General features: G+C 67.5%; 220 protein-coding genes, 15 tRNA genes and 1 other RNA gene (2 of these 236 cut by a window edge). 112 read left to right on the top strand and 124 right to left on the bottom strand.

From position 1 onward, the window contains the following. From C1932_RS05500 to C1932_RS05485, 4 genes are all read right to left on the bottom strand, one after another. Window positions 1-121 carry the beginning of a TerC family protein gene (locus C1932_RS05500; RefSeq protein ID WP_108755645.1) on the bottom strand. It extends 1,415 nt beyond the left edge of the window, so 121 of the gene's 1,536 nt are visible here — the first part of the coding sequence; its start codon is at window positions 119-121; the stop codon falls past the left edge of the window. A gap of 43 nt (window positions 122-164) precedes the next feature. Next, window positions 165-389, bottom strand: a complete 225-nt coding sequence (locus C1932_RS05495; protein ID WP_108761466.1) for a helix-turn-helix transcriptional regulator — start codon at window positions 387-389, stop codon at window positions 165-167. Between the two features lie 13 nt (window positions 390-402). Next, window positions 403-870 (bottom strand): DUF2975 domain-containing protein, encoded by a 468-nt coding sequence (locus C1932_RS05490; RefSeq protein ID WP_108748882.1) that lies wholly within the window; start codon window positions 868-870, stop codon window positions 403-405. A 166-nt stretch (window positions 871-1,036) separates the two neighbouring features. Next, the gene (locus tag C1932_RS05485) at window positions 1,037-1,630 is read right to left on the bottom strand and encodes a hypothetical protein (RefSeq protein ID WP_108755644.1); all 594 of its coding nucleotides are present in this window, start codon (window positions 1,628-1,630) and stop codon (window positions 1,037-1,039) included. 131 nt (window positions 1,631-1,761) lie between these two features. Here C1932_RS05485 and C1932_RS05480 point away from each other — a divergent pair, with 131 nt between their 5' ends. Together C1932_RS05480 and C1932_RS05475 are read left to right on the top strand one after the other, a co-directional pair. Then, entirely contained in the window at window positions 1,762-2,073 is a 312-nt protein-coding gene (locus tag C1932_RS05480) for a metalloregulator ArsR/SmtB family transcription factor (RefSeq protein ID WP_108748880.1), read from the top strand. 13 nt (window positions 2,074-2,086) lie between these two features. Next, the gene (locus C1932_RS05475; protein WP_108761465.1) at window positions 2,087-3,478 is read left to right on the top strand and encodes a DUF2867 domain-containing protein; all 1,392 of its coding nucleotides are present in this window, start codon (window positions 2,087-2,089) and stop codon (window positions 3,476-3,478) included. 35 nt (window positions 3,479-3,513) lie between these two features. Here C1932_RS05475 and C1932_RS05470 read toward each other — a convergent pair whose 3' ends face one another. Continuing rightward, the gene (locus C1932_RS05470) at window positions 3,514-3,945 is read right to left on the bottom strand and encodes a pyridoxamine 5'-phosphate oxidase family protein (protein WP_108761464.1); all 432 of its coding nucleotides are present in this window, start codon (window positions 3,943-3,945) and stop codon (window positions 3,514-3,516) included. Between the two features lie 99 nt (window positions 3,946-4,044). Continuing rightward, the gene (locus C1932_RS05465; RefSeq protein ID WP_108752436.1) at window positions 4,045-5,070 is read right to left on the bottom strand and encodes an AI-2E family transporter; all 1,026 of its coding nucleotides are present in this window, start codon (window positions 5,068-5,070) and stop codon (window positions 4,045-4,047) included. A gap of 92 nt (window positions 5,071-5,162) precedes the next feature. Here C1932_RS05465 and C1932_RS05460 point away from each other — a divergent pair, with 92 nt between their 5' ends. Continuing rightward, window positions 5,163-5,564: a hypothetical protein gene (locus tag C1932_RS05460; protein WP_108752435.1), complete on the top strand. Its 402-nt coding sequence runs from the start codon at window positions 5,163-5,165 to the stop codon at window positions 5,562-5,564. Window positions 5,565-5,591: 27 nt separating this feature from the next. On the opposite strand, the gene C1932_RS05455 is transcribed toward C1932_RS05460, so the two are convergent. Beyond that, on the bottom strand, window positions 5,592-6,599 hold the full coding sequence (locus tag C1932_RS05455; RefSeq protein ID WP_108761463.1) for a LacI family DNA-binding transcriptional regulator: 1,008 nt from the start codon (window positions 6,597-6,599) through the stop codon (window positions 5,592-5,594). 95 nt (window positions 6,600-6,694) lie between these two features. Here C1932_RS05455 and C1932_RS05450 point away from each other — a divergent pair, with 95 nt between their 5' ends. Genes C1932_RS05450 through C1932_RS05430 form a run of 5 tightly spaced genes read left to right on the top strand, consistent with a single transcriptional unit; the run spans window position 6,695 to window position 11,330 of the window. After that, on the top strand, window positions 6,695-7,747 hold the full coding sequence (locus C1932_RS05450; RefSeq protein ID WP_108761462.1) for a sugar phosphate isomerase/epimerase family protein: 1,053 nt from the start codon (window positions 6,695-6,697) through the stop codon (window positions 7,745-7,747). 27 nt (window positions 7,748-7,774) lie between these two features. Beyond that, the gene (locus tag C1932_RS05445) at window positions 7,775-8,992 is read left to right on the top strand and encodes a nucleoside permease (RefSeq protein ID WP_108761461.1); all 1,218 of its coding nucleotides are present in this window, start codon (window positions 7,775-7,777) and stop codon (window positions 8,990-8,992) included. A 12-nt stretch (window positions 8,993-9,004) separates the two neighbouring features. Continuing rightward, window positions 9,005-10,129, top strand: coding sequence for a Gfo/Idh/MocA family oxidoreductase (locus C1932_RS05440; RefSeq protein WP_108761460.1), 1,125 nt, complete (start codon window positions 9,005-9,007; stop codon window positions 10,127-10,129). Window positions 10,130-10,148: 19 nt separating this feature from the next. Continuing rightward, complete coding sequence (locus tag C1932_RS05435) at window positions 10,149-11,015, top strand: sugar phosphate isomerase/epimerase (protein ID WP_108761459.1); 867 nt, start codon at window positions 10,149-10,151, stop codon at window positions 11,013-11,015. A gap of 36 nt (window positions 11,016-11,051) precedes the next feature. Further along, window positions 11,052-11,330, top strand: a complete 279-nt coding sequence (locus C1932_RS05430; protein ID WP_108754747.1) for a cytochrome c — start codon at window positions 11,052-11,054, stop codon at window positions 11,328-11,330. A 9-nt stretch (window positions 11,331-11,339) separates the two neighbouring features. Here the strand turns inward: C1932_RS05430 and C1932_RS05425 are convergent, their stop codons facing one another. From C1932_RS05425 to ssb, 5 genes are all read right to left on the bottom strand, one after another. Beyond that, on the bottom strand, window positions 11,340-12,089 hold the full coding sequence (locus tag C1932_RS05425; RefSeq protein WP_199912009.1) for a DUF1080 domain-containing protein: 750 nt from the start codon (window positions 12,087-12,089) through the stop codon (window positions 11,340-11,342). Continuing rightward, a complete protein-coding gene (locus tag C1932_RS05420; protein WP_108761457.1) occupies window positions 12,089-12,664 on the bottom strand; it encodes a gluconate 2-dehydrogenase subunit 3 family protein in 576 nt (191 codons plus the stop codon). The genes C1932_RS05425 and C1932_RS05420 overlap by 1 nt, the downstream gene beginning before the upstream one ends. Further along, a complete protein-coding gene (locus tag C1932_RS05415) occupies window positions 12,664-14,349 on the bottom strand; it encodes a GMC family oxidoreductase (RefSeq protein ID WP_108761456.1) in 1,686 nt (561 codons plus the stop codon). The genes C1932_RS05420 and C1932_RS05415 overlap by 1 nt, the downstream gene beginning before the upstream one ends. Window positions 14,350-14,376: 27 nt before the next feature. Next, window positions 14,377-15,279 carry a TIM barrel protein gene (locus C1932_RS05410; RefSeq protein WP_108761455.1) on the bottom strand — a complete coding sequence of 301 codons (903 nt, stop codon included), beginning with the start codon at window positions 15,277-15,279 and terminating at the stop codon, window positions 14,377-14,379. 202 nt (window positions 15,280-15,481) lie between these two features. Further along, window positions 15,482-16,087 carry a single-stranded DNA-binding protein gene (gene ssb, locus C1932_RS05405; protein ID WP_108761454.1) on the bottom strand — a complete coding sequence of 202 codons (606 nt, stop codon included), beginning with the start codon at window positions 16,085-16,087 and terminating at the stop codon, window positions 15,482-15,484. Window positions 16,088-16,495: 408 nt separating this feature from the next. Here ssb and C1932_RS05400 point away from each other — a divergent pair, with 408 nt between their 5' ends. Further along, entirely contained in the window at window positions 16,496-17,527 is a 1,032-nt protein-coding gene (locus tag C1932_RS05400; RefSeq protein WP_108761453.1) for a LacI family DNA-binding transcriptional regulator, read from the top strand. 131 nt (window positions 17,528-17,658) lie between these two features. Here the strand turns inward: C1932_RS05400 and C1932_RS05395 are convergent, their stop codons facing one another. The 4 genes from C1932_RS05395 to C1932_RS05380 all read right to left on the bottom strand — a co-directional run bounded on the left by C1932_RS05395 (window position 17,659) and on the right by C1932_RS05380 (window position 23,536). Continuing rightward, window positions 17,659-18,039, bottom strand: coding sequence for an SseB family protein (locus C1932_RS05395; RefSeq protein ID WP_108752423.1), 381 nt, complete (start codon window positions 18,037-18,039; stop codon window positions 17,659-17,661). Between the two features lie 105 nt (window positions 18,040-18,144). Then, the gene (locus C1932_RS05390; RefSeq protein ID WP_108761452.1) at window positions 18,145-19,860 is read right to left on the bottom strand and encodes an alpha-amylase family glycosyl hydrolase; all 1,716 of its coding nucleotides are present in this window, start codon (window positions 19,858-19,860) and stop codon (window positions 18,145-18,147) included. Beyond that, window positions 19,860-21,347 carry an MFS transporter gene (locus tag C1932_RS05385; protein ID WP_108761451.1) on the bottom strand — a complete coding sequence of 496 codons (1,488 nt, stop codon included), beginning with the start codon at window positions 21,345-21,347 and terminating at the stop codon, window positions 19,860-19,862. The genes C1932_RS05390 and C1932_RS05385 overlap by 1 nt, the downstream gene beginning before the upstream one ends. Beyond that, entirely contained in the window at window positions 21,344-23,536 is a 2,193-nt protein-coding gene (locus C1932_RS05380) for a Six-hairpin glycosidase-like protein (protein ID WP_108761450.1), read from the bottom strand. Before C1932_RS05380 ends, C1932_RS05385 begins: the two co-directional genes overlap by 4 nt. A 235-nt stretch (window positions 23,537-23,771) precedes the next feature. Between C1932_RS05380 and C1932_RS05375 the strand changes: the two genes are divergently transcribed. Both C1932_RS05375 and C1932_RS05370 read left to right on the top strand, forming a co-directional pair. Next, complete coding sequence (locus tag C1932_RS05375; RefSeq protein ID WP_108761449.1) at window positions 23,772-25,826, top strand: glycoside hydrolase family 97 protein; 2,055 nt, start codon at window positions 23,772-23,774, stop codon at window positions 25,824-25,826. A 222-nt stretch (window positions 25,827-26,048) separates the two neighbouring features. Beyond that, window positions 26,049-28,799, top strand: coding sequence for a TonB-dependent receptor (locus C1932_RS05370; protein WP_199912008.1), 2,751 nt, complete (start codon window positions 26,049-26,051; stop codon window positions 28,797-28,799). A gap of 223 nt (window positions 28,800-29,022) precedes the next feature. On the opposite strand, the gene C1932_RS05365 is transcribed toward C1932_RS05370, so the two are convergent. Beyond that, window positions 29,023-30,636: an alpha-glucosidase gene (locus tag C1932_RS05365; RefSeq protein ID WP_108761448.1), complete on the bottom strand. Its 1,614-nt coding sequence runs from the start codon at window positions 30,634-30,636 to the stop codon at window positions 29,023-29,025. A 214-nt stretch (window positions 30,637-30,850) separates the two neighbouring features. Between C1932_RS05365 and C1932_RS05360 the strand changes: the two genes are divergently transcribed. Next, a complete protein-coding gene (locus C1932_RS05360) occupies window positions 30,851-31,849 on the top strand; it encodes a polyprenyl synthetase family protein (protein ID WP_108761447.1) in 999 nt (332 codons plus the stop codon). 74 nt (window positions 31,850-31,923) lie between these two features. Here the strand turns inward: C1932_RS05360 and C1932_RS05355 are convergent, their stop codons facing one another. Beyond that, the gene (locus tag C1932_RS05355; RefSeq protein WP_108761446.1) at window positions 31,924-32,709 is read right to left on the bottom strand and encodes a dienelactone hydrolase family protein; all 786 of its coding nucleotides are present in this window, start codon (window positions 32,707-32,709) and stop codon (window positions 31,924-31,926) included. Between the two features lie 125 nt (window positions 32,710-32,834). Between C1932_RS05355 and C1932_RS05350 the strand changes: the two genes are divergently transcribed. Next, window positions 32,835-33,413, top strand: a complete 579-nt coding sequence (locus C1932_RS05350) for an SMI1/KNR4 family protein (RefSeq protein WP_108761445.1) — start codon at window positions 32,835-32,837, stop codon at window positions 33,411-33,413. Between the two features lie 34 nt (window positions 33,414-33,447). Here C1932_RS05350 and C1932_RS05345 read toward each other — a convergent pair whose 3' ends face one another. The 4 genes from C1932_RS05345 to C1932_RS05330 all read right to left on the bottom strand — a co-directional run bounded on the left by C1932_RS05345 (window position 33,448) and on the right by C1932_RS05330 (window position 39,579). Further along, window positions 33,448-33,981 (bottom strand): hypothetical protein, encoded by a 534-nt coding sequence (locus tag C1932_RS05345; RefSeq protein WP_108761444.1) that lies wholly within the window; start codon window positions 33,979-33,981, stop codon window positions 33,448-33,450. 170 nt (window positions 33,982-34,151) lie between these two features. Next, window positions 34,152-35,561, bottom strand: a complete 1,410-nt coding sequence (gene murD / locus C1932_RS05340) for a UDP-N-acetylmuramoyl-L-alanine--D-glutamate ligase (protein ID WP_108761443.1) — start codon at window positions 35,559-35,561, stop codon at window positions 34,152-34,154. Beyond that, entirely contained in the window at window positions 35,542-36,894 is a 1,353-nt protein-coding gene (gene murL / locus C1932_RS05335; RefSeq protein ID WP_108761442.1) for a UDP-N-acetyl-alpha-D-muramoyl-L-alanyl-L-glutamate epimerase, read from the bottom strand. Before murL ends, murD begins: the two co-directional genes overlap by 20 nt. Before the next feature lie 90 nt (window positions 36,895-36,984). Further along, entirely contained in the window at window positions 36,985-39,579 is a 2,595-nt protein-coding gene (locus C1932_RS05330) for a bifunctional aspartate kinase/diaminopimelate decarboxylase (protein ID WP_108752411.1), read from the bottom strand. 75 nt (window positions 39,580-39,654) lie between these two features. On the opposite strand from C1932_RS05330, the gene C1932_RS05325 reads away from it, so the two are divergent. Beyond that, window positions 39,655-40,527, top strand: coding sequence for a PhzF family phenazine biosynthesis protein (locus C1932_RS05325; protein WP_108763359.1), 873 nt, complete (start codon window positions 39,655-39,657; stop codon window positions 40,525-40,527). Between the two features lie 96 nt (window positions 40,528-40,623). Then, a complete protein-coding gene (locus tag C1932_RS05320) occupies window positions 40,624-41,502 on the top strand; it encodes a PhzF family phenazine biosynthesis protein (RefSeq protein ID WP_108763358.1) in 879 nt (292 codons plus the stop codon). A 40-nt stretch (window positions 41,503-41,542) separates the two neighbouring features. Here C1932_RS05320 and C1932_RS05315 read toward each other — a convergent pair whose 3' ends face one another. After that, window positions 41,543-41,974, bottom strand: coding sequence for an OsmC family protein (locus C1932_RS05315; protein WP_019659396.1), 432 nt, complete (start codon window positions 41,972-41,974; stop codon window positions 41,543-41,545). A 359-nt stretch (window positions 41,975-42,333) separates the two neighbouring features. On the opposite strand from C1932_RS05315, the gene C1932_RS05310 reads away from it, so the two are divergent. The 4 genes from C1932_RS05310 (at window position 42,334) to C1932_RS05295 (ending at window position 44,633) form a co-directional block, all read left to right on the top strand. Next, complete coding sequence (locus C1932_RS05310) at window positions 42,334-42,732, top strand: HU family DNA-binding protein (RefSeq protein ID WP_108748848.1); 399 nt, start codon at window positions 42,334-42,336, stop codon at window positions 42,730-42,732. Window positions 42,733-43,050: 318 nt separating this feature from the next. Next, entirely contained in the window at window positions 43,051-43,359 is a 309-nt protein-coding gene (locus C1932_RS05305) for a DUF3861 family protein (RefSeq protein ID WP_108761441.1), read from the top strand. Window positions 43,360-43,414: 55 nt separating this feature from the next. Then, window positions 43,415-43,957: a hypothetical protein gene (locus C1932_RS05300; RefSeq protein ID WP_108761440.1), complete on the top strand. Its 543-nt coding sequence runs from the start codon at window positions 43,415-43,417 to the stop codon at window positions 43,955-43,957. Between the two features lie 79 nt (window positions 43,958-44,036). Then, window positions 44,037-44,633, top strand: a complete 597-nt coding sequence (locus C1932_RS05295; RefSeq protein WP_108754744.1) for a DUF1439 domain-containing protein — start codon at window positions 44,037-44,039, stop codon at window positions 44,631-44,633. A 77-nt stretch (window positions 44,634-44,710) separates the two neighbouring features. On the opposite strand, the gene C1932_RS05290 is transcribed toward C1932_RS05295, so the two are convergent. Both C1932_RS05290 and C1932_RS05285 read right to left on the bottom strand, forming a co-directional pair. Continuing rightward, entirely contained in the window at window positions 44,711-45,253 is a 543-nt protein-coding gene (locus C1932_RS05290; RefSeq protein WP_108761439.1) for a type 1 glutamine amidotransferase domain-containing protein, read from the bottom strand. 191 nt (window positions 45,254-45,444) lie between these two features. Further along, window positions 45,445-45,912: an SET domain-containing protein-lysine N-methyltransferase gene (locus C1932_RS05285; protein WP_108755609.1), complete on the bottom strand. Its 468-nt coding sequence runs from the start codon at window positions 45,910-45,912 to the stop codon at window positions 45,445-45,447. Window positions 45,913-46,114: 202 nt separating this feature from the next. On the opposite strand from C1932_RS05285, the gene C1932_RS05280 reads away from it, so the two are divergent. The 18 genes from C1932_RS05280 (at window position 46,115) to C1932_RS05195 (ending at window position 64,986) form a co-directional block, all read left to right on the top strand. Next, the gene (locus C1932_RS05280; protein ID WP_108748843.1) at window positions 46,115-46,570 is read left to right on the top strand and encodes an SUF system Fe-S cluster assembly regulator; all 456 of its coding nucleotides are present in this window, start codon (window positions 46,115-46,117) and stop codon (window positions 46,568-46,570) included. 18 nt (window positions 46,571-46,588) lie between these two features. Continuing rightward, window positions 46,589-48,064, top strand: a complete 1,476-nt coding sequence (sufB, locus tag C1932_RS05275; RefSeq protein ID WP_108748842.1) for a Fe-S cluster assembly protein SufB — start codon at window positions 46,589-46,591, stop codon at window positions 48,062-48,064. Window positions 48,065-48,128: 64 nt separating this feature from the next. Next, entirely contained in the window at window positions 48,129-48,893 is a 765-nt protein-coding gene (sufC, locus tag C1932_RS05270; RefSeq protein WP_108761438.1) for a Fe-S cluster assembly ATPase SufC, read from the top strand. Further along, complete coding sequence (sufD, locus tag C1932_RS05265) at window positions 48,893-50,155, top strand: Fe-S cluster assembly protein SufD (protein ID WP_108761437.1); 1,263 nt, start codon at window positions 48,893-48,895, stop codon at window positions 50,153-50,155. The genes sufC and sufD overlap by 1 nt, the downstream gene beginning before the upstream one ends. Beyond that, window positions 50,152-51,408, top strand: coding sequence for a cysteine desulfurase (locus C1932_RS05260; protein ID WP_108761436.1), 1,257 nt, complete (start codon window positions 50,152-50,154; stop codon window positions 51,406-51,408). The genes sufD and C1932_RS05260 overlap by 4 nt, the downstream gene beginning before the upstream one ends. Before the next feature lie 183 nt (window positions 51,409-51,591). Further along, window positions 51,592-52,242, top strand: a complete 651-nt coding sequence (locus C1932_RS05255) for a transposase (RefSeq protein WP_108761435.1) — start codon at window positions 51,592-51,594, stop codon at window positions 52,240-52,242. Between the two features lie 55 nt (window positions 52,243-52,297). Further along, entirely contained in the window at window positions 52,298-52,837 is a 540-nt protein-coding gene (locus C1932_RS05250) for a GNAT family N-acetyltransferase (RefSeq protein WP_108761434.1), read from the top strand. After that, a complete protein-coding gene (locus tag C1932_RS05245) occupies window positions 52,834-53,166 on the top strand; it encodes a non-heme iron oxygenase ferredoxin subunit (RefSeq protein ID WP_108761433.1) in 333 nt (110 codons plus the stop codon). The genes C1932_RS05250 and C1932_RS05245 overlap by 4 nt, the downstream gene beginning before the upstream one ends. 194 nt (window positions 53,167-53,360) lie before the next feature. Then, complete coding sequence (locus C1932_RS05240) at window positions 53,361-53,762, top strand: hypothetical protein (RefSeq protein ID WP_108761432.1); 402 nt, start codon at window positions 53,361-53,363, stop codon at window positions 53,760-53,762. A 134-nt stretch (window positions 53,763-53,896) separates the two neighbouring features. Then, window positions 53,897-56,221 carry a catecholate siderophore receptor Fiu gene (locus tag C1932_RS05235; RefSeq protein ID WP_108761431.1) on the top strand — a complete coding sequence of 775 codons (2,325 nt, stop codon included), beginning with the start codon at window positions 53,897-53,899 and terminating at the stop codon, window positions 56,219-56,221. Window positions 56,222-56,270: 49 nt separating this feature from the next. Next, window positions 56,271-56,948 carry a Fe2+-dependent dioxygenase gene (locus C1932_RS05230; RefSeq protein ID WP_108761430.1) on the top strand — a complete coding sequence of 226 codons (678 nt, stop codon included), beginning with the start codon at window positions 56,271-56,273 and terminating at the stop codon, window positions 56,946-56,948. 175 nt (window positions 56,949-57,123) lie between these two features. After that, window positions 57,124-57,516 (top strand): hypothetical protein, encoded by a 393-nt coding sequence (locus C1932_RS05225; protein ID WP_108761429.1) that lies wholly within the window; start codon window positions 57,124-57,126, stop codon window positions 57,514-57,516. 144 nt (window positions 57,517-57,660) lie between these two features. Beyond that, window positions 57,661-60,087 (top strand): TonB-dependent receptor, encoded by a 2,427-nt coding sequence (locus C1932_RS05220; RefSeq protein ID WP_108761428.1) that lies wholly within the window; start codon window positions 57,661-57,663, stop codon window positions 60,085-60,087. Window positions 60,088-60,252: 165 nt separating this feature from the next. After that, window positions 60,253-60,891: a PepSY-associated TM helix domain-containing protein gene (locus C1932_RS05215; RefSeq protein ID WP_108748831.1), complete on the top strand. Its 639-nt coding sequence runs from the start codon at window positions 60,253-60,255 to the stop codon at window positions 60,889-60,891. A gap of 29 nt (window positions 60,892-60,920) precedes the next feature. Beyond that, on the top strand, window positions 60,921-61,439 hold the full coding sequence (locus tag C1932_RS05210; RefSeq protein WP_108752396.1) for a DUF2271 domain-containing protein: 519 nt from the start codon (window positions 60,921-60,923) through the stop codon (window positions 61,437-61,439). Between the two features lie 116 nt (window positions 61,440-61,555). Further along, window positions 61,556-62,359, top strand: a complete 804-nt coding sequence (locus C1932_RS05205; RefSeq protein WP_108761427.1) for a DUF4198 domain-containing protein — start codon at window positions 61,556-61,558, stop codon at window positions 62,357-62,359. Window positions 62,360-62,413: 54 nt separating this feature from the next. After that, window positions 62,414-63,385: an FAD:protein FMN transferase gene (locus tag C1932_RS05200; protein WP_108761426.1), complete on the top strand. Its 972-nt coding sequence runs from the start codon at window positions 62,414-62,416 to the stop codon at window positions 63,383-63,385. Further along, window positions 63,382-64,986 carry a sulfite reductase subunit alpha gene (locus C1932_RS05195; RefSeq protein ID WP_108761425.1) on the top strand — a complete coding sequence of 535 codons (1,605 nt, stop codon included), beginning with the start codon at window positions 63,382-63,384 and terminating at the stop codon, window positions 64,984-64,986. Before C1932_RS05200 ends, C1932_RS05195 begins: the two co-directional genes overlap by 4 nt. A gap of 201 nt (window positions 64,987-65,187) precedes the next feature. Here the strand turns inward: C1932_RS05195 and C1932_RS05190 are convergent, their stop codons facing one another. From C1932_RS05190 to C1932_RS05175, 4 genes are all read right to left on the bottom strand, one after another. Continuing rightward, complete coding sequence (locus C1932_RS05190; protein WP_108763357.1) at window positions 65,188-65,793, bottom strand: HutD family protein; 606 nt, start codon at window positions 65,791-65,793, stop codon at window positions 65,188-65,190. 22 nt (window positions 65,794-65,815) lie between these two features. Next, the gene (locus C1932_RS05185; protein ID WP_108761424.1) at window positions 65,816-66,529 is read right to left on the bottom strand and encodes a murein L,D-transpeptidase catalytic domain family protein; all 714 of its coding nucleotides are present in this window, start codon (window positions 66,527-66,529) and stop codon (window positions 65,816-65,818) included. A 17-nt stretch (window positions 66,530-66,546) separates the two neighbouring features. Continuing rightward, on the bottom strand, window positions 66,547-67,623 hold the full coding sequence (locus C1932_RS05180) for a L,D-transpeptidase (protein WP_108761423.1): 1,077 nt from the start codon (window positions 67,621-67,623) through the stop codon (window positions 66,547-66,549). Window positions 67,624-67,958: 335 nt separating this feature from the next. Continuing rightward, window positions 67,959-68,354: a helix-hairpin-helix domain-containing protein gene (locus C1932_RS05175; RefSeq protein ID WP_234412307.1), complete on the bottom strand. Its 396-nt coding sequence runs from the start codon at window positions 68,352-68,354 to the stop codon at window positions 67,959-67,961. Between the two features lie 129 nt (window positions 68,355-68,483). Between C1932_RS05175 and C1932_RS05170 the strand changes: the two genes are divergently transcribed. The 4 genes from C1932_RS05170 (at window position 68,484) to murU (ending at window position 72,105) form a co-directional block, all read left to right on the top strand. Beyond that, window positions 68,484-69,977, top strand: coding sequence for a M20 family metallopeptidase (locus tag C1932_RS05170; protein ID WP_108761422.1), 1,494 nt, complete (start codon window positions 68,484-68,486; stop codon window positions 69,975-69,977). A gap of 70 nt (window positions 69,978-70,047) precedes the next feature. Then, window positions 70,048-70,317, top strand: coding sequence for a GlsB/YeaQ/YmgE family stress response membrane protein (locus C1932_RS05165; protein ID WP_108761421.1), 270 nt, complete (start codon window positions 70,048-70,050; stop codon window positions 70,315-70,317). Between the two features lie 55 nt (window positions 70,318-70,372). Further along, window positions 70,373-71,398, top strand: a complete 1,026-nt coding sequence (locus C1932_RS05160) for a phosphotransferase (RefSeq protein WP_108761420.1) — start codon at window positions 70,373-70,375, stop codon at window positions 71,396-71,398. Beyond that, window positions 71,395-72,105, top strand: a complete 711-nt coding sequence (murU, locus tag C1932_RS05155) for an N-acetylmuramate alpha-1-phosphate uridylyltransferase MurU (RefSeq protein ID WP_108761419.1) — start codon at window positions 71,395-71,397, stop codon at window positions 72,103-72,105. Before C1932_RS05160 ends, murU begins: the two co-directional genes overlap by 4 nt. Window positions 72,106-72,581: 476 nt before the next feature. Here the strand turns inward: murU and hda are convergent, their stop codons facing one another. The 3 genes from hda to C1932_RS05140 are packed head-to-tail and all read right to left on the bottom strand — an operon-like array spanning window position 72,582 to window position 75,585. Further along, a complete protein-coding gene (gene hda / locus C1932_RS05150) occupies window positions 72,582-73,289 on the bottom strand; it encodes a DnaA regulatory inactivator Hda (protein ID WP_108751488.1) in 708 nt (235 codons plus the stop codon). Next, window positions 73,289-74,461: an AI-2E family transporter gene (locus C1932_RS05145; protein WP_108761418.1), complete on the bottom strand. Its 1,173-nt coding sequence runs from the start codon at window positions 74,459-74,461 to the stop codon at window positions 73,289-73,291. Before C1932_RS05145 ends, hda begins: the two co-directional genes overlap by 1 nt. Continuing rightward, a complete protein-coding gene (locus tag C1932_RS05140; RefSeq protein WP_234412305.1) occupies window positions 74,458-75,585 on the bottom strand; it encodes a DUF2066 domain-containing protein in 1,128 nt (375 codons plus the stop codon). The genes C1932_RS05145 and C1932_RS05140 overlap by 4 nt, the downstream gene beginning before the upstream one ends. 112 nt (window positions 75,586-75,697) lie before the next feature. Between C1932_RS05140 and purM the strand changes: the two genes are divergently transcribed. From purM to C1932_RS05110, 6 genes are all read left to right on the top strand, one after another. Beyond that, complete coding sequence (purM, locus tag C1932_RS05135; protein ID WP_108761417.1) at window positions 75,698-76,756, top strand: phosphoribosylformylglycinamidine cyclo-ligase; 1,059 nt, start codon at window positions 75,698-75,700, stop codon at window positions 76,754-76,756. 20 nt (window positions 76,757-76,776) lie between these two features. Beyond that, on the top strand, window positions 76,777-77,271 hold the full coding sequence (locus tag C1932_RS05130; protein WP_108761416.1) for a hypothetical protein: 495 nt from the start codon (window positions 76,777-76,779) through the stop codon (window positions 77,269-77,271). A 7-nt stretch (window positions 77,272-77,278) separates the two neighbouring features. Continuing rightward, window positions 77,279-77,716, top strand: coding sequence for a hypothetical protein (locus C1932_RS05125; RefSeq protein ID WP_108761415.1), 438 nt, complete (start codon window positions 77,279-77,281; stop codon window positions 77,714-77,716). Next, window positions 77,713-78,366, top strand: a complete 654-nt coding sequence (purN, locus tag C1932_RS05120; protein ID WP_108761414.1) for a phosphoribosylglycinamide formyltransferase — start codon at window positions 77,713-77,715, stop codon at window positions 78,364-78,366. Before C1932_RS05125 ends, purN begins: the two co-directional genes overlap by 4 nt. Window positions 78,367-78,433: 67 nt before the next feature. Further along, window positions 78,434-79,237 (top strand): DUF3108 domain-containing protein, encoded by an 804-nt coding sequence (locus C1932_RS05115; RefSeq protein ID WP_108752383.1) that lies wholly within the window; start codon window positions 78,434-78,436, stop codon window positions 79,235-79,237. A 2-nt stretch (window positions 79,238-79,239) separates the two neighbouring features. Further along, window positions 79,240-79,923: a DUF3108 domain-containing protein gene (locus C1932_RS05110; RefSeq protein WP_108748812.1), complete on the top strand. Its 684-nt coding sequence runs from the start codon at window positions 79,240-79,242 to the stop codon at window positions 79,921-79,923. Between the two features lie 106 nt (window positions 79,924-80,029). Here the strand turns inward: C1932_RS05110 and C1932_RS05105 are convergent, their stop codons facing one another. The 3 genes from C1932_RS05105 to C1932_RS05095 are packed head-to-tail and all read right to left on the bottom strand — an operon-like array spanning window position 80,030 to window position 81,870. After that, the gene (locus C1932_RS05105; protein WP_108748811.1) at window positions 80,030-80,347 is read right to left on the bottom strand and encodes a hypothetical protein; all 318 of its coding nucleotides are present in this window, start codon (window positions 80,345-80,347) and stop codon (window positions 80,030-80,032) included. After that, window positions 80,344-81,618: a UDP-N-acetylglucosamine 1-carboxyvinyltransferase gene (murA, locus tag C1932_RS05100; RefSeq protein WP_108755588.1), complete on the bottom strand. Its 1,275-nt coding sequence runs from the start codon at window positions 81,616-81,618 to the stop codon at window positions 80,344-80,346. Before murA ends, C1932_RS05105 begins: the two co-directional genes overlap by 4 nt. Window positions 81,619-81,639: 21 nt before the next feature. Further along, entirely contained in the window at window positions 81,640-81,870 is a 231-nt protein-coding gene (locus tag C1932_RS05095; RefSeq protein WP_108748809.1) for a BolA family protein, read from the bottom strand. Window positions 81,871-81,924: 54 nt separating this feature from the next. Between C1932_RS05095 and C1932_RS05090 the strand changes: the two genes are divergently transcribed. The 17 genes from C1932_RS05090 (at window position 81,925) to C1932_RS05010 (ending at window position 95,634) form a co-directional block, all read left to right on the top strand. Beyond that, the gene (locus C1932_RS05090; RefSeq protein WP_108761413.1) at window positions 81,925-82,926 is read left to right on the top strand and encodes a KpsF/GutQ family sugar-phosphate isomerase; all 1,002 of its coding nucleotides are present in this window, start codon (window positions 81,925-81,927) and stop codon (window positions 82,924-82,926) included. Window positions 82,927-82,977: 51 nt separating this feature from the next. Continuing rightward, window positions 82,978-83,526: an HAD hydrolase family protein gene (locus C1932_RS05085; RefSeq protein WP_108752380.1), complete on the top strand. Its 549-nt coding sequence runs from the start codon at window positions 82,978-82,980 to the stop codon at window positions 83,524-83,526. Further along, entirely contained in the window at window positions 83,523-84,098 is a 576-nt protein-coding gene (gene lptC / locus C1932_RS05080) for an LPS export ABC transporter periplasmic protein LptC (protein WP_108761412.1), read from the top strand. Before C1932_RS05085 ends, lptC begins: the two co-directional genes overlap by 4 nt. A 105-nt stretch (window positions 84,099-84,203) precedes the next feature. Then, window positions 84,204-84,719, top strand: coding sequence for a lipopolysaccharide transport periplasmic protein LptA (lptA, locus tag C1932_RS05075; protein WP_108748805.1), 516 nt, complete (start codon window positions 84,204-84,206; stop codon window positions 84,717-84,719). Beyond that, entirely contained in the window at window positions 84,719-85,438 is a 720-nt protein-coding gene (gene lptB, locus C1932_RS05070) for an LPS export ABC transporter ATP-binding protein (RefSeq protein ID WP_108748804.1), read from the top strand. The genes lptA and lptB overlap by 1 nt, the downstream gene beginning before the upstream one ends. Window positions 85,439-85,477: 39 nt before the next feature. Then, window positions 85,478-86,908 carry an RNA polymerase factor sigma-54 gene (locus C1932_RS05065; protein WP_108761411.1) on the top strand — a complete coding sequence of 477 codons (1,431 nt, stop codon included), beginning with the start codon at window positions 85,478-85,480 and terminating at the stop codon, window positions 86,906-86,908. 58 nt (window positions 86,909-86,966) lie between these two features. After that, window positions 86,967-87,284, top strand: coding sequence for a ribosome-associated translation inhibitor RaiA (raiA, locus tag C1932_RS05060; RefSeq protein WP_108748802.1), 318 nt, complete (start codon window positions 86,967-86,969; stop codon window positions 87,282-87,284). Window positions 87,285-87,305: 21 nt separating this feature from the next. Further along, entirely contained in the window at window positions 87,306-87,758 is a 453-nt protein-coding gene (locus C1932_RS05055; RefSeq protein WP_108761410.1) for a PTS sugar transporter subunit IIA, read from the top strand. After that, window positions 87,755-88,705, top strand: a complete 951-nt coding sequence (gene hprK / locus C1932_RS05050) for an HPr(Ser) kinase/phosphatase (protein WP_108748800.1) — start codon at window positions 87,755-87,757, stop codon at window positions 88,703-88,705. Before C1932_RS05055 ends, hprK begins: the two co-directional genes overlap by 4 nt. A gap of 22 nt (window positions 88,706-88,727) precedes the next feature. Continuing rightward, window positions 88,728-89,612, top strand: coding sequence for an RNase adapter RapZ (gene rapZ / locus C1932_RS05045; protein WP_164274231.1), 885 nt, complete (start codon window positions 88,728-88,730; stop codon window positions 89,610-89,612). Window positions 89,613-89,843: 231 nt separating this feature from the next. Beyond that, entirely contained in the window at window positions 89,844-90,236 is a 393-nt protein-coding gene (locus tag C1932_RS05040) for a PTS fructose IIA subunit family protein (RefSeq protein ID WP_108748799.1), read from the top strand. Continuing rightward, entirely contained in the window at window positions 90,229-90,498 is a 270-nt protein-coding gene (locus C1932_RS05035) for an HPr family phosphocarrier protein (RefSeq protein ID WP_108748798.1), read from the top strand. The genes C1932_RS05040 and C1932_RS05035 overlap by 8 nt, the downstream gene beginning before the upstream one ends. A gap of 2 nt (window positions 90,499-90,500) precedes the next feature. Next, window positions 90,501-92,270, top strand: a complete 1,770-nt coding sequence (gene ptsP, locus C1932_RS05030; RefSeq protein WP_108761409.1) for a phosphoenolpyruvate--protein phosphotransferase — start codon at window positions 90,501-90,503, stop codon at window positions 92,268-92,270. 162 nt (window positions 92,271-92,432) lie between these two features. Continuing rightward, window positions 92,433-93,794, top strand: a complete 1,362-nt coding sequence (gene mgtE / locus C1932_RS05025) for a magnesium transporter (RefSeq protein WP_108748796.1) — start codon at window positions 92,433-92,435, stop codon at window positions 93,792-93,794. A gap of 79 nt (window positions 93,795-93,873) precedes the next feature. Beyond that, window positions 93,874-94,140, top strand: coding sequence for a hypothetical protein (locus tag C1932_RS05020; RefSeq protein ID WP_108761408.1), 267 nt, complete (start codon window positions 93,874-93,876; stop codon window positions 94,138-94,140). A 70-nt stretch (window positions 94,141-94,210) separates the two neighbouring features. Further along, the gene (locus C1932_RS05015; protein ID WP_108761407.1) at window positions 94,211-95,008 is read left to right on the top strand and encodes a prolyl oligopeptidase family serine peptidase; all 798 of its coding nucleotides are present in this window, start codon (window positions 94,211-94,213) and stop codon (window positions 95,006-95,008) included. Window positions 95,009-95,142: 134 nt separating this feature from the next. Next, window positions 95,143-95,634, top strand: a complete 492-nt coding sequence (locus C1932_RS05010; protein WP_108763356.1) for a transposase — start codon at window positions 95,143-95,145, stop codon at window positions 95,632-95,634. 146 nt (window positions 95,635-95,780) lie between these two features. Here C1932_RS05010 and C1932_RS05005 read toward each other — a convergent pair whose 3' ends face one another. Genes C1932_RS05005 through C1932_RS04995 form a run of 3 tightly spaced genes read right to left on the bottom strand, consistent with a single transcriptional unit; the run spans window position 95,781 to window position 97,774 of the window. Then, on the bottom strand, window positions 95,781-96,731 hold the full coding sequence (locus C1932_RS05005; protein WP_108752372.1) for an aspartate carbamoyltransferase catalytic subunit: 951 nt from the start codon (window positions 96,729-96,731) through the stop codon (window positions 95,781-95,783). A gap of 16 nt (window positions 96,732-96,747) precedes the next feature. Beyond that, window positions 96,748-97,215, bottom strand: a complete 468-nt coding sequence (gene ruvX, locus C1932_RS05000) for a Holliday junction resolvase RuvX (protein ID WP_108748791.1) — start codon at window positions 97,213-97,215, stop codon at window positions 96,748-96,750. Further along, on the bottom strand, window positions 97,208-97,774 hold the full coding sequence (locus C1932_RS04995; RefSeq protein ID WP_108748790.1) for a YqgE/AlgH family protein: 567 nt from the start codon (window positions 97,772-97,774) through the stop codon (window positions 97,208-97,210). Before C1932_RS04995 ends, ruvX begins: the two co-directional genes overlap by 8 nt. A 79-nt stretch (window positions 97,775-97,853) precedes the next feature. Here C1932_RS04995 and C1932_RS04990 point away from each other — a divergent pair, with 79 nt between their 5' ends. Continuing rightward, a complete protein-coding gene (locus C1932_RS04990; protein WP_108761406.1) occupies window positions 97,854-99,629 on the top strand; it encodes a DUF4153 domain-containing protein in 1,776 nt (591 codons plus the stop codon). Continuing rightward, window positions 99,626-100,171 carry a DNA-3-methyladenine glycosylase I gene (locus C1932_RS04985; RefSeq protein WP_108761405.1) on the top strand — a complete coding sequence of 182 codons (546 nt, stop codon included), beginning with the start codon at window positions 99,626-99,628 and terminating at the stop codon, window positions 100,169-100,171. The genes C1932_RS04990 and C1932_RS04985 overlap by 4 nt, the downstream gene beginning before the upstream one ends. A gap of 85 nt (window positions 100,172-100,256) precedes the next feature. Here C1932_RS04985 and C1932_RS04980 read toward each other — a convergent pair whose 3' ends face one another. Both C1932_RS04980 and C1932_RS04975 read right to left on the bottom strand, forming a co-directional pair. Beyond that, window positions 100,257-100,964 carry a YitT family protein gene (locus tag C1932_RS04980; protein WP_108761404.1) on the bottom strand — a complete coding sequence of 236 codons (708 nt, stop codon included), beginning with the start codon at window positions 100,962-100,964 and terminating at the stop codon, window positions 100,257-100,259. A 320-nt stretch (window positions 100,965-101,284) separates the two neighbouring features. Next, window positions 101,285-101,497, bottom strand: coding sequence for a DUF4287 domain-containing protein (locus tag C1932_RS04975; protein ID WP_108761403.1), 213 nt, complete (start codon window positions 101,495-101,497; stop codon window positions 101,285-101,287). 352 nt (window positions 101,498-101,849) lie between these two features. Between C1932_RS04975 and C1932_RS04970 the strand changes: the two genes are divergently transcribed. Next, window positions 101,850-102,749, top strand: coding sequence for a LysR family transcriptional regulator (locus tag C1932_RS04970; RefSeq protein ID WP_108761402.1), 900 nt, complete (start codon window positions 101,850-101,852; stop codon window positions 102,747-102,749). Window positions 102,750-102,793: 44 nt separating this feature from the next. On the opposite strand, the gene C1932_RS04965 is transcribed toward C1932_RS04970, so the two are convergent. The 5 genes from C1932_RS04965 to C1932_RS04945 form a co-directional block, all read right to left on the bottom strand. After that, window positions 102,794-103,777 (bottom strand): aldo/keto reductase, encoded by a 984-nt coding sequence (locus tag C1932_RS04965; protein ID WP_108761401.1) that lies wholly within the window; start codon window positions 103,775-103,777, stop codon window positions 102,794-102,796. 103 nt (window positions 103,778-103,880) lie between these two features. Further along, a complete protein-coding gene (locus tag C1932_RS04960) occupies window positions 103,881-104,486 on the bottom strand; it encodes a hypothetical protein (protein ID WP_108761400.1) in 606 nt (201 codons plus the stop codon). A 198-nt stretch (window positions 104,487-104,684) separates the two neighbouring features. Beyond that, window positions 104,685-105,332 (bottom strand): PIN domain-containing protein, encoded by a 648-nt coding sequence (locus tag C1932_RS04955; protein ID WP_159094500.1) that lies wholly within the window; start codon window positions 105,330-105,332, stop codon window positions 104,685-104,687. A gap of 68 nt (window positions 105,333-105,400) precedes the next feature. After that, window positions 105,401-106,543 carry a PilT/PilU family type 4a pilus ATPase gene (locus C1932_RS04950; RefSeq protein WP_108748781.1) on the bottom strand — a complete coding sequence of 381 codons (1,143 nt, stop codon included), beginning with the start codon at window positions 106,541-106,543 and terminating at the stop codon, window positions 105,401-105,403. Between the two features lie 95 nt (window positions 106,544-106,638). Further along, window positions 106,639-107,676, bottom strand: coding sequence for a type IV pilus twitching motility protein PilT (locus C1932_RS04945; protein WP_108748780.1), 1,038 nt, complete (start codon window positions 107,674-107,676; stop codon window positions 106,639-106,641). Between the two features lie 87 nt (window positions 107,677-107,763). Between C1932_RS04945 and C1932_RS04940 the strand changes: the two genes are divergently transcribed. Both C1932_RS04940 and proC read left to right on the top strand, forming a co-directional pair. Next, window positions 107,764-108,441, top strand: a complete 678-nt coding sequence (locus tag C1932_RS04940; protein WP_108761398.1) for a YggS family pyridoxal phosphate-dependent enzyme — start codon at window positions 107,764-107,766, stop codon at window positions 108,439-108,441. A 20-nt stretch (window positions 108,442-108,461) separates the two neighbouring features. Then, a complete protein-coding gene (proC, locus tag C1932_RS04935) occupies window positions 108,462-109,283 on the top strand; it encodes a pyrroline-5-carboxylate reductase (RefSeq protein WP_108761397.1) in 822 nt (273 codons plus the stop codon). Window positions 109,284-109,378: 95 nt separating this feature from the next. Here the strand turns inward: proC and C1932_RS04930 are convergent, their stop codons facing one another. Then, window positions 109,379-110,251, bottom strand: a complete 873-nt coding sequence (locus C1932_RS04930) for a LysR family transcriptional regulator (protein ID WP_108761396.1) — start codon at window positions 110,249-110,251, stop codon at window positions 109,379-109,381. A gap of 100 nt (window positions 110,252-110,351) precedes the next feature. Between C1932_RS04930 and C1932_RS04925 the strand changes: the two genes are divergently transcribed. Continuing rightward, window positions 110,352-110,954 (top strand): short chain dehydrogenase, encoded by a 603-nt coding sequence (locus C1932_RS04925; RefSeq protein WP_108761395.1) that lies wholly within the window; start codon window positions 110,352-110,354, stop codon window positions 110,952-110,954. 17 nt (window positions 110,955-110,971) lie between these two features. Here C1932_RS04925 and soxR read toward each other — a convergent pair whose 3' ends face one another. Further along, a complete protein-coding gene (soxR, locus tag C1932_RS04920) occupies window positions 110,972-111,406 on the bottom strand; it encodes a redox-sensitive transcriptional activator SoxR (RefSeq protein ID WP_108748775.1) in 435 nt (144 codons plus the stop codon). A gap of 82 nt (window positions 111,407-111,488) precedes the next feature. On the opposite strand from soxR, the gene C1932_RS04915 reads away from it, so the two are divergent. Then, window positions 111,489-112,859, top strand: coding sequence for an MFS transporter (locus C1932_RS04915; RefSeq protein ID WP_108761394.1), 1,371 nt, complete (start codon window positions 111,489-111,491; stop codon window positions 112,857-112,859). A gap of 93 nt (window positions 112,860-112,952) precedes the next feature. Here the strand turns inward: C1932_RS04915 and C1932_RS04910 are convergent, their stop codons facing one another. Both C1932_RS04910 and C1932_RS04905 read right to left on the bottom strand, forming a co-directional pair. Next, the gene (locus C1932_RS04910) at window positions 112,953-114,968 is read right to left on the bottom strand and encodes a hypothetical protein (RefSeq protein WP_108761393.1); all 2,016 of its coding nucleotides are present in this window, start codon (window positions 114,966-114,968) and stop codon (window positions 112,953-112,955) included. Beyond that, the gene (locus C1932_RS04905) at window positions 114,965-115,942 is read right to left on the bottom strand and encodes a DUF4105 domain-containing protein (RefSeq protein WP_108761392.1); all 978 of its coding nucleotides are present in this window, start codon (window positions 115,940-115,942) and stop codon (window positions 114,965-114,967) included. The genes C1932_RS04910 and C1932_RS04905 overlap by 4 nt, the downstream gene beginning before the upstream one ends. A gap of 152 nt (window positions 115,943-116,094) precedes the next feature. Here C1932_RS04905 and C1932_RS04900 point away from each other — a divergent pair, with 152 nt between their 5' ends. Next, complete coding sequence (locus C1932_RS04900) at window positions 116,095-116,514, top strand: GFA family protein (protein ID WP_108761391.1); 420 nt, start codon at window positions 116,095-116,097, stop codon at window positions 116,512-116,514. A 265-nt stretch (window positions 116,515-116,779) separates the two neighbouring features. On the opposite strand, the gene C1932_RS04895 is transcribed toward C1932_RS04900, so the two are convergent. Next, the gene (locus tag C1932_RS04895; RefSeq protein WP_108761390.1) at window positions 116,780-118,300 is read right to left on the bottom strand and encodes an MFS transporter; all 1,521 of its coding nucleotides are present in this window, start codon (window positions 118,298-118,300) and stop codon (window positions 116,780-116,782) included. Between the two features lie 106 nt (window positions 118,301-118,406). Here C1932_RS04895 and C1932_RS04890 point away from each other — a divergent pair, with 106 nt between their 5' ends. After that, the gene (locus C1932_RS04890) at window positions 118,407-119,300 is read left to right on the top strand and encodes a LysR substrate-binding domain-containing protein (RefSeq protein ID WP_108761389.1); all 894 of its coding nucleotides are present in this window, start codon (window positions 118,407-118,409) and stop codon (window positions 119,298-119,300) included. Between the two features lie 32 nt (window positions 119,301-119,332). Beyond that, window positions 119,333-120,127, top strand: coding sequence for a hypothetical protein (locus C1932_RS04885; RefSeq protein ID WP_108761388.1), 795 nt, complete (start codon window positions 119,333-119,335; stop codon window positions 120,125-120,127). Between the two features lie 481 nt (window positions 120,128-120,608). Here the strand turns inward: C1932_RS04885 and C1932_RS04880 are convergent, their stop codons facing one another. Together C1932_RS04880 and C1932_RS04875 are read right to left on the bottom strand one after the other, a co-directional pair. Beyond that, complete coding sequence (locus tag C1932_RS04880; RefSeq protein WP_108761387.1) at window positions 120,609-121,496, bottom strand: LysR family transcriptional regulator; 888 nt, start codon at window positions 121,494-121,496, stop codon at window positions 120,609-120,611. A gap of 38 nt (window positions 121,497-121,534) precedes the next feature. Then, on the bottom strand, window positions 121,535-122,416 hold the full coding sequence (locus tag C1932_RS04875; RefSeq protein ID WP_108761386.1) for an SDR family NAD(P)-dependent oxidoreductase: 882 nt from the start codon (window positions 122,414-122,416) through the stop codon (window positions 121,535-121,537). Between the two features lie 157 nt (window positions 122,417-122,573). On the opposite strand from C1932_RS04875, the gene C1932_RS04870 reads away from it, so the two are divergent. Then, window positions 122,574-123,347: a DeoR/GlpR family DNA-binding transcription regulator gene (locus tag C1932_RS04870; protein WP_108761385.1), complete on the top strand. Its 774-nt coding sequence runs from the start codon at window positions 122,574-122,576 to the stop codon at window positions 123,345-123,347. A gap of 19 nt (window positions 123,348-123,366) precedes the next feature. Further along, window positions 123,367-124,497 carry an MFS transporter gene (locus C1932_RS04865; RefSeq protein WP_108761384.1) on the top strand — a complete coding sequence of 377 codons (1,131 nt, stop codon included), beginning with the start codon at window positions 123,367-123,369 and terminating at the stop codon, window positions 124,495-124,497. Window positions 124,498-124,588: 91 nt separating this feature from the next. Here the strand turns inward: C1932_RS04865 and C1932_RS04860 are convergent, their stop codons facing one another. Beyond that, window positions 124,589-125,029 carry a hypothetical protein gene (locus C1932_RS04860; protein WP_108761383.1) on the bottom strand — a complete coding sequence of 147 codons (441 nt, stop codon included), beginning with the start codon at window positions 125,027-125,029 and terminating at the stop codon, window positions 124,589-124,591. Window positions 125,030-125,149: 120 nt separating this feature from the next. Further along, window positions 125,150-125,881, bottom strand: coding sequence for a class I SAM-dependent methyltransferase (locus C1932_RS04855; RefSeq protein ID WP_108755555.1), 732 nt, complete (start codon window positions 125,879-125,881; stop codon window positions 125,150-125,152). A 548-nt stretch (window positions 125,882-126,429) separates the two neighbouring features. Between C1932_RS04855 and C1932_RS04850 the strand changes: the two genes are divergently transcribed. Beyond that, window positions 126,430-126,855: a hypothetical protein gene (locus C1932_RS04850; protein ID WP_108761382.1), complete on the top strand. Its 426-nt coding sequence runs from the start codon at window positions 126,430-126,432 to the stop codon at window positions 126,853-126,855. Window positions 126,856-126,890: 35 nt separating this feature from the next. On the opposite strand, the gene C1932_RS04845 is transcribed toward C1932_RS04850, so the two are convergent. From C1932_RS04845 to C1932_RS04765, 17 genes are all read right to left on the bottom strand, one after another. Next, complete coding sequence (locus tag C1932_RS04845; RefSeq protein ID WP_325051533.1) at window positions 126,891-127,112, bottom strand: hypothetical protein; 222 nt, start codon at window positions 127,110-127,112, stop codon at window positions 126,891-126,893. Continuing rightward, a complete protein-coding gene (locus tag C1932_RS19790; protein WP_159094498.1) occupies window positions 127,085-127,789 on the bottom strand; it encodes a hypothetical protein in 705 nt (234 codons plus the stop codon). Before C1932_RS19790 ends, C1932_RS04845 begins: the two co-directional genes overlap by 28 nt. Window positions 127,790-127,802: 13 nt before the next feature. Further along, window positions 127,803-128,096, bottom strand: coding sequence for a DUF6393 family protein (locus tag C1932_RS04835; RefSeq protein ID WP_108761379.1), 294 nt, complete (start codon window positions 128,094-128,096; stop codon window positions 127,803-127,805). 325 nt (window positions 128,097-128,421) lie between these two features. Next, window positions 128,422-128,496: transfer RNA gene (locus C1932_RS04830), tRNA-Val, on the bottom strand. A gap of 195 nt (window positions 128,497-128,691) precedes the next feature. Next, window positions 128,692-129,045: a PilZ domain-containing protein gene (locus tag C1932_RS04825; RefSeq protein ID WP_108761378.1), complete on the bottom strand. Its 354-nt coding sequence runs from the start codon at window positions 129,043-129,045 to the stop codon at window positions 128,692-128,694. Further along, window positions 129,042-129,998, bottom strand: a complete 957-nt coding sequence (locus C1932_RS04820) for a DNA polymerase III subunit delta' (RefSeq protein ID WP_108761377.1) — start codon at window positions 129,996-129,998, stop codon at window positions 129,042-129,044. Before C1932_RS04820 ends, C1932_RS04825 begins: the two co-directional genes overlap by 4 nt. Beyond that, window positions 129,995-130,660 carry a dTMP kinase gene (gene tmk, locus C1932_RS04815; protein WP_108755552.1) on the bottom strand — a complete coding sequence of 222 codons (666 nt, stop codon included), beginning with the start codon at window positions 130,658-130,660 and terminating at the stop codon, window positions 129,995-129,997. The genes C1932_RS04820 and tmk overlap by 4 nt, the downstream gene beginning before the upstream one ends. Further along, on the bottom strand, window positions 130,657-131,718 hold the full coding sequence (gene mltG / locus C1932_RS04810) for an endolytic transglycosylase MltG (protein ID WP_108761376.1): 1,062 nt from the start codon (window positions 131,716-131,718) through the stop codon (window positions 130,657-130,659). The genes tmk and mltG overlap by 4 nt, the downstream gene beginning before the upstream one ends. A gap of 165 nt (window positions 131,719-131,883) precedes the next feature. After that, entirely contained in the window at window positions 131,884-133,248 is a 1,365-nt protein-coding gene (locus tag C1932_RS04805) for an aminodeoxychorismate synthase component I (protein ID WP_108761375.1), read from the bottom strand. 292 nt (window positions 133,249-133,540) lie between these two features. Next, on the bottom strand, window positions 133,541-134,803 hold the full coding sequence (gene fabF, locus C1932_RS04800) for a beta-ketoacyl-ACP synthase II (protein WP_108761374.1): 1,263 nt from the start codon (window positions 134,801-134,803) through the stop codon (window positions 133,541-133,543). A 143-nt stretch (window positions 134,804-134,946) separates the two neighbouring features. After that, a complete protein-coding gene (gene acpP / locus C1932_RS04795) occupies window positions 134,947-135,186 on the bottom strand; it encodes an acyl carrier protein (protein ID WP_108748749.1) in 240 nt (79 codons plus the stop codon). Window positions 135,187-135,338: 152 nt separating this feature from the next. After that, on the bottom strand, window positions 135,339-136,082 hold the full coding sequence (gene fabG, locus C1932_RS04790; RefSeq protein ID WP_107230029.1) for a 3-oxoacyl-ACP reductase FabG: 744 nt from the start codon (window positions 136,080-136,082) through the stop codon (window positions 135,339-135,341). Between the two features lie 81 nt (window positions 136,083-136,163). Continuing rightward, window positions 136,164-137,108, bottom strand: a complete 945-nt coding sequence (gene fabD, locus C1932_RS04785) for an ACP S-malonyltransferase (RefSeq protein WP_108763355.1) — start codon at window positions 137,106-137,108, stop codon at window positions 136,164-136,166. A 148-nt stretch (window positions 137,109-137,256) separates the two neighbouring features. After that, a complete protein-coding gene (locus C1932_RS04780) occupies window positions 137,257-138,039 on the bottom strand; it encodes a serine/threonine protein phosphatase (RefSeq protein ID WP_108761373.1) in 783 nt (260 codons plus the stop codon). 73 nt (window positions 138,040-138,112) lie between these two features. Continuing rightward, complete coding sequence (locus tag C1932_RS04775) at window positions 138,113-139,090, bottom strand: beta-ketoacyl-ACP synthase III (protein WP_108761372.1); 978 nt, start codon at window positions 139,088-139,090, stop codon at window positions 138,113-138,115. Between the two features lie 91 nt (window positions 139,091-139,181). Continuing rightward, window positions 139,182-139,376, bottom strand: a complete 195-nt coding sequence (gene rpmF / locus C1932_RS04770; protein ID WP_004154640.1) for a 50S ribosomal protein L32 — start codon at window positions 139,374-139,376, stop codon at window positions 139,182-139,184. Between the two features lie 117 nt (window positions 139,377-139,493). After that, window positions 139,494-140,003 (bottom strand): YceD family protein, encoded by a 510-nt coding sequence (locus C1932_RS04765; protein WP_108755547.1) that lies wholly within the window; start codon window positions 140,001-140,003, stop codon window positions 139,494-139,496. A gap of 114 nt (window positions 140,004-140,117) precedes the next feature. Between C1932_RS04765 and C1932_RS04760 the strand changes: the two genes are divergently transcribed. Next, complete coding sequence (locus C1932_RS04760; RefSeq protein ID WP_108761371.1) at window positions 140,118-140,690, top strand: Maf family nucleotide pyrophosphatase; 573 nt, start codon at window positions 140,118-140,120, stop codon at window positions 140,688-140,690. 101 nt (window positions 140,691-140,791) lie between these two features. On the opposite strand, the gene C1932_RS04755 is transcribed toward C1932_RS04760, so the two are convergent. Beyond that, on the bottom strand, window positions 140,792-142,630 hold the full coding sequence (locus C1932_RS04755) for a glycosyltransferase family 39 protein (RefSeq protein WP_108761370.1): 1,839 nt from the start codon (window positions 142,628-142,630) through the stop codon (window positions 140,792-140,794). A 44-nt stretch (window positions 142,631-142,674) separates the two neighbouring features. Here C1932_RS04755 and C1932_RS04750 point away from each other — a divergent pair, with 44 nt between their 5' ends. The 4 genes from C1932_RS04750 to C1932_RS04735 are packed head-to-tail and all read left to right on the top strand — an operon-like array spanning window position 142,675 to window position 147,038. Continuing rightward, on the top strand, window positions 142,675-143,628 hold the full coding sequence (locus tag C1932_RS04750; RefSeq protein WP_108761369.1) for a MoxR family ATPase: 954 nt from the start codon (window positions 142,675-142,677) through the stop codon (window positions 143,626-143,628). Further along, on the top strand, window positions 143,625-144,575 hold the full coding sequence (locus tag C1932_RS04745) for a DUF58 domain-containing protein (RefSeq protein ID WP_199912007.1): 951 nt from the start codon (window positions 143,625-143,627) through the stop codon (window positions 144,573-144,575). The genes C1932_RS04750 and C1932_RS04745 overlap by 4 nt, the downstream gene beginning before the upstream one ends. After that, entirely contained in the window at window positions 144,568-146,517 is a 1,950-nt protein-coding gene (locus C1932_RS04740) for a DUF3488 and transglutaminase-like domain-containing protein (protein WP_108761368.1), read from the top strand. The genes C1932_RS04745 and C1932_RS04740 overlap by 8 nt, the downstream gene beginning before the upstream one ends. Next, entirely contained in the window at window positions 146,514-147,038 is a 525-nt protein-coding gene (locus C1932_RS04735) for a Slp family lipoprotein (protein ID WP_108748740.1), read from the top strand. Before C1932_RS04740 ends, C1932_RS04735 begins: the two co-directional genes overlap by 4 nt. A gap of 73 nt (window positions 147,039-147,111) precedes the next feature. Here the strand turns inward: C1932_RS04735 and C1932_RS04730 are convergent, their stop codons facing one another. From C1932_RS04730 to dnaX, 4 genes are all read right to left on the bottom strand, one after another. Further along, entirely contained in the window at window positions 147,112-147,471 is a 360-nt protein-coding gene (locus C1932_RS04730; RefSeq protein ID WP_108761367.1) for a histidine triad nucleotide-binding protein, read from the bottom strand. A gap of 65 nt (window positions 147,472-147,536) precedes the next feature. Further along, on the bottom strand, window positions 147,537-148,136 hold the full coding sequence (gene recR / locus C1932_RS04725; RefSeq protein ID WP_108752335.1) for a recombination mediator RecR: 600 nt from the start codon (window positions 148,134-148,136) through the stop codon (window positions 147,537-147,539). Window positions 148,137-148,308: 172 nt separating this feature from the next. After that, on the bottom strand, window positions 148,309-148,629 hold the full coding sequence (locus C1932_RS04720) for a YbaB/EbfC family nucleoid-associated protein (protein WP_019659509.1): 321 nt from the start codon (window positions 148,627-148,629) through the stop codon (window positions 148,309-148,311). A 6-nt stretch (window positions 148,630-148,635) separates the two neighbouring features. After that, window positions 148,636-150,666, bottom strand: coding sequence for a DNA polymerase III subunit gamma/tau (gene dnaX / locus C1932_RS04715; RefSeq protein ID WP_199912024.1), 2,031 nt, complete (start codon window positions 150,664-150,666; stop codon window positions 148,636-148,638). A 141-nt stretch (window positions 150,667-150,807) separates the two neighbouring features. Between dnaX and C1932_RS04710 the strand changes: the two genes are divergently transcribed. Together C1932_RS04710 and C1932_RS04705 are read left to right on the top strand one after the other, a co-directional pair. Beyond that, window positions 150,808-150,900, top strand: a tRNA-Ser gene (locus C1932_RS04710). Window positions 150,901-151,336: 436 nt separating this feature from the next. After that, the gene (locus C1932_RS04705) at window positions 151,337-151,669 is read left to right on the top strand and encodes a hypothetical protein (protein ID WP_234412302.1); all 333 of its coding nucleotides are present in this window, start codon (window positions 151,337-151,339) and stop codon (window positions 151,667-151,669) included. A 49-nt stretch (window positions 151,670-151,718) separates the two neighbouring features. Here C1932_RS04705 and C1932_RS04700 read toward each other — a convergent pair whose 3' ends face one another. Then, the gene (locus C1932_RS04700; RefSeq protein ID WP_108761365.1) at window positions 151,719-152,531 is read right to left on the bottom strand and encodes an isocitrate lyase/phosphoenolpyruvate mutase family protein; all 813 of its coding nucleotides are present in this window, start codon (window positions 152,529-152,531) and stop codon (window positions 151,719-151,721) included. Between the two features lie 144 nt (window positions 152,532-152,675). Here C1932_RS04700 and C1932_RS04695 point away from each other — a divergent pair, with 144 nt between their 5' ends. Continuing rightward, complete coding sequence (locus C1932_RS04695; RefSeq protein ID WP_108761364.1) at window positions 152,676-153,122, top strand: hypothetical protein; 447 nt, start codon at window positions 152,676-152,678, stop codon at window positions 153,120-153,122. Beyond that, on the top strand, window positions 153,112-153,591 hold the full coding sequence (locus C1932_RS04690; RefSeq protein WP_108761363.1) for a GNAT family N-acetyltransferase: 480 nt from the start codon (window positions 153,112-153,114) through the stop codon (window positions 153,589-153,591). Before C1932_RS04695 ends, C1932_RS04690 begins: the two co-directional genes overlap by 11 nt. On the opposite strand, the gene C1932_RS04685 is transcribed toward C1932_RS04690, so the two are convergent. Beyond that, on the bottom strand, window positions 153,588-154,001 hold the full coding sequence (locus C1932_RS04685; RefSeq protein WP_108761362.1) for a DUF3592 domain-containing protein: 414 nt from the start codon (window positions 153,999-154,001) through the stop codon (window positions 153,588-153,590). The two genes, C1932_RS04690 and C1932_RS04685, sit on opposite strands and share 4 nt — an antisense overlap. 67 nt (window positions 154,002-154,068) lie before the next feature. After that, the gene (locus C1932_RS04680; protein ID WP_108761361.1) at window positions 154,069-154,386 is read right to left on the bottom strand and encodes a multidrug efflux SMR transporter; all 318 of its coding nucleotides are present in this window, start codon (window positions 154,384-154,386) and stop codon (window positions 154,069-154,071) included. 300 nt (window positions 154,387-154,686) lie between these two features. On the opposite strand from C1932_RS04680, the gene ffs reads away from it, so the two are divergent. Then, an RNA gene (ffs, locus tag C1932_RS04675) (signal recognition particle sRNA small type) lies at window positions 154,687-154,783 on the top strand. A gap of 115 nt (window positions 154,784-154,898) precedes the next feature. On the opposite strand, the gene C1932_RS04670 is transcribed toward ffs, so the two are convergent. Next, complete coding sequence (locus C1932_RS04670; RefSeq protein ID WP_108755535.1) at window positions 154,899-155,666, bottom strand: MBL fold metallo-hydrolase; 768 nt, start codon at window positions 155,664-155,666, stop codon at window positions 154,899-154,901. Further along, window positions 155,666-156,415: a 3-deoxy-D-manno-octulosonic acid kinase gene (locus C1932_RS04665; protein WP_108748728.1), complete on the bottom strand. Its 750-nt coding sequence runs from the start codon at window positions 156,413-156,415 to the stop codon at window positions 155,666-155,668. The genes C1932_RS04670 and C1932_RS04665 overlap by 1 nt, the downstream gene beginning before the upstream one ends. A 20-nt stretch (window positions 156,416-156,435) precedes the next feature. Here C1932_RS04665 and C1932_RS04660 point away from each other — a divergent pair, with 20 nt between their 5' ends. Beyond that, window positions 156,436-157,482, top strand: coding sequence for a glycosyltransferase family 9 protein (locus C1932_RS04660; protein ID WP_108761360.1), 1,047 nt, complete (start codon window positions 156,436-156,438; stop codon window positions 157,480-157,482). Window positions 157,483-157,528: 46 nt separating this feature from the next. Here C1932_RS04660 and C1932_RS04655 read toward each other — a convergent pair whose 3' ends face one another. Together C1932_RS04655 and C1932_RS04650 are read right to left on the bottom strand one after the other, a co-directional pair. Then, window positions 157,529-157,933: a DUF6165 family protein gene (locus tag C1932_RS04655; protein WP_108752325.1), complete on the bottom strand. Its 405-nt coding sequence runs from the start codon at window positions 157,931-157,933 to the stop codon at window positions 157,529-157,531. A gap of 262 nt (window positions 157,934-158,195) precedes the next feature. Then, window positions 158,196-158,286: transfer RNA gene (locus C1932_RS04650), tRNA-Ser, on the bottom strand. 167 nt (window positions 158,287-158,453) lie between these two features. Between C1932_RS04650 and C1932_RS04645 the strand changes: the two genes are divergently transcribed. Next, complete coding sequence (locus tag C1932_RS04645; RefSeq protein ID WP_108752324.1) at window positions 158,454-159,158, top strand: protein phosphatase 2C domain-containing protein; 705 nt, start codon at window positions 158,454-158,456, stop codon at window positions 159,156-159,158. A 309-nt stretch (window positions 159,159-159,467) separates the two neighbouring features. On the opposite strand, the gene dnaQ is transcribed toward C1932_RS04645, so the two are convergent. The 3 genes from dnaQ to C1932_RS04630 are packed head-to-tail and all read right to left on the bottom strand — an operon-like array spanning window position 159,468 to window position 161,310. Beyond that, the gene (gene dnaQ, locus C1932_RS04640) at window positions 159,468-160,196 is read right to left on the bottom strand and encodes a DNA polymerase III subunit epsilon (RefSeq protein WP_108748724.1); all 729 of its coding nucleotides are present in this window, start codon (window positions 160,194-160,196) and stop codon (window positions 159,468-159,470) included. 4 nt (window positions 160,197-160,200) lie between these two features. After that, window positions 160,201-160,653: a ribonuclease HI gene (rnhA, locus tag C1932_RS04635; RefSeq protein WP_108761359.1), complete on the bottom strand. Its 453-nt coding sequence runs from the start codon at window positions 160,651-160,653 to the stop codon at window positions 160,201-160,203. Between the two features lie 12 nt (window positions 160,654-160,665). Then, entirely contained in the window at window positions 160,666-161,310 is a 645-nt protein-coding gene (locus C1932_RS04630; RefSeq protein WP_108752322.1) for a methyltransferase domain-containing protein, read from the bottom strand. 11 nt (window positions 161,311-161,321) lie between these two features. On the opposite strand from C1932_RS04630, the gene gloB reads away from it, so the two are divergent. Further along, entirely contained in the window at window positions 161,322-162,086 is a 765-nt protein-coding gene (gene gloB, locus C1932_RS04625; protein ID WP_108752321.1) for a hydroxyacylglutathione hydrolase, read from the top strand. Further along, the gene (locus C1932_RS04620) at window positions 162,083-163,285 is read left to right on the top strand and encodes a lytic transglycosylase domain-containing protein (RefSeq protein WP_108761358.1); all 1,203 of its coding nucleotides are present in this window, start codon (window positions 162,083-162,085) and stop codon (window positions 163,283-163,285) included. The genes gloB and C1932_RS04620 overlap by 4 nt, the downstream gene beginning before the upstream one ends. 202 nt (window positions 163,286-163,487) lie before the next feature. On the opposite strand, the gene C1932_RS04615 is transcribed toward C1932_RS04620, so the two are convergent. After that, the gene (locus C1932_RS04615; protein WP_108755531.1) at window positions 163,488-165,440 is read right to left on the bottom strand and encodes a peptidyl-prolyl cis-trans isomerase; all 1,953 of its coding nucleotides are present in this window, start codon (window positions 165,438-165,440) and stop codon (window positions 163,488-163,490) included. Window positions 165,441-165,654: 214 nt separating this feature from the next. On the opposite strand from C1932_RS04615, the gene C1932_RS04610 reads away from it, so the two are divergent. From C1932_RS04610 to C1932_RS04595, 4 genes are read left to right on the top strand one after another with little or no spacing between them, the layout of a single operon-like run. Then, window positions 165,655-166,602 (top strand): NAD(P)-dependent oxidoreductase, encoded by a 948-nt coding sequence (locus tag C1932_RS04610; protein WP_108761357.1) that lies wholly within the window; start codon window positions 165,655-165,657, stop codon window positions 166,600-166,602. Next, entirely contained in the window at window positions 166,599-167,756 is a 1,158-nt protein-coding gene (locus C1932_RS04605) for a glycosyltransferase (protein WP_108761356.1), read from the top strand. The genes C1932_RS04610 and C1932_RS04605 overlap by 4 nt, the downstream gene beginning before the upstream one ends. Beyond that, window positions 167,749-168,336 (top strand): hypothetical protein, encoded by a 588-nt coding sequence (locus tag C1932_RS04600; protein ID WP_108761355.1) that lies wholly within the window; start codon window positions 167,749-167,751, stop codon window positions 168,334-168,336. Before C1932_RS04605 ends, C1932_RS04600 begins: the two co-directional genes overlap by 8 nt. Then, entirely contained in the window at window positions 168,333-169,571 is a 1,239-nt protein-coding gene (locus C1932_RS04595; protein ID WP_108761354.1) for a nucleotide disphospho-sugar-binding domain-containing protein, read from the top strand. The genes C1932_RS04600 and C1932_RS04595 overlap by 4 nt, the downstream gene beginning before the upstream one ends. Window positions 169,572-169,676: 105 nt before the next feature. Here the strand turns inward: C1932_RS04595 and C1932_RS04590 are convergent. From C1932_RS04590 to C1932_RS04500, 19 genes are all read right to left on the bottom strand, one after another. Beyond that, window positions 169,677-169,753: transfer RNA gene (locus tag C1932_RS04590), tRNA-Asp, on the bottom strand. Window positions 169,754-169,783: 30 nt separating this feature from the next. Continuing rightward, window positions 169,784-169,860: transfer RNA gene (locus C1932_RS04585), tRNA-Asp, on the bottom strand. A gap of 159 nt (window positions 169,861-170,019) precedes the next feature. After that, window positions 170,020-170,096, bottom strand: a tRNA-Asp gene (locus tag C1932_RS04580). Window positions 170,097-170,178: 82 nt separating this feature from the next. Then, window positions 170,179-170,255 (bottom strand) — tRNA-Asp (locus C1932_RS04575). Window positions 170,256-170,333: 78 nt separating this feature from the next. Beyond that, window positions 170,334-170,410: transfer RNA gene (locus C1932_RS04570), tRNA-Asp, on the bottom strand. Window positions 170,411-170,436: 26 nt separating this feature from the next. Continuing rightward, window positions 170,437-170,511: transfer RNA gene (locus tag C1932_RS04565), tRNA-Val, on the bottom strand. 11 nt (window positions 170,512-170,522) lie between these two features. Then, window positions 170,523-170,795 (bottom strand): HU family DNA-binding protein, encoded by a 273-nt coding sequence (locus C1932_RS04560; protein WP_004146343.1) that lies wholly within the window; start codon window positions 170,793-170,795, stop codon window positions 170,523-170,525. A gap of 218 nt (window positions 170,796-171,013) precedes the next feature. Continuing rightward, a complete protein-coding gene (lon, locus tag C1932_RS04555; protein ID WP_108748714.1) occupies window positions 171,014-173,464 on the bottom strand; it encodes an endopeptidase La in 2,451 nt (816 codons plus the stop codon). Window positions 173,465-173,606: 142 nt separating this feature from the next. Further along, on the bottom strand, window positions 173,607-174,896 hold the full coding sequence (gene clpX / locus C1932_RS04550) for an ATP-dependent Clp protease ATP-binding subunit ClpX (protein WP_108748713.1): 1,290 nt from the start codon (window positions 174,894-174,896) through the stop codon (window positions 173,607-173,609). A 127-nt stretch (window positions 174,897-175,023) separates the two neighbouring features. Beyond that, window positions 175,024-175,650, bottom strand: coding sequence for an ATP-dependent Clp endopeptidase proteolytic subunit ClpP (gene clpP / locus C1932_RS04545; RefSeq protein ID WP_079220811.1), 627 nt, complete (start codon window positions 175,648-175,650; stop codon window positions 175,024-175,026). 76 nt (window positions 175,651-175,726) lie between these two features. Continuing rightward, window positions 175,727-177,022, bottom strand: coding sequence for a trigger factor (tig, locus tag C1932_RS04540; RefSeq protein WP_108761353.1), 1,296 nt, complete (start codon window positions 177,020-177,022; stop codon window positions 175,727-175,729). A 190-nt stretch (window positions 177,023-177,212) separates the two neighbouring features. After that, a tRNA-Leu gene (locus tag C1932_RS04535) sits at window positions 177,213-177,297 on the bottom strand. A gap of 75 nt (window positions 177,298-177,372) precedes the next feature. Continuing rightward, window positions 177,373-178,707, bottom strand: coding sequence for a chloride channel protein (locus C1932_RS04530; RefSeq protein ID WP_108761352.1), 1,335 nt, complete (start codon window positions 178,705-178,707; stop codon window positions 177,373-177,375). 65 nt (window positions 178,708-178,772) lie between these two features. Beyond that, on the bottom strand, window positions 178,773-179,102 hold the full coding sequence (locus C1932_RS04525) for a hypothetical protein (protein ID WP_159094497.1): 330 nt from the start codon (window positions 179,100-179,102) through the stop codon (window positions 178,773-178,775). 201 nt (window positions 179,103-179,303) lie between these two features. Further along, a tRNA-Lys gene (locus C1932_RS04520) sits at window positions 179,304-179,379 on the bottom strand. Between the two features lie 150 nt (window positions 179,380-179,529). Further along, window positions 179,530-179,605 (bottom strand) — tRNA-Lys (locus C1932_RS04515). Window positions 179,606-179,684: 79 nt separating this feature from the next. Beyond that, window positions 179,685-179,761: transfer RNA gene (locus C1932_RS04510), tRNA-His, on the bottom strand. Window positions 179,762-179,936: 175 nt separating this feature from the next. Beyond that, window positions 179,937-180,013 (bottom strand) — tRNA-Arg (locus C1932_RS04505). 39 nt (window positions 180,014-180,052) lie between these two features. Next, a tRNA-Pro gene (locus C1932_RS04500) sits at window positions 180,053-180,129 on the bottom strand. Window positions 180,130-180,322: 193 nt separating this feature from the next. Here C1932_RS04500 and C1932_RS04495 point away from each other — a divergent pair. Both C1932_RS04495 and C1932_RS04490 read left to right on the top strand, forming a co-directional pair. Next, entirely contained in the window at window positions 180,323-181,081 is a 759-nt protein-coding gene (locus C1932_RS04495) for a Bax inhibitor-1/YccA family protein (protein WP_108761350.1), read from the top strand. A 73-nt stretch (window positions 181,082-181,154) separates the two neighbouring features. After that, window positions 181,155-181,787 (top strand): flavin reductase family protein, encoded by a 633-nt coding sequence (locus tag C1932_RS04490; protein WP_108761349.1) that lies wholly within the window; start codon window positions 181,155-181,157, stop codon window positions 181,785-181,787. A gap of 3 nt (window positions 181,788-181,790) precedes the next feature. Here the strand turns inward: C1932_RS04490 and C1932_RS04485 are convergent, their stop codons facing one another. From C1932_RS04485 to grxC, 5 genes are all read right to left on the bottom strand, one after another. Continuing rightward, complete coding sequence (locus C1932_RS04485) at window positions 181,791-182,693, bottom strand: LysR family transcriptional regulator (protein WP_108761348.1); 903 nt, start codon at window positions 182,691-182,693, stop codon at window positions 181,791-181,793. 52 nt (window positions 182,694-182,745) lie between these two features. Next, window positions 182,746-183,489, bottom strand: a complete 744-nt coding sequence (locus tag C1932_RS04480) for a cysteine hydrolase (protein WP_108761347.1) — start codon at window positions 183,487-183,489, stop codon at window positions 182,746-182,748. Window positions 183,490-183,689: 200 nt separating this feature from the next. Beyond that, a complete protein-coding gene (locus tag C1932_RS04475; RefSeq protein WP_108748704.1) occupies window positions 183,690-184,694 on the bottom strand; it encodes an isocitrate dehydrogenase in 1,005 nt (334 codons plus the stop codon). A 318-nt stretch (window positions 184,695-185,012) separates the two neighbouring features. Beyond that, entirely contained in the window at window positions 185,013-185,405 is a 393-nt protein-coding gene (locus C1932_RS04470) for a carboxymuconolactone decarboxylase family protein (protein ID WP_108752308.1), read from the bottom strand. After that, window positions 185,402-185,692, bottom strand: a complete 291-nt coding sequence (gene grxC / locus C1932_RS04465; RefSeq protein ID WP_108748702.1) for a glutaredoxin 3 — start codon at window positions 185,690-185,692, stop codon at window positions 185,402-185,404. Before grxC ends, C1932_RS04470 begins: the two co-directional genes overlap by 4 nt. A gap of 133 nt (window positions 185,693-185,825) precedes the next feature. Here grxC and C1932_RS04460 point away from each other — a divergent pair, with 133 nt between their 5' ends. The 9 genes from C1932_RS04460 to lpxH all read left to right on the top strand — a co-directional run bounded on the left by C1932_RS04460 (window position 185,826) and on the right by lpxH (window position 200,059). Continuing rightward, window positions 185,826-187,481 (top strand): M48 family metalloprotease, encoded by a 1,656-nt coding sequence (locus tag C1932_RS04460; RefSeq protein WP_199912006.1) that lies wholly within the window; start codon window positions 185,826-185,828, stop codon window positions 187,479-187,481. Window positions 187,482-187,597: 116 nt separating this feature from the next. Further along, the gene (phoB, locus tag C1932_RS04455) at window positions 187,598-188,287 is read left to right on the top strand and encodes a phosphate regulon transcriptional regulator PhoB (protein ID WP_108748700.1); all 690 of its coding nucleotides are present in this window, start codon (window positions 187,598-187,600) and stop codon (window positions 188,285-188,287) included. Window positions 188,288-188,391: 104 nt separating this feature from the next. Then, complete coding sequence (phoR, locus tag C1932_RS04450; RefSeq protein WP_108761346.1) at window positions 188,392-189,723, top strand: phosphate regulon sensor histidine kinase PhoR; 1,332 nt, start codon at window positions 188,392-188,394, stop codon at window positions 189,721-189,723. Between the two features lie 4 nt (window positions 189,724-189,727). Further along, window positions 189,728-191,815 (top strand): polyphosphate kinase 1, encoded by a 2,088-nt coding sequence (gene ppk1 / locus C1932_RS04445; protein WP_108761345.1) that lies wholly within the window; start codon window positions 189,728-189,730, stop codon window positions 191,813-191,815. A gap of 797 nt (window positions 191,816-192,612) precedes the next feature. Next, a complete protein-coding gene (ppx, locus tag C1932_RS04440) occupies window positions 192,613-194,139 on the top strand; it encodes an exopolyphosphatase (protein WP_108761344.1) in 1,527 nt (508 codons plus the stop codon). 345 nt (window positions 194,140-194,484) lie between these two features. Continuing rightward, window positions 194,485-197,403 (top strand): TonB-dependent receptor, encoded by a 2,919-nt coding sequence (locus tag C1932_RS04435; protein WP_108761343.1) that lies wholly within the window; start codon window positions 194,485-194,487, stop codon window positions 197,401-197,403. 160 nt (window positions 197,404-197,563) lie between these two features. Further along, window positions 197,564-198,709 (top strand): glycosyltransferase family 1 protein, encoded by a 1,146-nt coding sequence (locus C1932_RS04430; protein WP_108761342.1) that lies wholly within the window; start codon window positions 197,564-197,566, stop codon window positions 198,707-198,709. Beyond that, window positions 198,690-199,229, top strand: coding sequence for a phosphatase PAP2 family protein (locus C1932_RS04425; RefSeq protein WP_108752303.1), 540 nt, complete (start codon window positions 198,690-198,692; stop codon window positions 199,227-199,229). Before C1932_RS04430 ends, C1932_RS04425 begins: the two co-directional genes overlap by 20 nt. 83 nt (window positions 199,230-199,312) lie before the next feature. Continuing rightward, a complete protein-coding gene (lpxH, locus tag C1932_RS04420) occupies window positions 199,313-200,059 on the top strand; it encodes a UDP-2,3-diacylglucosamine diphosphatase (protein ID WP_108761341.1) in 747 nt (248 codons plus the stop codon). Between the two features lie 102 nt (window positions 200,060-200,161). Here lpxH and C1932_RS04415 read toward each other — a convergent pair whose 3' ends face one another. After that, the gene (locus C1932_RS04415; RefSeq protein WP_108761340.1) at window positions 200,162-201,415 is read right to left on the bottom strand and encodes a zinc-dependent metalloprotease; all 1,254 of its coding nucleotides are present in this window, start codon (window positions 201,413-201,415) and stop codon (window positions 200,162-200,164) included. Between the two features lie 225 nt (window positions 201,416-201,640). Between C1932_RS04415 and C1932_RS04410 the strand changes: the two genes are divergently transcribed. After that, window positions 201,641-203,107 (top strand): DUF2235 domain-containing protein, encoded by a 1,467-nt coding sequence (locus C1932_RS04410; RefSeq protein ID WP_108763352.1) that lies wholly within the window; start codon window positions 201,641-201,643, stop codon window positions 203,105-203,107. A 147-nt stretch (window positions 203,108-203,254) separates the two neighbouring features. Here C1932_RS04410 and C1932_RS04405 read toward each other — a convergent pair whose 3' ends face one another. From C1932_RS04405 to C1932_RS04375, 7 genes are all read right to left on the bottom strand, one after another. Beyond that, entirely contained in the window at window positions 203,255-204,079 is an 825-nt protein-coding gene (locus tag C1932_RS04405; protein ID WP_108761339.1) for a ferritin-like domain-containing protein, read from the bottom strand. Between the two features lie 10 nt (window positions 204,080-204,089). After that, window positions 204,090-205,556, bottom strand: a complete 1,467-nt coding sequence (gene purF / locus C1932_RS04400) for an amidophosphoribosyltransferase (RefSeq protein ID WP_108752299.1) — start codon at window positions 205,554-205,556, stop codon at window positions 204,090-204,092. A 58-nt stretch (window positions 205,557-205,614) separates the two neighbouring features. Next, entirely contained in the window at window positions 205,615-206,367 is a 753-nt protein-coding gene (locus tag C1932_RS04395) for a CvpA family protein (RefSeq protein ID WP_233614963.1), read from the bottom strand. 46 nt (window positions 206,368-206,413) lie between these two features. Continuing rightward, window positions 206,414-207,454: an SPOR domain-containing protein gene (locus tag C1932_RS04390; protein ID WP_108761338.1), complete on the bottom strand. Its 1,041-nt coding sequence runs from the start codon at window positions 207,452-207,454 to the stop codon at window positions 206,414-206,416. Between the two features lie 79 nt (window positions 207,455-207,533). Beyond that, window positions 207,534-208,805: a bifunctional tetrahydrofolate synthase/dihydrofolate synthase gene (folC, locus tag C1932_RS04385; protein WP_108761337.1), complete on the bottom strand. Its 1,272-nt coding sequence runs from the start codon at window positions 208,803-208,805 to the stop codon at window positions 207,534-207,536. Between the two features lie 41 nt (window positions 208,806-208,846). Beyond that, the gene (locus tag C1932_RS04380; protein WP_108761336.1) at window positions 208,847-209,491 is read right to left on the bottom strand and encodes a histidine phosphatase family protein; all 645 of its coding nucleotides are present in this window, start codon (window positions 209,489-209,491) and stop codon (window positions 208,847-208,849) included. A gap of 193 nt (window positions 209,492-209,684) precedes the next feature. Next, complete coding sequence (locus C1932_RS04375; protein WP_108761335.1) at window positions 209,685-211,847, bottom strand: S46 family peptidase; 2,163 nt, start codon at window positions 211,845-211,847, stop codon at window positions 209,685-209,687. A gap of 215 nt (window positions 211,848-212,062) precedes the next feature. Here C1932_RS04375 and tdh point away from each other — a divergent pair, with 215 nt between their 5' ends. Beyond that, entirely contained in the window at window positions 212,063-213,085 is a 1,023-nt protein-coding gene (tdh, locus tag C1932_RS04370) for an L-threonine 3-dehydrogenase (protein ID WP_049404249.1), read from the top strand. 93 nt (window positions 213,086-213,178) lie between these two features. On the opposite strand, the gene C1932_RS04365 is transcribed toward tdh, so the two are convergent. Next, on the bottom strand, window positions 213,179-213,871 hold the full coding sequence (locus C1932_RS04365; RefSeq protein ID WP_108761334.1) for a TorF family putative porin: 693 nt from the start codon (window positions 213,869-213,871) through the stop codon (window positions 213,179-213,181). A 197-nt stretch (window positions 213,872-214,068) separates the two neighbouring features. Between C1932_RS04365 and kbl the strand changes: the two genes are divergently transcribed. Beyond that, complete coding sequence (gene kbl / locus C1932_RS04360; RefSeq protein WP_108763351.1) at window positions 214,069-215,277, top strand: glycine C-acetyltransferase; 1,209 nt, start codon at window positions 214,069-214,071, stop codon at window positions 215,275-215,277. Between the two features lie 214 nt (window positions 215,278-215,491). On the opposite strand, the gene C1932_RS04355 is transcribed toward kbl, so the two are convergent. From C1932_RS04355 to C1932_RS04340, 4 genes are all read right to left on the bottom strand, one after another. Continuing rightward, on the bottom strand, window positions 215,492-215,827 hold the full coding sequence (locus tag C1932_RS04355; protein ID WP_108761333.1) for a hypothetical protein: 336 nt from the start codon (window positions 215,825-215,827) through the stop codon (window positions 215,492-215,494). 86 nt (window positions 215,828-215,913) lie between these two features. Continuing rightward, on the bottom strand, window positions 215,914-216,723 hold the full coding sequence (locus C1932_RS04350) for a pseudouridine synthase (RefSeq protein ID WP_108761332.1): 810 nt from the start codon (window positions 216,721-216,723) through the stop codon (window positions 215,914-215,916). 20 nt (window positions 216,724-216,743) lie between these two features. Then, window positions 216,744-217,253, bottom strand: a complete 510-nt coding sequence (locus C1932_RS04345; RefSeq protein ID WP_108748682.1) for a hypothetical protein — start codon at window positions 217,251-217,253, stop codon at window positions 216,744-216,746. A 218-nt stretch (window positions 217,254-217,471) separates the two neighbouring features. Then, window positions 217,472-218,563 (bottom strand): OmpA family protein, encoded by a 1,092-nt coding sequence (locus C1932_RS04340; protein WP_108748681.1) that lies wholly within the window; start codon window positions 218,561-218,563, stop codon window positions 217,472-217,474. A gap of 358 nt (window positions 218,564-218,921) precedes the next feature. Between C1932_RS04340 and C1932_RS04335 the strand changes: the two genes are divergently transcribed. The 3 genes from C1932_RS04335 to C1932_RS04325 form a co-directional block, all read left to right on the top strand. Continuing rightward, window positions 218,922-219,938, top strand: coding sequence for a zinc-binding alcohol dehydrogenase family protein (locus C1932_RS04335; protein ID WP_108763350.1), 1,017 nt, complete (start codon window positions 218,922-218,924; stop codon window positions 219,936-219,938). Between the two features lie 204 nt (window positions 219,939-220,142). After that, a complete protein-coding gene (locus C1932_RS04330; RefSeq protein WP_108761331.1) occupies window positions 220,143-220,784 on the top strand; it encodes a hypothetical protein in 642 nt (213 codons plus the stop codon). 79 nt (window positions 220,785-220,863) lie between these two features. Then, window positions 220,864-221,888, top strand: the 5' portion of a protein-coding gene (locus C1932_RS04325; protein ID WP_108761330.1) for an NADPH-dependent 2,4-dienoyl-CoA reductase. 1,006 nt of this gene lie beyond the right edge of the window; the window shows 1,025 of its 2,031 coding nt (coding positions 1-1,025); the start codon lies at window positions 220,864-220,866; the stop codon falls past the right edge of the window.

The following is a 221,888-nucleotide window of genomic DNA, read 5'->3' as shown; positions in this document are numbered from 1 at the left end:
GCGGGGGCAGCTTGTCGGCCAGGATCGCGATGAACACCAGGTTGTCGATGCCCAGCACGATTTCCAGCACGATCAGGGTTGCAAGGCCCATCCAGATCGAGGGGTCAGCCAACCATTCCATTTCAGTTCCGTTTGTTCAGTAGTGGGGGAAGAAACATCAGCGCTCAGTCGTCCTGCTGGGCCTGTCTGGGGTCGTGCCCCAGCAGGTCACCCGGCGTGCACTGCAGTTCGCGGCAGATCGCATCCAGGGTGGAAAAGCGGATGGCGCGGGCCTTGCCGGTCTTCAGGATGGACAGGTTGGCCAGGGTGATGTCGATGCGCCCGGCCAGCTCGGACAGGGTCATGCCGCGCGCCTGCAGCATGCGATCCAGGGTGATGATGATCGCCATCAGTGCGCGCCCATCAGATCACGCTGTCCAGGTCATCGCGCATGGCCGCACCCACGGCGAACACGCGCGCCAGCACGAACAGCATCAGCACCGCCAGCAGGCCGGTGATGGACATGCCACCGCCCACTTCCATCCAGGCGAAATCCGGCCCCATCCAGCTGGCGTAGATGCCGATGATGATCGACAGGGTTTCCATGGCCAGCATCAGCCAGGCCATGCGGTGCAGGCGCAGCGCGTTGGCGTGGTTGAACGGGCGCTCACGCGCGGCCGAGCGCAGCAGCCGCGCCAGGTGCCGCAGGAACACCAGGCACAGCACCAGCAGCGCCACGATGGTGCCCAGGCCCAGGCAGAAATGCAGGAACAGGTCGTTGCCATGCAGGGCGGCCGCCGTGGCGTCGTGCACGGTATCCATCAGCCAGCGGCGGTCGTAGGCGACCAGCGGCACCGCCAGCAGCGCGGCCAGGATGCCCAGCCAGCACATTGCCCGCACCGCCTGCACGGCGGTCTGGGCCAGGGTGAATACACCGCGCGCAGGTCGGGCGCGGGCAGAACGAGCGGTCAAGCAGCCTCCGGAATGGGGCAGATCACCTGCCCGGTGGATTTATCGATAAACGATATACCACATCCGTGTCGGGGTGGCTGAACCGCTACTTGGCGACCGCTGGCGGCGTTGTGTCCTGGCGCATGGCTTCGCCCGGCGTGGCCGAGGCCATGGCCTGAACGCCGGCTTCGGCCGCCTGCCGGGTGACCAGGCGGAAGCGCACCCGCAATGCGCTTTCCCCGGGCGTGGCCCAGCCGTACTGGATCGCCACCTGGTCGGCCGACAGCGGCCCGCGGCCGGGCAGCGAACGCACCTGCAGCGGCTTCGGCGCGGCCTGCATCAGCCGTGCGAAGCCCTTCTGCACCACCGCCGGTTCGGCCTTCTCCGCATACACCGTGCAGGTGCCATCGTCGGCCCAGCTGACCGCGTAGCGACCACTGGCCAGCGGCACCATCCAGGCCACCCCGCCCTGCCCCTGCAGCAGCGTGGCGGCCTCGGCCGGCGGCAGCGGGCTCAGGCCGTTGGCATCCATCAGCGCCTGCAGCCGGGCCGGCGCGCCGATGTGCTGCATGCAGGCCGTGTCGAACAGTTCGCTGAAGGGGTCCTGGGTGGCCGCCGCCTCCTTCGGCGCGCGCGCCGGCTGCGCCGCGGCCAGCGCGGGCAGCAACAGACCCGCCATCAACCAGGGCACCGGGCGCATCGCAACTCCATCATGGGAAAACTGCGGGGAGGATGGCAAAAGCCGGGGGCGCAGTGCAATGCCAGCCCCGGCTTGACACCGCCGCGGCCGCGCAGGATCATCAATTAACGAATTGGTTAATTAACGCCCCCATGGACCGCATCTTCGAAGCCCTCGCCTCCGGCGCCCGCCGGCAGATCCTGGCCTACCTCAGTGCCGGCGAACTGAGCGCGGGCGAGCTGGCCGAGCGCTTCGATTTCAGCAAGCCGGCCCTGTCCAGCCACCTGCGCATCCTGGAAGACGCCGGCCTGATCGAACGCGAGAAGCGCGGGCAGTTCGTGTACTTCCGCCAGGTGCCCGAGCGCCTGGCCAACACCCTGTTTTCCTGGGCAGCCGAAGTGTGTCCGGTCGGTGGCCCGCTGAAGCGCGAAGCCCGCGCACGCCGCAAGTCCCCTGCCCGCTGATAGGAGCACGACGATGCCTGGTTCGACCCGCAACAGCCGCTCGTTTCCAGGTGTCCAACTGCCCGCCCAGGAGGGCGCCGGCCCCATCGAGGTGATGCTGATCGCCCAGCTCGGCATCGGTGCCGGCGATGCGCTGGTGAACGACGCCGGGCAACGCCAGCGCCACCATCCGGCCTTCATCGATGCGCTGGATGAACCGTCGGCGCGGCTGGGCGGCATGCATCTGCAGCATGGCGATGCGTCATCGCTGTACAGCTTCGTGGTGGGTGCCGGCGGCCACCCGTTCCACCGCCATGCCGGCCCGCGCATGTTCACCGCCATTGCCGGCAGCGCCGGCGCGGAGCTGCGCTTTGCCACCGCCAGCGATGCGCAGATCGCCGCCGATCCGGCCAGCTTCCAACGCAGCCTGCGGCGCATCCGCATTCCACCCGATTGCCTGTTCACCGTGCGCTTCGGTGGCGGCACCTGGCATCAGTTCGCGTCCAGCCACCGGGCACACCCGGCACTGTTCGCGCTGTCGTGCCACAGCAATGAACTGGCCGGCGCGATGAGCGATGCGACCCGCGCCCAGGTGCAGGCCAACCAGGCCGACATCCCCAGCCTGACCGACGTATTGCCGCAGGCCTGCTGGCCCAGCGCCGCGACACTGGCCAGCGCGCCCCTGCTGCAGTTGTCACTGCAGGCCGCGCCGCCCAGCGTGTGTGCGCGGCTGTGCGCGCAGACCCGTGCGCTGCTGGGACCACTGCGTCGGATCAACCTGCGCCCGCTGCGGGGGTTCGTCGAACGCAGCACGCCGCGCTATCCGGTGCAGCATGCCGCGCCGGCAACGCAGGGCATGCTGTACCGCGCCCTGCCCCACAGCGATTACCACGATCTGGCCGTGCTGCAGCTGCGCCCCGAACAATGTGCGGGACGCTCGGCATCGACCCTGCTGGCCGATGTACTGGACGGTTTCCTGCGCAATCCTCCAGGCGGCGTGGTCCAGTTGATGGCCCTGCGCAACCGCCTGGTGGCGCCGCTGCGCCTGCGTACCTCGCCGCTGGGCTGCCCGGTGTCGTCGCTGTTGTCCACCGATCGCAGCCGACTGTTCGCCGGCCGCTTCCCGGTGCTGGATGCAACGGTGGATGCGCAGGACCGCAGCGCCGAAGTACTGCTGGGTGCAGATGATCGCCACCTGCGCTTCCGCAGCAGCGTGCGCGTGCAGCTGGCCGACGATGGCAGCGTGCAGGTCAGCCTGGGCTCGCGCGTGCAGACCCACAACCGGTTCGGGCGCCTGTACATGGCGCTGATCGACAGCGTGCACCGCCACTACATCGCGCCGGCCCTGCTGCGCCGTGCAGTGGAACATGCGCTGGCGCCGGAGCTGGCGGACTGGGTGGATGGGGTCGCGCCGGTGGCGGGCTGAGCCGCCGGGCATGGCCCGGCGCTACCCGCGGGCGTTCAGACCACCAGCTCGCCCTGGTCTTCGCCGTCCCAGTAATGGATGCGCTGCGCATGCACGTGGATCAGCACCAGTCCCGGCGTGTCCACGCCCTGCTCGAACCAGCGCTCCAGGTCTTTCACCCAGTGTTCGGCCAGCACCGCGCGTTCGCGGATGATGGAGGCACGGCCTTTCACGTGCACGAACAGCGGCGGCTTTCCCAGCAGTGACTTGCTGCCGGTGAAACCCAGCGCGACCTTCGGGTCGGTTTCGATCTGGCGCACCAAGTCCGTGCTTTCCAGCGCGAAGAACCAGCTGTCGCCGTCGTAGTCCACGTCGCCGTTGTTGCTCATCGGGCGGCCATCGATCTCGCCGGCGGCATGGGTCTGCAGCATCGCAAAATCGATGCCAGCCATTTTCTTCGCCAGTTCGGGCAGGGTCAGCGTGGTCATGGTTCGGTCTCCTGGGGTCTGCGGCCAGCGTCCGCCCGCGCAGGTAAGGCGGGCGTGCAGGTCCGTCGCGGCGGATTTCACGCGTCCGCCAAGCCGGAATCAGATCCAGCGCTGGTCCAGCAGTTCGCGCTTCACGTAGGCGTAGAACACCGGTGCGGCCACCAGCCCAGCCAGGCCGAAGGCCGCTTCCATCACCAGCATCGCCAGCAGCAGTTCCCACGCACGGGCCTGGATCTCACCGCCGACGATGCGCGCGTTGAGGAAGTACTCCAGCTTGTGGATGACGATCAGGTACAGCAGCGCCGCCACCGCCACGTAGAACGACACCGACAGCGCCACGATGGTGATGACGGTGTTGGAAATGATGTTGCCCACCACCGGCAGCAGGCCAGCCAGGAAGGTGATCAGCACCAGCGTCTTGGACAGCGGCAGGTGCACGCCGAACAGCGGCAGCACGCCCAGCAGGAACACCGCGGTGAACACGGTGTTGAGCAGCGAGATCTTCACCTGGGCGAACACCACCTGGCGGAAGGCCACCGCCAGGCGCGTCGTGCGGCCGACCAGTTCCTGCGCCAGCGGGCCCATCTTCGGCAGCGGCAATTCGTCGTACAGGGCGATCATCGCGCCCAGCACCATGCCGATCAACACGCGCACGCCCACCTGCACTACCGACGTACCGGCCACGCCCAGCTGTCGCTGGTGTTCGGCGGCCCATTCGTTCAGCGCCTCGCGCAGCCGGGTCAGGTCTTCGGGAATATAGGGCTGCAGCAGCGCCGGCACCTGGTGGCGCGAGGTGTTGAGGATGTCCATCAACCGCGCCAGCAGCACGTCCGGGCCACCGGTCTCGTTGCGGAAGAACGAGGCCACGCCGATGCCGGCCAGCACCAGCGCACCGATGATGACCGCCGACAGCAGGATGACCGCGAAGGCGCGTGCGCGGCCCGGCGGCAGCTTGCCTTCCACGGTATTGGCCAGCACGTGGGTCAGCTGGAACACCAGCAGGCCCGACAGCAGGGTGACCACCAGGCCCAGCTTCAGTGCCAGCCACATGCCCAGCAACATCAACAGCCAGGCGGCGATGCGCGCGGCGGGGGGCTTGGGCAGGGCAAGGACGGCGTCGTTCATGGCGGTGCATTCCGGCGGGGTGGCCCATGGTAGTGGATTGTGCGGGCACGGCCGGCGCACACTGGCGCCCCACCCTGCCGCAAGGACGCTCCATGTACCGCCTGCTGTGCATCCCCCTGCTTGCGCTCGCCGCCGGCAGCAGCTTCGCCGCCGATACCACGCCCGTGCCGCCGCAGGTGCAGGCCGACGTGGAAGCCATCGCCCGCGAACTGCTGAAGGTGCAGCGCAGCGACGTCGAGCTCTCCTGCCCGAAGGCGGTGGAGAACGCGCGCTACGGGCTGGAAACCATGCTGGAGGTGGGGGCAAAGAACGCCGCCGGCGGCTACATCGATGCTGCGAAGTACGAGGCCATGGCCGCGCCGATGCGCGAACTGCTGCCGCAGATCACCGAAGCCGACTGCGAAGCTGCAAGCGGTGGCCAGCGCGATTTCTACCAGTGCATGTCCAGCGACTACAACCACGTACTGGCCTGTGCACAGGCGCACCTGAAGTAGTCGCGCGCCCTGCCCTGCGGCTGCCGCTCAGCCGCTGGCCGGGGCGGCCGTCGACCCGCGCAGCATCAGGCTGAAATCCAGCGTCTGCTGCAGAGGAACATCGACGCGCTCGATGATGGCCAGCAGCAGGCTGACCGCACGCGCACCGATGTCCCGCATCGGCTGGCGGACGGTAGTCAGCGGCGGCGTCAGGAAGCGCGACGAGGCCAGGTCGTCGAAGCCGACGATGGACACCTGGTCCGGCACGCGGATGCCCAGATCGCGGCAGGCCGAGAGCGCACCCAGTGCCATCTGATCGCTGAAGCAGAACACCGCGGTCGGCGCGCTCGGCCGTGCAAGCAGTGCCTTGGCCGCCGCATGGCCGGACTCCAGCGAGAAATCACCGGGGACAACGCTCAGGCCGCGCAGCCGGCCGCGCGCCTTGCCGGCCGCGCGCACGCCTTCCAGCCGCTGCTGGTGCAACGGGTTGTCGGGCGGGCCGCCGACCACGGCGATGCGCTCATGGCCGAGCGCATACAGGTGTTCCATCACCGCGCGCGCAGCGGCGGCATTGTCGATATGCACGCTGGGAATGCCCAGCGCGGGATCGAATTCGCAGCCATTGACCACCGGCGCAGCCGCGCCCAATGCCTGCACGATCGCGCGCGCGGTGGGCGGCAGCCGATGGCCGAGCACGATCAGGCCGTCGGCCTCGTTGCGCCGGAGCATCTGCGCGTAGCGCTCTTCGCGATCGGGCTGGTGCTGGGTATCACCCAGCAGCACGGCGTAGCCGGCGGCCTGTGCCGCATCTTCGGCACCCTGCAGTATCTGCGCGAAGAACGGATTGGCGATGTCCGGCACGGTGACCAGGATCTTGCCACTGCGCTGGGTCTTCAGCGTTCGGGCCACCGTGTTGGGCACGTAGCCCAGCTTGGCGGCGGCCTGTTCGATGCGCGCCCGGGTGGCGGGCAGCACTTTGTCCGGCCGCGACAAGGCCCGCGACACCGTGCCGGCCGACACGCCTACGTGTTTTGCGATGTCGTAGATGGTGGCCATGGCGTCAGCTCTGGTTGCGGCTGTGCACTGCACAACGGGTCTGCGGAAAGCCCATGCTAGGGTAATGCAATCGATTGCATGCGGGGTGAATCACCTTGAAGACGCTCAAGGGTCCGGCGCTTTTCCTGGCGCAGTTCATCGGCGACAACGCTCCTTTTGATCGGCTGGACACGCTGGCCGGATGGGCTGCGGGCCTGGGCTATTCTGGCGTACAAGTGCCCACTACCGCGCCCCACCTGTTCGATCTGGCCGAGGCGGCGCGCAGCCAGGCCTACTGCGACGACGTCGCCGCCATGCTGGCCGGGCACGGTCTGCAGATCACCGAATTGTCCACCCACCTGCAGGGGCAGCTGGTCGCCGTCCACCCCGCCTATGACAGTCTGTTTGACGGGTTCGCACCGCCCGCGCAGCGCGGCGATCCTGCCGCCCGCCAGGCCTGGGCCGTCGATCAGCTGTTGCTGGCGGCCCAGGCCAGCCAGCGCCTGCGGCTGACCGCACACGCCACCTTCTCCGGCGCCTTGGCCTGGCCCTACCTGTATCCCTGGCCGCAGCGCCCGGCCGGTCTGGTGGACGCAGCCTTCGCAGAGCTGGGCCGCCGCTGGCGCCCGATCCTGGATGCCTTCGATGCCTGCGGCGTGGACCTGTGTTTCGAGATCCATCCGGGCGAAGACCTGCACGACGGGGCAACCTTCGAGCGCTTCCTCGACGTGGTCGACCACCACCCCCGCGCCAAGATCCTGTACGACCCCAGCCACCTGCTGCTGCAGCAGATGGACTACCTGGGCTTCATCGACCGCTACCACGCGCGCATCGGCATCTTCCACGTGAAAGACGCCGAATACCACGCCAGTGCCCGCAGCGGCGTGTATGGCGGCTACCAGGACTGGATCGATCGCCCGGGCCGGTTCCGTTCGCTCGGCGATGGCCAGGTCGACTTCAAGGGCATCTTCTCCAAATTCGCGCAGTACGACTTCCCCGGCTGGGCGGTGCTGGAATGGGAGTGCTGCCTGAAGCACCCCGAGGACGGCGCACGGGAGGGCGCCGCCTTCATCCGCGACCACATCATCCGGGTGACCGAGCGCGCCTTCGATGACTTCGCCGACAGTGGCACCGACGCCGCATCACTGCACCGCATGCTGGGAATCTGAGCCGACACCGCCCCGGGAGGGCAAGCCATGACGCACGCCATGTCGCGCTTGGGCGCGATGATGTTTCTGCAGTTCTTCATCTGGGGAGCGTGGTTCGTGACCCTCGGCACCTACCTGGTGCAGGGGCCGCTGCAGGCCAGCGCCAGCCAGGTGGCCACCGCATTTCTCAGCCAGTCCATCGGTGCGATCGTCGCCCCCTTCCTGGTCGGCCTGATCGCCGATCGCTACTTCGCCGCGCAGCGCATCCTGGCGGTGCTGCACCTGGCCGGCGCGGTGCTGATGTGGCTGGCCTCCACGGCCACCAGCTTCAGTTTGTTCTCCGCCTGCGTGATGGGCTACATGCTGCTGTTCATGCCGACGCTGGCGCTGGCCAACAGCGTGGCGATGCGGCACATGCAGTCGCCGGAAAAGCAGTTCCCGCTGGTGCGGGTGGCCGGCAGCATCGGCTGGATCATCGCCGGGGTGCTGATCGGCTGGCTGGGCTGGGAACAGGCGCACCGGCTTGAACTGACGTTCCGGATGGCGGCGCTGGCATCGCTGCTGCTGGGCCTGTACGCCTTCACCCTGCCGCACACGCCGCCGCTGGCGCAGCAACGCGATGCCGGGCTTGGGCAGATCCTCGGCCTGGATTCGCTGCGCCTGCTGAAATCGCGCGCCTACCTGGTGTTCTTCCTGGCCTCCATCGCCATCTGCATTCCGCTGTCGTTCTACTACAACTTCACCAACCCCTATCTCAACGATCTGGGCGTGCACGGCGCCGCCGGCCTGCAATCGCTGGGCCAGGTGTCCGAAGTGCTGCTGATGCTGGCCATGCCGTTCCTGTTCGTGCGGCTGGGGGTGAAGACCATGCTGGCGGTGGGCATGGGCGCCTGGGTGCTGCGCTACGCGCTGTTTGCCTTCGGCGATGCCGGCAGCGGCTTCTCCCTGCTGGTCATCGGCATCGTGCTGCACGGCATCTGCTACGACTTCTTCTTCGTCACCGGGCAGATATACACCGATGCACATGCCGGCCCGGCCGCGCGCAGCAGCGCCCAGGGCTTCATCACCCTGGCCACCTACGGCGTGGGCATGTTGATCGGCACCTTCCTGTCCGGCGCGGTGGTGGAGCACTACACCACCGCCGCAGGACCGGACTGGCAGCAGATCTGGCTGTTCCCCGCCGGCATTGCACTGGTCGTGCTGATTGCCTTCCTGCTGCTGTTCCGCGACCGCCCCGCCGTTGCGGCGGCGCCCACCACGCACTGAGGAGCGCCGTCGATGCCCAAGCTTGGAATCGCCATCGTCGGCACCGGCATGATCGCAGCGGTGCATCGCCGCGCCGCCCTGCTGGCCGGTGCCGAAGTGCGCGGCGTGACGGCGTCCACGCCGCAGCGCGCGCGCGATGTCGCGCAGGCGTGGAATGTTGCGCGCGCCTACCGCGATATCGACGACGTGGTTGCCGATCCGCAGGTGCAGGTCGTGCACGTGTGCACGCCCAATCACCTGCACCGGCCCATGGCGCAGGCCGCACTGGCCGCCGGCAAGCACGTGGTCTGCGAAAAGCCGCTGGCCACCACGCTGGCCGATGCGCAGGCGCTGGCCGCGCAGGCCGCATCCAGCGGTCTGGTGGCCACGGTACCGTTCGTCTATCGCTACCACCCGGTGGTGCGGGAAGCACGCGCGCGCATCGCCGCCGGCGACATCGGCCCCCTGCATCTGATCCACGGCAGCTACCTGCAGGACTGGTTGCTGGACCCTGCCAGCAACAACTGGCGCGTCGACCCGGTGCTGGGCGGCACCTCGCGCGTGTTCGCCGACATCGGCTCGCACTGGTGCGATCTGGTGGAATGGGTCAGCGGCGAGCGCTTCGCCGAAGTCAGCGCGGCCTTCGCGACGGTGATCGCCGAGCGCAGCGCCGGCGGCGCACAGAGCTTCAGCACACCGGCCGCAGGCGGCGCCACGCAGGCGGTGTCCAGCGAGGACGTGGCCACGGCGATGTTCCGTACCGGTGCAGGCACGCTGGCGTCGCTGACCGTCAGCCAGGTTTCGGCGGGGCGCCACAACCGCCTCTGGTTCGAGATCGACGGCGCCAACGCCAGCGTGGCCTTCAACCAGGAAGATCCCGAGCGCCTGTGGATCGGCCGGCCCGACCAGCGCGAGGAGACCTTCGTGCGCGGCCCAGGCGCCGGCAGCGCCGAGCAGCGCCGGCTGTCGGCCTTGCCGCCCGGCCATGCGCAGGGCTACGCCCAGTGCTTCGAGGCGTTCGTCGCCGACACCTATCGCGCCATCGATGGCGAGCGGCCGCAGGGCCTGCCCACCTTCGAAGACGGCCTGCGCTCGGCGCTGATCGTCGAACGCGTCATCGCATCGGCCAGGTCGCGCGCCTGGGCCACCATTGAATGAATCCCGGGAGCATGCACCGATGAAGGCATCAACAGGAAGGATCGCAACCTTGGCGCTGCTGCTGCTCACTGCCCTGCCCGCGTTCGCCGCGGAAACCCGCAGCTCTGAAAAGCCCATCGCGCTGCAGATGTACACGCTGCGCAACGCCGGCACGCTCGACCAGCAACTGAAGATCGTCCACGACGCGGGCGTGCAGGCGGTGGAAACGGTGGGCACGCAGAACGTCAGCGCGGCCGAACTCAAGCAGCTGCTCGACAAGTACGGGATCAAGGCGATCTCCTCGCACACGGCACTGGCCGACCTGCGCAACGACCTCGATGGCGCGGTGGCCTTCAACCGCGCGATCGGCAACACCACGCTGGTGGTGCCCTACCTGGACAGCAAGGACCGCCCGCGCGATGCCGCAGGCTGGACCGCACTGGGCCAGGAACTGGGACGCATCGCCAGACAGGTGCAGGCCCAGGGCATGCGCCTGGCCTACCACAACCATGATTTCGAGCTGGTCGACTTCGACGGCCGTACCGGTCTGGAACTGTTGTTCGACGCTGCCGGCCCCGACCTGCAGACCGAGCTGGACCTGGCCTGGGTGGCGCGTTCGGGCCATGACCCGGCGGTGATGCTGGGCAAGTTCCGCGGCCGCCTGTTCGCGGTGCACGCCAAGGACAACGCCGCCAAGGGCCAGGCCGAAGACGAAGGCGGATTCGCCGCCGTCGGCCAGGGCGTGCTGGACTGGAACGCGATCCTGCCGGCCGCGGCCGACGCGGGCGTGAAGTGGTACATCGTCGAGCACGACCAGCCACGTGACCCGGCCAAGGTGATCCAGACCGGCGCCGACTACCTGCGTAAACACCTCACTGTCAGCCTGCCCGCCCGCGCGTCGCGCTAGCCCGCCAAGGAGCTTCGTTTGAAAACCGTCCTGACCCTGGCCCTGACCCTGTGCACGGCGACCGCTGTGCTCCCCGCCTGGTGCAAGGAAGATCCCGCTGCCGGTGCCAAGCTGTACGCGACCAACTGCGTGGCCTGCCACGGCGCGGATCGTGCGGGCATGCCCGGCGCGTTCCCTGCGCTGACCGACATCGGCAAGCGGCTGCCGCCTGCACAGATCAAGGAAAAGATCAGCAAGGGCGGCGGGCTGATGCCGCCCTTCTCGCACTTGTCCGCGCAGGAGATCGATGACATCGCCAGCTTCCTGGCGAAGTAGGCGCGGGCGTTACAGCTCGCGCACCCAGATGTTGCGGTAGCTGACCTTGGATGCGTGTTCCTGCAGATACAGCGGCGCGCATCCATGTGGCGAATACGACGGCGCACCGATGTATTCGGTCAGGCCTGCAAGCACCGTGTCGTTCTGCACCAGCACGCCGTTATGCAGCACGGTGATGCGCGCCGGCGACGTCAGCCCACCACCGGCCGAGAAGCGCGGCGCCTTCCAGATGATGTCGTACGCCTGCCACTGGCCGGGCGCGCGCGAGGCATTCACCAGCGGCATGGCCTGCTTGTAGATCGAACCGGCCTGGCCGTTGGCGTAGGTCGGATTGTCGTGGCTGTCGAGCACCTGCAGCTCGTAGCGCTCCTGCAGGAAGATGCCGCTGTTGCCACGGTCCTGGCCCTGGAAGCCCTTCGTTTCGGTGGGGCTGCGCCACTCGACGTGCAATTGCATGTCGCAGAAATGCTGCCGGGTGCGGATGCCCTTGCTGCCCGGCACCACGGTCATCGCACCGTTGGCCACTGTCCACGGCACGCGGCCACCCTGCTCGGCCTCCCAGGCGGACACATCCTTGCCATCGAACAACACGATCGCGTCCGACGGCGCCGCGCCGATTGGTGTTGCGACGGCAGGCACCGCTGCCCATACCTCGGTCTTTGTCGGGTCGCGCTCGGCGCCGGCCTGCGCGAACGCCGGCACCGCCGCCAGCACGCCTGCGGCCATCAAGAAAGATCTGATCATCCCGTCATGCTCCATCAGCTGGTGGCCCAGGCCGGCGTGCCTGGCGCGTAGGCCATGTCGCCATCGTAGCGTCCCGGCACGGCAACGTAGTGCAGTACTTCGGTTGCACCCGGCTTGGAGGTGAAGAAGCCGAAGATGGCCAACTGCTTGATCATGGTGAACGGATGCGGCATCGCCTTCGCCGTCTCGGCGGTACCGGTCTCGCTCACGTCCACTGTGCGCCTGCGGGCTTCGGCATCCAGCGTGCGCAGCAGATCGGTGCGTGCCTCGGCTGCAAGGGCGACGAAGCTGCCGCCGGCGCGCTTTTCGATGTCGGCCAGGCCGGCACGGAACGTCGCCTGCTGCCGTGCGGTGTAGCAGTCGGTCACGAACCGCGCCATGAAGGCGCCCGTGGCTGCGTCCTTCGCACCCGGCGTCTGCGTGCGTGGCAGGATGGTTTCGGCGATCTCATCCAGCGTGGCAATCTCGGCGGCGGTAAAGGGGACGCCCGCTGCGGCCGCTGGCAGCTTGCCGCTGGCCAGCGCAGGCAGGCCGACCATGGCCGCACCGGTGGCGGCAACGATCATCTTCAATAGTTCACGGCGGTCCATCACAGATTCCCCGCTTTCAGTTCGCGCACCGCGTGATCGGCCGCCCGCGCGGTCAGCGCCATGTAGGTCAGCGACGGGTTCACGCAGGCACTGGAGGTCATGCACGCACCGTCGGTGACATAGACGTTGGGCGCATCCCAGACCTGGTTGTGCGCGTTCAGTACCGATGTCCTGCGGTCGCGCCCCATGCGCGCGGTGCCCATTTCGTGGATGCCCTTGCCCGGGGCGTAGTCGTTGTCGTGCATCTCCACGTCCTTGACCCCGGCCGCCTCCAGCATCTCGGCGGCATCGGCCGCCATGTCCCGGCGCATTGCCTTTTCGTTCTCGCGCATCGCCACGTCCATCGCCAGCACCGGCAGCCCCCACTTGTCCTTGCGCTCGTGGTCCAGGCGGATCGTGTTGTCGTGGTGCGGCAGCATTTCGCCGAAGCCGGTCATGCCGATGCGCCAGTCACCCGGCAGGCTCAACGCCTCCTTCAGGTCGGCGCCAATGTTCAGCTCGGCAATCTCGCGCGACCAGCCGTTGCGGCTGGCGCCACCCTGGTAACCGAACCCGCGCAGATAACCGCGCTTGTCCGCCGCCACGTTGCGGAAGCGCGGGATGTAGAAGCCACAGGGGCGGCGGCCGAAGTAGTACTTGTCATCGTAGCCCTCAACGCGCCCCGACGCGCCCGCACCGAAGTGATGGTCCATCACGTTGTGCCCCAGCTCGCCGGACGAGGACCCCAAGCCCCCTTCCCAGACATCGGTTGCCGAGTTCATCAGCAGCCAGGTCGAATTGAACGAGGACGCGTTGAGGAAGATGACCTTGGCCGTGTACTCGTAGGTCTGGCCGGTCTCGGCATCGAGGACCTGTACGCCACGCGCACGCTTGCGGTCCTTGTCGTAGAGCACTTCCTTGACGATCGAGAACGGACGCAATGTCAGGTTGCCGGTCTTCATCGCCGCCGGCAGCGTCGCTGCCTGGGTCGAAAAGTAGGCGCCAAACGGGCAGCCGAGGATGCACTTGTTGCGGTACTGGCAGTTGACCCGGCCCTGCTCGGGCATGGGCTTTGTGATGTTGGCGGTGCGCGAATGGATCATGTGGCGCGTGCCGCCGAAGGCTTTCTGGATGCGCGCGGCCACGTCCTTTTCGACGATGTTCAGCGGGATCGGTGGCAGGAATTCACCGTCGGGCAGCACGTCCAGCCCCTCGCGCGTGCCGGCAATGCCGGCAAACTTCTCCACGTGGTCGTACCACGGCGCGATGTCGGCATAGCGGATCGGCCAGTCCGTGGCGATGCCTTCCTTGAGGTTCGCCTCGAAATCCAGATCGGAAAAGCGATAGCTCTGCCGCCCCCACATCAGCGAGCGCCCGCCCACGTGGTAGCCGCGGAACCAGTCGAAGCGCTTCGTTTCGATGTAGGGCGAGTCCTGTTCGTCGGCCCACATGCCTTCCAGGTTCTCGGCCAGGGCGTAGTCGCGCATCAGCACCGGGAAGGCCGCCTTCATCGCCTGGGTCGGCCGGTTGCGATGCGGGAAATCCCACGGCTCCTTCATCGCATTGACGTAGTCCTTCACGTGCTCGATGTTGCGCCCGCGTTCCAGCATCAGCACCTTCAGACCTTTCTCGGTCAGTTCCTTCGCTGCCCAACCGCCACTGATTCCCGAGCCAACAACGATGGCGTCGTAATGATTATCTGCCATGGGTCTATCACCTGGGTGGATATCGTTTCAGACGTCGCAGAGACGGATCGCCTCGCGCAAAGAGCCAATGGGATCGGGCGACGCAGGCATGAATTCCTGTGCCAGATACCCATCAAAACCGGTGTCGCCGATCGCGCGACAGATGGCCGGATAGTTCAGTTCCTGCTGGTCGCCGATCTCGTGCCGGCCAGGCACGCCTGCGGTGTGGTAGTGCTTGAAGTGGGCGTGGTGCCGACCGATGGTGGCGATGATGTCGCCTTCCATGATCTGCATGTGGTAGATGTCGTAGAGCAGGCCGAAGTTGTCCGAACCCAGCCGCTTGCACAGCGCCACGCCCCAGTCGGAGTGGTCGCACAGGTAGTCGGGATGATCGACCCGGGAGTTCAGCAGCTCCATCACCAGCACCACGCCGCGCTTCTCGGCATGGCCGAGGATGCGCTTGAGCCCGGCTTCGGCATTGGCCAGGCCCTGCTGCGGGTCCATGCCATTGCGGTTGCCGGAAAAACAGATGAGGTTGCGATAGCCGGCATCGGCCACCAAGTCGATGTGCCGCGTGTAGCGCGCCACCAGTTCATCGTGGAATTCGCGGCCGGCGAAGCCCTTGGTCAGGCCCAGCTCCGCGCCGTTGCACATCGAGCTGTAGACGCCATGTGCCTTCAGGGTGGGCCAGTCCTCCGGGCCAACCAGGTCGATGGCGGCAAAGCCGAGGCCCTTCACGGTCTCGCAGAGCTGGGCGACTGACAACTGCGGGAAGGTCCAGCGGGCGACAGCGTGCTTCAGGCGGCCTTTGAGGGGTGCAGCATCGGCGAGGACGGGCAACGCGCCTGCAGCGGCAACACCCAGTCCCACACCCCCGGCAAATGCGACACGCAATGCGTCCCGGCGTGTGAAGCCCGGCGCCGGTGCCGGTCCGCTTGAATGAATGGCCATCCACTTACCGGCCTCCCAACCGGTAGCAAACGCAAACGATTCGCTGCAATGCAATCGATTGCACCATACGGGAGGAACTATTTTTTTTGCAAGATGCGGTGCACGAAAACGCATGCTGCGGGGCACCACTGCGATGACATCGTGGAAAAAGAAAAGCCCCGCATGAGCGGGGCTTGCTTATCTGCTGCAGACGCGCGTTCGATCAGAACGGAATATCGTCGTCAGCGAAGTCGTCCATCGGCGGTGCCTGCTGCGGCTGCGGGCGCTGGTTGCCGCCCTGGTTGCCATAGCCGCCGCCCTGGTTGCCGCCCTGGTTGCCGTAGCCGCCCCCCTGGTTGCCACCGCCCTGGTTGCCGTAACCACCGCCCTGGCCGCCACGCTGGCCGCCGCCGCCGTACTCCTGGCGCGGGGCCTGCTGGCGCTGTGGACGGTCGCCGCCGTAGTTGCCGCCACCACCGCCACCGCCGCCGTCACCGCGGCCGCCCAGCATCTGCATTTCATCGGCAATGATGTCGGTGGAGTACTTCTCCACGCCATCCTGGCCGGTGTACTTGTCATAGCGCAGGCTGCCTTCGACGTAGACCGAGCTGCCCTTGCGCAGGTACTCGCCAGCGATCTCGCCCAGCTTGCCGAAGAACACCACGCGGTGCCATTCGGTGCGTTCCTGCTGGTTGCCGTCCTTGTCCTTGCGGACGCTGGTGGTGGCAAGGCTGATGCGGGTGATCGCCATGCCGCCCTGGGTGTACTTCACGTCCGGGTCGTTGCCGAGATTGCCGACCAGGATGACTTTGTTGATGCCGCGCGCCATAGGTACCTTCGTCCGTTGTCCAAGGGCAGGCCGCCAGTGATAGCACGCCGTGACCGGGCATGCCGTGGCCGGGGCCACCCTTGGTGAAATTTGGGGGATGCAAGAACGGTACATCTTAACATCGCCACCGGCCAGCGCCTGCCCTGCGGCGACCAGCGGGGCCGGGCGGAACCCGGGAAAATCGTTGCAGGGCAATGATTTGCGGCTGAAGAACCCGGGCTCTACGGGCCGCCGTGACCCGCCCGGCGCGCATTCGGGCCGGTTCGATGCAGACAGTGGCGCAGCACGCGACCTGAGCCACGGCCATGGCAGATGCGGCACGGTCATGAGCGGGCCAACGCCTGTCTCGGCCGGGCCCACCGCATGGCATCATGCGTCCTGCACCGCCCGTTCTTCCCCACCCGGACAATGACGATCAAAGGCAAAGCCACTTCCCTGGACATCGCCCACCTGGCCGGGGTGTCCCAGCCCACGGTGTCGCGCGCCCTGCGTGGCAGCCCGATGGTGAATGCGGAAACCCGCGAGCGCATCCTGCGCATCGCCCGCGAGCTGAATTACAAGGTCGACAAGAACGCCTCCAGCCTGCGCCTGCGCAATGCCGGCACGCTGGCGTTGCTGTTCTTCGAAGATCCCACCAACGATGACTCGCTGATCAACCCGTTCTTCCATTCCATGCTGGGCTCGATCACCCGCGCCTGCGCCCTGCACGGGCAGGACCTGCTGGTGTCCTTCCAGCAGCTGTCCACCGACTGGCAGGCCGACTACGAAGACAGCAACAAGGCCGACGGCATCATCCTGCTGGGCTACGGCGATTACCACCAGTCGCGCGACCGCCTGCAGCGGCTGGTCGAACAGGGCACCCATTTCGTGCGCTGGGGCGCGGCCCTGCCCGGCCAGCCCGGGGTATCGATCGGCAGCGACAACTTCCAGGGCGGACATGACATCACCGCCCATCTGCTGGACCAGGGCTGCCGCCGCATCGCCTTCCTCGGCCACGCGTCCAGCCACTACCCCGAATTCGAAGAGCGCTATCGCGGCCACGTGGCGGCGCTGCAGGCACGCGGCCTGACGGCCGAGCCCGGCCTGCAGCACGATGCGATCACCACCGAAGCCTCCGGCTACGAGGCCTGCCTGCAGCTGCTGGGCAGCGGCGGCCCGATCGATGCCATCTGCGCGGCCAGCGACCTGATCGCCATTGGCGCGCTGCGTGCCCTGCGCGAACGCGGCCTGCGCGTGCCGCAGGACGTGGCGGTGACCGGCTTCGACGATATTCCGCTGGCCGCCTCGGTATCGCCGCCGTTGACCACCGTGCAGCAGGACACCAAGCAGGCCGGGCAGTTGCTGGTGGAAAAGCTGCTGGCGCTGATCAACGGCCAGCCGGTGCACGGCCTGAGCATTCCAGTGAAGCTGGTCGCGCGCGAATCCTCGCTGCACCGGTGACCGGTAGCGTCGAGCTTGCTCGACTGACGCACCCCGCCCGTAGCATCGAGCTTGCTCGACTGCTGTGCGCAGAGCAGTCGAGCAAGCTCGACTCTACGAACCAAAGCCAGAGCAGTCGAGCAAGCTCGACGCTACGCGAAGTCCTTCAGGATCTCGCCCACGCCGCTCGGGGAAACCTCGAAACCCAGCGGGGTGCCGGGGTTGATCACCACGCCGTAGCCGCCGGGTACGCGGCGCAGCACGTCCAGCATCCGCCAGCGGATCTGGTGCGGCGCCTGCTGGCTGTAGATGCCCACACGCGCAGGGTCGGTGAATACCGCCACGTGCAGGGTGCCCTGCTTGTCGAACAGCAGCGGGTCGAAGCCGCTGCCGTCGGGGGTGACCAGGCTGCCGGTCAGCAGCACCACCTCGGAGGCGACGAAGGCTTCCATGAAGGCGCGGATCGGCACGGCACCGTCCATGGCCGCCTTCAGCAGGGTTTCAATCGGGGTCTGCGGGGCAAGGTCGGTCATGGCAGGACGGCAGGCAATCAGGGGGGCCCATTGTAGAGTCGAGCTTGCTCGACTGCGCGAAAAGCGTGCCAACCAAGGTTGGCACCTACCAGGGCGGTAGCGCTCTCAACGCCCCAGCCGCTGGTCCCGCGCCTGCTGGTCGGCCATGGCCTTGTCCAGTTCCGCCTGCAGCGCCGGCTGCTTCACCTGCGCATCCAGCACATACACCTTCACCCCGTGCGCGGGCACCTCGGTCTGCAGGCGGCCCTTCACCTTCACTTCGCCACCGCCCAGCGCATCGCGCCAGGTGCCGGCCTGCAGGTAGCGCTCCACGCTGAAGGTCTTCGCCGCATCGCCCTTGTTCAGCAGCACCAGCGCCGTCTGCGCCACGTCGCCATGCTGCAGCACACGCAGGAACACCGCTTCATCGCCCTGCAGGCGCTCGTTCACCTGCAAGCCGCGCTGCAGTGCCGGGGTGGCTTCGCGCAGCTTGGCGATGCGCTGCAGCGGCGCGAAGATCGGGCTCTGCGGCGCGGCGTCCACGCGCGGCTGGCCGAAGTAGGCGCGGTTGCCGGCATGTTCGGCGCGGCCGCGCATGAAGCCGGTTTCCGAACCGTAATAGACCACCGGAATGCCGCGTGCGGTGAACAGCCAGTTGTGCGCGTCGATGAAGCCATTGTCGCTGGCCTGCAGGCGCGGCATGTCGTGGTTGTCGTAGAAGCTCATCAGCTCGTACGGGTTGGCGTACGGCCCACCACTGAGGTGCAGCGGTTCGGCCAGCGTTTCAAAGCCCTTGCCAGCGGTGCCGAAGGTCTGTTCCAGCGCGCCGCGCAGGGGGAAATCCAGCACACTGACGTTGGCATTGGCCGGCCAGGTGTGCTCGGCAATGCTGGCCGCGTTGTAATCGAAGGCTTCGCCGAACATGAACATGCCCGGGTGCTGCGCCCGGATGCGGCTGACGAATTCATGCCACCACGGGTGTGGCAGCCAGCCGATGGTGTCAATGCGCAGCGCATCCACGCCCTGCGCGGTCCACTGCAGGTACGCCCCCACCAGATAGTCCATCACCGCCGGATTGTTCTGGTTGAAGTCGGACAGCTCGGCGAGGTTGCCGTCGAAGATCGAACCATCCTTGCTGTCCACCGGGCCGATGTTGTTGTAGAAGGCGTGCAGCGGGTTGTGCTGCGGGTCCAGCTTCTGCGGCGGCAGGTTCTGGTGGTCGGCAACCAGCTTCCCATCCTTGTCGAAGATCTGGCCGAACTGCGGCTGCCGCTTCGGCATGGTCCATGCCGGCGAACCATGGTTGCCGACGATGTCCAGCACCACCTTCAGGCCGGCATCGTGCAGGCCCTTGTTCAGGCCGGCGAAATCCAGATCTTTGCTGGGCAGGTGCTCGTCGAGCTTGTAGAAGTTGATGCCCCAGTAGCCGTGGTAGCCGGTCTTGCCGCGGTCGGTCAGCGTGCTGGTGCAGCTGATCGCCTTGCTGCCGGTGAAGGCTTCGTCGGGGTTGTCGACGATGGGAGTGATCCACACCGCACCGAAGCCCAGGTTGCGGATGTACTGCGCGTTGTCCAGCACGCCGCGGAAGTCACCGCCCAGGTAGCCGATGTTGCCATCCACCTTGTCCGGGCACGGCACCGGGATATCAAAGGTGCGGTGCTTGCCACCCTGGTCGCGGTGGTCGTTGGACGGATCGCCATTGACGAAGCGATCGGTCACCACGAAGTACACCGCATCGCTGGCGAACGGTTCGGTGGTGCCGACATACGCCGGGCGCGGCGCGGCCACCGCCTGGCCGGCAAACAGGGCAACACAGACAGCAACAGGCAACACAGCACGCATCACACCACCTCCGAACGCGACGGAACCCGCAGCACGCACACACCGGCCAGCAGCAGGCTGCAGCCACCCAGCACCAGCACGTGCATCGGCTGGCCACCCAGCCATGCGCGCAGGGCAAAGCCCAGCGCACTGGCCGCGACCAACTGCGGGATCACAATGAAGAAATTGAAGATGCCCATGTACACACCCATCTTCCTGGCCGGCACGCTGTCAGACAGCAGGGCATACGGCAGCGACAGGATCGACGCCCAGGCAAAACCCACGCCCACCATCGACAGCAGCAGCCAGTGCGGATCGCGGATGAACATCAGCGAGATCAGGCCGGCGCCGCCCAGCCACAGATTCACCAGGTGGCTCCAGCGCAGGCCCACGGCACGCACCATCAACGGAATGACCAGCGCGGCCAGCGCGGCAAAGCCGTTGTACGCGCCGAACAGCACGCCCACCCAGTTGGCACCTTCGTTGTAGGCGGCCGACTGCGGATCGGTGGAACCGAAGTGGGTGCCGGCCACCGCGGCCGTGGTGTAGATCCACATGGCAAACAAGGCGAACCACGAGAAGAACTGCACCCAGGCCAGGCGCCGCATGGTGATGGGCATCGCACGCAGATCGTCGACGATCGCCGCCAGCATGTGGGTGCCCGGCAGCGAGCGGGCCACCGCCAGCAACAGGCCGTAGCCCGCGCACAGGCCCGCCAGCACGTACAGCATCTTGTCGCCCTGGCGCCAGGCGATCAGCACCGCCAGCAGCAGGCCCACGCCCAGCCACAGCGCCACCTGCGCCCACGGCGCGGGGCCGTTCACTGCGGCGGCAGCGTGGTGTGCCGGTGGTTCGGCGTCATCGAAGGCGGCCAGCTCGGCGGGCGAATACTCACGCGTGCTGACCACGGTCCAGGTGATCGCCGCCAGCAGCACCACTGCGCCGAAGTAGAACGCATAGCGCACCGTGTCCGGCACTTCGCCAGCGGCCGCCGTATTGGCCACGCCGAAGTGAGCCAGGATGAACGGCAGGAAGCTGGCCACGATCGCGCCCACGCCGATGAAGAAGCTCTGCATGGCATAGCCGGTGGGCCGCTGGCGCGGGGCCAACTGGTCGCCCACGAACGCGCGGAACGGTTCCATCGATACGTTGATGGAGGCATCGAGCACCCACAGCGTGCCGGCAGCGATCCACAGCGTGGGCGAATTGGGCATCACCAGCAGCGCCAGCGTGGTCAGCACCGCGCCGATCATGAAGAACGGCCGGCGTCGCCCCCAGCGCGTCCACGTGCGGTCAGACAGGTAGCCGATCACCGGCTGCACCAGCAGACCGGTCAGCGGCGCGGCGATCCACAGCCCCGGCACCGATTCCATGTCCGCGCCCAGCGTTTCGAAGATGCGGCTGGCATTGGCATTCTGCAGGGCAAAACCAAACTGGATGCCGAGGAAGCCGAAGCACATGTTCCAGATCTGCCAGAACGACAACTGCGGTTTGGCAGGACGGCTCATCGGCTGCCCTCGACTGCGGCCACCGGCGCCACCTTCAGCGCCTGCACCTGGGCCTGGTTGAGCACGCCATCGCGCCCGCCCTTGCCGCCGGTGTAGTGCGCGAAGTGCTGCAGCGCGCTCATGTTGAAGCCCTCTTCCAGCTTCACCGTGCAACGTCCCTTGGGCACGCTGAAGGTGGCGGCGGTGGATTCCTGCGCGGCCACGCTGTGCGGCAGCGTCACCGTCAGGCGCTGCGCGGGCTGGCCGGCGCACTGCACCGCCAGCTGCTTCACCGCGGCGGTCACCCCGGTGTTGATCGGGCCATTGGGGTTGTTGTACTGCAGCCGCAGCCGCACCGGCCCGGCCTTGGCGGCCGTGAACTGCCACTGGCGCGCGCCGCGCAGCACCTGCTGCGGGCCCACGCACAGCATCGGGCTGTGCAGCGATTCCAGCGCACCCTCGCGGCGGGTCAGGCTCAGGCAGTGCTGCAGGCCGTCATCGCCCAGGCGTGCCACGCCCTTGCTGATCGCCGTCACCGCGCGGCCGTCCTGCCACAGCACCTGGCCTTCGGCCACCGGCACGGTCCAGCCCTTGCCGCTGCGCCGCGCCTGCGGTGCGGCCGGGGTGGCCGGCGCGCGCCCATTGGCATCGGCGGTGCTGGCCGGCAACGCGCGCGACGGCGCGGCCACCAGCTGCACCGTGGTGGTGGTGCCGCGCGTCTTCACCTTGCCGGCCACCAGCAGGCCATCACCCACCTGCTTCGGCCGCTCCAGCACGTAGCGCTTGCCGTTGGCGTCCAGGCTGATGCGGCGCTGCTTGCCGAACAGTTCGGGCACCAGCGCGGCCGGCAGCTTGGGCTGCACGCTGCCATCGTCCTGCACGCCGAACACCCCTTCGGTGACCATGGCCAGGTAGCCGGCCACCGACCACAGCTGGCGCTCGGAATTGACCAGCGGCCCGCTCAGCGCGCCTTCGTCCACATGCACGGCCTGGCTGACCAGTTCGTAGTTTTCCATGTTGGAACCGGCCAGCGCCGCGCCCTGCATCAGCGAGCGGATCTCGGCGGCGATGCGCGGTGCATCGTCCAGCTTGCGCGCGGCGCGCAGCGAATAGGCGCTGACGAACGGCCAGATGGCGCGGTTGTGGTAGATCGGCTGCTGCGCTTCCTGCGGCCACACCACCGGGCTGCCGGCCGGCCCCATCGGGTAGGCGGCCAGCGCACGCTGCGCGCGCTCGGCGGGCAGCACGTCGGCCAGGATACCCAGCGACAGGCCCAGCAGGTCCACCTTGGCGTACGGCACCGGGTGCGCCGCTTCGCCGATGTAGCTCATGTACTGGCCCATGTCCTGCCGCCAGAAGCGCGCATCGATCTGCAGCGCCAGCGCATCGGCCCAGGCCTTGTACTGCTCGGCGCGCTCATCGCCCAGCTGCGCGGCCATCTGCTGCCCCAGGCGCAGGGCCTGGTAATGCAGCACATTGGTGGACAGCGCGTAGGAATCGCCGATGAAGCGCACGTTCTCGCGCGTCCAGTCCGGGTAGGTCTGCTCGCGCCAGTCCAGGAACGAAGTCTCGCCGCGGTACAGACCCATCTGCGGGTCGAACACCATCGCCCGGTCCTGCGCCAACGTGCCCTGCAGCGCCTGCCAGACCTGGTCGGCGAAGGCCGCATCATCCAGCAGATGGCGCGCGGCCAGGAACCACACCACGCGGTCGCTGCTGATCGGCCAACTGCCGCCCGAGCCGGTGTCCTGGGCCACGAACAGGCCAGGGGTATGGCCATCGCGCGCCGCCGACAACTTGAACTGCAGCGACTGCCGGGTGCGCTGCGGGTCCAGTTTCGCCAGGGCCAGGTCGGCCGCGAAGCTGACATCGCGGGTCCACACGTACGGCCAGCGCGCGCCGGTCTGGAAGCAGTCGCAGGGCACCGGGCGGCCTTCATCGAAGGCCGGATCGCGGATCGCATCCACGCGGTCCTGGTCCATTTCCTGCTGTGCTAGGGCGAACAGCGCATCGAACATCACGCTGCCGGTCTGGCTGCGCATGGGCGCGGCGGCAATGCGCACCTCGCCCTTGGGCGCGTGCAGCACGAAGCTGCCCTTGGCAGCGGTTTCGGCACGCGCGTGGCGGCCGTTGAATTCCAGGTCGGCCGCGTGCGCGGTCGTTCCCAGCGCTGCCCCCAGGGCAGCCGTCAGGCAAATGATCTTCAGCATCGAAGCGGCAGACCGGCTTGCGCCCGTCGACCTCCCTCCCTCTCTGCACCGTTGTGGGTCCGCGCCACCGGAACCGGTGCGCGGGCGCGGCCCCTCCCTCAAGGTGCCTTGCCCCATGGTAGACGCGGCGCCGTGGCCTGCGTCCAGTTGCATACGTATTCATGGCCATCGCGTGAAGACCGGGCGCCGTGCTGGCTTATGGTCCGGGTCTGCCAATGGCGCCTTGGGAGGGGAAATGCCGGCTTTTTCTGTTGCAGTCCGCGCGATGTTCGCGCCGGTGTTCGGCATGGCCCTGCTGGGTCTGGCGGCGGTGGCCCAGGCCGCGCCGCAGGTCACCCGGGTGGAATCGCCGGGCAAGGTGCTGGCGGTCAGCCTGGTGCTCGATGGCGGCACCGCGCGCTACCGGGTGGAACGCCTGGGCGAACCCGTGGTGGACGATTCCAAGCTGGGCTTCGTGCTGCGCGACGGCCGCCTGGACCGTGATTTCGTCCAGCTGGGCGAGCGGCGGCGCAGCGTGGACGAGACCTGGGAACAGCCCTGGGGCGAGCGCCGCGTCACCCGCAACCACTTCAATGAACTGACCGTGCAGCTGGCCGAGAGCACCGGCAGCAAGCGCCGCGTGGACGTGGTGTTCCGCGTCTACGACGACGGCCTGGGCTTCCGTTATGCGTTCCCCGAACAGCCCAATCTGCGCGAGGCAATCATCGATGACGAGCTGACCGAGTTCGCCATCGCGCCCGATTCCACTGCGTGGTGGATTCCGGCCGGCGAGCCGATCCACTACGAGTACCTGTACCAGCGCACGCCGCTGCGCGAGGTGCCGCTGGTGCACACGCCGATGACCCTGCGCAGCGTGGATGGCCTGCACGTGGCCATCCACGAGGCCGCGCTGGTGGACTACGCCGGCATGTGGCTGCGCCGTACCGAAGGCCAGCGCCTGCGCGCCGAACTTTCGCCTTCGGCCGAACGCTGGAAGGTGCGCCGCGCCCTGCCCTTCAGCACCCCATGGCGCACGCTGCAGATCGCCGACCGTGCCGGCGGCCTGGTCGAGTCGGACCTGATCCTCAACCTCAACGAACCCAATGCGCTGGGTGATGTGAGCTGGGTGAAGCCGGCCAAGTACCTGGGCGTGTGGTGGTCGATGCACCTGGACAACGAAAGCTGGGCCACCGGCCCGAAGCATGCGGCCACCACCGCCAAGACGAAGAAGGTGATCGACTTCGCCGCCGCGCACGGCTTCCGCGGTGTACTGGTGGAAGGCTGGAACCCCGGCTGGGACGGAATGTGGGTGGGCAATGGCTATGACTTCGATTTCACCCGCGCCACCGCCGATTTCGATATCGAAGCGCTGTCGGCCTACGGTCTGAAGAAAGGCGTGCACCTGATCGGCCACCACGAGACCGGCTGCGCCATCGAACACTACGAAGACCAGCTGGACGCCGCGCTGGACCTGTATGCGCGCCTGGGCGTGGATCAGTTCAAGACCGGCTACGTCTGCGATGACGGCCAAGTGGACCGCCGCAATCCGGCCGGCGGCCCGCTGTGGCGCGAGTGGCACGACGGCCAGTTCATGGCCCGCCACCATCTGAAGGTGGTGCAGGAGGCCGCACAGCGGCACCTGTCGGTGAACCCGCACGAGCCGATCAAGGACACCGGCCTGCGCCGCACCTACCCCAACTGGATCTCGCGCGAGGGCGCGCGCGGCATGGAATACAACGCCTGGGGGCAGCCGCCCAACCCGCCCGAGCATGAAGTGAACCTGGTGTTCACCCGCATGCTGTCCGGGCCGATGGATTACACCCCCGGCATCCTCAGCCTGAAGGGTCGTCATGGCCAGGCCATTCCCAGCACCCTGGCCCGCCAGCTGGCGCTGTACGTGGTGCTGTACAGCCCGATCCAGATGGCCGCCGACCTGCCCGAGCATTACCTGCAGCACCGCGAGGCGTTCCGCTTCATCGAAGACGTGGCGGTGGACTGGGAACAGAGCCGCGTGCTCGATGGCGAAGTGGGCGACTACGTGACCCTGGTGCGCCGCGACCGCAACAGCCGCGACTGGTTCCTGGGCAGCATCACCGACGAACACGGCCGGGTGCTGCCGGTGTCGCTGGGCTTCCTGGAACCGGGCGTGCGCTACCGCGCCGAGATCTACCGCGACGGCGACGGTGCGGACTTCCGCAGCAACCCGTTTGCGTTCAAGCGCGAGACGCGTGAAGTCACCAGCGCCGATGCCCTGACCCTGGTGCTGGCACCGGGCGGTGGCCAGGCGATCCGCTTCACGCCGGTGCACTGAACACCCGTACTTCTGCATCGCCGGGCATGGCCCGGCGCTACCGGGAGCGGAGACTGGAATCGTTTACAACGCTGCAAACGCCATTGAATACGTATGCAGGGTGATTCCGCCGAACAACGCGCTGCCTACCATAGCGGCGACGACAGCGGCCACCGCGTCGCACGTTTCCGGCCCCGCCGGGACGACCACAAAATGCTCTACAACATTGCCTGGGAGGGGAAAATGTTGAACCACAAGCGCAGCGCGCTGAGTCTGGCGCTGGCCGTCGTACTGGTGCCGTCGCTGGCATCGGCGCAGTCCACCGAAGCCACCGCCACCGATCCGTCCGCCACCAACCTGGACACCGTGCAGGTAACCGGCATCCGCCGCGGCATCGAAAACGCCATTGCGGTGAAGCAGAGCGCCACCTCGGTGGTCGAAGCGATTTCCGCCGAAGACATCGGCAAGCTGCCCGATGTCAGCATCGCCGAATCGCTGGGCCGCCTGCCCGGCCTGGCCGCCCAGCGCGTGGCCGGCCGTGCCCAGGTTATCAGCGTGCGCGGCCTGTCGCCCGACTTCGCCACCACCCTGCTCAACGGCCGCGAAGTGGTCAGCACCGGCGACAACCGCAGCGTTGAATTCGACCAGTACCCGTCGGAACTGGTGAACGGCGTGACCGTGTACAAGACCCCGGACGCGGCCCTGGTCGGCCAGGGTCTGTCGGGCACCATCGACATGCAGACCGTGCGCCCGCTCAGCTTCCCCGAGCGCGTGATCGCCGTCAGCGGCCGCCTGCAGAAGAGCTCGCTGGGTGAAGCGGCCAACGTCGATGAATTCGGCAACCGCTTCAGCGCCAGCTACATCGACCAGTTCTTCGACAAGACCCTGGGCATCTCGATCGGTTACGCGCACAGCGACAACCCGATCCAGGAAAACCAGGTGGGCCTGTACGAACCGTGGACCACCGAGCAGACCACCAACGGCAACCGCCCGGGTCTGGCCGCTGGCACCTACTTCTCCGATGGCATCAAGGCCCTGCGCCGCACCGGCAACAACAAGCGCGACGGCGTGATGGCCACCATCCAGTTCCGGCCGAACAACGCCTGGACCAGCACCTTCGATGCGTTCCACACCGAAGCCGAACAGATCGACACCGCCAACCAGTTCGAGGTCAACCTCAGCAACTACAACGGCGGTTACACCCCGGGCCTGCTGATCAGCAACCCGCAGGTCAATGCCGATGGCACCTTCACCGGGGGCACCGCCAGCGGCGTGTACCCGCTGGTGCGCGGCATGTACAACAAGCGCAAGGACAAGATCGATGCGTTTGGCTGGAACAACGAGTTCACCTTCGGCAGCGTGAAGCTGGTGGCCGACCTGAACTACTCCAAGGCCACCCGTGACGAACTGAACCTGGAAAACAACCTGCAGCTGACCCCGATGCCGCAGCTGGACACCATCGGCCTGGTGGTGAACCCGAACGGCTTCTCGCAGATCTCGCCGGGCCTGGATTATTCCAACCCCGATGCGCTGTTCCTGACCAACACCATCTACGGTTCCGGCTACGGCAAGGTGCCGCAGGTGGAAGACCGCCTGAAGGGCGGCAAGCTGGCGGCCACCATCAGCCTGCCCGAAGCGATGGCGTCGTGGGCACCGGACCTGGATATCGGCGTGAACTACGCCGACCGCCGCAAGACCAAGACCCAGTCCGAAGGCAACATCCTGCTGGGCGCCCAGGGCGATGCCAACATTGCTTCGGACCTGCAGTATTCGCCGGTGAACCTGGGCTTTGCCGGCATCGGCAACATTCCGGCCTGGAACGTGCCGGCCGCCGTCGCCCGCTACATGACGTTCGATCCGGTCGACAACCTGGATTACCTGATTCCCAAGTCGTGGGTGGTGGAAGAGAAGATCACCACCGCCTGGGCGCGCCTGAACATCAACACCGACATCGGCGTGGTAGGCGTGCGCGGCAACATCGGCGTGCAGATGCAGCACACCGACCAGAGTTCGGATTCGCGCTACTGGGACAGCTCGCAGCCGGCCGGCAGCAACATCCAGCCGTATTCCAACGGCAAGACCTACAACGACTGGCTGCCCAGCTTGAACCTGGCCTTCATGTTCCCGCATGAGCAGACGCTGCGCTTCGCCGTGGCCAAGCAGGTCGCCCGCCCGCGCGTGGACCAGATGCGCGCCGGCCTGGAATTCGGCGTGGATACCGCCACCGGCAAGCCCGGCGGCAGCGGCGGCAACCCGCTGCTGGACCCGTGGCGCGCCACCGCCATCGATCTGTCCTACGAGAAGTACTTCGGTGAAAAGGCCTACGTGGCCGCCGCCGTCTTCTACAAGGACCTGAAGAGCTACGTGTACACCCAGTCGGTGGACAACTACGACTTCACCGACCTGCTGGGCAGCTACGTGCCGCCGCCGGGCATGACCGTGCCGGTGCTGACCACCGGTACGTTCTCCTCGCCGCAGAACGGCAAGGGCGGCACGCTGAAGGGCCTGGAACTGACCGCATCGTTCCCGCTGGACATGCTGACCGACAGCCTGCGCGGCTTCGGCGTGCAGGCCAGTGCCACCTTCAACAAGAGCGACATCGAGATCCTGGACCCGGAAAGCGCCTCCAGCGTGGGTACCGATCCGATCAGCCTGCCGGGTCTGTCCGACCGCGTGTACAACTTCACCGCCTACTTCGAGCGCAACGGTTTCGAAGCACGCGTGAGCCAGCGCCGCCGTTCGGATTTCATCGGTGAAATCGGCAACTTCAACGGCAACCGCACGCTGCGTTACGTGGTGGGCGAAAACGTGACCGATGCCCAGGTCAGCTACACCTTCAGCGACAGCAGCGCCCTGCGTGGCCTGACCCTGCTGCTGCAGGGAAGCAACCTGACCAACGAGCCGTACCGCACCTACGCCGGCACCAAGGATCGCCCGCTGGAATACATCGAGTGGGGCCGCACCTACGTGCTGGGCGTGAACTACAAGTTCTGACCCACGCCGGGGAAGCCACCGAAAACCCGCTGCGCAGGCAGCGGGTTTTCTTTTGCGCCGGCGTTGGTAGAGGGTCGGTCGTGCCCGTCCACGCGTGGCGTGGATCTACTGGAAATGCCCATCCACGCATGGCGTGGATACCCAAACCCCAGGCCACCACGCACAAAAAAGGGACGGGGCGCTTCGGCCCCGTCCCCGCAAGTACCGCCACCGGAGAAATCGGTCAGCTGCGTCGGGCGCAATACACCGCGCGCGGCGGCAGCCGCAGTTCATTGCCTTCCACCGTGCCCGCATCCGGGCCCGGCACCGCCACCTGTTCCCAGCGGCCGGCCGGCAGCGGATGGCTGACCGGCGCTGCCGACAGGTTGAAGGCCAGCAGGAGAGTTTCATCTGCAAGCATACGCTGGAAAAGCAGCACCGGCTCGGCGCTGTCCAGGAATTGGATGTCGCCATGCAGCAGGGCCGGCTGGGTACGCCGCCAGGCCAGGAAATCGCCGAAGGCACTCAGCACCGAGTACGGATCGGCCTGCTGCACCGCCACCGCGGCGGCACGGTGCTCGGCCGGAATCGGCAGCCACGGCTTGCCGGTGGTGAAACCGGCCAGCGGGGCGTCGGTCCACGGCAGCGGCGTGCGGCAGCCGTCACGGCCCTTGAAGTTGGGCCAGAAGGTGATGCCATACGGGTCCTGCAGGTCCTCGAACGGCACATCGGCCTCGGCCAGGCCCAGTTCCTCGCCCTGGTACAGGCAGACCGAGCCGCGCAGCGAGCACAGCATGGCCACCAGCATGCGGGCCAAGCGCGGGTCGGCCGGGTGGCCGCCCCAGCGGCTGACCGCCCGCTCCACGTCGTGGTTGGACACCGCCCAGCACGGCCAGCCTTCGGTCATCACCGCTTCCAGGCGCGAGACCGTATCGCGGATATAGGCCACGCTGTAGTCGTCCACCAGCAGCTCGAAGCTGTAGCCCATATGCAGGCGGCCGTCCTGCGTGTACTCGGCGGTGGTGGCCAGCGAATCTTCCGACGAAATCTCGCCCAGGCTCACCGCGCCCGGGTACTGGTCCAGCAGCGCGCGCAGCTGTTCCAGGAACGGCAGGTTTTCCGGCTGGGTATTGTTGTAGTAGTGGTACTGGTAGGCGTACGGGTTGTCCGGGCTGAAGCCGCGGCCCACCCGCTTGTCCGCCGGCTTGGGCGGGTTGTCGCGCAGCTGCGCGTCGTGGAAGCAGAAGTTGATGGCATCCAGGCGGAACCCATCCACGCCGCGGTCCAGCCAGAAGCGCACGTTGTCCAGCGTGGCCTGCTGCACCGCCGGGTTGTGGAAGTTCAGGTCCGGCTGGTCGACCAGGAAGTTGTGCAGGTAGTACTGCTCGCGGCGCGGTTCCCACTGCCAGGCGCCGCCACCGAACAGCGACAGCCAGTTGTTGGGCGGGGTGCCGTCTTCGCGCGGGTCGGCCCAGACATACCAGTCCGCCTTCGGGTTGCTGCGGTCCTGGCGGCTTTCACGGAACCAGGCGTGCTCGATCGACGTATGGCTGAGCACCTGGTCGATCATCACCTTCAGGCCCAGACCGTGCGCCTTGGCCAGCAGGCGGTCGAAGTCGTCCAGGTTGCCGAACAGCGGGTCCACATCGCGGTAATCGGCGATGTCATAGCCGAAATCGGCCATGGGCGATCTGAAGAACGGCGAGATCCAGATCGCATCCGCGCCCAGCGCGGCAATGTAGTCCAGACGCTCGATGATGCCCGGCAGGTCGCCTACCCCGTCGCCGTTGGCGTCGAGGAAACTGCGCGGGTAGATCTGGTAGATGACGGCTCCGCGCCACCATGGATTGTGCGACATCGACAGCCCCCCTCCGGGCATGCGGGACCCGCCGGAAGCGGGCCGAAAAGCAACTCCGGCAAGCTTAGCGGCGGCCTCCCGGCGATGGCGCTGGCTGCATACGTATTCACGCTGCAGGGCCGGCCAGCGGCCCGCGAAAAGACCGGTCGGGTCGGTTTCCGCCCGAATTCACGGCCAGCGCCTATAATCGGGGGGAGCCTGAAAGCCTGATCGCATGACCATCACTGAAGACACCCGTCCCGCCCTGGGCCTGCCCCAGATCCAGTCGCTTGCTGCGGCCGACATGGCCGCCGTCGATGCCCTGATCCGGCGCCGGCTGTCCTCGGACGTGGTGCTGATCAACCAGATCGCCGACCACATCATTTCCGCCGGCGGCAAGCGCCTGCGCCCGATGCTGGTCATGCTGGCCGGCCACGCGGTCGGTCAGGCCGGTCCGGAGCACCACCAGCTGGCGGCCATCATCGAGTTCATCCACACCTCCACCCTGCTGCATGATGATGTGGTGGATGAATCCAGCCTGCGCCGTGGCCGCAGCACCGCCAACGCCCTGTGGGGCAATGCGCCCAGCGTGCTGGTGGGCGATTTCCTGTACTCGCGCAGCTTCCAGCTGATGGTGGAACTGGACCGCATGCCGGTCATGCAGATCCTGGCCGACACCACCAACCGCATCGCCGAAGGCGAAGTGCTGCAGCTGCTGCACGTACACAACCCGGACACCGACGAAGCGGCCTACCTGCGCGTGATCGAGCGCAAGACCGCGGTGCTGTTCGCCGCCGGCACCCGCCTGGGCGCGCTGGCCAGCGGCCAGGACGAAGCCACCCAGCAGGCCCTGTACGACTACGGCATGCACCTGGGCTACGCCTTCCAGATCGCCGATGACGTGCTCGATTACTCGGCCAATGCCGAGGAACTGGGCAAGAACCTGGGCGACGACCTGGCCGAGGGCAAGGCCACCCTGCCGCTGATCCACGCCATGGCCCACTCCGACCCGGTCACCCGCGAGCGCCTGCGCAGCATCGTGCAGGACGGCGACGCCTCGGCCATGCCGGAAGTGCTGGCCGCGATCCGCGCCACCGGTGGCCTGGACTACAGCCGCCGCCGCGCCGAGGAATACGCCGAAGCCGCCGAGCGCGCGCTTGACGGCCTGGGCGACAACGATGCAGTGGCCGCCCTGCGCGGCCTGGCCCGCTACGCGGTGCAGCGCTCGCATTGATCGGTGAAGGCGTGCCGACCAACGGTCGGCACAGAATCATCGGTAGGTGCCGGCCTTGGTCGGCACACCTTTGATTACCGGAACCGTTCCTCGAAGAACTCATCCAGCGCCTTCCACGCGCGCTTGGCCGCGCGTTCGTTGTACTGGCAACCCGGCGGGCTGTTGGCATCACGCTCGGCAAAGCAGTGCACCGCGCCGCTGTAGTTGGTGAATTCCCAGTCGACCTTGGCCGCGTCCATTTCCTTCTGGAAACTGCCGATATCCTCGGCCGTCACGCTGGTATCGTCGGCGCCATTGAGCACCAGCACCGAAGGATGCGTGCCACCGGCCTGTGCCGGCAGCGGTGAGCCCAGGCCGCCGTGCAGGCTGACCACAGCGGCCAGCGGCGCACCGGCACGGGCCAGCTCCAGCACCGTGGTGCCACCGAAGCAGAAGCCGACCGCACCGATCCGGCTGGCATCCAGCGGTGCCTTGCCGGCCTGGGCCTTGAGGACGTTCACCGCTTCCAGCGCGCGTGCGCGCAGCAGCGGCCGGTCGTTGCGCAGCTTTGTGGCGACCGGACCGGCCTCGGCATCGGTCTTCGGCCGCACGCCCTTGCCGTACACATCGGCCACCAGCACCACGTAGTCATCGCCGGCCAGCTGCTTGGCCTTTTCAATCGCCGATGCGTTCACGCCCTTCCAGTTGGGCACCATCACCAGGCCGGGGCGCTTGTCATTGTCGCCGTCGTCGTAGACCAGCACACCACTGAAGGTCGTGCCCTGGTGCGTCCATTCCACCGGCTGGGTCTTCATCGCCGCCCACGCCGGCATCGCCGCCAGCCCCAGCACCATCGCCACACCATACCGCCAGCTCTTCATGCGCCTGCTCCAGAAAGAAGGGAAGCAGGCTGCACAGCGTCCACGCCTGCCAGTGCGCATTCTGCATTGGCGGCGTGACGCAGGTGTGGTTGGATACCCCCCTGTTCCTGCTTCCCTGCTATTGAATGAACCTGGTAGATCGTTTCCTGTCCGGCCTTGTTGCCCGCTTGCCCGAAGATGACGCCCCGCAATGGGCCCACGTGCAGGGCGCAAGCGCCGACGACCTGCAGCGCCTGCGCACGCAGTGGCCGCAGGTACCCGACAGCCTGCTGCAGCTGCTGTCGCGCGTGGATGGCACGCACTACCGTGAGTACCCCGGCGGCGAGGTCTGCGTGCTGGTGCTGGGCTCGGACGTGGGGGACTACCCGTACTTCCTGCGCTCGGTCGAACAGATCTTCGACGACCAGCGGCAGTGGCACGACAGCATCCGTTCCGTCTACGAGGAATGGCTGGACGACGAGCCGGACATCCTCGGCGCCGGCATCGACGGCGATCTGCCGATGAACCGTCGCCTGTGCTTCTCGCACTGCATGAACAACGGCGGCACCTCGATGCTGTACCTGGATTTCGATCCCGCTCCGGGCGGCGCCGTCGGCCAGGTGATGCGCTACCTGCACGATCCGGACAGCTACGCGGTGATCGCCCCCAGCTTCGATGCCTACCTGCAGGACCTGATCGACCGCGATTACAGCTTCATCGAGTAGATCCACGCCATGCGTGGATGGGGCTCACGCGCTCTCACCTGCGTTCGATCCACTCCAACGTTCCAGGTTCGAAGGCCAGCAGATCGGCCGCCGCCAAGCGCGCACGCGGCCAGCGACGTTCCGGCGGCGCCGGCTGCCGGGCAACCACCGAACCGTCGTACTCGCGCACCAACAGGCCAATACGCGCTGCACCTGCCTGAAGCAGCGCATCAATGCGCTGCAACCACTGCCCGGCATCGCCCAGCGCTTCTTCGCGACGCACCTGCTGATCCTGCTCGTGCCGCGCCAACTGCTCGGCCAGCGCGCGGGCGATCTTCGCCTCGCTCCAGCCCTTCTTCCGCCAGCGCTCGGCATCGCCTGCCCACGCCGGCTCGGCCCGCAGCGAAGCTAGCGCCGTCCCGCAATCGCAGTGCGCGGCACTCAGCCACGGCTGCCAGCCGGGGCCGACCGCCGCCTGCAGGCTGGGCGAGGCCTGCGCGAACAGGCACCGGCCGCTGCGGGTGAAGACCGCGGCGGCCGTGTCGTGGGACAGCGTGGTGGGCAGGAACACGGTAATGAAGGTGCACATGCGGGCGTCCGGGTCCGTCCGGGAATGCGCCGATGGTAACGCGCCCCTGGAGTAGATCCACGCCATGCGTGGATAGGGGTCAGAGCCCTTTCCCGACTGTAGATCCACGCCATGCGTGGATGGGGTCAGAGCCCTTTCCTGCGAAAAGGGATCTGCCCCCTGGGCCTGCCTCAGCCGATGCCCAGTCCCGGAATCGCGCTGATGCTGTCCGGGTTGAATCCGGCCAGTTCGGCGAAGTGGCGACCGCGCGCTACGTAATCGCGGTAGGCCCCAAAACTCGGCGCACCCGGCGACAGCAGCACCACCCCGCCCTGCGCACCCAGCGCGGTACGCGCCAGCGCCATGGCCTGCGGCAGATCTCCCGCCGCGTGCAGGCCGAAGCGGCCGGCATCGGCCAGCGGCTGCAGCATGGCGTGGATGCGCGGGCCGTTGCTGCCCATGGTCACGATCTCCACCGGCGGCACGTCGTGCGCCATGTGCTGCATGAAATCGGTCCAGTCCAGGCCACGGTCGTGCCCGCCCACCAGCAGCGCGATGCGCTGCCCGGCGAAGCACTCCAGCGCCGCCAGGCTGGCGTGCGGCGTGGTGCTGATCGAATCGTTGATGTAGGTCAGGCCATCGGCCACGCCAATGCGCTGCAGGCGGTTCGGCAACGGACGGAAATCCTGCACCGCCGGTGCCAGCGCCACCGCATCCAGCCCCAGCGCTTCCAGCGCGGCCAGCACTGCGCACAGGTTGCCGCGGTTGTGGCGGCCGGGGAGCGGCGTGTTGCGGGTATCGAACACCGCCTGCTCGCCGCGGTGCACGATCTCGCCACGCATGTGCCAGCCCTGCGGCTGGTTGAACCAGACCACTTCGCTGTCCGGCAGCGACAGCGCGGCCAGATGCGGATCAGCCGCGTTGAGCACGGCGATGCGCGGCGCCGCTCCGGTCACCAGGCGCAGTTTGTCTTCAATGTAGCGCTGCTCGCTGCCGTGCCAGTCCAGGTGTTCGGGGAACAGGTTCAGCACCACCGCCACCTGCGGGCGGGCGCCACTGCGCGCCACTTCGCCGGTCTGGTAGCTGGACAGTTCCACCGCCCAGTACGCGGGCGCAGGCTGCGGGTCCAGCACTTCCAGCAGCGGCAGGCCGATGTTGCCGACCAGGCCGGTGCGATGGCCGGCGGCGCGCAGCAGGTGCGCGACCAGCGCGGTGGTGGTGCTCTTGCCCTTGGTGCCGGTCACGCACACGGTGTCGTGCACGATGCCATCGGCACCGGAGTGTTCGGCGAACCACAGCGCGGTGCCGCCGATGAAGACCGTGCCCTGCGCGGCCGCCGCCAGCGCGATCGGCTGGTAGGGGCTGATGCCGGGCGACTTGATCACCACATCGAACCCGGCCAGCGCCTCGGCGGTGGGTTCACCGCGCACGTCCAGCCGCCCCTGCGTTTCCGCACGCGCCGCCTCGGCTTCAGCAGCCGGGCAGAACAGGCTCAGGGCCAGTGTGGGCAGGCGCGCACGCAGCACCGCGAATGCCGCACGGCCCTCACGTCCCCAGCCCCACAGCGCGACGCGCCTTCCTTCAAGCTGCGAAATCTTCACGCACCTGTTCCCACAACGCGGCCGGAATGCGGTGCTCGCCCTGCAACAGCAGCAGCGGCGCCAGTTCCAGTTCGGCGGCGTCCAGCTGCGGCTGGATCTCGTTGCAGAAGCGCTTCACCAGTACGTCTTCCTTCCACTCCGGGCGCTGCGCCAGGGTCGCCATCGCCGCACGCGATTCGCGGCCTTCGCCCACGCACTCGAACGGCTTGTGGTCCTGGAATTCCAGCAGCGCATCGAAGCCACCGGCCTGCTCAGCATCGTCCAACAGGTTGCGGCCAAAGATGCGCACCAGACGGGTCTTGGGCATGAACGGGGCCAGCGCCAGGAACACGAAATGGCACTTCGGGCAGACGCCGCACCAGCGGTTCACCGGGCGCTCGCCCAGTATGTGGAAATTGCGGTTGCAGCTGGAGAAATGCGCGTCGTAGAAATCGGTCTTGGCGAACTGGCGGGCCACCGCCAGCTCGGACATCGGGCGCAGCAGCGAGTAGTAGTGCAGATCGGCGGCCACCTGCTGCTGCACGTGGTTGCCGAAGGCCTGCTCGAAGGCCCAGCCCTTGGACCACTGGTGGTTCACTTCACCGGTGCCGGGAATCTGGCTGCCGTAGCTGGCCGAGCGTTCGTTGGAGAACACCACCTGGTCCACGCCCTGCAGCAGCGCGGCCAGCACCATGATCGCCGAGTTCACCGCGGTAACCGGAATATGGCCGTTCCAGGCGCCCTGGCGGTTCAGCTCGAACAGTTCCGGGGCCAGCGCGCGGCCCAGGTTCAGGGTCGGCAGGCCGGTGCGTTCGGCACAGGCGCGGATCAGCTGCGAACCGCCGATCCAGGTCACCGTCTCGTCCACGCCGGCACGGCGCAGCGCTTCAATGCTGACCAGCGAATCCTTGCCGCCGCCGATGGCCACCAGCGCGTGCGGCTGCAGGCCCAGTGCCGGCGCCTGCACCGCCTCGCCCTGCACCGGCAGGCGGAAGCGCCCGCGCAGGTTCAGGCCGTTGCGGTAGGCGAATTCGCCCAGACCATTCAGGTAGATCGTTTCCACCAGCGCAGCGGTATCGGCATCGATCGCATAGCTGTCGATGCTGACCGTCTCCGGCACGCCCGCCTTGTAGTAGCTGACGCCGGCGATCAGATGCAGCAGCTGCAGCGCGCGCTGCACGGCGGCGGCGCGCGCGTCGTCCAGTACGAACGGCCCACCGGGCACGCTGATGGTTTCCACCATCTCAGGGCCGTCATCGAAGGCGTAGACCAGCTTGGCCACGCCGGTGTCCGCGGCGAATTCGCAGCGGACGAAGCGGAAGCGGGAAACCTGGTGTTTATCGAAAGCAGTCATGGTGGATCCAGTTCAAGCGCGGTCAGGCACGGGCCCGCGCGCGTGCGCGGGTCGTGTCGGTGGGCGGGTGCAGGGTGCGAAGGCTGGCGATCACTCGATCACGTCTTCGCGCGGCATCGCCCGCTGGTTGTAGGTGTTGGACATCACATAGCCGTAAGCACCGGCATCGGCGATCAGCATCACATCGTCCGGCGCGGTGGACACCGGCAGCTTGCGGCGCTTGCCGAACACATCGCTGGATTCGCAGATCGGGCCGACCACATCGAATGCCGCCTCGGCATAGCCGCCCTGGCGGCTCAGGTTCTCGATGTCGTGCCAGGCGTCGTACAGGGCCGGGCGCATCAGCGTGTTCATGCCGGCATCCAGGCCGACGCGGCGCACGCCGTCCTTTTCCACAACTTGGGTAGCGTGGGTCAGCAGTACGCCCGATTCGGCCACCAGGTAGCGGCCCGGCTCGATCGCCAGGCGGAACGCCGGGTGCAGCGCCTTCACTTCGGCCAGGCCTTCGGCCCAGGCGTCCAGGTCGAACGGCTCGTCTTCTTCGCTGTACGGAATCGGCAGGCCGCCACCGATATCGATGGTCTGCACGCTGCCGATGCGGCGGGCGAAACCGGCCAGTTCATCGCACATCAGGCGCCAGTGCTGCGCCGTTTCCACGCCGCTGCCCAGGTGGGCGTGCAGGCCGACCACGCGGGTGCCCAGCTCGGTGGCCGCGCGCACGAATTCGTCCACGCGGGCAATCGGCAGGCCGAACTTCGACTCCTTGCCACCGGTGCGCACCTTGGCGTGGTGGCCTTCGCCACGGCCCAGGTCTACGCGCAGCCACAGTTCGCGGTTGCGGAACAGGTCCGGCCAGCGCTGCAGCGCCTCCACGTTGTCCACGGTCACGGTCACGCCCAGGGCGAACGCGGCTTCGTATTCGCTGCGCGGGCAGAAGCTGGGGGTGAACAGCACGCGCTTGGGCGACAGTTCCGGCAGGTGCTGGAACACGTGCTTCAGCTCACCGTGCGAAACGCATTCCAGACCGAAGCCTTCGGCTTCCAGCAGCTGCAGGATGGCCGGGTGGCTGTTGGCCTTGATCGCGTAATAGCGCTGGTCGATCGGCTTGATCGCGGCCAGCGCGCGGGCGCGGGCGCGCACGGTGGGCAGGTGGTAGACGTAGCGCGGCGTGCCGGCGTCGGCCAGCTGCAGCAGGTGCGCACGCTGGCCACGCCACCACGGCGTGCCGCGCGGGCGCACGGTGCCGGCAATCTCGCGCCAGCGCGGGCCGAACACTTCGGTTTCTTCCACCGGCATGGCGCCGCTGTCGATCAGCTCGGCATGCAGGATCGGCAGCAGGCCATCGGCATCGGCCTCGTCGATCACGAAGGTCAGGTTCAGATCGTTGGACGACTGCGAGATCATGTGCACGCGCTCGCGGCCGAACGTGGCCCACACGTCCGACAGCTTGTGCAGCAGCGAACGCATGCCACGGCCGACCAGGGTGATGGCCGCGCACGGTACGATCACCTTCACCTTGCAGATCTGCGACAGGTCCGCCGACAGCGCGGCCAGCACATCGGTGTTGACCAGGTTCTCGGACGGGTCCAGCGATACGGTGACGTTGGTTTCGGCCGAACCGATCAGGTCCACCGACAGCCCGTGCTTCTTGAACAGGCCGAACACATCGGCCAGGAAGCCGACCTGCTGCCACATGCCGATGCCTTCCATCGACACCAGCACGATGCCGTTGCGGCGGCTGATCGCCTTCACCCCCGGCACCGGCGCGGCATTGCCGTCGATGCTGGTGCCCGGCAGTTCCGGGCGCTCGGTATCGAGGATGGCCATCGGCACGCCGGCGTCGCGGCAGGGCTTGATCGAGCGCGGGTGCAGCACCTTGGCGCCGGTGGTGGCGATTTCCTGCGCCTCGTAATAGTCCAGGCGGGTCAGCAGGCGCGCGTCGGGCACGTCCTTGGGGTTGGCGCTGAACATGCCCGGCACGTCGGTCCAGATTTCCACGCGGCTGGCGCCCAGCAGCGCACCGAAGTACGCCGCCGAGGTGTCCGAGCCACCGCGGCCAAGGATGGCGGTACCGCCGTCGGCATGGCGGGAAATGAAACCCTGGGTAATCAGCAGGCGGGTCGGCTGCGCACGGAAGCGCTGCGCCCATTCGCCGTCGGCACGCCACTGGCAGTTCACCGACAGGCGCTGCGACCAGTCGCTCTGGTTCGGCTGCGGCGGCATCGCGTCCAGCCACTGGCGGGCATCCATCCAGCCCATGTCCAGGCCCGAGGCGTGCAGGTAGGCCGCGCCCAGGGTGGAGGACAGCAGCTCGCCCTGACCCAGTACTTCGGCCTGCCAGTCCAGCGTACGGGTGGCGGCGCGTGCATCGTCCAGCAGGCCCTGCAGCACGGCCAGGCGCTCGGCCAGCACGTCGTGGCCCAGGCCCAGTTCATCCAGGAAGCCGAGGTGGCGTTCGACCAGCGCGGCCACGCGGTCGCGGCTGTCGGCCGCGCCATCGGCAATGGCGGTCAGTTCATTGGTCACCCCGGACAGCGCCGAGACCACCACCAGCACGCGCGAGCCGGTTTCTTCCGCGCGTTTTTTCGCCAGCTTCCCGATCGTGTCCCAACGGTGGCGACGCGACACCGAGGTGCCGCCGAACTTCAGTACGATCCAACGATCGACAAGGGGGGAAGCTGACATGGATAGGCTATGTGTAATGTGGGGAAGCCGCCCACGGGGGCGGAACCTTCGATTCTAAGCCCAATGGACCCGCCGATGCCCGCCTTCCGCTACCTGCAGCTCGATGTCTTTGCCGACCAGCCCGGCCGCGGCAACCCGCTGGGGGTGGTGCTGGGCGCCGAGGGCCTGTCCGCGGCCCGCATGCAGGCCTTGGCTGCCTGGCTGAACCTGTCGGAGACGGTGTTCTTCCTGCCCCCCAGCGCGCCCGGCGCCGACTACCACATCCGCATTTTCACCCCGGCCAGCGAACTGCCGTTTGCCGGCCATCCCAGCGTGGGCGCGGCCTGGGCGGCGGTCACCCGGGGCCTGGCGCACCCGCGCGACGGCGCGCTGGTCCAGCAGTGCGCGGCCGGGCTGCTGCCGGTGCGGGTGAGCGGCGCGGCCGATGCCCCGCACATCGAACTGGCCAGCCCGCCGGCCCGCCGCCTGCAGACCGCCCCCGGCGCAGTGCCGGACGCGCTGCAGGCACGGGCCGCCGACGGTCAGCTGCCCGAGCTTTGGGACAACGGCCCGCGCTGGTGGCTGCTGCCGCTGCGCGATGCCGCCGCGGTACGCACGCTGGCGCCGGACATGGCAGCCCTGCGCGACTGGAGCAATGCCACCGACGCCACGGGCGTGGCGGTGTTCGCCGCCGAAGACGCCGCGCAGCACCAGTGGGTGGTGCGCGCGTTCTGCCCCGGTGATGCGGTGAACGTACCCGAAGACCCGGTAACCGGCAGCGCCAACGCGCTGATCGGCGCCTGGCTGGGCGAGCGCGGCGTGCTGCCCGGCGGCAGCGGCAGCTACGTGGCCAGCCAGGGCCGCGAGGTCGGCCGCGACGGTCGCGTCCATGTGCGGGTGGATGCCCAGGGCACGGTGTGGATCGGCGGCCAGGTGCAGTGCGTGATCGACGGCCTCATCAGCTGGTAGCGCCGGGCCATGCCCGGCGGCGCACCGCACCGCGCTGCGCGCTCGCGGGGCATGGCCCCCGCGCTACCATCCCCCATTTCGTTGGAGCTGCCCCTGATGTCCGCACGCCGTTTCCTGCAACTGGATGTGTTTTCCCCGCGCGCCGGCGCCGGCAATCCATTGGCCGTGGTACTCGATGCCGAAGGCCTGGACGACACCACCATGCAGGCCATCGCGCGCTGGACCCGGCTGCCGGAAACCACCTTCGTGTTCCCGCCCGAAACGGCCGGCAGCAGCTATCGCCTGCGCATGTTCAGCCCGCAGAAGGAAGTCCCGTTCGCCGGCCACCCCAGCGTCGGAACGGCCCATGCGGTGCTGCTGGCCGGGCTGGCCACGCCGGTGGACGGCGTACTGGTGCAGGACGGCATTGCTGGCGCGCTGCCGCTGCAGGTGATGGGCGAAGGCGCGCAGCAGCGCATTGCAATCCGCACCCCGCGCGCGCAGCTGGCCGAGACTGCGACGGCCGATGACCCGCGCCTGGCCGCTGCGCTGCAGGGCTGGCCGCTGGGCACCCTGCCCCCGGCACGCATGCAGGGCGGCCGCAGCTGGTGGGTGGTGCAGGTGGCCGATGAAGCGCAGCTGCGCGCACTGCAGCCGGACTGGGACGCGATCGCAACCCTGGCCGAATCCACCGACAGCATGGGCGTGTTCGCCTACGCCTTCAGCGATGGCAACGAGGGTTACGACCTGGCGGTGCGCGCCTTCGTCGGCAACGGGCGGCGCTTCGAAGATGCGGCGTCGGGCGCGGCGAATGCCGTGCTGGCAGCCTGGCTGGACCTGCGCGGGGTGCTGCCGCGCGGCCGCGAACCGTATGAAGTCAGCCAGGGCCGCGAGGTCGGCCACGATGCGCGCCTGACCCTGCGGGTCGATGCGGACGGCGAAGTGTGGTCCGGCGGTCAAGTGCAGACCGTGATCACCGGGACCCTCGATTGGTGAACGCTGTGGAGCGCCGGGCATGGCCCGGCGCTACCCGGGCTCAGCCCAGTTCTGCTTCCAGGCTGATCGGCACCGCACTCAACGCCTTGGACACCGGGCAGTTCTGCTTGGCGTCATCGGCAATGGCGCGGAACTGGGTGGCATCGATGCCCGGCACCACGGCCTTCACCTTCAGGCGGATCTGCGAAAGCTGCGGACCGCCTTCCATCGACAGATCCACCTTGGCTTCGGTGTCCAGCGAGGTCGGTGTAAACCCGGCCTCGCCCAGTTTGGCCGACAGCGCCATGGTGAAGCAGCCCGCGTGCGCGGCGGCGATCAGCTCTTCCGGATTGGTGCCCTTTTCATCGCCGAAGCGGCTGTTGAAGCCGTAGCGGGTCTTGTCCAGCAGCCCACTCTGCGGGGTGCTCAACTGGCCCTTGCCCGACTTCAGATCCCCTTCCCAGTGCGCGGTGGCGTGTCGCGAGATTCCCATGTGCTGCTCCTGCGTGGCGTTGGTGAACGCTTACCCTGCCACGGCCGGCGTTAGCCCTGCGTCGCTCCGCCGCAGTGGCAAACGCTGTCCCGGGCCAGCGCCGTGGACACTTCTTCGCCAGGCGAGCGCGCATTTTTCCCTTGTTTTCAGTACTTTCGCGCAGATCGCCCGCATCCCGCAGCGCACCAGAGCCGTGCAATCCCCTGCCGCGCGCCATGTACTGAATCGGTCTGGATATGAAAAAACCTGCACTTTCAGCACTGCGGGCTATTGGCGGCGCCCACGAGTTGCCCTACATTGCGCTTGCCGACGGGGTTCGGCGCCGACCAAACAACCAACCGTTCACGGAACAGGAAACCATGGCAAAGACCGCTAAGAAGGCTGCCCCGAAAAAGGCAGTGAAGAAAGTCGCGACGAAGGCAGCCGCCAAGCCGGCCGCTCCGAAGCCGATCAAGGAAGTGCTGACCAAGTCGGGCCTGGTTGCACACATCGCTGAAGCGTCCGGCGTTGTCGCCAAGGACGTGCGCGCGGTGCTGGCCTCGCTGGAAAGCGCTGTCGCTTCCTCGGTGCACAAGAAGGGCGCTGGCTCCTTCACCCTGCCGGGCCTGCTGAAGATCTCCACCGTCAATGTGCCGGCCAAGCCGAAGCGCAAGGGCATCAACCCGTTCACCAAGGAAGAACAGTGGTTCGCCGCCAAGCCGGCCACCACCAAGCTCAAGGTTCGCCCGCTGAAGAAGCTCAAGGACGCTGCGCTGTAAGCGCGCGCCCCACGGCGATCTTCTGACGGGACGGCCCAGGCCGTCCCGTTTTTTTTGCGCGCAATGTATCCACGCCAAGACAGCCCGCCAGTAGATCCACGCCATGCGTGGATACGCCACCCCGCGGCAACCCGCAACACAGCGTTTCCCTGCGCATACCCTGCCCGCCCACAACCGCGCCAGCATTGGCCGCAGCCAGCATTTTCCGCCGCGGGAACGCACCGGGTGGAACACTGCGTGCAGCGCGGGCCGTCGCCGCCGGTCACCGCCTTGCCTATGGTGGGCACATCCCCCCACCTACAGGCGAGCACACCTCTCATGGCCAGCCCCTCCACCCGCTACCGGATCTCGGTGACCCCCATCGAAAAGGACGGGCACCAGTGCACCGGGCGCTGCACCATCGAGCTGGAACACCGCGCCAGCCGCGACCTGATGCGCCTGCTGGAAGCCGCCCCGCGCACGCCTGGCCTGAGCGGTGACGAGCGCGCCACCCTGGTGGTCGCCGCGCAGTTGCTGCGCGATATCGTCCAGCGCCATGCCGACAGCGAAGGCCACGCCCTGGCGACGGTGGCGCCCGAGCTGCTGGCCGCGCTGCAGGCGTTGGACCAGCGCATCGCATCGCGCTGATTCCCGCCCAGCCGATACACTGCCGCCTCCCATTGGCCTCGGGGAGGAGGCAGACATGCGCAGTATGTTGTGGGGGTGCCTTGCCCTTGCCCTGATCGGGTGTTCGCGCGCCCCGGTGGATGCACCCGCGTCGGCCGCCACCACCGCCGCGGCGGCCGACGCAGCTGTCGCGACAGCCCCTGCTGCCGACGCTCCGTCAGGCGCCCTCGCAGCGCAGACGGTTGACCCGCTGTTCGGCGCAGTCGCCGCCGGCAGCGAGGCACCCGCGCACATGCTCAACCGCTACATGCTGGCCCTGCTCAACGGCAACCGCAGCAGCAGTGATGCGGCCTGGACCTTCGCCCCGGCCGACCCGCGGCATGCCGACGACGCGCTGCTGCGGGCATTGCCGGACCTGCGCAGCCTGCGCCTGGACAGCGAACCGCCCGTTCCCCGCGACCACGAACGCCCCAGCCGACTGCTGGAAGTGCCGGTGCGGGTGCGTGCCGCGACCGGCCAGGGCACCTTCCGCTTCCATGGCTGGTACCGCGTGCAGCCACGGGCCGACGGCCAAGGCTGGCAGATCCAGTCGGCGAAGCTGGAACCCACGCTGGACTGAATCCCTTTCGCAGCGTGCACCCGCGATTCAGCGGCCACCGCTACTCTGTGAGCCACCCATTACCTGCCCGGTCACCGCCATGCGCCTGCGTTCCCTGCTGACCCGTGTTGCTGCATCCACTGTCCTGATCGCCGCGGCGATCGGTGCGCAGGCAGCCCCCTCGATTTCCGGCCGCGAACTGTCGGTCGGTGCCAGTGACGTCCAGCAGTACCTGGATGGCAGCTTCCCGCGCACCCAGGACGCGCTGGGCGGACTGATCGCCCTGACCATGAGCCACCCGCAGCTGAGCCTGCCGGCCGGCGAACGCTTGAACCTGGGCATGGACCTGGCGCTGGCCACCGCTGGCGGCAACCCGACCAACCTGGGCAAGGTGAAGCTGAGCAGCGGCCTGCGCTATGACGCGCAGACCCAAGGCTTCCACCTGCAGGAACCGACCGTGGACGATTTCACCCCGGCCAGCCAGGGCGGGCGCCTGGATTCGCGCACCCGCGCCCTGCTCAACGCCGCCCTGAGCGACTACGCGCGCCGCGAACCGATCTACAAGCTGGACCCCGCCGTGGCCGGCGTACTGGGCGCCCTGCAGGTGCAGTCGGCGCAGGTGAAGAACGGCAAGCTGGTGGTCACCTTCAACCAGAACCTGGGCAGCCTGGTGCCCGCCGGCCTGCTCGGCAAATAAGGTAGCGCCGGGCCTGGCCCGGCGGCTTCTGCATTTCCCACGCGTCCCGTTCGCCGGGCATGGCCCGGCGCTACCGCTCACGCCGCCAACGCGTTCACCACCGCTTCGCTGAACGCCGGGATATCGTCCGGCTTGCGACTGGTGATCAGATTGCCGTCCACCACCACTTCGGCATCGCGCCAGCGTGCGCCGGCGTTGGCAAGATCCTGTCGCAGCGACGGCCAGGATGTCACCTCGCGGCCTTCGGCCAGCCCACTGTTGATCAGCAACCAAGGGCCGTGGCAGATCGCGGCCACCGGTTTCCCCGCCGCCGCCACGCTGCGGATGAAGCCCAGTGCGGCCTCGTCGGTGCGCAGCGAATCGGGATTGATCACCCCGCCTGGCAGCACCAGTGCGTCGAACTGCCCAGCGTCAGCATCGGCCAACGGCAGGTCCACGGCCACCACGCCGCCCCAGTCCTTGTCCTTCCACCCTTTGATACTGGCCTCCTTCGCGGGGGAAACCACGGTCACCGTGGCGCCCTGCGCTTCCAGCAGGCGCTTGGGTTCGGTCAGTTCGGACTGTTCAAAGCCGTGGGTCGCAAGAATGGCAATTTGCTTGCCACCAAGTCGCTGTGCCATGTCGGATGCTCCGCCAAAAGGAGCAGACAGCGTGGCTGAAGACCCATTGCACGCCGGTGACCCCGCCGTGCACGCCAGGTGCAGGCGGCCCTTGTATAGTCGAGCTTGCTCGACTGCCCTTACCCGTAGAGTCGAGCTTGCTCGACTGCCTTTTGCAAAGCAGTCGAGCAAGCTCGACTCTACGATTCCGATTAGCGCTTGGGCTGCAGCATCGTGCCGGTGCACTTGGGCGAGCCGCAGCGGCACTCCCAGATCTTCTTCAGCTTGGCCGTATGGCGCTCGGCCAGCACGATGCCGTAGTTGTAGGTGAGCTCTTCGCCGGCCTTGATATCGCGCACCGCCTCGATGAACACCTTGTCGCCGCGGCTGTCACCGTCTTCGTCTTCCTCGATCACTGCTTCGCAGTTCGGGTCGCAGCTGTGGTTGATCCAGCGCGCGTCGTTGCCCTTGTAGTTGGCATCGATCACCCAGTCATCGTTGAGGGTGAACAGGAAGGTGTGGCCGCTTTCCACATCGCCGCTGTCATCGGCATCGACATCGCCATGGCTGCGCAGCAGGCCCTTGTACTGGATCACGCGCTCGCCCTGCTTGATCGGGGCCACGGCGAACACGCCGTTGCCATGGATGGCGGACTTGCGGGCTTGGATCTTCTTGGGCATCGGCAAGGGGATTGGCAGCAATAGGAACCCCGATTCTCACCCATTCACAGTGATTGCGAAAATCACCTCCATCCCGCAGCATGTCGCCCCACCGCCGCCGGGGTGCCCCGCCGCCGGCCCAGCGCTGGCTGAATGGCCGGGTTGGATGCCGGCGAAGAAAAGCGTACAATTTCAGTCCGCTTTAAGAACCACTCGCATCCCCATGTTGCGCGTCACCAAGCTCACAGATTACGCCACCGTCGTGCTGACCGTGCTCGCCGCCCGCCCGGGCGAGGTGCTCAGTGCCACCGAACTGGCTGAATTCACTGGTCTGGAACCGCCCACCGTCAGCAAGGTGCTCAAGCCGCTGGCCCAGGCCGGTCTGGTGGAAGGCCTGCGCGGCGTGCGCGGCGGCTACCGGCTGACCCGCGCGCCCGGGCAGATCACCCTGTTCGAGGTGGTCGAAGCGATGGAAGGGCCGCTGGCCCTGACCGAATGCAGCCACGACCACCACCAGTGCGGCATGGCGCCCAAGTGCGGCGCGCGCAGCAGCTGGCGGCTGATCAACGATGTGGTGTCCGAGGCCCTGCGCGCTGTCAGCCTGGCCCAGATCCTGCCCCCTCTTCCCCTTGTCGATGACGAACAGCGCCGCACCATCGCTGTCGACGTCGTCTCCTGATCCGTAGGCAGCCCCCCCATGGCCACCGAAACCATCGAAACCGTCGCCCACGACGACACCCCCAACCGCGAGATCCACGAGCAGCTCGGCCGCAAGTATTCGGCCGGCTTCATCACCGAGATCGAGTCGGACTCGCTTCCTGCCGGCCTGGACGAGGACACCATCCGTGCCCTGTCGGCCAAGAAGGAGGAGCCGGAATGGATGACGCAGTGGCGCCTGGACGCCTACCGTCACTTCCTGACCATGCCGATGCCGAACTGGGCCAAGCTGCAGATCGCCCCGATCGACCTGCAGGCGCTCAGCTACTACTCCGCGCCGAAGGGCCCGAAGTACGCCTCGCTGGATGACGTGCCCAAGGAACTGCTCGATACCTACGACAAGCTGGGCGTGCCGCTGCACGAGCGCGCCAAGCTGGCCGGCGTGGCGGTGGACGCCGTGTTCGACTCGGTGTCCGTCGGCACCACCTTCCGCAAGGAACTGGCCGAGAAGGGCATCATCTTCTGCTCCATGTCCGAGGCCATCAAGGAACACCCGGAACTGGTGCGCCAGTACCTGGGCACCGTGGTGCCGGTGGGCGACAACTACTTCGCCGCGCTGAACTCGGCCGTGTTCTCCGATGGCAGCTTCGTGTTCATTCCCAAGGGCGTGCGCTGCCCGATGGAACTGAGCACCTACTTCCGCATCAACGCCGGCCACACCGGCCAGTTCGAGCGCACCCTGATCGTGTGCGAGGACAAGGCCTACGTGTCCTACCTGGAAGGCTGCACCGCGCCGATGCGCGATGAGAACCAGCTGCACGCTGCGGTGGTGGAACTGGTGGCGCTGGAAGACGCGGAGATCAAGTATTCCACGGTGCAGAACTGGTACCCGGGCGACGAGAACGGCGTGGGCGGCATCTACAACTTCGTCACCAAGCGTGCCGAATGCCGTGGCGCGCGCAGCAAGGTCACCTGGACCCAGGTCGAGACCGGCTCGGCCATCACCTGGAAGTACCCCTCCTGCGTGCTGCTGGGCGACGATTCGGTGGGCGAGTTCCACTCGGTGGCGCTTACCCACCACCGCCAGCAGGCCGACACCGGCACCAAGATGATCCACGTCGGCAAGCGCACCAAGAGCAAGATCGTCAGCAAGGGCATCAGCGCCGGCCGCGGCCAGAACACCTACCGCGGCCTGGTCAAGGTCGACCGCAACGCCGATGGCGCGCGCAACTACACCCAGTGCGATTCGCTGCTGATCGGCAAGCAGTGCGGTGCCCACACCTTCCCCTACATCGAGGTGAAGAACCCGGGCGCCACCGTCGAGCACGAGGCCACCACCTCGAAGATTTCCGACGACCAGCTGTTCTACTGCCGCGCCCGTGGCATCAGCCAGGAAGACGCGGTGTCGATGATCGTCGACGGCTTCTGCAAGCAGGTGTTCCGCGAACTGCCGATGGAATTCGCAGTGGAAGCCAAGAAGCTGCTGGAAGTCTCGCTGGAAGGGTCGGTGGGTTGACCCGCCTGCTGCCTTCGTTCTGATTATTCAGCCACGCACGGCGTGGCGCTACTGGATTCGTATCATGCTGAAGATCGACAACCTCCACGCCCGCATCGGCGACAAGGAAATCCTCAAAGGCCTGTCGCTGGACGTGAAACCCGGCCAGGTGCACGCCATCATGGGCCCCAACGGCGCCGGCAAGTCCACCCTGGGCAATGTGCTGGCCGGCCGTGACGGCTACGAAGTCACCGAAGGCAGCGTGCAGTTCGACGGTGTGGACCTGCTCGACCAGGAGCCGGAAGCGCGCGCCGCCGCCGGCCTGTTCCTGGCCTTCCAGTACCCGGTGGAAATCCCCGGCGTGAACAACACCTACTTCCTGCGCGCCGCATTGAATGCGCAGCGCAAGGCACGCGGCCAGGACGAACTGGATTCCATGCAGTTCCTGAAGCTGGTGCGGCAGAAGCTGGCCGTGCTGCACCTGAAGGACGAGCTGCTGCACCGTGGCGTGAACGAAGGCTTCTCCGGTGGCGAGAAGAAGCGCAACGAGATCTTCCAGCTGGCCGTGCTGGAGCCGAAGCTGGCGATCCTGGACGAAACCGATTCGGGCCTGGACATCGACGCGCTGAAGAGCGTGGCCGACGGCGTGAATGCGCTGCGCGCGGCCGATCGTTCGTTCCTGGTCATCACCCACTACCAGCGCCTGCTGGACTACATCAAGCCGGACGTGGTGCACGTGCTGGCCGACGGCCGCATCGTCAAGACCGGCGGCCCGGAACTGGCGCTGGAACTGGAAGCCCACGGCTACGATTTCCTGAAGGACCGCGTGGTGCGCGAGGCGGCCGTCTGATGAGCGCCCTGCTCGACTCGATGGCCCAGGCGTTCTGCGGCAGCGATGCGCGCCGCGACGTGCTCGATGCCGCCCTGCGTGAAGGCCTGCCTGCTGCTCGCAGCGAGGCCTGGAAGTACACCTCGCTGCGCCAGCTGGAGCGCCGCGCCTTCGCCCCCGCACCGCAGGCCCCGGCCGCGCTGGATGCCGAGGCACTGGCCGACATTCCCGCGCCGCGCCTGGTGTTCGTCAACGGCCGTCTGCACGATGGCCTGAGCGACACCCACGGCCTGCCCGCTGGCGTGCAGCTGGAAGCGCTGTCCAGCGCACTGGCCGCCGGCGAGGATGCCGCGCGCTTCCTTGGCCGCCGCTATGAGCGCAGCGACGAAGTGTTCGCCCGCCTCAATGCTGCCCTGGCTGATGAAGGCGTGGTGCTGCGCGTGGATGAAGGCGTGCAGGTTGAAGTGCCGCTGCAGCTGGTGTTCGCCAGCGTGGCCGGCGATACCGACCTGGCCTGGCACCACCGCCACCTGATCGAATTGCGTGCCGGCGCCAGCCTGGGCGTGGTCGAGCACTGCTTCAGCGTGGGCGATTCGGCGCACTTGGACAACACCGTGCTGCACGCCCACGTCGCCCGCGACGCCGTGCTCACGCACGCCCGCGTGCAGGCCGGCAGCGCGCGCCAGACCAGCTTCCTGCGTACCGATGCGGTGCTGGCGCGCGATGCGCAGTACCACCGCGTGGACCTGGAACTGGGCGCCGCGCTCAGCCGCCACGAACTGAACGTGCGCCTGGAAGGTGACAACGCACAACTGACCGCCAACGGCGTGCTGCTGGGCAATGGGCGCCGCCACGTCGACACCCGTCTGGGCATCGACCACATCGCCCGCGACACCAGCAGCGAGCTGTTGTGGCGCGGCGTGGCCGCCAACCGCAGCCGCGTGGTGTTCCATGGCGGCATCCAGATCCGCGAAGGCGCCGACGGCACCGACGCGAACCTGTCCAACAAGAACCTGCTGCTGTCGGCCGATGCCGAGATCGACACCCAGCCGGTGCTGGTGATCGACGCCGATGAAGTGAAGGCCGCACACGGTGCTACCGTCGGCCAGCTCGATGCCAACGCGCTGTTCTACCTGCGCTCGCGCGGCCTGCCGCAGGCCCAGGCGCAGGCCCTGCTGAGCGCCGCGTTCTGCCACGAACCGCTGAAGGTGCTGCCCGACGCGCTGCGCGAGCAGCTGGCACGGCGCCTGGACAAGGCCCTGGCCGAGGCAGGCGTGGCATGAACCTGTCCACTCCGCGCCCGATCGAAGAACGCGCCGCTGCCCCCGACTGGGACCGCGTGCGCCTGGACTTCCCGCTGCTGATGCGCGAAGTGCACGGCAAGCCGCTGGTCTATTTCGACAACGCCAACACCGGCCAGAAGCCGGTGCAGGTGATCGGCGCGGTGGACGAGTTCTACCGCCGCTACAACGCCAATGTCAGCCGTGCGGTGCACGCGCTGGGCACCGAAGCCACCGACGCCTACGAAGGGGCGCGCAACAAGCTGGCGCGCTTCCTGAACGTCCGTGCCAGCGAGCTGGTGCTGTGCAGCGGCACCACCTTCGCGCTGAACCTGGTCGCCTATTCGTGGGCACTGCCGCGGCTGAAGGCCGGTGACGTGATCCTGGTCTCGCGCATGGAACACCATGCCAACATCGTGCCGTGGCAGCTGGTCGCCCAGCGCACCGGCGCCACCATCCGCGTGGCCGAGATCACCCCCGACGGCGCACTGGACCTGGACGCGCTGCGCAAGGCGATGACCGCCGAAGTCAAGCTGCTGGCCGTGGCCCACGTTTCCAACGTGCTGGGCACGGTGAACCCGGTGCGCGAGATCTGCCGCGAGGCACGCAAGCGCGGCATCATCACCGTGGTCGATGGCTCGCAGGCCGTGCCCCACCGCAAGGTGGACGTGGCCGCGATCGGCTGTGACTTCTATGCCATCACCGGCCACAAGATGTGCGGCCCGACCGGCACCGGTGCCCTGTGGGCGCGCCGCGAACATCTGGATGCCATGCCACCGTTCCTCGGGGGTGGCGAGATGATCAAGGAAGTCAGCTTCGACGGCACCGTGTTCAACGACGCCCCGCACAAGTTCGAAGCCGGCACCCCGAACATCTCCGGCTTCATTGGCCTGGGCGTGGCCGCTGATTACCTGGAAGCGCTCGGCCAGGACCACGTGGAAACGCGCGAAGCCGAACTGCTGGCGCACTTCACCGAAGAGCTGCAGAAGATCGATGGCCTGCGCATTTTCGGCACCACGCCGGACAAGGCCGCGGTCGTCTCGTTCCTGATCGACGGCGCCCACTCCCACGACCTGGCCACCCTGCTGGATCTGGAAGGCGTGGCCGTGCGCTCGGGCCAGCACTGCGCCCACCCGCTGCTGCAGTATTACGGCGTCGCCGCCACCTGCCGCGCCTCGCTGGCGTTCTACAACACCCACGCCGAAATCGAACGCTTCATCGTGGCGCTGAACAAGGTGCGCAAGCTGCTGGGCTGAGCCCGCAGAGCGGGGCCAGCAAGGGGTCAGATCCCTTTCGCAGCGCGAAAGGGCTCTGACCCCAACGCCCTACCCACCGTTGCGTAGTCGACCGACTGTCACGCATGCCGCGTTGGCGGATGCTCGGGGTCAGATCCCTTCGCACAGCGAAGGGCTCTGACCCCTTGGCTTCCGGAGACCCCCATGCCACGGCCACGTCGTATTGATGCCCCCGGCTACCCGCAACACGTCGTCCAGCGTGGCAACAATCGCCAAGCCGTTTTCTTCAGCAACCGTGACCCCGCGCTATATCTGGGCCTGCTTCGCGATTGCGCGAACGAACACCGCTGCAGCATTCACGCCTATGTGCTGATGGGCAACCACGTCCACCTGCTGGTGACGCCCGACGCCCCCGGCGGGATGTCACGGATGATGCAGGCAGTGAACCGCACCTACGTGCGCCATGTAAATGAGCGTGAACGCCGCACTGGCAGCCTCTGGGAAGGGCGTTTCCATTCCACTGTGATTGATGCGGATCGGTATCTGCTCGCCTGCCAGCGCTACATCGAGCTCAACCCGGTGCGGGCGGGGATGGTTGCGCATCCAGGGGACTATCGCTGGTCGAGCTATCGTGCCAATGCGCAAGGCCGGGCGAATGCGTTGCTCGTGCCGCATTCTGCGTTTGAGCTCATTGCCGCTGATGTGGAATCGCGGCGCTGCCGCTATGCCGAGTTCATCGATCAGGGCGTCCCGGCGGGTGACCTGGCGGTGATGCGGCGGGCGCTGCAGTCGCAGCGGCGGTTGACGGAGCCACTGGTGGGGTCAGAGCCCTTTCGCGCTGCGAAAGGGATCTGACCCCGGGGGACCCCGGACCATTTGCGGGCGCCCCCACCCCACCTAGAATGGCGGCATGAGCACCCTGACTTTCCGCGCCGCGACGCCGGCCGACATCCCCGCCCTGATCACCCTGGTCACCTCCGCCTACCGTGGCGATGCCAGCCGCGTGGGCTGGACCACCGAGGCCGACCTGCTGGACGGTGCCCGCATCGACGCCAAGGGCATCCAGGCCGACCTGGACCGCCCGCGCTCGACCATCCTGCTGGCCGAACGCGAGGGCCGCCTGGTGGCCTGCGCCCACGTCGCCGATGTCGACGGCAAGGGCTACTTCGGCATGTTCTCGGTCGACCCGGCCCAGCAGGGGGGTGGCGTCGGCAAGCAGCTGATGGAAGCGGCCGAAGCCCATGCCGCGCGCGAGTGGCAGCTGCCGGTCATGCAGATGACGGTGATCGACGTGCGCGACGAACTGATCGCCTTCTACGAGCGCCGCGGCTACCAGCGCACCGGCATCAAGAAGCCCTTCCCCTATGGCGACGAACGCTTCGGCATTCCCAAGCGCGACGACCTGCGCTTTGAAATCCTGGAAAAGCCGCTGGCCGGGGCATCGGCATGAGCCAGGCCTGGACCTTCGTCTGCGCCGGCGCGGAACTGCTGCCGGGTGAAATGAAGAGCGTGTTCGACGAGGTGACCGGCACGCCCATCGTCGTGTTCAACCTGGACGGCGAACTGTACGCGCTGGAAGACCAGTGCACCCACGAGGAATTCGAACTGTCCTCGGGTGAGTTCAACACCAGCGAAGGCAGCATCGAATGCGTGCTGCATGGCGCGCGGTTCGACGTGCGCGATGGTCGCGCCCTGTGTGCCCCGGCCTACACCGCCGTGCCGAAGTTTCCGGTGAAACGCGAGCACGACGCGATCTGGACCCGCGACGACCGCGATTGACCCAGCAAGGCGTTGCGCGCCCCGGCGCGCGAACGCCCACCCGGGTAGCGGACTGAGCCCGCACCGGCCGCCAGAGGCCCGCCAGGCCGCGCCAGGCCCGTTCAGAAACGCCCGCCAACTCCGCAGATGCGAATCATTATCGTTGGTGTTATTCTGCGCGCCTCGTTCGTAACGGTTTGTAACGCCATCGCGCCATGGCTTTGCCTGCGGCCACCGCCACGCTGTGCCAGCTTGCCCGCCAGGGGGGGCCGCTGCTTGCCGCAGCGCTGCTGACCCTGCTGCTGGGCTGGTCGGCCCTGCATGAGGGCCGGGGCGCGGCGGCACCGTCGATGATGGCGGCCTCGCCAGCCACTCTGCTGGACAGCGCACCGCACGCGCCCGATGGCGGCCTGCCCCCGGACGAGCCCCTGCCGCGCAGCGAAGCGCCGACCGAAGGTGGGCCCGAAGACGAACCCCTGCCGCCTGCGCAGCTCTGCCAGCGCACGCCGCCGGTCGCGCCGCCGCACACCACGGTCGTCCCGGCAGTCACCACGGCGGTCGCCACCCGCAACCGGCGCCAGCCGCCCTCGCACGCGCCTCCGGCCACCCTGGCCTGATCGCGGCACGCTCGCGCGCGCTTCGCCGCCTCCTCGTTTCCCGCCCGCCTCCGCGGTGCGCGCGTTCCTGTTCCCGCCCTCGTTCCCGCCCCTGTCGCGCACGCGCCGACGGCCCATTCCTGTCTTTCATTCCCATGCCCACGAGCCCCATCAAGAGCCGCAAGCACGCCACCCCGCTTCGTTCCCTGCCGCTGGCCACCCTGGCCGCCGGCCTCGGCCTGGCCACCCTGCCCGCGCTGGCCCACGCCGAAGCGGCCGACAACGTACGCACCTTGGACAAGATCGACGTGCACGCCACGCGCGGCTACAAGGTCGACAAGGTGGCCTCGCCGAAGTTCACCCAGCGCCTGCAGGACACCCCGCAGACCATCCAAGTCATCACCAGCGACCTGTTCAACCAGCAGGGCGCCACCACGCTGACCGAGGCGCTGCGCAACAGCCCCGGCGTGGGCACCTTCTACGCTGGTGAGAACGGCAACACCACCACCGGCGATGCGCTGTTCATGCGCGGCTTCGACACCTCCAACAGCCTGTACGTGGACGGCGTGCGCGACCTGGGCTCGATCTCCCGCGATGTGTTCAACATCGAACAGGTGGAAGTGACCAAGGGCCCGGCCGGCACCGACAATGGTCGTTCGGCACCGACCGGTGCGATCAACCTGGTCAGCAAGCAGGCCAACCTGCAGGACGCCACCTCGGCCAGCATTTCGCTGGGCAGCGACCAGCAGCGCCGCACCACCGCCGACTGGAACCAGTCGCTGGGCGCCACCAGCGCGCTGCGCATCAACGGCATGTGGCAGGACAGCGACCAGCCCGGCCGCGACCACGTGCAGAACAAGCGCTGGGGCATCGCACCCTCGCTGGCCTTCGGCCTGGGCACCGCGACCCGTTACTACCTCAACCTGCTGTACGTGAAGCAGGACAACGTGCCCGATGGTGGCGTGCCCACCCTGGGCCTGCCGGGCTGGACCACGCAGCCGACCCTGGAAGCACTGGCCGGGCACCCGGTCGATCCGGAAAACTTCTACGGCACCCGCGCCGACCACGATGACGTGACCGCGCAGATGGCCACCTTCCGTTTCGAGCACCACTTCAACGACAGCGTGCGCCTGACCAATGCCGCGCGCTGGGGCCGCACCGAACAGGACTACCTGCTCACCGCCTTCATGGGCACCGGCGTGCGCGGCGCGGGCGGCCGCCCGACCGGCAACATCACCTACACCAACCCGGCCGACCTCTCCAGCTACGCCATCGCGCGCAGCCTGCCGACCTTCAAGGATCAGCGCAATACGATCCTCACCGATCAGCTGAACCTGCGCGCGGACTTCGCCACCGGCGCGGTCGGCCACGCACTCAGCGCCGGCCTGGAATTCACCCGCGAAGAACTGGACAGCTACGGCCAGGCCGCCACCGCCGGCACCAGCTGGCCGGCCGCCAACCTGTACGACCCGGACTGGAACGTCAGCGGTCTGAACTGGGCGCACAACGGTGCCGACGCGCACGGCAAGACCACCACCTCCTCGGTCTACCTGTTCGACACCCTCTCCTTCGGTGAAAGCTTCCTGCTGACCGCCGGCGTGCGCGCCGACCACTACAGGACCGAGTACGCCAGCGCGTCGGTGTGTGGCGGTCGTGGCGGCCCGGTGTGCGGCAGCAACCCCACCGGCACCGTGCTGCGCAACCCCACCCTGGAAGCCAGCGACACCCTGCTGAACTGGAAGCTGGGCGCGCTATACAAGGTGGGCGACACGGTCAGCCTGTACGCAAACTACGCCATTTCCCAGCAGCCGCCGGGCGGCGCCAACTTCCAGCTGAGCAGCTCGGCCAGCAGCGCCGACAACCCCAAGCTGGACCCGCAGAAGGCCAAGACCTTCGAAGTGGGCAGCAAGTGGGGCTTCATGGATGACGCACTGGCGGTGAACCTGGCGCTGTTCCAGACCGACGTGGACAACGAGATCAACACCACCGTGCTGGACGATGCCGGCAACCCCACCCAGACCGGCAGCAAGCGGGTGAAGGGCGTGGAACTGTCGGCGGTCGGCCGGGTGACCCAGAACTGGTCGGTCAGCGCCGGCTTCAGCCATCTGGATACCGAAGTGAAGGAAGGCGCGAAGGTGGCCGCCGACGGCACCACCAACCTGACCTACACCCCGGACGATACGTTCACCGGCTGGACCAGCTACGTGCTGCCGTACGGCATCACCGTGGGCGGTGGCGTGCGCTACGCTGCCGGCATGCACCGCGGCACCGATGGCGCGGTGGGCACCCCGTCGTTCACCAAGTCCTATGCGGTGTACGACGCCATGGTCTCGTGGGACGTGAACGAGCACGTGTCGCTGCGCTTGAACGGCTACAACCTGTTCGACAAGCAGTACGTGGCCAGCATCAACAAGAGCGGCTACCGTTACACCCCGGGGGCACCGCGCACCTTCCTGCTCAGCGCGGACATCCGCTTCTGATGCAGCGCGCGGGGGAGCCCGTCTCCCCCGCGCCTTTCGAGGAACCGCCATGCTGCTGCATATTCCGCAGGTCCTGTCTTCCGACGATGTCGCCCAGCTGCGGCAGCGCCTGGATGCGGCCGACTGGGCCGATGGCCGCGAAACGGTGGGCGTGCAGGGCGCGCGGGTAAAGCACAACCAGCAGTTGCCCGATGCATCGCCGTTGAAAGCCGAACTGGGCAGCATCGTGCTGGCCGCGCTGCAGCGCCACCCGCTGTTCTTCGCCGCGGCCCTGCCGCTGAAGATCCTGCCGCCACGCTTCAACCGTTACACCGGCGGCGGCACCTACGGCTTCCACGTGGACGGCGCGGTGATGAACCTGGCCCACGGCGAGCAGCTGCGCTCGGACATTTCCTGCACCCTGTTCCTGTCCGCCCCCGAGGAGTACGACGGTGGCGAACTGGTGATCAGCGATACCTACGGCGAACACGAAGTGAAGCTGCCCGCCGGTGACCTGATCGTCTACCCGTCCAGCAGCCTGCACCAGGTCACTCCGGTCACCCGCGGCGCGCGCGTGGCCTCGTTCTTCTGGGTGCAGAGCATGATCCGCGACGACGCCCAGCGCCGCCTGCTGTGGGAAATGGATACTTCCATCGAGCGCCTGCGGCAGACCAGCGCCGACCCCGGTACCGTGCTGCAGCTGACCGGCGTCTACCACAACCTGCTGCGGCGCTGGAGCGAGGTCTGAGCGATCAGCCCGGCGCGCACGCACATCTGACAATCATTCTCATTTGCAACTGCTAACCGCTCTCATTACAATCACGCCCCGTTGACGCCGGCGGTTCCGGCCGTTCCCAGGGTTGCCCATCTTGCTTGGCCCGCTTCGCCCCCGCCCGCTTCGCCATGTGCAGCTTGGTACCGCCATGCGCGGCCGCCGGCCTGCACTGGCCAGCCTGTTGGCGTGGATCGCGATGCTGGCGTTGCTGCTGGGCACCCTGCCGCTGTTGCCGGTTGCCCACGCGGGCCTGGCCCAGGCGCAGCAGCAGCCGCTGGAAGAGCGTGGCGGTGAGCGCGCGGCGCACGAAGAGGCCCCGGCCAAGCTGCGCCGTTGCGCTGCAACCCCGCAGAAGACAACCGACACGTCGCCGCCCCTGCTGCTGGCCCGCCAGTGGCTGCACAGCGAACTGCAGTTGATCCCCACCCCGCCGGCGCATGCCGTCGCGCAGACGGACTGGCCACTGGCCGCTCCGGACACGCCCTGGGCCGACGCGCCCGGGCGTCGCCAGCAACGCGGGCAGGCGCCGCCGCTGGCCTGATCCCCGGCCCTGGCTGACCGCATCGGCGGTACAGCCGGCGCGCCGCTGCGTGTTCGTTCCCTGCCGCCCCTGACCGGGCATTCCTGCCGTCACCGCGCCTGCCGCGCGGCTCAGCGCGCGCTCGCATCCTTCGAGGTTCCTGCCATGGCCCAGCGCCATCGTGTTCGTTCGTCCCTGTCCCGCCACCTGCTGACCAGCGCCGTGCTGGCGGCCTTCACCGCCCCTGCCTACGCCAACGGTGCCGCCGCCGGCGCACCGCAGACCCTGGATACCGTGGTGGTCACCGCCTCGGGCTTCGAACAGAAGATCACCGACGCCCCGGCCAGCATTTCCGTCATCACCCAGGAAGAGCTGACCACCCGCCCCTACATGACCCTGCTGGACGCGGTGCGCGACCTGGAAGGCGTGGACGTGGGCGAAACCCGCGACAAGACCGGCCAGGGCACCATTTCCATGCGTGGCATGGGCTCGGATTACACGCTGATCCTGGTCAACGGCCGCCGCCAGAACAACCACGGCGACATCTACCCGAACAACTTCGGCGGCAACCAGTTCAACCACATCCCGCCGCTGGATGCGATCGAGCGCATCGAAGTGATCCGCGGCCCGGCCTCCACCCTGTACGGCGCCGATGCCATGGGCGGCGTCATCAACATCATCACCAAGCGCTCGCTGGACCGCTGGAGCGGCTCGGCCACGCTGGGCGGTACCTTCGAAACCGACGACCAGTTCGGTGATGACCGCACCGCCGATGTCTACGTGACCGGCCCGCTGGTGCCCAACGTGCTGAACCTGTCGGCGCGCGCCAGCTGGTACGACCGCGATGCCTCCAACCCGGTGTACAGCCCGGTGCTCGACCCCAGCGGCGTGGCCCATGACCGCTCGCTGGGCTTCGGTGGCGGCGGCAAGACCGTGGACAACACCAACAAGGCCGGCGGCATCAGCCTGGACTGGAACATCAGCGATGCCCAGCGCCTGACCCTGGACTACGACACCTCACGCCAGGAGTACGACAACGCGATCAAGATCAACGACGCCGGCGAAGAGGAATACCCGGTCGGCACCGTGGACAGCATCAGCAGCATCTGGCGCAGCAGCAACTTCTGCCGCGGTGCCAGCGGCGCCAATGCCAACGCCTGCCGCAACAACGGCGGCACCTGGTCGCGCCGCGCCGATCCGCGCGTGGGCTACAGCCCCAGCCAGGAATTCACCCGCGATGCCTGGGCGATCACCCATGAAGGCCGCTGGGGCTTTGGCAACAGCCTGGTTTCGCTTTCGCACGTGGCCACCAACAACGATGGGCGCACCATGCCCTTCACCGTGGCCGAGCGCGTGCAGCTGCTGCAGATGATCGACGCCACCGGTCCGTATGCCGGGCTGCCGCTGGCCGAGCGCCGCGCGCTGGCCGAATCGACTTTCCTGCCGCGCCCGGCGCGCACCCTGGAAAGCGAGCAGTACACCCTGGATGCGAAGCTGGACATTCCGTTTCAGGCCGCCGGCCAGCACGTGGCCGTGGTCGGCGCGCAGGTGATCCGCGGTGAACTGACCGACGGCGTGTTCGGTACCGAACGCGGCACGCCGGGCCTGAGCCAGGACCACAACATGTACTCGCTGTTCGCCGAGGACACCTGGACCGTGCTGGCACCGCTGGCGATCACCTACGGCCTGCGATACGACGACCATGAAGTGTTCGGCGACCAGCTCAGCCCGCGCCTGTACGGCGTGTACACCGTCAACGAAGCCTGGACGGTGAAGGGTGGCATCAGCACCGGCTTCAAGACACCCAAGACCACCCAGCTGTACGACGGTGTGATCGGTTTCGGTGGCCAGGGCACCTCGCCCATGTTCGGCAACCCCGACCTGAAGCCGGAAACCAGCACCAGCACCGAACTGGCCGTCTACTGGCAGCACCCAGCCGGGCACAGCTTCAACGCCACCGCCTTCCACAACCGCTTCGACGACAAGATCGCCTCGCAGCCCTGTGGTGCGGCGCTGACCCTGTCGTGCAGCTCCACTGGTGAATATGCCGACCTGGGCTATGCCAGCAGCACCCGCACGGTGAACATCGACGAGGTGGTGATCCAGGGTGCCGAAGTGGCCGGACGCTGGAACATCAGCGATCAGTTCAGCCTGCGCGCCAACTACACCTTCACCGACAGCGAGCAGAAGAGCGGCGCCGAAAAGGGGCGGCCGCTGGGCAACAGCGCGCGGCACATGGCCAACGCCACCTTCGACTGGCGCGCCAGCGACCGCTTCAACGTGTTCCTGACTGCCGAAGCACGCTCCAAGCGCTATGGCGGCATCAGCACGGTGACCGGCCAGGAACGCTACTACAAGGATTACACCGTGCTGCACCTGGGCGCCTCGTTCGAGGCCACCGAGTGGCTGACGGTGAACGCGCGCATCAACAACCTGCTGGACCGCGACTTCACCACCTACCAGACCTTCTTCACCGATCTGGACGGTGACGGCATCTACACCGATGACACCAACGAAGTGCTGTTCGAGGACGACTACAACAACAAGGACAAGGCCCGCAGCGTCTGGGTCAGCCTGAACTTCCGCTTCTGAGTGGCGGCACCCACCGCCCTGCTCTGGTGGGTGCCAACCTTGGTCGGCACCGCTCCATCCACGCATGGCGTGGATCTACCCGCGCGGGATACACAACGACACCTAATTGCGAGCCATTCTCATTAATGCTGTAATGGGTGGTCTTCACCTGCCCCGAAAAACACCGTGAGCCGTCCTGCCTCGTCCACCGTGCAGCAGCAACAGAGCCGTGGCTTCTGGCTGCGTACCCTGCACCAGTGGCACTGGATCAGCTCGGCGGTGTGCCTGATCGGCATGCTGCTGTTCGCGGCCACCGGCCTGACCCTGAACCATGCGGCGAAGATCGAAGCCAAGCCGCAGGTGCAGAACCAGCAGCTGGAACTGCCGCAGGCACTGCTGGCCCAGCTGGGCACGCGCGAAGACGGCAACGCGCCGATCCCGCGCCCGGCGCGGCAGTGGCTGGACCAGCAGCTGGGCATCGCCATCGGCGGCCGACCGGCCGAATGGTCGCCCGAAGAAATCTATCTGTCGCTGCCGCGCCCCGGCGGCGATGCCTGGTTGAGCATCGACCGCGAAACCGGCGCCGTGGAATACGAATCCACCTCGCGCGGCGTGGTGTCCTACCTCAACGACCTGCACAAGGGCCGCAATGCCGGCCCGGCCTGGGGCTGGTTCCTGGACCTGTTCGCGGTGGCCTGCCTGGTGTTCTGCATCACCGGCCTGTTCCTGCTGCACCTGCATGCGCGGCAGCGGCGCATGACTTGGCCGCTGGTCGGCCTGGGCCTGATGATTCCGCTGCTGATCGCCCTGCTGCTGATCCACTGACTTCCATCCGTTCCCTTCGGAGCCGCCCCATGCGCGTCACCCTCACCATCGCCCTCAGCGGCCTGCTGGCCACCAGCCCCGCCTACGCCACCACGCTGGACATCAACGTTGAAGTGCCCAAGCTCAACGTGGCCGAATACCACCGCCCGTACGTGGCGGTGTGGCTGGAAGGAGCCGACCAGAAGGTCGCCGCCAACCTGTCGGTCTGGTACCAGCAGACCAGCAACAGCGAAGGCCACGGCACCAAGTGGCTGCCCGACCTGCGCCAGTGGTGGCGCAAGAGCGGCCGCACCCTGCAGGTGCCGGTGGACGGCGTGACCGGCCCCACCCGCCCAGCCGGCAAGCACGCGCTGTCGTTCACCGACAAGCAGCCGGCGCTGAAGCAGCTGGCCCCCGGCAACTACACCCTGGTGGTGGAAGCGGTGCGCGAAGTGGGCGGCCGCGAACTGCTGAAGATCCCCTTCACGTGGCCGGCCACCGCCGCACAGAACGGCAAGGCGCAGGGCGCCACCGAACTGGGCCTGGTCACCCTGGCCGTGAAGCCCTGATTCCCCTTTCCGGGGTCAGAGCCCTTCCTGCGGAAGGGATCCGACCCCGGGGTCGGATCCCTTTCCAGCGGAAAGGGCTCTGCCCCCCCCCACCCAACGTCCCTGGAGTCTTCCGCATGAAGCGCACGCTCGTCCTAGCCGCCGCCCTGGCCGCTGCTCTTCCGTTCTCCGCCCTGGCCCACAAGGCCTGGCTGCTGCCCTCGCAGACCGTGATTGCCGGCAACGCGCCGTGGATCACCGTCGATGGCGCCGTGTCCAACGACCTGTTCTATTTCAACCACGTGCCGCTGCGCCTGGAATCGCTGGTGATCACCGCGCCGGACGGCAGCACCGTGCAGCCGCAGAACGCGGCCACCGGCAAGTACCGCAGCGTGTTCGACATCGAACTGAAGCAGCAGGGCACCTACCGCATCGCCTCGGTGAACGATGGCCTGTTCGCCACCTACGAACTGAACGGCGAGCGCAAGCGCTGGCGCGGCACCGCCGCCACCTTCGGCGAACTGCCCAAGGATGCGAAGAAGCTGGAAGTAAGCCAGTCGGTGGGCCGGGTGGAAACCTTCGTCACCAACGGCGCGCCGAACGACACCGCACTGAAGCCGACCAACCGCGGCATCGAACTGGTGGCCGTCGGCCACCCCAACGATCTGTTCGCCGGTGAGCAATCGACCTTCCGCGTGCTGGTCGATGGCAAGCCGGCCGCCGGCCTGGACTTCGAGATCGTGCGCGGCGCCACCCGCTACCGCAATGCGCAGGACGAACTGAAGGTGACCAGCGACGCCAAGGGCGAGATCAAGGTGACCTGGCCGGAAGCCGGCATGTACTGGCTGGAAACCGGCACCGAGGACAACAAGACCTCGGTGAAGCAGGCCGCCAAGCGCCGCCTGAGCTACGTCGCTACGCTGGAAGTCCTGCCGCAGTAACCACATCGCGGCGGTGCCGGGAAGCTTCGGGTGCCGCCGCCTGCACCGCCTGACATGACCGATATCCTGCTCGACATCGCCCGCCTGGGTGGCACCACCATGGGCACCACCTGGAGCGTTTCGCTGGTTGCGCCGCGCCAGCGTGACCTGCACCCGCTGCATGCAGGCATCCAGGCCCGCCTGGACGACGTGGTCGCGCAGATGAGCACGTGGGAACCCGGTTCCGACCTGAGCCGCTACAACCGCGCGCCGGCGGGCCAGTACTGCGTGCTGCCGGCTGAAACCCGCCACGTGCTGGCCTGTGCGCAGGCCATCGCCACCGCCAGCGACGGCGCCTTCGATCCCACGGTGGGCCCGCTGGTGGCGCTGTGGGGCTTCGGCGCGCATGCCGGTCCACGCGCCTTGCCCAGCACCGATGTGCTGCAGGCCACGCGCGCGCGCTGTGGCTGGCAGCGCCTGCAGTGGCAGGGCGACGCGCTGCTGCAACCGGGCAGGCTGGAACTGGACCTGTCGGCGATTGCCAAAGGCTTCGGCGTGGATCATGTCGCAGCGTGGCTGCGCAGCCAGCAGATCGATGCGGCGCTGATCGAAGTGGGCGGCGAGCTGGCCGGCTATGGCCACAAGCCCGACGGCCAACCGTGGCGCGTGCTGGTGGAATCGGCGCCGGAAGAAGATGCCGCCAGCGAGCTTCCGCCGCGCGTGCTGGCGCTGCACGGCAAGGCGGTAGCCACCTCGGGCGACCGCTGGCACCAGTACAGCACTGATGGCCAAGCCTACAGCCACAGCCTGGACCCGCGCACCGGCATGCCGGTACGCCAGGTCGCCGCGGCCGTGACCGTGGTGGCCGACGATGCTATGCACGCCGACGCCTGGGCCACCGCGCTCACCGTGCTGGGCCAGACCGCCGGCATGGCACTGGCCGAGCGCGAGGGGCTGGCCGTGCGTTATCTGCTGCGCAGTACCGGCGGCCCACAGGAACATCTGAGCAGCGCCTTCCAGCGCCTGCTGGACGAGCAGGCCGCATGAGCCGCCGTCCCTCGCGCGCACTGCTGGGAAATCTACTGGTGCTGGCGCTGCTGGCCGTGGCCGCCATCGCCCTGCTGCGCCTGCACCTGGGGGAAACCTGGTGGCAGGGCGCACCGACGCCGCGCCATTGGCATGCCGCGCTGATCGCCCTGGTGCTGTACGCGCTGGCCTGCACCGCGGTGTGGTGGCGCGGCCGCCGCCGCGACCACCGCAGCGCCGATGGTGCCGCACCCTTGCTGCTGGTCTGGTCCAGCCAGACCGGCTTTGCCCGCGAGCTGGCCGAACGCAGCGCCGAGGCCCTGCGCGCGGCCGGGCTGCCAGTGCGCCTGCGCGGCCTGCATGAAGTGGATGGCACCCTGCTGGCCGACAGCACCCGTGTGCTGTTCATTGCCAGCACCACCGGAGAAGGTGATGCGCCCGACCATGCCCTGCCCTTCCTGCGCGGCGCGATGAGCGCCTCGCCTGCATTGGGCCACCTGCACTACGGCGTGCTGGCACTGGGCGACCGCAGCTATGGGCACTTCTGTGCCTTCGGCCACCAGCTCGATACGTGGTTGCGCCAGCACGGTGCGCATCCGATGTTCGATGTCGTCGAGGTCGACAATGCCGACCCGGCCGCACTGCGCCACTGGCAGCAGTTGCTGGGGCAGATCGGCGGCGGTGCCAGCGAACTGCCCGACTGGAGCCCGGCCGAATATCAGCCGTGGACGCTGCTGCAGCGCGCGCACCTCAATCCGGGCAGCCTGGGCGGGCCGGTGTACTGGCTGCGCCTGCAGCCGCCGGCGGGCAGCGATGCCCTGTGGCAGGCCGGCGACATCGCCGAAGTCGGCCCGCAGCACGCCGCGCACAGCACGCGCGACTGGCTGCAGTCGAACGGCTTCGATCCGGCTTTGGTGCTGGACGACGGACAGACCCTGCTCGACCGCGTTGCGCGTTCGCATCTGCCGAACCTGGTGACACCCGGCGACCTGCCCGGCCTGCTGGCGGCACTGCAGCCACTGCCGCATCGTGAGTATTCCATCGCATCGGTGATGGCCGACGGTGCGCTGGAACTGCTGCTGCGCCGCCAGCTGCGTGCCGACGGTACAGCGGGCATCGGCAGTGGCTGGCTGTGCGACCACGCCGCCATCGGCGAACCGGTGCAACTGCGCCTGCGCCGCAACGACAACTTCCATGGCGTGGCCGCCGACGTGCCCCTGCTGCTGATCGGCAATGGCACCGGCATCGCCGGCCTGCGCGCGCACCTGCACGAACGCGCCCGCGCAGGTGCGCAACGCACCTGGCTGCTGTTCGGCGAACGCTCGGCCGCGCACGATTTCCACTTCGGCGACGAACTGCAGGCGATGCAGGGCAACGGTACGCTGCAGCGGCTGGATGCGGTGTTCAGCCGTGATGGCGGCGCGCACCGCTACGTACAGGACCGGCTGCTGGCCGAAGTGGCAACGCTGCGGCAGTGGGTCGATGAAGGCGCCACCATCCTGGTCTGCGGCAGCCTGCAGGGCATGGCCCCGGCGGTGGATGCGGTGATCGAGCAGGTACTGGGTGCCGAGGGCAAGGAAGCACTGCTGCTGGCCGGCCGCTACCGCCGCGACGTGTATTGAGGGGTCGGATCCCTTTCCGCAGGAAAGGGCTCTGACCCCCATCCACGCATCGCGTGGATCTACCACTGCGACGGGGTCGGATCCCTTTCCGCAGGAAAGGGCTCTGACCCCATCCACGCATGGCGTGGATCTACCACTGCGGCGGGGTCGGATCCCTTTCCGCACGAAAGGGCTCTGACCCCATCCACGCATTGCCCGGCCTTACCCGGCGCTCGTCACCCGTATCGCCAACAACTCACCACCGCCCTGCAACGCGTGGCGCTGGCGCTCACCGGCGGCCAACCACGCGGTATCCCCGGCCTGCAACGGCGGCAGCCCGCTCTCCGCGCCGAACTCGGCATGCCCGGCCAGCAGGTACAGTGCCCAGGCCACGCCCGGTTCGCAGAAGAAGAACATCGATCCCACCAGCGGCCGGTGCAGCAGCTCGGCCTGCAGCACATCGCGCTGCCACATCAGGTTGAAATCGTGAGTGGGGCCATCCACCAGTTCCCCCTGCAGCGTCTGCTCGCCTGCAAAGCGCACGCGCCCGTGCGGCGGCAGCACCTCGGCCACATGGCCATCTTCGAAGCGCAATCGCACGCCGTTGCCGTGCAGCAGCACCAGTTCGCGCTCCACCCCGGGAAACGCCGAAAACGCGGCATCCTGCTCGATCTCGGCCACCGACAGGCGCAGCGCCCAATCATCGCCGTGTGCCGGCAGGCGCAGGATCTCGCGGGTCCAGCCCAGACCATTGCGCCAGCGTTCGCGGCGGTAGTCCAGGCTGGAAATCACCTGGCTCGGGGTGTGCAGCAGGGAATCGGTGTCCATGCCCGCATTGTAGGTGCGTGCGTCAGCTCGCGCCGCCACAGCCACCGTCCAGCAGCTTGGAATGTTTCAGCCAGTCCGGATCGGGGTAGTAGGCAAACACCAGGGCGCCACCGCGCAGCGAATCGATCAGCGGCCGCGATACCGACAGCCGCACCGCCGGGCAGCCCAGGCTGCGGCCCAGTCGCCCCTGCAGCCGCGCCACGGTCGGGTTCACGTAGGGCGCACCGTGGATCACGATCGCGCGATCACGGGCCAGGTCGTTGTAGCCCGGCTCCAGCCCATCCAGGCGCAGCGAATAGCCGTTGCCGCCCATGTAGGTCTCCTTCGCAGTGAAGGCCCCGATGCTGGACATGAAGCTGCCATCGCGGTTGGAGAAATGTTCGGTGCGATTGCCACCGCTGTTGCGCCCGTGGGCCACCCACTCCTCGAACAGCAGGCGCTGGCGTGCCAGGTCGAACACCCACAGCCGCTGCTCGGTGGACGGCCGCGAGTAATCAATCACCGCCAGTCGTTGGCCGCTGACGCCCAGTTCGGGTCGCTGCAGGGAACAACGCAGTGCCGTTGCCGCCAGCTTCAGGACCTGGCGGTCGGCATTGGGCGCGGTGCGTGCCAGCAGCGCGGTCAGGTCTTCGGTGCTGGCGGTGGCCGCCGCCGGCGGTGTGGCGGCAGAGGCCGCACCGGCCAGGATCGCCAGCAGGCCGCCAGCGGCCCGCCAGCACGTGCGTGAAACGTTCATGGGTGACGGCAATCTGCTCAGGACTTCTTCGACGTGGGCGCGGCCGGCTCCGATTCCAACACCGGCTGCATGCCCGATTCAGCCGCGCTTGGGCGTACCGCCGGCAGCGAGGTCACCAGCAGGGTCGTACCGGGCACCAGCACCTGGTACAGCTGGTGGGCGAAATCGGCCGGCAGCGCCATCGGCAGCGAAGGCGTGGCCAGCAGGTCCGGCGTGGCCTGCGCGCTGTCCTGGCCCAGCAGCGGATACGCCGTCCACTGGTGCAACCGCTGCTGTGCATCCAGCGGGCTGGGCGTATCGCTGTAGCCCTGCCCCATCACGAACAGCGTGGTGCCCTGGAACGCCGGCAAGGCGTCAGCACGCAGCGGCGATTCGCCGATCATCACCCCATCGCGCAGCACATACAGGCGCTGGTCCTGCAGGCTGACCAGGATGCCGACCTGGCCGGCAGGCGCGGCGGCATCGTTCCACCACGCCGCGGCAGCGCTGCCTGCTTCGCCGTCCGGCAGCGCCTGGCCCTTGGCATTCACCGGCGCCAGCACGGCCGGGTAGGCCAACGTCATCGGCGCGCTCTTGGCATCGGCCACCACCACCGTGTCGCCGCGCTGGGTGGCACTGAACAGTTTCTGCGCGAAGGCCTGCGGCAGGCGCACGCAGCCGTGCGAGGCCGGGTGACCGGGCAGGCTGCCGCCGTGCAGGGCAATGCCGTCCCAGGTCAGCCGCTGCATGTAGGGCATGGGCGCGCTGTTGTAGAGGTTGGAGCGGTGGTCCTTGTCCTTCTGCAGGATGGTGAACACACCGGTGGGCGTTTCGTGCCCGGTCTTGCCCGAGCTGATCGTGCTCAGCCCGATCGCGATGCCGTTGCGGTACACATAGGCGCGCTGCTCATCCAGGCTGACCACCAGCACGATCGGGCCGGACGGCGAGATTTCCGGGTGCCACAGATATTCGCCGGGCTTCAGATCGGTCGGCCCGCGCACCTCGGCGCTGGCAGGAGCAGTGGCCGTTGCAGCTGCGGGCGTGGCCGCGCTGACCGCACTGGTGGCGCAGGCCAGGGCAAGCGCCAACGGCAACGCAAGACGATGAAGGGACATCCGGTGGCTCCATTCCATGGGGAGCCCCCACGCTACACCATCGCCACGTCGTGGCCGTGCGCAGAAAAAGAAATTGCCCGGCGACACCACCATGTGTCGTACCGGGCAATCGTCACGTCCCTGTCGGCCTGCTGCCATTCCCCGCGTCCTGCGGTATGGGAATGGTGCGTCCTGCACGCGGCCGCGTCTGTCCTGTTTGTATCTCAGCCCCTTCCACAGGTCTGTGATGCCACCATCCTGGTGATTGGTGTCGCCTCCGTGCGACGGTCGGTGGTCACGGCCTTCCTGTCCGCGACCAGTGAACCAGCCTCCTGCCGGTTCCGACGATCCTGATGTCATCGCCTGGGTACGGTTCGCACCGGTACCGATCCGGGTACCGGATCCGCGGGCAACAGCCTGTTGCCGACGGTGATCCGCTGTCGATTCCGTTCAACGATTCCTGTCCCTATCCCCTTCACCTGCGCCAGATCCTCTACGCGGTGAAACGGGCCGTGTGTGCGCCGGTGCTCGACGATTGCCGCAGCCTTCCTGGCCCCGACCATCGACAGTCCCTGCTGCAGCGCCTGGGCATCGGCCCGGTTGATGTCGATGGGCTCGGCGGCTTGCGCCCCCAGCATCCACATTCCCAGCACCAGCGCCCTTAACACGACACTCCAAGGCACGACGTGTATCTCCTTGTGGTTCTGGCCGTCCCGACCGGCAATCCCGTCGGCCGAAACAGTGTCCGTCACCACATGTGCACAGCCTATCGGTTTCACAGATTTCTAAAAGCCAGCCAACTACCCGACGTCGTGTAGGAAAAACCCTACCCCCATCACAGGCGTAGAATGCGCGGATCAGCCATGCAACCGGAGTTTCAGATGGACAGCGCCAAGCTCGGCCAATTCGTCAATGAAAAGTGGGACAGCGAAATCGTCCCGCAGTTGGTCGACTACATCCGCATTCCCAACAAGTCGCCGATGTTCGACGCCAATTGGGTGCAGAACGGCTACATGGAGCAGGCGGTCACCCTGATGGAAAACTGGGCAAAGGCCCAGCAGCTGCCCGGCCTGAAGGTCGAAGTGGTCCGCCTGGAAGGCCGTACCCCGCTGATTTTCCTGGAAATTCCGTCCACCGGCGCGGAAACCGGCGACGACACCATCCTGCTCTACGGTCACCTGGACAAGCAGCCGGAAATGACCGGCTGGGACGACGACCTGGGCCCGTGGACCCCGGTGCTGCGCGGCGACAAGCTGTACGGCCGCGGTGGCGCCGATGACGGCTACGCCATCTTCGGCTCGCTGGCTGCCGTGCTGGCCCTGCAGGCCCAGGGCCTGCCGCACGCGCGCTGCGTGGTGCTGATCGAAGCCTGCGAAGAATCGGGCAGCTACGATCTGCCGGCCTACGTCGACCATCTGGCCGACCGCATCGGCAAGCCGTCGCTGGTGGTCTGCCTGGATTCGGGCTGCGCCAACTACGACCAGCTGTGGTGCACCACCTCGCTGCGCGGCCTGACCGGCGGCAACTTCACTGTGAAGGTGCTCAACGAAGGCGTGCATTCCGGCGATGCCTCCGGCGTGATCCCGTCCAGCTTCCGCCTGCTGCGCCAGATCCTGTCGCGCATCGAGGACCAGGACACCGGTCGCATCCTGATCGACGGCATGAACGTGGAGATCCCGGCCGAGCGCCAGGAACAGGCCAAGCGCGCCGCCGAAGTGGTCGATACCGAGATCTTCGAGAAATTCCCGATGGTCGACGGCCTGCGTCCGATGAACGACGACCTGGCCGAGCTGGTGCTCAACCGCACCTGGCGCCCGGCCCTGTCGGTCACCGGCATCGGCGGCATGCCGCCGCTGGAATCGGCCGGCAACGTGCTGCGCCCGCAGACCTCGGTGAAGCTGTCGCTGCGCCTGCCGCCCACCGCCGACGGCAAGACCTGCGGCGAACTGCTGAAGGAAGCGCTGCTGCGCGACCCGCCGAACGGCGCACAGGTCACCCTGGACCTGGAAAAGGCCTCCACCGGCTGGAACGCCCCGGCCATGGCGCCGTGGCTGACCCAGGCCATCGACGATGCCAGCCAGGCCTTCTTCGGCAAGCCGGCCATGTACATGGGCGAAGGCGGCTCGATCCCGTTCATGGGCATGCTGGGCGAGAAGTTCCCGGGCGCCCAGTTCATGATCACCGGCGTGCTCGGCCCGCACTCCAACGCCCACGGCCCGAACGAGTTCCTGCACATTCCGATGGGCAAGAAGGTCACCGCCTGCGTGTCCAAGGTCATCAGCGAACACTACGCTGCCAGCCTGCGCGGCGAGACCAGCGGTTCGCCGGTGGCCGCCGACAGTGGCACCCGCCACGGCGACCACGGCTGCTGCTGATCGCGGCACACCGTGACGGACGCAGCCTGGCCTTGCTAGGCTGCGTCCACCCCCAGCGGAAACCACGCGCATGAATGGTCTTTTCGGCAGCAGCAGCTGGTTGTACATCCTGCTGGTCGGCCTCTTCGTCGGCCTGCTCGGGCGCTTCTTCATGCCCGGCAACAACCGCATGGGCTGCCTGCTGACCATCGTGCTGGGCATCGTCGGTGCGCTGGTGGCCGGATGGTTCGGCCAGTACATGGGCTGGTACCGCCCCGGCGAGCCGGCCGGCTTCCTCGGTGCCGTGGTCGGCGCGGTGGCCGTGCTGGCCCTGATGCGCCTGTTCAGCCCACGCCGCTGATCCCCCTTTTCTCTTTCCTGAGCGTGGCGCGCCTGGCGCGCCCGGAACCGCCTGCATGACAGAACCTGCTTCCGATCCCCAGCGCAGCGCGCAGCGCCTGCAGTGGGCCCGCACCCAGCTGGACGACGCCCACGCGGTGGTCGAACGCGCTTCGGTCGATGCCGGCCTGCGCAGCTACTGGCGCACCACCAGCACGCGCGGCAGCCACATCGTGATGGATGCCCCGCCCGGCCTGGAAGATCCGCAGCCCTGGCTGCGCATGCGCGGGCTGCTGCACGACCACGGCCTGCGCGTGCCCGGGCTGCTGGCCCAGGACCTGGACGCCGGCTTCCTGCTGCTGGAAGACCTGGGCGGGCCGACCCTGGCCAAGGTGCTGGACGAACGCAATGCCGATGCCTGGTTCGAGCGCTCGATCGACCAGCTGCTGCGCCTGCAGGCCATTGCCGTACCCGAGGATTTCGGCCACTTCGGTGAGGCCCTGCTGCAACGCGATGCCGGCCTGTTCGAAGAATGGTTCCTGCAGCGCCACCTGGGCATCACCCTGGACTGTGGCGAAGCCGAAGCACTGCAGCTGGTGCAGCGCCGGCTGATGGACAACGCGCTGGGCCAGGCGCAGCTGATGACCCATCGCGACTACATGCCGCGCAACCTGATGCCGGTGGACGACGGCCCGGCCATCCTCGACTTCCAGGATCTGGTGCGGGGCCCGATCGCCTACGACGCGGTCAGTCTGTTCAAGGACGCCTTCCTGAGCTGGCCGCTGCCGCGCGTGGACGGCTGGCTGGCGCTGTACCACCAGCGCGCGCAGGCGGCCGGCCTGCCGGTGCCCGACCGCACCACCTTCCTGCGCGACGCCGACTGGATGGGCGTGCAGCGCCACCTGAAGTGCCTGGGCATCTTCAGCCGCCTGCGCTACCGCGACAACAAGGGCCACTACCTGGACGATGCACCGCGCTTCATTACCTACCTGGATGAAGTGCTGCCGCGCTACCCGCAGCTGGACGGCCTGCGCCGGCTGATGGACGAACAGGTCAAGCCGGCGCTGCTGGACCAGGCCGCGCCACTGCGGTTCGCCCGATGAAGGCACTGATCTTCGCCGCCGGCCTGGGCGAGCGCATGCGTCCGCTCACCCTGCATACGCCCAAGCCGCTGCTTGCAGTGGCCGGCAAACCGCTGATCGTCTGGCACCTGGAACGCCTGGCGGCGCTGGGCGTACGCGAGGTGGTGGTCAACACCGCCTGGCTGGCCGAGCAGTTCCCGGCCACGCTGGGCGATGGCAGCCAATGGGGCCTGCGCCTGCATTTCGTGCACGAAGGCGCTACGCCGCTGGAAACCGGTGGCGGCATCCTTAACGCCCTGCCGCAGCTGGGTGATGCACCGTTCCTGGTGGTGAACGGCGATATCTGGACTGATTTCGATTTCGCCACGCTGCCGCGCGAGCCGCAGGGCCAGGCGCACCTGGTGCTGGTGGACAACCCCACGCAGCACCCGCAGGGCGATTACCGGCTGGATGCGCAGGGCCTGCTGCACCACGACCGTACCGGGCCGTGCCTGACCTATGCCGGCATCGGCGTGTACCGGCCATCGATCGTGGCCGACTGGCGCGCGGTGATCGGCGATGCCGCGGGCAGCGAGCGGGTGCCGCCGAAGTTCTCGGTGGTCCCGCTGCAGAAGCATTTCATGGCCCAGGGATTGATGACAGGACAGCACCATCGCGGGCGCTGGACCGACGTCGGCACGGTCGATCGCCTGCACGCGCTGGACGCGGAGTTGACCGCCAACGGCTGAGCCCCTCGTGGCTGGTCGCCTGATCGGTAGAGTCGAGCTTGCTCGACTGCAAAGCCGCGCCTGGCCGGGCGGGGTGGGTTCGCGGGGGACGCCGTAAACCCTTCCATGGGGGCTTGGCCGCGGCATCCATGCCGCGGACACCCCCGCGAACCCACCCCGTCCGGCCTCTGACAGTTTCCGTGGGCGTCCAGCCACGGAAAAGAAAAAGAAAAGCAGAAGCGGGTCGCTTCGCTGCGCTCGCTCATCTGTGTCGACCAAGGTCGACACCTACCAACAGCCGCAGGGAGCTGTCAGAGGTGGGGCGGTGTGGGCTTGCAGGACCGCAGGCGCCATGGATGGCGCCTACGAGCCCCCATGGACGGGTTTACGGCGTGTCCTGCAAGCCCACACCGCCCCGCCCCCCCCAGGAAGCCAGCTGTTGCACTTGATCTTCAGCGGGTGCAGGGCAGCAGCCCTGCAACAAAAAACCCCCACCCTCAGTAACGCGGGCGGCCTTCTTCCAGCACCTGGCGCAGGAACGGCACCGTGATCCTGCGCTTGGCCGCCAGCGATTCGCGGTCCAGCCAATCCAGCAGGGTAATCAACCCACCCAGCTCGCGCCCGGTGTGCGACAGCAGCCACTCGATGGCCGCCTCATCAATGGCCAGCCCGCGCCGCAGCGCACGCTCGCGCAACACCGCCGCGCGGCCTTCTTCGTCCAGCGGCTGCAGCAGCACGCGCACGCACTGGCCCAGCCGCGAACGCAGGTCCGGCAGCAACAACCCCAGCTCGCCCGGCGCCGCCTGCGCGGTGTACAGCACCGTCGCCCCGGCCGCGCGCGCACGGTTGTGGAAATCGAACAGCGCCACCTCGTCCTCGCGGTCGCCGGCCACTGCATCCAGGCCATCCAGGGCGATCAACTCGCGCTGTTCCAGCCCTTCCAGCGCTACCCGCACCCGCCCTGCCACGCTGGCCAGCGGCACGTAGGTTGGCAGCCGGCCCGCCTGTTCGGCGGTCGAACACATCGCCAGCGCCTGGTGGGTCTTGCCGGTGCCGGCCGCGCCTTCCAGGTACACCCAATCGTGGCTGGCGCCCAGCGCGATCGCACGCAGCTGCGCCAGCGCGCCATCCGGCGCGCCGATGAAGGTTTCCAGACGCTGGTCCCGCGGGTAATGCAGGGCCAGCGGAAGTTGCGGCACACCAATCACCTGGGGTCCGGGCCGTTCTCGTAAGGGGTGACGATGATATGGGGCGCATCGACCACGCCATCAAGCACGATGGACGGCTTCTCGCCCGCGTACAGCTCGCTCTGGCGGTAACGCTGGTGTGCATAGCGCAGCAGCACGTTGCTCACCGCCGCCACCGGCAGCGCCAGCAGCATGCCCAGGAAGCCGAACAGCTGCCCACCGGCCATCACCGCGAAGATCACCGCCACCGGGTGCAGGCCGATCTTGTCGCCCACGATGCGCGGGGTCAGCACGTAGCTTTCCAGCAGCTGGCCCACGGTGAACACCACGCCCACCAGCAGCAGCAGCTTCAGGTCGATGCCCTGCGCCTGCACCAGCGCGGCCACCACCGCCATCACGATGCCGGTGGTCGCGCCCAGGTAGGGAATGAAGCTGATCAGACCGGCCACCAGGCCGATCAGCAGGCCCAGCTTCAGCCCGACCAGCGACAGGCCGGCGGCGTAGATCACCCCCAGCGCCACCATCACCAGGAACTGGCCGCGGATGAACGCACCCAGCACGTCGTTGGATTCGCGCGCCAGATTGCTGATGGTGCCGATATGGTTGCGCGGAATGACTGAGGCAACGCGCTCGACCAGCTTGTCCCAGTCACGCAGGAAGTAGAACGCCAGGATCGGCAGCAGTGCCAGGTTCACCACCCAGGTCACCACGGTGAAGCCCGAGCGCGAGACGTAGCCCATGAACGTGGTGGCGAAGCCGCCGGCCTGCTGCCAGTGGCTGCGCACCCATTCGATCAGACGGTCCGGGTCCATCCACTGCATCACTTCCAGGCCGGTCTTCTGCTCGAACCAGGGAATGCCCTTCTGCATCAGCCACGCCTGCGCCTGCGGCACGGCCGCCACCAGGGTGGAGATCTGGCGCTCGATCATCGGCACCAGCACCAGCATCAGCCCGGTGATCAGCAGGACCATCGCCACGAACACCAGCACCACGCCGGTGTTGCGCGACAGGCCACGGGCCTCCAGCCGATCCACCAGCGGGTCGCCCAGCCAGGCCAGCGCCAGGGCCAGCACGAACGGGGTCAGGATGGGGGCCAGCAGCCACACCACCCAGCCCACCATCAGGGCCACGGCCACGTACTTCAGCCGCCGCAGGAACTGCGCGATTTCCGCCTCCGGGCTCAGGATCATCGCAGGCGGTACTCGTTGCTGACCGGCGGTGCCACCGGCGCACCGGTGCTGTCATCCAGCGGGGTGGGCAGTGCCGGCAGCGTGGCAGAGGGCACCAGCACGCCGTTGTCGCCCAGCATGCGGTTGAAGCCGGCCAGGCCGGTGGTCATTTCCAGGTTCAGTTCCAGATGGTCGGCGGTGGCGCGCAGCGGGGTGACATTGCGCACCACCGGCACCTCGCGCAGGCCCGCGGCCAGGCGCAGGTAATCATCGCTGCCGTTGATGCCGGTCACCACCACGCGGTAGCTGCCAGCCTGTCCGGTGGCCGCGCCCGCCTTGGCGTAGCGCTTCACCAGCGCATCGGCGGCGCCGTCGGCACCGGCGGCCATCGCGCGCATGGCGTTGGCGTCCTTGCTGGTCCACTTGTTCAGTTCACGGCCGTTGTCCACGAACACCCAGTCGGCCTGCCAGCCGCCGTTGGCGCGGTACAACTTGCCGATCAGCTGCATGGGCGGGGCGTAGCGCGACGACGCGCGGGCCACCGCGGCACTGTCCTGGCGCCAGATGGCCCCCACCAGCGCCTGTTCGGCCGCGCCACCGCTGGGCAGGCCCAGCTTGTAGCCGCGCTCGATGGCGCGGTTCAGCAGCGGGCGGGCGGCGTTGGCCTGCTGCACGCTGACCAGGCGCGGGCCACTGCCATCGTCCACGGCCATCCAGACCACCGGCTTGGGCCGCGGCTGCGGCCACAGCGGCAGGCCCAGGGCCGAGACCAGCGCATCCACATCGTCTTCGCGGAAGCGCGCGACCAGCAGGGTGCGGTAGCTGGGGGCACCGCTGGCACCCACGCTCTGGTCCTGCTTGTAGTCGTAGCTGGCCACGTAGTCCTTGGCGTTGCGCAGCGCCTGCGCCACGCCCGGGCGGCTCATTGCGCTGCGGTCGCCGGACAGCTTGCCCAGCACCACGCCCAGGGCACGGGCCAGGCCGCCATTGCGGTCGCCCTCGGCCTGGCTGTTGACCGGGACTTCGGCTTCATAGGCACCGCTGGCGGTAGCAACATCGCCTTCGGTTCGCAGGCCGCTCTGGGCCATCGTGGCCACCGGCAGGCTCAGGGCCAGAAGCAGGGGGAGAAACAGGCTGCGGCGCATCAGGACATCCATTGGCTCGACGTATCCGGGGGGAATTGTTGCCCGAATACGGCCTGTGCGCCAATCCGGCCTGTTAAAATCGCCCGTTCAACCCCTGCCAGCGCCGACGCCCGTGACCAACACCCCGTCTTCCGCCCCTTCCCCCCTCACCTACCGTGATGCGGGTGTCGACATCGACGCCGGCAACGAGCTGGTCGAGCGGATCAAGCCCCTGGTCAAGCGCAGCTTCCGCCCGGAAGTGATGGGCGGCCTGGGCGGCTTCGGCGCCCTGTTCGACCTGTCCAACAAGTACCGCGAACCGGTACTGGTGTCGGGCACCGACGGCGTGGGCACCAAGCTGAAGCTGGCCCACCAGCTGAACCGCCACGATACGATCGGCATCGATCTGGTGGCCATGTGCGTGAACGACGTGCTGGTGCAGGGCGCCGAACCGCTGTTCTTCCTGGACTATTTCGCCACCGGCAAGCTGGACATCGACACCGCTGCGGCGGTGGTGGGCGGCATTGCCAACGGCTGCACCGAGGCCGGCTGCGCCCTGATCGGCGGCGAAACCGCTGAAATGCCCGACATGTATGCCCCGGGCGAATACGATCTGGCCGGCTTCACCGTGGCTGCCGTGGAAAAGAGCGAACTGAAGGATGGCGCCAGCGTGGCCGCCGGCGACGTGCTGATCGGCATCGCCTCCTCCGGCCCGCACTCCAACGGTTACTCGCTGGTGCGCCGCATCTATGACCGCGCCGGCCAGCCGGCCGACCTGGTGCTGGAAGACGGGGTGAAGCTGGTCGATGCGCTGATGGCGCCGACCCGCCTGTACGTGAAGCCGATCCTGTCGCTGCTGAAGTCGCACGGCCAGGCGATCCACGGCATGGCCCACATCACCGGTGGCGGCCTGACCGAGAACATCATCCGCGTGGTGCCCGAAGGCCTGGGCCTGGATATCCAGGCCTCGTCCTGGACCCTGCCGCCGGTGTTCCAGTGGCTGCAGACGGAAGGCGCCGTGGTGGACAGCGAAATGTGGCGCACTTTCAACTGCGGCATCGGCTTCGTGCTGATCGTTGCCCCCGACCAGGTCGCCGCCGTGTCCGCCGCCGTGCAGGCACAGGGCCTGCAGCATTGGACCATCGGCCAGGTCACCCCCGCTGCCGGCGCAGAACGCGTCCGCATCGGCTGATCCGGCACAAAGGAGCCCGCATGGACGCATTGCCCCCTACCGCCAACGACCTGCCGCCGCCGGCGCCCGCCCCCGCGGCGCCGGTGCTCACCGCCGAGGACAGCAACCACCTGCGGCTGCTGTCGATCTTCCACTACGTGGTGGCGGGGCTGGCGGCAGTGTTCGCGCTGATCTTCGTGTTCCACATCGTGATGGGGGTGCTGATGCTCAACGGCACCCTGCCGATGAACTCCAACGGCCAGCCCACCTCGTTGCAGGAACAGCGCTTCATGGGCTGGATGTTCATCGTCATGGGCGGCGGCATCGTGTCCTGCGGCCTGGCGCTGGCGGCGTGCATCGCCTGGGCCGGGCGCTGCCTGCAGCAGCGCCGCCGCTATGTGCTGTGCCTGGTGGTGGCCGGCGTGTCCTGCCTGTTCACCCCGTTCGGCACGGTGCTGGGCGTGTTCACCCTGATCGTGCTGCTGCGGCCGCAGGTCAAGGCCGCCTTCGAAGCCAACGCTCCCACCCGCCGCTGAGACCGCCATGGCCGCCGTACCGCCCCCGCTGAACGCTCCCCGTGGCTGGACCGACATCCAGATCAACGGCCACCTGCATACGCTGAAGATCCTGTTCTACGTCTATGGCGGCGTGCAGGTGCTGCTGTGCCTGCTGCTCCTGCTGGGCGCGGTGGGCGGCTACGTAAGCGAAAGCCGCAGCACCGACCCGAATGCCTCGCCGCTGCTGCTGGCGGTGGTGTTTGCCGGTTTCGCGGTGGTCATCGGCGCGTTCGCCGTGCTCAGCCTGGTGGCCGCGCGCGCACTGGGTGACCGGCAGCGGCGCACCCTCTGCCTGGTCGCCTCCGGCGCCGCCTGCCTGGGCGGTGCGCTCGGCATCGGCCTGGGCGTGTACGCCCTGGTGGTGCTGCTGCGCCCGGACGTGTCTGCACGGTTCGTCGCCCCCGGTAGCGCCGTCGTCGCATGACCGCACGCATTGCCGTACTCGCCTCGGGCCGGGGCAGCAACCTGCAGGCCATCCTGGACGCCATCACCGCGGGCCGGCTGGACGCGCAGGTGGTGGCGGTGCTGTCGGACAAGCCCGACGCCGCTGCGCTGCTGAACGTGGCGCCGGCGCAGCGCTGGGCGCGTTCGCCCAAGGACTTCACCGACCGCGCCGCGTTCGATGCCGCGCTGGGCGATGCCCTGGCCGGGTTCGCACCGGACTGGATCGTCTGCGCCGGCTACATGCGCATCCTTGGCGCCGATTTCGTACAGCGCTTCAGTGGCCGCCTGGTCAACATCCATCCCTCGCTGCTGCCGCTGTACAAGGGCCTGCACACCCATGCCCGCGCGCTGGAAGCGGGCGATGCCGAAGCCGGGGCCAGCGTGCACTTCGTGGTGCCCGAACTGGACGCCGGCGCAGTGCTGGCCCAGGCACGGGTGCCGGTGCTGGCCGGCGATGACGCGCAGACCCTGGCCACGCGGGTGCTGGCAGTGGAGCACCCGCTGCTGATCGCCACCCTGTCGCTGCTGTGCCAAGGGCGCCTGGCTGAACGGCAGGGGCAGCCGCAGTTCGACGGTCACCCCCTGTTTAGCCCACTGGCCCTAGATTCCGCCGGGAACCTGAACCGGTAACGCCCGTGCACACGCCCTGCTGACTGCGGGGCTGGCATCCTGCCCCCTCCTGCGGTTCCTGCCCGACATGAAGACCACGCCGTTGTTGCGCAAATTCCTGCTGCTGCCGATTGCTGTGCTCGCCTGCGCGGCCTGGGGACAGGCCACGCCCCCGGATGCGCCTGCCGCCGTACCCGCCGCGCCGGCGGTGCCCATGCCGCCTGCACTGGCCTGGGAACCGCCGCCGCTGCAGCCGTTCAGCGCCACCTACCAGGCCTTCTACAAGGGCAAGGAGGCCGGCGATGCCACCATGCAGGTCACCCACACCGGCGGCAACCAGTGGCGGGTGGACATGCAGGTGGTCGGCCGCCGCGGCTTTGCCAGCGTGCTGGGGCTGAACATCGAACAGAGCACCGTGTTCGAGGAACGCGCCGGCGCCTATGCACCGCTCAGCCAGAGCACGGTGCGCAAGGGCCTGTTCCTGGGCAAGAAGGCGGTGGGCACCTACAACTGGCAGGCCGGCACCGCACAGTGGAGCGGCGATGTGAAGAAAGACCGCGCCCAGCCCATTCCGCTGCAGGCCGGTGACCAGAGTGCCCTGCTGATCAACCTGGCGATCATGCGTGACGCCCGCCCGGGCGCGACCATGCATTACCGCTATGTCGACATGGGCCGGGTACGCCAGCACGACTACCAGGCCGCCGCCGAAACCGAGAACGTGGCCGTCGGCGATCTGTCCTACAACGCGCTGCGGGTGTTCCGCACCAACGGCGGCAGCAACGAAACCATTCTCTGGATCGCCAACGGTGTCCCCACGCCGGTGCGCATCCTGCAACGCGAAGATGGCGAGGACCGCGTGGACCTGCGCCTGATCGAATACCAAGGAGTGTGAGCATGAAGACCCTGACCCGCCCCCTGACCTGGATCGCCGCGGCCGCGCTGTCCGTCGCCAGCCTGCCGGCCATGGCGCTGCAGCCGTTCAAGGCCGACTACCTGGCCAGCTACATGGGCATGCAGGCCAACGGCACCATGACCCTGGCCAGCGAAGGCGCCAACAAGTGGCGTTACAGCCTGAACGTGAAGAACCAGCTGGCCGACCTGAGCCAGAGCACGGTGTTCGAGGAAGTGCGCGGGCAGCTGCGTCCGCTCAGCAGCCAGGACCGTTCGGCGCTGCTGGTGAAGAAGCGCAACGTGCAGGCCAACTACAACTGGAGCAGCAACCAGGCCACCTGGACCGGCGATATCAAGCCCGACCGCGCCGGCCCGATCGCGCTGAAGGCCGGCGACATGGATGCACTGCTGATCAACCTGGCCATCGCCCGCGACCTGGCTGCCGGCAAGCCGCTGACCTACCGCATGGTGGACGAAGGCCGCATCAAAAACATGACCTACAAGATCGTGGGCAAGGAAGCGGTGACCGTGGGCGGCAAGAGTTACCAGGCCACCAAGGTCTCGCGCGTGGACGGCAACAAGGAACTGATCGCCTGGATCGTGCCGGAATTCCCGGTGCCGGCGCGCATGCTGCAGAAGGAAAGCGGCCGCGACGCGCTGGACCTGACCATCAAGGCGATGAATTGATCGGTAGCGCCGGGCCATGCCCGGCGGATTTTCGTTCCGCGCTACGCGCTCGCCGGGCACGGCCCGGCGCCACCGCAAAAAACGCCCGCTTGCGCGGGCGTTTTCTTTATTTCTTTTCCTCGGCCGCGGCCGGCTTGAACTCGGTGCGGCAGTCCACGCGGATCTGCTCACCGGTGCCGCGCCAGACGAACGTGCGGCAGTGCCGGTTGCCGTCCTGGCTGTCATTCACCGCCACCGCGTAGAACGACTGGATGATCTCGTCACGGGTCACCGTGCCGTCACCGTTCCAGTCCATGTCCTTCTGCTCGATGCCCTTGGTGATGGCCAGGTTGGCGTACCAGGCATAGCCCAGCCACGCCAGCGCCAGCAGCACCAGGGCCAGCAGCGCCTTGCGGCGGCGGGTGAACCTGCCGCGCAGGATCATGCGGTCACGCGCCGGATGGTGGCGCCCAGCGAAGACAGCTTCTCTTCGATGTTTTCGTAGCCGCGGTCCAGGTGGTAGATGCGGTCGATGGTGGTATCGCCATCGGCCATCAGGCCGGCCAGGATCAGCGACGCCGATGCACGCAGGTCGGTGGCCATCACCGGCGCACCGCTCAGGCGCTCGGCACCGCGCACGATGGCGGTGTGGCCTTCGATCTGGATGTCCGCGCCCAGGCGCAGCAGTTCGTTGACGTGCATGAAACGGTTTTCGAAGATCGTTTCATTGATCACGCCCACGCCGTCGGCCACGCAGTTCAAGGCCATGAACTGGGCCTGCATGTCGGTCGGGAACGCCGGGTACGGCGCGGTGGTCAGGTTCACTGCCTTCGGCCGCTTGCCCTGCATGTCCAGGGTGATCGAATCCTCAGTGGTCTCGATCTTCGCACCGGCTTCCACCAGCTTGGACAGCACCGCATCCATGGTGTTGGGGCGCGCACGGTTCACCGTCACCTTGCCACCGGTCATCGCCGCGGCCACCAGGAAGGTGCCGGTCTCGATGCGGTCGGGCAGCACTTCATGGCGGCCACCGGTCAGGCGCTCGACGCCTTCGATCACCAGGCGGGCGGTGCCCACGCCTTCGATCTTCGCGCCCAGCGCGATCAGGCAGTGCGCCAGATCGGTCACTTCCGGTTCCATCGCGGCGTTGTCCAGGATGGTGGTGCCTTCAGCCAGCACGGCCGCCATCAGCACGTTCTCGGTGCCGGTCACGCTGACCATGTCGAAGGTGAAATGGCCGCCCTTCAGGCGCTTGGCGGTGGCCTTGATGAAGCCGTTCTCCACCACGATGTCCGCACCCAGCGCCTGCAGGCCCTTGATGTGCTGGTCCACCGGGCGCGAACCGATCGCGCAGCCACCCGGCAGCGACACTTCGGCAGCGCCGAAGCGGGCCAGCAGCGGGCCCAGCACCAGGATCGAGGCGCGCATGGTCTTGACCAGCTCATACGGTGCCACGTGCTGGTTCACCGAACGCGGGTCGACCACAATCGCGCTGCCGCGCGACAGCGTGCCCTGGTCGATGGTGACCTTGGCGCCCAGCTCGCCCAGCAGCTTCACCGTGGTGACCACATCGTGCAGGTGCGGCACGTTGGTGATCTCCACCGGCTCGTCGGCCAGCAGGGTTGCACAGAGGATGGGGAGGACGGCGTTCTTGGCGCCGGAGATGCTCACTTCACCGTGCAGCGCAGCGCCGCCGGTCACAACGATCTTGGCCATGTATAGGGAATCTTCTGCGGTTCAGCCGGCTTCGGCCGGGGTCACGGTTTTCAGCGCCAGCGCGTGGATCGCGCCGCCCATCAGGTCGCCCAGGGTGGCATAGACCATCCGGTGGCGGGCCAGCGGCATCTTGCCGGCGAAGGCCTCGCTGACCACGGTCGCTTCGAAGTGCACGCCGTCGTCGCCACGCACGTCGGCGCGGGCGCCGGGCAGGCCGGTTTCGATCAGGTTGCGGATGGTGTCGGCGTCCAACGGGCTTTCCTAATAAAATGAGCCCTCATTCTACTTCCGCTGCGTGGCGTCCGCATGGCCGAGTCCCCCCTGCCTTCCCGTTCCGTCGATCCTGCTGCGCTGGTGGCCAGTGGCCAGCGCGTGTTCGAGATCGAACAGCAGGCCCTGCAGGCCGTGGCCGGGCGCCTGGGCGAGGCCTTCCAGCAGGCCTGCCAGACCATCCTGGGCAGCCGCGGGCGCGTGGTCGCCACCGGCATGGGCAAATCCGGGCATATCGCCCGCAAGATCGCCGCCACCCTGGCCTCCACCGGCACCCCGGCGTTCTACGTGCACCCGGGTGAAGCCGGCCACGGCGACCTGGGCATGATCACCGAGGACGATGTGGTGCTGGCCCTGTCCTATTCAGGCGAATCGGACGAGATCCTGATGCTGCTGCCGGTACTCAAGCGCCAGGGCAACACCCTGATCGCCATGACCGGCCGCGCCCAGTCCAGCCTGGCCAGCGCCGCCGACATCCACCTGGACGTAAGCGTGCCGGCCGAAGCCTGCCCGCTGGCCCTGGCCCCCACCTCCAGCACCACCGCCTCGCTGGTGATGGGCGATGCGCTGGCCGTGGCGCTGCTTGACGCGCGCGGCTTCACCGCCGATGACTTCGCCCGCTCGCACCCGGCCGGCAGCCTGGGCCGCCGCCTGCTGCTGCACATCACCGATGTGATGCACAGCGGCGAGGACCTGCCCAAGGTGGACGCCGGCGCCAGCCTGAGCGAAGCCCTGATGGAGATGAGTCGCAAGCGGCTGGGGATGACCGCCGTGGTCGATGCCCAGGGCGTGCTGATCGGCCTGTTCACCGACGGCGACCTGCGCCGCGCACTGGACAGCGCGCTGGACGTACGCACCGCCCGCATCGCCGACATCATGACCCGCAGCCCGCGCACCATCGGCGCCGACCAGCTGGCCGTGGAAGCGGCGCGCCTGATGGAAACCCACAAGATCAACGGGCTGATCGTGGTCGATGAGCAGGGCCGGGCCGTCGGCGCGCTGAACATTCATGACCTGTTGCGGGCCCGGGTGGTTTAACCAATAGTCCGCAGACCCCATTCAGATACCAACACCGAGTCCGACACCCTGATGCCCTGGTCCCCCCTGCCCGCCTTCCCCGCCCATCTGCTTGCCACCGCGGCCCGCATCCGCCTGGCCTGCTTCGACGTGGACGGCACCCTCACCGACGGTCGGCTGTACTACGACAAGGACGGCAACGAGAGCAAGGCGTACTTCGTGCAGGATGGTCTGGGCCTGAAACTGCTGCAGCAGCACGGTATCCACCCCGTGCTCATCACCGCGCGCAACAGCCAGTCCGCGCTCAAGCGCGGCGCCGACCTGGGCATCGATACCCAGATCGCCGTGGGCGACAAGCTGGCCAGCGTGCAGGCCTTGTGCGCCCAGCATGGCATCGGCCTGGACCAGGTGGCCTTCATGGGCGACGACCTGCCCGACCTGGCTCCGATCGGCGCGGTCGGCTTGGCCGTGGCCCCGGCCAACGCGCACCCGTGGATCGCCGAACGCGCCCACTGGCAGACCCGCAGCGAGGGCGGCCGTGGCGCCGCGCGCGAGCTGTGCGACGTGCTGCTGGCCGCGCAGGGCCATGTGGACGCCGTGCTGGCAAGGTTCGGCGCATGAATACCGCACGCGTGAACTGGCGTACCGTGCTCGGCGTCGGCCTGCTGCTGGCGGCGCTGCTGAGCAGCTGGGCCGCCCTGCGCAACCGCGACAAGGGCCCGGTGAGCGAAGGCCAGGACGCGGGCGTGGATTACATCCTGCACGATTTCCAGATCGTGGCCCTGGATGACCAGGGCAAGGAATCGACCACCCTGCGCGCGCCCCTGCTGGAACGCCAGCGCGGCGACCAGACCATCAACATCGCCACGCCGCTGTTTGAAATGCCCGATGCCGAAGGCCGGCACTGGACGCTGCGCGCCGAAACCGGCTGGCTCAGCGCCAAGGGCGATGAGATGAAGCTGCGCGGCAACGTGGCCGGCGACAGCCCGGTCGCGCCCGGCGTGGTGCCCACCACCTTCCGCACCGACCACCTGGACGTGTTCCCGAAAGAGAACCGTGCGCGCACCGACGCGCGGGTCACCATGACCCGCCCGGGCATGGAACAGTCCGGCGTGGGCTTTGAAGTGGATTCGAAGAACAACACGTATCATTTCCTCAGCCAGTCCAAGGGCCGCTACACGCCCAAGCGCTGATTCCGCCGCCGGCCCGCGACGTCTTCCCGACAGGCGCAGGGCCAGCAGCACCCACCCGGCCGCCCGGTTACCCCCGGGCGCCTCCCACCGGTAGAACGGACCCCGATGAAGATTCCCTTTGCAGCCGTGCTCGCGCTTGGTCTTCTTGTCCCCAGCGCCGCCTTCGCCAAATCCAGCGACCGCAACGAAGACATGCACATCGACGCCGGTGCGCAGTCCGGTTCGCTGACCGGCGACGGCAAGACCACCCTGTCGCAGGGCGTGGTGATCACCCAGGGCACCCTGGACCTGCGCTCGGCCCAGGCCGAGATCTACATGAAGGACGGCGAAGCGGTACGCGCCGTGTTCACCGGCAAGCAGGCCAAGATGAAGCAGCAGCTGGATGACGGCACCTGGGTCGATGCGGTGGCTGACAACATCGACTACGACGTCAAGAGCGATACCGTCACCCTGACCGGCAACTACAAGGTCACCAGCGCGCGCGGCACCAACGCCGGCCAGCGCATGGTCTACAACATGAAGAGCGGCGAGATGAATTCCGGCGGCGACGGCAGCCGCGTGCGCACGGTCATTCCGCCCAAGAACAAGACGCCGGCCGCGCCGGCCGGGAGCAAGAAGTAATGCTCGTCGCCAAGGGCCTGCGCAAGCGCTACAAGCAGCGCGAAGTGGTCAAGGATTTCGGCCTGACCCTGGACGCCGGTGAAGTGGTGGGCCTGCTCGGCCCCAACGGCGCCGGCAAGACCACCTGTTTCTACATGATCGTGGGCCTGGTCGCGGCCGATGCCGGCAGCATCGTGCTGGACGGCCAGGACATCACCGACGACCCCATGTATACCCGTGCCAAGCAGGGCGTGGGCTACCTGCCGCAGGAGCCGTCGGTGTTCCGCAAGCTGACCGTGGCCGACAACCTGCGCCTGGTGCTGGAACTGCGCGACGATCTGGATTCGGCCGGCCGCGAGCGCGAACTGAACAGCCTGCTGGACGAACTGCAGCTGGGCCATGTGTCCGAGCAGCTGGGCGCCAGCCTGTCCGGCGGCGAGCGCCGCCGCTGCGAGATCGCCCGCGCGCTGGCTGCCAAGCCGCGCCTGATCCTGCTGGATGAACCGTTCGCCGGCGTCGACCCGATCTCGGTGGGTGAAATCCAGCGCATCGTCACCCACCTGAAGCAGCGTGGCATCGGCGTACTCATCACCGACCACAATGTGCGCGAAACCTTGGGAATCTGCGACCGCGCGTATATCCTCGCAGAGGGCACCGTGCTGGCCCAGGGCTCGCCCGAGGCGATCCTGGACAACGCAGACGTGCGTCGCGTCTACCTTGGAGATTCCTTCAAGCTGTAAGGCGGCCGCCGGGCCCACTCCCCTCCGTTCGGCACAGGCATGAAGACTCGGCTGCAGACATCGTTGGGACAGCACCTGGTGCTGACACCGCAGCTGCAGCAGGCGATCAAGCTGCTGCAGATGTCCAGCACCGAGCTGGAGCTGGAAATCGCCCAGGCGGTGGAAAGCAACCCGTTGCTGGACTGGGCCGAAGGCGATGACGCGGCCGCGGGCAGCGAACAGGACGGCGGCGCCGACAACGAAGCGCCGCCCACCGCCGATGCCAGCGAGAACGGCGGCGACGACTGGGCGCCGGCGGAACTGGACTGGAGCAGCGCCGGCAGCAGCGGCAGCTTCGACGACGATGACGACACCGGCAGCGCCGCCGAGCGCGTGGCCGAAACCGAAACGCTGGCCGACCACCTGTTGTGGCAACTGCATCTTTCGCACCTGTCGCTGCGCGATCGCAGCATCGGCGCGGCCCTGATCGATGCGCTGGAAGACGATGGCTACCTGCGCGAACCGCTGGCCACCATCGCCGAAACCCTGTTGCCGGCCATCCATGCCGGCGAAGATGAAATCCTCACCGTGCTGCATCAGATCCAGCGCTTCGATCCGGTGGGCGTGGCCGCACGTTCGCTGGGCGAATGCCTGCAGCTGCAGCTTGCGGTGCTGCCGGCCGACACGCCCGGCCAGGCGCTGGCCCTGCAGATTGCCGCCGGCCCGCTGGAACGGCTGCCGCGCAGCGGCGTGGCCGGCATCGCGCAGGAACTGAAACAACCGCTGGCCGAAGTCGAGATCGCCGTGGCCCTGCTGCGCTCGCTCGACCCCCGCCCCGGCACGCAGATCGCCCCGCTTTCGCAGGACACCTACGTGGTGCCCGACGTGGTGGTGTGGCGGCAGGGCGGTGTGTGGCGCGCGGCGCTGGCCGCCCATGCCGGGCCCAAGGTGATGATCCACCGTGGCTACGAACAGATGATCCGCCGCTGCGGCGATGCCGATGCCGGCTACCTGCGCAGCCAACTGCAGGAAGCGCGCTGGTTGTTGAAGGGCCTGCAGGCCCGTGGCGAAACCCTGCTGCGCGTGGTGCGTTGCCTGATCCAGCAGCAGGCCGGCTTCCTTGAATTCGGCGAACAGGCCCTGCGGCCGCTGACCCTGCGCGAGATCGCCGGCGAACTCGGCCTGCACGAATCCACCGTCTCGCGTGCCATCGCCCGCAAGCACGTGCGCACGCCGCGCGGCACCCTGCCGCTGCGTGCCTTCTTTGCCTCCGGCATCGACACCGACGGCGGTGGCGAAGCGTCCAGCACCGCCATCCAGGCCATGATCCGGCGCCTGATCGATGACGAGAACCCACGCAAGCCGCTTTCTGACGCCAAGCTGGCTGACCTGTTGAAAACGTCCGGAATCCCGGTAGCGCGACGCACCGTAGCGAAGTATCGTGAGGCCATGAACATCTCCGCCTCGCACGAAAGAGTCAGAATCGCTTGACGCGCCGCCGCGCCCGGCGGAGAGGTTCATTGGCACATCCGAACACAGGAGAAACCCGATGCGCATCGAAACGTTTGGCAAAGATGTCGAAGTCACCCCGGCCCTGCAGTCCTATGTGGAGGACAAGCTGGCCCGGATCGGCAAGCACTTCGACCAGCACTGCGAAGCGCGGGTAACCCTCAAGCTGCAGAAGACCGAACACCACGTCGACGCGAGCCTCAACATTCCCGGCCAGACCCTGCATGCCGAGGCCAACGGCCAGACCATGTACGCCGCGATCGATCTGCTGGCGGACAAGCTTGACCGCCTGGTGATCAAGCACAAGGAGAAAAAACAGCAGCACGCACCGCTGCCGGTGGGCGACAATGGCGGCTGATCGCCACCGTTCCTCGCAGACATGCCCCTGACTGACCTTCTGGCGGCCGTGCAGACCCAGCTCTGCACGGCCACCGACCGCGACAGCGTCCTGCAGACCGCCGCCGGCCTGCTGGCCTGCCGCCAGGCCAATGCCGAGCAGATCTACCAGAACATGTGCCAGCGCGAAGCGCTGGGCAGCACCTGCATCGGCGAGGGCATCGCCATTCCGCACGGGCGCGCGCCCGCGCTGGACCGGCCCCGCGGCGCCCTGCTGCGGCTGGCCACCCCCATCGATTTCGGCGGCGACGCCCCGGTGGACCTGGTGTTCGCCATGGCCGTGCCCGCCCACTACACCCACCAGCACCTGATGCTGCTGTCCGAGCTGGCCGAACTGTTCTCTTCGCCGGCCATCCGCCAGGCCCTGCGCGAGGCGGGCGACGCGCGCAGCCTGCGCCAGGCCCTGGACCTTCCCCCTTCGGCGAGCGCCGCATGAATACCAGCATCACCGCACGTGAACTGTTCGAACAGCAGCGCGAGCGGCTGGCACTGCGCTGGGTTGCCGGCCAGTCCGGCGAGAAGCGCGAACTGGAAGCCGGCAACACGGTATCCCGCCGCCCCTCGCTGGCCGGTTACCTCAATGCGATCTACCCGAACAAGGTGCAGATCCTGGGCACCGAGGAACTGTCCTGGCTGGACGCGCTGGAACCGCGGCAGCGCTGGGAAACGATCGAAAAGATCATGCATTCGCACCCGCTGGCGCTGGTCATCACCCGCAACCAGCCCTGCCCGGAAGACCTGCGCGCGGCCGCCGATGAATCCGGCACCCCGCTGTGGGTGTCGCCCAAGCGCGGCCATGAACTGCTGAACCACCTGTCCTACCACCTGGCACGCACGCTGGCACCGCGGGTGATCCTGCATGGCGTGTTCATGGAAATCTATTCGATCGGCGTGCTGATCACCGGCGAGGCCGGTTCGGGCAAGAGTGAACTGGCGCTGGAGCTGCTCAGTCGTGGCCACCGCCTGGTGGCCGACGATGCCCCCGAGTTCACCCAGATCGCCCCGGACGTGCTCGATGGCACCTGCCCCGAGCTGCTGCAGGACCTGCTGGAAGTGCGCGGCCTGGGCGTGCTGAACGTGCGCGAGATGTTCGGTGATACGGCGGTAAAGAAGAACAAGTACCTTCGCCTGATCGTGCACCTGACCAAGCCGATGACCGAGCCCACCCCCCATGGCTACGAACGCCTGACCGGCGATTCCGGTACCCGCCATGTGCTGGACCTGGACGTGCCACTGATCACCCTGCCGGTGATGCCCGGCCGCAATCTGTCGGTGCTGACCGAGGCGGCCACCCGGCTGCACATTCTACGTACCAAGGGTATCGACCCGGCGGCGATGTTCATCGCCCGCCACAGCAACCTGCTGGAACGGCGAACACCCTGAGCCCACTGCAAAGAGCCTGTCCATGAGCACCGCCTCCCCCACCGCCCCGACCCTGATCATCGTCAGCGGCCTGTCCGGCTCGGGTAAATCCGTCGCCCTGAAGACCTTCGAAGACCAGGACTACTACTGTTCGGACAACCTGCCGATCCGGCTGCTGCCGGATTTTGTGCGCAGCGTGCTGGACAACCACGACGGCGCAGCGCCGCGGCGGCTGGCGGTCGGCATCGACGTGCGCGGGCAGAGCGACCTGAGCCAGCTGTCCGATTGGCGCCAGCAGGCCACCGACGCGGGCGTGCAGGTGAAGGTGCTGTTCTTCGAGGCCAGCGACGAAACCATGCTCAAGCGCTACGCCGACACGCGCCGGCGCCATCCGCTGAGCCAGCTGGGCCTGTCGCTGCCGGAAGCAATCGCCCGCGAACGCGAACTGGTGGCGCCGCTGCGCCGCGAGGCCGATGCCGTGGTCGATACCAGCGCCCTGAACGTGCACCAGCTGCGCCGCCGCATCATCACTGAATTCGCGCTGGGCCATGCCACGCGCCTGTCGCTGCTGTTCGAATCGTTCGCCTACAAGCGCGGCGTGCCGGCCGAGGCCGACTTCGTGTTCGATGCGCGTGTGCTGCCCAACCCACACTGGGACCCGGACCTGCGCGCCCTGAGCGGCCGCGAACCGGGCGTACGTGATTACCTGGAAGCGCAGCCGGACGTGCAGCGCTACCTGACCCAGCTGATGGACTTCCTGGACACCTGGCTGCCGAAGTTGGGCGATGGCACGCGCAGCTACGTGACCGTGGCCTTCGGCTGCACCGGCGGCAAGCACCGCTCGGTGTTCTTGGCCGAGCGCATGGCCCGGCACGCCCGCGAAATGGGCTGGGACGACGTGGCGACTTATCACCGCGAACAGGATTGAGGGAACGGCCGGCCCCTGTAGCGTCGAGCCATGCTCGACGAATGCTGTGGGTAGGCGTCGACCTTGGTCGACACGGTAGATCCGCGCCATGCGTGGACGGGGGCAGAGGGGATGGGGTCAGAGCCCTTTTCCCATTGAAAAGGGATCCGACCCCGGCAACACTGAATACGGGACACAGTGCCCCTCTCCTGCTGCTATCGCCCGTTCACCCTGACCTGTTAACGTGCAGTAATGACCTGTGGCATTCTCCTCGTAACACACCCCGGGGTCGGGACCGCCCTGCTTGACGTGGCGACCCGGCTCCTGCGGCAATTGCCGCTGAAAACCGAAGCTTTCGAAGTACCGTTCGACGCAGACCTGGATGCCCTTCTTCCGCTCGCCTCGGCTGCCTTGCGCCGGGTCGATGGTGGTGAAGGCGTGCTGATCCTGACCGACCTGTACGGCGCCAGCCCTGCCAACCTTGCCGGGCAGCTGGCCCGGCTGGGAACCCCGGTTCGCCGGGTGTCGGCGCTGAGCCTGCCGATGTTGCTGCGGGTGATGAATTATCCGGAACAGGCACTGGATCAACTGCCCGCCACTGCGGCGGCGGGCACCCGCAATGGAGCGATAGTCGACGATGCTTGAACGAGAACTCACAGTCAGCAACCGCCTGGGCCTGCATGCCCGGGCCACCGCCAAGCTGGTGCAGACCCTGGCGCCCTTCCGCTGCAACGTGACCATGGCCGCCAAGGGCCGTGAGATCAACGCCAAGAGCATCATGGGCGTCATGCTGCTGGCCGCCGGCCAGGGCACGCCGGTCACCATCCGCATCACCGGCGAAGACGAGGCGGCTGCCATGGACGCGGTGGTTGACCTGTTCGAGCGCCGCTTCGACGAGGACAGCTGAGCGTGCCGCGCGCACGTGCCGGGCAACTGCCTTCCGGCCAACGGCCGGTGCAGCTGTTGTCCGGCCACGGCGCCGCACGGGGTACCGCGCTGGGCCGCGCGCGCGTGCGCCTGCCGCATGCGTTGGAAATCGCCGAACAGCGCGTGGCCCCGCAGCAGGTACCGACCGAGCTGGCCCGCCTGCACCGCGCCGTGGAAGCGGCGCGCACCGAGATGCACGACCTGCGCCAGCGCCTGCACGGCGCGCTGAACCAGGAAGTGGGTGAATTCCTGGACCTGCATGCCTTGCTGCTGGATGACCCGGAGCTGCTGTTCGGGCTGGACGAACTGATCCGCAGCGGTCCCTACAGCGCCGGCTACGCACTGCGCCTGCAGCGCGACCGCCTGGCCAAGGTCTTCGATGGCATGGACGATGCCTACCTGAAGAGCCGCATGGATGACCTGGACCATGTGATCGGCCGCATCCACGCCTTCCTGCAACCCGACCGCGCGCCGGTGGTGAAGGGCCTGGCCGGGGAAATCCTGGTCTGCGACAACATCGCACCGTCCGAACTGGCCCAGCTGCAGGCCCAGGGCGTGGTCGGCATTGTCACCGCCGCCGGCAGCGCACTGTCGCACAGCGCGATCCTGGCCCGCAGCCTGCACCTGCCGCTGATCGTGAACGTGCCACAGGTGCTGGGCCGGGTGGCCGACGGCGATGTGCTGATCATCGACGGCGCCGACGGCAGCATCACCGTGAACCCGCAGGCCGACAACCTGCGCGATTACCGCGTACGGCTGAAGGAACACGCGCGCGAACAGCGCGAACTCGGCCGCCTGCGCAGCAAGCCCAGCCGCACCCGCGACCAGGTCGATATCGCCCTGCTGGCCAATGCCGAATCGCTGGAAGACGTGACCCAGGCACACGCGCTCGGCGCGCAGGGCCTGGGCCTGTACCGCACCGAATTCCTGTTCCTGCAGCGCAACGAACTGCCCGACGAAGAAGAACAGTTCCAGACCTACCGCGATGCCGCCCTGGGCATGAGCGGGCGTCCGGTCACCATCCGCACCCTGGACCTGGGCGCGGACAAGGCCGACCGTACCGGCCTGACCCTCAGCAACGAAGAGAACCCAGCGCTGGGCCTGCGTGGCGTGCGCCTGTCGCTGGCCCGGCCGAAGGTATCCGACACCCAGCTGCGCGCGATCCTGCGCGCCTCGGCCTACGGCAAGCTGCGCGTGCTGGTGCCCATGGTCAGCACCCGCGAGGAACTGCTGGCGGTGCGCCGGCGCCTGCTGAAGCTGGCCGAACAACTGCGCGCCGAAGGCCATGCGGTGGCCGACCATGTGCCGTTGGGGGCGATGATCGAAGTGCCGGCCGCCGCGCTGGCGCTGGAAAGCTTCATCGACCTGGTGGATTTCCTGTCGATCGGCACCAACGATCTGGTCCAGTACCTGCTGGCCGCCGACCGCAACAATGAAGCGCTGGGCGAGTTGTACTCGCCGCTGCATCCGGCGGTGGTACGCCTGCTGCAGCTGGTGATCGACACCGGCGCACGCCATCGCATTCCGGTGGCGGTGTGCGGCGAGATCGCCGGCGACGCACGCATGACGCCGCTGCTGCTGGCACTGGGCCTGACCGAGTTCAGCCTGCACCCTGGCACCCTGCTGGAAGTCCGCCGCGCGATCCGCGAAAGCGACCTGGCCACCCTGCGCGCGCGCGCACCGAAGCTGCTGGCCGCGCGCGATCGCCGCGGCATCGAACGCTGGCTGGCCCTGGTGGCCGACGCGGTCTGAGCACCGTGGGGTCAGATCCCTTTCCCACGGGAAAGGGCTCTGACCCCGTCTCCGTGATCGGGGTAGGCGTTGCAACATCGGCTTGCGATAATGACGCGCTGAACACCCCTGTTGCCGCATCCTTGCCGGGATCGCGGCTTTTCTCTTCCCGCGGGAGCTGCGATGGCCGAAGCTGTACGCCACGACAAGACTGCGCGCCAACTGCGCCTGTTGTCCGATGCGCTGGACAGCGGCCGGCTGGGGCCGGTGCGCCGCCTGGTCAACACCCTGGCGCCGGCCGAGATCGGCAACCTGCTGGAATCGCTGCCGCCGGGCAAGCGCGAAGTGGTGTGGGGCCTGGTCGACCCGGAAGACGACGGCGAGGTGCTGGTCCACGTCGGTGAGGAAGTGCGCGAGAGCCTGCTCGCGGACATGGACCCGGACGAAATCATCGCCGCGGTCGAAGACCTGGACATCGACGATCTGGCCGACCTGGTCGAGGATCTGCCCGATACGGTCATCGACGAAGTGCTCAAGTCGATGGACCGCGAGAACCGCGAGCGCCTGGAACAGGTGCTGTCCTATCCCGAGGACAGCGCCGGCCGCCTGATGAACCCGGACGTGGTGACCGTGCGCGCCGACGTCAACGTGGACGTGGTGCTGCGCTACCTGCGTCTGCGCGGCGAACTGCCCGACCACACCGACCATCTGTTCGTGGTCAGCCGCCGCCACCAGTACCTGGGCCGCGTCTCGCTGGCCGCGCTGGTCACCCACGAAGACACCACCCCCATCAACCGGCTGATCGATGACGAACAGCCGGCCATCGATGTTGGCGAAAGCGACCAAGAAGTGGCGCGGCAGTTCTCCGACCATGACTGGGTCTCCGCGCCGGTGGTGGACGACAACAACATCCTGCTCGGCCGCATCACCATCGATGACGTGGTGGACATCATCCGTTCGCAGGCCGAGCACCAGGCGCTGGGCGCCGCCGGTCTGGACGAGGAAGAGGATCTGTTCTCGCCCATCAAGCGTGCCGTGCGCGGCCGCGTGGTCTGGCTGGGCATCAACCTGTGCACGGCCTTCCTGGCTGCCAGCGTGATCGGCCAGTTCGAACTGACCCTGCAGAAGGTCGTGGCGCTGGCCGTGCTGATGCCGATCGTGGCCGGCGTGGGCGGCAATGCCGCCGTGCAGGTGCTGACCTTGATGGTGCGCGGCATCGCCCTGGGCCAGGTGGGCCAGAGCAACGCCCGCATCCTGCTGTGGAAGGAAGCGCGCGTTGCGTTGATCAACGGCACCCTGATCGGCCTGCTGGTCGGCGTCATCGCCTTCCTGTGGTTCCACAGCCTGCTGCTGTCGCTGGTGATCACCCTGGCGTTGATCATCAACTTCCTGGCCGCCGCACTGGCCGGGGTGCTGCTGCCCCTGCTGCTCAAGCGCATGAACGTCGACCCGGCCGTGGCCGGCACCGTGGTGGTGACCGCGGTGACCGACGTGATGGGTTTCTTCAGCTTCCTCGGCCTGGCCACCCTCATCCTGCTGCACTGACCCGCACGGGGTCAGATCCCTGCACAGCAGGGCTCTGACCCCTTGCCGCGTTCTCCTACCTCTTTTTTCCCCGAAGCCCATGGCCACCACGATCGACAACTACTTCCAGCCCGGCTGGCGCGAACAGATGCACACCTGCGCAGCATGCGAGTGGAAAGGCAGCTCGCGCGCGATGGTGATGGAGCTGGACGAAGACGCGACCGAGTACGACTGCCCGGTGTGCGAAAACCCGCTGCTGGTGGTGATGCACCCCGACCTGGCGCAGGTGCAGGCCGCGGCCGCGGACGGCAATGCCGAAGCACAGGAACAACTGGCCATCATCGCCAGCGCGCCGCGCCCGCAGTGATGCGCTGCACGATGCCCGGCGCCGGGCGGCCGATTACCATGAAAACGATTCCAAACCTTGGGAAAACGTCATGGCTCGTCCGTTCCTGCGCTGGCTGCCGCTGCTGGCCGTACTGATGCTGGGCGCCTGCGCCAGCACTCCGGACAGCGCGCGCGGGCATTTTGAATCACGCGCGGTGAAGGTCGACGGGCAGACCGCCTACTACCAGGTATTCATTCCTGCCGACAGCGCACGCGCCGCCGGTCCGCTGCCGGTGGTGCTGTTCCTGCACGGCTCGGGCGAACGCGGCGGCGACGGGGTGAAGCCGACCCACGCCGGGCTGGGCCCGCATCTGCGCCGCCATGCGGCGGATTTCCCGGCGCTGGCCGTGTTTCCGCAGGTGCCCGGCGACCAGGAATGGAGCGGCCACAACAACCGCGTAGCGATCGCCGCACTGGATGCGACCGTGGCCGAGTTCGGCGCCGATCCCGCGCGCCAGTACCTCACCGGCATGTCGATGGGCGGCTACGGCAGCTGGAACATCGCCCTGGACGACCCGCAGCGCTTCGCCGCCATCGTGCCGGTGTGCGGCGCCGTGCTGGCTCCACGCGCGGTGCGCCCGACCCTGTTCGTCGAACAGGTCGCGCACGAAGCCGATCCCTACGCGGCCATCGCCCAGCGCCTGCAGCGCACGCCGATCTGGATCTTCCACGGCGCGCTGGACGATGTAGTGCCCCCGGCCGACGACCGCAGACTGCACGCCGCCTTCCAGGCCGCCGGCGCGCGCGACGTGCGCTACACCGAATACCCCGACGGCAACCACAACGCCTGGGACGCCACCTACGCCGACCCCGCCATGTGGGCCTGGCTCTTCGCGCAGAAGCGCTGACGCCCCGGTAGGTGCCAACCTTGGTTGGCACCCACACCGCTCCGGTAGGTGCCAACCTTGGTTGGCACCCGCTTACCCAAAGCCAAGTCATTCCCCGATATTCACCGCAGGCAGGCCCGCCCATGCTTGCCTCCATGAACAGCGCTCGACTTCTGCTCGGCCGTCACTCCAGCATCGGCCTCAGCTACATCCTCACCACCGTTGTGCATGGCCGCGCCCCGTTGCTTGCCAGCGATGCTGCTGCAGAACTGGCGATCCGCGAATTCCAGCGCCTCGACCAGGAAGGCTTCACCCGTTCCGTTGCCTACGTGGTCATGCCCGACCACATTCATTGGCTGGTCGAACTTCGCGCAGGAACACTTGAAACGGTGATGAAGCGATTCAAGTCGCGCACGGCACAACAGGTGAATCGATCTTCAGGGCGAATCGGGCGCTTTTGGCAGAGCGGCTATCACGATCACGCGATTCGATCTGATGAATCGCTGTACCGGCATGCGATGTATCTGATGGGTAACCCGATCAGGGCTGGGTTGGCGGCACAGGTCGGGCAATATCGACACGCGTGGTGCGAATGGGAGCTGGAATCGCCATGTGGTTGTCTGGGATCCACTGGCACTGACGAATAGTGCCAACCAAGGTTGGCACCTACCAGAGCGCTGGGTGTGCCAACCAAGGTTGGCACCTACCAAAGCGCTGCGTGCGCCAACCTCGGTTGGCACCTACCTGGGCGGGGTGTGTGCCGACCAACGGTCGGCACCCACCAATACCGCTATCAACCCAGCAGGGTTTCCAGCACGGCCATGCGTACGGCCACGCCGTTGGCGACCTGGCGCAGCACCCACGACTGCGGGCCGTCGGCCACTTCGTCGGTCACTTCCACGCCGCGGTTGATCGGGCCCGGGTGCAGCACGGCGGCGTCCTTGCCGGCGCGGGCCAGGCGTGCGGCGGTCAGGCCGTACTGGGCGTGGTACTGCTCCAGCGACGGCACCAGGCCTTCTTCCATGCGCTCGCGCTGCAGGCGCAGCATCATCAGCGCATCGGCGCCTTCCAGCATGGCGTCGAAGTCGTCGCCGACCACGCAGCCTTTCAGGGTTTCATCGTCCGGCAGCAGCGACTGCGGGCCGCACACGCGGATCTCGCCCACGCCCAGCGTGCGCAGCGCATGCAGGTCGGTACGGGCCACGCGCGAATGCTTCACATCGCCGACGATCACGACCTTCAGCTTCGAAAAGTCCGGGCCCTTGGCCTGGCGCAGGGTCAGCATGTCCAGCAGGCCCTGGGTCGGGTGCGAGCTGCGGCCATCGCCGGCGTTCACCAGTGCGGTGCCCTCGCCGGCCGCGGCGGCCAGTGCCGCCACCGCGCCATCGTCGGGGTGGCGCACCACGAAGCCGCGCACGCCCATCGCTTCCAGGTTCTTCAACGTGTCGCAGGCGGTCTCGCCCTTGCGCGTGGAAGACGTGGAGGCATCGAAATTCAGCACGTCGGCGCCCAGGCGCTGAGCCGCCAGCTGGAACGAACTGCGGGTGCGGGTGGACGGTTCGAAGAACAGCGTGCACACCGCCGAACCGGCCAGCACCTGGCGCTTGTTGCCAACCCGGCCAACGGCCGCATCGCGGATCTGGCCCGCGCGGTCGAGCAGCTGCACCAGGGTTTCGCGGGGAAGGCCTTCAAGGGTCAACAGGTGGCGCAGGCGGCCGGAGGCATCGAGTTGCTGGGCGGTCATGGCAGGCGTCGTGCAGTCAGGGAATGGGGATGGCGTCGTCGGGGGACGACAGCCAGCGGTCGATGATCACCGCCGCAGCCACGGCATCCAGCGCGGCCGCATCTCGGCGGCGCTTGCGCCCTTCGGCGCGCTCGACGGCGAAACGGCGGGCGGCTTCGACCGAGCTGGAACGCTCGTCGATCATCACCACCGGCAGCTTGAAACGTTCCCGCAGCTGGCGGGCGAAGCCCTGCGCGCGCTTGCGGTTGGGTTGGTCCTGACCATCCAGGGTAAGCGGATCGCCCACCACCAGGCCGTCGGGCTTCCATTCCTTGATCAGGCGCTCCACGGCGGCCCAGTCGGGGCCGTTGCCGTGCACATCCACCACGGCCACCGCGCGGGCATGCGCGGCGAACGCGCTGCCGATGGCCACGCCAATCCGCCGCGAGCCGACATCGAAGCCGAGCACGGTGCCATCGCGGCGGATCACGGCCGGCTCAGACATGGCCGCTGTAGTCGGTCAGGCGGAACAGGTCCACGCCGATACGCGCCGCCGCGCCCTGCCAGCGCTGTTCCAGCGGCAGCTGGAACACCACTTCGGCATCGGCCGGCACGGTCAGCCAGCTGTTCTCGGCCAGTTCGCTTTCCAGCTGCCCTGCCCCCCAGCCGGCGCAGCCCAGGGTGACCAGCGCATTGGCCGGGCCTTCACCGCGGGCCATGGCTTCCAGGATGTCGCGCGAGGTGGTCAGGAACAGACCGTTGCCCACTGCCAGGCTGGAATCCCAGGCGCGGGCATCGTCGTGAATGACGAAACCGCGTTCAGGGTGTACCGGCCCACCGTTGAGCACCATGCGCGCCTGCAGCTCGCCATCGCCGGTGGCGATGTCCATCTGCGCCAGCACCTCGCCCAGCGTGTACTCCGACGGCTGGTTGACCAGCACGCCCATGGCGCCGTTCTCGTCGTGCTGGCAGATCAGGGCGACGGTACGGGCGAAGGTGGCGTCGGTCAGCGACGGCAGCGCGACGAGCAGGTGGTCGGCAAGGGAAGTAGGCGTTACAGGCATGGTGGCCATTCTACCTGCTGGGGCCGCACGCGGGCGCGAAGGCATGGTCTAGGATGGCCGCATCCAAGGAGGAAACCCCATGCAACAGGACGCACCACTGGCGTGGCCGACGCGCAGCATGATCGTACTGATCGCTCTGCTGCAGGGTCTGGCGCTGTACGCCGCGCAGGAACTGAACGACACCACGCCCTTCCAGGATATTGCCTGCCGCTACGGCTGGAATGCCTGGGTGCTGACCGTGCCCACGGCGCTCGGCCTGACCCTGGTCGACCTGAAGGACCGCCGGCTGTGGCTGCATGCGGCGCTGGCATCACTGCTGGTGGTGGCGCTGGCCGGCTGGGTGGGCTGGAGCCTGCGCGGCATGGAAGGCATCTGGATTTCCGCGCTGCGTGATCCGTTGGCATTGGGTCTGGCGGTGGCGACCTTCGTGGCCCTGCCCTGGTGGCAGTTCCGGCTGCAGCACGGGTCCTGGCGTGCCGACCACGCCGCCCTGTTCGAGCGTGCCTGGCAGAACGGGCTGGTGCTGTTGCAGGCGGCGGTGTTCACCGGCCTGGGCTGGATGCTGCTGTGGTTGTGGGCCGCCCTGTTCACGCTGGTAGGGGTGACCTTCTTCGAGCAACTGTTCGCCGAGCGCGCTTTCGTGGCACTGGCCACCGGCACCCTGGCCGGGTTCGGTGTGCTGATCGGGCGCACCCAGCACCGCGCCATCCAGATCACCCGCCAGGTGCTGTTTGCGATCTGCCGCGCGTTGCTGCCTTTGCTGGCCTTCATCGCCGTGCTGTTCGTGGTGTCGCTGCCCTTCACCGGGCTGATGAGCAGCGCAGGTCACCGTTCGCCAGCCAAGGAGCTGCTGACCCTGGCGCTGCTGCTGATCTGCCTGGTCAATGCCGTGTACCAGCGCAGCGACAGTGAACTGCCCTACCCGCGCCTGCTGCGGCGTGCGGTGGAAGCCAGCCTGCTGACATTGCCGATCTACGCCGGACTGGCGTTGTACGCACTGGCGCTGCGCATCGGCCAGTACGGCTGGACCATTGATCGTTTCTGGGCCACGGCCGCCGCGCTGATCACCGCCGGCTACGCGCTGGGCTACGCGCTGGCCGTGGTCCGGCCCGGGCAGCGCTGGCTGCAGGGCGTGGAACCGGTGAACCGGGTGATGAGCTGGGCGATGATCGCTGTGGCAGTGCTGGGCAATTCCCCTGTACTGGACCCGGCGCGCATCGCCGCGACCAGTGTGGCCGAGCGGCTGCGCAGCAACCCCGCGCAACTGGTGGTGCGCGACGTCAATTACCTGCGCGAACACAGCGGACGTCGGGGCGTGGAAGCGCTGCGCGGGCTGCAGCAGGACCCCGCCATCCAGGCCGACCGCCGCGCCTCGAGCATCATTGCCCAGCAGCTGAGCGGCAAGAAGGTGCACGGCTATCGCCTGGAGAGCCTGGCGGACGCAGGCGTCCACGACCTGGCCACGCTGAAGGCGCGCATCCACCTGGCCAAGGGCAGCACATCGCCGCCAGACAGCTGGTGGCAGGCGGTGCTGGATGACCTGGACAGCACCGAGTGCCTGTCCAGCAACGAGGGCTGCATTGCCCTGCAGCGCGATCTGGACGGCGACGGCCAGCCGGACGTGCTGCTGTGCCAGATCCGAAGGGCATGGGGTCCGCAGTGCGACCTGCACACCCTGGACGAGGGACAATGGACGGACGTGGGGCAGATCCGCTTCGGCGCAGAGGCCGCCAACCAGGCGCTGCGTGAAGGCCGTCTGCAGCTGCGGGACAGCCGCTGGCCGGAGTTCCTGCTGGATGACCAGACGACCACCCTGCAGTACAACAACGACTTCGGTAAAAGGCGCAGCAAATGAGCGGATACTGCCTCATCGCCCCGGGCCATCCGGTGCACGATTACTACCACGCCCATGAATACGGCTTCCCGCAGCGCGATGAACGCGAACTGTTCGAACGCCTGGTGCTGGAGATCAACCAGGCCGGGCTGAGCTGGGAAACCATCCTGAAGAAGCGCGAGGGCTTCCGTGCGGCCTACGATGGCTTCGACGTGGACGGCGTGGCGGCCTATGCCGAGCAGGACATCGAACGCCTGCTGTCGGACACCGGCATCATCCGCAACCGGCTGAAAGTGCTGGCCGCGATCCACAACGCGCAGGTGATCCAGCAGCTGCGCGCGCAGCACGGCAGCTTCGCCGCATGGCTGGATGCCCACCACCCGCGCAGCAAGGCCGACTGGGTGAAGCTGTTCAAGAAGACCTTCCGCTTCACCGGCGGCGAGATCACCGGCGAATTCCTGATGAGCCTGGGCTACCTGCCCGGTGCGCACGCCGAGGACTGCCCGGTGCATGCGCGGCTGGTGAAGCTGGCCCCGCCGTGGCTGCAGGCGGCCGGCCGCTGATGCAGAGCCGCCGGGCGTGGCCCGGCGCTACCGCGCGGTGGATCTGGTAGCGCCGGGCCATACCCGGCGAACGCGGTATGTGCGGTCACACACCCATGTACCGGCCGGGGCGGTGGTTGAACATCAGCACCAGGCTGAGCACCACCGCGCCGATGGCCGAATACATCACCTTCGACGGCGACAGCACGAAGAACGCGGCCACCATCAGGCAGGCGTCGAAGGACATCTGCACCTTGCCGGCACTCCAGCCGCGGGTGCGCTGCAGGTATACCGCCAGGATGCCGATGCCGCCCAAGCTGGCCCGGTGGCGGATGAAGAACAGGATGCCCAGCCCGGACAGCGCGCCGCCCACCAGCGCCGAGTACAGCGGCGCCATGTGCGAGAAGTCCGCCCAGCGCGGCAGCATGTCGGTCAGCACGCCACAGGCCGTTACCGCGGCGAAGGTCTTCAGGGTGAATTCCCAGCCCATGCGGCGCACGGCCACCCAGTAGAACGGCAGGTTCACCAGTACGAACACCAGGCCAAAGTTCCAGCCCATGGCGTAGTGCAGCAAGAAGGCTGCCCCCGCCATGCCGCCGATCATCAGCCCGCCCTTGGCGAAGATGGCCAGGCCCAGCGAGGCCACCAGCATGGCCAGCACCATGCCCTGCACGTCTTCGGCGACGGAATGGCGAAGTGCTTTGTCGTCGGCCGGGGTGCCGGCGCTGTCGGGCGGCGGGGTCAGCGGACCGGCGGTGACCAGGTGGCCGTCAGCGTCGTCGCACGGCGCGGGGCCATGGGAATGCAGGGACATGGGTGTGGGGGTGCAGCAGTGGGGACGCGTATTAGACACGATCCCGATGACAGTTGCAGATGAAATCGATTCAGTTGGGTGGCCGGCGAACGGCGCAGCCCCTCGTGGCTGGTCGCATTGGCAGCAACAGCCGCGCTTGGCCGGGCGGGATGGGGCCGCGGGGGACGCCGTAAACCCTTCCATGGGGGCTTGGCCGCGGCATCCATGCCGCGGACACCCCCACGCCCCCACCCCGCCCGGCCTCTGACTATTTCCGTGTGCGTCCAGCCACGTGAAAAGAAAAAAAGACCAACGCGGGTCGCTTCGCTCGGGAACGGGGGTCAGCGCGCGGCTTTGAGATGGTGGGCGACCAGGGCGTTGGCATGGCCGTGGCCCAGGCCGTGCTCGGCCTTCAGGTAGCTGACCAGTTCCATGTGCTTCAGGCCCGGCTGCTTGGCCAACACGTCCAGCCAGTGCGCCACCGGCTGACCGTAGGTTTTCTCGATGGAAGGGAAATACGAAGCCGGGCCTTTCGGCGGGGTGTCAGTACTCATGTGCAGCTCCTGTTGAACGTCATTCATTAGACGAACCACACCCCCACAATTCGACAACATCGCGACAACGGGGTCGGATCCCGTTGCGCAGCAACGGGATCCGACCCCGATGCCGTTCCGACAGATCGCGGGAAACTGTCGAAGGCGGGGTGGGTCCGGTTGAGGGGGCGTGAGCCGCATGGATGCGGCGACCGAGCTTACAGGGACGTACTTGCAGCGTCCCCCTCAACCGGACCCACCCCGCCATCCCACGGATAGCCAGCTTTTGACGTTGCCTTTGCCGTTGCGGCTGCTGTTGACGTTGACGTTGATTCGGCAGGTGCCGGGCGCAGCCCGGCCGTATCATCCCCTCATGCCCCGTGAAAACCTCAATGACCTGCAGGCCTTCGTCCACGTCGCCCGCGAGGGCAGCTTCACCCGCGCTGCCGCGCAGCTGGGCGTGTCCCAGTCCGCACTGAGCCATGCCATGCGCGGCCTGGAAGAACGCCTGGGCGTGCGCCTGCTGACCCGCACCACCCGCAGCGTGTCCACCACCGAAGCCGGCGCGCGTCTGCTGCAGTCGCTGGCCCCACGGCTGGCGGAAATCGAAGATGAACTGGCCGCCCTGGCCCAGTACCGCGAGCGCCCGGCGGGCACCATCCGCATCAACGCCACGGGACACGCCGCCGAATACCTGGCCTGGCCACGGCTGGCGCCGCTGCTGCAGCAGCACCGGGACCTGAACGTCGAACTGACCACCGATTACGGCCTGGCCGACATCGTGGCCGAGCGCTACGACATCGGCATCCGCCTCGGCGAACGCCTGGCCCGCGACATGGTGGCCGTGCCGATCAGCCCACCGCTGCGCATGCGCGTCGTCGGCGCACCGGCATACTTCCGCCAGCACGTGGCGCCGGTGCACCCCCACGATCTGGCCGCGCACAACTGCATCACCCTGCGCCTGCCCACCCACGGCGGTCTGATGCCCTGGGATTTCGGTCGCGACGGCGGCGAGCTCAGCGTGCGGGTGTCCGGACAATGGACCTTCAACACCATGGGCATGACCCGCACCGCCGCGCTGGCCGGCAGCGGCCTGGCCTGGCTGCCCGAAGACCAGGTGCAGGCCATGCTGGACGACGGGCGCCTGCAGTCAGCGCTGGATGACTGGTGCCCCACCTTCGACGGCTACTACGCCTACTACCCGTCACGCCGCCACGTCAGCGTGGCCATGCGCACCGTGCTGGACGCGCTGCGCGGGCCGATGGGGAACTAAGCCGAGGAGTGCGGACCAACGGTCCGCACCCAGCACCGATCAGGTCAGCCCTTGGCCTGGGCCGCGCGCTGCGCGTTGTAGCGCTCGCCGACGATTGCCACTTCGTCCAGCACTTGGGCGATGTGCTGCAGTTCCTGCGGCGACAACTGCAGGTCCGCAGCGGCCAGGTTCTCTTCCAGGCGGTGCACCTTGGTGGTGCCGGGAATCGGCACGATCCACGGTGCCTGCGCCAGCAACCAGGCCAGCGCCACCTGCGCCGGGGTTGCCCCACGGGCCGCGGCCAGGGTGCTGATGCGGTCCACCAGGGCCTGATTGGCGCGACGTGCTTCCACTTCGAAACGCGGCACCGTGTTGCGGAAATCGTTCTCGGCAAAGGTGGTGTCAGCGGTGATCGCACCGGTCAGGAAGCCACGGCCAAGCGGGCTGAACGGCACGAAGCCGATGCCCAGTTCCTGCAGCGTGGGCAGTAGTTCGCGCTCGGGCTCACGCCACCACAGCGAATACTCGCTCTGCACCGCCGCCACCGGCTGCACCGCATGCGCACGGCGCACGGTGGCCGCGCTGGCTTCGGACAGGCCGAAGTGCAGCACCTTGCCTTCGGCAATCAGCTCGCCCACGGTACCGGCCACGTCTTCGATCGGCACGTTCGGGTCCACGCGATGCTGGTAGAACAGGTCGATGCGATCGGTGCGCAGGCGCTTCAGACTGGCTTCGGCCACCGCGCGGATGTTCTCCGGTCGGCTGTCCAGGCCGGTATCGGTGCGCGCCTGCTTGAAGCCGAACTTGGTGGCGATCACCAGCTGGTCGCGGTACGGCGCCAGCGCCTGCCCGACCAGTTCTTCGTTGGTGTACGGACCATACACTTCGGCGGTATCGAAGAAGGTCACGCCGCGTTCGACCGCCGCGTGCAGCAGGGCAATGCCCTGCTCCTGGGCCACCGGCGTGCCGTAGCTGTGGCTCAGGCCCATGCAGCCCAGGCCCAGCGTGGAAACCTTCAAACCGCTGCGACCGAGTTCACGTGTCTGCATCGTCGTGTTCCTGAAAGGGGGAACGACGACGATACGCCTGCCAGGCCGCCGCAGTGAACGGCCTGGATGGCAGTCAGTCATGACTGGAATTCATCAATCGGTATCAGAACCGACGACCGGCCAGCATCACCCCGAACACCAGTGCCAGCAGCAGCACGCTGCCGCCAACGATCAACAGCAGGATATGCCAACCACCGAAGCGGTCCATCTGCTGCATGTCCACCCGCTCATCCTGGTGGTAGCGGCGCAGCAGGCTGTTGATCGGCAGCACCGGCATGAACGCCAGCACCGAGAGCAACCCTACCCCGCCGCGTACCTGGCCAACCAGGCACAGCAGGATGTAGAACACCGTCAGCATGCCCGGGGTGAACGCCAGGATGCGCCGCCGGTTCTCGGCCACGGCCTGCAGTTCACGGAAGCAGAAGTACGCCCAGATGGGTGAGAACAGCGCGCGTGCCCAGGGCCATTGTTCGCCCCCGCTCTCGCGCTTGATCGCCCGCCAGTTCCGCCAGAACCAGTACATCGGGTACACGCCCAGGGTGGACAGGGACAGTGCGACGATCTTCATGGTGGGCGGCGAATAGTAGACCGCTGCGGTGGACGCGGCCTGGCTGGCCAGCGGCGTCGGCGCGGGCGCCGCAGTGGCCGGCAGCACCGGCGGGCGCGCAGGCGCAGCCGCCGGCGCACGGTACGGGTCGTGCAATTCCATGTGCAAACCTGTTGTTGTCGCGCCGGCGCGGTGCCGGCTCCCCCTGTCCCGCGAACGCGGTGACGGCGCGACTATCGCAGAACCTCCCGGTAGAGTCGAGCTTGCTCGACTGCCCTGCACTGCGCGGGCCATCAGTCGAGCAAGCTCGACGCTACGAAAGCGCGGTCAACCGGGCGAAACCCCGCCTTTGCAGCCGCCTCAGGCGCTGAACTTGCCCAGCTGGTAACGAAGCTTGCCTCCCTCCACCACCATCCACTTCCTGTGCTGAAGCTCGGCAATCACGCCGGGAATCCGCTCCTGCGGCACATGCCCAGCCAATGCATTGCCCAACGACTTGATCGACGCAGGGCGCTTGCTGCCCACCTTGACCAGCCACCCATGAACATACTTCAGGCACTCCTGCCCACTCATCGGCTTGGCCGTTGATTTTGCCTGGGGCTTGGCCGCAGCCGGCGTGCCCGCGGCCGCACTGCGAAACATCGGCAGCGCCTCTATCGACACGCTGCGGGACACCGCGAACTGTCGCCCGCGCAGATAGGCGATCAGCGGATCGTAGCCGGTGTCCTTGGAAATGATGTGGATGCGCGCCTTCGGGTCGCTGCTGAGCAGTTCACCGACGTGGAAGGCAATATGAAAGTCGAGCGCATTGGGTCCCTGCCCCTTGCAGCGCACGTAGCACCCGTGACTGCCCAGCGCATGGATCGCCTCGGCCACGTCGATGTGGATCTTCGTCTGCGCACTGCCCACGAACACAATGACCGTGAAGCCTGGCGCGACCAGCCCCTTCAGAGAACAGGGCTGCACGTTCTCGTAATCGATCAGCACAATGTTGCGCTGCGCCGGCATGTCCATATGCATCCCTGTCAGGTTGCAGCCGCCGCCGGGGTGCGTTCACCCCGGCACTGTCCGGGCGCTCAACGCACCTCGGAAATCTCCACCCCATCAAGACCCTGCGACAGCGTGCGTGCGTCGCCGCCCTGGCTCAGCTTGATGCGCAGGCGCACTTCGTTCTGCGAATCGGCGTAGCGCAGTGCGTCCTCGTAGCTGATCTCGCCGGCCTGATACAGCTCGAACAGGCTCTGGTCGAAGGTCTTCATGCCCAGCTGGACCGATTCCTTCATCAGCTCCTTCAGCTTGTGGATCTCGCCATCGCGGATGTAGTCCTGCACCAGCGGCGTGCCCAGCAGGATTTCCATGGCGACCTTGCGCGAGCGACCGTCCGGCGATGGCACCAGCTGCTGCGCAACCACGCCCTTCAGGTTCAGCGACAGGTCCATCAGCAGCTGGTTGCGGCGGTCTTCCGGGAAGAAGTTGATGATGCGGTCCATCGCCTGGTTGGCGTTGTTGGCGTGCAGGGTGCACAGCACCAGGTGGCCGGTTTCGGCGAAGGCAATGGCGTGGTCCATGCCTTCGCGGGTGCGCACTTCGCCGATCATGATCACATCCGGCGCCTGGCGCAGGGTGTTCTTCAGGGCCGCTTCCCAGCTGTCGGTGTCGATGCCCACTTCGCGCTGGGTGATGATGCAGCCTTCGTGCTTGTGCACGAATTCGATCGGGTCTTCGATGGTGATGATGTGGCCGGTCGAGTTCTGGTTGCGGTAGCCGATCATCGCCGCCAGCGAGGTGGATTTACCGGTACCGGTGGCGCCCACGAACAGGATGATGCCGCGCTTGGTCATCGCCAGCGTCTTGATGATCGGCGGCAGGCTCAGTTCTTCCACGGTGGGAATGCGCGTCTCGATACGACGCAGCACCATGCCCACCTGGTTGCGCTGGTAGAAGCAGCTCACACGGAAGCGCCCCACCCCGGCCAGACCGATGGCGAAGTTGCACTCGTGGGTCTTTTCGAACTCCTCGCGCTGCGCCGGGGTCATCACGTTCAGCACCAGGTCGCGGCTCTGCTGCGGGGTCAGCGGTGTCTGGGTGATGGGCGAAATCTTGCCGTTCACCTTGATTGCCGGCGGCATGCCGGCGGTGATGAACAGGTCGGAGGCGCGCTGATGCGCCATCAGCTTGAGGAACGAAGTGAAATCGATGGTGCTGGCGGTACTGTTCATGGCGGGCTCCCAATGGGCATGTGCCAGAGATCGGTCGATGGCGGAACGTCAATGCGGCGACCCCGCCTGTGCGGGCCGCCGCGCCGAAGCCGTCCTTACTCGAACAGACGCTTGTCCTTGGCGTACTCGCGCGCCTGGTTGCGGGTGATCAGGCTGCGCTTGACCAGGTCCTGCAGATGCTGGTCCAGGGTCATCATGCCGTACTGCTGGCCGGTCTGGATGGCCGAGTACATCTGCGCCACCTTGTCCTCGCGGATCAGGTTGCGGATGGCCGGGGTGCCGACCATGATTTCCCACGCTGCGGTACGTCCACCGCCCACTTTCTTCAGCAGCGCCTGCGAAATGACCGCGCGCAGCGACTCGGACAGCATCGAACGCACCATCGGCTTTTCGCCGGCCGGGAACACGTCGATGATACGGTCGATGGTCTTGGCCGCCGAACTGGTATGCAGCGTACCGAACACCAGGTGGCCGGTTTCCGCAGCGGTCAGCGCCAGGCGGATGGTTTCCAGGTCGCGAAGTTCGCCCACCAGGATGATGTCCGGATCTTCACGCAGCGCCGAGCGCAGTGCTTCGTTGAAGCCGTGCGTATCGCGGTGCACTTCGCGCTGGTTGATCAGGCACTTCTGCGAGGTGTGCACGAATTCGATCGGATCCTCGACGGTGAGGATATGGCCGTATTCGTTCTTGTTGATGTGGTCGATCATCGCCGCCAGCGTGGTCGACTTGCCCGAACCGGTCGGGCCGGTCACCAGGATCAGGCCCTGCGGCTGCTGGATCACTTCGCGGAACAGCGGCGGGCAGGCCAGGTCTTCCAGGGTCAGCACTTCCGAGGGAATGGTACGGAACACCGCACCGGCACCACGGTTCTGGTTGAAGGCATTGACACGGAAGCGCGCCAGCGAGGGAATCTCGAAGGAGAAGTCCACTTCGAGGAATTCCTCGTAATCGCGGCGCTGCTTGTCGGACATGATGTCGTACACCAGCGCGTGGACCTGCTTGTGGTCCAGGGCTGGAATGTTGATCCGGCGAACATCGCCGTCCACGCGGATCATCGGCGGCAAGCCTGCGGACAGGTGCAGGTCGGACGCTTTGTTCTTTACGGAAAACGCCAACAGTTCGGCGATATCCATGAGCGGCTACTCCCCAATAACGGCTGCGACTGGAAGGATCTTTCCCCGGGCGGCAGTATAGCCTCCTGTCACACCGGAACGCGTTACGTGCCCACTCCCCTGCCCGAAATCCTGAGCAACCTGCACAACGCCGCCGAGGCCGCCGGGCGGCCACCGCCGCGCCTGCTGGCCGTTTCCAAGACCCAGCCGGCACAGGCCGTGGCCGCGCTGGCCGCGCAGGGCCAGCAGGCCTTCGGCGAGAACTACGTGCAGGAAGCCTTGGCCAAGATGCAGGCGCTGCAGGACCTGCGGCTGGAATGGCACCTGATCGGCCACCTGCAGTCGAACAAGGCCGAGGCCGTGGCGGCGCATTTCGACTGGGTGCAGAGCGTGGACCGGGCCAAGCTGGTGACCGCGCTGGCCCGCCATCGCCCTGCCGGGCGCGAGCCGCTGAACGTGCTCATCCAGGTCAACATCGACGACGAAGGCAGCAAGCACGGCTGCAGCCCGCAGCAGGTGGATGCGCTGGCCCAGGCCATCGCCGCCGAACCGTCGCTGCGCCTGCGCGGGCTGATGGCCATTCCTGCGCCGTGGCCCGACGCCGCGCGCCGCCGTGAAGCTTTCGTGCGCATGCGCACACTTTTCGAGACACTGGCCGCCGGCCACCCGCACGTGGACACCTTGTCGATGGGCATGAGCGGCGACTACGCCGAAGCCATCGCCGAAGGCGCCACCCTGGTGCGCATCGGCACCGCCCTGTTCGGCGCGCGCCCGCGCCCGGCCTGATTCGCAAGGAGAACTGTTCCATGGCAGCGGCATCCATCACCTTCATCGGCGGCGGCAACATGGCGCGCAGCCTGATCGCCGGGCTGATCCGCCAGGGCACGGCACCTGCGCTCATTCACGTGGCCGAACCGGTGGCTGAACTGCGGCAGGCGCTGGCCGATGATTTCGGCGTGCAGACCCACGACAACGCCGCCGATGCGGCCGCACAGGGCAGCGTGTGGCTGGTGGCGGTGAAGCCGCAGGTACTGCGCGGGGTCTGCCAGAGCCTGCAGGCGCTGGCACAGCAGCAACAACCGCTGGTCGTATCGATCGCCGCCGGCATCACCAGCGCGCAGCTGCAGCGCTGGCTGGGCGGCGCCCTGCCGGTGGTGCGCGCAATGCCCAACACCCCGGCCCTGCTCGGCGCCGGCGTGACGGGGCTGTATGCCACCGGCGCGGTCAGCGTGGAGCAGCAGGCCCAGGCCGACCAGGTTCTGGCCAGCGCCGGGCGCACGGTGTGGATCGACGATGAAGCGCTGATGGATTCGGTCACCGCCGTCTCTGGCAGCGGCCCGGCCTATGTGTTCCTGCTTGCAGAAGCGATGGAAGCGGCCGGTATTGCCCAGGGCCTGCCAGCCGACGCCGCGCGCACGCTGGTGGTGCAGACCCTGCTGGGCGCCTCGCGCATGCTGGACGAAGCCGGCGAGAGCCCGGCCGAACTGCGGCGCCGGGTCACCTCGCCCAACGGCACCACCCAGGCGGCGATCGAAAGCTTCCAGGCCGATGGGTTTGAACGGCTGGTCGACAAGGCACTGCGCGCCGCACAGCGACGTGGACAGGAATTGTCTGCCGCCAACGATTGAGCCTGGTGTGCCGACCAACGGTCGGCACCCACCGATCATCCATCTGGGGTCAGATCCCTTTGCGCCAGCAAAGGGCTCTGACCCCTGACCCTGAACTACCCCAGCTGCTCCATCACGTACTCCACGAAACACTGCAATCGTGGCCTGGGCCTGCGATCGGGCAGATAGATCAGGTGCATGGGCCGTGGCTCGGGAAGATAGTCGCGCAGCACCGGCTTCAGCCGCCCCGCGGCGATCTCCGCAGCCAGCAGGGCCGTCGGCTGCAGCACCAGGCCCGCGCCGGCCACTGCGGCCTCGCGCAAGGCCAGGCCATCATTACTGCTCAAGCGCGCTTCCCAGTCCACCTGTTCGCCATTGGCCAGCTGCCAGCCATGGCCACCGCGCCAGGCCAGGTGGCTCAGGCAGTCATGCCCGGCCAGATCGGCGGGCGTGCGCGGTGTGCCGCGACGTCGCAGATAGGCCGGTGCCGCGCACAGGCTCATCGCATACGGCGGCAGCGGGCGCGCCACCAGCTCCTGTGACGGCAGCGGGCCGACCCGGATCGCCGCATCGAAGCCGTCTTCGATCAGGTCCACGCGGCGGTTGCTCAGGTCCAGCTCGATGTTCAGTTCCGGCTGTGCACGCAGCAGCCCGGCCAGCAGGGGCGCCAGCACGCAGCTGCCCCAGGTGGTGGGCGCGCTGATGCGCAGCAGGCCACGCGGCTGCCGCTGCAGGCCCGCCACGTCGGCCTCGGCCTGCAGCACCTGCTCCTGCACCTGGCGGCAAGCGGCCAGATAGGTAATGCCGGCGTCGGTCAGCCGCTGGCGGCGGGTGTTCCGCTGCAGCAGCGCGCTGCCCAGGTGCGCCTCCAGCTGCTGGATGTACTTGCCCACCATCACCGCCGAGACCTGCAGGTGTTCGGCGGCGGCGGAAAAGCTGCCATGGTCGGCCACGGCCACGAACGCCTGCATGCAGCGCAACAGATCCATTGCAAACTCCTGATTAGCAATCAGCGAACCTTTTCCACCTTACCAAACCCATGGATCCCGGCGCAGACTGGCCGCCTCACCTCTTCGCCTTGGAGTCGCCATGAATATCCTGCTCGTCGGCGCCAGCGGTACGCTGGGCCAGGCCGTCGCCCGCCACCTGGGCCAGCAGCATCAGATCATCACCGCCGGCCGCAACAGCGGCAGCCTGCGCGTGGACCTGACCGATGACCGCAGTGTGGCCGAGCTGTTCGCGCAGAGCGGCCCGCTGGATGCGGTGATTTCCACCGCCGGCAAGCTGCACTTCGGCCCACTGCAGAGCATGACCGCCGCCCAGTTCAACAGCGGCCTGCAGGACAAGCTGCTGGGCCAGGTGCGTCTGGCACTGGCCGCCCAGCATCACCTGCCTGCAGGCGGTTCCATCACGCTGACCAGTGGCATTGTCAGCGCGCAGCCGATCCGCGACGGCGCCAACGCGACCGCGGTGAACCAGGCGCTGGAAGGCTTCGTGCGTGCGGCCGCACTGGAACTGCTGCCACGCGGGCTGCGCATCAACGTGGTCAGCCCGAACGTGCTGGTGGAATCGATGGAGGCCTACGGGCCGTATTTCCCGGGCTTTGAAGCGGTGACCGCGCAGCGCGCCGCGCTGGCCTTCCAGCGCGCAGTGGAAGGCATCCAGAGCGGTGAGACGCTCACCGTCTGGTAGGCGCTGGCAGCAACGGATCAGCCCCAGCGCATGGGGCCATCGCCGCGCTGGCCCAGCACGTCGTCCGGGTTGGCCAGCCGGCAGCGCTTCAACGACAGGCAACCGCAGCCGATGCAGCCGGTCAGTTCATCGCGCAGCAGTTGCAGCATGTGGATGCGTTCTTCCAGCTCCTGCTGCCAGCGCGCCGACAGTCGTGCCCAATCGGCCTTGGTCGGCGCACGCCCCTGCGGCAGGGTCTCGAACGCGCGCGCCACCGCTTCCAACGGCATACCCACCCGCTGCGCCACGCGAATGACCGCCAGCCGGCGCAGCACATCACGCGCGTAGCGGCGCTGGTTGCCCGCAGTGCGCAGGCTGCTGATCAGCCCCTTGCGCTCGTAGAAGTGCAGCGCCGACACCGCCACGCCGCTGCGTCGCGCCACCTCGCCCACCGCCAGTTCCGATTCCGCCATCGCTTGACCTCAACCTTGGTTCAGGTGCGATGCTGGCGCTTCCGCAGCGTGAACACAAGCGCCGCACTGCTATCGTTTGCCGATGAACACCAACTCCCCCGTTGCCATGGCGCAAGCGCCCGTGGCCGATTCCATTCTGTCCCCTGCCCACCGCGCCACCACCGTGGGCATGGTGGTACTGGTTGCATTGCTGGCCTTCGAGGCGCTGGCGGTGGCAGCGGCCATGCCCACCGTGGCCGAGGCACTGGACGGCCTGCGCCTGTATGCACTGGCCTTTGGCGGAACGCTGGCCACCAGCGTGGTCGGCATGACCGTGGCCGGGCGCTGGGCCGACCGCGACGGCCCCGCCCGCCCGCTGTGGTGGGGCCTGGCCAGCTTCCTGCTGGGCCTGCTGCTGGCCGGGCTGGCCACGCGCATGGGCATGCTGGTGGCTGGCCGCCTGCTGCAGGGGCTGGGCAGCGGTGCCATCTCGGTGGCGCTGTACGTGATGGTCGGCCGCCACTATCCCGAAGCGCTGCGGCCGAAAGTGTTCGCCGCGTTTTCCGCCGGCTGGGTCGTGCCGTCGCTGGTGGGCCCGGCAATCAGCGGGCTGATCGTGCAGCACCTTGGCTGGCGCTGGGTATTCCTGCTGGTGCCATTGCTGGCGGTGCCGGCGGCGCTGATGCTGCGGCCGGCGCTGGCCGGTCCGGCGCGCGTTTCAGCCCCTGCGGGCGCGGAGCAGCCGGACGACCGCGTGCGCTGGGCGGGCGGCGCGGCGTTGGCCGCCCTGTTGTTGTACGTGGGCGGCCAGCAGCACGGCGGCGTGGCCGCGGCCTGCATGATCGTGGCGTTGATCGCATTGCTGTGGTGTGCGCGCAGGCTGTTGCCCAACGGCACCCTGGCACTGCGCCGCGGCCTGCCCAGCGTGATCGCGCTGCGCGGCGTCGCCGCATCGGCCTTCTTCGCCTGCGAGGCGTACCTGCCGCTGCTGCTGCAACGCGAGCGCGGGCTCTCGCCCAGTTGGGCCGGTGCGGTGCTCAGCCTGGGTGCGCTGGGCTGGTTCGCCGGTTCGTGGCTGCAGGGCCACCAGCAGCGCGGCTGGTCGCGCCAGCGCCTGCTGCGGGTGGGCACGGTACTGATGAGCGCGGGCATCGCCGCCACCCTGGCGGTGCTGTTCAACGCGGTGCCGCTGCTGCTGGCGCTGGCAGGCTGGGCCCTGACCGGTTTCGGCATGGGCCTGATCTACGCCAGCCTGTCGGTGCTCACCCTGTCGCTGTCAGCGCCGCAGGAACAGGGCCGCAACAGTTCGGCGCTGCAGTTGAGCGAAGCACTGTGCGTGGCCACGGCGCTGGCCGTGTCCGGTGCCTTGTTCGCCCTGTTCGTGGAAACCGCGCCGCACACCGGCTATGTACTGTGCCTGGCGATCACCGTCGGCCTGGCCATGTTCGCTACCGTGGTTGCGCGGCGGGTGTAGGCGCGCTTGGGGTCAGAGCCCTTTCCCATGGAAAGGGATCTGACCCCTGGGGTCGGATCCGTTTTCGCAGAAGACGGCTCTGCCCCCCGACAATCAAGGTCGAACAACAGGCCCCACGTCATCGATGTCCCGGTGCAGGATGCGCACTTCCAGCACCGCCTGCGGTGTTTCCTGCACGCTGTGGCCGGAAATGATCACCTTCTCTGACAGCGCGCCCGGCAGGTGCGCGCTCCAGTACGGCACCAGGCCATCATCGGACTGCTGCAACGGCAGTTCCGGTTTGCGCTGGGCAATGATCGAGTGGTACTTCAGCCCCGCCTCGATCGGCAGGTGCGCGGCGGCCTTCACGAACGGGTCGCTGGCCTTCAGGTTGTCGATGCTGTTGGGAATCTTCGGTTTGGCGGTGCCATCGACCTGCTGCTCGGCCTGCGCCAGGGCCAGGAATACGTCTTCGAACTTGCCCAGGATGGTCAGCGGCAACCGCACCAGCCGGCCGATCAGCCGGCCCAGCTTGTTGCCGGCAATATCGGTGCCCTGGTGGGGAGCGGCAATGAAGATCGCGCGCTCGACATGGGGCTGCGCCTTGAAGTGCAGCAGCGGGCCCAGCTTGGCCTGCACGCGCTTGAGGCGTTCGCCCTTCAGCTCATAGCTGGCCAGCAGATCGTCCCACAGCACTTCACCGGAATCGCTGACCAGCAGCCGCGCCAGCACGCCGCCCATGCTGTGGCCGATGTAGACCATGTCCTTCGATGCCGGCGCGCTGCCCTGCGGGTCGAAATGCTTCAACGTCTGGTTGAATGCGGTGGCGATCTCGTAGCGGTTCAGTGCAATCGGCGCATTGGTCGGGTAGTAGACCTGCCACACCTGGAACTGGCTGCGCAGCTCGGGGTCGCCCATGATCTCGTTGGCCAGGTTCACCCAGGCTTCCGGGCTGCTGGCCAGGCCGTGCAGCATGAAGATGATGCGGCGGTTCGGGTCCCACGGCTGCATCAGGTAGATGTGCGGTTCGCCGATGCCTTCGCTCAGGCCGAACAGGGTACGCAGCGACTGCGTGGCAAAGCCGCTCTGCGCCAGCCACAGGCCATAGGCAGCGGTGAAGTTGCCGGCCAGCGGCACGCTTTCGCCGTGCAGGGTGATGCGTTCGGTGGCTTCCGGCGAATAGGCATCCAGCTCCACCCGCCGCGTGCGCATCACATCGTCCAGCGTTTCGCCCTGGAAGCGCAGCAGCGCGGTCACGTTGATCGCCGACATCTCGCTGAACACCGGCACGTCGGCATCGCGCCCACGGCGGGGCAAAGATGCTCCAGCGCTGCTGTCGCTGCCCTGCACCTGCGGGCCGTCGCCGGCGATCACCGGCGCCACCAGCTTCGGCGGGTCCATCACCATCACCAGTTCGGCACCGAAGCCATCACGGCGGTAGGTGCTGCGCAGGCCGACGAAGCTGACCGAGCCGGCCGGTACCAGCTGCGCGGGAATGCTCTTCAACTGCAACTGGCCGTAGTTCGAGGCCAGCGTCCAACTGCCGGCCGACAGCGGCTGGGTATAGTCCTCGCCGGCCAGCGCCGCCGCGCGCGCACGGGTGAACAGCACCACTGCCGCTTTCTCGGCGGCGTAGTTGTAGTAATCGCGCACCTGGGTCTGGCGATCCTCGAACGCGCGATCCGACGGCGAGCGACCGCTGTGGAACAGATAGGCATAGCCGTAGCGCGCCGCTTCCAGCCAGGCATCCAGGGCCGCATCGCTCATCGGCGGTTCGCCCTGCACGTGCTTCTTTGGGGTCAGCGCCAGCGCCGCCTTCACCCACAGCTCGGACAAGGTGGACAGCCGCTGCTCGACGTTCAGATCGTCGGTCATCAGCAAGGTGCTGCGGCAGACCAGGAAGTCCTTTTCGCACTGCGCTTCATCCAGACCGGCCGCACTCAGCGTTTCGCGGGAAGCCGGGCTCAGCTTGCCGGTGTTCAGCACATCCGAGCGCTTGTTCACCAGCGAGTCGCTGGATGCGACCTGCTTCACCGTCACCATCGCGCAGCCACTGCTGCCCAGCAGCAGGAAGGTGGCCAGCACGGCCGGCAGCAAGCGGCCCACGCCCATCAACGCGCGCAGGCTCATGGCTGTTCGTCCTGGCCGGTTCCCGGCACGCCCTGACGGATCACGCGGGAAAAGTCCTGCCCCGGCGCCATCTGCAGCGCACGCTGGGTGATGCGTCCCTTCGCGTGCAGTTCGTTGAAGGGCACGCCTGGGGTCAACGCGCCTACCTGCTGCGCGTACTCGGCCAGGTAGCCCGACAACAGCAGGCGGTAGTCCAGCGGCAGACCCGGCGCGATATGTCGGGCCAGGTCGAACACGATGGTGGTGCAGTTGCTGGTCAGCGTGTTGTAGAAGGCCGGCTTCTCATCCAGTTTGCGCGCCTCGTCCAGATAGGCGGCAAACAGGGTTTTCAGCTGTGCGCGGTCCATGCCGTGCAGCCGGTACAGGTACACATCCTCGCCGCGCGCATTGGTGCGGGTGCGCAGGATGTCGGTTTCCTCGGATGCCACCAGGGTCATTTCGAAGCGGCGGAAGAAACCGCCGATGGCCGAAAATGCCTCGCCGCGCTCCTTGCGGATTTCCAGCGAGAACACCAGGTAGCGCCCATCGTCGAAGCCGAACGAGACCAGCGTGTGGGCGATGGCCGGGCCCATCCAGTACGACAGCACCAGATCGGCCGAGCGCAGCTGGTCCAGATCGTAGCGGCGCTGCACCCAGCGCGCGTCGTAGTCGGTTTCGCTGCGCCAGGTGAAGTCGCGCACGTTGTCCAGCACCACGTGGCGGCCGTCGAACGAGGCCACGTGCAGGCGCTGGGCCACATCATCGGCCCAGTCGCGGTCCTGGCGCGGGGTCAGCAGCAGCCAGCCCAGCCCGGCCAGCCCCAGGCAGGCGGTCACCGGGGCCGTCCAGCGGCGCGGGCTGCGCCCACGCGCCACCCGCCAGGCAGTGAAGCCGGCCAGCGCCAGCCACAGCGCGGCCACGGCCGCCGACAGCCAGCCCGGCCCGGGCAACTGGTAGGCCAGCAGGCCGGCTACCCACAGCGCCAGCAGCGCCATGGCACATCCTGTCATCCAACGTCCTGCGGCTCTCACGGGCATCCTGTCGCTAGCGGGGGCGGCCTAGTTAGCCACAAGCGACCTGACCCTGGCATCTACGACGCGTTCAGCAAGCGCATACTGGCGGCCTGACCACAGTGCAGGGAGCATCCATGGGCATCACATCGGTCGCCGGGATTCCGGTGCAGGCGCAGCACCGCGCCACCTGCCATTGCGGCACGGTCGAGCTGCAGCTGGAGCTGCCCGAGGGCATCGTCGATCCACGCCGCTGCGACTGCTCCATGTGCCGGCGCCGCGGCGCCATCGTGGCCAGCGTGACCCGGCAGGGCCTGCAGGTGCTGCGCGGGCACGCCCACCTGCGGCTGTACCAGTTCAACACCCACGTGGCCGAGCACTACTTCTGTGGCGTGTGTGGCATCTACACCCACCACCGGCGCCGTTCCAACCCGGACCAGTTCGGCTACAACGTGGCCTGCCTGGAAGGCATCGATCCCTTCGCGTTGGGGTTGATTCCGACAAACGATGGCGTGAACCATCCGGCCGACCGGACCTCCGGCACCGACGCTCAGTGACGGCTTCGGCGCGCTGGCGGGCCGATCTTCTGCCATGGCGCCATGCCACTGCGCCCTGCCCGTGCGGGACGCTTGAGCCAGGGCCGACGGGGCGGCAACGGCGGATCAACCGCCATCGGCGTCGGCAGGGGTCGGCGGCTGGTCCAGAGATGATCAAGCAGCCACATGGCAGATCTCCGTGGGGGACGGGGACGATCAACCCTAGACCCATTGCGGCATAGGCCGCGTGAGTTCCTGGCGACGCGACGATGACAGCGGTGGGGGCTCACGCGTGGCCGGACATGCGGCCGCGCACGCCGTCACTGCGCCCCAGCAGTACCTGCAACAGCAGTGCGCACGCCAGCGTCAGCCCCGACAGCGTCCGCAGCAGCATCGCCAGTGCCTGGCCACTGGCCTGCTGCAGCTCGGTCACGGTGGCGTGTGGAAAACACGCCTGCGCGGCTTCCAGGTCACCACTGGCCAGATACATCGACGCCGACGCCGTGGCTTCCGGCCAGGCGCTGGGCAGGTGCCGGCCGATCAGCCCGGCCAGCAGCGCGGTGACCGCAGCCAACGCAATGCCCTCGCCGGCCACCCGCACGGTGCCGAACATGCCGGCCGCCATGCCGGCGCGCTGCACCGGCACCACGCTGACCGACAGACCGTCCATCAATCCCCAGGGCAGCGCCGCACCCGCACCGATCAACAGCAAGGGTGCAATCCACTGCATCGGCACCGGTGTTGCAGCGTGCCGCGACAACCACCACAGGCCCTGCGCGCACAGCAGCAGCCCCAGCGTGCACAGCAGCGTGCTGCCGACATGCTGTGCCCAGCGGGCGGCCAGCATCGGCAGCACCAGCAAGGGTGCCGACAATGCCAGCATCTGCAGGCCGACGATGCCCGTGCCCTGCCCGTGCACGCCCAGCAGCTGCAGCGGCAACACCACCAGCAACACCACGTAGCCGAAACAGGTAGCGACCGGCAGCAGCTGCACGCCCACGAAGGCGCGCTGCGAAAACAGCGACAGGTCCAGCAGCGGCGAACGCTGGCGCCGCTGCTGGCGCACGAGCAGCACCGCCAGCAGCGCGCAGGCCGCCAACGCCACCCACACGCACGACGCGCCGCTGCCGTATTCGCCGAGCCACAGCAGCGCCAGGGTCAGGCTGGCCAACATCAGGCTGAAGAGCAGTATGCCGACCCCATCCAGGCGCACGCGGTCGCCGTGGCTTTCGCGCAGCACGCGCGTACCCAACAGGCAGGCCAGCAGGGCCAGCACACCGCTGGTGGCGAACACGCTGCGCCAGCCCAGCAGGTGCAGCAGCGCACCGGCCAGCAGCGGCCCCAGCGCCAGGCCGGCACCGAAGGTGGTGCCCAACAGGGCGAAGGCGCGTGCACGGCCGGGGCCGCGCCACGCATCGGCCAGCGCGGCCGTGCCCGCCGCCAGCGCAGCCGCCGCCGCCACGCCCTGCAGACCACGCGCGATGTCCAGCCACAGCAGATCGGGCGCCATGCACACCGCGGCGGTGGTCACGGCAAAGCCCGCGGTTCCGGTCAGGAACAGGCGACGCCGCCCGAAGCGATCCGCCAGCGCACCGGCGGCCAGCAGCAGCCCGCCAAAGGTCAGCATGAAGGCATTGGTCACCCACGCCAGTGCCAGCGGCGAATCGTCAGGACCGGACTGCAGCGATGGCACCACCACCGCACCGGCGGAAAACGCCAGCGGCAACGCGAGCGCGGCCAGGCACACGGCCAGCAGCGCGCCACGACCTTCAGCAGCGGGAACATCCTGGGTGGAACATGAAGCCATGCGGTCCTCCTTCTTCGAAGGGCCGTGATGATGGGCATCCGCCGCGACGGGAAAAACACGCTGCAAGGACGTTGATTGCGGCCAATCATTCCGCAATCATCCTGAAATGGACTCGATTTCCGCCGTACTCGCCTTTGTCCGCACCGCCGAAGCCGGCAGCATCGTTGGCGCCGCGCGCGCCCTGGGCCTGACCGCTTCGGCGGTGGGCAAGCGCATTGCCCGGCTGGAACAGGAACTGGGCACCCGCCTGTTCCATCGCACCACCCGGCGCCTGCACCTGACCGACGAAGGCGAGCTGCTGCTGCAGCGCTGCCGACGCGCGCTGGATGAACTGGCCGACGCGCAGGCCGATCTCGCCCAGCGCCAGCACGCACCGCGCGGCCTGCTGCGCATCGGCCTGCCGACCATCGGCTATCGCTTCCTGCTGCCGGTGCTGCCCGGCTTCCAGCAGCGCTACCCGCAGGTGCAGCTGGAACTGGATTTCAGCGACCGCCTGGTGGACGTGGTCGACGAAGGTCTGGATGCGGTGATCCGCAGCGGTGCGCTGGCCGATTCCAGCCTGATGGCACGCACGCTGGGCAGCTTCCACTTCATCGTCTGCGCATCGCCGCAGCTGCTGCAGGCACGCGCAGCTGCCCAGCAGCCGACCGACCTGCAGCACCTGCCTGCGGTGCGCTTCCGCGTGCCCAGCAGCGGCAAGCTGCAACCGTGGACGCTGCCCGGCCATGCCGGCGACGCTGCCGCCGCGATGGTCACCGGCATGACCTGCAACAACATGGAAGCGGTACTGGCGGCCACCATCGGCGGCATGGGCGCGGCCTGGATGCCGGACTTCCTGGCTGCCGACGCGCTGGCCGATGGCCGCCTGCTGGACGTGCTGCCGGCACTGCCGCACCAGCAGGGCCAGTTCTCACTGCTATGGCCTGGCAACCGCCAACCCAGCGCGCGCCTGCGGGTGTTCATCGACTATCTGGTCGAGCATCTGTTCCGCGCTGGATAGACTGTGCGGCCGTAGCGAGCACGCGTAGGCGCATGGCGATCAAACACCCGGACGTACTGAAACTTCTTGCCGCGGCCAATCTGGTCGAAGCGATCGACAGCGACGTAAAGCGCTGCGCGCACTGGGCACGGCTGGCGCCGCAGGCGGCTGAGCGCGCGCAAGCGCAGATCGGCGCCGAGGTGATCGGCACCGTGCTGCTGCGTTGGAACTGCATCCTGCACGCGGCTCCTTCCGAGGTTGCGCCGCTGTACGTGCACACGACTGCGCTGGCACTGGCCGTCTGCCTGCACCGGCAGGGGTTTGCCGATGTGCGGCTGACCGACGACGCGATCACGGCCATCGCGGCCCTGAATGCGGCGGTGGCATTGACCGACACCTTCCACCGGCGCAGCGCTGAGATCGAAGCGTTGCTGCGCAGCACGCCGTTGATGCCGGCGCGGCGCCCGTCGGTACCGAAGGCGAATACCGCCTGGCGCGCTGGCGATGTCGTGGGCATGCAGGTGGCCGGACGCCACCACGCCTTCTACGTGCTGAAGATCAACGGCGATGCGCCCATCGTGGAGTTCTACGACATTGCACAGGACACGCCGCTGGCATGGGAACAGCTGCAGGGCGTCGTCGCCCGCGGTGAACGCCTGAACGACGGCCGCGACTACGTGGACCGCCACGCCCTGTACGGTCTGCAGCAGCAACCCGACCCGGCCCACCAGTTCCGCCTGCTGGCCAGCGGCGTTGAACACGGGCCGGACAACGCCCATCTGGCACGACACGATGGCCTGTATGCCGTCAGTGACATCTTCCGCATCGCGCGTCAGCTGCTGCCCTAGTGCCGTAGATGCACCGCCCGCCGCCACTCCCCAGGCGCGCTGTGCACTGCCCCCGAGCAGGCGCAACCGACACGTCCGCGACGAGGTGCGGACGGGCGGCGGGCGATGCGGGTTGGCGTACCGGACAACTCTGGACTGACCGGCGGACCGCCATGATCCCCACACATCGCCCACCACAGACAGCGGTTCGCAGCAGCCAGGCACGCCGTCCGTGACGTGCGCCGGTGCTGCGCCAGAGTTGATTGTGGGACGCCAATCCCAACCGATCCCACCTAACCGGCACGCACAGACTTGCCTGCACGACGGTGGCTGTCTGTAGGAAATTGCCGCTGCAACAGCGGGGGTTTTTCCAGCGACCACCCCGGCGCCCGCCAAGCCCTGCAGAATCAGCGCTTCGCGCGTGCCGGCCGCAGCGGCTGAAGGCAATCACACGCGCGGATTCGGGCTGCGCGCGACACCGTCCCCACGCGCATCGAGTCGATCACGCCAGATGTTCCGCAACCGCCATGTCCAGGAACTGCTGCAACACCGGTGCGGGCAGTTCCGGGCGCGTGCACAGCTGCAGCTCGAAACGCGCCGCGCTTCCTTCGATCACGCGATAGACGATTTCATCAGGGCGGAAGCCGGCCATGCTGGCCGGCACGATGGCCACGCCCGCTTCCACCGCCACCAGCGACAACACCGCGTGCATGCCATGTGCCTCCTGTACCACCCGCGGCGTGAAGCCGGCGGCCGTGCACAGGCCCAGCACCTGCGCGTGGAAGCCGACGCCTTCGGCCGAGGGCCAGGACACGAACGGTTCGTCGGCCAACGCGGCCACGCTCAGTGCAGGCTGCGCGGCCAGACGATGCCCGCGCGGCAAGGCAATGGCCAGGCAGTCGACGTCGAACGGCTGCAGGCGCAGCTCGGCCGAGATGATCGGCGGAATCAGCACGCCGACATCCACGTTGCATTCGCGCAACCCATGCTGCTGCTGCCGCGAGGTCGCTTCCTGCAGGTGCAAGCGCACCTGTGGAAAGGCCTGGCGGAAGCGCCGGATCAAGCTGGGCAGGCGCCCATACAGGGCGCTGCCCACGTAGCCCACGCGCAGGCTGCCGATCTGCCCGGCCGCCGCTTCGCGCGTGCGTTGCACCGCCTGGTCGGCCTGCAGCAGGGTCGCCCGCGCTTCAACCAGCAGCGTCCTGCCGGCCGTGGTCAGCCCCAGCGTGCGATTGCCGCGCACGATCAGCTCGGCGCCGAGCTCTTCTTCCAGCCGTCGCACGGCGGCCGTCAGCGGTGGCTGCGACATGTGCAGGCGGGCGGCGGCGCGGTGGAAATGCAGTTCCTCGGCCACCGCCACGAACTGGCGGAGCAGACGCAGGTCGATCATGGCTGGGCCGGTTCAAGAGACCCGCCTAGGGTACGCGCTCAGCCGCGTGCGTCGACACTGGGCCGCGCGATCACCGGCCACTGCAGGGCCACCGACTCGATGCTGTCGGCCTGCACCGCGCGCAGATCGCGCGGATACGCGACATGCTCGGCTTCCTGCAGCCGCAGTGCATGGAACTGGCCATTGCTGGCGCGCAGGATCCAGCCGCCCTGCCGGCAGCGCGTGGACGCCAGGAACGCGACACCGGTGGCGACGGCGGCAGGATGCAGTTCGTCGGGTTCGCCTTCGATACCCCACATGCGCGTCTTGGCCACCGGCGAAACCGCATTGACGACGATGCCATGCTCGGCCCCCTCCAGCGCCAGCACATTCACCAGCCCCTGCGCGGCCAGTTTGGCCATGGCATAGGCCGACAGCCCGCGCTGCGCGTACTGCGGGTACAGCGCGCGGTCGGAAGTGGTGATCACGATGCGCCCGCCACCGGCCTCGCGCATGGCAGGCCATGCGGCCTGTGCCAGCCACAGCGGTGTCTTGGCGGCCACGCACAGCATCTGCTCCAGCGCGGCATCGTCGATGCTTTCCACGCCCTGGTAGGCCACCCAGCCGGCGTTGTGGATCAGGAAGTCCAGGCGGCCATGCCGCTGCAGGATGTCGCGCACCAGCGCATGGCAGCTCTCGCGCTGGTCGATCGCACCACTGGCCGCTTCCACGGCCAGACCCTGGGCCTGCAGTTCCTGCACGCACTGGCCGATGCGCTGCGGGTCGCTGCCGGTGCCATCCAGGCCCGCACCGATGTCGTGCATCACAACGTGGGCGCCGCGCTCGGCCAGCAGGCGGCTGTAGGCCAGGCCCAGGCCACCGGCCGCGCCGGTCACCAGACCAACCTGGCCCGCAAAGGAAACAAGGGAAATCGGCTTCATCCGCCCAGCATCGCGGTGCGGGCCATGATGCCGCCAATACCGTTGGAGCCCGTGCACGATACGCGCGGCGTATCGCGCGGCCTCATTCGTGCCAGCAGTCGCGTGGCTGAATGCACACAATTGCACGATGATGCACGATCATGCACACTCCGCCCCCATGACAGCCGACCCCACTCTCCCCGCCCAGCGCACCCAGCTGATCCTGGATGAACTGCGCCAGCAGGGCCGCGTGGTGGCCGCCGACCTGGCGCGCCGCTATGCCGTGTCCGAAGATTCGATCCGCCGCGACCTGCGCGAGCTGGCGGCCCAGGGACTGTGCCAGCGTGTGTACGGCGGCGCCGTGCTGCCGGCACCGAAGCCGGCGCCGCTGCGCGAACGGCTGACCCAGGACCGCGGCGACAAGGCCGAACTGGCCGCGCGCGTGTTGGCCCTGCTGCAGCCCGGCCAGGTGCTGCTGATCGATGCCGGTTCGACCAACCAGGCCATCGCCCAGCAGCTGCCCGGCGCATTGGCACTGACGGTCATCACCAATGCGCCGCAGATCGCCACGGCGGCGGCGTGGCAGGCCGGCACCACCGTGCACCTGATCGGCGGCCGCCTGGCCGAGGGCGGCGGTGCGGTGGGCGCCGAGGCGCTGGCCCAGGTGCAGCGGCTGCGCGCCGATGTGTACCTGCCCGGCGCCTGTGCGGTCGATGCCGATACCGGCGTGTGGGCGATGGATGGCGAGGAAGCCACGTTGAAGCGCGCGATGCTGGCCTGCGCCAGCCGGGTGATCGTGGCTGCGACCACCGAAAAGCTGGGCGCGCGTGGCGTGTGGCAGGTGGCTGCGCTGGATGAGATCGACGATCTGGTGTTGACCACCTCCGCCCCGGCCGCGCTGGCCGAACGCTTCCGTGCCGCCGGCATCGCCGTGCATCCCACGCATTCCTGATCCCTTGTCCGGTTCTTCCATGACGCCAGTTTCCTCGCCCCGCGCCCAGCAGCACGCCACCCGTGCTGCGTTCTTCATTCCTGGTTTCGCCACCGCCATCTGGGCCACCCTGGTGCCCTTTGCCAAGGCCCGCAGCGGAGTGGACGACGCCACTCTCGGCCTGATCCTGCTCGGCCTGGGCGCCGGTTCGCTGCTGGCCATGCCGCTGGCCGGCGTGCTGGCGGCACGGCTGGGCTGCCGCACGGTGATGATCGCCACCAGCGCGCTGATCTGCCTGTCCCTGCCGTGGCTGGCGGTGGCCTCCTCGCCTTGGGCGCTGGGCGCGATCCTGTTCGTGTTCGGTGCCGGCGTGGGTGCCATGGACTGCACCATGAACGTGCAGGCGGTGGTGGTGGAACGCGAATCGCGGCGCGCGATGATGTCCGGCTTCCACGCCTTCTACAGCATCGGCGGCTTCGTCGGTGCGGCCAGCACGCTGCTGCTGGGGGCCTGGCTGCCGCTGCTGCCGGCGGTGCTGGTGGGCTGCGCGGTGATGGTGCTGATTGCCCTGCCCGCCCTGCGCCACTGGCGCAACGAACGGGTCGCGCATGAGGGCCCCTTCCTGGCCTGGCCGCGCGGCATCGTGCTGTTCATCAGCGTGCTGGTGTTCGTGGCATTCCTGGCCGAAGGCACCATGCTGGACTGGAGCGCGTTGCTGCTGACCGATGTGCGCGGCGTGGCACCGACGCTGGCTGGCCTGGGCTATGCGGCCTTCGCCCTGAGCATGACCGTGGCGCGCCTGTTCGGTGACCGCGTGGTGGACCACCTGGGGCGGCACCGCGCCATCGTACTGGGCGGCCTGCTGGGCGCGGCGGGCGTACTGGTGCTCACCCTGGTCACGCCGTGGCAGGCCTCGCTGGTCGGTTACGTGATGCTGGGCCTGGGCTGCGCCAACGTGGTGCCGGCGCTGTTCTCGCTGGCCGGCAACCAGACCCGCATGCCCGAGGGCGTGGCGATCACCGCGGTCACCACGCTGGGCTACGCCGGCGTGCTGGCCGGGCCGGTGCTGATCGGCTTCGCCGCCCACCATGTGGGGCTGGTGGGCGCCTTCATCGGCGTGGCGGTGGCCTTCCTGGGCGTGGCGGTGTCGCCACGCTGGCTGAAGGCCTGACCCTCATTCGGCGCGGGTGGCCAGCAGGCCGTTGGCTCCGGCCCATTGGTTGATGTCGTCGCGGCGGATCGCCGCGGCCGGGCGCCGCAGACTACGGCGTGACGGACGTTGCGATGTCCAGATAGTCTTCGTGCAGGCCCTGGATCAAGCGGCCGCTGGGCGTGTCATCTGCGTCAGTTTCCATCAGTACCCACCCGGGCATGCCGTCTTCGCGCATCGACGGGCCTTCGTCCACCGCCATCACGAAGCTGTTGCCCAGGGCTTGGCCGTAGGCGCGCAGGAACGCCTCCAGCGCGGCGGCCGGCACTGCACTGCGCAGGGCCTGCAGGGTATCGGCCAGATCGTCGCGATCGAACAGTGTTTCGGCCAGCGCCGAGTCCACATCGTCGGCCAGCCGATGCACGTCGCGCAGCACCAGGAAGCGGGCGAACTGCGGAATGTCTTCGCGCAGTTCGCTGTCGGCCCAGCTGGCCGGGTCGCTGCAGCCGGCGCTGCGCAGGGCGGAAATGAGCGCGGTACGTCGTTCGTTCATGGCAGGCACATGCAGAAAGGCGCCCCAGCATACCCAAGCCCACGCAAGGGGACGGAGGGAGGCAGGTCGCAACCACCCCCTGCGGCGCGCCCCGCCCCCGTCCGTCCTGAGCGGTACCGCTCAGCGCTGGCAGAGCAGGTTCACCGACATGCAGTTGTGCACGTAGTCGTCCCAGTAGCCAAGGTGGTGGCGCGCCACATCTTCGGCATCCAGCTGCGGCTCGTGCCACTGCGGTCGCGCGAAACCGGCCAGCACCGCAGCCTCTTCGTAGTGCGTGCGCGGCCAGCGGTAGTTGGTGACCTGCGCCGGCGGCGTGCCGGGAAACTGCAGGCGCAGCCGCGCGCCGTCCTGCCAGGGCTGTTCTTCCAGCACTTTCACCCCGTACTGCGCGTAGTCGCCCAGCGCCAGCCGGTAATCGGGATTGAAGGTCTGCACCACCAGCCGACCGCCAGGCTTCAGGTGGCGCTCCACCGCGGCGAACATCGCCTGCAGGGTGGCCGGGCAGTCTGCGTAGTTGAACAGCCAGGCCGCCACCACGATGTCGAACGTACCGATGTCGGCCATGTCCAGCACGTCACGGGTGTGGAACTGCATGTCGTCGTTGCTGTGCCGCGACAGCGCACGGGCGAAGTCGATCATGCCTTGCGACTGGTCCACGCCCACCGCACTGCGCGCGCCATGGCGCAGCAGCACGCGGCCGTAGTAACCCGAGCCACAGGCCAGGTCCAGCACATCGCGCCCCTGCAGCGGACCGGCCAGCTGCAGCAGGGTGCGCACTTCAATGGGGCGCGTGGGCGAAGCCCCCGCATAGGCTACGTACTGATCGACCATGCTGTCGTAGTGGGCAGACATCGGCACTCCCTCGCGTGTTGGAAACGTCTGGTGACAACGCTATCCGCATGGGGTGTCGTGCCGAAGGGGCAAACGCGACATGTCTGTCTTAAAACGGTTGTAAAGGTGGGTTTAGGGGTTGTGACGCGAACGACCGGGTGGCGCTGGGTACTGATGCGTTGCGCGGGTGGTGTGTTGAACGAGAGCGGGCGCGGTTGGTGAACGCGTACGCAGGTGGTGTGTGGTGATGCTCACAGAAGTGAAATCTCCCGCGGAATGGCAACTTTCCTCAGTGACGTTCGTGCTGGAACGCGCCGATGCTCGGCCTGCCGGGGCACGTTGCCTTGGTCGGGATTGGCGTCTCGAATAAACAAACAAGACTTAGGGGCTGCGGAATTGATCGCAGCAGCGAGAATGCACGGACTGCCTCCAATGGCGGCCGGTGCGTGGGGATCAGTAGATCCGCCAGGCCTTCTTCTCCCCTGAAGCTTGTTTGCCTTGGTACGCCAACCTGCACCGTCCGCCACCTTTCTTGCAGAAGGTGGCCTTGCGCCAGTGAGGGTTTCGCCATGACCAATCGATCCAGCCTCCATCCCCGCCTGCACGCGCTGATCGGCGATATCGCCAGCGACGTGCCTGATGACATTGCCCGCGAAATCGAGTGCGCGTTGCGCGACGCAACGCCGGCCGCGGATCAATCCCTCTTCCTCGCCCAGTTGCAGGCCATCCGCACCGGCGATGCGGAGGACGGCCAGACCTGCGCTGCACAGATGCTCACTGCACCTTGCGTTGCATCAATCAGCCGCTCATTGGCGGCACTGGCCACCGCACTGGAGCTGCTGCATGCCGATGAGCGCGCTCGTGTGCAGGGGCAGCGACACGAACATCTGGGCGATGGTCATCGCGATGGGCTTTTGCTCGCAGCGCGGCAGCTCGCGCAGCGTGTTCAGGTGGAGCTGGGGAATGCGACATGCGATGAGCGCCGGCCAATCTGAGTCGGCACCGCCAAAATCGCCTTCCGGTGAAGGAATCAGCCCAACGCCATGGGCCCGCGCGAACGATCCTGCTGCGCCACCTGCTCTTGCCCGATATCGTGCGACTGCCTTCTGGCATTACTCAACGCAGTCAGTGATTCTTCCAGCGGCTGCTGAGTTGCAACATCGCGATCGACTGCGACCCTCATGACGTCGCCACTGTTGCCGGGGCTTTGCCAGATCGCAAATGTCATCCCGTTCTGTGGATTGTGCATGATCTGATGTATGTCCGGCAGCTGGCGACTGTTGGCCTGGACTGCCAGAGCTCCCGCAATACGTCCTTATCTTGATCGCTTTCGTAGCCACCCACTTTGGGCCCTGCCTTTTCAAGGACCGCCAATGCGCGCTGGAACATGGGGTCGTCGATCAATTCCTCCTGCGTGGCTTCGCTAAATGTTCGGCCGGAGTTCCCGAGCCCAGGCACCTTAGGCTTTAGCGACTCGTCAAGTTTTCGGCCCGAAGCTGGCGCCCAGTGCTTCTCGAAACCATCCTGAGTAGGCTCTGCGAGCTTTGCATCACGCAGGATGCTGTCTGCCAGCGAGTTGGAGTTCTGCAACTGAGGATCGTAGGGGAACCTATCGCTCTTCGCCTTCGCATCTGCCACCATCACCTTCCAGGTTTCGGACAGATCCGCTCCTCGGGTGATCAGCTCTCGATACTGAGCTTGTCCGTGCGCATTTATATTGGCGGGATGATCCGGATTCTCTGCGTCATATCGGCGATCAGCAATTACGTGCATTCGACCATAAGGCAGCTCCGGCGATGGTTCCCCGGTCCAACCGCTGATGGTGTGCTGTTGTCCATCCTTGTCCGTGTAAAGGATGAATTTGTGATGATAGTCCTTGCCTGCAACACTACCGATGTTGCGATATCCGACTTCAATCTTCTCATCCATGACGAAGGCTCTCCTACTGATTTTTCAGATGGACGGCTTGCACCTGGTCAAGTTTGCCTGCGCTATCGAACGTGAACGTCATGACCACCGAGCGGGCGTCCGGATCCAGCATTGCTTTGCCCCTATCGTCGCGAACGATCAACGTCGCGGGCGAATCCTCGATGATCTTGGCTCCGGGCTGCGCCCCCATCGCGGCCAGTACATCAGCGCGCGGCGTCCCCAACGGCAGATAGCGACTGACGATCGCACTTACGTCCAACTGCTCGAAGCGAACCGGCTTCTTGGACGCATAGATTTCATCAAGCATTTCGTTCACTCCTCGGCTCTTGTTCGCTTCCACAGAGGTGGGAGAACCCATGTCAGTCGATGATGTGCAGCCAGCAACAGTGATCACTGACATGACGGCTACGACGCAGATCCGCGTACATGCAAAAAATCCGGGACGTCCCATGGCCCCTCCTGATAAAGGCACAGGGTGTGCGTCCATCGAATCTACGCCACTCGTTCTTTGAGCGGCAAGAGCTTGGAACGACAGGGCCTCTGAAGTGAGCGCACACGACCCATCCCTGCTCACCCGAATCACAGCCAACAAAAAAGCCCCCATTGCTGGAGGCTTTTTTCGTTCTGCAACATGGTGGGCGGTACAGGGATCGAACCTGTGACCCTTGCCGTGTGAAGGCAATGCTCTACCGCTGAGCTAACCGCCCGGTGTGTTGCTGAGCCGCTCATTATAGGGGCTTTTTTGAGGCCGTCAACACTTTTTCACATTTGTGTTCTCGGGGCTTTTTCAGGCCTGTCGTCGAGCTGCAGTCGAGCATGGCTCGACTCTACATTGGAGGAGCAGTCGAGCAAGCTCGACTCTACGAAGGGGCGGGATCTCGGGTGCTTCGAGGTTCGGCGCCTTACATGGTGTGGGTGGGCTTGTCCGAGCTGGTCAGGCCGGCCAACAGGGTTTCGATCTTGTGGCGCACGGCCTCGCCTTCCTGGCCGTCGGCCAGCTGCACGCCGATGCCGGCGGTGCGGTTGCCCTGTGCACCGGCCGGGGTGACCCAGATCACTTTGCCGGCCACCGGCAGGCGTTCGCTGGAATCGGGCAGGGTCAGCAGCAGGAAGACTTCGTCGCCCAGGAAGTAGCGCTTGGGCGTGGGCACGAAGATGCCGCCGTTCTTCACGAATGGCATGTACGCGCTGTACAGCGCGGCCTTGTCCTTCACGGCCAGGGACAGGATGCCCTGGCGGGCGTTGCTGGCACTCATCGGTTACCCCTTGCGGCAGGCCGCTCGTTGACTTTGTTCCAGGCCAGCAGCAGCTCGACCACCGCAAGATCCGCACGCACCGTGGTGCGCAGCAGGTCGCGGGTGCGATTGGCCGCATCGAACCAAGCTGCAAGCTTGTGCAATCGCTCCGGCGTGGTCAAGGCGTCGGTGCTGGCCTGGGCCAGCGCCAGATCGGCAGCGAAGCGCAGGCGCAGGGCCGCGTTGTCATCGCCACACCATTTCTGCGCCAGCTCCACCGCACCGGTCCTGCCGGCGGCCAGCTGTTCCAGCTCGCGCCCCACTTCGCGGCGCAGGCTCAGGCCGCCTTCGCGCAGCCAGTTGTCGGCCTGGCCGGGATGGCCACGCGCGGCCTCCAGCGCTTCGCGCGCGGCCGCTTCGCTGTGGCCCTGCTGCAGCAACCAGGCCAAGGCTTCGTCATGCGGCGGCAGCTTGAATTCCAGACGCTGGCAACGGCTGCGCACGGTCTGCGGCAGGCGCGCCGGGTCGCTGCTGATCAGCCACAGGTAACGTCCGGGCTGCGGCTCTTCCAACGTTTTCAGCAGCGCGTTGGCGGCCGAACGGTTGATCGCATCCGCCGGATCGACGATCACCACCTGGGCCACGCCGTACTGCGGGGTCAGCGCCAGCTTGTTGGTGATCTCGCGCACCTGCTCGATCACGATCTCGGTGCGCAGCTTGTCGCCGCTCTTGTTCGGAATGAAGCTGACCAGTTGCAGATCCGGGTGGGTGCCGGCGGCAATCAACTGGCGCGTGCGTGCCGCGTGGCCCGCATCACCGCGGGCCAGCACATGGTCGGCCAGGGCCAGCGCCACTTCGCGCTTGCCCAGCCCGGCCGGGCCGCAGATCAACAGGCCATGGCCCAGGCGGTCGGCATCGAGCGCGGCCACGGTCTGGTCGAAGGCGCGCTGCTGCCAGGGCGAGAAGGTGCTCATGCGCCCTGCCCCGCCTGCAGCCACTGCTCTACGCGCGCCACCACATCGGCGGCCACGCGTTCCTGCACCTGGCCGGCATCGACCAGGGCGAAGCGCTGCGGATCCTGCTGGGCGCGGCTGCGGAACACTTCGCGCACGCGCTGGAAGAAATCGTCCTGCTCGCTTTCGATGCGGTCCGGCCACAGATCGCGGCCATTGGCGCGGGCGCGGCCCACGGCCACGTCCACATCCAGCAGCAGGGTCAGGCCCGGCAGCAGGCCCACCGCGCGGCGCTCCAGATCGGCAATCCACTGCGGGTCCAGGCCGCGGCCACCGCCCTGGTAGGCGTAGCTGGAATCGGTGAAGCGATCACTGAGCACGTAAGCACCGCGCTGCAGTGCCGGCTGGATCACCTGGCGCACGTGCTGGGCACGCGCAGCGAACACCAGCAGCAGTTCGGCCTCGGCACTGAGCGGTTCGGCGGCGATCTCGGCGTCGGGCTTCAGCACCAGGCCGCGGATACGCTCGGCCAGCGGCGTGCCGCCCGGTTCGCGGGTAAGCACCACCTCGTGGCCATGGCGGCGCAGGCAATCACGGATGGCGTTGATGGCAGTGGTCTTGCCCGCGCCCTCGCCGCCTTCCAGGCTGACGAAACGCGGGTGGCGAAGCAGCGCGGAACTCATTGCGCCGGGGTCTCCTTGGAACGTTGCTGGCGCAGCTGCTGCAGGTAGCGGGCTACGGCGGCGTTGTGCTGGTCCAGGCTGGGCGAAAACACGTGCGCGCCGCTGCCGTCGCCCACGGCGACGAAGTACAGCGCATCGCCCGGTGCGGGCTGCGCGGCGGCCATCAGCGCATCGCGGCTGGGCATGGCGATCGGGGTGGGCGTCAGCCCGGCACGCGTGTAGGTGTTGTAGGGCGTGTCGGTGGTCAGGTCGCGGCGGCGGATGTTGCCGTCGTAGGCCGTGCCGATGCCGTAGATTACCGTCGGGTCGGTCTGCAGGCGCATGCCGATCTTCAGGCGGCGCATGAACACCCCGGCAATCTGCGGCCGCTCGCTGGCCAGCGCGGTTTCCTTTTCGATGATCGAGGCCAGGGTCAGCAGCTCGTAGGGCGTGTTGATCGGCAGATCCGGCGCGCGGCTTTCCCAGGCTTCGTCCAGGGCTTTTTCCATCGCCGCATGCGCACGCTTGAGCACGTCCAGGTCGCTGTCGCCACGCTGGTAAACATAGGTTTCCGGCAGGAAGCGGCCCTCCGGATGCTGCCCGCCGAAGCCCAGGCGCTGCATCAGGGCAGCGTCATCCAGGGTATCGGTGGTGTGCAGCAGCGGTTCGGCGCGCTTGAGCGCGGCACGTACCTGGCGGATGTTCCAGCCTTCGACGATCGTGACGCGGTGCTGCAGCACCTTGCCCGCACGCATGCGCAGCAGCAGCTCGCGCGGGGTCAGGCGGTTGTCCAGCGCGTACTCGCCCACCTTCAGCTTGCCGGCGGCATCAAGCTGGCGCGCCAGCAGCTGCCACTGGGTGTCCTGGCCTTCGTCCACCCCGGCGTCGCGCAGCTTGCGCAGCACGCTGTTCAGGCCGTCGCCGCTGGCGATGACCACGCTGTCGGTGGACGGGCTGATCGGCTGATCGGCGAACTGGCTCTGCTGGTGGAAGAACCACGCGCCCACACCGACCAGCACGGCGGCCAGCACCAGCAGCAGCGTTACCACGAACAGACACCCGCGCTTGGCTCCCGCCATGGACTACCTCTGAATGCGATTCCGCCGTGCAGGATACCGTGCCCGGTGGCGCGGGGTCATGATGGGGGTGTGTGCCAGTGCCGACCAACGGTCGGCACCCACCAGGATCGGTAGCCCCGGGGTCAGAGCCCTCGCGCGCCGCGCGAGGGATCTGACCCCGGCCGGTCAGCCCTGCTGGCCCAGGGCACGCAGCAGGCCGCGGGCCTTGGCGCGGGTCTCGTCCAGTTCCTTGTCCGGGTCCGAATCGACCACGATGCCGGCGCCGGTACGGAAGCTGACCTCGCTGCCGTCCACTTCGGCGGTGCGGATCAGGATGTTCAGGTCCAGGTCGCCATCGCGATTCAGCCAGCCGAAGGCGCCGGTGTAGGCCCCGCGCGGCACCTGTTCCAGCTCGCTGATGATCTGCATGCAGCGCACCTTCGGGCAGCCGGTGATGGTGCCGCCGGGGAAGGTGGCGGCGATCACGTCGCCCGGGGTGACGTCAGGGCGCAGATGGCCGCTGACGTTGCTGACGATGTGGTGCACATGGGCATAGCTCTCCACCGTCATCAGTTCATCGACCACCACCGTGCCGGGCAGGCAGATGCGCCCCAGGTCGTTGCGCTCCAGGTCGATCAGCATCACGTGCTCGGCGCGCTCCTTGGGGTGGCCGACCAGTTCCTGGATGCGCGCGGCATCGTCGTCGCCTTCGAAGCGCGGGCGGGTGCCGGCAATCGGCCGGGTCTGCGCTTGACCGGCGTGCACCGATACCAGGCGCTCCGGCGATGAGCTGACCACATGGCGGCCGTGCGCACTGAACAGCCCGGCAAACGGTGCCGGGTTGGCACGACGCAGCTGTGCGTACAGCGCCTGCGGGCTGACCGGCGCGGCGAACTGCGCGCTCCAGCGGCGCGACAGGTTCACCTGGAACACATCGCCGGCGCGCAGGTAATCGATCACCCGGCGCACGCCGTCGGTGAAGCGCTGCGGCGGGTCTTCGCCCACCGACTGCGGCGGCTGCCAGCCCTGCCCGGCTTCGGGCAGCGCGGCCGCGGCCTGTGCCACCAGCGCGTCCAGCAGGGCCTGCTGATCAGCCTCGGCAATGACGAAACTGGCGTTCGCTTCGTGGTCGTGCAGCAGCGCGGCCGGGCAGCGCAGTGCCAGCGCGGTGGGGCGGCCATCGTCGCGCGCGCGCGTTGGCAGCACCGGTTCGATCTGGCTGGCCACTTCGTAGTCCAGCATCAACGCCCAACCGCCGCGGAACGGCAGGCTATGGCTGCCGTCGTGCGGCAAGCGCTCGGCCTGCCAGGCGCGGTCGAGCACCTGCAGGAAGGTGCCCGGCTGCACCGCATCGTGCTGGTCACGCACCTGGCCATCGGCATCCAGCCGCAGCTGGTCGCCCTGCGCGGCCAGCAGCAGGCTCCAGCGCCCCTGCGCGGTACCCGAGGCGGTGGATTCCATCAGCAGCGGGAAGCGCGCGGGGGCATGCTGCTGCACGGCCAGCAGGTCGATCGGGTGCGGCAGCGGGTGGATCAGCGGTGCGTGGGTCATGGCGGCCAGTTCAGGGGTTCAGATGCACGGAAGCCGCCTTGCGGCGGCTTCTTCGCATGTAGAGTCGAGCCATGCTCGACTGGATTGCACGTTCAGTCGACCAACGGTCGACTCTACACAACGGCGAAGTCGAGCATGGCTCGACTCTACACAACGGCGAAGTCGAGCATGGCTCGACTCTACACAACGGCGAAGTCGAGCATGGCTCGACTCTACACAACGGCGAAGTCGAGCATGGCTCGACTCTACACAACGGCGGAGTCGAGCAACGGTCGACTCTACCGCGCGCCGGTCAGACGCGCTTGAAGATCAGCGTGCCGTTGGTGCCGCCGAAGCCGAAGCCGTTGGACATCACCACGTCCACCTTGGCCTGGCGTGCTTCGTTGGGCACGTAGTCCAGGTCGCAGCCTTCGCCCGGCTGTTCCAGGTTGATGGTCGGCGGAATGATGTTGTCCTGCAGCGCCATCACCGAGAAGATCGCTTCCACGCCGCCGGCGGCACCCAGCAGGTGGCCGGTCATCGACTTGGTGGAGCTGACCATCATCTTGTAGGCGTGGTCACCGAAGGCGGTCTTCATGGCCATGGTTTCGCCCAGGTCGCCCAGCGGCGTGGAGGTGCCGTGGGCGTTGAGGTAACCGACCTGGTCCGGGGTCACGCCGGCGTCCTTCAGTGCCATGGTCATGCAGCGCGCTGCGCCTTCGCCGTTCTCGGCCGGGGCGGTCATGTGGTACGCGTCGGAGCTGGCGCCGAAGCCGGCAAGCTCACAGTAGATCTTCGCGCCACGCGCCTTGGCGTGCTCGTACTCTTCCAGGATCAGGATGCCGGCACCGTCGCCCAGCACGAAGCCGTCGCGGTCTTTGTCCCACGGGCGCGAGGCCTGCTGCGGGGCATCGTTGCGGGTGCTCATGGCCTTCATGGCGCAGAAGCCGCCCAGCGCGGTCGGCGAGGAGCCACGCTCGGCGCCACCGACCACCATCACGTCGGCATCGCCGTACTGGATCATGCGCATCGCGGTACCGATCGAATGATTCGAGGTCGCGCAGGCGGACACGGCCGAGAACGACGGGCCCTTCAGCCCGGCGATGATGCTCAGCTGGCCCGGCAGCATGTTGATGATGGTCTTGGGCACGTAGAAGGGCGAGATCTTCTTGCCCTCGTGGAATTCGATGGTCTGCTCTTCGATGCCCAGCAGGCCGCCGATGCCGGCGCCGACGATGGCGCCCACGCGCTCGGCGTTGGCTTCGGTGATTTCCAGGCCCGAATCGTGCAGGGCCATGAACGAAGCGCCCAGGCCGTAATGAATGAACGGGTCCATCTTCTTGGCATCCTTGCCACTGACCCGGTACTTGCCGAACAACGGGTTGTCGGCGGTGATGTCAAAGCCCTTGACCTCACCTGCAATCTTGGTGGTGAACCGTTCCAGGTAGGCATCAGAAACGTTGGTCAGCGGACCGATGCCCGAACGACCTTGGGTGATGCCTTCCCAGCTGCTGGCCAGATCATTGCCCAACGGCGAGACGATACCCAGGCCGGTTACGACGACGCGACGCTTCATTGCTGATTCTCCTGACCCGCACGTTTTCGACGGTTAACACGGTTTGCTTCGATGTGATGCTCAAACACACGGGGCCGCAACTGCGGCCCCATGGGGTGCGGTGCGCGGCGAGCAGGAGCCCGCACGCGCACGGCCGTCTGACATCAGGCCTTGACGTGGGCCTTGATGTAGTCGATGGCAGCCTGCACGGTGCTGATCTTCTCGGCTTCTTCGTCCGGGATTTCGCACTCGAACTCTTCTTCCAGGGCCATCACCAGCTCGACGGTGTCCAGCGAGTCAGCGCCCAGGTCATCGACGAACGATGCGCTGTTGGTGACTTCTTCTTCCTTGACGCCAAGCTGTTCGATGACGATTTTCTTGACGCGTTCTTCGATGGTGCTCATGGGATCTCGCTCCAGATGGAGTTGTGGTTCAAAAATGGTCGCCATCAAAGGCGATGGCCGTGGGATAGTGTAGTGGAAACCGGCGCGACCTTGCATTGCAGCAAAAATCCTCGCAGATCAACCACTTGCGGCGCAATCCCTGCGCCCCTTGCTTACGGCATGTACATGCCGCCGTTCACATGGAGGGTTTCGCCGGTGATGTAGCCGGCCGCCGGGCTGGCCAGGAAGGCCACCGCATGGGCGATGTCTTCCGGCGAACCCAGGCGTTCGAGGGCGATGTCGTTGATCAGGGCGGTGCGTGCTTCTTCCGGCAGCGCCTTGGTCATGTCGGTGTCGATGAAGCCGGGCGCAACCACGTTCACGGTGACGCCGCGCGAGCCGATTTCCTTGGCCAGCGACTTGCTGAAACCAATGATGCCGGCCTTGGCGGCGGCATAGTTGGCCTGGCCGGCATTGCCGGTCACGCCCACCACCGAGGCGATGTTGATGATGCGGCCCTTGCGCGCCTTCATCATGCCGCGCATGACGGCCTTGCTGGTGCGGAACACGCTGGTGAGGTTGGTGTCGATGATCGACGCCCAGTCCTCGTCCTTCATGCGCATCAGCAGGTTGTCGCGGGTGATGCCGGCGTTGTTGACCAGGATCGAGATCGCGCCGAATTCCTTGGCGATGCCGTCCAGCACGCTGTCCAGCGCGGCCGCATCGGTCACGTTCAGGGCGCGGCCGTGGCCACCGTGGGCGGCCAGGCGCTCACCGATCGCGGCGGCGCCGGATTCGGTGGTGGCGGTGCCGATGACGGTGGCGCCCTGGGCGGCCAGCAGATCGGCGATGGCGGCACCAATGCCACGGCTGGCGCCGGTGACCAGTGCGATTTCACCCTGCAGGGGCTTGCTCATGATGTTTTCCTCAGGCTGGGGCGGCCGCCGCACCCGTGCCGCTTGCAGCGGCCACCGGCACGGTCGGCAGGAACAGGGGGATCAGGCCGACCACGTCTCGCGGGCGGTTTCGAAATCGCCCGGGGTAGCCAGCGAGCGACCATCAAGGGTCTTGTCGATGCGCTTGACCAGGCCGGTCAGCACCTTGCCCGGGCCGCACTCGGCGATCTGGGTGATGCCACGGGCGGCCAGGGCCTGCACGCAGCCGGTCCACTGCACCGGCTGGTACAGCTGCTGCACCAGTGCGGTACGGATGGCATCGACGCCGTCGTGCACCTTGGCATCGACGTTCTGCACCACCGGCAGCTGCGGCGCCTGCCAGGACAGACCGGCCATCACTTCGGCCAGGCGGTTGGCGGCTTCGCGCATCAGCGGGGTGTGCGAGGGGACGCTGACGGCCAGTTTGACCGCTTTGCGCACGCCCTTTTCGGCCAGCAGCGCCAACGCGCGGTCCACCGCATCGGCGTCGCCACCGATCACGATCTGGCCCGGCGAATTGAAGTTGGCCGGCACCACCACCTGGCTGCCCGCAGCTTCGGCGCAGACGTCCAGCACCAGCTGGTCTTCGGCGCCCAGCACGGCGGCCATGGCGCCCACGCCGGCCGGCGCGGCTTCCTGCATCAGCTGGCCACGCAGGCGCACCAGGTGGGCGCCATCGTGCAGGCTCAGCGCGCCGGCGGCGACCAGTGCGGTGTATTCGCCCAGGCTGTGGCCGGCCAGCACCGACGGACGCGGACCGCCCACGGCATGCCAGGCGCGCCATGCGCCGATGCTCGCGGCCAGCAGCGCCGGCTGGGTGTATTCGGTACGGTTGAGCATTTCCTCCGGGCCGCCCTGGGACAGCGCCCACAGGTCGACACCGGCACCATCGGATGCTTCGGTGAAGGCTTCACGCACCTGCGGGTGCAGCTCGGCCAGTTCGGCCAGCATGCCCACGGACTGCGAGCCCTGACCGGGGAAGACAAAAGCGAGGGTGGATACGGTCACGCGGTCATCCGCTTGTTGCAATCGAAGCGGGCCATGATAAGGGTGAATTCCCCGTGCCGTCTGTACGTGCGCGTATGCACGGCGTATGGAGCAATGGCGGGGTCGGATCCCTTTTCCTCCGGAAAAGGGCCCTGACCCCTGCCCGCCTTCAGCAGAACAGCTGCAGGATGTCCAGTTCGCCGTCGGCGAAGAAGTCCATGCACAGCCCCGCCACCATGATCAGGCCCAGCGTGGTGGCGCCATGGGTGATGAAGATCGAATGCGCCAACGCGCGCGCCGAGCGCCCCATCTTCATGCAGACCCGGGCCAGCCCCTGCAGGCGCCCGCTGACCGAATGCACATGGGCGCGCACCGGCTCCTGCACGCTGTTCATGGCCTCGGCCATCATCGCCTGCAGGCGTTCGGGGCGTTCGCCGTAGTACTTGGCCACGCCGTAGCCGAACATCAGCCAGTCGCGGGCCTGTGCCTCGGCCAGGTCCATCACTTCCAGCGGGTCTTCCTCGAAATCGATGAAGCCAACCTTCTGCCCGTCCCAGGTGAGATTGCGCGGCAGCGGTTGGCCGAAATAGGCCCCGCGCGCATGTGCCTCGGCCAGCGCATGCATGGCCGCGGCCACCAGGCGGTCGCGACCGGCCGCGTCGGCCTCGCGCAGGCAGGTATTGAAGGAGCTGCCGTTGTCGCCGATCACCAGCGCGGCGTGGCCGCTGCCGATCACTTCGGGCACGTTGACGCCCTGCGCATGCAGTTCGCCCAGGCGGCGCGCTTCGGTTTCGCGGGCGGCATCACCGCCACGGTGCGGCGGCGGGCGCAGCGCGTCCAGCTGGAAACGATGGGCGACAAAGTTCAGCAGGCCCAGGGCCAGTGCGCGGCTTCCCTTGCCGTACTGCTTCAGCCAGGCACGCTGCCCTTCAATCACGATGGGCTCAACCATGACGGTTCTCCTAAACGCGTTACGGCCCCAGAGGGGCCGTAACGACAGATTCACGTTGTCGTAACTGACGCTATCAATAGCGCAGCAGAGCCGAACCCCACGTGAAGCCGCCACCGAAGGCTTCCAGCAGCAGCAGCTGGCCGCGCTCGACCTTGCCCGAACGCACGGCGGCGTCCAGCGCCAGCGGCACCGAGGCCGAGGAGGTGTTGCCGTGGCGATCGACGGTGACCACCACCTGGTCCATCGACATGTCCAGGCGCTTGGCCGTGGCTTCGATGATGCGCAGGTTGGCCTGGTGCGGAATCAGCCAATCCAGGTCGGACTTGTCCAGGCCATTGGCCTCCAGGGTTTCGTCCACGACCGAGTCCAGCGCCTTCACGGCGTACTTGAACACGTCGTTGCCCTTCATGTTGATGGTGCCGCCGCCGTTGGCGCCGCCCTTGAAACCGACCGACACGCCCACCGGGTTCCACAGCAGCTCTTTCTTGCTGCCGTCCGAATGCAGGTGGGTGCTGAGGATGCCGGTCTCTTCGTCGGCCTTGAGCACGACCGCGCCGGCGCCATCGCCGAACAGCACGCAGGTGGTGCGGTCTTCCCAGTCAACGATGCGGGTCAGGGTTTCCGTACCGATCACCAGCACATGGCGGGCATCACCGGAACGGATGAATTTGTCGGCCACGCTGAGCGCGAACACGAAGCCCGAGCAGGCGGCGTTCACGTCGAAAGCGGGGCAACCCGATGCACCGAGCTTGGCCTGGATCAGGCACGCGGTGGACGGGAAAATAAGGTCAGGCGTGGTGGTACCCACCACGATCATGTCGAGCTGGCTGGCATCGATGCCGGCCGCTTCGAGCGCACGCAGCGCGGCCTTGTAGCCGAGATCGCTGGTGGTTTCGCCTTCGGCAGCAATGTGCCGTTCGCGGATACCGGTGCGCGTCTGGATCCACTCGTCCGAGGTTTCGACCATTTTTTCCAGGTCGGCATTGGTCAGGACTTTTTCCGGCAAATAGCTGCCGGTGCCCGCGATCCTCGAGTAGATCCGCTTGCTCATCATGTTTCCTGTTGCGCGGGCCGCCGATCACCGGCACACCCGGGAAGAAAGGCGAAGGCCGCTGCCCGCAGGCAGCGGCCTTCCCGGCACATCAATCTTCTTCGACGGCCGAGGTCTTGGTCTGGATGACCTTCTTGCCGCGGTAGAAACCGTCAGCAGTGATGTGGTGACGCAGGTGCACTTCGCCGGTGGTCGGGTCGGTCGACAGCTGCTTGGCGCTCAGGGCGTCATGCGCACGGCGCATACCGCGGCGGGACGGGGTGACACGGGATTTCTGGACAGCCATGGGATTGCTCCAAACTCGGTTCGTTTTTGCTTCGTCGTATCGTCGCGCAGGACGCCAGCGCCCAGCACACTTTCGCTTTCGCCGCAGCCGCCGACGACAATCCGGCTGCTAATGCTTCTATTCTTTCTTCAGGGCCGCCAACGCCGCAAACGGGTTGGCTTTCTTCGTTTCTTCTTCGCTTGGTGCCCAGTCCTGGTCGACGGCTTCACCGTCGGGCGACAACGGCACCACCGGCACCGCCAGCACCAACTCGTCTTCGACCAGGTCCAGCGGCCGCAGCTGGCCATCTTCCGGCACCAGCAACGCTTCGTACTCTTCCGGCAGGGACGATTCCTCGTCCTCGTCGCGGATCAGGCCAAGCCTCTGGGTCATCTTCACCGGCAACAGGAATCGCTGCATGCTGCGCTGACAGGTCAGCGGCAACGCGGTATCGATGGTCAGTTCCACATAGGATACCCGCAAGACCTCGTCGCGACCGAACTCAAGCGAGTAACTGCACTCACCGTCGGTATCGGCGACCAAGCCCTGCAGGCGGGTCAATTCAGCCAAAGAGACCTGGCCGTCGAAGCGCCTGCGCGCTACAACCATCCGCCAAGCATCCAGCGTTTCGGGCACGTTCGCGGACATAAGCCGCTGAATACTAAGGATCAGCCCGCCCGCTGTCAAATACCCCGCCGGGCGGGGCTTGCTGCGGGCCTTCACGCCGGGCCAGACTGCCCCGCCCTGCCCCGGAATTATCGCATGTCCGCCCTGCTGCTGGCCTCCACCTCCCGCTACCGCCGCGACCTGCTGCAACGGCTGGGCCTGCCCTTCGACTGCGCACGCCCGGATGTGGACGAGACACCGCGCGCCGGCGAGGCACCGGCAGCGCTGGCGGTGCGCCTGGCCGCCGCCAAGGCCGCTGAGGTGGCCGCACGCCACCCCGCTGCCTGGGTGATCGGTTCGGACCAGGTGGCCGACCTGGACGGCCTGCCGCTGGGCAAGCCGGGCACGGTGGACGCCGCCTGCGTGCAGTTGGCCGCCATGTCCGGAAAGACCGTGCGCTTCCATACCGCCGTCAGTCTCACATGTGAAGGAGACAGCTTGGCAGCCGTGGACGTGACCGAGGTCCGCTTCCGCGTTCTCAACCAGGACGAGATCGCCCGCTACGTGGCGGCCGAGGAGCCGCTGGACTGCGCCGGCAGCTTCAAGTGCGAAGGGCTGGGCATCAGCCTGTTCGAGGCGATCGACAACCGCGACCCCACCGCGCTGGTCGGCCTGCCCCTGATCGCCCTGTGCGGGCTGCTGCGGAAGGCCGGCTTCGCCGTGCCGTGACCCCGCCTTGGTAGAGTCGAGCTTGCTCGACTGAATGTACCCGGCAGTCGAGCAAGCTCGACTCTACGCACCAGGCGGTCGAGCGCGCTGGACATTGCGCGTTACGGGGCGACCTCGAACGGTTGTTCCTGCCATTGCTCCACGCTGCCGTCGCGGCCATGCAGGCGCAGGCCCAGCCAATGCCGGCCGGGCGCCAGCGCGCGCGTATCCACGCTGGCATCGAAGCCTACGTGCGGGTGGCTGGGATCGTTGGTGCCCGGCCAGGCCGCGCGGATATCGAATTCGCGGCCATAGCGGGCATCGCCCAGCGATTGGCCATCCAGCAACACTTCCACCCGCGACAGGCCGACACCGTCCTTGAAGGCCCAGCCCTTCACCGCAAGCGTGCCGGAAACGACATCACCATTGGACGGCGCATCCAGCCAGGCCATCGCCGGGGTCACGCACGGCGCGTCCACGCGCTGCGCCGGCAGGCGGAACAACAGGAAGCGCTGGAAGCCGTGATCGCTGCTGACCACGCGTGGCGGCGGCAACGGCCCCACCTGTTCGCACACCGCGTGGTAACGCTGCAGCAGATCGCGGTAACGCTGGTCGCTGGGCGACAGCACCAGCAGCATGGGCTGCTGCCGCTCCCCTTCATGCAGCAACTGCCACTGTGCCAGCTGCGCACTGCGCCCATGCTTGTCGTTGAGCGGATGCGGCAGCACCGCGATATCACCATCGCCAAGCTGGAAGCCCAGCTCGGCGCCGACCTTGAAGTTGCCGGCCAGCACCCGGGTGCCTTCCGGCATCTGTGCCAGTTCTTCGCGCACCGCCGCCGCCAGCGGCTGCCAGCCGGCGAAATTGCGCGGGTAGTACTTGTTGCCCGCCAGCTGTTCGCGCAGGCCCGGCGAGGACGCCATCAGGTAATAGGAGAACGCCAGCACCATGCCTGCGCCCGCCAGCCACCAGCCGGTGCGGCGCAGGCCGCGCGGCCAGCCGTTGAGCACTACCGGCACCGCCACCAGCAGGGCCAGGTAGCCCGGCAGCGGCCAGTGGAAACTGATGCGCTCCACATCGGTGAAGAAGCCGAGCACGAAGATGCCCAGCGTGGATACGCCGCCCACCAGGCCGAAGTAGCGCCACTGCACGCGCGCGCCGCCACCGCTGCGGGTACCCGCCAGCGCCACCTTCCACATGGCAATGCACAGGATGGGCGTGACCAGCATCGGCTGGATCACCAGGAACCACAGCCCGCGCCACTCGAATGCCCAGGGATGGCGCTCCACCACCTGGAACTTCAGGCCGGCATCGTGGTTGTCGGCATTCCAGGCCAGCAGCGGCAGCCAGGCCAGCACGCCCACCGCCAGCGCCACCCAAACGCGCGGGTCGGCCAGCATCCGCCGCCCCTGCGGCAGCGCCAGCAGGGCAATGAAACCCACACCGATGACACCGATGAAGCGGTAGTGGCTGAGTGCGCCGATCAGCAGACCCAGGCCCAGCTTCACCGCCGAAGAGGCATCGACATTGCGCAGCAGGCGCGCACCGGCGTCCAGGCACAGCACTGCCGCCAGCGCCATCGGCACATCGGGCACGGCCAGCAGGCCCAGCGTGGCCGACAACGGCATCAACAAGGTCAGGCTGCCGGCCTGCCAACCGGCCACTGCGCCGAACCAGCGCGTGGCCACGCGCGAAACCAGCAACGGCAGCAACGCGCCGATGGCCAGGAACGGCAGGCGCAGCGCCAGCACATGATGGCCGCCGATTTCCACGCCCAACCGCGCCAGCCACGCGGTCAGGCCGGGCAGATCGGAATAGGCGGCCGCAAGGTGCTGGCCCTCCTGCCAATAGAACGCTTCATCGACGAACAGGGGCAGCCGTGCGGCCACGACCAGCTTGGCCGCTGTGACGAGCGTCCATAACCAGACAAATATCGTGCGTGCGCGCTGTTCGCCCTGCATTGCTCTATGGATAGAATCGATGGGTTCCCGAACGTGAGACGATCATGACAGCTTCGTCCCCCATGCCCAGCATGCTAACCGATCAACTGCGACAGGCCCTGCGCAATGCACAGGACCAGGTCAACGCGCTGGTGCTGGGCAAGGTGCAGGAGGTGCGCCTGGCCTTCGTTGCCCTGCTTTCCGGCGGCCATCTGCTCATCGAGGATCTGCCCGGCTTGGGCAAGACCACGCTGGCGCACGCATTGGCCAGCAGCCTGGGGCTGGGCTTCCAGCGCGTGCAGTTCACCTCCGACCTGCTGCCCGCCGATGTGCTGGGCGTATCGGTGTACGACGCCAGCAGCCGCCAGTTCCAGTTCCATCCCGGCCCGGTGTTCACCCATGTGCTGCTGGCCGATGAGATCAACCGCGCGCCGCCGCGCACGCAGAGCGCCCTGCTGGAAGCCATGGCCGAACAGCAGGTCACGCTGGACGGGCAGACGCATACCCTGCCGGACCCGTTCTTCGTGATCGCCACGCAGAACCCGGTGGATCTGTCGGGCACGTTCCCGTTGCCCGATTCGCAGCTGGACCGCTTCCTGCTGCGCCTGGCCATGGGGTATCCCAGCCCGCAGGCCGAGCGCGAGCTGCTGCGCGGCACCGACCGCCGCGACCTGATTGCACGTGCGGTGCCGCAGCTGGATGACAACCAGGTGCGGCAATTGCGCGAAGCGGTCAGCCAGATCCATGTGAGCGATGCGCTGGTGGATTACGTGCAGGCGCTGCTGACCCGCAGCCGCCAGCATGCCGGCGTGCGCGTGGGCCTGTCACCGCGCGCCGGCCTGGCCCTGCTGCGCGCGGCCAAGGCGCATGCCTTGCTGCTGGGCCGCGGCCATGTGGTGCCCGAAGACGTGCAGACCCTGTTCGTCGCGGTCGCCGGCCACCGCTTGGTGGGCGAAGCCGAATCCAGCGCCGGCCCGGCCCTGGCGCGGGCGATCCTGCAGACGGTAGCGGTCGATTGAACGTCTCCTCGCGCTGGGCACGGCTGCAGTTGCTGGCGCGCCCACGCACGCCGGAGGCATTGCCGCAGCGACTGGACCGCCGCCGCATCTACGTGCTGCCCACGCGTTTCGGCCTGTTCGTGGCCACCCTGTTGGCGGCCATGCTGCTGGGCGCACTGAATTACAACAACAACCCTGCGCTGCTGCTGGCCCTGCTGCTGGCAGCAGCCGCGGTGGCCAGCGCGATTGCCGCGCACCTGCAGCTGTCTGGCGTGCAGGTCGATGCGATCGCCGCCGAGCCGGTTGCAGCCGGGCAACCGCTGCGGCTGCGCATCGATCTTTCCGTGCGCGACCCGCGTGCGCGCCACGGTCTGCACCTGCAACTGGGCGACAGCCAGGCCTGGACCGACCTGCCGGCGCAGGGCCGCGGCGAAGTGGGACTGGATGTACCCACGCAGCGGCGCGGCTGGCTGGACCTGCCACGCGTGCGCCTGTCCAGCACCCAGCCGCTGGGCCTGGTGCGGGCCTGGTCGTGGGTCTGGCCCGAACAACCGCTGCTGGTCTATCCCCACGCCGAAGCACAGGGCCCGGCCCTGCCCGAGCGCGGCAGCGACCCGCTGCACACCCGCGCCCACGCCAGCGGTGAGGAACTGCACCAGCTGCGCCCGTACCGCGCCGGTGACCCACCGCGCAGCATCGCGTGGAAACATTCGGCGCGGCGCGACAGCCTGCTGGTACGCGAATACGAAAAGCCGGTCGGCATCGAGGTGATGCTGGACTGGCGCGCCCTGGCACCGATGGCCGGCGAAGCGCGCATTACGCGGCTGGCGCGCTGGGTCGACCTGGCCGAACGCGAAGGACGCCGCTATACCCTGCTGCTGCCCGGCCAGCCCGCGCTCGGCCCCGGTCAGGGCGCCAGCCACCACCATCTGTGCCTGCGCGCACTGGCCCTGTTGCCGCATGACTGACACCGCGCCCCTGATCGACCGCAACGCGCGCTCCTGGACGCTGGCCAGTGCGGCGCTGGCCCTGCTGCCGCTGCTGCTGCAGTTGCCCACGCTGTTGGCCGCGCTGTTTGCCGGCGCCGCCGTGCTGACCGCTCTGCTGTCGCAGCGGCGTGTACTGCCGATGCCGGTGCGCGTGCTGCTGGTGCTGGCCATGCTGGGCGCCATCGTCTGGCAGATGGGCGCCATGCGCCCCGGCCGCGACACCGGCTGCGCGCTGCTGGCGGCGATGCTGGCGATCAAGTCCAGCGAGCTGCGCAGCCTGCGTGATGCGCGCAGCCTGATCGGCTTCGCCCTGTTCGCACCGTTTGCCGCCTTCCTGCTCGACCAGGGGCCGGTGACCACCGCGCTGGCAGCACTGGCCGGCATCACCGGCCTGCTGGCGCTGCAGCGCCTGGCCCAGGGCGAAGGCCATAGCGCGCCGGTGCCGCTGCGCGGACAGCTGCATGGCGTTGGCCGACTGCTGCTGATCGGCCTGCCACTGGCGCTGGCCTGCTTCTGGCTGTTCCCGCGCCTGGCTACGCCGTTGTGGGGCATTCCCGATCGCGCCGTCGGCACGCCGGGGCTGTCCGACACGATGGAGCCGGACCAGTGGCTGGACCTGATGGCCGACGATACGCCCGCCCTACGCGTGCAGTTCTTCGGTGCAGCGCCGGCGGCGGAACAGCGCTACTGGCGCGGCCCGGTGATGACCCGTTTTGATGGCCACGTGTGGCGGCGCGATCCCGCCGCGCAGTTCCGCACGCCGGCGGTCGTGGAACAGACAGGATCGGGCTGGGATTACCAGATCGATTACGAGCCCACCGACCGCCGCCAACTGGTGGCGCTGGACCTGCCGCGCAGCGCACCGGCCGGGGCCCGTCTGGATGCGGACATGAGCCTGTCCAGCGACCGCCGCTTGAGCGCACTGACCCGCTGGCGCCTGCAATCGGCACCAGCGCGCCGCTTCGATGCCACGCTGTCGGCTGAACAGCGCCGCGCGGCATTGCAGTTGCCGGCAGGCTTCAACCCGCGCACCGCTACGCTGGCCCGGCAGTGGCGCCAGGAGGCCGGCAATGACGATGCCGCCTTGGTACGCCGGGCACTGGCCTGGATCACCACTGACCTCTCCTACACACTGGAAACCCCCGTGGCCGGGCGCGATCCGGTCGATGCCTTCCTGTTCGATTACAAGGCCGGCTTCTGCCAGCACTTCAGTTCTTCCTTCGTGGTGCTGATGCGCAACGCCGGCATTCCCGCGCGGGTGGTGACCGGCTTCGCCGGCGGTACCCGCAACCGCATCGGCAACTACTGGGTGGTGCGCCGCATGGACGCCCACGCCTGGGCCGAAGTGTGGCTGCCGCAGCAGGGCTGGGTGCGGGTGGACCCGACCGCCGCCGTGGCACCAGAACGGATCCTGGACACGCTGGATGACCGCCTGCAGGCCGGCGCCGATACCGACCTGCGGCAGCGCTGGCTGCAGATCGGCCAGGTGGGCGATTGGCTGCGCCGTGGCTGGAACGATCTGGTGCTGTCCTTCGACGCACGCCGCCAGCAGCAGATGCTGCAGCCACTGGGACTGGACGATCTGGGGCCGGGACAGCTGCTGGCTGGGTTCGTGACGGCCGCGTTGCTGGCACTGGCCTGGATGGCCTGGCTGCTGGCACGTGGCGAGCGCGAGCGCGATCCCCTGCTGCGCGCCTGGCACCGCCTGGGCCGGCGCTACGCGCGGCGCGGCCTGGGCCGCGAACCGCACGAGCCCCCCATGGTCTGGGCCGGCCGCGTGCATGCCCAGCAGCCTGACCCTGCCCTTCTGGCACTCAGCCAGCGTTTCGCTGACACGCGTTACGCTGGCACTCACACCGACCTCGCCGCATTATTGCGGGACCTGCGCAGGCATCGCCCGTCTTCCGGAGCTTCCCAATGAAAACCAAGTTCCTTCTTACTGCCGTGGCCACGCTGGCCCTGTCGGCCTGCGCAACGGCACCCAAGCCGCTGCAGGGACAGTTCAGCCTGGTCTCCCCGCGCGATTCGGTCGCCACCCAGCAGGTCGGCACGCCGGTCCGTTGGGGCGGGCGCATCATTGAAACCCTGCCCGGCCAGGGCGAGACCTGCTTCCAGATGATCTCGCGCCCGCTCAACGGCAGTGGCCGCCCGAACACCACCTCGTCCGACGCCAGCGACGGCCGCTTCATTGCCTGCCGCGCCGGCTTCTACGACCCGGCCGTGTTCGAAGCCGGCCGCGATGTGACCTTCATCGGCAAGATCGACGGCTATTCCAATACGCGCATCGGTGATTACGACTACCGCCTGCCGAAGCTGGCCGCCGATGTGATCTACCTGTGGCCGGAACAGCGCCAGGTGGATGTGGTGCCCTACCCGTACGGTCCGTATGGCCCGTGGGGCCCGGGCCCGTACTGGGGCTACGGCCGTTGGGGCTGGTGGTAAGTAAAGAAAGGCCGCCCCAGGGCGGCCTTTTTTACGCGTGCCATCATCCTGGCCACGCGTGGATGCGGTTGCCTCAACGCCCCGGCGTACCGAAATGGCCCAGCGGCGCGCCGGCCAGCAGATGCATGTGGATATGGAACACGGTCTGCCCGGCATGCTCGCGGCAGTTCATCACGATGCGGTAGCCGTCTTCGGCCAAACCCTCGCTGCGCGCGTAGGCCGCGGCTGCCAGCGCCAGCTTGCCGATCAGGTGCGCCTGCGACGGCTGCAGGTCATCCAGCGTGGGGATGATCTCGTTCTTCGGAATGAACAGCACGTGCACCGGCGCCTGCGGTGCGATGTCCTTGAAGCCCAGCACCTCGGCGTCTTCGTAGACGATGGTGGCCGGGATCTCGCGGCGGATGATCTTGCTGAAGAGGGTTTCGCTGCTCATGGTCGGCCTCGGCGGGATATGCCCGCATTGTAGGCCGGCGACAGCAGGCAGTGCCCGGCCGCGTATCAGTCGCGGAACTCGCTGCGGGTGCCGAAGGCGTGCGACAGGGTGCCGCGATCGACGTATTCCAGTTCGCCCCCCAACGGCAGGCCCTGGGCCAGGCGGCTGGGCCGCACCTGGCGGACCCGCGCCAACTGCGCCAGGTAGTGCGCGGTCGCTTCGCCTTCCACGGTGGCGCTGGTGGCGATGATCAGCTCCTGCACCTCGCCCTGGGCCAGGCGCTGCTCCAGCTGTTCCAGGCCCAGTTCGCGCGGGCCCACGCCATCGAGCGGGGACAAGCGCCCCTGCAACACGAAGTAGACGCCGCGGAAGCCGGTCGCGTTTTCAATGGCCAGGCGGTCGGCCGGCGATTCCACCACGCACAACTGGCTGCGCTCGCGGCTGCCGTTGGCACAGGTGGGGCACACCTCGCTCTCGCTGAAATCACGGCACTGCGCGCAGTGGCCGATGCGCTCCACCGCCAACGCCAGGGTTTCGGCCAGGCGCTGGCCGCCCTCGCGCTCGCGTTCCAGCAGGTGGTAGGCCATGCGCTGGGCCGTCTTCTGGCCCACGCCCGGCAGCACCCGCAGCGCATCGATCAGTTGTTCAAGCAGAGGTGCGGACACGGCGGCAGGCTTTGTAGAGTCGAGCTTGCTCGACTGAAAGGCGTTGTAGAGTCGAGCCATGCTCGACTGAAGGATTCAGTAGAGTCGAGCCATGCTCGACTGATTCATGCATGCAGTCGAGCAAGCTCGACTCTACGGAACGACCAGTCGAGCACGCTCGACGCTACGGGTATCAGAACGGCAGCTTCATGCCCGGCGGCAGCTGCATGCCGGCCGTGGCCGAGCCCATCTTCGACTTCGATTCGGCGTCGATCTTGTTGGACGCGTCGTTGAAGGCGGCCGCGATCAGGTCTTCCAGCATTTCCGGATCGCTGGTCAGCGACGGGTCGATGCGCACCTTGCGGCATTCCTTCGCACCGGTCAGGGTGACGCTGACCATGCCGCCACCGGCGCTGCCGGTCACTTCGATCCTGGCGATTTCTTCCTGGGCCTTCTGCAGGTTTTCCTGCATCTTCTGGGCCTGCTGCATCAGTTGGGCGATGTTCCCGCGCATGTCGTCTTACTCGTCAAAAGTACGGATGGAATCGGAAACGACCCGGGCGCCGTGCTGCTGGATCAGCAGCTGGACTTCCGGATCGTCCATGAAGGTGGCCTCGGCGGCCTGCTGGCGCTCGCCGCGCTGGCGGTCGGCACGCTGGTGCAGGGTCTCGGCCGGTACGTGTTCGGTTTCCACGGTCTCGACCACGATCCGCAGCGCCTGGCCCAGGGCCTTTTCCAGCACCTCGCCCAGCGCCGCCAGCGCGCGCTCGGAGCGCAGGTATTCAAATCCGGGCGAAAGCCCCAGTTTCAAGGTGCCCTGCTGGCAACTGATGAAGGCGGCGTTGGCGGCCAACTGGCGCGACGGGCCGTTCAGGCCGCTGCCGGCCACCAGGTCCAGCCAGTCCTCGGCACTGGCCAGTTCGCTCACTGCTTCCTGCGGGCCACGGTCGGCGGCCGCCGGTGCGGGCGCAATGGCAATGCCTTCCGGCTGGAACGAGCGCTCCTCGGCAACCTCGGCGGGCTGTGCCGGTGCCGGCGGTTCGTGCCAGGGGACGACCATGGCCGCCTCCGGGGTGGCATGTGCGGCGGCCAGCGACGCATCACGGGCGTGGGCGGCCTCGGCCTCCTCGGTGGCCCACGGCGGCAGATCGTCGCTCGCTTCGGCCGGCGGCGCGGCAACCTCGGCCTTCACCGGCGTGGGGGTTTCGGGTTCTTCCACCGGCACCGGTTCAGGTTCCGGGGTGGGTTCCGGTTTCGGTTCAGGCTCCGGTTCGCGCGGCGGCGGCTCGGGCTGCGGCGACGGGGTATGCGCTGCGGCACTCACTTGCTCTGGCGCCGCCGGGGCCTGGGCCGAGGCAGCGGCGGCCGGAGCGGCTTCCGGGCTGCCACCGGCACCACCGCCACCGGGTGCATTGCCGGCCGGGGCAGCGCCTGCGGCCGGGTCCACCGCACGCGGGACCGGCGGCACCGCGGCGGCCGGGCGGAAGGCCAGCATGCGCAGCACGGCCATTTCAAAGCCTGCGCGCGGGCTCGGCGCCAGCGGCAGGTCGCGGCGGCCATTGAGCGCCATCTGGTACCACAGCTGCACCACTTCCGGGCGCAGGCGGGCAGCGAAGGCGGCCACATCCAGACCTTCGGCGGCGGCAGCCGCACCCGGTACCAGCTGCTGCACCTGGATACGGTGCAGCCCCTCGGCCAGCGCTTCCAGCACGCCGCTCCAGTCGGGCGAGAACTCGGCCAGCGCCGCCACTACCTGCAGCAGGCGCGCGCCCTCGCCGTCGGCCAGGGCATCCAGCATGGCCGCCACCTGGGTGCGGTCCACGGTGCCCAGCATGGTGCGCACCACGTCGTCGCGCAGGGCACCACCGGCATAGGCAATGGCCTGGTCGAGCAGCGACAGGCCGTCACGCAGGCTGCCATCGGCGGCCTTGGACAGCTGCACGATGGCGCTGGGGTCGGACTCGATCTCCTCGGCGGCCAGGATGCGGGTCATCTGGCCCTGGATCTGGTCCTCGTCCAGCCGCTTCAGGTTGAACTGCAGGCAGCGGCTGAGCACGGTGACCGGCAGCTTCTGCGGGTCGGTGGTGGCCAGAAGGAACTTCACATGCTCCGGCGGCTCTTCCAGCGTCTTCAGCAGCGCGTTGAACGCCGCCTTGGACAGCATGTGCACTTCGTCGATCAGGTAGACCTTGTACTTGCCGCGCGAGGGCATGTACTGGGCGTTCTCGATCACCTCGCGCACGTCATCCACGCCGGTGTTGGACGCGGCGTCGATTTCCAGCAGGTCGATGTAGCGGCCGGCGTCGATGTCCAGGCAGGCTGCGCACTGGCCACAGGGATCGGCGCTGGTGCCCTGCTCGCAGTTCAGCGACTTGGCGAAGATACGCGCGATGGTGGTCTTGCCCACGCCGCGGGTACCGGTGAACAGGAACGCATGGTGGACCCGGCCACTGTCCAGCGCATTGCTGAGCGCACGGACCACGTGTTCCTGGCCCACCAGCTCGGCAAAACGCTTCGGACGCCACTTGCGGGCAAGCACGAGATAGGACATCAGGCCACCGTCTTCCATCGGATGTTCCATTGTGCCATGCCTGTCCAGCCCCCTCCCCCTGAAACACGGTGCTTGTGTCCGGGCGCGGCGCCCGCTAGAATCTGCGCCCCTGCTGAGGCGTTTGCCGATGGCAGGGAATCCGGAGAGGTGTCCGAGTGGTTGAAGGAGCACGCCTGGAAAGTGTGTAAGCGTCTAAACCGCGCTTCGGGGGTTCGAATCCCCCTCTCTCCGCCAGATAAATGAAAAAGGCTGCCCTCTGGGCAGCCTTTTTCATTTATCTGGCGCGGGAAGCGAAGTGCGCTGCGCGCGCTTCGCCCCATGCGTTGCTACGCAACGAATGGGCCCCTCCCTTTGCCTGCCTCTCCCCGCCCCTGTCGGGGCAGCCCCTCAACAGAGGGGCTTGCTCGTCCGGACAGATCCGTAGATCCACGCCATGCGTGGAGCAGACGTCCTTCGCACCACTCTCTTGCCCTCTTCACCTTGGGGCCGCCCACAAGGCCACCCTTCTGCGTTGGTCGGCGAGTGGGACGGGGGCTGAGAAGCCCTCCGGGGTTGGCTTCACCGGCCCCTTCCCCGCCCCCACTCTCTCCCGCTGCGTCGCCGCCCCATACTGCAGCGACGCAGCGACATCCTGGCTGCCACTCCCTTCTTTAGTCGTACGGGCCGAAACATGATGGAACATCAGATGGCGGGACTTCGGAATCTGATCGGGAAAGCGGTGACGCTGGAAACGGGCGACGGCATCACCACGATCAGGACCCATGATGGCTGGGAGCTGCACATCTACAACACTGTCCGCCTTCATTGCGATGGCACTGCGAAGCAGCCTGCGCAAGCCCCACAGGGGCTGCTTCTAACGAACTATCTGCTCGATCAAACGACAATGATGGCGCAGTTTTCTGGCGGGGTATCACTCACCGTAGACGTGAGTGACAGCGCCTACTCTGGCCCGGAAGCGATGCAGTTGAATTGCCCGGATGGAACCATCGTGATCTGGAACTAGAATCGATGCAGCCGCTGTTCGTCATGGCATGACATCGCCACACCGATCTCTATTGAGCTTGGCGCCCGTCAGTGATCGCAAAGCGTCGGTCAACATCCGGGTAAGACGCAGCAGCCGCACCCACCAGCACCCCACTCTGCAGCAGCGTGCGCGTTGCCGCTGCCGTAGCCGCCCAGGCCTGCAGGAACAGCGCCGGCCCGGCACTCAAGCGGCGTACGCCGGCATGGCGCAAATGGTCGGCCGGCGCCATGCCGGGCAACGCCATCAGGTTCAGTGGCAGCGCCACCTGTGCAGCGACGGCCGCCACCTCGGCCAGCGTCTGCAATCCAGGAACAAATCCCCCATCCGCACCGGCCTGCGCATAGGCCTGCAGGCGCTGCACGCTCAGTGCCACGGCCTGCGCACCCTCGGCCAAGCCGCGCAGATACACATCGGTCCGCGCGTTGATGAACAACGGACGCCCCGCCAGTGTGCAGCGCACCGCCGCGATCTTCGCCGCCAACAGTTCGACGCTGCCCTCGCCATCCTCGATGTTGATGCCCACCACGCCCAGATCAGCCAGGCGAAGCACGCGCGCGGCCACCTGCTGCGGATCGTCGCTGTAGCCGTTCTCGATATCCAGGGTGAGCGGCAGCGTCGTCACCCGCAGGATCTGCCGCACGCGCTCATGCAGCGCGTCCTCCGGCAGCACGCACGCATCAGCATGGCCGCAGGACCAGGCCAGGGCTGCGCTGGAGGTACCCAGTGCCTGCGCACCGCAATCCTCAGCCAGGCGCGCACTGCCTGCGTCCCACACGGTGGGCAGCACCAACAGGTCAGCGCTGCGGTGCAGGCTTTCAAAACGATGATGACGATCGATCATGGGAACTCCGTGTCTGCGAGGCACGCAGTCTGCGGGCACGCGCGGCCGGTCGCTCGCCATGTTCGGACACCAATACCTTCGGCGATCACTTGAGTCGCCCCGGGCAGACGCGGTTCAATGCCGCTCCCCTGCACGGACGCCACCATGAGCCAACGCCCCGAACGGATCGCCATCGACCCGGATGACCATTACGCCGACTGCATCGGCCGCACGGAAGATGGACGGCAGTTCATCCTGACCACACCGTTCGAACCGGCCACGCGCCGCCAGCCTGGCTGCGAATACATCGCGCTGTACCTCTTCGACGCCGACGGCGCCCTGCTGGATGCGCAGATCGATTCGCTGGGCCCGCGCGACCAGGTGGATGCACAACAGCATCGCGCGATCCGCCAGGCGCGCCTGCACGCCCTGGGTGCCATCGAGCATCGGCGCGTGCAGGTTGCACCGTTCGCGGTGGAACAGTTCGGCACGACCTTCGGCCTGGTCGCACGCGCACCGGAAGACGAGGACGATCTGTGGGCAGTGGAAATGCAGCCCGGCTACTACATGGCGTTCTTCGAACCGTGGGACAGCGGCGTGTATGACACCTGAGCTGCGCGCCTACCGGCTGAGCGATGCCAACGCCTGCCTGGCACTGTTCGATGGCAATACACCGGCGTTCTTCGCACCCGCCGAGCGCACGGATTTCACCGGATTCCTGCGCGACCACGCGCTTGCGCACGCCTTCCAGGTCGTCGAAGTCGATGGCCTCGTCGTCGCCTGCGGAGGATTATCACGGCATGCCGATGGCAGTGCCGGCTTCTGCTGGGGCATGGTCGCGCGGGAGCATCAAGGCCGGGGCCTGGGGCGCATGCTGGCCAACGCGCGGCTGCGCCAGGCACAAGCCGACGAACGGGTGCATCGCGTGGTGCTGAGCACCAGCCAGCACACCCAAGGGTTCTATGCGGCCCTGGGCTTCCATGTGGTCCGGGAAACCGTGGATGGGCACGGGCCCGGACTGCATGCCGTCGAAATGGAACTGCACCTTGTGCGCGATCCCTGCACGCGCAACCCACTCTAACGACGCGGCAGCACCCGGCCCAACCCGGCGAACACGAAGACCGCACCGATCATGCCAATAAGTACGGTCACGCCCCACAACGCCGCGGGCGTGTCCACCACCGGATCACGCGCCGGCGCCTCGGGCAGGTACAGCACGCGCACCGGCTGTCCCGGCGCATAGCCGAAGATCAGCCCGTTCTGGGCGTACGACACGCGCTGCCCTGCCGGCGTCTGGAACACCACCTGCGGGTGCGAGCCGCCGGCATTGAGATGATCCACCCAGCCCTGGACCGGCTGTGCCCGGTCCAGGAACTGCAGGCGATCGGCCAGGGTCCAGCCGGCAATGGCCAGCATCGCCATGCCCATCAGGGTAAACAACAGCCCTTTGGCCACGCGGTCAGCGCGGGGTGTCCGTGTTGCAGTGGTCATGGCGGCGTTGCGTCCTTGCGTCGGCCCGTGGCACAGGCACGGTGAGGCCGCAAAGTGTAGCGACCTGTCAGCTGCTGGACAGCTTCATCAGCACCAGCCCGCTGACGATCAGCACCGCCGCGCCGATGCGCATCGCACTGAGCTGCTCGCCCAGGAACACGATGCCCACCACGAACGCACCCACCGCGCCGATGCCGGTCCAGATGGTGTACGCAGTGCCCAGCGGCAGGCTGCGCATGGCCAGGGCCAGCAGCCAGAAGCTGGCGATCATACCGACCACGGTGATGATGGACGGAACGGGCTTGCTGAAGCCCTCGGATTGCTTCATCGAAACGGCCCAGACGATTTCCAGCAGGCCAGCGAACAACAATTGGATCCAGGCCATGACGGCCCTCCTTTTGGCAGGGCCAGGCCGTCCTGGTCATTCATTCCCGATGTGGGGGAGGCCGTTCCTCCTGCCGCGCATTCTAGCAACGCCGCTGCGCCGGGGCCGCTGCAGGTGGCGCCGGGTTACAGCCGATTCAGTGCGCGGCGCTGGCACAAGCGGCCGCGCCTGCGCTAGAATGCGCGCCTGCCATCGGCCCAGTCGATGTGCAGTCCGGCTGTGGTCTTCGGCGCGCTGCGCGCCACTTCCCCTGTTCCGTGAACCGGCCGCCCTTGGGCTGCCAACGTCTCTATGGTGGCCCCGTCGGCCCCTCGCGACGCTAGGTCGAAAATCCCGCCAGGGCCGGAAGGCAGCAACGGTATCGATCGACGCGGGCGCCGAGGTCAGCCGGCGGGGCCACCGCCTTTTCAGGCCGTGCCTCGTTCCCCGTAGATACCAAGCTTGGCTGGCGCCGCATCGGCGGGTCAGAGCCCTTTGCTGCGCAAAGGGATCCGACCCCATCCCACATCACGTCAGGGCGGGTCCTGAGCCAGCACGTTCGGCGCGGTGGGCGCTGCCAGCGCCACGCACTGCCCGGGCTGGGCCACGCGATGCCCGCGTGCGGCCAGGGCCTGGCCATCGGCCGCGCTGGCGTAGTGGTAGAGCATCATGCGCGCCTGCAGTTCAGCGCTGTACTCACGTTCCAGATCGTCCACGCCGGTGTGCGACGGATTGCCGTGCAGGCCGCAGTCGTGGGCGATCAGTTCGTTGTCGTTGGCAAAGCGCGCCAGCATTTCCGGAATCGGACGGGTATCGCCACTCCACACCAGCGCCCCCTGCAGACGCAGGCCATAGGCGGTTTCTGGCCAGTGGTGGCGTACGGGGAAGACTTCCAGGCGCACGCCTTCATGCCAGAACGCATCGCCCACCACGATCAGCTGGAAGGCATCCCAGAAGTTGGCGCCGCCTTCGGCCAGCACGTTCGGGTAGTCACCGATGCGCTTGTGCAGCAGCGGCACCACCGTGGCCGGCACGTACAGGCGCACCTTGCCGCGCCGCTGCGCACTGAAGAAGGTATCCACGAACAGACGCTCGAAGCCGGCCACGTGGTCCAGGTGTACATGGGTGACGAACAGCGCCTGCGGCAGGTGCCCGTAGTGCGCCTTGAACGCGGTCAGCCCTTCGCCGCCACAATCGATGGTCAGCCACGGGCGGCCATCGCATTCGATCACCGACATGGGCGAACCCAGCTCGACCGCCGACGCATTGCCGACGCCGAGGAAACGCAACGACCAGTCCATCAGGTGCCTCGGTTCCAGGCCATGTCGTAGGCACGGCGCAGCCGCGCGTAATCCTTCTGCACGTCTTCCACGCTGCGCTCGCCGCGCAGCTTCAGCAGCGAACGCAGCAGGCGCTTCAGGTTGCGCTCGCGCCAGGCGGTGGCAGGAATACGGATGACCCCACGGTCAAAATCGATCAGCCAGCCATGGCCGTTGCCATCGAACAGGATGTTGTGGGCGTTGAGATCAGCATGGTCCAGCCCGGCGCGGTGGAAGCGCGCGATCAGACGGCCGGCCTCTTCCCAGGGGGCACCACGGCCGGCCACCAGTGCACGGTCGGCCAGCGAGCGCACGCCCTCGATGCGCTCCATCAGGATGGCCGCGCGGTAGCGCAGGCCCTCGCGCATGTAGAACGCGGCGATCGGCCGGGGCACCGGCAGCTTCTGCGCACGCAGCGCGCGCATCAGCCGGAATTCGGCAAAGCTGCGGGTCCGGTCCGAGCCCCGCCAGATGTACTGGTCGTGGCTGAGCTTGGCTGCCAGGCCGCCGCGCAGGTAGTGGCGCAGCACCCCGGGACCGAAGGAGGCATCGACGAACCAGGCGCTGCCGCGGCCGCCCTCGCCCACCGGCCGGGCCTTGTTTCCCCAGTACTGGGGCGAGAACAGACCCGCCTCGGCTTGCCGCAGCCGCTCGCGGTCGAACAGAATGGCCCCGATGCCGCGACCCTCGCGGCATGGCGTCAGCGCTTCATTGGCGTCAAATGCGACCATTCCTTTGAGTCTAACAACACATGGCATCAGCGTCCTCATCCTTGTGCCTCCTTCGCCTGTCTGCCCTGGGCGATGTCACCCATGTCGTGCCGCTGGTGCGTACCCTGCAGGCCGCGCGCCCGGATACGCCGATCCACTGGATCATCGACAAGGTCGGCCACAAGCTGCTGGACGGCCTGCCCGGCGTGGTCTTCCATGCCTATGACAAGAAGACCGGCATGGCCGGGGTGAAGGCACTGCGCCATCAGTTGCCGCCCGGGCGCTTCGAGGCGCTGCTGCAGATGCAGGTGGCCTTCCGCGCGAACCTGCTGTCGGCCTTCATTCCGGCCGAGCGCCGCATCGGCTACGACCGCAGCCGCTCCAAGGATCTGCACGGGCTGTTCATCAACGAACGCATCCCCGACCGCCCCGGCATCCATGTGCTGGATGCCATTGGCAGCTTCTGCGAGCCGCTGGGCCTGCGCCAGGACACCGTCAGCTGGGACCTGGCCGTGCCGCCGGCCGCCTTTGAGTGGGCCGCGGCGCAATGGGAGGACGATGACCGCCCGGTGCTGATGATCTCGCCTTGTTCCAGCCACGTACTCCGCAACTGGTATGCCGACCGCTACGCCGCCGTGGCCACCCATGCCCAGGCCCGTGGCTGGCGCGTGGTGCTGTGCGGCGGCCGCAGTGAACTGGAGCGCAGCATGGCCGATGCCATACAGGCCCAGCTGGAGACCCCGGCACTGGATCTGGTAGGCAGGGACACGCTGAAGCAGCTGCCAGCGTTGCTGGCCCGCGCCGACCTGGTGATGACCCCCGATTCGGGGCCGATGCACATCGCCAACGCCATGGGCAGCAAGGTGCTGGGCCTGCATGCGGCCAGCAACCCGCACCGCAGCGGCCCGTATTCGGACCGCCGCTACTGCGTGGACCGCTACGACGATGCCGCGCGCAAGTACCTGGGCAAGCAGGCGATCGACCTGAAGTGGGGCACCAAGATCGAGTTCGACGATGTGATGGAACTGATCACGGTCGAGGACGGCATTGCCGCCTTCGAGCGCTACGTGGCCGACCATCGGGGTTGATTGGCGGGCCGGTGGGCCCATCCACGCATGTCGTGGATCTACGGGATTACGCGCGGGGCGCGTAATCCTGGTACGACTTCTCTTCCACGTACACTGAGCCCAGCGCCAGGTTGATCGCCTTCTTGATGCGCGCGCGCTCGTCATTGCGCAGATAGACACTGCGCGCCAGGTCGATGAAGCCCTGGTCGAAGGACTGCGCCTTTTCCTTCAGGCGGATATCGTCCTCGATGTCCCACAGCTGCTCGTTCACCGCCTTCAGCTCGGCACGCAGCTTGGCGATGTCCTTCACTGCGGCCGGATGGCCCATCCAGGTGGTATCCAGCGCCGACAGCTCGCGGCGCACATTGGCCAGCTTGCCTTCGTCGCTGATCCGCTCGGACTTGATCTGCAGGATCGAGATCTTGTCCAGCAGCTCGCCGAAAGACACAGGCACCAGGATTTCAGCGGTCATGGGGGACGCTCCAGCAAATGATGCGCACATGGTAACCCGCAGCGAAGATGCTGTTCCCGCGTGACAGCAACCCGATGTCGCGTCGGGTGGAACAAGCCCCTCTGTTGAGGGGCTGCCCCGACAGGGGCGGGGAGAGGCAGGCAAAGGGAGGGGCCCATGCGTTGCGCACCAACGCATGGGACGAAGCGCGCAAAGCGCGTTTCGCATCCCGCGCCAGATAACTGAAAAAGGCTGCCCCATGGGGCAGCCTTTTTCAGTTATCTGGCGGAGAGGGGGGGATTCGAACCCCCGAGGCGCTATAAACGCCTGCCTGATTTCGAGTCAGGTACATTCAACCGCTCTGCCACCTCTCCAGATGGTCCCCGGCGAACCGGGGACGCGAATAATACGAGGAAGCGCGGCAGACCACAAGCCATTGCCGCACATCCGATGAAATATTTCTGACTGCATGCCTTGCCGGATGTCCGCTTGGCCGTGATGATGCCGTTCTCCCCGGCATCACCCTTCCCCAGCCCCCACCATGATCGAATTCGGACACCTCACCCACCCCGGCCTGCGCCGGGAGCTCAACGAAGACACCTATTACGGTGATGGCGAGCTGTCGCTGTGGCTGGTGGCCGACGGCATGGGCGGGCATGCCTGCGGCGAGGTGGCCAGCGCGCTGGCGCGCGAGACCATCGTGCGCGAGATCCGCCGGGGCGCGCCGCTGGCCCAGGCCATCCGCACCGCCGACGAGGAGATCATCCGCGCCTCGCGCCGCCGCAACGACACCCTGCCGATGGGTACCACGGTGGTTGCCGCGCGCGTGCAGGGCAACCGCTATGAGGTGGCCTGGGTGGGCGACAGCCGGGCCTATCTGTGGCGCGACGGCCAGCTGGCCCAGCTCAGCCAGGACCACAGCGTGGTGCAGGAACTGGTGGCGCAGGGCAACCTGACCGCCGAGCAGGCCCGCGCCCACCCCCACCGCAACGTGGTGACCCAAGCGCTGGGGGTGACCGACCCGACCCACCTGAACGTGGCCACCACCAGTGGTGAACTGCGCCCGGGCATGCAGCTGCTGCTGTGCAGCGACGGCCTGACCGAGGAAGTGGACGACCGCGGCATTGCCCGTACCCTGGCCTACGACGACGCCAGCGCCCAGGAATGCGTGGACACTTTGGTCGCCGCCGCCCTCGACGGCGGAGGTTCGGACAACATCACCGTAATCCTGGTGCGCTGCCACTGATCCTGACGCACGCACGCTGCATCTGGGGGAGAGCCCCCTGAGTCAGGGGGCGGACGCGAAGCGGCGGGGGTATGGGTGATGATGAGACGGGGCCCACGATTTGCAGCGCAAATTGTGGGGCGTCAGCGCGAATGCGCTGGCGCGTCATCGGACAACATCACCGTGATCCTGGTGCGCTGCCACTGAAAGCCACGCATGGCGCGGCTCTACTGTAGATCCACGCCATGCGTGGATACGATGAGGGTAGATCCACGCCATGCGTGGATACGGTGGTAGCGCCGGGCCATGCCCGGCGGCCACCCCCACCGCCTACGCGCTCGCCGCTTCTTCCACCTTCGGGCCATCCCACAACGCGTGGCCGGCCTTCTTGCGCAGGCGCTCCAGGCGGGCGGCATGGGCTTCCTGCTCGGACGGCGTGGCCACCACGCGCGGGCGCGGCAGCAGCGCACTGGTATCGAACGCCTGCAGCGCCGCCCCTGCCCCGCCGCCCTCGTCGTCCAGACCGAAGCCGATCTCTTCCTGGCCCGAGGTCAGCGCGATGTACACATCGCCCAGGATCTGCGCATCGAGCAGTGCGCCGTGCAACGCGCGGTGCGAGTTGTCCACGCCCAGGCGCTTGCACAGGGCATCGAGCGAATTGCGCTGGCCCGGGAAGCGCTCGCGCGCCAGCGCCAGGGTGTCGACCACGGTGCAGTGGTCGGTGATCCGGCCGTACTGCGGGCCCAGCAGCGACAGTTCGTTGTCCAGGAAGCCCAGATCGAACGCCGCGTTGTGGATGATCAGTTCGGCGCCCTTGATGAAGGCCAGGAACTCATCGGCCACCTCGGCGAAGGCGGGCTTGTCGTCCAGGAACTCCAGGGTCAGCCCGGTCACTTCCTGCGCGCCCTGCTCGAAATCGCAGTCGGGCTTCAGGTACTGGTGGTAGTTGTTGCCGGACGGGCGGCGCTTGAACAGCTCCACGCAGCCGATTTCGACGACGCGGTTGCCCTTCTTCCACTCCAGGCCGGTGGTTTCGGTATCGAGAATGATCTGACGCATAGGCTCAGTTTACCGGGCTGCCGTCGCGGATCTGGGTCGCGGCGTTACGCGCCAGGGTATCCACGCGCTCGTTGTCCGGGTCACCGGAATGGCCCTTCACCCAGCGCCAGTCGATCTGGTGGCGCAGCGTGGCCGCATGCAGGCGCTCCCACAGCTCGCGGTTCTTCACCGGGTCGCCGCCGGCGGTCTTCCAGTTCTTGCGGATCCACCCCGCCATCCACTGGGTCAGGCCCTGGCGCACGTACTGCGAATCGGTGAACAGCACGATGTTGCACGGCTCGGTCAGGGTTTCCAGCGCACTGATGGCCGCCATCAGCTCCATCCGGTTGTTGGTGGTGTGCGCTTCGCCGCCACTGAGTTCACGCTCGTGTCCCTTGTAGCGCAGCAGCGCGGCCCAGCCGCCGGGACCGGGATTGCCCAGGCAGGAACCGTCGGTGTGGATTTCAATGGTTTTCAATACAACTCCAGATCAGGTGGCTACGGTGCCGTGCCAGCGCACCGGCAGCGGGGTCGGCCCTGGCAGGGCCAGCGTACGTTTTTGGGCATGGAACAGGCAGGCCGCCCGCAGCGGCGCCCAGCCGGGGCGCGCGCGGCTGCCCGGGCCCTGCCACAGCGGCCCCAGGTAGCGTGTCTGCCCACAGTCCAGCCCGTGCCGGTCCAGCAGCTGGCGCAGGCGCTGCGGGGTGCGCACCACCAGCCCGTGCTGGCGCCAGCGCGCCCGGTAGGGGCTGAACGGGTTGAGGCTTGTCAGCCACAGGTGTCCGCCGGGCATCAGCACCCGCTCACATTCGTCCAGCAGGGCATCGGCGTCAGCGGCGGTCACGTGCTGCAGCACGATCGCGTTCACGCTCTCGTTGGCCAGCGGCAACGGCAGCGCGCAGCGGGTATCACCGGCGTAGCCCTGGCCGGTGCGGTACAGGCGCAGGCCACGCCCTGCGGCCTGCGCGTCCTGCAGCCAGGCCGGGCTGGGCGCGATCCACAACCAGGGTTGCACCGGCAGCGCGGCCAGCTGCGGCAGCAGCAGCTGCCGTTCCAGCACGCGCAGCGGCTGCGCCGGCTCGCTGTCGAACCAGGGCACCAGGCTCGCTTGACGGTGGCTCTGCAGCAGGGGCATGGTCCAATTCTATGCGACTGACTGCCCTGCCCGCATTTGCGGATAACTACATCTGGATGTTGACGGCCGACGACGGCGCCGCGGTCGTGATCGACCCTGGCGATGCCGCGCCGGTACTGGCGCTGGCCGACCAGGGCCTGCGCGTGGACACCATCCTGCTCACCCACCACCACGACGATCACATCGGCGGCGTGCCCGCGCTGCAGGCGCGTTTTCCCGGCGTGCGGGTGGTCGCCCCGGTGGAAGAACGCATTCCCACGGCCACCGAGCGGGTGGGCGAAGGTGAACGCGTTCAGGCACTGGGGCAGATGTTCCACGTACTATCCGTGCCCGGGCACACCCGCAGCCACATCGCGTTTCACACCGCTGAACAGCTTTTCAGCGGCGATTCGTTGTTCAGCCTGGGCTGTGGACGCCTGTTCGAAGGTACGCCGTCCCAGCTGCTGGCATCGATGCGCAGGCTGGGTGCCCTGCCCGCGCAACTGCTGTTGTGTTGCGCCCACGAGTACACCGTGTCAAATGCCGTCTTCGCGCGGCATGTCGACCCCGCCAACGCTGCGTTGCTGCAGCGCCAAGAGGAGGCTTTGGCCATGCGCCGCGATGACCGTTCCACCCTGCCAGTAACCCTGGCCAACGAGCTCGACTGCAATCCGTTCCTGCGTACACATACCGCGCCGATCCGCGCGGCGGTGTCGGCGCACCTGGGGCGCGAGGTCGTGGACGACGTCGACGTCATGGCCGGTCTCCGGCACTGGAAAGACGGCTTCCGCGCATGATGCGCCGAAGTCTGACGCTGGCCCTGGGGCTTGCCCTGGGGTTGGCCGGGAACGCGGGCGCGCAGTCGCTGGGCGCCGGCATCAGCCAGAACCTGACCGCCGCCGCCGCGGTGCCACTGGACCCGACGGCCCTGCCGGCGGCCAGCGTGCGCAACGGCCAGGACATCTTCACCAGCTTCCGCGACGGCCTGGCCGAGCCCACCTGCGACGCCGAGGCCACCAGCCCGCGTTGGCAGAAGCAGTTCGCCCACGCCCCCTCGCGCCTGGCCAACCAGGACGATGACGCTCTGGTGCTGTTCGGCTATGTAGTCGAAGAACTGCGCAAGGCCAGCCTGCCCACCGAATTCGCGCTGATCCCGTTCGTGGAAAGTGGGTACCGCCCCAATGCCCGCAACGGCAGCGGCCCTACCGGCCTGTGGCAGTTCATCGCCACCACCGCGCGCAACCATCGCGTGCCGATGTCCAACGGCTACGACGGCCGCCTGTCGGCGGTGGAATCGACCCAGGCGGCGGTGCGCTACCTGAAGACCCTGCACGGCATGTTCGGCGGCGATTGGCGCCTGGCCACCATGGCCTACAACGCCGGCGAGTACCGGGTGCTGCAGTCGATGCGCAAGGCCGGCATGAACGCACAGAACGCCAAGCCCGCCGCCCTGCCCGGCCTGTCGCCGGTCACCCATGCGTATGTGGAAAAGCTGCATGCGCTGGCCTGCGTGCTGGAAAACGTGGAAGACCAGCCGGGCGTGATGGCCTCGCTGGACCGTACCGTGCCGGTGCTGAAGGACCACACGCTGCCGGCCGGCACCACGGTGCAGCAGTGGGCCGCGCAGCGGTCGCTGGACCCGGCCCGCATCGCCCGCCTGAACCCCGGTCTGGCCGCAGGCAAGCGCCCGAGCGGCAACGCCCGGGTGCTGGCGCCGGTTTCGGCCGCCAATGCCAGTGTGCTGGACGCCGCGGCCGCCGTGGCCGCTACGGCGGCCACTGAAGCGCCCATCGCCACGCCTGCACCGCAGGTGGCCCGTACCGTGGCCAGCGCCGCCGACCGCCCGCGCAGCCGCCGTCACACCGTACGCAACGGCGAATCGGCCTGGACCATCGCCCGCCGCTACGGCATGCCGGTGAAGGCACTGCTGTCGTTGAACGGCCTGAGCGGCAGCAGCGTACTGAAGCCCGGCGCCGTACTGCGCGTGGAAGACTGACCCGCGCCCGGTAGAGTCGAGCGTTGCTCGACTGCACGAACCCGTAGAGTCGAGCGTTGCTCGACTGCACGCCCCGGTAGAGTCGAGCGTTGCTCGACTGCTTCAGTCGAGCAAGCTCGACTCTACGAGGCACAGGCGACCCGGCACACAACAAAAAAGGCCCGGCATTGCCGGGCCTTTTCGTTCTGCGCGCCGCCCCGGGTTACAGGTTGGCTTCGGTGGTCTGCACCACGAACTTCTTGCGCATGGCTTCCACGAAGGCCTTGGCCGCAGCGGCGCCATCGATCTGGGCCAACTGGTCCTTCAGCTGCTTCTGCTGCTCGGCGGTCACTTCCTTCACGTCACCCGGGGTGACCTTGTCCACCACGAACACCAGCGCGTGGCCATTCACGTCAATCTTGCCGTAGCTCGGCTTGCCCTCGGTCGGCACCGGCGCGCTGAAGATGGCGCGGTGGATGTCCGGGGTCGGCACCGGCTGGCTGCGCGGCAGGCCCGGCATCGGGCTGACCTGCAGCTTCTCGCTGGCGGCCAGCGACTGCAGGCTGGCGCCGCCCTTCAGCTTGGCCAGCAGGGCGTCGGCGGCCTTGTCGCTGACCTGGCGCTGGCGGTCGGCACGGATGGCGGCAATCACCTGCTCGCGGGCCTTGTCCAGCGGCAGCGCCTGTTCCGGGGTGTGCGCGGCCACACGGATCACCACGCTGTGGTTGCTGCTGCCGCCCACGGCGATCGGATCGCTGGAGGTGCCGTCCTGCACGCGCACGTCGGAGAACGCATCGCGCAGCACGGCCGGGTCGGCCACCACGCCACTGGCGGTAGCGCGGGTGATCACGCCGGTGGTCTGCAGCGGCAGGCCCACCTCCTTGGCGGCGGCGGCCAGATCGCTCGGGCTCTTGTTGATGGCATCGACCAGGCGGCTGGCCAGTTCGTTGAAACCGCGCTCGCCATCGGCCTTCAGCTGCTCGGCGGCCAGGGTGTCACGCACTTCCTCGAACGACTTGCCTTCGCCACCACGCACCGCGGCGACCTTGATGACGTGGTAGCCGAAATCGGTCTTCACCGGGCCGACGATCTCGCCGGCCTTGGCGGCGAACAAGGCATCTTCGAACGGCTTCACCATCGCGCCGCGTTCCACCCAGCCCAGGTCACCGCCCTGGTCCTTGGAACCGGGGTCCTGCGAATTGGCCTTGGCCAGCGCGGCGAAGTCAGCGCCGCCCTTGGCTTCGGCGGCCAGCTTGGCGGCCTTGGCTTCGGCACCGTCGCCGGTCAGCAGGATGTGCGCGGCCTGGCGCTGTTCCGGCGCCACGAACTTGGCCTTCTCTTCTTCATAGCGCTTGCGCAGGGCAGCTTCGTCGGCGGCGGCCGGGGCCGGCAGGTTGGCGCCATTCACTTCGACGAATTCCAGCGAGACCGATTCGGCCTGGCGGAAATCCTTGCCGTGGCTGTCGTACCACTGCTTGATCTGCGCGTCGGTCACCGGCGCGGTATCGGCCGGCACTTCCGGCAGACCCACCAGCTGCACGTCGCGGGTTTCACCCAGCAGCTTCAGCAGGCGCTCGGTCTCGGCCTGGGTAACGAAGCCCGAATTCTGCAGGCCCGACGGAATGACCGACTGCTGCAGGCTGTCACGCACCAGTTCCTGGAACTGGGTGGGCGTGCGCGGCGGGTTGCCGGTCTGCAGGGCCAGGCGGTAGTTGGCTTCGCTGAACTTGCCATCCTGGCCCAGGAAGGCCGGGATGGTCATGATGTACTCGCGCACCGCGCCGTCGCCAATGACGACACCGGCCTGTTCACCGACCAGGCGAACGACCTGCTCGTCCACCAGCTGATCGAGCACGGCCAGCTTGTTCTCGGTGCTTTCAAACGCACGCGGGTCGAAGTCTTCACCCTGCTGCTGGCGGGCGCGCATGCGCTCCTGCTCGAAGCGGGTGCGGAAATCCTGCGAACTGATCTCATGGTGCTGCCACAGCATGCGCACCGGCCACCACGACGGCGCCGAGCGCCACCAGGTCGGCGGTGCCGAAACCTTGGCCACGTTCTGCGCGCCGACACCACCGAGGTAGCTGTTGTCGATCACGAACAGGAACGGAATCATCAGCAGCCCCAGGATCACAGTGACGATCCAGCCTGAGGTCTTGTCGCGGAGTTTCTGCAGCATGGTGAGGAATCACATGGCCTGATTGGCGAGCCCGGCAGTGTAACCCGCTTCGCCGCAGGCACCAAAAACGGCCGCAAGGCAGGCGGCACAAGCCTCTGCGGCAGGTCGCCGTGCCCCCGGCATGGCTGCCGCAGCCGTCATTGCGCATACTGGCCGCCCCGGCAGGCATGCGACCTGCGTTCGGCCCGCGGCAAGGGCGGAGGAAACCACGCCCATGCGCATCCTGGTCACCGGCGCGTCCGGCTTCATCGGCGGCGCCCTGCAGCGCCGCCTGGCCGCGCTGCCGCAGGTACAGGCGCTGGGCATCGGCCGCCGCCCGCTGGACCGGCCAGACTACGTGCAGGCGGACCTGCGGCAGCCGCTGCATCTGCCGTTCCGGCCCGACGTGGTGTTGCATGCGGCGGCCCTGGCAGCGCCCTGGGCCAGCGCGACCCAGTACCGGCAGCACAACGTGGACGCCACCGCGCAGGTGATCGCCTTCTGCCACGCCAACGGCCTGCCGCGCCTGCTGCACCTGTCCACCACGGCGGTGTTCTACCGCGCCGCGCACCAGTACGACCTGGACGAGGACAGCCCGATCGGCCCGGCGTTCCTGAATGACTACGCGCGCAGCAAGGCGGCAGCCGAGGCGCTGGTATCGGCCTATCCGGGGCCGCACTGCATCCTGCGCCCGCGCGCGGTGTTCGGCCCGGGCGACACCCTGCTGATGCCGCGCCTGCTGGACGCCGCCCGCCGCGGGGCGCTGCCACGGCTGGTCAGCGCCGGCGGGCCACCGCTGATCGACCTGATCCACATCGACACCCTGGTGGAGTACCTGCTGCGGGCCATCCAGGCGCCCCGGCTGGCCCCGGCCTACAACCTGACCAACGCGCAGCCGGTGGATCTGCAGGCCCTGCTGCAGCGCCTGCTGGCCGCGTTGGAGCTGCCACCGCTGGGCCGCCGCCTGCCCACCGGTGTGGCGCTGGCCGGCGCCGGCGCGCTGGAAGGTGTCTGGCGCCTGCTGCGCCTGCACGGTGAGCCGCCCATCACCCGCTTCGGCGTGGCCGCATTCGCCTATTCCAAGACCTTCAACCCCCATCGCATGCTGGCCGATCTGGGCCCGCCCCTGCTGGGCATGGAGACCGCCATCGAACGCCTCATCCGCGAGCAGCGTGCGCAATGAACACCGTGACCCTCGCCAGCGCCGCGGTCGCACTGGCCTACCTGCTGCTGCTCGCCCTGAAGGCAACCGGCGCCCAGCGCGTGCTGCGGCAACGACCGCCTGGCACCCACAGCCGCTTCGATGGCCACGGCGTGGCGATCCTGCAGCCGATCCTGGGCGGTGACCCGCTGCTGGCCGAGGTGCTGGCGGCGAACCTGCAGGCGCTGCCCGGCGCGCATTTCCACTGGTTGCTGGATGAAGCCGATGCGCTGGGGCGGGCGGCGGCGGCGCAGCTGTGTGCGCAGTACCCCGACCACCTCATCACCTGCCTGCTGCACCCCGCGGCGCCGCAGGGCATCAATCCCAAGACCTTCAAACTCGATGGCGTATTGCCGCGCGTGCAGGAGCCGGTCGTGCTGGTGCTGGACGACGATGCGCGGCTGTCCGCAGCGGCGCTGGCACAGATGCTGGATGAGCTGCCGCACGCCGATCTGGTCACCGCCCTGCCCTGCTACCGCGACGACGCCCGGTTCGGCTCGCGATTGATGGCGCAGTTCGTCAACAACAACACCACGCTGACCTATCTGGGCCTGCTGCCGTGGTTGGCGCCGCTGTCGATCAATGGCATGTGCTACGCACTGCGGACCGCGCGCCTGCGCGAACTGGGCGGCTTCGCGCCGCTGCGGCACATGCTGGCCGACGATCTGGCGCTGGCACGTGCCCTGCGCGACCAGGGCGCCCGCCTGCACCAGTCCACCGCCTGCGTGGAAGTGCAGACGCATGTGCCGACGCTGCAGCGCTACCGGCAGCAGATGCACCGCTGGATGCTGTTTGCGCTGCTGCTGCTGCGCGATGAATCACGCCCGGTACGTGCCTTGATCGGGCTGCTGCACGGCCTGCCGCCGCTCCTGCTGTGGGCGGTGCTGCTGCTGGCGGCGTGGCCACCGCTGGGGGCGCCGGCCCTGATCGCGGCCGTCGTGCTGCTGCTGCGTGCGGCGGTACTGATGCGGCTGCAGCGGCGCGCCAGTGGGCGCGTGCGCCATCGCCCCGTGCTGTCGGTGCTGGCCGAACTGCTGCAACCCCTGCACCTGCTGCACGCGACCTGCGTGCGGCGCATCCGCTGGCGTACCCATCTCTATCATGTGCGCGCCAATGACCGCTTCCACGATGCCTGAACCTGCCGCGCCGCCCATCCACCTGCAGATCGCCTTCCTGTGCGGGCAGAGTGATCCGGCGCGCTGCGCGCTCAGTCCGGCTCAAGTGCAGTTCGGCCAGGCACTGCTGGCACCTGGCCGGCGCCTGCACCCCTGCAACTTCCCCTACGACGCGCAGACACTGCCGTTCCGCCGCGTGTCGCTGCTATCGGCAAGTTGGCACAACAGCCGCCAGTACCTGCGCTCACGCCAGCCAGCCTTCGCCCGCCGCCATGTTGCCGCGGTGACTGATCTGCTGCACGCGGCGCCACACACGCTGTTGCTGGCCGGCAGCTGCGGGCTGGAACTGCTGGCCAACCTGCAGTTGCCGGCCGCACTGTCACAGCGGTTCAGCGTATTGGCCTATGGCCCTGTCGCGCGACACGCCCCGGCGGCCGCACGCCTGCAGGTGCTGGTGGGGCGGCAGGACTGGATCTCCCGATCCGGCTGGCGCGGCGCGCGGCACTGGGTGCGCAGCGGCCACATGAATTACCTGCAACAGGCGCCGGTACTGGCGCAGGCGCACGCGTTGATTGCCCGCATCGAGCAGGCGTTGCCATGAAGATCGAGCTGCTGGCACCGCCCTACAGCGGCCACCTACATCCGCTGCTGGCCATCGCCCGGCAACTGCAGGCGCAACACCAGGTAACGGTGCTGAGCACGCCCGGCGCGCAAGCGGCGATTACTGCCAGCGGGCTGCGCGGCGATGTGCTGCTGTCGGCCGCGCACGAAGCGGCGCTGTGGCAGATCGCCAATCCCGGCGTGGCGGTGAAGGCCAACCCACTGCGCATGCACGCGCAGCTGCGCCAGGCCCTGCAGTTGATGGAGCAGATGCGGCACGCGCTGCAGCAGCGCTGGGCCGAGCAGCGGCCGGATCTGGTCATCGTTGACTTCACCCTGCCGCCGGCCGGCCTGCTGGCCGCCGAACTCGGCATCCGCTGGTGGACCAGCCTGCCCTCGCCCTGCGTGCTGGACTGCGCCGATGGGCCACCGCCCTATCTGGGCGGCATGTCGCCGCCGCGCACGGTGTGGCAGCGCGTGCAGCAGGCGGCGGGGCGGCAGATGATCCGCCTGTTCAAGCGCGGCGTGCATGCCTGGCAGCGCCCAGCGATGCGCCGCCTGGGCGTGCCTGCCATCTACCGCCGCGATGGCAGTGAACAGGTCTATTCCGATGAATGCATCCTGGCCCTGGGCGTGCCGGAACTGGAATTTCCGCGGCGCTGGCCGGCGGCGCTGCAGTTCATCGGGCCGATGCTGCACACCCCGCACAGCGAGCACGCAGCGCCGCCGTTCGTGGACGGCGCGCGACACCTGCTGGTGACCGCAGGCACGCATCAGGACTGGGTCAAACCACGACTGGCCGAGGCTGCCGCCGCATTGGCGCGGCAGTACCCGCACTGGCAGGTGCACGTCAGTCAGGGGCACCAGCACGATCTGTCCACGCGCGCGCAGCCGCTGCCGAACCTGCACCTGCTGCCCTTCGTCGATTACGCGCGCCATCTGCCGCGCTACGACCGGGTACTGCACCATGGCGGCGCCGGGGTGATGTACCACGCGTTGTGTGCAGGCATTCCGGCGCTGGTGTACCCGCTGGATTACGACCAGTTCGACCATGCCGCACGCCTGCACGCAGCCGGTGCCGGGCTGTGGCTGCGCCGACTGGAGGATCTGCCGGCGCTGTTCGCGCACGCGTTGCAGGCCGATGCATTTCCGGGGCTGCCCGCGCTGCAGGCGTCGGTGCAGCGGCATATGGCCGCGCCGTCGGTGCTGGACCGCGTCGCATCGCTTGAACGCTAGCACCGGGCCACGCCCGGCGGGCACGTGCATGCGCACAGCCCGAAAAAGCAAAATGCCCGCGGGTCCAGGACCGACGGGCATCTTCGATGACACTTCAAACTCCGCTGGCGGAGCGGACGGGACTCGAACCCGCGACCTCCGGCGTGACAGGCCAGCATTCTAACCAGCTGAACTACCGCTCCACATAGGCAGAACTTGTTGGGATCCGGGGATGGCGGAGCGGACGGGACTCGAACCCGCGACCTCCGGCGTGACAGGCCAGCATTCTAACCAGCTGAACTACCGCTCCACGACAAACTTCGGATACCCCTTGAAATCAGTTCACAACTTGGCGGAGCGGACGGGACGCGAAGCAGCCCGGCCACCGGCGTTCCAGGACATACTTCTACCCATCTGAACCACCGCTCCACGACAAACTTCGGATACCCCTTGAAATCAGTTCACAACTTGGCGGAGCGGACGGGACTCGAACCCGCGACCTCCGGCGTGACAGGCCAGCATTCTAACCAGCTGAACTACCGCTCCACGTTGTCGTAAACCTTTCTGCTTCCCCCGGCCGGGGCCGGGAAGGAAACAAGGCGCCCGGTTGCCCGGAAGCCTTTGCAACTGGCGGAGCGGACGGGACTCGAACCCGCGACCTCCGGCGTGACAGGCCAGCATTCTAACCAGCTGAACTACCGCTCCAGTTTTACTGCAGTTCTCCCCGGGCCGAAGCCTGGAAGAAAACAAAGCCCCCAGTTGCCCGGGGGCCTCGCGTTGAAGTGGCGGAGCGGACGGGACTCGAACCCGCGACCTCCGGCGTGACAGGCCAGCATTCTAACCAGCTGAACTACCGCTCCACACTCAAACTTTTACTACGGTGCTGTGGTGGGTGCTGAGGGTTTCGAACCCCCGACCCTCTCCGTGTAAAGGAGACGCTCTACCGCTGAGCTAAGCACCCCAGCGAGCCGCTTAGTTTACAGCATCCTTCAGGGCCTTACCAGCCTTGAACGACGGATTCTTCGAAGCAGCGATCTTGATGGTGTCGCCGGTCTTCGGGTTGCGGCCGGTACGGGCGGCACGGTCGCGCACCTGGAAGGTACCGAAGCCAACCAGGGTGACCGCATCGCCGTCCTTCAGCGCCTTGGTGACGGCGGCAACGACAGCATCGACAGCGCGGCTGGACTCGGCCTTGGTCAGGTCGGCGGCTTCAGCAACGGCATCGATCAATTCGGTCTTGTTCATTCTTTACAGCTCCTTTGGCGGTGGGTTCCGCTTATTCGACAGGGAAGCAACCGCACGCCATCTGCGCACGGCCGCCATGTGGAAACGGTTCGCCGAATTCAGCGATCAGCGATTGCGATCACTCATTCGCGAGTGCTGCTTTTATACCAGCGGCCCTACCCCCACGCAAGCCGGAAAGCAAGCAACGACGCGGGTTTCAAGCATTTCGACAGCGCGCGTCAATGCTTGACGCGCGCGTTCGAAGCCGGTTTGCCCTTGCCACGCACCGTGACGCGTTGCGCACTCTTGCGTGCCTTCTTCGGGGCCAGCGGACGCTCCAGGGCCAGGTCGAGCACTTCCTCGATGTACTTCACCGGCACGATCTGCAGATCGCGGGTGACGTTGGCCGGAATGTCCGCCAGATCCTTGCGGTTCTCCTCGGGAATGATGACCGTGCGGATACCGCCACGCAGTGCGGCCAGCAGCTTTTCCTTCAGGCCACCGATGGCGGTCACGCGACCACGCAGGGTGATCTCGCCGGTCATCGCCACGTCGGCACGCACCGGCACCTTGGTCAGCATGGACACCAGCGAGGTGACCATGGCCGCACCGGCACTGGGGCCGTCCTTCGGGGTGGCACCATCGGGCACGTGCACGTGCACGTCGTGCTTCTGCAGGAAGTCGCCATCGATGCCGAAACCGTCGGCGCGCGAACGCACCACCGACAGCGCCGCCGAGGCCGATTCCTTCATCACGTTGCCCAGCTGGCCCGTCAGGATCAGCTGACCCTTGCCCGGCACCAGGGTCGATTCGATCTGCAGCAGATCGCCACCCACTTCGGTCCAGGCCAGGCCGGTGACCAGACCGATCTCGTTTTCTTCTTCGGCACGACCGAAGTCGAAGCGACGCACGCCCAGGTACTTGTCCAGGTTCTTGCTGGTCACGCTGACCAGCGCCTTGGATTTCTTCGCACCCTTCTTCGGCTTGGCCGCCTGCGGGCCGGCCAGCGCGATTTCCTTCACCACCTTGCGGCAGATCTTGGCGATCTCGCGTTCCAGGTTGCGCACGCCCGATTCGCGCGTGTAGTAGCGCACGATGTCCTGGATCGCATCGCTGCCGATCTCCAGCTCTTCCGGCTTCAGGCCGTTGGCCTTGATCTGCTTCGGCGACAGGTAACGGGTAGCGATGTTGAGCTTCTCATCCTCGGTGTAGCCGGGGATGCGGATCACTTCCATGCGGTCCAGCAGCGGGCCGGGAATGTTCAGCGAATTGGACGTGGCCACGAACATCACTTCGGACAGGTCCAGGTCCACTTCCAGGTAGTGGTCGTTGAAGGCGTTGTTCTGCTCCGGATCGAGCACTTCCAGCAGCGCGGACGACGGATCGCCACGGAAGTCCATCGACATCTTGTCGATCTCATCGAGCACGAACAGCGGGTTCTTGCTGCCGACCTTGTTGAGGTTCTGCACGATGCGGCCCGGCATGGAACCGACATAGGTGCGACGGTGGCCGCGGATCTCGGCCTCGTCGCGCACGCCGCCCAGCGACATGCGCACGAACTTGCGGTTGGTGGCCTTGGCGATGGACTGCCCCAGCGAGGTCTTGCCCACGCCCGGCGGGCCGACCAGGCACAGGATCGGGCCCTTCATCTGCTTCACCCGCGACTGCACCGCAAGGTATTCCAGGATGCGGTCCTTGACCTTCTCCAGACCGTAGTGGTCGGCGTCCAGGGTGTCCTGCGCGGCCTTCAGGTCCTTGCGCACCTTGGTGCGCTTCTTCCACGGCACGCCCAGCAGCCATTCCAGGTAGTTGCGCACGACGGCCGCTTCGGCCGACATCGGCGACATCTGCTTGAGCTTGTTCAGTTCGTTGCGCGCCTTGGCTTCCACCGCCTTGGGCATGCCGGCTTCGGCGATCTTGCGGGCCAGTTCTTCCAGCTCGCCCGGCGCATCGTCCAGGTCACCCAGTTCCTTCTGGATGGCCTTCATCTGTTCGTTGAGGTAGTACTCGCGCTGGCTCTTTTCCATCTGCGACTTCACGCGGCCGCGGATGCGCTTTTCCATCTGCTGCACGTCGATCTCGCCGTCGACCAGGCCGACCAGCATTTCCAGGCGCTCGCCCACGGCCAGCGTTTCCAGCAGGCGCTGCTTGTCGGCCAGGCGCACGCTGATGTGCGCGGCGATGGTGTCGGCCAGGCGCGCCGGCTCGTCGATGCCGGCCAGGGTCTGCAGCAGTTCAGGCGGCAGCTTGCGGTTGGTCTTCACGTACTGCTCGAACAGCGACATCAGCGAGCGGGCAATCGCCTCGATCTCGCGCGGTTCGCGTGCGTCTTCGGCCTCGATCTCCACGGCCTGGCCGTGCAGCGAACCGTCGCGCTCGTCGACGTGGGTGACCTGTACGCGCGACAGGCCTTCGACCAGCACCTTGATGGTGCCGTCCGGCAGCTTCAGCAGCTGCAGCACCTGCGCCAGGGTACCGACCTGGTACAGGTCGGCCGCGTGCGGGTCGTCGGTTTCGGCGGACTTCTGCGCCAGCAGCAGGATGCGCTTGTCTGCCTCCATTGCCTGTTCGAGCGCGTGCATGGACTTGTCACGGCCGACGAACAGCGGAATGACCATGTGCGGGAACACCACTACGTCGCGCAGCGGCAGGACCGGCAGGTCGAGGGTCTCACTTGGGGAACGGGCCATGGGGGCTCCAGGGAAGGGGAAAACCGTCTCCGGGAGGGCATCTTCCGGAGACAAAAAAAGCCGATGGCCCCGTTATGGGGCCATCGGCTTTCAGATGCAAGGCGTTCGTGAAAACTACTTTCGAATCAGCAGCTTGAAAGCGTCACTCGGCGCCTGCGGCCTTCTGTTCAGGGGCCGCCGGGGTCTGGTAGATCAGGTACGGCTCGGACTTGTGTTCGATCACCGATTCGTCCACCACCACCTTGCTGACGTTTTCCTGCGACGGCAGGTCGTACATGGTGTCCAGCAGGACCGATTCGACGATGGTACGCAGGCCACGGGCACCGGTCTTGCGCTTCAGCGCCTTGCGGGCAATGGCCGACAGGGCATCCGGGCGGAACTCCAGCTCCACGTTCTCCATCTCGAACAGCTTCTTGAACTGCTTGGTGATGGCGTTCTTGGGCTCGGTCAGGATCTTGATCAGGGCCGGCTCGTCCAGCTCTTCCAGGGTCGCCACCACCGGCAGGCGGCCGACGAACTCGGGAATGAGGCCGAACTTGATCAGGTCTTCCGGCTCGACTTCAGCCAGCACCTTGCCCACTTCCTGCTTGCGCTCGCTGCTCTTCACCTTGGCGCCGAAGCCGATGCCGCCAGCGTCGTTGGAGCGCTGCTGGATCACCTTGTCCAGGCCGGCGAACGCGCCGCCGCAGATGAACAGGATGTTCTTGGTGTCCACCTGCAGGAATTCCTGCTGCGGATGCTTGCGCCCGCCCTGCGGCGGCACGCTGGCCACGGTGCCTTCGATCAGCTTCAGCAGGGCCTGCTGCACGCCTTCGCCGGACACATCGCGGGTGATCGACGGGTTCTCGCTCTTGCGCGAGATCTTGTCGATTTCATCGATGTAGACGATGCCCTGCTGTGCCTTCTCGACGTCGTAGTCGCACTTCTGCAGCAGCTTCTGGATGATGTTTTCCACGTCCTCGCCCACGTAACCGGCTTCGGTCAGCGTGGTGGCGTCGGCCATGGTGAACGGCACGTTGAGCAGGCGGGCCAGGGTTTCGGCCAGCAGCGTCTTGCCCGAACCGGTCGGACCGACCAGCAGGATGTTCGACTTCGCCAGTTCGACGTCGTCGTTCTTCTGCCGGCTCTCGATGCGCTTGTAGTGGTTGTACACGGCCACAGCCAGGGTGCGCTTGGCACGGTTCTGGCCGATCACGTACTGATCGAGCACCTCGAGGATCTCGCGCGGCTTGGGCAGCGAACTGCGCGCCGACTGCGCCTTTTCCTCAAGTTCCTCGCGGATGATGTCGTTGCACAGCTCTACGCATTCATCGCAGATGAACACGCTCGGACCCGCAATCAGCTTGCGCACTTCATGCTGGCTCTTGCCGCAGAAAGAGCAGTAGAGGATCTTGCCGGTGTCCGTGGAACGACCTTGGCGGTCTTCGCTCATGCTTCGCTTACCCAGTTACCCCACCCGCTGAACGGGGGTTCGATTCGAGAATAGCACAGGGCCGGAGGGACACCAGTCCCGGTCCGACCCTGCAGGAACGAGGCCTCCCTGGCCCCGTGAAGGCCGGTCAGCCGGCCTGGATCGACTCTTCCGGACGACGCTCCAGCACCTGGTCGACCAGGCCGTAGGCCACCGAGTCGACCGCGCTCTTGAAGTTGTCGCGCTCGGTGTCGCGGGCGATCGTTTCCAGCGACTGGCCGGTGTGCTTGGCCAGCACTTCGTTCAGGCGCGACCGCAGGGTCAGGATCTCGCGGGCGTGGATGTCGATATCGGTCGCCTGGCCCTGGAAGCCGCCCAGCGGCTGGTGGATCATCACGCGCGAGTTCGGCAGCGCATAACGCTTGCCGGCAGCGCCCGAGGCCAGCAGCAGCGCGCCCATCGAGGCGGCCTGGCCGACGCAGATGGTGCTGACGTCCGGCTTGATGTACTGCATGGTGTCGTAGATCGCCATACCGGCGGTGACCACGCCACCGGGCGAGTTGATGTAGATGCTGATGTCCTTTTCCGGGTTTTCCGCTTCCAGGAACAGCAGCTGCGCCACCACCACGTTGGCCATGTGATCGTCGATCGGGCCCACCAGGAAGATCAGGCGCTCCTTCAACAGGCGCGAATAGATGTCGTAGGCACGCTCGCCGCGGCTGGTCTGCTCGACCACCATGGGCACCATGTTCAGGGCTTTGGTCCGGTTGTCCATTTCGTGAGGTACCTATCTTGGGGGGAAACACCCCCGCGCCAGGGCTGGCGCGGGGTTTGGGACGATCGGCCCGATCTTACTGGCGGATCGCGTCCTGGAACGACAGCTTTTCTTCGGTGTGCTGGGCGCGCTCGGCGATCCAGTCGATCACCTGCTCTTCCATCACACGGTTCTGCAGACCCGACATGAGCTGGGGGTCGTTGCGGTACATCTCAATGACCTGCTCCGGCTCTTCGTAGGTCGAGGCGATCAGGCGCATCGTTTCGTTCAGGCGCTTGGGGTCCAGGCGCAGGTCGTTGCCGCGGGCCACTTCGCCCACCACCAGGCCGACCAGCACGCGCTTGGCAGCGGCGTCCTTGAAGCCTTCATGGGCATCGGCCGGCACCTGGCCCACGTTCTGGCCGTTGCGGCGGGCCTGTTCGACCTGCTGGGCCAGCATGGCGCGGGCTTCGTTCTCGACCAGGCGCGGCGGCATTTCCACCGACGAATAGGCGGCGATCAGCTGCTCACCCACTTCGCGACGCAGGCGGTTCATCAGCGCGCCCTTCAGCTCGCGCTCCAGGTTGGCGCGGATGTCGCTGCGGAACTGCTCGACGTCGCCGCCCTTCACGCCGAAGCTCTTGATGAAGGCTTCGTCCACCGCCGGCACGACCGGCTCGGACACTTCGGCCACCTTCACGGTGACCTGCACGGTCTTGCCGGCCAGCACCGGCACGCGCCAGTCAGCCGGGAAGTCCACGTCCAGGGTCTTTTCTTCACCCTTGGCCAGGCCGACCAGGCCCTTTTCGATGGTGTCGAACATCATGCCCTGGCCGAGCACGATCGAGCCCTTCTCGGTGCCCTCGGCCGGCAGGCGCTCTTCGCCGGCCTGCGACCAGGTTTCCACCGCGACCAGGTCACCGTCCTGCGCGCCACGGCTGACCGGGGCCCAGGTACGACGCTGGTTCTGCAGGTTCTCGATCATCTGGTCGATGTCGGCGTCGGTGATCTCGGCCGAGTGGCGGACCACGGTCAGCTTGCTGACGTCCAGGTCGCCGAAGTCCGGCACCACTTCCACGGTGGCCACGAAGGAGAATTCGCCTTCCTCGCCCTTGTCGATGCGCGGGCTGCCGACGATGCGCAGGTCGTGCTCACGCACGGCCGCGTCGAAGGTTTCGCGCAGCAGGCCGTCCAGCGCCTCACCACGGACCTGCGCGCCGAAACGCTGCTCGATCACCTTGGCCGGCACCTTGCCCGGACGGAAGCCCTTGATGCGGGTGGTACGGGCGATTTCGCCCAGACGGCCGTTGATGTGGCTCTGCAGACGGTCTTCCGGCAGCGAGAAGCTCAGGCGGCGTTCCAGGTTGCCGGTGGATTCGATAGAAGCTTGCATGTTGACTCCTGCCACCGGTGGCGCCCTGGCCCCCGGCTCGATGATGGATGAATCGGTTGTAAGGACACGGCGTCTGGGACGCGCCTGCATTGCCGCAGCCCTTTAGTTTCGCCCAATTCGGCGTGCACTGCCAGCGCGCGGCGGTCAAGCGGCCGCGCAGGGCCCGATCAGGGCGGGGACAGTCCGGCACTGGTGCGAAAGGGGGGACTCGAACCCCCACGCCTTGCGGCACTGGAACCTAAATCCAGGGCGTCTACCAATTCCGCCACTTTCGCGTGGCCGGCACAGGCGTTCATTGTCGCAGGCGGGGCTGCAAAGCGGAAGGCGTGACAAAGCTGAACACGCCGGATTCAGGGGCCGGGCGCGGCCGTGGTGAGCACCGGGGCCGGCATCGCCGCAGTCAGGCGTTCGGCCAGCGCACGGTAGATCGGCACATGGCAGACCCACGACGAGGCCACCCGCGCCAGCAGCACCGCGGCCAGGATCGGCAGCAGCATGTCGCTGGTATCGGTCAGTTCCAGCGAAATGACCGCCGAGGTGAGCGGCGCCTGGGTGACGCCGGTCAGGTAGGCGCACATGCCCAGCACCACCACCGCGGCCGGGTCCACGCCGGGCAGCAGCACGGCCAGGTTGTGGCCGATGCCCGCGCCCACGGCCAGCGCCGGCGAGAACAGCCCGCCGGGAATACCGGCCACATACGACACCAGGTTGGCGGCAAACTTCATCACCCCGAAGCTGTGCCCTACCCCGCCACCGCCCTGCACCAGTTCGCGGGCCTGCTCGTAGCCGGTACCAAACGCGCCCAGTCCGAACACCAGGCCCAGCACGGCCAGGCCCAGCCCACAGGCGCCGGCGAACAGCACCGGGTGCGCACTGCGGCTGCGGCCCAGCCAGCGCGGCCGGCCGTCCACGGCGGCCAGTACCAACCGGCTGAAGAACCCACCGGCCAGGCCACCCACCAGCCCACACAGCAGCACTGCCAGCCAGCCCATGCCCAGCGGCAGCGTGGCGCTGACCCGGCCGAAATAGGTGTAGTTGCCCAACAGGCCCAGCGACACCACGCCGGCCACGATCACCGCGGTCAGCAGCGTGCCTGAGAAGCGGTGCTCGAAGCGGCCGGACAGCTCTTCGATGGCGAACACCACGCCCGCCAAGGGGGTGTTGAAGGCCGCGGCGATACCGGCGGCGCCACCGGCCAGCAGGAAGTGGGTCGCCTGGCGTGGATCGCGGAAACCGAACGCACGGCCGATCATGTACATCAGGCTGGCGCCGATATGCACGGTAGGGCCTTCGCGCCCCACCGACGCACCGCCCAGCAGGGCCAGCACGGTCAGGCCCAGCTTGCCCAGCGACACCGGCAGGGACAGGTTCTGCTTGCGGAAGGCACGATCGGGCGTGTCCAGCGCGGCGATCACCTGTGGGATGCCACTGCCCCGGGTCGGCCTCAGAAGGCCCTGGGTCAGCCAGGCCAGCAGGGCGAACAGCGCCGGGGTCAGCAGCAGCGGCCACCACGGCGAGGCGTCGTGCACGCGACGGAACACCGCGAACGCCGCGTCGCTGGCCTTGGCGAAGACAATCGCGGCCAGCGCCACGGCCACCGCGCCGCCCCACAGGGCCAGGCGTTCCAGCCACTGCTGGCGCGAACCCAGCCAGCGCGGGCGGGAGTGGGAGGTATCGGGATCCATGCCGGTATTCTCCCACCCCCACCGCGCAGGCACTGTGCAGGGCTTGGCCGTCCCCCTTGCCAGGGTCAGGGCGCGGGATCGACCGGCCGGGCGGGCTGCGCATCGGCGCCCGCTGCAGCCGCCTCGGCTTCGTCCAGCTGACGGATCTGCATCGCCTGCCCATCGGCCGAACGCTGCACGGCGACGCCTGCGGGGGCGGACGGCTGCCCTTCGGCAGGATCCAACGGCTGTGCGGGCTGGAACGCACTGCCCTCCGGGCGTTCGACGGTATGCGCGGGATCGGGCGCGGCCACGGCGGCCTCCGCCTGCACCGGTGGGTCAACTGCGACACATCCCGCAGTGGTGATCGCGACGAGGAGTGCCACGGCGAGAGCAGGACGATTGATCGGGGCCATCAGAGCCTTCCTGGAAGATGCGCACGGCGGCGCGGAATCCTCATTGGGAAGCACTCGCCAAGGGCACGCTGGGATGCAGTGCACATCCTGCGAAACATCGCTGACGCATGTGGCACGGATGCGACCTTTAGGCGCTGCGCCCCTGTCGCGAATAGCGCAGAAAAGAAAAAAGCCACCTGGCGGACCAGGTGGCTTTCGTCTTGGTGGGCTGTCAAGGATTCGAACCTTGGACCTATTGATTAAGAGTCAACTGCTCTACCAACTGAGCTAACAGCCCGAAATCGGGGCGCGAATTATGACCCGATCCGCGAGGGCGTTGCAAGCACTTTCTTCAACATTGTTGAAACAAGCACTGCAACCGGCGATCCATCGCGAAGGGTTACATCTGAAGAAAAAAGCCACCTGGCGAACCAGGTGGCTTCCGTCTTGGTGGGCTGTCAAGGATTCGAACCTTGGACCTATTGATTAAGAGTCAACTGCTCTACCAACTGAGCTAACAGCCCGTGAAACTCAGACACACATTGTAACGTGCATTCTGTTTATTGCAATACCGTGCCGGCGTTGCCGATGCGGTTGAATCAGTGGGGTGGCTGAGGGGATTCGAACCCCCGACCACCGGAATCACAATCCGGTACTCTAACCAACTGAGCTACAGCCACCACTGAAACTTTCGCTGCACCGCCGATGCTGCTGGCGTTGAAGCTTGATACGTTGCCCGGGGCCGTTACCGAAGTTCCGATCCGCCGAAGCGAGTCCGACATTCTGGTGCAGCCGCCGCGCTTTTGCAAGCACTTCTTCACATCGCACCGGCGATACCCTGGACTGTCGCGCCGATGGCGCGCCCGACAGGAATCGAACCTGTAACCGCCGGCTTAGAAGGCCGGTGCTCTATCCAGTTGAGCTACGGGCGCCCGAACCGGAACGGCGTCCAATCCGACATGGCGTGGGATTGGTCGGGGTAGAGGGATTCGAACCCCCGACATCCTGCTCCCAAAGCAGGCGCGCTACCAGACTGCGCTATACCCCGGTGATGCTTCCCCACCAGGCACAGGCCCGGCGAGCTGGCCATTGTGGCCAAGCGCGGCGCAGCCTGTCAACGCGGCCGGCAGCCACCCGGGCGCCTCGGCGCGTCCACCACAGCAGCGTAAGCAGCCATCGGCTATGCTCGCAACCAGCGGCCGGATGGCCGTATCGATCCCCTTTTCGCACGGAGACTTCGCATGCGCAGCGGCAACCCGGCTCTTTCCGAGTCGACCTTCCTGGACCTGGCCAGCGGCTCGGTGGTCACCCACCCCGACCAGGCCATGACCCTCAACGGTACCGTCAACAAGACCGGCATCCTGCTGCTGTTGACCGTGCTGACCGCTGCCTTTGCCTGGAACCAGACCGTGGACGACTACGGCCAGGTGATGGCCGGGGCGAAGCTGTACGCCATGGGCGGCGCGATCGGCGGCCTGGTGCTGGCGCTGATCACCGTGTTCAAGAAGGAATGGTCGCCGGTGACCGCGCCGCTGTACGCGCTGGTGGAAGGCCTGTTCCTGGGCGCCATTTCCGCGGTGTTCGAGCTGCGCTTCCCGGGCATCGTGTTCCAGGCCGTGCTGCTCACCTTCGGCACCCTGTTCGCCCTGCTGATGGCCTACCGCAGCGGCCTGATCAGGGCGACCGAGAACTTCAAGCTGGGCGTGGTCGCGGCCACCGGCGGCATCGCCCTGCTCTACCTGGCCTCGTTCGTGCTGGGCTTCTTCAACATCAACGTGCCGGTGATCCATGACGCCAGCTGGCTGGGCATTGCCTTCAGCCTGTTCGTGGTGGTGGTGGCCGCACTGAACCTGGTGCTGGATTTCGACTTCATCGAAAGCGGCGTGGCCCAGCGCGCGCCGAAGTACATGGAGTGGTATGGCGCATTCGGCCTGATGGTGACCCTGGTCTGGCTGTACGTCGAATTCCTGCGCCTGCTGTCGAAGATCCAGCAGCGCTGATCGCAGACACGGCTGTAAACGACAAACCGCGATCCGCAAGGGTCGCGGTTTTTTTCATCTGGAACCCCACCCCATGCAGAACACCTCCCTCCCCCGCTTCCACAGCTACCGCCCGGCCGAAGGCCATGGCCTGCCGCACGATCCGTTCAACGCCATCATTGGCCCGCGCCCGATCGGCTGGATTTCCAGCTGCAACGCCGAGGGCGCACTGAACCTGGCGCCCTACAGCTTCTTCAACGCGTTCAACTACATCCCGCCGATCATTGGTTTCTCCAGCCAGGGTCGCAAGGATTCGCTGCACAACATCGAGGCCACCGGCGAGTTCGTCTGGAACCTGGCCACGTTCGCGCTGGCCGAAGCGATGAACGAGAGCTGCCGCGCGGTGCCGCCGGAGGTGGACGAGTTCGCCCTGGCCGGGCTGACCCCGCTGGCGTCCACCCAGGTGCGCCCGCCGCGCGTGGCGCAGAGCCCGGTCAGCATGGAGTGCCGCTGCACGCAGATCGTGCGCCTGCGCGATGCCGCCGGGCAGGACACCAACGGCTGGCTGGTGCTGGGCGAAGTGGTGGCCGTGCATATCGACCAGCGGCTGCTGGTGGATGGCATCTACGACACCGCCGCCGGCGATCCCATCCTGCGCGGTGGCGGCCCGGCCGACTACTTCCGAGTCACTGCCGAACAACGCTTCCGCATGATCCGCCCGGCCTGAGCATCAGCCACTGCGCCACGCCGCATAGTGCGTGGCCAGATGGTCGATAAGCGCCCGCACCTTGGGCGCCAGCGCACGTGCATGCGGATACAGCGCGAAGTAGCAGCGCTGGCCGCCATGCCAGGCCGGCAGCACGCGCACCAGGCAACCGGCACGCAGGTCCTCCTGCACGGTCAAAGCGGTGAACAGGCTGATGCCCATGCCCGCCAGCACCGCCGCATACAGGGCCGGCGTGGCGTCTACGCGCAGGCGCTGGCCGGCGTCGATCGTGGCGGTGGCGGCACGCGGGCCGTGCAGGTGCCACGGCGCACTGGCAGCGGTGGGGCTGAAGCCCAACAGCGCATGCTGCTGCAGATCCGCCACTTGCCGCGGCAGGCCATGCCGGGCCAGATACGCTGGCGCCGCCACCAGGATGCGCGGGCAACGGGCCAGCTCGCGCGCCACCAGCTGACTGTCCGGCAGCGATGGCGCAATGCGCAGGGCAAGATCGAAACCGCCGCCCACGATGTCGACCAGTTGATCGTCGGCCGACAGATCCAGCGAAACCTGCGGGTAGCGGGCGAGGAAAGCCGGCAGCCAATGCGGCAGTTCCTGGCTGGCCACCACCTGCGGCACGCTGATGCGCAGGCGTCCACTGGGCTGTGCCTGGCCGGCGCGGGCGCGATCATCGGCCGCGTCCAGGCGATCCAGCAGGCCGACCGCTTCGCCGTAGTACTCGCGGCCGGCCTCGGTGAGCGACAGGCGGCGGCTGTTACGGTCGAGCAGGCGCACCTGCAGGTGCTCTTCCAGTTGCCGCAGTTGCCGCGACATTGCCGAATGGGTGGTGCCCAGGCGCTCGGCGGCGGCGCTGAAGCTGCCTGCTTCGACGATGGCGCGCAGCGCGCGCAGGGCGGCGAAGTGATCCATCCAGTGCAACTCCAGGCAGCGGGGCCCGCCAGCTGCGGGCCCCGCCAGCTTATCAAGCGCCGGCGCCGGCCTTGCGCACCGGCAGTGCCAGAACCGCATCGGTGCTCAGCACCTGGCCGAAGGCATCTTCGATCTGCGCCAACGATGCCTCGTGCAGCGCGCGGTGACCGATACGCTGGCCGCCGCCCAGGTCCAGGTCGCGGCTGGCGGTGGCATCACCGGCCACGATCACCCGGTAGCCGCGCGGGGCGGCGGCGGCGTCGCGGGCAGCACCGACCACGCAGGCGTGGGTCTGCAGGCCGGTCACGATCAGGGTGTCGATGCCGGCATCCTTCAGCGTCTTGTCCAGCACCGCCGCCGAGGCACCGGCGAACACGCTCACGTTGTCCTTCTGCACCACGGTGTCGCCCGGGCGCGGCTGCAGGTCACGGTGGAAGGCGGCGTTGACGCTGCCCTGCGCGAACAGCGGTGCAGCGGCCGGCAACACGTGCTGCACGTGGATGACGCGGATGCCATTGGCATCGGCGAAATCGACCACGCGCTTGGCCTGGCGCAGCGCCGCCTTGCCATCGGGAATGACCATGCGCCCGCCGCTGAAGCCCGGCGCGGCACTTGCATCGAAGTATTCGTTCTGGAAGTCGATGACCAGCACCGCGGTCTTCGCTGCATCCAGTGCAGTGACCGAAGGCGCACCGGCCATGTGGCGGATGGTGGGATGGGAAGGCTCGGCCGCAGCGACGGGGGTCGTGACGGCGATGCCGATCAGGCTGGCCAGGCCAAACGCGGAAAGGTTCATGGGGCAGCTCCTGTGCAAGGGAAAGTCGGCACAGGATGCGCAGCCGATGGCGCACGGACCAGCCGTGTTCCGGCACATGATCTGTGCGGGAAACGCACAGATTGGCGTTCCGTCATCCACGCGTGCGTGGATCCACCCGCAAACGCAACGGGGCGCCCGAAGGCGCCCCGCTGTGGGTCCAACCGCGATCGACCGTCCGCTTACAGGCGGGTGGCGATGGCCTTGGCGAAGCCCATGGTGGTGCCGGTGCCGCCCAGGTCGCCGGTCAGCGAATCCTTGGCTTCCATGGTGGCCACGATGGCCTTGCGCAGGCGCTCGGCGTTTTCCGGCTGGCCGATATGGTCCAGCATCTGTGCGGCTGCCAGCAGCAGCGCGCACGGGTTGGCCTTGCCCTGGCCGGCGATGTCCGGCGCGGTGCCGTGCACGGCTTCGAAGATCGCCGCGTCCTTGCCGATGTTGGCGCCCGGGGCCAGGCCCAGGCCGCCCACCAGACCGGCGCAGAGGTCGGAGATGATGTCGCCGAACAGGTTGGTGGTGACGATCACATCGAACTGTTCCGGACGCATCACCAGCTGCATGCAGCAGTTGTCGACGATCATTTCCTGGAACTCGATGTCCGGATACTGCGCGGCCACTTCACGGGCGACGTTCAGGAACAGGCCCGAGGTCGACTTGATGATGTTGGCCTTGTGCACGGCGGTGACCTTCTTGCGGCCGACGCTGCGGGCCAGCTCGAAGGCGTAGCGCACGATGCGCTCGGAGCCCTTGCGGGTGATGCGGGTGCCCGAGAAGGCAGTCTCACCGTCAGCCGAGACTTCCTGACCTTCGGCCAGGTACGCGCCTTCGGTGTTCTCACGCACGGTGATCAGGTCGACGTTGTCGAAACGCGACTTGGTGTTCGGGAAGGTGTGGGCCGGACGCACGTTGGCGTACAGGTCGAAATGGCGGCGCAGGCTGACGTTGATCGAAGTGAAGCCACCACCAACCGGGGTGGTCAGCGGGCTCTTCAGCGCCACCTTGTTGCGCGCGATCGATTCCAGGGTCACCGCCGGCATCAGGTCGCCGTGCTTTTCCAGGGCCACCAGGCCGGCGTCTGCGTCTTCGTACTCCAGGCCAGCGTTCAGCTGGTCCAGCACGTACAGGGTGGCGTCCATGATTTCCGGGCCGATGCCGTCGCCGCGGATGACCGTAATTTTCTGCGTCATTGATCGATGTTCCGAACAGGGGGAAGTACGCCGTCCGGACGTGCCCGGAAACGCCGGCGCAAAGGAAGTTTCACCCGCAATTATGCCTGAGCCGGGGCCGAGGTCCCAAATAGACCATGGTCCCAGTCCCCGGCTCAGGCAGAATTGCCCACGCATTCCACCTTATCCCCGCGCCTGTCGGCGCGCCCCCTTGAACAACAAGGGGGCTCTTGGGCGGCGGGATCGCGGGAAAGGCCCCCCGCAGCGGGGGCCAGTCGCGCCGGGCCGTGCCCGGCGGCTGTTCGTTCAGGTGCCCGCCGGGCATGGCCCGGCCCGGCTTCAGTGCTCGTGCGCTTCGGGGGCGGCGGCGCCGCCTTCCAGCTGGTCGAGGAAATCGACGGCGCGGCGCAGGTGCGGAATGACGATCGAACCGCCCACCACCAGGCCCACCGAGAAGGTCTCGAAGAACTCTTCGCGGGTGACCCCGGCGTCCTTGCACTGGGCCACGTGGTAGCTGATGCAGTCATCGCAGCGCAGCACCATCGAGGCCACCAGGCCCAGCAGTTCCTTGGTCTTCACATCCAGCGCGCCGGCCTGGTAGGTCTGCGTGTCCAGCGCGAAGAAACGCCGCACGACCTGGTTGGGTTCACCCAGGATGCGCTCGTTCATGCGCTTGCGGAACGCGGTGAACTCGGCGATGCGGTCCTTGCTGCCCTCGTCGGCGGCGCTCATGCCTGGCCCTGCCCGGCCAGCAGCGGCTCAAGCTTGCCTTCACGGTGCAGGGCCATCATGTCGTCATAGCCTCCCACGTGGACTTCACCCACGAAGATCTGCGGCACGCTGGTACGGCGGGTCAGGGCCATCATCTTCTCGCGCTCGGCCGGGTCCAGGTCGATGCGGACCTCGGTCCACTGCTGGCCCTTGCTCTTGAGGAAGTTCTTGGCGGCCACGCAGTACGGGCATACGGCGGTGGAATAGATGGTGATGGCGGGGCTGGCGCCGGTGGGCTGGGCTGTCACGGGAAACTCCACGATGGATCGACGGTCTGTATATGGTACCGGTGCGCTGGAATTTCCACGCCACCACCGCAACACTGTGGATTAACGAAGGGTTGCCCCCTGCCCTGCCACGCTGTGCCCGCCCTGCCCGAGGATGTCCCGCTTGCGAGCCCTGCTGCTGACCACCGCCGTTACCCTGGCCCTGGCCATGCCGCTGGCGCGCGCCCAGGAAAAGCTGCCCGACATCGGCTCGTCGGCCGGCGAGCTGCTGACCCCGGCCCGCCAGGCCGAGTACGGCGCCATGATGCTGCGCGAGCTGCGCAACTACGGCTACCTGCTGGACGACCCGCTGGTGAACGACTGGCTGCAGACCATGGGCACCCGGCTGGGCTCCAACAGCGACCAGCCCCGCCAGTCCTACACCTTCTTCATGATGAAGGACCGGCAGATCAACGCCTTCGCCACCCTGGGCGGCTATATCGGGGTCAATGCAGGCCTGGTGCTGACCGCCGAGCGCGAAGATGAAGTGGCTGCGGTGCTGTCCCATGAAATCGCCCACGTGACCCAGCAGCACGTGCTGCGCGGGGTGGAACGGGCCCAGCGCGACCAGATTCCGATCCTGCTGGGCATGCTGGCGGCGGTGGTGGCCGCCCAGGCCAGCGGCGGCAATTCGTCCGGCGATGCCACCATGGCCGCGATCAGTTCCGGCATGGGGCTGATGCAGCAGCGGCAGATCAACTACACCCGCTCCAACGAATCCGAAGCCGACCGCCTGGGCATCCGCACCCTGTCGCGCAGCGGCTACGACGTGGACGCGATGGCCGGCTTCTTCGAACGCATGTCCGCGGCGATGCGCGGCAACGACGGCGGCTACAGCATTCCCGACTTCCTGCGCACCCACCCGGTCAACACCACGCGCATCAGCGAAGCCAAGGCGCGCGCCGAGCAGATGAAGAAGGACACGGTGGTGCTGACCACCACCACCCCCGGCGGTGAGCGCAAGGAGCGGGTGAATCCTGCCGACCCCAGCCTGTCCGAGCCGCTGTTGCGCGGCAACAACCCGCTGCTGCCCGGCAGCGTGCTGCGCCTGCCCATCGGCCAGCTCAACCGTGGCCCCAGCGGCGATTTCGACTGGGCCCGCGAACGCCTGCGCGTGCTCAGTGGCGACAACAGCGGCGAAGTGGACCGTGAGTACGCCGATCTGGCCAAGCGGCAGAAGAACGGGCTGACCGATGCGCAGCGCTATGGCCAGGCCCTGGCCGGCATGCGCGGCAGCCGCAGCGGTGCGCTGCAGTCGCGCCAGGCGCTGGCCGCCCTGGCCCAGACCCACCCGGACAACCTGTGGCTGGCGCTGGCCCTGGCCGAAGCCGAATCGCGCTCGGGCCAGCCCGCCCAGGCCAACGCGCGCTTCGAACAGCTGCTGCGCCAGCACCCCAACAGCCGGCCGGTGGCGCTGACCTATGCCGAGATCCTGAACGAACAGGGCGGGCGCGAGGCCGGCCAGCGCGCCCAGGCCATGCTGCGCCCGCTGCTGTCGCAAAGTGGTAACGATCCGGTCTTCCAGCAGCGTTACGCCCGTGCCAGCGAACTGGCCGGGGACAGCGTGCGCGCCAGCGAAGCCTATGCCGAGGCCGCCTTCCTGGGGGGCCGCCCGGAACAGGCACTGATGCAGCTGCAGGCGCTGAAGCGCAATCCGGAGCTGGACTACGTGGGCCGCGCCCGCGTGGATGCGCGCATCGAGGCGATCACCCCCACCGTGCTGGAGCTGCGCCGCCAGGGCGTACAGGACCCGGAGCTGGACCGCCGCTGAGGCGCGGATGACCGGTGTGTGGCAGCGGGGTATTTATCCGGCCGGGTCGTCACAAACATGTCATCAAACCGTAGTCTACTGGCACCACTCCAGTAACCGAGCCCTACGGTGTCCTCGTGCAGAAACGCATCCTGATCGTCGATGACGAGCCCGCGATCCGAGAAATGGTCGCCTTCGCCCTGCGCAAGGGCGATTACGAGCCGGTGCACGCGGGCGATGCCCGTGAAGCCCAGACCGCCATCGCCGACCGCGTGCCGGACCTGATCCTGCTGGACTGGATGCTGCCGGGCACCAGCGGCCTGGACCTGGCCCGTCGCTGGCGCAAGGAAACGCTGACCCGCGAAGTGCCGATCATCATGCTGACCGCACGCGGCGAAGAAAACGATCGCGTGGGCGGCCTGGAAGCCGGCGTGGACGACTACGTGGTCAAGCCGTTCTCCGCGCGCGAACTGCTGGCGCGCATCCGCGCGGTCATGCGCCGCGCCCGCGATGACGACGAGGACGGCAGCGTGTCGGTCGGCCCGATCCGCATCGACGGCGCCGCCCACCGCGTGTTCGCCAACGACCAGCCGGTGCCGATCGGCCCGACCGAATATCGCCTGCTGCACTTCTTCATGACCCACCCCGAACGCGTGTACACCCGCGCGCAGCTGCTGGACCATGTGTGGGGCGGCAGCGTGTACGTGGAAGAGCGCACCATCGACGTGCACATCCGCCGCCTGCGCAAGACGCTGGAACCGTTCAATGCCGAGAACATGGTGCAGACCGTGCGCGGCGCTGGTTACCGCTTCTCCACCGCGACCTGAGCCTCGTCGTGCCGGCACCGTGCACCTGCCGGTGCCGGTGTCGGCAACTCTGCTATAACCCTCGGTTCACCGCGTGAACCGCCGCCTCCAACGACGAGACCGCAATGCCCCGCCACATCCGCTCCGCCTGGTTGAAGACGCTGGCCTCCGTGGCAGCGGTATTGGTGCTGGCCGGCGTGGTCGGATGGTTCAGTGGGCATCTGTGGCTGTGCATCGCGCTGGCCGCGCTGGCCACGCTGACCTGGCACTACTGGCGCCTGCGCAGCGTGCTGCGCCGGCTGACCGCGCGCCAGCGCTGGGAAACCGCCGAGGAAGGTTCCGGCGTGTGGAACGAGCTGGACCGCCTGCTGTACCGCAACCAGGTGGAAATGCGCGTGCGCAAGCGCCGCCTGCTGGACATGCTGCGCAGCTACCGCGCCGCCGCCGCCGCGCTGCCCGATGCGGTGGTGGTGCTGGACCGCAACAGCCAGCGCGTGCAGTGGTTCAACGAAGCGGCCACTGCCCTGCTCGGCCTGCACCACCCCGGCGATCTGGGCGAAGCGCTGGTGGACCGTCTGCAACCGATGCCGCTGGCACACTGGCTGGCCGGCGGACGCAATGCCGAACCGATCCTGGACGTGCCCTCGCCGGTCGACCCGGCCATCCGCCTGAACCTGCGGCTGATTCCCTATTCGCAGGACTACTGGCTGCTGATCGCGCGCGATGTCAGCAAGCTGCTGCGGCTGGAACAGGTGCGCCGCGATTTCGTGGCCAACGTGTCGCACGAACTGCGCACGCCGCTGACCGTGGTGCATGGCTACCTGGACATGATGGACCCGGAGGATTTCCCCGGCACCGGCCCGATGCTGGAAGAAATGCGCAAGCAGAGCCAGCGCATGGCCCAGCTGGTGGAAGACCTGCTGACCCTGTCGCGGCTGGAATCGCAGGAACACAGCGAGGAAGAGACCGTGGCCATGCAGCCGATGCTGGCCACCCTGCGCCGCGAAGCGGAGGCACACAGCCAGGGCCGCCACCAGATCAACGTGGACGACCTGGCCGGGGTGGACCTGCAGGGCTCGACCAAGGAGCTGCATAGCGCTTTCTCCAACCTGGTGACCAACGCCGTGCGCTACACCCCGGCCGGTGGCCGCATCGACGTGCAGTTCCGCCGCGAAGGCGACGGCGTGGTGCTGGCCGTGCGCGATACCGGTTACGGCATTCCGGCCACCCACCTGCCGCGCCTGACTGAACGGTTCTACCGGGTGTCCAGCAGCCGCTCGCGCGAGAGCGGCGGCACCGGCCTGGGCCTGTCCATCGTCAAGCACATCCTCGGCCTGCACCACGCCCGGCTGGAGATCGACAGCGAAGTCGGCAAGGGCTCGGTGTTTGCCTGCCATTTCGATGCCGACCACGTACGAACGCGCGACACCGCCCCCCTGACTTCCATCGAAGAATGACGCCATGAGCAGCCTCGGATCCCTCCCCCTCCCCGTGAGCCCGGACAGCGATCCGTTGCGCGACCCGGCGCTGTACATCAACCGCGAGCTGTCGCAGCTGGATTTCAACTTCCGCGTGCTGGCCCAGGCCATGGACACACAGGTGCCGCTGCTGGAGCGCCTGCGCTTCATGTGCATTTCCTGCACCAACCTGGATGAGTTCTTCGAGATCCGTGCCGCGGCCGTGCGCCACGCGCAGGAATTCGGCCTGCCGCCGGCCCCCGATGGCATGAGCCCGCAGACCATCCTCAATGCGATTCACGAGCGCGCCGCCGAGCTGGTGGACCAGCAGTACCGCTGCTGGAACGAGACCCTGCGCCCGGCGCTGATGGAGGCGGGCATCGGCGTGCTCGGCCGCCATTCCTGGACCGACCGCCAGCGCCGCTGGCTGCGCGCGTACTTCCGCAACGAGATCATGCCGGTGCTGTCGCCGCTGGGCCTGGACCCGGCGCACCCGTTCCCGAAGATCCTCAACAAATCGCTGAACATCGTGGTGGTGCTGAAGGGCACCGATGCGTTCGGCCGCGCCGGCCACCTGGCCATCGTGCGCGCACCGCGCTCGCTGCCGCGCATCATCCAGCTGCCGGAGAAGCTCGGCGGCCCGCAGAACTTCGTGTTCCTGTCCTCGGTCCTGTCCACCTTCGTGGATGAACTGTTCCCGGGCATGGAAGTCCAGGGTGCCTACCAGTTCCGCGTCACCCGCAATTCGGAACTGGTGGTGGACGAGGAAGAAGTGGAGAACCTGGCGCTGGCCCTGCGCGACGAGCTGGTGGACCGCGGCTACCGGCCGGCGGTGCGGCTGGAGATCGCCCATGACATGCCGCGCGAGATCGTGCGCACCCTGCTGCAGAACTTCGGCCTGACCGAAAACGCGGTGTACCGCATCGACGGCCCGGTGAACCTCAACCGCATCATCCAGCTGTACGACCTGATCGCGCAGCCGGACCTGAAATACCCGCCGATGACCCCGCGCACGCTGCGCGACAGCGACGGCATCTTCGACACCGTGGCCCGCCAGGACCTGCTGCTGCACCACCCGTTCGACGCGTTCAGCGCGGTACTGGACCTGATCAAGCAGGCCGCGACCGACCCGAACGTGCTGGCGATCAAGCAGACCCTGTACCGCACCGGCAAGGACTCGCAGATCGTGGAGGCGCTGATCCAGGCCGCCCGCAACGGCAAGGACGTGACCGTGGTGGTGGAACTGCGCGCGCGCTTCGACGAAGAGGCCAACCTGGGCCTGGCCGACCGCCTGCAGGAAGCCGGTGTGCAGGTGGTGTACGGCGTGGTGGGCTACAAGACCCACGCCAAGATGCTGCTGATCGTGCGCCGCGAGGGCCGCAAGCTGCGCCGCTACGTACACCTGGGCACCGGCAACTACCACAGCGGCACCGCACGCGCGTACACCGACATCAGCCTGATCACCGCCGACGCGGACATCGGCAACGATGTGCACCTGCTGTTCCAGCAGCTGTCGGGGCTGGCGTCGAAGATGAAGCTCAAGCGCCTGCTGCAATCGCCCTTCACCCTGCACACCGGCATCCTGGCCAGGATCGAGCGCGAAACCCGCGTCGCCGCCGCCGGTCGCCCGGCGCGCATCATCGCCAAGATGAACGCACTGAACGAACCGCAGGTGGTGCGCGCGCTGTACGCCGCCTCGCAGGCGGGGGTGCAGATCGACCTGATCATCCGCGGCGCCTGCACCCTGCGCCCGGGAGTGCCGGGGGTGTCGGACAACATCCGCGTGCGCTCCATCGTCGGCCGTTTCCTGGAACACAGCCGGGTGTACTGGTTCGGCAATGACGGCGCGCCGGAAATGTACTGCGCCAGCGCCGACTGGCTGGAACGCAACCTGCTGCGCCGGGTCGAAACCGGCTTCCCGATCCTGGACCCGGAACTGGCCAATCGGGTCTACCGCGAAGTGCTGCAGAACTACCTGGACGACAACCTCAACGCGTGGGAGCTGGATGCCGAAGGTGTGTACCACAAGCGCGCCCCGGCCCACGACGAAGCGCCACATTCGGCGCAGATGGCGTTGATGCAGGGGCTGTGATCCGGTAGGTGCCGACCTTGGTCGGCACATTGGGGCTCATCCACGCATGGCGTGGATCTACCGTGTCGACCAAGGTCGACACCTACCCACAGCAGCACAGGACGGCGTCCCCCAGAACACGGGGGTCAGAGCCCGTTGCGCAGCAACGGGATCCGACCCCGTGCCGTCCGGACAGCCGGTAGGTGCCGACCTTGGTCGGCACGTTGGGGGCCATCCACGCATGGCGTGGATCTACCGTGTCGACCAAGGTCGACACCTACCCACAGCAGCACAGGACGGCTTCCCCCATAACACCGGGGTCAGAGCCCGTTGCGCAGCAACGGGATCCGACCCCGTGCCGTCCGGGCAGCCGGTAGGTGCCGACCTTGGTCGGCACGTTGGGATTCATCCACGCATGGCGTGGATCTACCGTGTCGACCAAGGTCGACACCTACCCACAGCAGCACAGGACGGCATCCCCCCAGAACACCGGGGTCAGAGCCCGTTGCGCAGCAACGGGATCCGACCCCATCCCATCAGGTGGCAGAGAACTGTCGAAGGCGGGGTGGGTCCGGTTGAGGGGGCGTGAGCCGCATGGATGCGGCGACCGAGCTTACATGGACGTACTTGCAGCGTCCCCCGCAACCGGACCCACCCCGCCACCCCACGGACAGCCCGCCTTTGACGTTGCCTTTGGCGTTGCCGTTGACGTTGACGTTGATTCCGCAGGTGCAGGGCGCAGCCCTGCCACACGCCCCCTACAAAATGTGAAGGCCGCGCGGTGACGAGCACACCGCCCCTTCGGCTAACATTCGCCCATGCCGCATACCACCACGACTCCGCCCGCATTGCAGGATGGCGACCTGCTGGCCGCCATCGACCTTGGCTCCAACAGTTTCCACATGGTCATCGCGCGCTACACGCTTGGCCAGCTGCGGGTGATCGACCGCCTGCGCGAAACCGTGCGCATGGCCGATGGCCTGGATGGCAAGGGCGGCCTGTCCGCCGCCGCACGCCAGCGCGCACTGGAATGCCTGGCCCGCTTCGGCCAGCGCATCCGCAACGTGCCCCCGCACCGGGTGCGCGCCCTGGCCACCAACACCGTGCGCCAGCTGCGCTCACCGCAGGCCTTCCTGATGCCGGCCGAAACCGCGCTGGGGCATGCCATCGAAGTGGTGAGCGGGCGCGAAGAAGCGCGCCTGATCTACCTGGGCGTGGCCCACGCACAGCCGCCCAAGGCCGACCAGCGCCGTCTGGTGATCGACATCGGCGGCGGCTCCACCGAATTCATCATCGGCCAGGGCATGCAGACCCTGGAACGCGAAAGCCTGCAGGCCGGCTGCATCGCCAGCACCCGCCGCTTCTTCCCCGGCGGCAAGCTCAGCCGCAAGCGCTGGAAGGATGCGCTGGCCGAGATCGGCCGCGAGTTCCAGCCCTTCGCCAGCAAGTACCGCGTGCTGGGCTGGCACGAGGCGCTGGGCTCGTCGGGCACGCACAAGGCGATCAGCGAGATCTGCGCCAGCATGAAGCTGAGCAAGGGCGCGATCACCGCCGAAGCCCTGCCGCAGCTGCGCGATGAACTGCTGAAGGCCAAGAAGATCGACGACATCGAGCTGCCCGGCCTGTCCAGCGACCGCCGGCCGATCATCGCCGGCGGCATCCTGGTGCTGGAAGCGGCCTTTCAGGCACTGGGCCTGCAGAAGCTGCTGGTCAGCAAGGCGGCCATGCGCGAAGGCATCCTGTACGACATCGTCGGCCGCGCCAGCGAGAACGATCCGCGCGACGAATCGGTGGCCGCGCTCACCCAGCGCTACGGCATCGATACCGCCCAGGCCGACCGCGTGCAGGACACCGCGCTGGGCCTGCTGGAGCAGGTGCAGGAACGCTGGAAGCTGGATGCCGACGATGCGCGCATGCTGGGTTGGGCAGCGCGCCTGCACGAGCTGGGGCTGATGATCGCCCACAGCGGCTACCACGTGCATGGCAGCTACGTGCTGGAGAACTCCGACATTGCTGGCTTCTCGCGGCAGGAACAGCAGATGCTGGCCGCGCTGGTGCGCAGCCACCGGCGCAACGTCGGCAAATCCGCGTTCGATGCCCTGCCCGAGCGCCTGCTGCTGACCGCACGGCGCTTGACCGCGCTGCTGCGTCTGGCCGTGCTGCTGAACCGCGCCCACGAAGACGTGCCGCCGCCGGCGCTGGAACTGACCGCCGACGACAGCCGGTTGTCACTGATCGTCCCACAGGCCTTCATCGATGCGCGCCCGCTGCTGCGCGCGGACCTGATCGGCGAGACCGAAGGCCTGGCCGGCCTGGGCCTGCAGTTCCGTCCGTTCGTGGTCTGAGCGGCGCCCCGGCGGGCAGCCCTGCCCCTCACGCAACCCCCCGACAACGGCCCCTCAGCGGGCCGTTGTTCGTTGCGTTTTGCGCAGTTCACTAGCTGAATGCGGATTCAGGTATCTGATTCGAGCCTGACCCGTGACCTTCGTCATGACGGTAAGCCCTTGCTTTTGTTCAATTTGCGTGAACGACACGCGAAAAACTGCGACACATTTTGCAACACCCTCTTTACAGACGGTTAACGAACGAGAATAAATCGAAGTCACCGGCTCAGTCCCAACAGGCGAATCCGGCTTTCGCAGGCCCTTTTGGCCTGCATCTGCAGACTCAACGAGAGAGAGAGAGACTCGATGACTTCACGCTCCACCGTGCTGGGCCAGGCGATCCGCCACGCCCTGATTGTCGGCACCGCGACCATCGCGCTGCCTGCCCTGGCCCAGGACGGCGCCCCCACCACCCTCGACCGCATCGAGATCACCGGTTCGCGCATCCGCCAGGTTGACGTGGAAAACGCCAACCCGGTGCTGGCGATCTCGCGCAAGGACATCGAACGCCAGGGCTTCAGCTCGGTGGCCGACATCCTGCAGAACGTCACCGCCATGGGCAGCCCGGCGATCAGCCGCGCCAACGTGCTCAGCGCCGGTGAAAACGCGGGCGGCACCTACATCGACATGCGCAACCTGGGCGCGCAGCGCACCCTGGTGCTGGTGAACGGCAAGCGCCTGGGCATCAGCACCTCCGGTTACCAGGACGTGTCGAGCCTGCCGGTGTCGGCGGTGGAGCGTATTGAAGTGCTGAAGGACGGCGCCTCGGCCATCTATGGTTCGGACGCCATGGCCGGCGTGGTCAACATCATCACCCGCCACAACGCCACCGGCGTGACCGCCAACGTCTACCACGGCCAGTACAGCCAGGGCGACGGCGCCCGTGACCGCTTCGACGTGGTGGCCGGCTGGGCCAACGACCGCGGCTCGATCACCCTGTCGGCCGAGCATTCGGAAGAAAAGGCGGTGTGGGCCAAGGACCGCGATTTCAGCGCCTTCGGCAATACCTCGCGCCACCCGACCGAAGCGTGGACCACGGTCAGCCAGTGGGGCCAGATCACCGGCCTGAAGGGTCCGGGCTGCGCCACCGCAACCTGCAGCTACTCGTTGAACCGCGGCGCCGACCCGCTGAACCCGGCCAATTACCACATCACCAATGCCAACGCACCGGACGGCGATGTCAGCAACACCAACGAACAGATGCACCTGAACTATCCGCTGAAGCGTGATTCGGTGTTCGTCGATGGTCGCCTGAACATCACCGACAACGTGCACTTCAGCACCCAGCTGGGCTACAACAAGCGCGAATCGAGCCGCCAGATCGCCGGCTACCCGCTGCAGTCGTCCACCGCCGGCATCGGCTCGATGTCGATCGACAGCTACTTCAACCCGTTCGGCCGCAAGAACGGCTATGCCACCCCGACCGCCGTGGCCTGGAACCACCGCACCTGGGAAGTGCCGCGCGTCAGCGACAGTGCGCTGAAGACCTACCGCGCCGTGGCGGCCTTCGATGGCACCTTCAACATCGGCGAGCGCTACTTCGACTGGGAAGTGGGCTACCAGTACAACAAGAACGAACTGCGCCAGCACGCCACCGGCAACCTGCACAAGGAACGCGTGAAGAACGCCGTCGGCCCGTCGTACTACAACGCCGCCACCGGCAAGGTGGAGTGCGGCAGCGCCGCCGCGCCGATCGCCAACTGCATGGTCTGGAACCCGCTGGTCGCTGCCGGCGTGGTGAACCCGTATGGCCTGACCGGCAACCAGGCCCTGATCGACTACCTGATGCCGGCTGAAGATTCCTCCGGCAAGACCGTGGGCAAGAACTTCTTCGCCACCATCGCCGGCAGCATCCTGACCCTGCCGGGCGGCGACCTGGGCTTCGCCTTCGGCGTTGAACACCGCAAGGAAACCGGTGAGTTCATTCCCGATGCGCTGGCCCAGACCGGTGCCACCACCAACCTGGCCGCTGGCCCGACCGGTGGCGGCTACAAGGTGAAGGAAGCCTACCTGGAGTTGAACGCGCCGATCCTGGCCGGCCTGCCGGGCGCGCAGGAGCTGACCCTGAACGCGGCCACCCGCTTCTCGGACTACGACACCTTCGGCAACACGCTCAACAGCAAGTTCGGCTTCAAGTGGCGCCCGATCGAACAGCTGATGGTGCGCGGCACCTGGGCTGAAGGCTTCCGCGCCCCGACCATCAACGACCTGTACGGCGGTGGTTCGGAAACCTTCACCACCGGCTATGCCGATCCCTGCGATACCGTCTACGGCCCGTCCAAGGACAGTGCCGCCGTGCGCGCACGCTGCGCCCGCGACATCGCCAACGCCGACACCTACCGTCAGCTGAAGCAGGGCAACGTGCCGATCACCAGCAGCACCGACCAGACCCCGGTGCCGTTCACCAACGGCTCCAATCCGCTGCTGCAGCCGGAAACCTCCAAGAGCAAGACCCTGGGTCTGGTCTGGAGCCCCAGCTTCATCCGGAACTTCAACGTGTCGCTGGACTGGTGGAAGATCCGCATCGACAACACCATCGTGGCCGACAGCCCGAACCAGATCCTGATCGACTGCTACGAGCAGGGCATCGATTCGCGCTGCACGCAGTTCACCCGTGATCCGGTGCTGGGCATCGTCAACAAGCTGACCTACGGCAACCGTAACGCCGGTTTCCTGGAAACCGAAGGTTACGACATGGAACTGACCCACCGTCTGGACACCGACACGCTGGGCACCTTCAGCACCCAGTGGTCGACCACCTATGTCAGCTCGAACATCTTCCGTTCGACCAACGACCCGACCGTGGTGCCGACCCCGGTCAACGGCATCTCCACCAACTCCACCAGCGGCTTCCGCGTGCGTTCGAACCTGACCGTTGGTTGGGACAAGGGCGACTTCGGTGTCAGCTGGACCGCCCGTTACTACTCCGGCGTGAAGGAGACCTGCCTGAATGCGGTCACGCATCCGGATGAGTGCTCCGATCCGGGCGTCCGTGCCCCGTGGTTCTCGGGTTCGCGCAACTACAACGAGCGTGGTTCGGTCACCTTCCACGACGTGCAGTTCCGCTACAACCTGCCGTGGGATGCCACTGTTTCGGTCGGTGCCAACAACGTGTTCGAGAAGTACGGCCCGAACATGTACACCAAGCCGAACTCGGTGTTCTCCTACTACGGTGGCTACGACATCGGTCGCTTCGTCTACCTGAAGTACCAGCAGCGCTTCTGATCCACCGCGCTGCCGTCATGACCTGACACGACCACGGCCCTTCGGGGCCGTGGTTTTTTTCTGCGTGCGGCAGGCCCGGGCACCGTCATCGGGCGGTCGCATTACGGTCACAACGGCTACATCGCCAGCGCCGAGCATGCCGGAAAACCGGAGGCCCGCCATGCGCCATGCCATCGTCACCGAGACCTATCCGCCGGAGGTCAACGGCGTTGCACTGACTGTGCAGAGCCTGGAGCAGGGATTGCGCGCCGCCGGCCATGAGGTCGATCTGATCCGCCCACGCCAGGCCAACGAAGCGCTGGAAGCCGCGCCGGGCACCCTGCTGGTACCGGGGGCGGCCCTGCCCCGCTACCCCGGCCTGCGCTTCGGCCTGCCCGCCCCCATCCGCTTGGGCCGGCACTGGCAGCAGCACCGCCCTGAAGCCATCTACATCGCCACCGAAGGCCCACTGGGCTGGTCGGCGCTGCGCACCGCACGGCGGCTGGGCATTCCGGTGGCCACCGGCTTCCACACCCGGTTCGACGAATACCTGCCCGACTACGGCGTAGCGTGGCTGCAGTCGGCGGCCATGCGCTGGATGCGCCGCTTCCACAACCAGGCCGACGCCACCCTGGTACCGACCCGCGAGCTGCTGCAATTCCTGGGCGAGCAGGGCTTCGAGCGCGTGCGCCTGCTGGCGCGCGCGGTGGACAGCCAGCAGTTCGACCCGGCCCGGCGCGATCCTGCGCTACGCGAGGAATGGGGCGTGGACGGCAACGGACTGGTGGCCCTGTACGTGGGCCGCATCGCCGCCGAAAAGAACCTGGGGCTGGCGGTGAAGGCCTTCCGCCGCCTGCAGCATGTACGACCGAAGGCACGCTTCGTGTTCGTGGGCGATGGCCCGGCGCGCGAAAAACTGGCCCACGACAATCCCGATTTCATTTTCTGCGGCATCCAGCGCGGCGACGCGTTGGCCCGCCATTTCGCCAGCGGCGATCTGTTCCTGTTCCCCAGCCGCAGCGAGACGTTCGGCAACGTGACTCTGGAAAGCATGGCCAGCGGCCTGGCCACGGTGGCCTTCGATTACGGTGCCGCGCGCGAATACCTGCGCAACGGCGAAAACGGCGCGGCCGTGGACGACGATGCGCAGTTCGTGGAGGCCGCCGTGCAGCTGGCCAGCGATGACGCCCTGCGCCGCGAGCTGGGCAGCAATGCCGCCCGCGCGATGAAGCGCCTGCACCCGCAGCAGGTGGTGGCCGAGTTCGAATCGCTGCTGGCCGAACTGGCACAGGCGCGGAGGAACGGCCATGCGCACCACGCCGCTTGAATCGCTGGCCGGGCGCGAAGCACGGCTGTGCCGCCGCGCCAACCACTATTGCCGGCGGCGGCGGGTGCGCCGCCTGTTCGCGGTGATCAGCCGTCTGGGCGACGGCGTTTTCTGGTACCTGCTGATGGGCGCGCTGGTGCTGGTGGACGGCTTCGACGGCCTGCGTGCGTCGGTACACATGGCCGCCACCGGGCTGGCCGCGCTGCTGCTGTACAAGGGGCTGAAGCGCTGGACCCGGCGCCCGCGCCCGTATGCAGCCGACCTGCGCATCCGCGCCTGGGTGGCGCCGCTGGACGAGTTCAGCTTCCCGTCGGGGCACACCCTGCATGCGGTGTCGTTCACCATCGTGGCGCTGGCCTACTACCCGTGGCTGGCACCGCTGCTGGTGCCGTTCACCCTGGGCGTGGGGCTGTCGCGGGTGGTACTGGGCCTGCACTACCCCAGCGATGTATTGGCCGCGACGGGCATCGCCACGTTGCTGGCATGGGCCAGCCTGGCCTGGCTGCCGCTGCCGGTGTGATCGGCGGCTAATCCGCCGGCCATCGCGCCGCGCCAGCGGTAGCGCCGGGCCATGCCCGGCGGATGATGCCCTAGAATGCCCACATGACCACGTTGTTCATTTCCGATCTGCACCTGGACCCCAGCCGTCCAGCCATCACCGACCTGTTCCTGCGCTTCCTGCGCGAGGATGTGCCCGGCGCCGATGCGCTGTACATCCTGGGCGATCTGTTCGAAGCCTGGATCGGCGATGACACGCCCTCGCCGGTGGCCGAGGCCGTGGCCGACGCACTGAAGACGCTGTCCGACAGCGGCGTGCCGATCTACTTCATGCGCGGCAACCGCGATTTCCTGCTGGGCGAAGACTATGCGCGCCGCGCCGGCCTGCGCATCCTGCCCGACCCCTGCGTGATCGACCTGTACGGCCGCGCGGTGATGCTGCAGCACGGCGACCTGCTGTGCACCGATGACATTCCCTACCAGCAGTTCCGCGCGCAGACCCGCGATCCGGTGTTCCAGGCGCAGTTCCTGGCGCAGCCGCTGGCAGCGCGCATTGCGTTCGCGCAGAAGGCACGCGATGCCAGCCAGGCCCGCCAGTCGGAAATGAAGCAGGGCGACCGGGCACAGTTTGAAACGGTGACCGACGTGGCCCCGGCCGAGGTGGAAGCCACCTTCGCACGGCATGGCGTGGATACGATGATCCACGGGCACACCCATCGCCCGGCCATCCACAGCCTGCAGGCCGGTGGCCGCAGCTGCACCCGCATCGTGCTGGGCGACTGGTACGAACAGGGCTCGGTGCTGCGCGTGGATGCCGACGGCTGGCAGCTGCAATCGCTGCAGCGCGAATAACGATAGACGCCGACCTTGGTCGGCGTTTTCGTTCCGCAGGTACCTCCGCAGGTTGGCCTCTACCGTAGAGGCCAACCCTGACCGGTATTCGTGTTCCGCGCGTCAACGGAAGCCGGCGATGGTGGCCTTGGTGTTCACCAGCACGCGCTGGTTGTCGGCGCTGCTGGCAATGCCCATCGGCACACCGTTGTAGCTGATGTTCGGGTTGGACCAGAAGTTCAGCCGCGGGCAGCCGGCCGAGCAGGCATAGGCCATGATCGTGCGCCAGCGCGAACCACTGGCCGGCTCATAGCGGTAGCCATGGCCGTAGGCATACGGCGAGGTACTGGGATCGGTGGCGATGTCATGCCGCGCACTCTGCAGGTGGCCGATTTCGTGGGCAAACGAGTAGTAGCCGGTCGCGCAGTCCCAATACACCGCCGCAAACGCGGTGGACGCGGTGGAGCCGATGCCCGAGGCCAGCCCGCAATAGCTGCTGTTGTTGATCAGCAGCACGCCGACATCGGCCGCGGTGGTGTTGCGGCTGGTGTGGATGCTGTCCATGTAGCCGTCGCTGGTGCTGCGGAAGCGGGCCAGGTCGGTGCTGAAATTGCCGGACTCGGTGTAACTGGTGGTTTCGTACCCGGCCAGCTGCAGGGTGATGCCCACGTTGCTGTTGGTATAGCCCTGGTTGGATTCGGCCACCGCCAGCTGCACCAGCGATTGCATGTTGCCACCGTAGGCGGACACCGCCGCATTGGTGGCTACCACCAGCACGCGGATCGTGGCCGGACTGCCCGATGACGCCTGCGCGATACCGACACGATCATTGGCCGGCATGCTGATTTTCGGCAGCTGGTTGTAATCGGCCGGATGATCGGCGGGCATGCGCGATTCATCCACTTCCACCAGCACGTGCCGATCGCCCAATGGACGCAGCCGGTACAGCGTGCCGTCCTTGCGGATGGAACCGGTGAGCGTGTTGCCCGACCGCACCAGGATGACCGAATTCGCCGGATCATCCGGCAGTGTGGCGCCCGCCTTCTGCAGGCGATCGGACGGGCTGCGGATCTGCCCGTACCAGACGCTGCCACCGTCGGCCAGCGCCTCGACCCGGCTGCGCGTGGCCTGCACCTGCTGCCCCAGCAGTTCGAATTCCAGCTGCGACTGCGCGGTGGCCGCCGCATCCACCCGCACTTCCTGCACCGTTGCGGTGGACGGTGCTGACAGCAGCCGCCCCAGCTGCGGTTCACTGCTGGCCGAGGCCCGGCTGAGCACGGTGACCGGTTCGAACAGCGGCGCCGCCTGCGCGGCCGCTACCACGCACAGCCCCAACAACACACCACCTGCCGCTTGACCGATGTATCTGGACATCATCTTGTCGCTCCTTGGAGTGAAGTAGACAGCGTTGATGCAGCACGACCCGGGTGCCGGGTGTGGCCATATGGCCTGCGCAGCCCCCGTGAATACAAGCCTTGAAGCCGGTCGGCATGCGGATCTGTGACGGCCAGCGGCAGTGTTCAGGCAGGTCAAGAGCCGCTGTACACTGCGCCCATACACGGCCTTCGCACCGCCGTGACATGACCACCACAGGGGATGCACATGGCTGCAGGTCAGACCCGCAACGGGGGCAGTGCGCAGGGCGCCGTGCTGCACCTGGGCCTGTTCTTCGATGGCACCCGCAACAACGCGCACAACCTGGCGCGCGGGCGGCCGCAGCCACCGCAACCGCGCCCTGCCCTGCTGCGTGCCGACGACGATTCGACCTATCAGAGCCGGCTGACCAGCAGCTACGACAACGGCACCACCAACATCGCGCGGCTGCACCAGCTGTACCCGGACAGCCGTCGTGCGCCGCTGGCCGAACCGTCGCTGGCGATCTACGTGGAAGGGGTGGGAACCCGCGACGATGCCGAGGATGATCTGATCGGCCTGGCCTTCGGCATTGGCGCCAGCGGTGTGCGCGCCAAGGTGCAGCGCGCACTGCACGAGCTGCTGCCGGCTGCGCTTTCGGCGCTGACGGCGCACTGGCAGCAGCCGCTGCACGGGGTGCAGGTCGATCTGTTCGGCTTTTCGCGCGGGGCCGCGGCCGCGCGCGACCTGGCCAATCAACTGCGTGGCTGGGATGCCAACCAGTGGCGCCTGCGCCTGCAGGGCGCCGGGTTGCCCTGCGCCGCCGACTTCGCCCTGCCGCGCCCTGCACTGCGTTTCGTCGGGTTGTTCGACACCGTGGTGGCGGTCAGCGGCCGGCGCGCCGACGAGCAGCCGCGCATCGCCCTGCCGGCGGGCATTGCCGAGCGTGTGGTGCAACTGAGTGCGCGCGACGAGCATCGCCAGCACTACGCCTTGACCACGGTTGCACCGACCCACGAGGAAATCGCCCTGCCGGGCGTGCACGCCAACATCGGCGGCGGCTACGACCAGCTGGAAGAAGGCCCGAAGCTGCTGGGTCGACCGCGCCGGCAGCCGCTGCGGCGGGCGCCGGTGGACGATTACCAGACCCCCACGCTGGCGATGCTGCAGGCCACCACGGTCTACGCCGAAGCGCAGGCCGATGCAGAGCGCTGGCGCCAGCAGCTGGGGGCGACGGAAAAGGAAGTATGGGTGGATGTGTGGCACCAGTGGCAGCAGCAGCGCCGCGCCGGCAGCCGCAGCGTGATGCTGGCGCCGGTACTGCACGTGACCGCCGCGGTGGTGCTGCGCCGGCGCATCGACTGGCGCTACCAGCTGATCGCCCTGCAGGTGATGCAGCAGCGCGCCGCTGAAGCCGGCGTGCAGTGGAGCGCAGATGCGGCGCAGGTGCCGGGCTGGGAGCTGCCAGCGCCGCTGCAGCCGATCGCGCGCCGGCTGCTGGCGGGGCAGACCCTGACGCCAACCCAGGAAGCCCTGCTGCGACGCCGTTACCTGATGCAGTCGGCGCACTGGAACTTCGATGCACTGGGCGATACCGCGCTGACCTTCGCCGCCGATGCGGGGGTGAGCGAGCTGCCGTACCGGCCGGGGCCGGGGTTGTTCTACATCAACCGGCCAACGGTGGATGGCCGGCGGGTGGTGCTGCCCAACGCGTGAGGCCCATCCACGCATGGCGTGGATCTACTGCGCGAACCCGCTTCTGGTAGGTGCCAAGCTTGCTTGGCACAGCGCATCAGCGCGCGGCCATCCACGCATGGCGTGGATCTACCGATGCATGCGTAGATGGATGCCCTGCCCTGCGGCTCAGCCGGCCTGTTCCACCAGGTTGGCCAGCTCGTCTTCATCGAAACCGGCCAGCAGCCGCGCTTCCAGATTGAACGGCCCATGCAGGTAACCGCCGGCGAACTCCTGCAGCAATGCCTTGAAGCGCGCGCGCGGCTCGACACCGGCGCGATCACAGTACCAGCGGTACCAGCGCGAACCGGCGGCCACATGGGCCACTTCCTCGCGCAGGATCACTTCCAGGACATCAGCGGTAGCAGCATCGCCGACGTTGCGCAGCTTCTCGATCATGCCCGGCGTCACGTCCAGGCCACGCGCTTCCAGCACGCGCGGCACCAGCGCCATGCGTGCCAGGCCGTCGTGGGCGGTCTTCTCGCACATTTCCCACAGACCGTTATGCGCAGGGAAATCGGCGTAATCATGGCCATGCGCCAACAGGCGTTCGCGCAGCAGCATGAAGTGGCGCGATTCGTCGTCGGCGCAACTGACCCAGTCGGCATGGAAGGCCGCAGGCAGGCCACGGAAGCGGTAGACCGCATCCCAGGCCAGGTCGATGGCGTTCAGTTCGATATGGGCGATGGCGTGGATGAAGGCAGCCCGCCCTTCCACGCCACCCAACCCGCGCCGCGGCACTTCGCGCGGATGCACCAGCCGCAGCTGCGGCGGCCGCCCGGGCATGCGGATCGGCTCGGGCGGCGGCACATCGGCCGGCACCTTCAGGCGTCCGCTGCGGAAGGCCGCTGCGTACGCCTGGGTCAGTGCCACCTTGCGCAGCGGATCGGCTTCGTCCAGACACTGCTGCGCGGCGCGCAGCAGGTCACCGCCGGCATCGGGCACGTCAACCACCGGCTGCGACTCAGGCGCGGCGCTTGTGCTTGGCATCGTCCGAACGCAACTGCTGGATGCGCTCGAAATAGCCCGGCTCGATACCGGTGGGGTAATGCCCGTTGAAGCACGACGAATCGAAGTTCTGCAGTGCGGCGTTACCTTCGCGCACCGCCGCTTCCATGTCTTCGATGTCCTGGTAGATCAGCCAGTCGCAGCCCAGGTGCGCCTCGATCTCTTCCACGCTGCGGTTGTGCGCCACCAGCTCTTCGGCGGCCGGCATGTCGATGCCGTAGATGTTGGGGAAGCGCACCGGCGGTGCGGCGCTGGCCAGGTAGACCTTGCGGGCACCGGCGTCGCGCGCCATCTGCACGATCTGCTGGCTGGTGGTGCCGCGCACGATGGAATCATCCACCAGCAGCACCACGCGGTTGCGGAATTCCAGGTGGATCGGGTTCAGCTTGCGGCGCACCGATTTCACCCGCTCGCCCTGCCCCGGCATGATGAAGGTGCGGCCGACGTAGCGGTTCTTGATGAAGCCTTCGCGGTACTTCACGCCCAGCACGTTGGAAATTTCCAGCGCGGCATCACGCGAGGTATCGGGAATCGGAATGATGGTGTCGATGTCGTGGTCCGGGCGCAGGCGCAGGATCTTCTCGCCCAGCTTGATGCCCATGCGCATGCGCGCCTTGTGCACCGACACGTTGTCGATCATCGAATCGGGGCGTGCAAAGTACACGTACTCGAAGATGCACGGGGTGTGCTCGGCCGGCTCTGCACAGATTTCCGAGAACAGCTCGCCGCGCGCGGTGATCACCAGCGCTTCGCCCGGCTGCACGTCGCGCACGCGCTGGAAACCGAGGATGTCCAGCGCCGCCGATTCGGAGGCCACGATGTACTCATCGCCTTCGGCGTGGCTGCGCTTGCCCAGCACCAGCGGGCGGATGCCGTGCGGATCGCGGAAGGCGACCAGGCCCAGGCCCAGCACCACGCTGACCACGGCGTAGCCGCCCTTGCAGCGGCGGTGCACGCCGGCCACTGCACGGATCGCCGCTTCCGGGCTCAGCTGGCGCTGCTGCTCCAGTTCGTAGGCGAACACGTTCAGCAGCACTTCGCTGTCCGAATCGGTGTTGACGTTGCGGCGGTCCTGCTCGAACACCTGCTGGCGCAGGGCTTCGGTGTTGATCAGGTTGCCGTTGTGGGCCAGCGCGATGCCGTAGGGCGAGTTGACGTAGAACGGCTGCGCCTCGTCCATGCCTTCCGAACCGGCGGTCGGGTAGCGCACATGCGCAATGCCGACGCTGCCTTCCAGGGTGGACATGGTGCGCGCATCGAACACATCGCGGACCAAGCCGGTGGCCTTCTGCACCCGCAGGCGGCTGCCGCTGGCGGTGGCGATGCCTGCCGCGTCCTGGCCACGGTGCTGGAGGACGGTCAAGCCGTCATACAACTGCCCGGCGACGTTCTGGTTGCCGACGATTCCGACGATGCCACACATGGTGCGAGGTCTCCGCTGGGCAGTGCCCAGTTACAAGGAAGGTGGCCGTGCCTGGCCTTTAGTGGTCGCCGCGCCTGCGGTCGACGTTGGCCGGATCGTCCGGCTCGATGTTGCCCGGCAGTGCAGGGGCATCCGGGCGCACTTCGGCCGGATCGTATGCTTCGCCCTGTTCCGCTTTCGCGGGCCGCAGCCATCCGCTGCCCGCCACCACCTGGTTGAGGATGCCATTATCGCCTGTCGCGCCCGGCTTGCCCAAATCGGCGCCGGCGCTCTTGCCCAGTTCCATCAACGCAGATGGGGACAAAGCGTCCATCGGCAAGGCCTTGGGCAGCAGATCGGCACCGGGCACCTGCCAGTGCGGCAGTTTGCTGTTCATCCAGGCCACCGCCGGGTTCAGCACCGGGCGGATGGCTGAGGCCTGCCACGACCGTTCGGCGGCCAATGGGGTGAAGCTGCCCAGCAGCAGCAGGATGGCGGCGATCAGGCCGCCGCGCACGGCGCCCAGCACCCCGCCCAGCAGGCGGTCCAGGCTGCCCAGCATGTTGCGGTGGACGATGTGCTTGATGACCATGCCGATCACGGCCACCACGATCATCACGCCGATGCCGACGCCCAGGTAGCCGCCGACGAAGTGTTCGCCGCCGGGGGCGGCCGGGGCCGCCCACCAGCGGGCGGCATCATTGCCGAAGGCGAAGGCCGCCCAGGCCGCCACCAGCCACGACACCGTGCCGATGACGATGCTCACAAAGCCGCGCAGCAACCCCAGCAGGGTGGAGGCGGCGATCACGATCAGCAGCACCACGTCGATCATGGCGCCCCGCTCCTTCGGCGGCGCTGGCAACGAGGCGGCGGACAGGTCATGGGTGCGGGCGCACCATGCCGGCCACGCCGACCTTGGCGGCCACCTGGGCCTTCAACTGGTCGGCATCGGCGCGGTTGGCCACGGGCCCCACACGCACCCGGTGCAGGGTGCCCTTGTCGGTGCGCACCTGCTCGACGAAGGCGCTGAAACCGGCCGCACGCACCTTGTCGCGCAAGGCATTGGCGTCATTGGCCTGGCCGAAGGCACCCAGCTGCACAGCGAAACCGACGCTGCTGGCCGCCGGCGCGGCCGGGGTGGCCGGTGCCGGCTTGGCTGCTGCCGTGGCCTCAGGCTTGGGCTGCGGCTTCGGGGTTTCAGGCTTCGGCGCTTCCGGCTTCGGTGCCGGCTTGGGCGCTTCGGGCTTCGGTGCTGCCGCCACCGGCGTGCTGGCCGGCAGGGCTTCGCTGCGCACCGGGTTGGCCGTGGCGGCCGGCGACGATGCGGCCACCGGGGTACTGGCGCTGGGCGCGGTCGCCGCCGGGCTGGCCGCAACGGCGGCGGCCGGAGCCGCGTCCAGGGTGATCACTTCGGCCTTCACGTCGGCCCGCACCTTCACCGCCTGCAACCGGGCCGCTTCGGCCTGGGCACGGTCGGCATACGGCCCCACGCGCACCCGCCATGCGGCGCGGCCATTGATGGTGGTGGTATCCGAGAAGCCCGGCAGCTGCGAGCGCTTCAGGTAGGCGATCACCGCCTCGGCGTCGGCCTGGCTGGCGTAGGCGCCGAAGGTGACCGCGTAGTTGCCGGCGGCAATGGCCGGCGAGGTGTCCACGGTGGGCGGGGTGGCCGGTGCGGCCGCTTCGTCCAGCGCACGGGCCTGGCCACTCTGCAGGCCGGTGGCACCGCCTGCCGGGGCCACCAGCGGCAGCTCACGGGTTTCGAACTGGCCATCGCCCGGCGCATCGGGCGCGGTGATCGGCACATTGGCCACACCGCTGTCCGGGGCCGGCCCCTTGACCAGCATCGGCAGGAAGATCACGGCCAAGGCCACCAGGACGATGGCGCCAATCAAACGCTGTTTCAGGGGTGTATCCACGTGAGGCAGGCGACAGGCGGAAGTTGGGTCGATTATACGGGTGCCGGGGGAAACGGCGTCGGCGTCGGCTGAACGCGGATCAGGCCGAGGCCTGCAGCCACGCCAGCGCCTGTGCCGCGGTGTGGAACGAGCCGAACACCAGCACGCGATCGCCGCGCTGCGCCTGCGCCAGCACCTGCTGCAGGGCCTGCTCGACGCTGTCGGCCAGAGCGTCCACTGCCGCGCCGGTGTCGGCCAGGCGCGTCTGCAGCTGCTGCGCGCTCTGCCCACGGGCGCCGTCCAGGCCGGCCAGGGTCCACTGCGTCACCACGTCCTGCAGCGCGTTCACCACGCCCACCGCGTCCTTGTCCTGCAGCGCGGCGTACACCGCCAGGGTGCGGCCAGGCACGACTTCGGCCTTCAGCGCGCGCGCCAGCTGCCCGGCGGCCTGCGGGTTGTGGCCCACATCCACCCGGATCTGCACGCCATCACGCTCGAATGCCTGCAGGCGGCCGGCAATGCGCGCGGCGGCCACGCCTTCGGCCCAGGCCGCGCGCGGCACCGGCTTGTCCAGCGCGCGCAGGGCGGCGATCGCCGCGCCGGCATTGGCCAGCTGGATCGGGCCGGCCAGCGCCGGGGTCGGCAGCTCCAGGCGGGTGCCGACATCGCGCCAGCGCCAGCGCTGCGCATCGATCGGTTCGTAGAAGTAGTCGCTGCCACCGCGGATGGCATTGGCACCCAGCAGGTAGGCACGGGCCAGCACGCTGGACGGCGGATCGGTCTCGCCCAGGATCACCGGCTTCCAGCCACGGATGATGCCGGCCTTCTCGGCCCCGATGGCTTCGCGGTCCTCGCCCAGCCATTCGGCGTGGTCGATATCCACGGTGGTGATCACCGACACATCGGCATCGACGATGTTCACCGCGTCCAGGCGACCGCCCAGCCCCACTTCCAGCACGGCCAGATCCAGCCCGGCCGCCGCAAACAGGTGCAGCGCGGCCAGCGTGCCGTACTCGAAATAGGTCAGGGTGGTCTGCCCGCGCGCTGCTTCCACCGCGTTGAACGCCGCCACCAGCGCCGCGTCGTCCACGTCCTGGCCATCGATGCGCACGCGCTCGTTGTAGCGCAGCAGGTGCGGCGAGGTGTAGGCGCCGACCTTCCAGCCGGCGGCGCGGGCGATGGCTTCGATGAAGGCGACGGTGGAACCCTTGCCGTTGGTGCCACCGACCACGATGGTGCGCCCGGCCGGTGCGCCCAGGCCCATCGCCGCGGCCACGCTGCGCACGCGCTCCAGGCCCATGTCGATGCTCGCCGGGTGCTGGCGTTCAATGTAGTCCAGCCAGTCGGCCAGGGTGGTCGGGGTGTTCGTCACGGCAAGGGTTCCAGCAGCAGCAGGTGGTTCGTTGGAAGGATTTACAGCGCGCGGTGCTTGGCTTCGCCGAAGAACGGCGTGTGGTGGGCGCAATCGTTCAGGCGCACCACTTCCAGGCTGTCCAGGTCGGCGCCTTCGAGCAGGTTCAGGGTGGTCGGCGCCTGGCGGAAGGTCCACAGGCGGGAAATCGGCAGGCCCAGCACCTTGCACAGGATCACCCGGTTCACTGCGTCGTGGGCGACCACCAGCAGGGTGTCGTGCTCGCCCAGGCCTTCAGCGGCACGGGCCAGGCCACGCCAGCTGCGCTCCAGCACCAGGCGCAGCGATTCGCCGCCCGGCATCAGCACGGTATCGGGTTCCTCGCGCCAGGCCTTCAGGCGCGACGGGTCTTTTTCGTTGATCTCGCTGGCCAGCAGGCCTTCCCACTCACCGTGGGCGATTTCCTGCAGATCCGGTTCGGTCTGCAGCATGCCGGCGCGGTCGGCACCCAGGGCAAGCTGGGCGGTCAGCTGGGCGCGCGACAGCGGCGAGGCCACCGCACGGGTGATGTCCATCGAAGCAAGACGGGCGCCCAGAGCCTGGGCCTGGGCTTCGCCGATGGGCGAAAGCGGGATGTCGATCTGGCCCTGGTAGCGGCCTTCGGCGTTCCACGGCGTTTCGCCGTGACGGGCAAGCAGGATGCGCATGCGAACAAGAGGTCCTGGGGGGAGGAGGGTTCCGTTTCGTTCACATCCTGTGAAGTACGCGGAACAGGGATGATACCTGTTCGGCGCACCGGGCCGGACCGGGCATGAAAAAACCCCGCGACACCAGTCGCGGGGTTTCGGGCATTGCAGGCGGATTCCGCCGGGCGCGGCCCGGCGCTACCACCGTGAACCTTTATTTCGCCAGGTTCAGTTCCTTCAGCAGCTGCGGCGCCGGCGCCACTTCCTGCATGATCCACTGCATGTAGCGGCTGTCCACGGCAATCATGCGGGTCATCACCGGGTCGAACACCCAGTTGGAGCTGACCGATTCCCAGTTGCCATCGAAGGCCAGGCCGACCAGCTTGCCGTGCGCATCCAGCACCGGCGAACCCGAGTTGCCACCGGTGATGTCCAGGTTGGACAGGAAGTTCACCGGCACCGAACCGATGCGCTTGTCTTCCAGGCCGCCGTAACGCTTGGCCTTGACCGCATCCAGCAGCGCTTTCGGCGAATCGAACGGGTCTTCGCCGGTTTCCTTGGCGGCCACGCCTTCCAGGGTGGTGAACGGGGTGTACTGCACGCCGTCCTTGCCGTAGCCCATCACGTTGCCGAAGGTGATGCGCAGCGACAGGTTAGCATCGGGGTAGACGAACTCGCCCTGGCTCCTCTTGTAGTCGGCCACGGCCTGCAGGTACAGCGGACGGGCCGTCAGCGATTCGCCCTCGCGGATCTTCTTCTGCTCTTCCTGCTTCAGCAGCGCCGGCATCACTGCCACGGCGTACTGGATGGCCGGATCGGTGCTGGCTTCAAAGGCCGCGCGGTCGGCGTTGAACCACTTCAGGCGCGTGTCCAGGCTGCCCAGCTCGGTGCCCGACAGCTTGCCCACCAGCGACTTCACGGCGGCCTCGTTGCTGCCACCCAGCCACTTGTTCAGCACTTCGTTGTCGCGCTGCGCGGCCGGCAGGGCCACGTACTGGTCCAGCCAGTAGGTCTGCAGCTGCTGGTCCATCTTCGCCACGTAGCGGCGGTCCATCTGCTTCAGGCCACCTTCGATGGTGGTCAGGTCACGCTGCTGGAAACCGGCTTCGCGCTCGGCGTCCGGCTTGCTGCGTTCGATCGACAGGCGGTACAGGGTGATGGCCGCGCCCACCGCCGAAGTGTTGTTGAACTGGCCCACGAACAGATCGCGTTCACGGGTGGCCTTGCTGGTGGCCAGGTGCTGGACCAGCTGCGCGTGCGCGGCCAGTGCCGGCTTGCCCGCGGCGCCCTGCTTCTTCAGCCAGGCCAGCACGGCCGCTTCTTCGGCCTGCTTCTGGCCGGCGGCGTCGATGCGCTTGAAGCCTTCCAGCTGGCCCTGGTAGTTCTTGGCCACGTTGTTCATGCTGGCCGCGGTGGCGGCGTACTTCACCTTCACGTCCGGGTCGGCCTTGCCGGCCTCGTCGATCATCTTCAGCACCGCGTTGTAGTGGCGGGCGATGGTCGGGTAGGTGAAGCTGGCGGTTTCGTTGAACTCACCGGCCAGCGCGTAGCGGTTGGTGCGGCCCGGGTAGCCGGCCACCATCACGAAGTCGTCGGCGCCCAGCGGCTGGTCGGCGAACTTCAGGAAGTGCTTGGGCTGGTAGGGCACGTTGTCGGCCGAGAACGCCGCCGGCTTGCCGTCCTTGCCCACATAGGCGCGGTAGAACGAGAAATCGCCGGTGTGGCGCGGCCACATCCAGTTGTCGATGTCACCACCGAACTTGCCGACGCTGCCCGGGGGCGCGTAGACCAGGCGCACGTCCTTGATTTCCATGTTGCGGAACAGGCGGTAGGTGTTGCCGCCGCTGAACGAGTACAGGCGGCAGCGGAAGCCGGCATCGGCTTCACAGGCGGCCACCTGGGCCTTGTCGAAAGCATCCAGCGCGCGGCTGCGGGCCAGCGGGTCCTTGCCGGCGGCGGCAATGGCGGCCTTGGCCTGGGCGGTAACGTCGGTGATCTGGTCAAGCACGAACACGCGCGCGTTCGGGCCGGCGCTCAGTTCGTCCTTCAGGGCCGGCGCGTTGAAGCCGTCCTTGATCAGGTTCTTCTGCGCGGTCGAATTGAGCTGGATGGCGCCATAGGCGCAGTGGTGGTTGGTCACCACCAGGCCCTGCGGGGAGACGAAGCTGGCGGTGCAGCCGCCCAGTGCCACCACCGCGCCCATCGGGTCGCCGGTCAGGTCGGCCAGCTGTTCAGGCGACAGCTTCAGGCCGGCCTTCTGCAGCGGGCCGGCGATTTCCGGCAGCTGCTGCGGCACCCACATGCCTTCGGCGGCATGGGCGACCTGGACCAGCCCAAGGCTGGCAACGATGGAGAAAGCAAGCAGGTTCGAGCGCATCGAGCAGCCCCTGATGATGGAACCGCCGAGTGTAGCCCAGCCCCCTGCCCCGCCCGATGCCCGGAAGTCATGGGCTGCGCCGGCCTTCCCGCCGGGCATGGCCCGGCGCTACCGGGGGGGTGCTGCGCACCCGCAGCGCAACATGGGAATTGCGCCCAGCGCTCTATAATCCGCGTTTTCCCCCTGACGAGTTCCACCCGATGGCGCAGCAAACGATGAAGGCCCTGGTCAAGCGCGAAGCCGCCAAGGGCATCTGGCTGGAAGAGGTTCCGGTTCCGACCCCGGGCCCGAACGAGGTGCTGATCAAGCTGGAAAAGACCGCCATCTGCGGTACCGACCTGCATATCTACCTGTGGGACGAGTGGAGCCAGCGCACCATCAAGCCGGGCCTGACCATCGGCCATGAGTTCGTCGGCCGCATCGCCGCGCTCGGCTCGGCCGTCACCGGCTACGAGATCGGCCAGCGCGTGTCGGCCGAAGGCCACATCGTCTGCGGCCACTGCCGCAACTGCCGCGGCGGCCGCCCGCACCTGTGCCCGAACACCGTCGGCATCGGCGTGAACGTCAACGGCGCCTTCGCCGAATACATGGTGATGCCAGCCAGCAACCTGTGGCCGATCCCCGACCAGATTCCGTCCGAGCTGGCCGCATTCTTCGACCCCTACGGCAACGCCGCGCACTGCGCGCTGGAGTTCGACGTGATCGGCGAAGACGTGCTGATCACCGGTGCAGGCCCCATCGGCATCATCGCCGCCGGCATCTGCAAGCACATCGGCGCGCGCAACGTGGTGGTGACCGACGTCAACGACTTCCGCCTGAAGCTGGCCGCCGACATGGGTGCCACCCGCGTGGTGAATGTCGCCAACCAGTCGCTGAAGGACGTGATGAAGGAACTGCACATGGAGGGCTTCGACGTGGGCCTGGAAATGAGCGGCAATCCGCGCGCGTTCAACGACATGCTCGACTGCATGTACCACGGCGGCAAGATCGCCATGCTCGGCATCATGCCCAAGGGCGCCGGCTGCGACTGGGACAAGATCATCTTCAAAGGCCTGACCGTGCAGGGCATCTACGGCCGCAAGATGTACGAGACCTGGTACAAGATGACCCAGCTGGTGCTGTCCGGCTTCCCGCTGGGCAAGGTGATGACCCACCAGCTGCCGATCGATGATTTCCAGAAGGGCTTCGACCTGATGGAAGAAGGCAAGGCCGGCAAGGTCGTGCTCAGCTGGAACTGACCGGCATACGGTAGCGCCGGGCCATGCCCGGCGTTGCGGGAAAGAAAAAGGCGCCCATCGGGCGCCTTTTTCGTGGACGACAGCAGCGCCGGATCAGTTGCCGATCGCAACCGACAGCATCACGCGGCTGTGCGCCAGCTTGCCCGAGTTGTAGCGGCCGTCGCTGTCGGTGCCGTAGTAGCCCAGGCCCACGTTGAACATGCCGAACTGGCGGCTGACGCCGACGTTCCAGTCGGTGTAATCCTTGGCGATGCCCTTTTCGAAGGTGCTGCGGCCGACATTGGCGCTCAGCGTGAAGTCCTGCGGCAGGCCCCACTCACCGCCCAGCGCGTAGTACCAGCCATCGGTGCTGCTGTTCCACACGTCGTTGCTGTAGGCCACCGTCAGCTTGTAGGTGTCATCCAGCGTGGTGGTGGTGATCAGCTCGTTGTAGTTCAGCTCGCTGGCACCGGGGTAGGTGTAGCGGTTCAACAGCACATCGAAGTTCAGGCGCTCGGTGGCGTCAATGCCGTAGCCGATCTGGTAATCCACTTCGACGCTCGGGTCGCCCGGGCCGAAATCCACGCCCGAACCCCACACGCCGGCATACAGGCCGACCGGGCTGGTGTAGGTGAAGCCGGCCTGCAGGGTCGGATCTTCGTCGGTCTGCGAGACGCCACGGAACAGGTAATCGGAAACAGCGGTGACATTCCAGCTGTAAGGCGACTCGGCCTCCTGGGCGCTGGCGGCAAACGGGGCCAGGGCGAGGGCGGCGGCAAGGGACAGGCAGGCACAGGCGTGCTTCATGGGCGTCTCCGGTGGGGGCGGTGGCGTGGAAGGCGGAAGCGGCAACCGGGCGAGACACGGCCGGTTCACGAATTTTTAACCCGTTTGCTATTGCGATGCAACATGTGCCGGCCATGGCGGTGGCGCGCCCTGCCCGGTCGACGGCCCGGCTTGCCCGGTAGAATCGGTGGTTTCCCGTGCTGAGCCGTGCCCACGCCATGACCGACGCCTCCTCCGCCCTGACCCGCCATTACGCCGACGAACTGGACGCCATCCGCGCCCAAGGCCTGTTCAAGTCCGAGCGGATCATCACCAGCCCGCAGTCGGCCGAGATCACCCTCGACGATGGCCGCACCGTGCTGAACTTCTGCGCCAACAACTACCTGGGCCTGGCCGACCACCCGGACCTGATCCAGGCCGCCAAGGACGCGCTGGATACCCACGGCTTCGGCATGGCCTCGGTGCGCTTCATCTGCGGCACCCAGGACCTGCACAAGCAGCTGGAAAAGCAGATTGCCGACTTCTTCGGCAAGCAGGACACCATCCTGTACGCGGCCTGCTTCGATGCCAACGGCGGCCTGTTCGAGCCGTTGCTCGGCGAGAACGACGCGATCATCTCCGACGCACTGAACCACGCCTCGATCATCGACGGCGTGCGCCTGTGCAAGGCCAAGCGCTTCCGCTACGCCAACTGCGACATGGCCGACCTGGAAGCGCAGCTGCAGGCCGCTGATGCGGCCGGCTGCAAGACCAAGCTGATCACCACCGACGGCGTGTTCTCGATGGACGGCTTCATCGCCCCGCTGGACGAGATCACCGCGCTGGCGAAGAAGTACAACGCACTGGTGCACATCGACGAATGCCACGCCACCGGCTTCCTCGGTGCCAGCGGTCGCGGCTCGGCCGAAGTGAAGGGCGTGCTGGAAAAGATCGACATCATCACCGGCACCCTGGGCAAGGCCATGGGCGGCGCGCTCGGCGGTTTCACCTGCGCCAGCGCCGAAGTGATCGAACTGCTGCGCCAGCGTTCGCGCCCGTACCTGTTCTCCAACTCGCTGCCGCCGCACGTGGTGGCCGCCGGCATCAAGGCGTTCGAGATGCTGGCCGCGGCCGATGACCTGCGCAGCACGCTGGTGCAGAACACCGCCTACTTCCGCGAAAAGATGGTCGCCGCCGGTTTCGACGTGAAGCCGGGCGTGCACCCGATCAGCCCGGTGATGCTGTACGACGCACCGCTGGCGCAGAAGTTCGCCGAGCGCCTGCTGGAAGAAGGCATCTACGCGATCGGCTTCTTCTTCCCGGTGGTGCCCAAGGGCCAGGCACGCATCCGCACCCAGATCAGTGCCGCCCACACCCGCGAGCACCTGGACCACGCGATCGATGCGTTCACCCGCATCGGCGTGGAACTGGGCGTGATCAAGGGCTGATCAGGTCCGGGGTCGGATCCCTTTCCGCAGGAAAGGGCTCTGACCCCATCAAGCAGAGCGTGCCGACCAAGGTCGGCACCTACCGGGCCTGATGGCGTGCTGACCCCCGGGGGTCGGATCCCTTTCCGCAGGAAAGGGCTCTGACCCCACCGCGCAGAGCGTGCCGACCAAGGTCGGCACCTACCGGGGCTTGAAGGTCGGCACCTGCCGGTGCTTACTTCTTCTTTTTCTTCTTGTCCTTCGGTTCGTCCTTGCTGGCCACCACTACCGGCTTGGCGGCGGCGTCCTGCGCGTTGCCCTTGGCCACGCGGATGCCGTTGGCCTTCATCCAGGCGTCGAACTGGTCGGCGGTCATCTTCTGGTCGCCGTTGCTCATCATGAAGCGGTAGCTGCCGCGGCCATCCAGTTCCGGGGTCTTTACCTCCACCACCGGCGCCTCGACCGGGGTTTCGGCCTTGGCCACCTTCTTGTGGCCGCTGCAGGCGGTCAGCACGGCCAGCGGCAACAGCAGGCCGACGCAGCGCAGGGTTCGGTTGAGGGTCGGGTACATGGGCACACTCCGTTCAAGTAAATCGAAAACCAGGCGCCCCCTACGCCTGGAACGGTGGCTGGCCGCGGCCAGCCGTGGGCCGGACTTCAGCCCGGTGCAGCAGCCACAAGCTGCTGCTGGTCGCTGACCTGCAGCTCCCGCCATTGCCCCTTGCCGAGATCGCCAAGCACCAGCCCGCCGATCGCGACCCGGACCAGGCGCAACACCTGCAGGTCGAAGGCCGCCAACAGGCGACGGATATGGCGGTTGCGGCCCTCCTCGAGCACCACCTCCAGCCACGCGGTCTTGTCGCCGCTGCGCAGGACGCGCACGGCACGGGCCACCAGGAACTCGCCCTCGTCTTCAATACCGGCCTGCAGCGCCGCCAGGGTGGCGTCGTCGGGCAGGCGGTCGGTCTGCACGTGATAGGTCTTGTCCGGCCCGGTCTGCGGATCGGTCAGGCGCGCGGCCCATTGCGGATCGTTACTGAACAGCAGCAGCCCTTCGCTGGCCTTGTCCAAGCGCCCCACCGGAGCGATCCACGGCAGGCCGGCACCATCGAAACAGCGGTACACCGTGTCGCGCCCACGCTCGTCCTGGGCGGTGGTCACCACCCCGCGCGGCTTGTTCAGCATCAGGTACAGGCGCTGCGGCGGCGCCAGCGGCTGGCCATCCACCTCGATCGGCGGTGCCGGGCTGGCAATCGGAAATTCAGGGTCACGCACGATGCGCCCGGACACGCGCACGCGGCCTTCGGCAATCCAGCGCGCGGCTTCGGTACGCGAGCAGACGCCCGCCTTGGACAACACGCGGGCCAGGCCATGGCGAACCCCGGCCGGTGCCGCAGTGGCATTCGCACGCCCACGCGGTGCGTGGGCGCGGGCGGCGGGGGTGGCAGGCGGGCGGCGCGTGCGCAAGCCTCTGCTCCCCGCGCTGCTTACTTCTTCTCGCCCGGCTTGGTTTCAGCCGGTGCTTCGGTGGCGGGCGCCGGCGCCGCGGCCGGTGCCGGACGTGCCTTGACCACGCGCACGCCGCGCGCCTTCATCCAGGCGTCGAACTCTTCGGCGGTCATGCGCTTGCCGTTCTGGCTCATGTCAAAGCGCCACGGCGTGTTGTCGAACTCGGTCTGCGGCTTGTACGCGGCCGGGTCGTTCGGCTTCACCGCCGGCGCACTCGGAATGGCCTTGGCGATGTTCTGGCAGCCATCGATGCGCAGACGCTGCAACACCTGGTCCAGCGACTGCGACGGGTCGTAGCTGCTGCCCAGCACGCCGGCGGACATGCCCAGCTGGCTGCCGCGGATGTACAGCTCGTCGGCCACCGGCGCGATGGCGGTGGCCGGCAGGGGCAGCGGCGACGCGCTGGTGTTGACCGAGCAATCAACCGCAGCGTGGGCAGCGGGAACCAGGGCCAGCGCCAGAACGGCGGCCGATGCAGAGCGCAACATGAGGGGCATCCACGAAAGGAAGTGACGCGGCGAGTTTAGCAATGCCGGCACAGCTTTCAAGCGGAACCTTCAATGAATACGGCAACTTGTTGGTTTTCTGGAAGAAAACCGATGGACGGTCGCCTTTTGTTGGCTACCAGCGCATTCCCTGGCCCCACAAACAACAAGACCCGGCCGAAGCCGGGTCCTGCTGTGTCTTACTGGCAGAGCGTCAGAACTTAGTTCTGGACGTTCAGCTCGGTACGACGGTTCTTGGCGCGACCTTCCGGGTTGTCCGAACCATCCGGGTTGGTGTTCGGGGCAATCGGACGGCTCTCGCCGTAGCCGATCGGGCCCTGCAGACGCGAAGCGTCCACGCCGTTCTGGGTCAGGTAGTTGTACACCGCAGTGGCGCGACGCTCGGACAGCTTCTGGTTGTAAGCGTCGGTACCCTTCGAGTCGGTGTGACCGGCCACTTCAACGCGCAGATCCGGGTAACGCTTCAGGATTTCCGAAGCTTCCGACAGGATGGCCACGGCGTCCGGACGCAGGTTCGACTTGTCGAAGTCGAAGTTCACGCCCTTCAGGTCGATCGAGACCGGCACCGGGCAACCGTCCGGACCGATGGTCTGACCCGGCTGCGAGTTCGGGCACTTGTCGTCGCAGTTGTTGACGCCGTCACCGTCGTCGTCCAGGTCGGCGCAGCTCGGGGCAACCGGAGCCGGAGCCGGGGCAGCAGCCACCGGGGCCGGGCCCAGCGGGATCACGACGCCGACCGAAGCCAGCACGTCGCCGAACCAGCTTTCGTCACGAGCGGCAACGCTCTGGTCGTCGAAATCAGCGCGGTAGGCCACTTCGGCGCGGACAGCAACGCGCTTTTCGAAGGTGGTCTGCAGGCCGACGCCCAGCTTGGCCGACAGGTTGCCGTCCTTGCGCTCACGCGGACCGTTGTTGTCCAGGGCAGCGTACTCTTCCTCGGACTTCTGGTAGCCCAGGCCACCGACGATGTACGGGTTCCAGCCGCGGCCTTCCTGGATGAAGTGGCGACGCAGGTCGAACGACACGCCGTACTGCGACCAGTTCAGATCCTGGTTGGCGTCGAAGTTCGGGTTCTGGTAGTTCAGCTCACCGTCCAGCGACCAGTTCGGGCTGATGAACTTGCCCAGACCCAGGGTGACGAACGGGGCATCATTGGTCAGACGGTCGCTGTCCTGGAAGTTGAAGCCAGCCGAACCGGTCAGGTACCAGCGGTCATCGAACTCCTGCGCCGACGCAGCCTGGGCGAAAGCCAGACCGCCCAGCAGCGCGGCAGTAAGGATCTTCTTGTTCATTGAGTACAGCTCCTATTTCGGGGGTATGAAACCGGTAGAGGCATGGGCCAGCACTACTGCGTCGATGTTCAGACAGCCGATTCAGCACGCCACCGCCGCGAACATTATGCTCAGGCGGGTGAAGGTCATGTTAACAGTCCCGTAACATGTGAAGCGTCGTACCCGACCAGCCACCGGTCCGACGTTGAAACCCTATACAGGATCATGAAAATCCGCAATACCCCCGTGGCACAAGGGTTTGAGGGGCATTAAGGACACAATGTGACAACTGCGGAAAAGGGAAACTCGCGACGATTCAGCGCGCGCCCATCGAGGTGAGGAACCTTATGATGAACGCACGAACCGAGCCGGAGTCATGATGAAAGCCGTCGCCCTGTGTCGTGAATCTCTGCCTGCGCTGCAGGATGTGCAGTTGCCTCCGCCCCTGCCTCCGCGGGGGCGTGATCTGCTGGTGCGGGTGCAGGCGATTTCGGTCAACCCGGTCGATGCCAAGCAGCGCGCGGCCACCACCGACGCCATGCTCGATCGGCCCCGCGTGCTCGGCTGGGATGCGGCCGGGGTGGTGGAGGCGATCGGTGAAGAGGCCAGCCTGTTCGCGTCCGGCGACGAGGTCTATTACGCCGGCGACGTGACCCGCCCGGGCTGCAACGCGCAGTACCAGTGGGTGGATGAACGGCTGGTGGCGCGCAAGCCCACCACGCTGGATTTCGCCGAAGCTGCCGCCCTGCCGCTGACCACGCTCACTGCGTGGGAGCTGCTGTTCCAGCGCATGCCGCTGCAGCTGGACGGGCGCCGCCATGCCGGGCAACGCCTGCTGGTGATCGGCGGCGCCGGCGGTGTGGGCTCGATGGCGATCCAGTTGGCCCAGCACGCCGGTTTCGAGGTAATTGCGACAGCTTCGCGCGAAGCATCCGTGGACTGGTGCCGACGGATGGGCGCGGCCCATGTGATCGACCACCACCAGCCCCTGCTGCCGCAGTTGCAGGCACTGGGCGTGGACAGCGTGCAGGTAGCCCTGAACCTGGCCGACACCGACCACTACTGGGACGAACTGGGGCAGTTGCTGGCCCCGCAGGGCCACGTCGGGCTGATTGTCGAGCCGCGCGGGCCGCTGCGTATTGGCGATCCCTACAAGGCCAAGTGCATCGGCATCCACTGGGAATTCATGTTCGCCCGCGCGCGTTTCCAGACCGCTGACCAAATTGAACAGCACCGCATCCTCAACCGTGCGGCCAGCATGATCGACGCCGGCCAACTGCGCGGCACCCTGAGCGAAGTGGTGGGCAGCATCAACGCCGCCAACCTGCAGGCAGCGCATGAGCGCCTGGCCAGCGGGCGCACGATCGGCAAACTGGCGCTGTCCGGCTGGGAATAACGGCCGGGTAGAGTCGAGCTTGCTCGACTGACAAGGCCGGTAGAGTCGAGCTTGCTCGACTTCGCGAGACGACAGTCGAGCAAGCTCGACTCTACCCCCATGCCGCCGGCTGTGCGCGCGGATTGCCCGTCATCTGTATCTATTGCAGCGCGGAATTCGGGATTACGGTGGCAACAGTTGCCCTCCCCCATCGCCGAGTCCCCCATGCCTACCGCCCTGCCCCTGCGCCTGCTGCAGTTGATCACCGGCCTATTCCTGTACGGCTTCGGTGCTGCCCTGATGATCCGCGCCGGCATCGGCGTCGCCCCGTGGGATGTGCTGTCGCAGGGCATCGCCGCGCAGACGCCGCTGTCGTTCGGCCTGGCCACCAACGCCATCGGCGCGCTGGTGCTGCTGCTGTGGTGGCCGCTGCGGCAGAAGCCCGGCGCCGGCACCGTGCTGAACGTGCTGCTGATCGGTCCCTCGGCGCAGATCGGCCTGTGGCTGCTGCCGCCGGCCACCGCGCTGGGCTGGCAGGTGGTGTTGTTCACCGGCGGTCTGCTGCTGGTCGCCCTGGCCACCGGCCTGTACATCGGCGCGCGCCTGGGCCCGGGCCCGCGCGATGGCCTGATGACCGGCCTGCACGCCCGTACCGGTTGGCCGATCTGGAAGGTGCGCAGCCTGATCGAAGGCAGCGTGCTGCTGCTGGGCTGGTGGCTGGGCGGCGATGTCGGCCTGGGCACGCTGGCCTTCGCCCTGTTGATCGGTCCGTTGTGCGGCATCACCCTGGGCTGGTTCGGCATCGGCCGCGCCCCGGCGGCGGGCACCGCTCCCCGCCCGGCGAGCGCGCAGCGCGGCGTGGGGTGATCGGCCGGGAGCGGGGCGCCCCTTGCCCCGGCCGTCGTTTCACGGCACGCTTCGCGCTTCCGTACGCAAGCGTATCGACATGTCGCCAGCCAACGAAACCGCCTACCCGAACCTGTTCGCCCCGCTGGACCTGGGCTTCACCCAGCTGCGCAACCGGGTCCTGATGGGCTCGATGCACACCGGCCTGGAAGACCGCGCCCGTGACTTCCCGCGCCTGGCCGCCTACTTTGCCGAGCGTGCCGAGGGCGGCGTGGGCCTGATCGTCACCGGCGGCTTCGCGCCCAACGTGGTCGGCTGGCTGAAGCCGTTCGGCGGCAAGCTGTCCTGGCCCTGGGAAGTACGCCCGCACCGCCAGCTCACCGCCGCCGCCCACCAGCACGGCGCGAAGATCTGCCTGCAGCTGCTGCACGCCGGGCGCTACGCCTACCACCCCCTGTCGGTGGCGCCGTCGAAGCTGAAGGCACCGATCAACCCGTTCACCCCGCGTGCGCTGTCGGCCAGCGGCGTGGAGCGCCACATCGCCGATTACGCGCGCAGCGCCCGGCTGGCCCGCGAGGCCGGCTACGACGGCGTGGAAGTGATGGGTTCGGAGGGCTACCTCATCAACGAATTCATCGCCCCACGCACCAACACCCGCAGCGACCGCTGGGGCGGCGATGCCAGCCAGCGCATGCGTTTTGCGGTGGAAATCGTGCGCCGCATCCGCGAGGCCTGCGGACCGGATTTCATCATCATCTACCGCTTGTCGCTGGTGGACCTGGTGGACAACGGCAGCAACTGGGAAGAGATCGTGCAGCAGGCGCAGGCCATCGAGGCCGCCGGCGCCACCATCATCAATTCCGGCATCGGCTGGCATGAGGCGCGCATTCCCACCATCGCCACGTCGGTGCCGCGCGCAGCGTTCGCCGGCGTCACCGCCAAGCTGAAGCCGCACGTGAAGGTGCCGCTGGTGGCCACCAACCGCATCAACATGCCCGACGTTGCCGAGCGCATCCTGGCCAGTGGCGGCGCCGACATGGTGTCGCTGGCCCGCCCGCTGCTGGCCGACCCGCAGTGGACGAACAAGGCCCGCGCCGGCCGCGCCGAGGCCATCAACACCTGCAT

This window comes from Stenotrophomonas sp. YAU14D1_LEIMI4_1 (assembly GCF_003086815.1).
Taxonomy (GTDB): domain Bacteria; phylum Pseudomonadota; class Gammaproteobacteria; order Xanthomonadales; family Xanthomonadaceae; genus Stenotrophomonas.
This window is presented reverse-complemented; position numbering and strand designations above follow the sequence as displayed.

What these genes read in the sequence shown, in the direction of transcription:
- C1932_RS05350 (WP_108761445.1), top strand. Translation starts at nt 32,835, where the DNA reads ATGAACCTGGTAGATCGTTTCCTGTCCGGCCTTGTTGCCCGCTTGCCC.
- C1932_RS05400 (WP_108761453.1), top strand. Translation starts at nt 16,496, where the DNA reads ATGACGATCAAAGGCAAAGCCACTTCCCTGGACATCGCCCACCTGGCC.
- sufC (WP_108761438.1), top strand. Translation starts at nt 48,129, where the DNA reads ATGCTGAAGATCGACAACCTCCACGCCCGCATCGGCGACAAGGAAATC.
- C1932_RS05495 (WP_108761466.1), bottom strand. Translation starts at nt 389, where the DNA reads ATGGCGATCATCATCACCCTGGATCGCATGCTGCAGGCGCGCGGCATG.
- C1932_RS04460 (WP_199912006.1), top strand. Translation starts at nt 185,826, where the DNA reads ATGTCCCGCTTGCGAGCCCTGCTGCTGACCACCGCCGTTACCCTGGCC.
- C1932_RS04860 (WP_108761383.1), bottom strand. Translation starts at nt 125,029, where the DNA reads ATGAACGAACGACGTACCGCGCTCATTTCCGCCCTGCGCAGCGCCGGC.
- C1932_RS04600 (WP_108761355.1), top strand. Translation starts at nt 167,749, where the DNA reads ATGCCTGAACCTGCCGCGCCGCCCATCCACCTGCAGATCGCCTTCCTG.
- C1932_RS04820 (WP_108761377.1), bottom strand. Translation starts at nt 129,998, where the DNA reads ATGAGCACCTTCTCGCCCTGGCAGCAGCGCGCCTTCGACCAGACCGTG.
- C1932_RS05055 (WP_108761410.1), top strand. Translation starts at nt 87,306, where the DNA reads ATGCCCCTGACTGACCTTCTGGCGGCCGTGCAGACCCAGCTCTGCACG.
- C1932_RS05345 (WP_108761444.1), bottom strand. Translation starts at nt 33,981, where the DNA reads ATGTGCACCTTCATTACCGTGTTCCTGCCCACCACGCTGTCCCACGAC.
- C1932_RS05380 (WP_108761450.1), bottom strand. Translation starts at nt 23,536, where the DNA reads ATGCTGAAGATCATTTGCCTGACGGCTGCCCTGGGGGCAGCGCTGGGA.
- C1932_RS04490 (WP_108761349.1), top strand. Translation starts at nt 181,155, where the DNA reads ATGCAGAACACCTCCCTCCCCCGCTTCCACAGCTACCGCCCGGCCGAA.
- C1932_RS04425 (WP_108752303.1), top strand. Translation starts at nt 198,690, where the DNA reads ATGCGCACCACGCCGCTTGAATCGCTGGCCGGGCGCGAAGCACGGCTG.
- C1932_RS04330 (WP_108761331.1), top strand. Translation starts at nt 220,143, where the DNA reads ATGCCTACCGCCCTGCCCCTGCGCCTGCTGCAGTTGATCACCGGCCTA.
- acpP (WP_108748749.1), bottom strand. Translation starts at nt 135,186, where the DNA reads ATGAGCACCATCGAAGAACGCGTCAAGAAAATCGTCATCGAACAGCTT.
- dnaQ (WP_108748724.1), bottom strand. Translation starts at nt 160,196, where the DNA reads ATGCGTCAGATCATTCTCGATACCGAAACCACCGGCCTGGAGTGGAAG.
- C1932_RS05475 (WP_108761465.1), top strand. Translation starts at nt 2,087, where the DNA reads ATGCCTGGTTCGACCCGCAACAGCCGCTCGTTTCCAGGTGTCCAACTG.
- lptB (WP_108748804.1), top strand. Translation starts at nt 84,719, where the DNA reads ATGCTCGTCGCCAAGGGCCTGCGCAAGCGCTACAAGCAGCGCGAAGTG.
- C1932_RS04335 (WP_108763350.1), top strand. Translation starts at nt 218,922, where the DNA reads ATGAAAGCCGTCGCCCTGTGTCGTGAATCTCTGCCTGCGCTGCAGGAT.
- C1932_RS04690 (WP_108761363.1), top strand. Translation starts at nt 153,112, where the DNA reads ATGACACCTGAGCTGCGCGCCTACCGGCTGAGCGATGCCAACGCCTGC.
- C1932_RS04870 (WP_108761385.1), top strand. Translation starts at nt 122,574, where the DNA reads ATGACAGCCGACCCCACTCTCCCCGCCCAGCGCACCCAGCTGATCCTG.
- C1932_RS04930 (WP_108761396.1), bottom strand. Translation starts at nt 110,251, where the DNA reads ATGGATCTGTTGCGCTGCATGCAGGCGTTCGTGGCCGTGGCCGACCAT.
- C1932_RS05295 (WP_108754744.1), top strand. Translation starts at nt 44,037, where the DNA reads ATGCGCCTGCGTTCCCTGCTGACCCGTGTTGCTGCATCCACTGTCCTG.
- C1932_RS04945 (WP_108748780.1), bottom strand. Translation starts at nt 107,676, where the DNA reads ATGGATATCGCCGAACTGTTGGCGTTTTCCGTAAAGAACAAAGCGTCC.
- C1932_RS04850 (WP_108761382.1), top strand. Translation starts at nt 126,430, where the DNA reads ATGACCAATCGATCCAGCCTCCATCCCCGCCTGCACGCGCTGATCGGC.
- C1932_RS04475 (WP_108748704.1), bottom strand. Translation starts at nt 184,694, where the DNA reads ATGACGCAGAAAATTACGGTCATCCGCGGCGACGGCATCGGCCCGGAA.
- C1932_RS05180 (WP_108761423.1), bottom strand. Translation starts at nt 67,623, where the DNA reads ATGTCCCTTCATCGTCTTGCGTTGCCGTTGGCGCTTGCCCTGGCCTGC.
- C1932_RS05145 (WP_108761418.1), bottom strand. Translation starts at nt 74,461, where the DNA reads ATGATCCTGAGCCCGGAGGCGGAAATCGCGCAGTTCCTGCGGCGGCTG.
- C1932_RS05470 (WP_108761464.1), bottom strand. Translation starts at nt 3,945, where the DNA reads ATGACCACGCTGACCCTGCCCGAACTGGCGAAGAAAATGGCTGGCATC.
- fabG (WP_107230029.1), bottom strand. Translation starts at nt 136,082, where the DNA reads ATGAGCAAGCCCCTGCAGGGTGAAATCGCACTGGTCACCGGCGCCAGC.
- tdh (WP_049404249.1), top strand. Translation starts at nt 212,063, where the DNA reads ATGAAGGCCCTGGTCAAGCGCGAAGCCGCCAAGGGCATCTGGCTGGAA.
- proC (WP_108761397.1), top strand. Translation starts at nt 108,462, where the DNA reads ATGGCAGCGGCATCCATCACCTTCATCGGCGGCGGCAACATGGCGCGC.
- C1932_RS04765 (WP_108755547.1), bottom strand. Translation starts at nt 140,003, where the DNA reads ATGTCCGCGAACGTGCCCGAAACGCTGGATGCTTGGCGGATGGTTGTA.
- C1932_RS04365 (WP_108761334.1), bottom strand. Translation starts at nt 213,871, where the DNA reads ATGAAGCACGCCTGTGCCTGCCTGTCCCTTGCCGCCGCCCTCGCCCTG.
- C1932_RS04410 (WP_108763352.1), top strand. Translation starts at nt 201,641, where the DNA reads ATGGCTGCAGGTCAGACCCGCAACGGGGGCAGTGCGCAGGGCGCCGTG.
- murA (WP_108755588.1), bottom strand. Translation starts at nt 81,618, where the DNA reads ATGGCCAAGATCGTTGTGACCGGCGGCGCTGCGCTGCACGGTGAAGTG.
- C1932_RS05235 (WP_108761431.1), top strand. Translation starts at nt 53,897, where the DNA reads ATGCCCACGAGCCCCATCAAGAGCCGCAAGCACGCCACCCCGCTTCGT.
- C1932_RS04605 (WP_108761356.1), top strand. Translation starts at nt 166,599, where the DNA reads ATGAACACCGTGACCCTCGCCAGCGCCGCGGTCGCACTGGCCTACCTG.
- C1932_RS05035 (WP_108748798.1), top strand. Translation starts at nt 90,229, where the DNA reads ATGCTTGAACGAGAACTCACAGTCAGCAACCGCCTGGGCCTGCATGCC.
- C1932_RS04525 (WP_159094497.1), bottom strand. Translation starts at nt 179,102, where the DNA reads ATGGCCCCGATCAATCGTCCTGCTCTCGCCGTGGCACTCCTCGTCGCG.
- ssb (WP_108761454.1), bottom strand. Translation starts at nt 16,087, where the DNA reads ATGGCGCGCGGCATCAACAAAGTCATCCTGGTCGGCAATCTCGGCAAC.
- C1932_RS04825 (WP_108761378.1), bottom strand. Translation starts at nt 129,045, where the DNA reads ATGAGTGCCAGCAACGCCCGCCAGGGCATCCTGTCCCTGGCCGTGAAG.
- C1932_RS05455 (WP_108761463.1), bottom strand. Translation starts at nt 6,599, where the DNA reads ATGGCCACCATCTACGACATCGCAAAACACGTAGGCGTGTCGGCCGGC.
- C1932_RS04695 (WP_108761364.1), top strand. Translation starts at nt 152,676, where the DNA reads ATGAGCCAACGCCCCGAACGGATCGCCATCGACCCGGATGACCATTAC.
- C1932_RS04480 (WP_108761347.1), bottom strand. Translation starts at nt 183,489, where the DNA reads ATGAACCTTTCCGCGTTTGGCCTGGCCAGCCTGATCGGCATCGCCGTC.
- mltG (WP_108761376.1), bottom strand. Translation starts at nt 131,718, where the DNA reads ATGGCGGGAGCCAAGCGCGGGTGTCTGTTCGTGGTAACGCTGCTGCTG.
- C1932_RS05360 (WP_108761447.1), top strand. Translation starts at nt 30,851, where the DNA reads ATGACCATCACTGAAGACACCCGTCCCGCCCTGGGCCTGCCCCAGATC.
- C1932_RS04835 (WP_108761379.1), bottom strand. Translation starts at nt 128,096, where the DNA reads ATGCTTGATGAAATCTATGCGTCCAAGAAGCCGGTTCGCTTCGAGCAG.
- C1932_RS04970 (WP_108761402.1), top strand. Translation starts at nt 101,850, where the DNA reads ATGCCCCGTGAAAACCTCAATGACCTGCAGGCCTTCGTCCACGTCGCC.
- ppk1 (WP_108761345.1), top strand. Translation starts at nt 189,728, where the DNA reads ATGAGCAGCCTCGGATCCCTCCCCCTCCCCGTGAGCCCGGACAGCGAT.
- C1932_RS04495 (WP_108761350.1), top strand. Translation starts at nt 180,323, where the DNA reads ATGCGCAGCGGCAACCCGGCTCTTTCCGAGTCGACCTTCCTGGACCTG.
- C1932_RS04975 (WP_108761403.1), bottom strand. Translation starts at nt 101,497, where the DNA reads ATGAGTACTGACACCCCGCCGAAAGGCCCGGCTTCGTATTTCCCTTCC.
- C1932_RS05385 (WP_108761451.1), bottom strand. Translation starts at nt 21,347, where the DNA reads ATGAGCCGTCCTGCCAAACCGCAGTTGTCGTTCTGGCAGATCTGGAAC.
- C1932_RS05130 (WP_108761416.1), top strand. Translation starts at nt 76,777, where the DNA reads ATGGACGCATTGCCCCCTACCGCCAACGACCTGCCGCCGCCGGCGCCC.
- C1932_RS05310 (WP_108748848.1), top strand. Translation starts at nt 42,334, where the DNA reads ATGGCAAAGACCGCTAAGAAGGCTGCCCCGAAAAAGGCAGTGAAGAAA.
- C1932_RS05435 (WP_108761459.1), top strand. Translation starts at nt 10,149, where the DNA reads ATGAAGGCATCAACAGGAAGGATCGCAACCTTGGCGCTGCTGCTGCTC.
- clpX (WP_108748713.1), bottom strand. Translation starts at nt 174,896, where the DNA reads ATGAGCGAAGACCGCCAAGGTCGTTCCACGGACACCGGCAAGATCCTC.
- C1932_RS04995 (WP_108748790.1), bottom strand. Translation starts at nt 97,774, where the DNA reads ATGCCTGTAACGCCTACTTCCCTTGCCGACCACCTGCTCGTCGCGCTG.
- C1932_RS04620 (WP_108761358.1), top strand. Translation starts at nt 162,083, where the DNA reads ATGATGCGCCGAAGTCTGACGCTGGCCCTGGGGCTTGCCCTGGGGTTG.
- C1932_RS04375 (WP_108761335.1), bottom strand. Translation starts at nt 211,847, where the DNA reads ATGCGCTCGAACCTGCTTGCTTTCTCCATCGTTGCCAGCCTTGGGCTG.
- C1932_RS04345 (WP_108748682.1), bottom strand. Translation starts at nt 217,253, where the DNA reads ATGTTGCGCTCTGCATCGGCCGCCGTTCTGGCGCTGGCCCTGGTTCCC.
- C1932_RS04655 (WP_108752325.1), bottom strand. Translation starts at nt 157,933, where the DNA reads ATGACCGCTGAAATCCTGGTGCCTGTGTCTTTCGGCGAGCTGCTGGAC.
- C1932_RS05445 (WP_108761461.1), top strand. Translation starts at nt 7,775, where the DNA reads ATGACGCACGCCATGTCGCGCTTGGGCGCGATGATGTTTCTGCAGTTC.
- C1932_RS05465 (WP_108752436.1), bottom strand. Translation starts at nt 5,070, where the DNA reads ATGAACGACGCCGTCCTTGCCCTGCCCAAGCCCCCCGCCGCGCGCATC.
- C1932_RS05375 (WP_108761449.1), top strand. Translation starts at nt 23,772, where the DNA reads ATGCCGGCTTTTTCTGTTGCAGTCCGCGCGATGTTCGCGCCGGTGTTC.
- C1932_RS04775 (WP_108761372.1), bottom strand. Translation starts at nt 139,090, where the DNA reads ATGAGCAAGCGGATCTACTCGAGGATCGCGGGCACCGGCAGCTATTTG.
- fabF (WP_108761374.1), bottom strand. Translation starts at nt 134,803, where the DNA reads ATGAAGCGTCGCGTCGTCGTAACCGGCCTGGGTATCGTCTCGCCGTTG.
- C1932_RS05165 (WP_108761421.1), top strand. Translation starts at nt 70,048, where the DNA reads ATGAATGGTCTTTTCGGCAGCAGCAGCTGGTTGTACATCCTGCTGGTC.
- C1932_RS05355 (WP_108761446.1), bottom strand. Translation starts at nt 32,709, where the DNA reads ATGAAGAGCTGGCGGTATGGTGTGGCGATGGTGCTGGGGCTGGCGGCG.
- C1932_RS05285 (WP_108755609.1), bottom strand. Translation starts at nt 45,912, where the DNA reads ATGCCCAAGAAGATCCAAGCCCGCAAGTCCGCCATCCATGGCAACGGC.
- lon (WP_108748714.1), bottom strand. Translation starts at nt 173,464, where the DNA reads ATGGCCCGTTCCCCAAGTGAGACCCTCGACCTGCCGGTCCTGCCGCTG.
- C1932_RS05185 (WP_108761424.1), bottom strand. Translation starts at nt 66,529, where the DNA reads ATGAACGTTTCACGCACGTGCTGGCGGGCCGCTGGCGGCCTGCTGGCG.
- sufB (WP_108748842.1), top strand. Translation starts at nt 46,589, where the DNA reads ATGGCCACCGAAACCATCGAAACCGTCGCCCACGACGACACCCCCAAC.
- C1932_RS05390 (WP_108761452.1), bottom strand. Translation starts at nt 19,860, where the DNA reads ATGCGTGCTGTGTTGCCTGTTGCTGTCTGTGTTGCCCTGTTTGCCGGC.
- C1932_RS05320 (WP_108763358.1), top strand. Translation starts at nt 40,624, where the DNA reads ATGTCCGCACGCCGTTTCCTGCAACTGGATGTGTTTTCCCCGCGCGCC.
- ruvX (WP_108748791.1), bottom strand. Translation starts at nt 97,215, where the DNA reads ATGTCTGAGCCGGCCGTGATCCGCCGCGATGGCACCGTGCTCGGCTTC.
- C1932_RS04395 (WP_233614963.1), bottom strand. Translation starts at nt 206,367, where the DNA reads ATGATCGACGTGGTGCTGCTGATCGTGATCGCCGCCTCCACCCTGCTG.
- tig (WP_108761353.1), bottom strand. Translation starts at nt 177,022, where the DNA reads ATGCAAGCTTCTATCGAATCCACCGGCAACCTGGAACGCCGCCTGAGC.
- lpxH (WP_108761341.1), top strand. Translation starts at nt 199,313, where the DNA reads ATGACCACGTTGTTCATTTCCGATCTGCACCTGGACCCCAGCCGTCCA.
- C1932_RS05395 (WP_108752423.1), bottom strand. Translation starts at nt 18,039, where the DNA reads ATGACCGACCTTGCCCCGCAGACCCCGATTGAAACCCTGCTGAAGGCG.
- C1932_RS04340 (WP_108748681.1), bottom strand. Translation starts at nt 218,563, where the DNA reads ATGAACAAGAAGATCCTTACTGCCGCGCTGCTGGGCGGTCTGGCTTTC.
- C1932_RS04865 (WP_108761384.1), top strand. Translation starts at nt 123,367, where the DNA reads ATGACGCCAGTTTCCTCGCCCCGCGCCCAGCAGCACGCCACCCGTGCT.
- C1932_RS04905 (WP_108761392.1), bottom strand. Translation starts at nt 115,942, where the DNA reads ATGGCGCTGCTGGCGCTGTGGGTAGCCGGCCTGCTGGCCTACCAGTTG.
- C1932_RS04665 (WP_108748728.1), bottom strand. Translation starts at nt 156,415, where the DNA reads ATGGTCGCATTTGACGCCAATGAAGCGCTGACGCCATGCCGCGAGGGT.
- C1932_RS04990 (WP_108761406.1), top strand. Translation starts at nt 97,854, where the DNA reads ATGCAACAGGACGCACCACTGGCGTGGCCGACGCGCAGCATGATCGTA.
- C1932_RS05425 (WP_199912009.1), bottom strand. Translation starts at nt 12,089, where the DNA reads ATGGAGCATGACGGGATGATCAGATCTTTCTTGATGGCCGCAGGCGTG.
- C1932_RS04900 (WP_108761391.1), top strand. Translation starts at nt 116,095, where the DNA reads ATGGGCATCACATCGGTCGCCGGGATTCCGGTGCAGGCGCAGCACCGC.
- C1932_RS05415 (WP_108761456.1), bottom strand. Translation starts at nt 14,349, where the DNA reads ATGGCAGATAATCATTACGACGCCATCGTTGTTGGCTCGGGAATCAGT.
- C1932_RS04890 (WP_108761389.1), top strand. Translation starts at nt 118,407, where the DNA reads ATGGACTCGATTTCCGCCGTACTCGCCTTTGTCCGCACCGCCGAAGCC.
- C1932_RS04355 (WP_108761333.1), bottom strand. Translation starts at nt 215,827, where the DNA reads ATGTACCCGACCCTCAACCGAACCCTGCGCTGCGTCGGCCTGCTGTTG.
- C1932_RS04645 (WP_108752324.1), top strand. Translation starts at nt 158,454, where the DNA reads ATGATCGAATTCGGACACCTCACCCACCCCGGCCTGCGCCGGGAGCTC.
- C1932_RS04615 (WP_108755531.1), bottom strand. Translation starts at nt 165,440, where the DNA reads ATGCTGCAGAAACTCCGCGACAAGACCTCAGGCTGGATCGTCACTGTG.
- lptA (WP_108748805.1), top strand. Translation starts at nt 84,204, where the DNA reads ATGAAGATTCCCTTTGCAGCCGTGCTCGCGCTTGGTCTTCTTGTCCCC.
- C1932_RS04610 (WP_108761357.1), top strand. Translation starts at nt 165,655, where the DNA reads ATGCGCATCCTGGTCACCGGCGCGTCCGGCTTCATCGGCGGCGCCCTG.
- C1932_RS04730 (WP_108761367.1), bottom strand. Translation starts at nt 147,471, where the DNA reads ATGAGCAGCGAAACCCTCTTCAGCAAGATCATCCGCCGCGAGATCCCG.
- C1932_RS05220 (WP_108761428.1), top strand. Translation starts at nt 57,661, where the DNA reads ATGGCCCAGCGCCATCGTGTTCGTTCGTCCCTGTCCCGCCACCTGCTG.
- purF (WP_108752299.1), bottom strand. Translation starts at nt 205,556, where the DNA reads ATGTGTGGCATCGTCGGAATCGTCGGCAACCAGAACGTCGCCGGGCAG.
- C1932_RS04880 (WP_108761387.1), bottom strand. Translation starts at nt 121,496, where the DNA reads ATGATCGACCTGCGTCTGCTCCGCCAGTTCGTGGCGGTGGCCGAGGAA.
- C1932_RS04910 (WP_108761393.1), bottom strand. Translation starts at nt 114,968, where the DNA reads ATGAGCCTGCGCGCGTTGATGGGCGTGGGCCGCTTGCTGCCGGCCGTG.
- C1932_RS05190 (WP_108763357.1), bottom strand. Translation starts at nt 65,793, where the DNA reads ATGGACACCGATTCCCTGCTGCACACCCCGAGCCAGGTGATTTCCAGC.
- C1932_RS05300 (WP_108761440.1), top strand. Translation starts at nt 43,415, where the DNA reads ATGCGCAGTATGTTGTGGGGGTGCCTTGCCCTTGCCCTGATCGGGTGT.
- C1932_RS05305 (WP_108761441.1), top strand. Translation starts at nt 43,051, where the DNA reads ATGGCCAGCCCCTCCACCCGCTACCGGATCTCGGTGACCCCCATCGAA.
- C1932_RS05290 (WP_108761439.1), bottom strand. Translation starts at nt 45,253, where the DNA reads ATGGCACAGCGACTTGGTGGCAAGCAAATTGCCATTCTTGCGACCCAC.
- C1932_RS04805 (WP_108761375.1), bottom strand. Translation starts at nt 133,248, where the DNA reads ATGACCCACGCACCGCTGATCCACCCGCTGCCGCACCCGATCGACCTG.
- ppx (WP_108761344.1), top strand. Translation starts at nt 192,613, where the DNA reads ATGCCGCATACCACCACGACTCCGCCCGCATTGCAGGATGGCGACCTG.
- C1932_RS04660 (WP_108761360.1), top strand. Translation starts at nt 156,436, where the DNA reads ATGGCATCAGCGTCCTCATCCTTGTGCCTCCTTCGCCTGTCTGCCCTG.
- C1932_RS05440 (WP_108761460.1), top strand. Translation starts at nt 9,005, where the DNA reads ATGCCCAAGCTTGGAATCGCCATCGTCGGCACCGGCATGATCGCAGCG.
- C1932_RS04875 (WP_108761386.1), bottom strand. Translation starts at nt 122,416, where the DNA reads ATGAAGCCGATTTCCCTTGTTTCCTTTGCGGGCCAGGTTGGTCTGGTG.
- murL (WP_108761442.1), bottom strand. Translation starts at nt 36,894, where the DNA reads ATGACTGCTTTCGATAAACACCAGGTTTCCCGCTTCCGCTTCGTCCGC.
- C1932_RS04735 (WP_108748740.1), top strand. Translation starts at nt 146,514, where the DNA reads ATGAAAACCAAGTTCCTTCTTACTGCCGTGGCCACGCTGGCCCTGTCG.
- C1932_RS05260 (WP_108761436.1), top strand. Translation starts at nt 50,152, where the DNA reads ATGAACCTGTCCACTCCGCGCCCGATCGAAGAACGCGCCGCTGCCCCC.
- C1932_RS04955 (WP_159094500.1), bottom strand. Translation starts at nt 105,332, where the DNA reads ATGCCGGCGCAGCGCAACATTGTGCTGATCGATTACGAGAACGTGCAG.
- C1932_RS04740 (WP_108761368.1), top strand. Translation starts at nt 144,568, where the DNA reads ATGACTGACACCGCGCCCCTGATCGACCGCAACGCGCGCTCCTGGACG.
- C1932_RS05210 (WP_108752396.1), top strand. Translation starts at nt 60,921, where the DNA reads ATGCGCGTCACCCTCACCATCGCCCTCAGCGGCCTGCTGGCCACCAGC.
- C1932_RS05160 (WP_108761420.1), top strand. Translation starts at nt 70,373, where the DNA reads ATGACAGAACCTGCTTCCGATCCCCAGCGCAGCGCGCAGCGCCTGCAG.
- C1932_RS05015 (WP_108761407.1), top strand. Translation starts at nt 94,211, where the DNA reads ATGGCTCGTCCGTTCCTGCGCTGGCTGCCGCTGCTGGCCGTACTGATG.
- dnaX (WP_199912024.1), bottom strand. Translation starts at nt 150,666, where the DNA reads ATGTCCTATCTCGTGCTTGCCCGCAAGTGGCGTCCGAAGCGTTTTGCC.
- C1932_RS05195 (WP_108761425.1), top strand. Translation starts at nt 63,382, where the DNA reads ATGAGCCGCCGTCCCTCGCGCGCACTGCTGGGAAATCTACTGGTGCTG.
- C1932_RS04485 (WP_108761348.1), bottom strand. Translation starts at nt 182,693, where the DNA reads ATGGATCACTTCGCCGCCCTGCGCGCGCTGCGCGCCATCGTCGAAGCA.
- kbl (WP_108763351.1), top strand. Translation starts at nt 214,069, where the DNA reads ATGACCGACGCCTCCTCCGCCCTGACCCGCCATTACGCCGACGAACTG.
- C1932_RS04530 (WP_108761352.1), bottom strand. Translation starts at nt 178,707, where the DNA reads ATGGATCCCGATACCTCCCACTCCCGCCCGCGCTGGCTGGGTTCGCGC.
- C1932_RS05330 (WP_108752411.1), bottom strand. Translation starts at nt 39,579, where the DNA reads ATGTCAGCTTCCCCCCTTGTCGATCGTTGGATCGTACTGAAGTTCGGC.
- C1932_RS05105 (WP_108748811.1), bottom strand. Translation starts at nt 80,347, where the DNA reads ATGATCCTGCGCGGCAGGTTCACCCGCCGCCGCAAGGCGCTGCTGGCC.
- C1932_RS04685 (WP_108761362.1), bottom strand. Translation starts at nt 154,001, where the DNA reads ATGACCACTGCAACACGGACACCCCGCGCTGACCGCGTGGCCAAAGGG.
- C1932_RS04560 (WP_004146343.1), bottom strand. Translation starts at nt 170,795, where the DNA reads ATGAACAAGACCGAATTGATCGATGCCGTTGCTGAAGCCGCCGACCTG.
- C1932_RS04700 (WP_108761365.1), bottom strand. Translation starts at nt 152,531, where the DNA reads ATGATCGATCGTCATCATCGTTTTGAAAGCCTGCACCGCAGCGCTGAC.
- C1932_RS05010 (WP_108763356.1), top strand. Translation starts at nt 95,143, where the DNA reads ATGAACAGCGCTCGACTTCTGCTCGGCCGTCACTCCAGCATCGGCCTC.
- C1932_RS05420 (WP_108761457.1), bottom strand. Translation starts at nt 12,664, where the DNA reads ATGGACCGCCGTGAACTATTGAAGATGATCGTTGCCGCCACCGGTGCG.
- C1932_RS04925 (WP_108761395.1), top strand. Translation starts at nt 110,352, where the DNA reads ATGAATATCCTGCTCGTCGGCGCCAGCGGTACGCTGGGCCAGGCCGTC.
- raiA (WP_108748802.1), top strand. Translation starts at nt 86,967, where the DNA reads ATGCGCATCGAAACGTTTGGCAAAGATGTCGAAGTCACCCCGGCCCTG.
- rpmF (WP_004154640.1), bottom strand. Translation starts at nt 139,376, where the DNA reads ATGGCTGTCCAGAAATCCCGTGTCACCCCGTCCCGCCGCGGTATGCGC.
- C1932_RS04670 (WP_108755535.1), bottom strand. Translation starts at nt 155,666, where the DNA reads ATGGACTGGTCGTTGCGTTTCCTCGGCGTCGGCAATGCGTCGGCGGTC.
- soxR (WP_108748775.1), bottom strand. Translation starts at nt 111,406, where the DNA reads ATGGCGGAATCGGAACTGGCGGTGGGCGAGGTGGCGCGACGCAGCGGC.
- C1932_RS05140 (WP_234412305.1), bottom strand. Translation starts at nt 75,585, where the DNA reads ATGCGCCGCAGCCTGTTTCTCCCCCTGCTTCTGGCCCTGAGCCTGCCG.
- C1932_RS05170 (WP_108761422.1), top strand. Translation starts at nt 68,484, where the DNA reads ATGGACAGCGCCAAGCTCGGCCAATTCGTCAATGAAAAGTGGGACAGC.
- C1932_RS05110 (WP_108748812.1), top strand. Translation starts at nt 79,240, where the DNA reads ATGAAGACCCTGACCCGCCCCCTGACCTGGATCGCCGCGGCCGCGCTG.
- C1932_RS19790 (WP_159094498.1), bottom strand. Translation starts at nt 127,789, where the DNA reads ATGGATGAGAAGATTGAAGTCGGATATCGCAACATCGGTAGTGTTGCA.
- mgtE (WP_108748796.1), top strand. Translation starts at nt 92,433, where the DNA reads ATGGCCGAAGCTGTACGCCACGACAAGACTGCGCGCCAACTGCGCCTG.
- C1932_RS05460 (WP_108752435.1), top strand. Translation starts at nt 5,163, where the DNA reads ATGTACCGCCTGCTGTGCATCCCCCTGCTTGCGCTCGCCGCCGGCAGC.
- phoR (WP_108761346.1), top strand. Translation starts at nt 188,392, where the DNA reads ATGCCCCGCCACATCCGCTCCGCCTGGTTGAAGACGCTGGCCTCCGTG.
- C1932_RS05370 (WP_199912008.1), top strand. Translation starts at nt 26,049, where the DNA reads ATGTTGAACCACAAGCGCAGCGCGCTGAGTCTGGCGCTGGCCGTCGTA.
- C1932_RS05205 (WP_108761427.1), top strand. Translation starts at nt 61,556, where the DNA reads ATGAAGCGCACGCTCGTCCTAGCCGCCGCCCTGGCCGCTGCTCTTCCG.
- C1932_RS05490 (WP_108748882.1), bottom strand. Translation starts at nt 870, where the DNA reads ATGTGCTGGCTGGGCATCCTGGCCGCGCTGCTGGCGGTGCCGCTGGTC.
- C1932_RS05485 (WP_108755644.1), bottom strand. Translation starts at nt 1,630, where the DNA reads ATGCGCCCGGTGCCCTGGTTGATGGCGGGTCTGTTGCTGCCCGCGCTG.
- clpP (WP_079220811.1), bottom strand. Translation starts at nt 175,650, where the DNA reads ATGGACAACCGGACCAAAGCCCTGAACATGGTGCCCATGGTGGTCGAG.
- C1932_RS05020 (WP_108761408.1), top strand. Translation starts at nt 93,874, where the DNA reads ATGGCCACCACGATCGACAACTACTTCCAGCCCGGCTGGCGCGAACAG.
- purN (WP_108761414.1), top strand. Translation starts at nt 77,713, where the DNA reads ATGACCGCACGCATTGCCGTACTCGCCTCGGGCCGGGGCAGCAACCTG.
- C1932_RS05065 (WP_108761411.1), top strand. Translation starts at nt 85,478, where the DNA reads ATGAAGACTCGGCTGCAGACATCGTTGGGACAGCACCTGGTGCTGACA.
- C1932_RS04680 (WP_108761361.1), bottom strand. Translation starts at nt 154,386, where the DNA reads ATGGCCTGGATCCAATTGTTGTTCGCTGGCCTGCTGGAAATCGTCTGG.
- gloB (WP_108752321.1), top strand. Translation starts at nt 161,322, where the DNA reads ATGCGACTGACTGCCCTGCCCGCATTTGCGGATAACTACATCTGGATG.
- C1932_RS04595 (WP_108761354.1), top strand. Translation starts at nt 168,333, where the DNA reads ATGAAGATCGAGCTGCTGGCACCGCCCTACAGCGGCCACCTACATCCG.
- C1932_RS04380 (WP_108761336.1), bottom strand. Translation starts at nt 209,491, where the DNA reads ATGCGCATCCTGCTTGCCCGTCACGGCGAAACGCCGTGGAACGCCGAA.
- C1932_RS05245 (WP_108761433.1), top strand. Translation starts at nt 52,834, where the DNA reads ATGAGCCAGGCCTGGACCTTCGTCTGCGCCGGCGCGGAACTGCTGCCG.
- C1932_RS04470 (WP_108752308.1), bottom strand. Translation starts at nt 185,405, where the DNA reads ATGAGCGCCGCCGACGAGGGCAGCAAGGACCGCATCGCCGAGTTCACC.
- C1932_RS04895 (WP_108761390.1), bottom strand. Translation starts at nt 118,300, where the DNA reads ATGGCTTCATGTTCCACCCAGGATGTTCCCGCTGCTGAAGGTCGTGGC.
- C1932_RS04915 (WP_108761394.1), top strand. Translation starts at nt 111,489, where the DNA reads ATGAACACCAACTCCCCCGTTGCCATGGCGCAAGCGCCCGTGGCCGAT.
- C1932_RS04985 (WP_108761405.1), top strand. Translation starts at nt 99,626, where the DNA reads ATGAGCGGATACTGCCTCATCGCCCCGGGCCATCCGGTGCACGATTAC.
- C1932_RS04855 (WP_108755555.1), bottom strand. Translation starts at nt 125,881, where the DNA reads ATGTCTGCCCACTACGACAGCATGGTCGATCAGTACGTAGCCTATGCG.
- C1932_RS04755 (WP_108761370.1), bottom strand. Translation starts at nt 142,630, where the DNA reads ATGCAGGGCGAACAGCGCGCACGCACGATATTTGTCTGGTTATGGACG.
- C1932_RS05365 (WP_108761448.1), bottom strand. Translation starts at nt 30,636, where the DNA reads ATGTCGCACAATCCATGGTGGCGCGGAGCCGTCATCTACCAGATCTAC.
- C1932_RS04415 (WP_108761340.1), bottom strand. Translation starts at nt 201,415, where the DNA reads ATGATGTCCAGATACATCGGTCAAGCGGCAGGTGGTGTGTTGTTGGGG.
- C1932_RS04965 (WP_108761401.1), bottom strand. Translation starts at nt 103,777, where the DNA reads ATGCAGACACGTGAACTCGGTCGCAGCGGTTTGAAGGTTTCCACGCTG.
- C1932_RS05230 (WP_108761430.1), top strand. Translation starts at nt 56,271, where the DNA reads ATGCTGCTGCATATTCCGCAGGTCCTGTCTTCCGACGATGTCGCCCAG.
- rapZ (WP_164274231.1), top strand. Translation starts at nt 88,728, where the DNA reads ATGAGCACCGCCTCCCCCACCGCCCCGACCCTGATCATCGTCAGCGGC.
- C1932_RS04950 (WP_108748781.1), bottom strand. Translation starts at nt 106,543, where the DNA reads ATGAACAGTACCGCCAGCACCATCGATTTCACTTCGTTCCTCAAGCTG.
- hprK (WP_108748800.1), top strand. Translation starts at nt 87,755, where the DNA reads ATGAATACCAGCATCACCGCACGTGAACTGTTCGAACAGCAGCGCGAG.
- C1932_RS05115 (WP_108752383.1), top strand. Translation starts at nt 78,434, where the DNA reads ATGAAGACCACGCCGTTGTTGCGCAAATTCCTGCTGCTGCCGATTGCT.
- C1932_RS05125 (WP_108761415.1), top strand. Translation starts at nt 77,279, where the DNA reads ATGGCCGCCGTACCGCCCCCGCTGAACGCTCCCCGTGGCTGGACCGAC.
- C1932_RS05240 (WP_108761432.1), top strand. Translation starts at nt 53,361, where the DNA reads ATGGCTTTGCCTGCGGCCACCGCCACGCTGTGCCAGCTTGCCCGCCAG.
- C1932_RS04750 (WP_108761369.1), top strand. Translation starts at nt 142,675, where the DNA reads ATGACAGCTTCGTCCCCCATGCCCAGCATGCTAACCGATCAACTGCGA.
- C1932_RS05040 (WP_108748799.1), top strand. Translation starts at nt 89,844, where the DNA reads ATGACCTGTGGCATTCTCCTCGTAACACACCCCGGGGTCGGGACCGCC.
- tmk (WP_108755552.1), bottom strand. Translation starts at nt 130,660, where the DNA reads ATGAGTTCCGCGCTGCTTCGCCACCCGCGTTTCGTCAGCCTGGAAGGC.
- C1932_RS05090 (WP_108761413.1), top strand. Translation starts at nt 81,925, where the DNA reads ATGGCCGAGTCCCCCCTGCCTTCCCGTTCCGTCGATCCTGCTGCGCTG.
- C1932_RS04980 (WP_108761404.1), bottom strand. Translation starts at nt 100,964, where the DNA reads ATGTCCCTGCATTCCCATGGCCCCGCGCCGTGCGACGACGCTGACGGC.
- sufD (WP_108761437.1), top strand. Translation starts at nt 48,893, where the DNA reads ATGAGCGCCCTGCTCGACTCGATGGCCCAGGCGTTCTGCGGCAGCGAT.
- C1932_RS05250 (WP_108761434.1), top strand. Translation starts at nt 52,298, where the DNA reads ATGAGCACCCTGACTTTCCGCGCCGCGACGCCGGCCGACATCCCCGCC.
- C1932_RS04960 (WP_108761400.1), bottom strand. Translation starts at nt 104,486, where the DNA reads ATGGAATTGCACGACCCGTACCGTGCGCCGGCGGCTGCGCCTGCGCGC.
- C1932_RS04705 (WP_234412302.1), top strand. Translation starts at nt 151,337, where the DNA reads ATGATGGAACATCAGATGGCGGGACTTCGGAATCTGATCGGGAAAGCG.
- C1932_RS05085 (WP_108752380.1), top strand. Translation starts at nt 82,978, where the DNA reads ATGCCCTGGTCCCCCCTGCCCGCCTTCCCCGCCCATCTGCTTGCCACC.
- C1932_RS05225 (WP_108761429.1), top strand. Translation starts at nt 57,124, where the DNA reads ATGCGCGGCCGCCGGCCTGCACTGGCCAGCCTGTTGGCGTGGATCGCG.
- C1932_RS05315 (WP_019659396.1), bottom strand. Translation starts at nt 41,974, where the DNA reads ATGGGAATCTCGCGACACGCCACCGCGCACTGGGAAGGGGATCTGAAG.
- C1932_RS05480 (WP_108748880.1), top strand. Translation starts at nt 1,762, where the DNA reads ATGGACCGCATCTTCGAAGCCCTCGCCTCCGGCGCCCGCCGGCAGATC.
- C1932_RS05255 (WP_108761435.1), top strand. Translation starts at nt 51,592, where the DNA reads ATGCCACGGCCACGTCGTATTGATGCCCCCGGCTACCCGCAACACGTC.
- C1932_RS04720 (WP_019659509.1), bottom strand. Translation starts at nt 148,629, where the DNA reads ATGCGCGGGAACATCGCCCAACTGATGCAGCAGGCCCAGAAGATGCAG.
- C1932_RS05200 (WP_108761426.1), top strand. Translation starts at nt 62,414, where the DNA reads ATGACCGATATCCTGCTCGACATCGCCCGCCTGGGTGGCACCACCATG.
- C1932_RS05005 (WP_108752372.1), bottom strand. Translation starts at nt 96,731, where the DNA reads ATGACCGCCCAGCAACTCGATGCCTCCGGCCGCCTGCGCCACCTGTTG.
- C1932_RS04430 (WP_108761342.1), top strand. Translation starts at nt 197,564, where the DNA reads ATGCGCCATGCCATCGTCACCGAGACCTATCCGCCGGAGGTCAACGGC.
- C1932_RS04885 (WP_108761388.1), top strand. Translation starts at nt 119,333, where the DNA reads ATGGCGATCAAACACCCGGACGTACTGAAACTTCTTGCCGCGGCCAAT.
- C1932_RS05410 (WP_108761455.1), bottom strand. Translation starts at nt 15,279, where the DNA reads ATGGCCATTCATTCAAGCGGACCGGCACCGGCGCCGGGCTTCACACGC.
- murU (WP_108761419.1), top strand. Translation starts at nt 71,395, where the DNA reads ATGAAGGCACTGATCTTCGCCGCCGGCCTGGGCGAGCGCATGCGTCCG.
- C1932_RS05325 (WP_108763359.1), top strand. Translation starts at nt 39,655, where the DNA reads ATGCCCGCCTTCCGCTACCTGCAGCTCGATGTCTTTGCCGACCAGCCC.
- C1932_RS05280 (WP_108748843.1), top strand. Translation starts at nt 46,115, where the DNA reads ATGTTGCGCGTCACCAAGCTCACAGATTACGCCACCGTCGTGCTGACC.
- C1932_RS04630 (WP_108752322.1), bottom strand. Translation starts at nt 161,310, where the DNA reads ATGCCCCTGCTGCAGAGCCACCGTCAAGCGAGCCTGGTGCCCTGGTTC.
- C1932_RS04780 (WP_108761373.1), bottom strand. Translation starts at nt 138,039, where the DNA reads ATGGTTGAGCCCATCGTGATTGAAGGGCAGCGTGCCTGGCTGAAGCAG.
- C1932_RS04435 (WP_108761343.1), top strand. Translation starts at nt 194,485, where the DNA reads ATGACTTCACGCTCCACCGTGCTGGGCCAGGCGATCCGCCACGCCCTG.
- C1932_RS04760 (WP_108761371.1), top strand. Translation starts at nt 140,118, where the DNA reads ATGTCCGCCCTGCTGCTGGCCTCCACCTCCCGCTACCGCCGCGACCTG.
- lptC (WP_108761412.1), top strand. Translation starts at nt 83,523, where the DNA reads ATGAATACCGCACGCGTGAACTGGCGTACCGTGCTCGGCGTCGGCCTG.